Genomic DNA, 230,686 nt, shown 5'->3' with positions numbered 1-230,686 from the left:
AAATGATTGTGCGATGGCGACAGGAACCACAATTGCAGCCGCAATCATGAATGCTGCCCATTGCACCCCCCCGAGTATCAGTTTCAAATCAATCAACCTCTCCTGTTAAAAATCGAAAATGGAATCTCCGTTTCCGTCTTCCTCACGTTCGTCTTTCGCTTTTTTCTGATATTGGCTCAGCCCGGCGCTGCCCATCATTTTTTCAAGCAGAAGCGGGTCTGTCGAAGGTGACGAGGACGGCTTCGTCGCCGCTTTAGGGATCGGATTCTGCACAGGCGCCTGAGCGGTATCCGTCTGGGTGCCGAGCACGACGTCACACAAAGAGCGGATGGCGGCCGCGTGCATTTTGACATCCTCGGCGCGGGATGCCGTTTTCGCCTGCCTCAGTTCTTCTTCCATCTTCTGAATCAAAGCAGAGATATGTATGTTCATGAGTAAATCCTCCAGCAGTAATTTGTCTTCTTCCTGCATTTTATCAAATTTCTGAACCAATCGCAGAATTGAGTTTGTTATTTTTTCTGACAGCATACCGCCCGGAACGTCAAAAAAGACGCTTCCGCCGGGCGGAAGCGCCTCAAAACACCATTTATTGCGGCAAGTCGGGAATGCACCAGTCGATCGGCTGTTCCCCCATTTTTTCAAGGGCGGCATTTGTCCGGGAAAACGGTCTGCTCCCGAAAAAACCGTTCCTTGCCGAAAACGGGCTCGGATGAGTCGATTCGATAATAATGTGTTTCGATGTGTCAATGCGCTCTTTTTTCATCTGTGCGTGACGTCCCCACAGGATAAAGACGATCGGCTTTTCTCTTTCATTCACCACATCAATGATGCGGTCAGTGAGCCGCTCCCACCCCTTGCCTTTGTGGGAATTGGCCTGACCGCGGCGAACCGTAAGCACTGTGTTTAACAAAAGCACTCCCTGCTCCGCCCAGCTGACAAGCGATCCGTGATTCGGTACGGGGCAGCCGATATCATCCTGAAGCTCTATGAAAATATTTTTCAAAGACGGCGGCTGTCTGACGCCGGGCTGAACGGAAAAACTAAGCCCGTGCGCCTGTCCGGGCCCGTGATACGGATCCTGCCCGAGAATGACCGCTTTTACATCCTCATAAGACGTATAATGCAAGGCATTAAAAATATCATGGCTGTCAGGATACACCGTTCGGCTGCGGTATTCTTGTTTCAGCATCTCTCTCAGCTCTTGATAATACGGTTTGTCGAATTCGTCTTTCAGCTGATTCCACCAGCTGTCCTTTAAAAGCTGTTTCAAACTGTCCGTCCCCCTTATGAAGTGTGCAGTCTTGAATAGACGGGCTTTCCGTCCCACACAATGTCCGTCGGCGCCTCCCGCCTCTTCATGTCCGGCTCTTCAAGAAGAACCGCGAAATTTTTCGTCGGGAGCTCCCCAAGCCCGTGCTTTTCGCTTAGCCGGTCTAAGTACTGCTTCCGTTTTGCGCCGAGGTCCGCAGACTGATTGCCGCCTCCCTCAAAAAACGCATATATGACGCTCGCGCAAGGAACACGCTTCACACGGTGCTGTTTCGCAGCGCGCAAATAAAAATCCCAGTCCCAGTAATTATGGACATCCGGATCAAAATATCCTAACGTGTCATGCAGAGAACGCCTGTACATGCTGCCTGACGGGACATACGTGGAAAACACCCGCATATCCTCATAATCGGCCGTATAGGCGAATGGCTTTCGTGAAACCGGAAATCTCGTGTTGTCCCGTTCTTCAAATGACACAATTTCCGCATCCGAATGAACCAAGTCGGCATCAGCGAGCTCAGCCGCCATTCTTTCCAAATGGCCCGGCGTAATGAAATCATCATCATCGCACAGCATGATACAATCACCTGACGCTTTTTTCACACCGGCGTTACGCGCTTCCACATGTCCGGCATTCTGTTCTAAATCAATCATCTGAATCGGCAGATCGCTGTACAGCTTCTTCGCCTCCTCGACTGATTCCCCGGCATCATTTACGATGATTACTTCATAAGGCTTTACGGTCTGCCTGGAAATCGACTCCAGCAGCTCACATAAAGCCGGAATCCGATTATACGTGACTATGACAATTGATATATTCATGATACGCTCCTTCTGCTTTTTCTCATGTTCTATTAAAACATAAAGCGGCGGAGAGATCAGGGGGGATTTTTGATTTCGGCCCATTCAGAAACAAATCCAGGTCATGCCCGCCAGCAAAACGAGAATGATCAGAAGGTCTCCCCAAACAGTGCATACCGCCTTGGCATTAAGTCTGCCCGCCTCCATGGCGTTCCAAAGTTTTGATTGATAAACAGGCACCAACACCATCGCATAGCATGTGCACAAGCAGACAAAAGCCGGCGGGACAAGCGCACATCCATCCTCATGCCAATCATGAATCAGTTCCGGTATACTCACCCCGCTGTCAATGTACAAGTATAATATACCCGCCAGCGGAATGAGCGAACTGATCTGCAGCTCGAAAAGTTTCACCTTCCACTCACGCGCAAACGAAACGGCCCAAATCCATCCCAGCGCATAAAACAATAGAAGAAGCAAAATACTGAAAACAACAAAAATAGCGTCTTGCATCCCATTCAGAACCATAATAAAAAGACTCACAACGGGCAATGCAAGAACCAAGCCGCAGACGGTAAATACGGTAACGGTTATTTGGGCGCACGCGCCGTACATCCACGAACCTAATCTCATTTTAACACCTCTATATAGATTCCCTATGTATATAGTGAAAAAGATCAGGCAAGCCTCTGCCTGCCTGCGTAAAAACCTATTTTGCCGCAAAACGGAAAACATACCGTCACAACGGCGCATACTGCCGCAAAACTCGGTGTGACCGCCGAAGGAAACAGCCCAGCCGGAACCAGATTGAACAAAAAGACAAACATAAAACATAGATTCGGCACCATTGAAGCCCATACCGTCCGCTCAGCAAGCTTTTTGCCGCCAGCCCCGAACTCCTTGCCAGCTTGATAGCCGATTTGGAACCAATACAGCACATAACCGATCATAATCAGCCATACTGACACGGAAATTCCTTTCCACAGCGCGTCAACAGCGGGATGAATCCTCCACGCGTGCATCATCGTAATCATCGCCCCCATCACAAAAAGACCGCAGTTGCAGAACAGATAAAAGAACATAAAAGTCCGCGCGGGCACCGCCGAAGCTTTTTGAAAAGCAGAGATAATCTCAGACGGAGTCCCCACTTCCCGCAGAATAAGCGCCATCGCTTCGCTTTCGGTTTTGCCTTTTTCCAGATGATCACAAATGGCATGATGAATATGACTTTCGATTTCCTTTAATAATTCACGGCTTCCGGCCTTGCCTTCCAGCCCTTTTCTGATTTCCTGCACATAAAGGTCTTTATCCATTCTGCCCGCCCCGCTTCAGCATCCGGTCCATCAGAGCAGAGAACAGATTCCATTCCTTCGTCCGTTCGGCTAGAATGTTTTTTCCTTCATCGGTGATCCGGTAATATTTTCGGTCCGGCCCTTTGGTCTGCTTTTCCCAGTAAGAAGAAATATAGCTTTGGCGTTCAAGCTTATGAAGCGATGGGTACAGCGTGCCTTCCTTCATTTGCAGTTCATTCCCGCTTCTTTTCTCCATTTCTTTTACAAGTTCATACCCGTACATGGGCCGTTCATTCAGCAGCGTCAGCACCAGAATGACCGTGCTTCCCTTTACAAGCTCCCTGTTGAGCATTTATTTTCTCACCCTTACCTAGTATTCTTATGTAGGTATTGTACGCACATCCCCCGCGGCTGTCAAATCATTCCTCCAAGCCTTCCGTATTGTGATCGGAAGAAAATCTAACTATAATGAGATATAAAACACTGATGGAGGCCATTGATATGTCAATGCACAAAGCACTTACTATTGCCGGTTCTGATTCCAGCGGCGGCGCGGGAATTCAGGCCGATTTAAAAACATTTCAAGAAAAAAACGTATACGGAATGACGGCTTTGACCGTGATCGTAGCGATGGACCCGGAGAACAGCTGGGATCATCAAGTATTTCCGATCGATGCCGATACGATTCGCGCACAGCTGGCGACGATTGTTGACGGAATCGGCGCAGACGCCATGAAAACGGGAATGCTCCCTACCGTGGAGATCATAGAGCTTGCGGCGAAAACGATTAAAGAAAAACAGCTGAAGAATGTCGTTATCGATCCTGTCATGGTCTGCAAAGGAGCGAACGAAGTGCTGTATCCGGAGCATGCCGAAGCGCTTCGCACCCAATTGGCGCCTCTGGCAACCGTCATCACGCCAAACCTGTTTGAAGCAAGCCAGCTTAGCGGTATGGATGAATTAAAAACGGTGGAAGACATGAAAGAAGCGGCCAAGAAAATTCACGAACTCGGCGCGAAATATGTATTGATTACAGGCGGAGGCAAATTGAAACATGAAAAAGCGATCGACGTGCTGTATGACGGAGAAACCGCGGAAGTATTAGAAAGCGAAATGATTGATACACCTTACACGCACGGAGCCGGATGCACATTCTCCGCCGCCGTGACGGCAGAACTGGCCAAAGGCGCTGAAGTGAAGGAAGCCATCTATGCGGCAAAAGAATTTATCACCGCGGCAATCAAAGAATCCTTCCCGCTGAACCAATACATCGGACCGACTAAACATTCGGCGATGCGTCTTAGCGGAAAATAAAATAAATATCCCCCTCATTACCCGAGGGGGATTATTTCATTTTTTTCGCGGATGACCGCAAAAACATCTCAATAGACTGCACAAACAGCGCATATTCCTTCATCTGTTCATATGTATGCATCAGCCGATCACTCCATTCATTGTGCGGCTCAGCTCTCTTGAGCATGCGATTCAGCTGAAGCAATACTTCTTTATATTCTTCCCGCTTATCTTCCACTTGCTCTGCGGCTTTGACAAGTAAACATTTCGGCGTCATCTTCTGATTTTTCAAAACTGAGAAAACAACTCCTTTTATTCCTGGAATCATTGGCTTTCGTTTGAAGAATAGCACAGATGGCATAGGTTTCACATAAGAAAAAAGAACGATTTTCTACAAAAGTGTCCAAATTGAGCCATTTATTTCCGTTTTTCCTGCCGAAGTGACGGTTACGTCATCATTTCCCGGGAAAGGAAAATATCTGGCGCTGAATACCTCTTCTCCATCATTCAAAAACAATTCAATCGAGGATGCATCCAGAAAGAGCTGCACGGAATGCACCTCGCTGATGGCGCAGCTTCTCTTTTCTTTTTCTTCTCCGCTGAAAGCGGTGCGCTCCAGCACAGCCAGCCCCTCTTCCTGATGAAATATAAACCGGGCCGCCCCCCGAATTGAGATTTCAAAACCGGATTCGCAAGTGATGTCCTCCAGCAGCACTTCAGCCCGGGACGCATCTTTCACCGGGAGGCTTACAGACGAGCAATTCAATTGAAGACGGTGCTTTTGTTCATCCGTGCGGCGTGATTTCATTTCCGAAAGCGGGCGCTGTATGATTCTGCCGTTGGACAGTGACAGCTGTCTCGGCATCGTTAAGCAGTGAATCCAGTGATACGCATGGGTCGGGTGTTTGTCCTCATGCTGATCCGGAACGCCCATCCACGCGAACAGAATCCTCCGTCCCTTATCATCTTCCAGCGTCTGCGCCGCGTAAAAGTCAAATCCTCTGTCAAGCTCCGTAAATTCACCGTGCTTAAATTCTGGCGGCTCTGTATGCAGCCTGCCGAGGAAATAGCCCGCCTGGTGGCTGTTATGATATTTTATCCCGTCGGCTTCAAGCCCCTGCGGACATACGAGCAGCACGTCGGTTCCGTCAAGGGAAAACAGGTCGGGACATTCCCACATATAGCCGAATGACCCGAGACCGCCGGAGTCCGCCCCCGCAATCGCACCGAGAAACGTCCAATCCGTCAAGTTCTCTGATGTGAACAACACAGCGCTTCCGGTGAGCTTTTCTGTCTGCGCGCCAAGCACCATGTAATACGCTCCGTCTTTCTTCCAAACCTTCGGATCACGGAAATGAGCGGTATAGCCTGCCGGGAGACGCGCGACAACTCCTTTTTTTTCAAATACGATCCCGTCTTCGGATACGGCGAGGCATTGATACGTTTCCCGATTGCCTTCTCCGTCACGGACATTGCCTGTGTACATCAGGCAGAGCCGCCCGTCTTTTTCGATGGCGCTTCCGGAATAACAGCCGTTTTTGTCATACCACTCACCCGGTGCAAGCGCGATTTCTTCCTCTTTCCACTCAACGAAATCCTTCGTCGTCACATGCGCCCAAAATTTCGCGCCGTGCCCCGTATGAAATGGCTGCCATTGAAAAAACAAGTGATATACGCCGTTCCATTGGATCACGCCGTTCGGATCATTTAAAAGCCCGACCGGCGGCATAATATGATAGTTCTGGCGGTATGGATCTGACGCGGCTGTTTCTCCCCGCTTCTTTTTCGCTTCCTCAGCCTGCAGGCGCAGTTCTTGATCCGGTGTCCTCATTTGACGGCCTCCTTTTCTTTAGCTCCCATAATGTAAGCGGCAATAAACGCCGAGACAGAGGCGATGCCCATTCCGATCAGATAGTTTATAAGATTTCCTAAACCGAGCGGAGCCGTGATGGCAATCATCGGAATTCCGGTCAGACCGTAGGCATTGGCGGCGACACCGGTCACCACGACATAGGCTCCTCCCAGCGCTCCGCCGATCATTCCCGCGATAAACGGCTTGCGGTATCTTAGGTTCACACCGAAAATGACTGGTTCGGTTACACCGAGAAAAGCAGAAAATGCGGCCGGCAGAGCGATTTCTTTCATTTTCGCTTTTTTCGTCAGGAAAAATACAGCCAGTCCCGCCGCGCCCTGAGCGACATTCGCCATCGACCAGATAGGAAGGATATAGTTTCTGCCCAAATCAGCGATGAGGCCGGCCTCAATCGCATGAAAGCTGTGATGCACACCGGTAAGCACAATAAGCGGATAAAGACCGCCGAAAAGCAGTCCGGCAACAATGCCCGCATGATCATACACATATGTCAGCGAGACGGTAATGCCTGATCCGATCGCCCTGCCAAGCGGACCGATTGCGATAAAGGTGATAAATCCTGTGACAATCACCGTGACAAAGGGCGTGACCAATAAATCGAATGCGTGAGGCACAATTTTTCTCGTGCCCTTTTCCACTTTGCTCATAATGTAAACGGCTAACAGTACGGGGATGACCGTCCCTTGGTAGCCGAGCAGCGCAATGTCGAAGCCGAAGAGCTGCATAAAATCAGGCGATGCATCCGCAAGCCCCCACGGATTCAAAAGCGCCGGATGGATCATAATCCCCCCGAGCACGGCACCGAGATAGGCATTACCGCCAAATTCCTTCGCCGCGCTGAACCCGATGAATACGGGCAGAAAGATAAACGCCGCGCTTGAAAACATGTCTAAAAGCTTAAACAGCGACGATTGTTCAGACACCCAGTGAAAAGCCTTCATCATGCCGAGCAGCCCCATTAAAAGTCCGCTTGCCACGATAGCCGGAATGATGGGAACGAATATGTTAGACAGTGTCTTCGCAAATCTTGCGGCCGGATTCAGCTTTTTTTTCGCTGCGTCCTGATGTGTCTCACGATCCTCCCGCCCCAAATCGGCTTCTTTTGAAAAAGCGTCATACACTTTATTCACGAGGCCGGTGCCGAATATAATCTGATATTGCCCCGAGCTGCTGAAAGCCCCTTTTACGCCTTCTATTTCTTCAATGCCGGCCTGGCTGATCTTCTGTTCATCTTGAATGACGAGCCTGAGCCGCGTCGCGCAATGTGTCGCGCTGATGATATTTGATTCCCCTCCGATATGTTTGATAAGCTGTTTTGCCGTTTCTTGATAATTCATGATGTATCCCCCTTTCTAAAATCAAAAAAGACCTAAAATTCGCCAACGAAAAAGGTCAGCATAATCCCTTTTTCATGTACGCAAATTTTAGGTCTTGCCTGCATTACCAGTCACAATCCCGCCGGATTCAGTTTTTTTAATGCGCTTTCATTCTATTTCATGATAGCGCTTTCGTCAATATGTTTTCAAAAAAAAAGTCTGTTTCTCGAAACAGACGCGTTATTCCGGGTTTTTTTGCAGACGCTGGACATGCAGCGTGATATAGCCGGCCTCGGATTCCGGCAGTTCCAAATCATATTCAGTTTTTAAAAACGCCGCCAGTTCAAGCGCACACCGATAAGCAAACGGATACTTTTTTTGGATGAAATAAAGCATCTCCTCGTCCATGGAATGGAGTGCTTCATTTGAGTCCAACCGGCTGACCGCATACCGTAAGTGCGTGACGAGGCGCTGATAGGAAATACTGTCTTCATCCACCTTCTGTTCGAAAAAGGATTCGATCTTTTCGATCATTTCTTTGATCATGGTTGTATGCTTCATCGCCGAATACATGCTTTTGGCATCCGCCTTGGCAGTGTGGATATGAAGCGCGATATACCCCGCCTCATCATCAGGCAATGATATACCGAGGGTTTGTTTCACGTGTTCAACCGCCCAGCGGCCGATCTCATATTCTTTTTTATAGAGCGCCTTAATTTCATGAAGCAATCGGTTATGCACCTGAAGGCCGTTTTGAATCCTTTCGATCGCAAAGGATAAATGGTCCGCCATCGCAATGTGGATGTGATCGTTCAAAGGTGCCGCAAGCTCTCCCTCCGCATGGCTGATGATATCTTCAGCCGCCTCTATATGCTCTTCGGGAAGCGTTTCTAAGACTTGTTTGAACTTTTCATTTTCGTCGTGCACGACAAATATTTTTTCAATTTTATGCTTTTGAATCACATCATTTTTTCTCTTTTGAAAAGCGATTCCGGGACCCATTACGATCTTTTCCCGTCCGTCTTCTTTTATTAACGCCGCATTGTTATTTAATACTTTGTCTATTCTCAAGAGGTTCGCTCCCGTTCATATGTTTAGTGGGATTGTACCCTCTTTTTCATATGATGTAAAGGCACCGGACCTGCGCGCTCCCGTTTCGGCAATTCTTTGCGGACCGGCACCCACCGGTTTTTATCCAGCCTGCCGCAGGCCGATTTCGTCTCATCGGTCAGATCCGCCGATCGGACTCGGCTCACAAACAAAAATGCCCCAGCCGTCCGTTTCGCTTTCTTATGATAGACAGCTTGGTTTCCGTACACAGCGGCTAATTGATATCTTCCGTTTCCCGGCGCCATCCAGTTCATCAGAAAGACCATCCACACCCGTAAAGATACCAGCAAACGTTTCATTGCAAATCATCCCTCCGCTTCTTTTTGACAGACAGCTTGTTCGCAGGCCTGTTTTCTCTCCGCTTTAACGGAAAAGGCGGCCGATCCTTCTCCGCTAAAAACTAGCGGGTCTAGCAACCCTATGACTCTATGATAGACGCGGCCGGGCGAATTGTTTGTCACAATATGAGTGAAAAAACAAACTAGTTTTCAGAAGTTTTGTTGAAAGCTGATGGAAATGACCTGAAAAATGGAGAAGCGGTTAAAAAAGTTATACACAATTTATCCCTTGGTTAAGCACAGCTTAAACACAGGTGATATCCACATATCCACAAATATGATCTATATTTTGTATAGGAACATTCGTTCCCAACAATATATATACACAAATTTATTCAGTTATACACAGGGTTCTGTGTATAACTCCCTCCATATTCACAGACCAATTTCCAGAAATGAGTCCTATGTCACAAGGAATATTTTGAATTTTCGAGAAATATATACTATATTTCTAATTTAGATAAAGAAAAAGGGGGAAACACGATTGAAAAAAGGAATCATCCGTTATCTTCTTCCGGCTTTTGTCTTATCCTTTACCTTATCCACAAGTTCACAGGCGGCGCCGGCTTCAAAATCTCAAGCTCCTGATCTTGAGAAGGCAGAGGTGTTCGGTGACATTGATATGACCACCGGCAAACAAACGACGGTCATCGTAGAGCTGAAGGAAAAGTCACTGGCGGAAGCAAAGGAACTCGGTAAAACACAATCAAAAAGCAAGCTGAAAAGCGAACGCGCAAAAGTAAAAAACAAAGCGCTCAAAACCATTAAACACGGAAAGATCAACAGGGAATATGAGCAAGTGTTTTCCGGTTTCTCCATGAAACTCCCGGCCAATGAAATCCCGAAACTGCTGAGTGATCAGGATGTCAAAGCGGTTTATCCGAATGTCACCTATCATACCGATCAGCTCAAAGATAAAGACATCACCCTATCTAAGGATGCCGTGTCTCCGCAGATGGATGACAGCGCGCCTTATATAGGGGCAAATGACGCGTGGAAGCTCGGCTATACGGGTAAAGGGGTCAAGGTTGCCATTATTGACACCGGTGTCGAATATAAACACCCTGACTTAAAGAAAAATTTCGGACAATATAAAGGATACGATTTTGTGGATAACGACTACGATCCTGAAGAAACGCCGTCCGGTGATCCGAGAGGCGCGTCGACTGACCACGGAACCCATGTCGCGGGCACGGTAGCGGCAAACGGAACGATTAAAGGCGTCGCGCCGGATGCTACACTCCTTGCCTATCGTGTGCTCGGTCCGGGCGGAAGCGGAACAACGGAGAACGTCATCGCCGGCATCGAACGCGCCGTACAGGACGGAGCGAATGTCATGAACCTCTCGCTCGGCAATTCTGTGAATAACCCGGACTGGGCGACAAGCACGGCGCTTGACTGGGCGATGTCAGAAGGCGTCACGGCCGTTACATCAAACGGAAACAGCGGTCCGAACAATTGGACCGTCGGCTCACCGGGAACGTCCAGAGAAGCCATCTCCGTCGGAGCGACACAGCTGCCGCTGAATGAATACGCCGTCTCCTTCGGTTCTTATTCCTCAGCGAAAGTGATGGGCTATAACAAAGAAGATGACATAAAAGCACTGAATAAAAAAGAAACAGAGCTCATAGAAGCGGGTATCGGCGAGCAAAAGGATTTTGAAGGCAAAGATCTGAAAGGAAAAGTCGCAGTCGTCAAACGGGGCAGCATCGCCTTTGTGGATAAAGCCGACAACGCCAAAAAAGCGGGCGCGATCGGTATGGTTGTGTATAACAATGCCCCGGGAGAAATTGAAGCCAACGTACCGGGCATGTCCGTGCCGACCATTAAGCTTTCATCAGAAGACGGCGAAAAGCTCGTCAGCCAATTAAAAGCGGGCAGCACAAAAGCGACATTCCATTTATCAGTGGCTAAATCGCTCACTGAACAAATGGCAGACTTCTCGTCTCGCGGTCCTGTTATGGACACATGGATGATTAAACCGGATGTCTCAGCTCCCGGCGTAAACATCGTCAGCACCATTCCGACGCATGATCCGGCCAACCCGTACGGCTACGGATCGAAGCAGGGAACGAGCATGGCCTCCCCGCACGTAGCCGGCGCAGCTGCCGTCATCAAGCAGGCCAAACCGAAATGGAGTCCGGAACAAATAAAAGCCGCTCTCATGAATACGGCAGACACCTTAACGGACGCGGACGGTGATGTATACCCGCATAATGCGCAAGGTGCCGGAAGCATCAGAATCATGAAGGCGATCAAAGCAGACTCCCTTGTCGCCCCGGGAAGCTATTCTTACGGAACGTTTATGAAAGACAAAGGCAATGAAACGAAAAAAGAAACCTTTACGATTGAAAACCAATCATCCATCAGAAAATCATATCAGCTCGAGTACTCTTTCAACGGCACGGGCATTACCGTTTCGGGCACAGACCGGGTCGTGATCCCCGCTCATCAAACCGGAAAAGTCAATACGAAGGTAAAGGTCAATGCCAAAAAAGTAAAGGCAGGCACCTATGAGGGAACAGTCACAGTGCGTGAAGGCGGAAAAACAGTCGCAAAAGTGCCGACGCTGCTGATTGTAAAAGAGCCGGACTATCCGCGCGTGACGTCAATTGACGTGCAGGACGGCACAACACAAGGAACCTACCAAATTGAAACTTATCTTCCGGCGGGAGCCGAAGAGCTTGCCTTCCTTGTATATGACAGCAATCTTGACTTTGTCGGCCAAGCCGGCATTTACAAAAAGCAGGATAAAGGCTATCAATATTTCGACTGGAACGGCAAGGTCAATGGTGACACCGCACTGCCGGCAGGAGAATATTACATGCTGGCCTATGCCGCGAACAAAGGGAAATCAAGCCAGGTGCTGACTGAAAAACCTTTTATCATTGAATAACCAAACAACCCTGCTGAAGCATCAGCAGGGTTTCTTTTTGATCATTCGGCAAAGGCTTCGCGAAGCAGCCGGTACGACTGAAGTTTATCTTCAAACTGATGAGTAATGGTCACAGCCATCACTTCTTCCGTTCCATATGCTTTACTGAGAGCCAGAATCTGTTCTTTCACTTGCTGCTTTGTTCCGATGATCATTCGATTCCGATTATCGGCAATTCGTCTTTGTTCATACGGTGTATACGTATTGCCGCGGACGGTTTCGTAAGACGGTACGCCCTGAAGCGGAATCCCCTGTTCACCCGCAAGAAGCGTATAATCCATGACGGCCGCGAGTTCCTCAGCTTTCTCTTCAGTATCCGCGCACAGTACAAATACCGCCACGGCCGTTTTTGGTTCTTTTCCTAATACAGAAGGTTTAAATCGGCGCTTATATTGTGCCGTCGTGCTTTCTCCGCCTTCTCCATTAATAAAATGGGCAAACATATAGCCTGCTCCATTTTCTGCACTCAGAAGCGCGCTTTCCCCCGAAGAACCGAGAAGCCAGACTTCCGGCGCCGTCTTAATAAGGGGTGATGCCGTCAGATTCGGAAAACGATGATTTTCGTCGGCTGTATCATGCAAATACATCGCCAGCTCACGAATCTGCCGCGGGTATTGATCAGCATTCCGCTTCCCGCCGTCATTCAGCGCCCATGACGCGATCGGCATTCCGCCCGGCGCCCGTCCCAATCCGAGATCAATTCTGCCCGGCGTCAAACCTTCAAGCACGCGGAAATTCTCCGCCACCTTATATGCGCTGTAATGCGGAAGCATGACACCGCCCGAGCCTACACGGATTCTGTTCGTTTTCGCCGCAATATGGCTGAACCCGCCAACCGCTCTGAAAAATGATGCTCTGACACCCAAAACCTCTTATATCCGAGTTTCTCCGCCTCCTGCGCGAGCCTCACTGTATCCCGCAGCGCACTCTCTGCAGTACTCCCTTCTGATACAGGAGATTGATCTAATATACTTAATGAAATCATCACTGTCACCTCATCAACATCGTACCACTGCTAAGCCGTTTTTTCTTTCTGTATGCTTATAAGCATCCCTGATGATAAACATTTATATACCTTGTTCCATTTTGTCGAAATATGTTACACGTGAAACATAAAAACCTCTCCCGGTCAGGAGAGGTTTTTTCTTAATTCTTTTGAAAACCTTTATCTTTTACATATTGATTTAAATAGGTTCTCGGTTTTTGTTTCATGAACTGCAGGATTTGATCAGACCACGTTTCAACCCGCTTGCCGTTTGTCCGTTTATCATAATAAGCGGAAATGGTTTCATCATATTCCTTCATATAACTGCGGAAGTGTTCTTCATTCGTATCGTACGTGTTTTCATGATATACGGCTTGTTTCGGCAGGCGCGGCTTTTGACCGGACGGATGAGCGGGATGACCGACTACCAAGCCGAACAGCGGCAGCACATGGTCAGGTGTACCAAGCACTTCTGTCACCTGATCAAGTTCATTTCGAATGCCTCCGATATAACAAATGCCAAGTCCCATTGATTCCGCGGCAACACTTACGTTTTGTGCGGCAAGTGCGGCATCAATGACGCTGACCATAAACATTTCCGTATTCTCAAGAAGCTCGGTAATGTTTTCGCCTTTTTCCTCAGCAAGTTTTTTATGGCGGTACAAATCAGCGCAGAACACAAACAAGTGCCCGTTATTTTCGACGTAAGGCTGGTTTCCGGCCAGTGCCGCCAGCTTCCGCTTTTTCTCTTTATCGGTTACACCGATGATGGAGTAAGCCTGCACGTAACTGGACGTTGACGCCGCCTGGGCGCTTTTCACTAATGTATCTATCTCTTCTGCTGTCAGAAGCTCGTCAGTAAATGATCGGATCGATCGATGATTAAGTATAGTTTCGATGGTATTGTTCATATAAAAGCCTCCTTCTTTATATATCATATCCGAAAGGGAATCATGTCAAAAGCGAAATGCTCTAAACAAAAAAAGACAGCCCGAAAAACGAGCCGTCTCATATTAAGAATTGAACAAGTAGCTTTTATATTTCGTCAGCTGCACACTTGCGTTATATACGATCCCGAAGCTGATTAATGTAGAAAGCACCGAGCTCCCCCCATAGCTGACAAACAGCAGCGGAATCCCAGTAACCGGCATTATCCCGATATTCATCCCGATATTCTGGAAGGTGTGAATCACGATAAGTGCAGTAAATCCTACGCAAAAAAACGCTCCAAATCGGTTAAACGCATGCAAGCGGTCAATCAGCACCACAAGTCTGTAAATTAAAAAGAAAAACATGACAACCGCAATGGCGCAGCCTAAAAATCCAAAACTTTCACCCAAAATCGCAAAGATAAAGTCAGTCTGTCCCTCAGGTACGTACACCTTCAGATTATGAACGCCGTTTCCGGTAATACCGCCCGATCCGATCGCCATAACGGCCTGATCCACCTGCCAGCTTTTATCGCTCTCTGCCTGAGTCGTTGCCGCACTGGAGTCAGACATCCACGATGTAATCCGGTTAATTTGATAATCCGCAATGCCGATTGAATTCGCCACATGGGGAAATTCAATTACCAGCACTAAGAAAAGGCCAAGCACAAGCGCGGCCGAACCGCCGATAATGGTGATCAGCTTCCAGTTCACACCCGACATAAACACCATCACCATAACGATAAACAGACAGATCGCTCCCGTTCCGGCATCCTGCAAAACGATCAGGCCGATCGGAATCACTGTCCATGCCGCAATTTTCAAAAGCAGATTCACATCTTCCCGAAGTGATCTTTGATCTTTCGGGCTTGCCTTCGATATAATGGACGCGACCATCATCATAATTCCTATTTTCGTAAACTCAGATGGCTGGAGGGTAAAGCTTCCGATTTTAAACCAGCTTTTTGCCCCGTTCTTAATCGGGGCGATGGATTCCGGTGCGACACGCAAAAGAAGCAGTGAAAGCACGCCGGCAATTAATACGTACAGACTCAGTTTTTCAAGCTGCTCTAAATCAAAATACATAATACCGACCATGAGACCGGCTCCGATGACATAAAAGACGATCTGTCTCATCCAGGCATCACTTCCATACTGCCCGAACTGTCCGGCTGCATAAATCGCCGCAACACTAATTATTAAAAACACACCAAATATAAAAATCAAATCCCCCTGATAATAGGGATTTTGCTGTTTCTTATATCGACTCATTCTATCCCGCCTTACATTTTCATCGGAAGTCACTATTGTTTATTATACATGAACACCGTTCAAGAAAACATGATGAGGTTGTTTCTTTTTACGGTTTGGGGACTACACGACATATGACGTGTCAGAAAAGGAAATGTTTCGGTCATGATGAAACTTTTCCGATAAAAAACCCCTTCTCGTCAGAAAAGGGGTTTCATCTCATGTTTAATGTCATAAACAAACTGTTCGGGTCTTCATTGTCGTCCGCAAACGGTCCGCAATATTGAAACCCGGTTTTTTCATACTGGCGTCTGGCGGGGAGAAAAGCATCCATAGAACCGGTTTCCAAGCTGATCCGCTGATAGCCTCTCCGCTTTGCTTCTTCAATTATATGGTGAAGGATTCGTTTGGCCGCGCCTTTTCTGACATGCTGCGGAGAGGTTTTCATTGATTTCACCTCACCGTGCCGGCTGTTCAGCTCCTTTAAGGCGCCGCAGCCGAGCAGGACGCCGTCTTCCCTCGCACTCCAAAACGTCACGTCAGGCTGGCGCAGGCGGTCCGCATTGAGCGCGTGTATACTCTCCGGGGGAGAATGCAGGGGCATGCTCTTCAGATGCGCCTGCAAAAGCGCAATGACATCCGGCGCTGTTACATCTTCTTTCCTTCCTTACGTGCACTTCAACCACCCTTGCTGTGCATATTTTCTTTGACCATAGCAAAGGTTCACAGCCTGCGCCACACCATTGTATGGAAATGTGACAGGGTATTTGGCCTTTCCGGTTTCTTGTACCTATCCAAAAATGAGGCAATAGTTGCAATACATTTCTCGAAAAAGCGGTATCAAAAATTGGAAAACATGGTATAATAATTGTAACAAAATGTTCAAAAAACGACCACAAAACAGACACATTTTATTCTCTGTATTTCATTTTGGAAACGTTACCATAAAATGAAAGGAGACATGTAAGATGGACATGTTTTTTGCTTATTTACTGGTCGCAAGCGCAACACCCCTCTTTATCTGGCTGGATAACAAAAAAGTGGCCCTCTCGGCCATACCGCCAATCATTTTAATGTGGGTTTTCTTCTACTTTTACGCAACCAGCAGTCTATCCCCTCTCGGCCACACACTCATGATTATCCTGTTTGCCGTCAACGTCATCGTTGCCCATATCGCCGCCTTTATCATTTACGGTCTTCCGCGCCTGCGCCGGAGAAGAAGCCGATAAAGGCACAAAAAACCCTCTTCGCCTGAACGAAGAGGGTTTCTTTTTATTCCTGATGTTCGGAATGTTGTTTCGCACCGCCTGGAGGGTTTCCATCCATATGGTCACCGTGTTGGTAGTGCGCCGCAAAGATCCAGATGGAACCAAGGATGATGACAATCGCTCCGAAAAATCCGAAGAGCGTGTTTCCGACTTGGATTCCGCCGTTTTCGCTTTCTGTCATGTGCATGAACATGAGAAGCTGCAGGCCGGCTTGAATAAATGCGAATCCGAAAATGATCCAGAGTTTTGCTGATGGACTTAATTCCGTATATACCGCAACCCAAAGGGCCAGCAGGGTCAGAATAATAGACAACGCAAAACCTACGATATGCTTCCACGGAAAGTGGCTGTGTTCAGCAGATTTGTTTGCCATATTATAGTCCCCCCAATCCGATGAGATAGACGCCTGTAAAGATGAAAATCCAAACAACGTCTAAGAAGTGCCAATATAAACTTGAGATAAAGATTTTTGAAGACGTCTGCGGCGTTAATCCGCGTTTCTTCAATTGCAGTAAGATGCCGGTAATCCAGAAGATACCGATCGTTACGTGCGTTCCGTGCGTTCCCAGAAGGACGAAGAATCCAGACCAGAAAGCACTTGTACCGAGAGATGCTCCTTCATGTACATAGTGGATGAACTCGTTAAGCTCACATCCGACGAAGCCCGCGCCGAGAAGAAGCGTAATGATCGTCCAAATGACGACGCCTTTTAAACTTCCGCGACGCATTTCATGAACAGCGATCCCGCAGGTGAAACTGCTGATCAGAAGCAGGAATGTCATGATCATGACAAGCTTCACTTCAAATAATTCAGCCGGTAAGACTCCTCCTGCTGTTCTTCTTTGAAGAACGAAGAAGGTTGCAAATAGTGTTGAGAACAACACAATCTCTGCCCCTAAAAAGATCCAAAACCCGAGAATATTGAGTCTGCCGGTTTCAGATTGATATTCCATAGGCGCGTTAGAATTGCCGTGTTCTGCATGTTCCATAAATCACGCCTCCTTTATTCGGAAATCTTTCTTTCCGTCTCTTTTATTTCCTCAACAGGTATATAGTAGCCATTGTCATATTCAAATGAACGAAGCACCATGCAAAGCAGAATGCCGATCAAGCCGACAATGCCCATCCAGAACCATTCAAATACAAGTCCGAAGCCTGCAATACCGAACGCGACTGACATAATAAGCGGTCTGCCGGAGTTGTGCGGCATATGGATTTTCTTGAATTTGCTTTCCGGATGAATATCCACTTTGTCTTCTTTCAATTGCAGGTACGCATCTTGAGATTTCACTTCAGGAAGCACCGCAAAGTTGTAATGCGGCGGAATCGCAGATGAAGTCGCCCACTCAAGCGTACGTCCCACGCCCCATGAATCTCCGCTGATCTCGCGAGTAGAGTAGCGGAAGCTGTAGTAGATGTTGTAGCAAAGGATTAAGAATCCGACACCCATCATGAAGGCTCCGACAGTTGAAATAAAGTTTAATGCAGTCCATCCGTCATTCGGCCCGTAAGTGTAAATACGGCGAGGCATACCTTGCAGCCCCAGGAAGTATTGAGGGAAGAAACATACATTAAATCCGATCATAAAGATCCAGAAGAACCATTTTCCGATTCTTTCGTTCAGCTTGTGGCCGAACATTTTCGGATACCAGAAAATAAATCCTGCGAAACACGCAAATACCGTACCCGCGATCAGCACATAATGGAAGTGAGATACAAGGAAGTACGTATTATGGTATTGATAATCCGCTGCAGCCATCGCGAGCATAACCCCTGTTACCCCGCCGACAACGAAGTTCGGGATGAACGCAAGCGCCCACAGCATCGGTGTTGTAAAACTGATTCGGCCTTTATACATCGTAAAGAGCCAGTTAAAGATTTTAACCCCGGTCGGAACCGAAATCGCCATCGTTGTAATCGAGAAGAAAGAGTTAACAGACGCACTGTTCCCCATTGTGAAGAAGTGGTGAGTCCATACAAGGAAACTCAGGACGGAAATGGCGATAATAGAGCCGACCATCGCTTTGTAACCGAATAACTGCTTTCTTGCAAAAGCTGAAATAATTTCAGAGAAAATACCGAATGCCGGTAAGATAACGATATAAACTTCAGGGTGTCCCCAAATCCAGAATAAGTTAGCCCAAAGCATCGGCATACCGCCGGCTTCCAGCGTGAAGAAATGAGCGCCGAACAAACGGTCAAATGATAAGAGCGCCAATGCCACTGTCAGAACAGGGAAGGCGAATACGATAATAACCATTGTAATCAGCGTCGTCCATGTGAACATCGGCATACGCATCAGCGTCATGCCTTTCGTACGCATTTTCAGGATTGTCACCATAAAGTTGATACCCGTCATCAGCGTACCGATACCGGCAATCTGAAGACCGAGCAGGTAGAAGTTCTCACCAGGCCCAGGGCTCATGTCGTTACTTGCCAGCGGCATGTAACTCGTCCAGCCTGCGTTCGGAGAACCCCCGATAACGAAAGAAATATTGAATAGCATCGCACCTACGAAGAACGTCCAGAAACTCAGGTTGTTCAAGTACGGGAATGCTACGTCGCGCGCACCGATCTGTAAAGGTACGACAACGTTGATCAGACCGATTAAAAACGGCATCGCCATGAAGATAATCATGATCGTACCGTGAGTCGTAAAGATCTCATTATAGTGGTTTGAGTCTAAAAAATTGTTATTAGGAAGCGCTAACTGGGCACGCATCATCAAGCCGTCTACCCCGCCGCGGAACAGCATGATAACAGCAGAGATAATGTACATGATTCCAAGTTTCTTATGGTCTACAGACGTAAGCCATTCAGACCAGAGCCACTTCCACTTTTTGAAGTATGTGAGTACAACGATGATAGCAATAGTGGAAAGCGCAATGGAAACTTGTGCGCCCAGAATTAATGGGTCACCTGTTACAAAAAATTCATCCCATCTCAATTTCATTCGGGCTTCCTCCTTTCTTGTTCAATTTCAATCTTGTTTATCGTCGGATACTTTAAATTCGTTTTTCTTTACATTTTCCCACGGATCTGTTTTAGAGTGCGGTGATACGGCTTTGTAGCCAAGGCGTTTGCGCGCCTCCATCGCATATTCGGCATCTTGGCCGTGGTCAACGTATTTTAAGTGTGTAGAAGAGAACGTTAATTTACCGACATTCTCCGGAAGCATCAGTTCGTCATACTTCTCTTTCGTCAGCTTTGGAGAATCGCTTTGGGCTTTTTTCACCCAGCTGTTAAAGTCTTTTTGCGTAACAGCTTTTACGTTGAATTTCTGGTCGGCAAAGTGTTCGCCGGTGAAGTTCGCGTTGCGGCCTTCATATGTTCCCACTTTGTCAGCCTGTAAGTATTGATCCATCAGCATCCCCGCCATCGCGTATTTTTGTCCCCCAAGCTGAGGAATCCATAGCGACGCCATTGAATCGGCTGAAGAAATTTTAAATAATACCGGACGGTCTACAGGAATGTTCAGGTAATTTACCGTCTCAATATCCTGCTCAGGGTAGCTGAATACCCATTTCCAGTCTACCGAAGTAGCATAAACGACAAGCGGTTCTTTATCCTTAGTCGCTTCAGGCGCTTTTTCTAACGAATATATCGTCTGTACGGTAGGCACAGAAAGTGCAATGACAATTAAAATTGGGATCACTGTCCAGACTACTTCTAAGAACGTGTTGCCGTGCATCTCAGGCTTGTAATTTCCGCTGTCTTTGCCTTTGCGGTCGCGGTATTTCACTAAAATGATTGTAAATAGTACGAATACGACGCCGACAATGAACAGCATAAATCCGATTGACAAGAGAATCAGATCTTTTTGCTGGTCTGCTACAGGTCCTTTCGGATCTAACACGGAAATGTCGCTGCATCCGCCCAGTACGAAAACAACAGCCAACATCGCTAATAAAAGTAACGGTTTAAATGCTCTGAACAAGAAGATCACCATCCTTCCTATTGATGTAGTGAATCTGAAATGTACTTTCTCAAAATCTTTTCTCTATCTACCTTGTTATGCTATCAAAATCTGCCCTTATTAGCTTTATTTTTTTCTAAAGTTCATCTTTTTTTCGCCCTAATGTCACAAAATCGTCAAAAAATGCATGAACTTTTTTCACTTGCGTAAATCAAACGTAAAAAGTTTTAGATCATTTAGCATATATAGAGAAAAAAAGATAGTGAGAACGAATAATACCAAATAAAGGTTTACCACAATAAAAATCGCGGGTCAACAAAAAGTTTCATTTTGTTAACCATTCCACAAAGAAAATATTTTTTCCTTTGCTCTCACCTTTTCACACGGTTTCCATTTTAACGCAACGCATAGGGAAAAAAAAGACCGGAACACGCCTTGATATGTTCATTATAAAAAACACATTCATATGTTTAATATAGACAAAACGAAGGAATCATATAGGCATAAATATAAAAAATAGGAAGTGATATTTATGAGTTTTATCGTATCTCTGATTGTTGCCATTATTATCGGCTGGATCGGAAGTTTATTTGTAAAAGGTAGTATGCCCGGGGGGATTATCGGGTCAATGATCGCAGGTCTGATCGGCGCATGGATCGGACACGGCCTGCTCGGCACATGGGGCCCTCACCTTGCCGGCTTTGCCATCATTCCGGCAATCATCGGAGCGGCGATCGTGGTATTCCTGTTCAGCCTGATCGCCAGAAGCAGAGGATAAAAAAAAGCCTCGTCCCTTAAGGGATGAGGCTTTTTTCCGGTAGAGCGCCCAAATGGCGGATAAACCGCCGGAAAGCCGCTCTGCCTTCTTCTGTCTGTTTAAAGACGCCGGCATGCTCCAATATCCGCGCAAAGACATGGCCGATTTCTTCTTTTAGAATCTGTTCCGCGTTTTCTTTCGTTACCTTCCGCTTATGCAGCACGCCGAGCGCCCAATCTTTATGCTTGGCCGCAGAAGGATCGGCCGTCAAGGCCGCATCCGGGTCCGGTGAGCACAGCGCTTCAGCCGTGCGTTTCATCTCTTCTTCAAGACGCCCCGGCAGAATCGCCAGCCCCATCACCTCAATCAGTCCGATATTTTCTTTTTTCAGATGATGAACTTCCTGATGGGGATGAAAAATTCCCAGCGGATGTTCATCAGAGGTGCGGTTATTTCTGAGGACGAGATCTAATTCGAATAAACCGTTTCTCCGCCGGGCTATCGGCGTAATTGTATTGTGCGGTGTTTCCCCTGAATAAGCGAGGATATCCGCCGCTTCATCGGTATAGCCGCGCCATGCCCGCAGGATGGTGTCCGCCGCGTCAGATAGCTCAGATGCGCTCTCGCTTTGCAGACGGATGACCGACATCGGCCACTTCACAATGCCCATCTTCGTCTTCGGATAATCAGGCAGCCTGTAACGGCTTTCTGTCTCCGCCTGCGCCATGGGAAATTCATGATCGCCGCCTTGAAAATGATCGTGGCTTAAAATACTGCCGCCGACAATCGGCAAATCAGCATTGGAACCGAGAAAATAGTGAGGGTACTGGCTGACGAACGCCAGCAGCCTGTCAAACGTTTTTTTGCTGATCTTCATCGGTTCGTGCCGGTCTTTCAATACGATGCAATGCTCCCGGTAATACACATACGGAGAAAATTGCAGAAACCACTGCTCCTCGCCGAGAATCACCGGAATGACGCGAAGGTTTTGACGCGCGGGGTGATCCGGCCTCCCTTCGTACCCGACGTTTTCTTTACAGAGAACACATCTCGGATACTCGGATTGAGGCTGCTCTTTGGCAGCGGCAATTGCTTTCGGATCTTTTTCAGGTTTTGAAAGGTTGATCGTGATATCCAGCTTTCCGTAAGCTGTCTCAGCCGTCCACCCGATATTCCGCTGAATTCTGTCCGAACGGATATAATATACATCCTCTGAAAATCGGTAAAATGCCTTTGTCGCTTGCTCCGGCCCGTGCACCGCCTTTGTTTCTTCAAAGCGCCGGACAATCTCAGACGGCTGCGGGGCAAAGCAGCCCATGATCTTCGCACTCAGCAGATCGCGATATGTGTCTGTATCGGCTGCAATCCGGCCCGCCTTTGCCGCCCATTCGTAAATCGGGGCCAATATGTCCGGCAGAGATGCCTCCGATTCAGTTTCCGTCCGTGCTGATGGCGCCGGATGGGTGATATGCAAAGTTTCATATAAACGGTTTCTTGTATATTCAATATCAAGAAAGGAAATCAGCTCTTTTTGCAGTCCGTACCGGATTAAACGTTCCACATGCCGCTCAATCGCCATCGTCATCCCCCCTTAGTTCTCTCGCTCCGGCTCCGATGTCCGCCGTGTAAAAATCGGCCTTTCCCCCGGTCTGTTCCTCATAGCGGGCTCCTGCCGTTTCAATAAAATCTGAAACCGCATCATCCTTGACGATACTGACCGTACAGCCTCCGAAACCGGCTCCCGTCATCCTTGACCCGACAACCCCCTCGTGGCGCCAGGCCGCTTCAGCCAGTGTGTCCAGCTCAAAACTTGTCACCTCGTAATCATCGCGTAACGAGAGATGCGAATCCCTCATTAATTCACCGATATGATGAAGCTGATTGTTACTGAACATGCCGGCCGCCTTTTTGGTGCGGTGATTTTCATAGACGGCGTGTTTCGCCCGGCGTCTGTTCACTTCATTCTGAATCAGCTCCGCATGGGAATCAAAAGCGGAGGGAGACAGCTCCCCCAGCGACTGAATGGAAAGGTGCTTCTGCAGATCATAAAGCGCTTCCCGGCACTCCTTGAGCCTCGTATTATAGCCTGAGTCTGCAAGCGTCCGTTTTTTATTGGTATTCGCAATCACGATCGACAGTCCCGACACCCCGAGTCTAATATATTCAAAGGCGAGCGTTCCGCAATTCAGCAGGATCGCATGATGTTTCTTTCCCATCCCGACGGCGAATTGATCCATAATGCCGCAGCTGACGCCGATAAAGGAATTTTCCGCCGCTTGAGCCAGTTTCACCAAATCGGGCATATCTGCATCAAGCTCATGACATTCCTTGAGAATGACCGCCGTGACAAGTTCAATAGAAGCTGATGATGACAGCCCTGCGCCGTTCGGGATATTTCCCCAGAATACAATATCGAAGCCGTGCGGAAGGGAAAAACCGCTGCGGAGGCATTCCGCCATGACCCCTTTCGGATAATTGGCCCACCCGTCCTCTTTCTGATAGCGGATATCATCGAGACTGCATTCTTTTATGCCTGCTTCCTTAAAATTGTGAGAGTACATTCTGACGAGCCTGTCCCCTCTTTCTCTGACGGCTGCATATGTACCGATCGTCAGCGCGCACGGAAAGACGCAGCCCCCGTTATAATCCGTATGCTCCCCGATGAGATTCACTCTGCCGGGCGCAAAGAAAAGACGCAGGCCTTCCGATTCCCCGAATACATCAGCAAACGCTTTCTTTATTTTGTGTTTCATACGCATCCCCTTTCACCGTTACTCTTTCCCCCGGGCGCGCAAAGAAACCGTTATGACACGCCCCCTTCTTTCGCTTTTCTGAAAACAATCCACTTGCTGGCAGCATAGTTGACGACTACGATGATGACGTTATCGGCGATTTTCGCCAACGTTTCATTCATGTGAAATTGACTGACCAAAAGAATCATCATCGCGAGATCTATGCCGAGAGACAACACCCGCACGCTGAAAAAGGCAGTCAATTCTTTCATCAGACTCCGCATCCCCGCAGTTTTTTGCTGAAATACATACAGTTTATTCGTGACATATGCAAATAGAACGGACAGAACCCAAGCGGCGACGGTCGCCGCCTTGTAATCCATCTCAAATACCGCCGTCAGAATGTAAAAACTGACGATGTTCACGATCGTCGTAAACACACCCATAATGATATACATCATAATTTCTCTGTAACGCATGGCAGTTCCTCGCTTTCTGAAAAACTTTTCTAAACCTTTTGTCAAATCAAGAAGAACGTTACCCTGATTTTCTGCCGCTGACAAAAACATAGAGCGCGTCAAACATGCTGCGGAAAGTAACGGGCCTTCCCAGCACATTGGATTGCTTGATCATCCCGTCGATGAGCGCGCACATTATTTTAGCGGTATGCTCGGTATCTATATGGTCTTCTATTAAATTTCTCGATTTGAGCCAATTTATGTACATGGCGCTTTCTTCTATCCATAACTTATACAGGCGGATATACGCTTCATATTCACTGACGACTTTGTAAGTAGGCATATGAACGGCAAAAGACACCACATTCCAGGCAGGCTTGCTGTTTACAAACCTCATCAACAGGCTTGCTGTGCTTGCCGCGGCTTCACAAAGCGTCAACGGCCGCGCTGTTTGCTTTTCTATTTCGTCGAGATAGCCCGTGATGATCCTTTTTTTAATCTGACGCCTGTCTAACAAATGCTTCAGAAAATCTTCCTTGCTTTCAAAATGAACGTAAAACGCGCCTTTGCTGAACCCCGCCGCTTTACTGATGTCATCGATTGAGACTGAATCGTAAGCTCTGTCAATCAGGAGATGAAGGCCTGCGTCAATAAAACTTTCAAATGTTTCTTCTCTCTTAATTTGAAATTTGTTTTTTTTCATTTTTTACCCCAGCTGTTTGATCATTCACTTTATCTTACACCGAATCATTCTTTTGCGGTATTTTTTATACAAAAAGAATATGCTAGTCGACGATCAAAGGGTAAATGTTAATAGGTCATATGATTTATTTTTATTTACATACTATCCAGTCAGTATTTATTTGTTTATTATTATATGTAAGAATTCTTGAAGGATTTTGGTTATTTCAGTCATTTTTTTAGGGAATAGGTAGGTGAATTCATCTTCAATTTGGGATTACCGGCCAACTATGTGTGATATTTGTTACACATTGGCTGCTGTAGCTGGGCAAATCATTTTTTCAATTGGAGGTTCTTATGAAAACTCATGTAATGAAGAATATAGATCAAGATTGGCAATTGTTAATTCAAGAAGCTAGAATCATGGGTTTGCACATTGACGATGTAAGGCGATTCTTAAATACTGAAAAAGCGGTGAAGAAAAAAACATCAATGAAAAACACCATCCGCCAGCAGTAAGATTTACAGGCGGATCCTTTCACCCGAGTTTTCAAAGGAACACTGCCATCTTAAGAGGGGAATCAGAGTACAAAACCGTGAACGGACAACCATTCCCGCCCCCATTCCGCTACCTGAACAGCCAAACATGGTGATTTGAGATCCCCCCGCTGCATATCTTGTGTATTATGCCCATTTATGAGGTGATACACGGATGGATACGAATCCCTATTATGATGAAAAAAAACAGAGCTACTACGAAGGCCTGAATCCTTATTTATTAAACAAAATAGACAAAAACTGGCGGACAGTGCTCGATGTCGGCTGCGGCACGGGCAATTTAGGCGCGGCGATTGAAGACCGCGGAATAACGGTTTACGGCATTGAAGCGTTTCCCGAAGCAGCAAAAAAGGCGGAAAGCAAATTGAGCCATGTGCTTTGCGGCGACATTGAATCCGCCATTCTTCCGTACGAATCAGAACAATTCGATTGTATGCTGTTCGGAGACGTTCTGGAGCATCTTGTCGACCCGTGGTCAGTGCTGAAAAAGCTTCGCCCGTATGTAAAAAAAGACGGCACGGTGCTTGCATGCATACCGAATGTCGGCCACATCTCAGTGGTGCTGGAGCTTTTAGCCGGCAAATGGACTTACAGGGACGCCGGGTTAATGGATCAGACCCACCTGCGTTTTTTTACCCGGGAAGAAACTCTTTCATTATTTAAAGCGGCAGGCTATGAGGTGAAACGCATTGAGGCGATCCGCGTTGATCATCCCTCTTATCACCGGGCCATCGCCTCATTGCACGAAGTATGCGTACAGCTTGGCATAAGACATGATTTTCTGACAGAAGCATCGGCCTATCAATACGTGATTGAGGCCGAGAGGAGCATGTAATGAATGCACATTCATTTCTGTTTGTCATTTGCGTGAATGATGAGTCGCTCTACTCCCGATGCAAAAACCATATTCTGAAGCTTACCGTCCCCCCTTCACATTCCGTTGATATCATGCCGATATACGATTCAGAAAGCATGGCCTCCTCCTACAACAAAGCGCTGAAACACCCTTCCAAATATAAAATTTATCTGCATCAGGATACATTTATCATTCATCAGCATTTCCTGCGAGACATGCTTCATATCTTTCAATCTCATCGTGAGCTCGGTCTTCTCGGTGTCGCGGGCTGCAAAACACTTCCGCCGAACGGCATTTGGCGGGAAAGCGGGCAGCGGATGGGGAAAGTGATTGAATACCGCGGGAATGCTTGCCATCCGCTTGAATTCGAAAACGATGATGAAGACCGACTGTTTATGCCCGCTGACGCCATTGACGGATTGTTAATGGCCGCTCAATATGATGTGGAGTGGCGGGAGGATTTGTTTCGGGGCTTTCATTTTTACGACACATCACAGTCGCTCGAATTTCAAAAACACGGCTATCAAGTCGGCGTCGCCTGCCAGAAAGACCCTTAGTGCCTTCATTTTTGCGGTGACTCCTTTGACGCCGCGGCGTATGAAGCGGACAGACAAATATTTGTCCAACACTATATGGGAAAGCCCTCTTGCTGATGCAAAGAGGGCTTTTTACGGATTAACGTTTATTCAATTCCCGTTCAATGATTTGTTCAAAAGTTTCCTTTCCCGCGACGCCCGGGATTCTTTCATCGCCGATGATAAACGTCGGCACTGCCGTAATGCCGGCTTCCTCATAGGCATGGCGGAGCGCTTCCCGCTGCATGTCCCTGTACGCTCTTGTCTCAAGCGCCTCTTTGAACGCGACGCCGTCAAGTCCGGCTTCTTCCGCGAGCTTTGTCAGCACGTCAATGTCACCGATATTTTGTTCTTCCTGAAAGAATGCCTGAAAAACGCGTGTATGGTATTCGCTTCCTTTCCCATGTTCCTTCGCAAAATGAAAACCTTCAAACGCCAAATCCGTGTAGGGATGCGGTGATACGCGGGGGAATGTCATCTCAACGCCTAAAGACCGCGCCATCGGTTCAATTGAATTTTTCCACATCTGCCGCTTGGCGGGATCATTTACCGGATCAAGTTTCGGTGAGGGGCTCGGACGCAATTCAAACGGCATCCATTCCACCTGTACGTCCTTGTCCTTGATTGCTTCTTCAAACGCCGCTTTGCCGACAAAGCAAAACGGACATACATAATCAGTATATACTTTAATCCGCAGTGTCATTGTATGTCTCCTTTCCTTTTTATTTTACGTTGTAACAAAAATAGTTACAAGTATTTTTTAAAAACACCTTCCATATGGAAGGTGTCACGATTCCAGCAGCTTCTGGGCGATATATTCTCCTTTTTTACAGCCTCCGGGACAGGCGAATAAAGAAGAGCCGATCGTTTGTGTGTATTCATTCAGCGCATCCTTTGCCGCCAAAGCTTTCAGCATCGGGACAAATTGGCGGTCCGGGTCTTTTTGAAAGCTGATAAACAGCAGGCCTGCGTCAACATAGCCCGTCTTCGGGTCGATTCCGTCCGTATAAGAAAACGCCCGCCGCAGAATCTGTCTGCCGGTTGATTTCGCCACGCTGACATGCGAGTCGGCGGGAATTTGATTCAGCTTGACGGGATCAGTCTCCTTTTTTTGTCCGAAAGGAGCGCCCGAGCTTTTCACCCGCCCAAACGTGTCCTCTTGTTCCTTCAAGGATGAACGGTCCCATATTTCTAAAAACATTTTAATTTTCCTAAACGCCATGTACGTGCCGCCCGTCATCCAGTCCGGCTCCCCTGATTGAACCCAAACGATTGAATTCATCAGATTTTCATCCTTTGTGCTTTGGTTGCCGGTGCCGTCTTTGAATCCGAAAAGGTTGCGCGGGGTTTCGCCGTTTTTCCCGCCGCTTAAGAAACCTTTATTGAGAAAACGGACTTCACACACGCCGACAGCCTGTTTAATCAGATTGCGCACCGCGTGGAACGCCGTTTGTTCATTATCCGCACAGACCTGAATGACGATATCACCGCCGCCTTGTTTCTGATCGAGCTTGTCGTTTGGCATCGGCGGAATTTCAGCGAGGTGCTTCGGTTTTTTATCCTTCAGCCCAAAGCGGTCCTTCCCGTCTTTTTCAAAAAATCCGGCGCCGAAGCCGAAGGTAACAGTTAAATTCGCCGGTGCCAGATCCTGCGACTCGCCGGTATCCTGCGGAGGCATATATTTATTTTTTTGCTCGCCTGACAAAGCCGAGCCTGAGGTCAGCAGCTGCGTCAGACTGGTCCAATTTCTGAAGAGGGAGATGACATCAGCTTTGTTGCTTGACTTGACATCAAGCGCCGCAAAATACACATACGTCTGATGCGCCGTTGTGATTCCCGCTTGGTGCTTCCCGTAAAAAGGAACGATTTGTTCATTATCACTTTTTCCTTCACTCTTCTTTGAAGCGGTGGCCGCCGGTTTGAAGAGCGGAGCGAGTCCTCCGAGGCCGCTCGCTCCCACAGCGACGGCGGCGCCCGCTACGGCGCCCCACTTCAGGACATCCCGTCTGTGGATCTGTTTTTCCTTGTTTTGTTCATCGCTCATGCTGTGTCATAACTCCTTTTAAAGCACATCGGCAATCTTCGACATGGTTTCAGAAAGAGCCGTCAGCTTCGTGCTTATCTCTCTGATTTGATCTTTACTTAATTTATCATAAGACGTATACGAATGATCGCCTGTTTTGTATTTCGACATCAAAACTTCAAATTCACTGAATTCCGTATCAAGTTTTTCGGTGACGCCGGAATGATCTTTCACAAGCGCGCTTTTCACTGTTTCATAGACGGCTTTTGAGCCTTCGACGTTGGCGGCCAGATCTGTTAAATCAATGCGGGAGTAACGTTCTTCTTCACCCGTGATTTTTGAGATGCCCGCTTCATTCAGAAGCTCCATGGCGCCGGCGACGATTTGTTCAGGCGTCAGTTTGAGAGAATCGATAGAACCGTCAAGCTCCTTCACATCCTTTAACAGGACGGAGGCCGTTTCTTTTTCGCCAGAAATCTGATTGTCCTTCCAGAGCGCTTTTTCAAGCTTGTGGAAGCCCGTCCATTTGCCGCCTTCTTCCACATCATTTTCTCTGGCGTCGATTTTCGGATCAAGCGTGCCGAGGCTTTCGGCAATCGGTTCAATTCGCTCATAATAGACGCGCGCCTTCGGATAAAGTTGTTTCGCTTGATTGATGTTCCCCGCCTTGACGGCGTCTGTGAATGCTTCGGTCGATTTTACAAGCTGATCGCTCTGTTCTTTGACATATGTTTTATAGTCACCCGCAGCTTTCTTGAGCTGGTCACTGGCCTTTTTGCTGCTTTTTCCAGCGCCCGTCAGCTCCTCCAGCGAGGCTGTCAGCGATATAGATTCCGATTTAATCTTCTCTGTATCAGGCTTATCTTTTTGTGCTTCTGTATAAATCGGCTGCAGGTGCTTTTCGATATCCGTGTATTCAAACGGATAATCTCCGCGGATTTTATTTTCAAATGAGAGCCAGTAGCTGTTCAGTTCTTTTCCTTTTTGCTGAATGCCTTTCCGCTCTTGTTTTTTAACGGATTCATTCAGTTTGGTCAGAATATCCTCCATTTTGTCCACTGATGTTTTGATGTCCTGATTTACACTGGTTTTTTCGGCTCCTTTGTCAGACGCTGACTGCTGAGCGCCGCAGCCCGAGCACAGAGCGAGGAGTAAGCCGGCTGATAAAGCCGCTTTCCGGATCTGTTTCATTTTGCAACTTCCCTTCTATTCGATTTTAATTTTACGGCTTCCATGATGAGTGCTGCGGCTAAAAAGCCAATAATGATCAACTGCGGAATGGTGCTAAAAACCGACGGATAGATGCCGAGAAACGATACCGACGGAAGCCAGCTTTCAGCGTCAGACGGGAGAATATCCGCCAGCTGCAGGCTGTGGATGCCCGTACCGAGAAATTTCACGCACATATACAAAACGACGGCCATGGACAGCAGAAAGAACGGCTTTAACGGAATCCGCATTCCGAGCTTAATCATGAGAAAACCCGCTGCCGCAAGGATCAGCAATCCCGCTGCGGTTCCTCCTATTAATTCGGTAAGCGGCAGCTTGCCGACGAGGCCGATAAAAAAGATTACCGTTTCAAGCCCTTCTCTGACGACTGCCAAAAAGGCGATCAGCGCGAAGGACAGCAGACTTCTTTTTTTAAGCGCCTGCGATTTTTGTGTGTTGATTTTTTCCCGCCATTTATCCATTGAAGCGTTGCGGTGGAGCCAGACGCCGACAAACAGGAGCATCACGGCAGACAGAATGCCGGTCACGCCGCCGAGCAGAAAATTGTTTTCTCCGAAAATGTTTGAGGAAAACAGCAGTGTGACGCCGACCCCCGCCCCGAGAGAGACGAGCATGCCGAGTGACGCTCCGCTCCAGATCCAAGCGGATGAACGGGTGACCCGGGCTTTTTTCGTCATCGTCAACAGCGCGCCGATCACAAGAAGCGCCTCCATTCCCTCCCTTATCGGGATAAGAGCAGCGTCCAGCCAGCTGTAGCTGCTTGACGCAATCGGCTCAAGGAGCTGAATCATTTCGTCAATATGTTTAACGGCCTGATCCGGGCGGTTTTCGGCTTCCGCTTTCATGAGCGCCAGATTCTCTTCTGAGGTTGTGTAGGCCGTTTTGGATTGGGACACGACGTCTCCTTCGACAGCCAGCCAATTCGTGACAAGCTGATCGATTTTTGCTTGGGCTTCAGCGGTTTGGCTGCTTTTGATCAGCTGTTTCGTCTCTTTTAAGCTTTGAATATAGGCTGAGAGTGTAAGCCTTGAGCTCCCGCCGGCTGCGTCTTTTACTGTGACGGCCTGCTGGTAGGTTTCTAAATGGGATCCAAGCTCAGAAAGCTCCGCCTGTACCTTTTTTGTGTCTTTATTAAGCAAAGAAAGTGAAATCATTGCGATATTGGAGTTCATTTTTGAATAGGAAGATAGATTTTCTTTTTTAATAGCAGGCTCTTCCTTTTTCCACACTGTTTTGAATTGTGAAAATGTTTTTTCGGCGGATTGCAGGTTTCCGTCCTTTGCAGATTGAATCATTTGCTGATTCAGGCTGATAAGTGAAGCGATGGGATCAGCGCCTTTCGCCACGGCAGAAGAACTGGCTATGAAGAGCAGGCTGAATAACATGAAAGCAAGCTTCCGTGCCATCATGCACCTCCTGTAGTTGAAAATGATTATCATTATATATCATAATCATAGTCCGATCTCGGCCTTTGTCAATAAAAAGTTGCGCATACAGAAAAAGGGCCGTCCTCCCCGGACAGCCCTCCTGACAGAAACATGTCAGCTTTTTGCTTTGGAACGCTGAATTTCTTCAAAAAATCTGCGCGCCGCCTCTTTTGGATCATCGGCTTGGCTGATGGCGCTGATCATGCTGACGCCGTCTGCTCCCGCTTTAATGACGGGCGCCGCATTGGCCGCCGTAATGCCGCCGATTCCCACAATCGGTATGGTGATGCCCTGACGCCGCACTTCTTCAATCAATGTAACGCCCTGCACAGCTTCAGCATCTTTTTTCGTTTCGGTCGGATAGACCGGGCCCATTCCGACGTAATCGGCTCCGGCCGCTTCCGCCCGCTTCACCTCGGAGACATTATGCGCTGATACACCGAGAATCATATCACCGATTGCCGCTCTCGTTTCTGCAGCGTCTGCGTCATCCTGGCCGATATGCACTCCGTCCGCGTTAAGGCGCAAGGCCAATTCAACATCATCATTAATGATGAAAGGAATGCCGGCCTGTCTGCAGACATCCTGCACCTGCTTTGCAAACAGGACACGTTCCTCCCCTGTTAAAGAACCGCTCCCCTTTTCCCGAAATTGAAAAAGCGTAGCGCCGCCCTCTATGGCTTTTTTCACTACAGACACGGGGTCTGCATCAGTATTATTTGATCCCATAATAAAATAAACCGATAACATATCCTTCATCATTTCCCAAGAAATACGCGTCATTTTTCTGTCACCCTTTCAATTGCAGCAAGCTCGGCCGCTTCTTGTTCTGAAATGCTTGCCAGCTTGTTTAAAAGCTCAATCTGGAAGCTGCCCGGGCCCTTGTGAGACGTGTCCAAAGCGGCAAGCTGAGCGGCGCTTCCGTATACAGAAACGGCTGAAACGGCCGCTTGCAGAATATCCTGGCCCGCTGCGCAGAAGGCTCCGATTACAGACGTCAGCAGGCATCCCGCCCCCGTCACCTTCGTCAGCAGTTTATCACCGTTATGAACGGCGTATGTGTCGGTGCCGTCAGAGATGATGTCGGTTTTTCCGGTAATCGCAATGACCGTTTTCAGCCCGCTTGCAGCCGTCTTGGCGATCTGAAGCGCATCTCCTCCGCCTTCCCCAGCATCCACGCCTTTTATCTTCCAATCGGATGCGCCGGCAATATTGGCGATTTCCGCGACATTTCCGCGAATGACGGACAAGCGGACCTCCTGTATGATTTTGCGGGCTGATGCCGTCCGAAACGGCGTGGCGCCGGCGCCTACCGGATCAAAAATGACCGGAACGCCGTTTTCGTTGGCTGATTTTCCCGCGGCGATCATAGCTTCAACCGATGCCGGACTGAGGGTGCCTATGTTCAGGACGAGCGCTCCGGCGATTTTCGCCATGTCGGCGGCCTCCTCAATTGCATAAGCCATAACGGGCGATGCGCCGAGCGCGAGCAGGCCGTTAGCGGTGAAGTTCGTGACGACGTTATTGGTGATACTGTGAACGAGCGGGCATTGCTCCCGCACTTTACTCAAGTGTTGAGCTGCCGTTTGTGCATCCATGCTTAATCATCCTTTTTTCTCTTTTTCGGATTCCACAAATACGATTTTGTATGTTCCAGCCAGGCTCTGGCGGCAAAGGACATGTAGCGGTCCTTCCGCCAAATGATGGCTAAATGCCACGGAATGACCGGGTGAACGAGCGGAATGGTTTTGACTTTCTCAGGATCAAGGCCGCGGCAGATTCTTTCCGGCAGCAGGCCGATGCCGAGATTGGCCGATACCATTTCGCTGATAAAGTCCCACTGTGACGTTTCATAAATGACGTGCGGCCTGAACCCGGCTTTCACACATTCTGTCATAATTCGATTGTGAAGGACAAAATCCTCCCTGAAAAAGATGAACGGCTCTTCTTTCAATTCGTGAAGACTGCATTCTTTCTCGTCCGCGAGCCGATGTGACGGATGGACGACGAGCATGAGGGTTTCCTTTACGATTGTAAACGTATGAAAAATCTCTTCATTCGCGGGAAGCACGACGACCCCGATATCAAGCGAGCCGTCCTCCACACCTTGCTGCACTTTAATAGAGCCGTCCTCTACGAGCTGAAACGTCACATCGGGATATGTGACGCGGAAGTCACCGAGCACTCTCGGGAAAAAGCCCGACCCGATCATCGGCGGCAATCCGATGCGGACGTGCCCTTTCTTTACCTCCATAATATCATTCAGCTCTGATGTCAGGTTTTGGAATGACTTTGTGATTTCCTGTGCCTGCACATACATGCTTTGTCCGGCGTCAGTCAGTTCAACCTGCCGGCCATTACGGTAAAACAGCTTGATGCCGAGCTCTGTCTCCAGATTTTTAATCATTTTTGAAATTGTCGGCTGTGAAACATACAGTGACTGCGAAGCCTTCGTAAAACTTTTCAAACGGGCCACTTCCAAGAAGTACGTTAAGTGCCGGATGTCCATTTCATCTCATCCTTTCTATAGACAAAAGGAATACATATTATTCTTTATATATATTTTACCTATAGCAAAACCTTATGTACAATATAAATATAAGGGAGGCATCATTATGAAAAAATTGTTGCTTACCGTTATTCAAATCGCTCTGCTGTTTATATTTGCGCGTCTGATCAATTGGGTCACGGCGGCTCTTCATATAAATATTCCCGGCAGTATAATCGGGATTGTGATTCTTTTCACATTATTGCATTTCAAGATTATCAAGCTTGAATGGATCGAGCTTGGCGCAGCATGGCTCCTCGGTGAGCTGCTGTTGTTTTTCATCCCGTCTGCCGTCGGAGTGATTGAATACGGAGATATTATGTCTAAATTCGGTGTAAGCATTTTACTTGTCGTCATCATCAGCACATTTGTCGTGATGGTTTCAACAGGTACGCTTACACAGCTGATAGCAAAAAGAAAGGAGAAAAAACAAACGTGTTCATCGGAATCATAAGTTTATTTTTAACTGTCTTAGTGTATTTGGGCGCGAAAAAACTCTACATTCGTTTTCCGCGGGTGTATACGTCGCCGCTTCTGATTACGCCCGCTGTTTTGGTCGTACTGCTGCTTCTTGTCAATGTCCCGTATCAGACATACAATCTCGGCGGCGGACTGCTGACCGATATGCTTCAGCCGGCAACAGTGGCGTTCGCTATCCCGCTTTATAAATATTTCCCGATTTTAAAGAAATACGCCGTGGAAATTATTTTGAACGTAGCGGTCGGTTCATGTATCGCCATTCTGTCAACGGCCTTTATCGCAAAATGGTTCCATCTCGGCAGCAGCTTAGTCGACAGTCTCGTGCCGCGATCAGTGACGACGCCGATTGCCATGAACGTTTCAGAAATGATCGGCGGGATGCCGGCCGTAACAGCGGTTTTCGTCATTTTAACGGCTTTACTCGGAACGATCATCGGGCCGATGGTCATCCGCTATTTCCGCATTGATAACGAAATTGCCCGGGGCGTGCTGCTCGGAACAAGCGCGCACGGAGCGGGAACATCTAAAGCATTTGAGCTCAGCTCCGTATCAGGTACGATCTCAAGCGTGTCCATGATTCTCGCCGCGATTATGACGCTGTGCGCGGCTCCGATTTTGCTTTCGTTTATGTCATAAAAGACTGCTCCTGACAGAGCGGTCTTTTTTATTTGCCGGAGATCAATCAGTCTGTCCTTCATAAAAAGACGAAAACACGATATGATAAGACATGAAGTGAAAAGACTGAAGAACGGATGTGTCATATGAACGGCCAGCAGCGAAATAGCATCAGAAAAGGGCTTGAAGTCGATATCGTCTTGAAAGCCGATCAGCGTTCAGGAAAGCTGACAAGAGGAATCGTGAAAGATATTTTGACGAACTCAAGCTTCCACCCGCGCGGCATTAAGGTTCGCCTGGAAGACGGGCAAATCGGCCGGGTCCAGCAGATTATTGAATAGAAAAAAAGCCGGGTCTGCATGCATGCCCGGCTTTTTTGTTTATTTTTTCCGCAAGAAAACAACTTTCAAATAGTTCCCTTCTTTAAACGCGGGAATCGTTTTGAAATCTTCCGGAAGCGTATATTCTTCCAAAATGTCGTAACGCTCGTTTGTTTCTTTGAAGGCGGTCTCTATAAAGCCTTTAAATTTCTTCATATTGAAGGCGCTGCTGTTTGTCGATGCAACGATGATGCCGTTTTTTGCGGTGATGGCGATCGTTTCCTTCAGCAGGTTTTTATAATCTTTCGCCGCGCTGAACGTCCGTTTTTTTGTACGGGCGAAAGAAGGCGGGTCAAGGATGATGAGGTCAAACGCCAGCCCTTTTTTCTCCGCATAGCCGAAGTATTTGAAAACATCCATGACTTTAATATCATGTGCTTCGTAATCAATTCCGTTGGCGCTGAACTGTTCAATCGTTTTTGCAAGGCTGCGGTTGGCGACATCGACACTGGTCGTTTTCTCAGCTCCTCCAAGCGCCGCCGCAACCGAAAATGCCCCCGTATAAGAGAATGTGTTCAGCACCCGTCTGCCGTTTGCATACTTGTCCCGAATCGCTTTGCGTACATGACGCTGGTCTAAGAAAATGCCCGTCATCGCCCCGTCGTTTAAATCCACCGCGTACTGTATGCCGTTTTCTTGGACAATGATTGGAAAGTCTCCTCTTTCACCTTTGACAAAGTCGTCGTCTTCCACGTATTGTCCGGCGGTATCAAACCGTTTCTTTTCGTAGATCGCCTTATAAGAAAGCTCCAGGCCGTCAATTGCCTCAATCAAACTGTCCTTATATGCGTAAATGCCTTTGCTGTACCACTGAATCAGCAGATAACCGTCATAGACATCAATCGTGACGCCGCCGATGCCGTCGCCTTCACCGTTGAACAGACGGAACGCCGTCGTATCGGGTGCCTTAAACAGATGGGCTCTTGCTTCAGCCGCTTTTTTCAGCTTGCCCAGAAAAAAACGTCCGTCGATTTGTTCGTCTCTCGCACGGGACAGCACCCAGCCGACTCCTTTATTCTGCAAACCGTAATAGCCTTTCCCGATAAATTCGCCCTTCTCGGATGTCACATCAAAAAGATCGCCCTCTGTTAAGTGAGCCGAGCTTCCGGACAGAGCGTCTTTTTCAATCAGGGGGAATCCTTTTTTCAGCTTTCCGGCAAATGTATCTTTCACTGTAAGTAGCTTCATTGTGCATTCCTCTTTCGTTTTGCTTTCTCTTATCGTACCATAAAACATGCATTGTCCCGAAAAATTCAAAACAGGGGGAAAAACCATGACAGCCAAAAGAATCGACCATACAGGCATTATGGTCAAAGATATTGAAACATCCATTGCTTTTTACCAAGACGTTCTCGGTATGCAGTTAAAGGATCGTATCACTCATACGAACGGCATTATTGAACTTGCCTTTCTCGGCTTTCAGGAAGGGCCTGAGACGGAGATTGAGCTGATTCAAGGCTACAGCAGCGAGCTTCCCGCAGAAGGAAAAGTGCATCATATCGCTTTATTAACTGAAGATATCGCGGCGGAATTCACGCATGCGAAGCGTCAGGGCGCCGTATTTATCGATGAAGAAATCACGACGCTTCCGAACGGGTACCGCTACTTTTACATTGAAGGACCGGACGGCGAATGGATCGAATTTTTCCAGCGTTAAAAAAAACGGGCAGAAGCGCCCGTTTTTTTATATTTCTTCTGTGACGTTTTGTTCCGCTGCCCGTTCCTCTCTCCATTTTTGAAGATCCCACATTCTGAAAAACGGATAATAAATGATAAATGTAATCAGGAGGTTGATCAGCTGCATGACCGAACCGGAGATTTTCCCGCCCGTCGCCAGATAACCGGAAATCAGCGGCGGCATCGTCCACGGCACGGCGATTCCCGCCGGTTTTGCCACCATTCCCGTGCTCATCCCGATGTACGTCGCCGTAATGGTCAAGAGCGGTGCGATGATAAAAGGCACGATTAACAGCGGATTCATGACAAGCGGCATCCCGAAAATAATCGGCTCGTTAATGTTAAAGATCGCGGGTCCGATGCCGAGCCGGCCGAGCTGTTTCATCTGTTTGCTTCTGGAGCGCACAAGCATGGTCAGCACAAGGGCCAGCGTTGCGCCGCTTCCGCCGACATTGATCCATATTTGAAAGAACTGTGTCGTAAAAATGTTCGGCAGCGCTTCTCCCGCTTGAAAAGCCAAACGGTTGACGTCCATCGCTCCGTACCAAATCGGTGACATGACCCCGCCGATAATGGAAGCGCCATGTATGCCGCACGACCAAAGGAGCATTTGCACGAATTCGGCGACAAGGCTTCCGCCGAGACTCCCGCCTAAAATAGACAGCGGAGTGCCCAGCAGGTCGCCTACGACATTGTGGAGGCTTTTAAAAGGAGTCATTTCAATAAACAGACGGGCCAGCCATACGAGCGTAATAATAATGAATCCGGGGATGAGCGCGACGAACGATTTGCTGACCGCAGGCGGCACACCGTCAGGCATCTTAATGACGATATTTCTTTGTACGATAAACCGGTACACTTCCGTAGACAGCATTGCTATGATCATCGCGACAAACAGGCCTTTGCTTCCGAGCAGCGAAATCGGAATGCCGCCCCCCACCATAATCTCTGTTGACGAGCCTTCAGGGATAAAAGGAATCTGATACGGTGTCGCCAATAAAAAGGCGGCAAGGGCAATGGCTCCCGACGACAGGGCATCCACCTCATAGCTTTCTGCGAGCCGGTAAGCAATCCCGAAGGCGGCGACAAGCGCCATAATGTCAAAGGACGCATTCACGGGATACCCGAGCTTTTCAACCCATTGTTCACCGAAAAGACCCGCCATAAAATCGGCATAACCGGGAATCGGGAGACTCGTCAGAATCAGAAAAACCGATCCGATGATAATAAGCGGCATAGTCAAAATAATGCCGTCCCGCAAAGCCCTTAAGTGCCTTTGGCCGGCGACTTTTCCGGCGACAGGCATGATTTTTTCTTCCATGACCCGATTAAACGTACTCATTTATCAAAAAACCCCCTTTTTGAGTTCATTGCGCAGATGTCTCAAAGCATTTTCTCCATCATATTTTGGAAACGCTTACATTTGCATACAGAAATTTTCCTTATCCCTCAGGAAAAAAAGAATTCCGCACTGCCGATATATAAAGAAAAAGGGGGAATCACAATGTATCACACCCTGAAACCAATCATAGCCGCGGCCTTGTGTGTCACCCTGTTCTCCGCCGCGGCACCCGCTCACGCCGAGACGCAGGACCGGGACGTTATCGTGGTCTACAAAAATAATAACGGCAAGGAATCCGCCATAGACAGCGGAGCGGATGTGGAACAGACCTATCAGCATCTTCCCGCAGTCGCCGTGTCGGCTGATTCGGAAACGGTGAAAGACCTGAAACATGATCCTGACATTTTATATGTTGAAGACAATGTATCCTTTCAGGCAGCAGGCGGTTCTGATATCCACCCGTTAACAGCGGCCTCAAGCGGCAGTTACACCCTGCCGCAATGGGATATAGAGCCCACTCAGGTCAAGCAGGCCTGGAAAGAAGGCTTGACGGGAAAAAAGGTGAGAGTGGCTGTCATTGACAGCGGCATTTACCCTCATGATGACCTGTCCATTGCGGGAGGCTATTCCGCAGTCAGCTATACCTCTTCATACAAGGATGACAACGGGCACGGTACGCATGTCGCCGGCATCATTGCCGCCAAACATGACGGATACGGCATTGACGGCATCGCGCCGGATGTCCGGTTATATGCGGTTAAAGCATTGGACAGAAAAGGTGCGGGAGATCTCAAAAGCCTTCTTAAAGCGATCGACTGGTCCATCGCCAACAAAATGGACATGATCAATATGAGTCTCGGAACTAACGCAGACAGCAAAATTCTTCACGACGCCGTCGACAAAGCATACAAAAAAGGCATTGTCATCGTAGCCGCCGCAGGAAACGACGGCAACAAAAAACCCGTCAATTATCCGGGCGCCTACAGCAGCGTAACGGCAGTCTCAGCGTCAACCGAAAAAAACGGGCTTGCGGCTTTTTCCACGACCGGAAAACAAATTGAATTTGCCGCACCCGGCACCAATATTACGAGCACGTACCTGAATCAAATGTACGCCGTGGCTGACGGCACATCTCAAGCCGCGCCGCACGTCACCGGAATGTTCGCGCTGCTCAAGCAAAAATATCCGGAAGAAACAAATACACAGCTCCGACAGCAGATGCAGCAAAACATTAAAGATCTGGGCGCTCCCGGACGTGACAGCCAATTCGGGTACGGGCTGGTGCAATATCACGCAAAGCAAAAGAGCTTTGCCGAACGGGCCGTAATAAAAGCGGAAAAAACGAAAAAGCAGGCAGATATCAATCAAGCAAAAACGGCTGTCAGCAAGCTTTCCAAGTCAAAGGGAAAAACCGCCCTCGAGTCCCGAATCAATAAAGTTCAGACAGCAAGAAATGTGACGGACGCCAAAGACAAAGTCCGGACTGCCGAAAAACAAAAGAAAAAAACCGCCGTTAATGCGGCACAAAGCGCCATCCGGAAATTACCGGCCGGATCAGAGAAAAAAGGGCTGCAAAAGCGGCTTGACGCTGTCAATTCAGGCCTTTTGAAAACTGCTGGGGCCAGCGTCAGACAGGCCGAAAAAAAGACCTCTGAGGCCAACGCCGCAAAAGCCAAAAAAGCAGTGAGCGAGCTTCAGCCGGGAAAAGAAAAAACCGCTCTGGAAAAACGGCTTGACCGGATAAAAGAGAAACTCAACCGGAAGCAGGCAAGAGACAAAGTGAAAACGGCCGAAAAAACCAAAACGAAAAAGGCAAAATCAGCGGCACAAACGGCGGTCAGCCGGCTGAAGCCGTCTGCCGAAAAGACCAGCCTGCAAAAACGCGTGCGCGCAATTCAGGTGAAACATTAAAAAAACGCTTATGAGCCGCATCATGGCTTCATAAGCGTTTTTCTTCCATCTGCCTATTGGTTCATGGCCGGGCGATCGACCGTGTTCCATTTCGTAAAGGACATATATCGGAAATAATGATCACGGTACGGGTGCGCGGTGCCTGTATTCCAAGGCTTGTCTCCGCCGCAGAAATGGACGATGGCCGGTTCGGCCCGTGTTTCTCTGTAACGTATACGGTCGATCAGTTCAGGAGGCGTTTTCTCATTCATGATAATATGCGTCTGTGCATTCCAGCGCGGATGCAGTTCATACCATTGATCATATAAGACCGCGTTAAGCGCGTCCTGATCATGAAACACGAGAAAATCCTCCGAACTGTTTTCATTGATAAAATCAATCACTTTTTTGGAAATATTCTGTTTTCTCCAAGGTTCAAAATCTATAATCATAATGCCGGAATTAAAATACTTGGCCGTGTCGCTGATATTCATTTTTTTCAGCCTTTCATGCTGTCCGGCATCTTCTACTGCCGCAACTATTGCCGGGGAAATATCCAAATCCCATAAAACCGAAATATCTTCCATCACAATTGCATCACAATCAATGTAAATCATCCGCTTTACGGACTCATCCTTAATTAAATCAGGAATGGAAATGCGGTAATAAGCCGCTTTTGTAATGTGGCTGCTTTCGACCGCATGTTTGTATTGATCAGCATCCACTTCTAAAAATTCAAGCGGCGTTCCGAATGACATCGCAGTCTGTTCAAGCTTGTCCTTGTTTTCGGCAGTAATTCCGCCGTCGATCACATATAATTTAGCATTCCTTGTTTTATCCATATTCATCAATAAAGAAGCGAACATCCCACCCAAATGACGAGCATAATGATCATCGGCACATGATACGATATGCATTGTTTCATTCTTTCCCACTGATATTCATCTCCCTTTTTGTTGTATCATTTTCTTTCCCTTTTTTTCAAAAGTAAACCTCGATCTTACACATTTTTTCTGCGGGAATGTGCTGTTGACGAGTTGATATCTTTCTTCTTTGTTTGGGGTGAGGAAAGAAAATGACCTTATCGGCGGGTTCTATGTGAACGGGGGCAAGACGATCAAGGCCGGCAGCGAAAAACGGTGAGCGTCATTGGATAAACAAACAGCCGGACCGCTTTTATTTGCAGTCCGGCTGTTTATGATGCGCCAATCGGTTAATCGACTTCTTTCTTAATCCCAAGCATCTTTTCGTCTAAATAATGGGCGATTTCCGCCGCTTCCTTCAGCTCGTCAGTCAGATGCTTCGGGACTTCGTTATTTAATTTGTAATAAATTTTATGCTCAAGACTCGCCCAAAAATCCATGGCGATAGTGCGGATTTGGATTTCCGCCTTCACATATTCCACCCGATTCGTCAAATAGACGGGAATTTCAATAATCAAATGCAGGCTGCGGTAGCCGTTCGGCTTCGGATGTTTGATATAATCCTTCACCTTCACAATGTTCAGGTCCTTATGCTGCTTCAAAACCTCAGCGACATTATAAATATCTGATATAAAAGAACAGATGATCCTGACACCCGCGATGTCATGAATATGCTCTTTCATTTCCTGCGTCGTCACATCACAGCCTTTGCGCATCAGTTTATTGACGATACTCTCGAAACTTTTTACGCGTGATTTTGTATGCTCGATCGGGTTATGCCCGTGAATCAGATTATATTCCTGACTGATGATAGAAAACTTCGTATCCAGCTCATCTAAAGCGAATTTATAAACTAATAATTCATTTTTCCAATCTTCCATGACCGTTTTTAAATCATCCATATGGGCTGTTGACAAGTCCATTTTTTTCATCTCCTTGCTTTGCTGTCCACATATCAGACGGTTCGGTCGGCAGTCAGGTTCTTTACAAAATCGTGAAGATTATTTCATAAAAAAAGCAAATGCCGTTATGGCATTTGCCTTGTCATTTGATCAGGAAATAATTGATCAGGAGTCCGATGGAAAGCAGGAATCCGAAGAATGTATTGGTTTGCGCCGTTGATTTCATCGCAATAATCATGTTCATCGGCATTTCGTTTTTCACGAAGCCTTTCACGGCCTGAACGGGTTTCGGCACGCTCAAAAAGACCAGGAACAGCCACGGGCTTGTATATCCCATGATAACAAGACCGACGATCCAGATGTAAGCGATGGCAAAGGACGCGGCCAGTATCATGACGGCTCCCCTATGCCCCATTAAAATCGCCAGCGTTTTACGTCCGCCCTTTTTATCTTCTTCAATATCACGGATATTATTGGACAGGTTAATCGCGCCGACCAAGATGGCGATCGGGATGGAAATCAAAATGCTCTGTTCATTAATTCCGCCAGTCTGAATGAAGAAAGAAATAAGGACAAACACAGAGCCCATGCAAATGCCGGAGAACAGTTCCCCGAACGGTGTATACGCAATCGGCAGCGGGCCGCCCGTATACAGATAGCCGATCAGCATGCCGGCAAGGCCGATTGCCGCAAGCCACCAGCTGCTGCTCATGCAGATATAAACACCGAGCACGAGGGCAATCGCATAAGAGCCGAGCGCCAGCTGCAGAATCGTTTTCGGCTTCATGCCGTGGCGGACGATCGCTCCGCCGATACCGACAGAATCCGCCGTATCTAAACCGCGTTTAAAATCGTAATATTCATTGAATAAGTTCGTGGCGATCTGGATCCAAAGGCAGGAAAACAGCATGGCCAAAAACAGCAGGAAATCAACCTTTACGTAAAACATCGCCAATACGGTGCCGAGAAGTACGGGCACAAACGATGCCGTCAATGTATGAGGGCGGGTTAACTGCCATAAAATGCGGCCCATGCTTTCTTTTTCAGGCGTCTTTTGGCTGCCTCCCATATTGTTTTGATTCATTTTCCTCTTCCTTTCTATTAAAAGGCTTTCACAGTCAGCCGATAACAGTAGTGTTGAATTGGGGTTTTTATGTTTTCTGCTACCTTATCTATCATAATAATTTCTTCCCCATTTCACAAGATGCGGCGCTCCGTCAGCTTTGCTGCCGAAAACGGCTTTCCGCCCTTCCCTATTGGGGTTCGGCACAAGCCTGCGTAAGAAAAAGCCGCCGAAATTTTTTTACCTCATTTATATTTACGATAAGTTAAAAATCCCGCCTGAACATCGCTTTTTTAGTATGATCATTTGCCAATTTATACATGCGTATTTTCCATCCTTTTGTTTCTCATTCATTTTTAAGGAAATTTTAAGCTTAGGATATTAGACATATTTTGAAACTTTTTGTTAATCTAATCGTCATATACTGGTGTAATTATTGAATACGCGGGGAAGGAATTTTAACATGATGCAAAAATTAAAACGTGCTTATGAAAATACATTGGTTAAATGGACGTTTCATACGGGCTTTTATTTTCTGATATTAGTATTGCTCTTTTGGATGTATGGATTTCATACAGCCAATACCGGCACTTATATTTACAACGATTTCTAATCGGGGAGGATAACTATGAAACTACTTGATGCTATAAAAACATATGCAGACGCCAAGCCTCAGGCCGAAGCGTTTCGTTCCTTAGATCATTCCCTCACTTACGGGGAATTATGGGATTTGTCGGAGCGGGTTGCGTCCGGCATTGAAAAACATACAGCTGACGGTTCGAAAACCCCTGTCCTGGTTTACGGACATATGGAGCCGAATATGATCGTTTCTTTCTTAGGAAGCGTCAAAGCGGGCCGCCCTTACATCCCTGTCGATGTGTCCATTCCGGCAGAGCGGATCGTCAAAATTATTGAAAGCTCAGGCGCAGAGCTGCTCATCAGCGTATCGGGCGATGCAGTCGATACGGGGAGCAATCTGATTAAAACCGTTACACCCGAAGAACTTGCAGCTGACGGAGATGCAGACCTCAGCCGTGAGAACTGGGTAAAAGATCAGGACACTTTTTACATTATTTACACGTCCGGCAGCACGGGAAATCCGAAGGGCGTGCAGATATCAGCTGATAACCTGCAAAGCTTCACAGACTGGATCTGCAGGGATTTTCCTGTGGGCGAAGGCAAGACATTCTTAAACCAAGCTCCGTTTTCTTTTGATTTATCTGTCATGGACATTTTCCCGTCGCTTCAAACGGGAGGTACGCTGCACTGTGTAACGAAAGACAAAATCAATAAACCGAAAGTACTATTTGAAGAGCTGGAGAAATCCAGGCTGAATGTCTGGACATCGACGCCGTCTTTCGTCCAAATGTGTCTGATGGACCCCGGCTTTACGCAGGAACTCCTGCCTGACGCAGAAGTATTTATGTTTTGCGGAGAAGCGCTTCCGGCTGCCGTGGCACAGGAACTGTTAAACCGTTTTCCGAAGGCCCGCGTATTCAATACATACGGCCCGACCGAAACAACGGTTGCCGTCACCTCCGTGGAAATTACGCAGCAGGTCATCGATGAAAATGAATCTCTGCCCGTCGGATTTGCAAAACCCGATATGAATATCTTCATCATGGATGAAAACGGGAATAAGCTTCCGGACGGAGAAAAAGGGGAAATCATCATCGCCGGCCCGAGCGTAAGCAAAGGTTATCTCGGCGAGCCGTCTCTGACGGAAAAAGCGTTTTTCTCTGTTGACGGACAGTGGGCATATCATACGGGTGATGCCGGTTATGCTCAAGAAGGTCAGATTTTCTGCCAAGGACGCCTGGATTTCCAGATAAAGCTTCACGGCTACCGAATGGAGCTTGAGGAAATCGAAGTGCATGTAAGGCAGTCTCAATATGTACGCTCAGCGGTTGTCATCCCGTATCAGCCTAACGGACCTGTCGAATATCTAATTGCCGCCATCGTGCCTGAAAAACATGATTTCGAAAAAGAATTCCAGCTGACAAGCGCTATTAAGAAAGAGCTGGCCGCTTCGCTTCCGGCTTACATGATTCCGAGAAAATTCATTTATCAGGATCACATTCAAATGACTGCGAACGGAAAAATCGACCGTAAACGCATTGGCGAAGAGGTTCTTGTATGACGCCTTACAGCTCGTTTTTCTTTTTTATCTTACTTGGAATCCTTCTCTTGCCGACGATTATTTTAGGGCTGAACGGCAAGAGATTCCAAGGATACAACATGTTTATATCCATCATCGTATTGGCTTTGATTTTCTCGCATGATCTGCACGGCGTCATTGCATTATGTATCTTTACGCTGTGGCAGGTGCTGTTAATCAGGGGGTATCTCGCTTACAGACTGAAAGCCAACAGCGGCTTTGTCTTCAGCATGGCCGTGATCGCGTCCATTTTACCCCTGTTTTTATCTAAATTATGGCCGTTTTTCTTTCCGGCGGTGCCTCATCATCCGGTTCACAACCTGATCAGTTTCTTAGGAATTTCTTATTTGACATTTAAAGGCGTCCAGCTGATCATGGAAACGAGAGACGGGCTGATTAAAGAAAAAATGCCGCTTCACCGCCTTTTGTACTTTATTATGTTCTTCCCGACCATTTCTTCCGGTCCGATCGACAGATACCGCAGATTTGCCAAGGACGAACAGAAAGTATGGACAAAGGGAGAATACGCTGATTTACTGTATACCGGCATTCATAAAATTTTTATCGGTTTCTTGTACAAATTCATTATCGGATATGCGATTAACACATATTTCATTATGAATCTGTCTCATATCACCCACAGCAAACTGTGGAGCAATGTGCTGTACATGTACGGATACAGCTTGTACCTGTTTTTCGATTTTGCGGGCTACACGATGTTTGCCGTCGGTGTCAGCTACATTATGGGTATCAAATCTCCGGAAAACTTTAATAAGCCGTTTATCAGCAGAAACATTAAAGACTTCTGGAACCGCTGGCACATGTCCTTATCCTTTTGGTTCAGAGACTACGTATTTATGCGCTTTGTTTTCTGGATGACAAAGAAAAAATGGATAAAGAACCGGATGGCCGTCTCGAACATCGGGTATTTCCTGCTGTTCATGCTGATGGGCGTCTGGCACGGGCTCGCCCTGCAATATATTGTGTACGGCCTGTACCATGCCGTGTTAATGACGGGGTATAACTTTTTTGAGAAATGGAATAAGAAATACAAGTGGCTGCCCGCCAATCGTTTTACGGCGTTTTTAGCCATCGTCATCACATTCCATTTCGTATGTTTCGGATTTTATATTTTCTCAGGAAAACCATTTCATCACTAAAGGAGATTGAAAACACATGGAATTTAAACAGGAAGTATTAGACGTATTAGCTGAAGTTTGTCAGGAGGACGCTGTGAAAGAAAATCCTGATATTGAAATCTTTGAAGAAGGACTGCTTGATTCTTTCGGAACTGTAGAGCTGCTTGTTGCCATCGAAAACCGCTTCGGCATTACAGTGCCGATCACTGAGTTTGACCGTGACGAGTGGAATACGCCAAACAACATTGTAAACAAACTGACTGAGTTGAAGTAAATGAAAAAGCGTTTCTTTGGACCAATTATTTTAGCGTTTGTCCTGTTTGTCGGAGCTATCGCAGTTCCGGCTTCATGGCTTACGCGCTTCATTCCTGAAAAACGTGTCGAAGAGTCGGCAGCGGCCTTAAACCCTAATATGTTCCAAGGGCTCTATCTGCAAAACAAAATGTTCGAAGACTCGAAGTATCTGCCGATTTTCGGATCTTCCGAGCTTTCAAGATTAGATCAGTTTCACCCGTCCAACTATTTTCAAGTGAACAACCAAGGCTTTACGCCTTATCTTGTCGGAAAAGGCGGGGATCAATCCCTGATACACGCCGTAAACTTTGCGGCGCATTACCAGCAGCTGAAAGGCAAAAAACTGGTATTCATTGTTTCTCCTCAATGGTTTATTAAAAAAGGTTCGGATGAACAGCACTTTGCGCCGAATTTTTCATCACTTCAGGCATTGGATTTAGCATTTAATGACCAGATTGATCCCGCGGTCAAAAAGAACATGATGAAACGCATGCTTCGTTTTAAAGTCGTTCAGCATGATGCCGTCCTTTCTGAATTGTACAAAGGAATGGTCAACGGCCAATCATGGAAAGTGAAAACGGTCATGCCGGCCGCCAAGGCTTACTATTCTCTGCTTGAGAAAAAAGATCTTTATTATTCATTGGGAGAAACCGAGGGTCCTGAGCGGACGATCTCTGAAAACCTAAAAGGAAAATCGTGGTCAGAGTTAAAAACAGCCGCCGCGCAATTAGGAAAACAGAGTTCCAAGTCCAATCCCTTCTATATCGATGACACTTCTTATAAAAAAATTAAGCCGAAGTTAAAGAGAGTGAAAGGAATCAACAAAGGAAGAACATACGCCAAATCAGTCGAATATCACGACTTTGAGGATATGCTGGACATTCTGAAAGATGCCGGCGCTGAACCGATGTTCGTGGTTATTCCGGTCAACGGAAAATGGTATGACTACACCGGCTTCCCGAAAAAAGGCCGGACTGATTACTACAAAAAAGTCACAAAGCAAATTAAAGCGAAGGGCTTTCAGGTTGCCGACTTATCCGGGCACGAATATGATCCGTACTTTATGAAAGACACCATCCATATCGCCTGGAAGGGCTGGGTGTACGTCGATAAAGCGATGGAGCAGTTTTACAAAACCGGCAAAGTGACGGTTCACTGAGCACGGCGATGACCGAATACAGAAAAAACGAACACGCAGGGGGCATTCTCTCCCCTGCTTTTTATGTGATTTGATTTTTTCACAAATTTGAGGAAAACTATTGCGAATATTTGTTGAAGGTATACAATAGAATATAAATTATTTTCAAATAAGTTCGACAATAACACCAATAGGGAGACAGAACATTATGAAACAAGACATTCGTGTTGAATTGACTTCAGCCAAAAAACCTAAACCGGACCCCCATAACCTTACGTTCGGCAGAATTTTCACCGACCATATGTTTGTTATGGATTACGATGCGGATCAAGGCTGGTACGATCCGAGAATTATCCCTTATCAGCCCTTCTCAATGGATCCTGCGGCTATGGTTTATCATTACGGCCAAACCGTTTTTGAAGGGCTTAAAGCGTATGTAACGAAGGATCAGGAGCTGCTTCTGTTCAGACCGGAGAAAAATATGGAGCGCCTGAATCAGTCAAATGACCGTCTTTGCATCCCGCTCATTGATGAAGAGCTTGTTCTTGAAGGCTTGAAACAGCTCGTAGCCATCGACAAAGACTGGATTCCGAAAGCGGAAGGCACTTCCCTTTATATCCGTCCGTTTATCATTGCGACCGAGCCTTTCCTCGGTGTAGCGGCATCCCATACGTACAAGCTGTTTATCATTCTGTCGCCGGTCGGCTCTTATTACAAAGAAGGCATTAAACCGGTGAAAATCGCCGTGGAAAACGAGTTCGTGCGCGCCGTCAAAGGCGGTACGGGAAACGCGAAAACGGCCGGCAACTACGCTTCAAGCCTGAAGGCGCAGCAGGTTGCGGAGGAGAAGGGCTTTTCCCAGGTGCTATGGCTTGACGGCATTGAGAAAAAATACATAGAAGAAGTCGGCAGCATGAACATCTTTTTCAAAATCAGCGGCGAAATTGTGACGCCGGAGCTGAACGGAAGCATTCTTGAAGGAATTACGAGAAATTCCGTCATCACCCTGCTCAAACATTGGGGATTGACTGTGTCTGAGCGGAAAATTTCGATCGATGAAATCATTCAGGCGCATCGTGACGGCCGATTGGAAGAAACGTTCGGAACCGGTACGGCGGCGGTCATTTCTCCGGTCGGCGAACTGATTTGGAATGATGAAAGTCTTGTCATCGGCAGCGGTGAAACCGGAGAGATCTCGAAGAAGCTGTATGATACCATTACAGGCATTCAAAAAGGCGCCCAGCCTGATCTATTCGGCTGGACAGTAGAAGTCGATACACTGTAATAGACCTATGAAACCTCTCTTTAAGAGAGGTTTTTTTTCACCATCTCCGTCACTGCCGCCCTTCTTTCCGTTACTTTAAGCACTGCTAAGTAAAATAGCCCTGTAGCCATAAAAGTAGGAATGGTCACGCCGATCGGCAGCGGGATCACATAGGAAAAATAATAAGCGAAAACAGCGCCAAAAAGATAGGTGAAATAAACCCGTACGTGAAACCCCTTTTGATACCAATAAAACCGCTTCTCCCCTGTTAACATTTCATCCACATGATAGTGTTTTTTTCTAACAATATAGTAATCAACCAGTACAATAGCAAAGATAGGAATAAAAAGCGTACCGATCATCAGTAAAAAATTTTGAAAGTGATCGAGCAGCCATTCTTTTAATAATGAACCTCCAATGGTAATGATACCAAGAGCGATTGCAGGAAAAATGAAGCGCTGTTTGCTGAAGATAGATAGATAAGACATGACAGCACTGTATAATACCATCACATTGGTCGATAAAACAGATAAAAAAATAACAATGGCCGCAATAAAGCCGAGAATAGGATGATACTGTCCAATAATGCCCGCCATTTGGTGATCAGGCTGTTGATGTCCTAAAACCGCAAAAGCTGAAACTGCCGCTCCAAGTCCCATCGCAATGACGGTGGATAAAATATAACCGAAAAAGGTACCTGCCATCCCCGTTCGCTCATTTTTGCAATGCCGATTATAATCGCAGACGATCGGCACCCAAGTAAATGCAGTCGCGACGACAATATCAAATGCGCTTATGCCCTTGATTCCTGAAACGGCAGTTGTTTTCATTTGCAGAAATTCAATCGGATGAAACGTCATAAAGATAAACCCAAACAAAACAGCAGTTAATACCACCATAATAGCCGCTACAATCGTTTCTGCAGATTCAACGACTTTATGCCCATATAACGTGATGACAAGCACAGAAGCTTGCGTCACTATTGTGAACAGATTAATGTTGCTGTAGCCTGTTAAAAAATAAACAGCCTCATTTAAACTGGCCCCCGCCATATAAGCTTGGATCCATGACCAGCCAACTAAAATGAGAATGTTGACAGATGAAGGCAAAATACCTCCTTTTATTCCGAAAGCCGGACGCATTAACACCATCGTCGGCAATCCTGTTCGTGTTCCGATATTACCCATTAAAACCAAGGGGACAGCGCCGGCAATGGAGCCGAGCAAAATGAGCCATAATGCTTGCCAAAAGGTCATATCCGGTACAAAAAGCATCCCTGTATACATCGTCGTGACCACTATATTCGCGCCCGTCCAAATCGAGAAAGTTGAAAAGAACCCCATCGTCCTCTTCCCTGTCTCAATAGGCATGATCCCATCACTGCTAAAACCTGCCGCTTCTTCTGTCATGTCATCACCCCTTATTCAGAACAGATGGATGCCACTGATACCATTCCACAGGATTCAATTTGCTGGTGATATTGATATGTTTAGGCTCTGTAAACGAAGCGAGGCCATAAGGTCCGAGTTCTCTCCCTATCCCGCTCTGTTTTACCCCGCCCCATGGCGCTTCAAGATACGGTGTATGATAGCTATTGATCCAAATGATCCCTGCATGAAGACTTTCTGCTGTTCGCAGGGCTTTTTCTTCATTTTCTGTTAAAATACCAGCTGCCAAGCCAAATCTCGTACCGTTTGCCAAAGAGATGGCTTCATCTTCATTAGAAAATTCCTGAACCGTTATCACCGGGCCGAAAATTTCTTCCTGAACAATTTTCATCGATTGGTTTACGTCCGTGAAGACTGCCGGTGTGATATAGTAACCGGTTTGAGGAATGATCCGCTCACCTCCAGTCACGAGACGAGCCCCTTCTTCCTTCCCGGCTCTGATATAGTGTTCAATTTTTGCGAGGTGCTCCTGACTGATGACAGGCCCCATTTCCGTCTCTTCGTCACGAGGATCGCCAATTTTAATCTGTTTAGCCCTCTCTGTCAGCCTGGCTAAAAAACTGTCATACAATGAATCTTGCACGAGTATACGGGAAGCAGCGACACAGACCTGTCCCTGATTAAAATAAGACGAAAACAATGCAATATCACAAGCTGCTTCAATGTCTGCATCATCAAAGACGAGAAGCGGCGATTTACCTCCTAATTCAAGTGACACTCGCTTAAATGTGCCTGCACATTCGCGATTAATCAGTTGACCCGTTTTGGAACTTCCAGTAAACGAGACTTTCCGAACCGCTCCGTGCTTAATTAATTCTTGGCCGACAGACGAGCCATCTCCTGTTACTAAGTTGAATATGCCATCTGGGAGGCCCGCCTCTTTGACCAATTTTGCAAATGTTAAAAATGACAGCGGCGTCCATTCAGAAGGCTTGAAAACCACTGCATTCCCCGCAGCTAACGCCGGCGCCAGTTTCCAAATTCCCAATAACAGCGGAAAGTTCCACGGTACAATCAAAACGCAGACACCCATGGGGCCTTCAATCACTCGGCTGATTGAACCGTCATCCATTTCCTTGGACCACGTTTTTTTCGACTCTTGCAAATCAGCGTAATATCTTAAACAAGACACAGCATCACTGATATCTAATCTTGATTCACGAATCGGTTTACCGGTATTTTGGGTTTCGATTTCGGCAAATGTCTCTGCGGAAGCTTCCAATAGATCCGAAAGTCGGCGAAGGACTTTTATACGAAGGGATTGATTTTGAGCCCAGTCTGTTTGGACAAAAGCCCGTTCTGCACCTTGGACAGCTTCACGTGCTTGTTCTCCCGAAGCTTCTTGAATGACGGTGATAAGGCGCCCCGAAGCAGGATCAATGATTGCACGTTCTTTTCCTTCTCCTTTTATAAATTCGCCATTAATGAAAAGCTGTTCATTTTTCACATTCAATTTCGATCAGCTCCTAGCCTTTAATAATAAGGTTCAGACTTTTTAAGTGCAGCTGGTTCTTTCTTTGATGTACCAGCAAGCGAGACTGTAATCATGACGATGATACTGACAAGCAGCCCGTACACAATCGGCTCTGTCGACGACACCCCTTTGATAGCAAGACCCGCAAGGATAACTGCAGTACTGAGCAAAATCGAATAAAATGCTGCTTGTGCGGTAGCTCTTTTCCAAAAGAATCCTAAAATAATCGGGAAGAATATCGCTCCGGATAGCACAGCATACGCCACATCAAGCGCTGTCAGTACATCTTGAATCCAAATTGAAATGACGATCGTCGTGATTCCGACTGCGAACGTTGTCAACCGGGATATTTTCAAAAAATGCTGTTCGTTCATCTGAGGCGACATATATCGTTTTAAAATATCATTTACGATTAAAGTTGATGAAGCCAGCATCGTTCCTGAGGCTGTCGACATGAGTGCGGAAATGACACTTGCGATAACAACCCCTAATATGCCAGGCGGAAGCGTCGCGAGCGCCATACTTGAAAAGGCTGTTTGCGGGTCTTTCAAGTGCGGGAGAACAACATAGGCGCACATTCCGATCAAACAAACAGCAACTGCGTAAAAACAACTGTAGACCCCTGCTCCAATCGTGCCGGCCCGGGCGATTTTAGTTGTTCTTGCTGTAAAGACCCGCTGCCAGATGTCCTGCCCGACAGCCATACCTAAGCAAAACAGCAGGAAGTATTGAAAGATGGTTGACATGCCGATAGATCCTGCATCAAAATATCCTGGCGGCAATCTCTCTAAAAGCGTGCTCCAGCCTCCTGCTTTGTGGAGACTCATCGGCAGCATAATGAAGAAGATACCAACTGTCATAATCACAAATTGGATAATATCGGTCATCGTAATGGCCCACATTCCGCCAAGCAAGGTGTAAAACAGGACAATTCCTCCGCCTGTGATCATGGATAACGTTAAATTCCAGCCAAGCAGAACATTGAGAATAGTCCCCATACTGATCACCTGTGTCACCGTAACCATCAGCGTATAGATGGCAGCAACTAAAGAGCTGATCAGCCTTGTTTCCGAATTAAAACGTTTTTCAAGCACCTCACTGATGGTGAGTACTTTCAAGGCCATCATTTTTCGAATCAGAAAAACTCCGATTGCCGATATCCCCAGACCAAGCATGAAAACCATCCATATTCCTGAAAGGCCAAATTGATAGCCAAGTTTGGCGGTGCCAATTGTAGAGGCACCGCCTAATATAACAGCAGCCAGACAGGCTAAATACATCGTGAGGCCGAGATTACGCCCGGCAACGATATAATCTTCAGAAGTTTTTGCTTTTCTCGCTCCTAAAACACCTACAAAAATCAATGCAGCAAAATATAAGACAACCATCATGACATCCAGTCCATTCATAACACCAGCCCCCTTTCGAGTTGAGAATATTCAGTCATTTATGTTAAGAACTATCTCTCTTTGGCCAACCGCAGTTCAGCCTCAGCTTTCTTCTTCGCAAGGGCTGTCAGTGTGACAAACTCATAAATGATGTTAGCGGCCGCTGCTGCAGTAATTTGACCATGATCATACGCAGGAAGAACTTCTACAAGGTCAAAACCGATAAAGTCGATATCCGTCAATCCCCTGACGAAAGCCAAAGCATCATCAATACTTGCTCCAGATACCTCAGGGGTCCCTGTCCCCGGCGCATAAACAGGATCGAGAAAATCGATATCGAATGATAAGAAAACAGGTCCGCTGCCGACTCTCTGATGAATCACATCAAGCATTTTTTCAACACCAAGCTTTTTGTATTCATTCGTCGTAAACACTTCTAACCCAAGATTTTTCGCATCCATTAGATCCTCTTCACCATAAAGTCCGCCCCGCATTCCAATTTGAATGGAACGTGAGACATCGATAAGCCCTTCTTCGATCGCTCGGCGGAAAACCGTGCCGTGGTTGTATTTTTGCTCAAAATAGCTGTCCCATGTATCTGAATGCGCATCGAACTGAAGCAATGCGACTGGTCCGTGAATTTTCTTTAAGGCTCTTAATTCCCCTAGCGTAATCGAATGATCTCCGCCAATTGTAATGGGAATGATCCCTTTTTCTGCTATTGAATAAATACCTTCTTCGATTTTTTTATATGTTTCTTTAAAGTACCCAGGGACCACAGGAATATCTCCATAGTCTACTCCTGAAACATAATCAAAGATTTTAATATTTTGTTCCGGGTTATAAGGCCGTAAAAGAATGGAGAAATCTCTCACTGCTTCAGGGCCGAATCTCGCCCCTGTTCTAAAAGATTGACCGGAGTCGAACGGAATTCCCGTGATGACAAAATCCATATGCTCGTCAAGCTGTTCTCTGTAAGGCAGTCGCATAAATGTCCGCGGCCCGCAGTAGCGCGGAGATTCAAAAGAATTTTTAGGCTGATATTTTTTCATCATAAGACCTCCCAAACGTTTTTCTTTTATTTATGCAATTTCCGTGCCAATCATTTGATTCCAAGTAACGGGGGATTATAAATACGCACAATGAGTTAAAAGTGAATGAAAAGCGGTTACTTCGATTCAAAATGAATTATCTTCATTTATTTTGAATCGATCTTGTATTTTTTGAGCCTCCTGACAACCGTGGCTTGGCTGATCCCTAGTATATCTGCCATCTCATACGTTGTTTTACATTGGCGGTAGGCCCGCTTGAGCCATGCTTTCTCGACTTCTTTTAAAGCGTCCTGCAGTGTGCCCCCACTCGAATTAAATTCGAAGAGCGAGCTCCAATCATAGTCAGCCTGAGTCTTACCAGTCAAAAAACCAATATCTTTTGGATAGATCGTATTGGTGTCAGTCGTAACAATGATTCTTTCAATCATATTCTCGAGTTCTCTTACATTTCCTGGCCAATGGTACTGTAAGAATAGCGGAAACACTTCGGCATGAAAAAACTTGCTTGTCCCATATTTCTGATTGAATTTTTCCAGAAAATGCATCATCAGCTGATCAATTTCTTCTTTTCTTTCTCTTAACGGCGGAATGGTTATGGGGACGACGTTTAAGCGGTAAAATAAATCTTCACGGAATTTTCCCTGCTGAACTAACTCTTCTAAATTCTGATTTGAAGCCGAAACCAGTCGAAAATCGACATGTTTGCCTGTGATTCCGCCAATTCTTGTAACCCTTTTTTCCTGCAGAACTTTTAAGAGTTTGACCTGAATACTAAATGGGAGTTCCCCTACTTCATCAAGAAATAAAGTACCTTTTTGAGCGAGTTCAATCATGCCTGCTTTGCCTTTCTGATTTGCCCCAGTAAATGCACCGCCTTGATAACCGAACATCTCTGATTCAAACAGGTTTTCCGGGATGGCACCGCAATTCACTTCAATGAAAGGGCCCGCCTTACGATGGCTGGCCTGATGGAGGGCGCGGGCAAAAGCCGTTTTTCCTACACCGGATTCACCCAGAAGGACTACATTGGCATCACTCGCCGCAACGCGGTTCAATAATACCCAAAGTTTCTCCATTCGATCGCTATTGATGACAACCTCTCCAGAATTAGCGGTCTTATTTTTCAATTCCTGAATCTCCTTTTCATATCGCCGCATCTTGGATTGAAGCTGTTCATAATCTTCTTTCAGCCGCCTAATCTCCGTTAAATCATGCGAGAAACTGATGATTCTAAATATCTCTCCGTTTTTCATAATCGGAATTCCCGTCGCCATTACGGATTTGCCAGCAGAGGTCGTTTGCATCACTTGAATTTCCTTCTTTTCTTGAATCACTCGTGCGGTAACAGACGGAGAAAAGACCGATCTGCTTTGTAAATCAAACACCGATTTCCCAATGATCTCAGAAAGCGGCCGTCCGTAAATATCTTCACAATTACGACTTGCTTTTAAAACGATCCCTTCCCCATCTGTTATCACAATATTGTCGTTCGAAGCATTTAATATCGCCCCTAACTCTACTTCCAACACTTTCACTACTTCATTCATTAAGCAGCACCCCTTTATAGATGATTCTTTTAAGGTATCATAATTTTCAGACTTCATAATAAAAAGAGCCCTATTTGGTTTGGGCTCGTTCTTTTTCTTAGATTTTCTAAAGAATGGATAATATACGGTGAATGAGATGGCGATATTGATGATTTGCATGACAGCTCCTGATATTTCCACCCGTAGCCAGATAGCCTGAAAAGATCGGCGGCATCGTCCATGGCACAAATATTCCTGTTGGCTTTGCAACTAGGCCGGTGCTCATCCCAATGTAAATGACAGTTACCGTTAAGAGCGGCGTGATGATAAAGGGGATTAACAGCATCGGATTCCTGACAATCGGCAAACCGAAAATAATCGGTTCATTAATATTAAAGCAGGCAGGACCAAGCGCAAGATGGCTGAGCTGCTTCATTTGCTTTTGAACGAACCGCCCCGCTTCCGCCAATATTAATAAATATGTCGAAAAGTTGTTTTGTAAAAATATGCGGCAATGCTTCAGCGGCCTGAAACGCAAGTCGCTTCTCATCCATTGCACCATACCAAATCGGAAACATGATTCCGCCGACGATGCTTGCGCCATGCAAACCGCAGGACCATAAAGCATTTGTGTAAATTCAGCTATTAAACTCCCCGTCAGACTTCCGCCAAGGTTTGCCTAAAAGTTCTCCTATCACGTTGTGAAGGCTTTGAAAAGGCGTGAGTTCAATGAATGACCTTGCTGCCCAGACAACGCCAATGACTGCGAAACCTGGAATAAACGCTGTAAATGATTTGCAGACTGCAGGAGGTACGCCTATCAGGCATTTTGAAGACAATTTTCTTCTGAATAATCCACCTGTAGATTTCAGTTGAGAGCATAGCAATAACCATTGCGACAAATAGACCTTTACTGCCCATTAACGAAACAGGAATGCCGCCTGAGACAAGGACCTCCTTTGTTAACCCATCTGGTGTAAACGGAATTTGATAAGGTGTCGCCAGCAGAAATGCAGCAACTGCAATGGCTCCAGCTGAAAGAGCATCCACTTTATACTTTTCTGCCAAGCGAAAAGAAATGCCGAATGTCGCGTCGAGCGCCATGATGCCGCAGGTTGCACTGACCGGGTAAGATAATTGATCTGCCCATTGCTTACCGAATAAACCAGCCATAAAATCTGCATAACCAGGGATCGGCAAATTCGCTAAAATTAGAAACAGCGACCCAATAATAATCAGCGGCATTGTTAAGACAATGCCATCGCGGAGAGACTGCAGGTGACGCTGGCCAGCTACCCTTGCAGCTGCGGGCATGACTTTCTCTTCCAGGATTCTGTTCAATGAACTCAAGTTCGAATCCCTCCTTTATCTAATAAAGAATGAGTCGAACGCGGGGTGCAAAGTTGTTTCAATGGGGCTGGATTTAAGCGGCAGTCTGGTGAAATAAAATAGGTTCCAGCACACCCGTACTGGAACCTTTTGTTTAAGCTTCGACAGAGTTAAAAAATTTTGGAAGATATTCTTTATGCGCCTCAAGCATTTCATCGAGTATTTCTTTCGCGATCTTATCAGATGGCACAAGCGGATTGATCGTCATCGCAAGGAGCGCCGTTTGATAATCTCCCGTGACGGCTGCTTCAGCGGCCACGCGTTCAAATGATTTGATTTGCTGGACGAGCCCGCGGACGGATACCGGCAGATCACCGACGGCGATCGGTTTCGGTCCGTCTTTCGTTATGACACAGTTCACTTCGACTGCTGAGTCATTCGGGATGCTGGCGATCGCGCTGTTGTTTATCGTATTGACGGGCTGGATATCATGTTTGTCGTTATAGATGGAGCTGATCAGGTTGCAGGCCGCGTCACTGTAGTACGCTCCGCCCCGTTTCTCAAGCTGCGGCGGTTTGATGGCGAGATTCGGGTCTTTATACAGTTCGAACAGTTCTTTCTCAACCTTCTGCACGACTTCGGCGCGTGTGCCCTCCGTCTGTGACGCTTCTATTTCATGCTCGAGCATTTCTTTCGTTTTGAAATAATAGCGGTGGTAGCCGCAAGGAATCAGATCGAGCGCCTTCAGGAATTCAGGCTCCCATTCCGCTCCGGAAATGTTCTTCATCGTCATGGCGTTTTCCGGGTCTCCCATGGCTTCGATGACTTTATCCTTCACGCTGACACCGTCTAAGAAAACATCTAATCCGAAGACCATGTGATTCAGCCCGGCAAATTGCACCTCAATCCGGCTGACATCGACATCCAAGGCTTTAGCGACGCCCATTTTAATGCCGATCGGCACATTGCAGAGGCCGACGACTTTTGTGAGATTCGAGTAGCGAAGCAAGGCCTCGGTAACCATGCCGGCAGGGTTTGTGAAATTCACGAGCCATGCATTCGGACAAAGCTCTTCGATGTCTTTCGCGATTTCCAGAATAACCGGAATGGTGCGCAGCCCTTTGAATAAACCGCCCGGGCCGTTTGTCTCCTGCCCGATTACGCCGTATTTTAACGGAATCCGTTCATCTTTGGCGCGGGCCTCAAGAAGACCGACGCGGAATTGAGTTGTTACGAAATCCGCATCCTTCAAGGCTTCTCTCCGGTCAAGCGTCAGGTGAACCTCTATTGGAACCCCCGCTTTTTCGACCATGCGTTTTGCAAGCGTGCCGACGATATTGAGTTTTTTCTCGCCTTCGGGAATGTCGACGAGCCATAATTCTCTGACAGGCAGTTCATCATAGCGCTTAATGATGCCTTCCACAAGCTCCGGTGTATAGCTTGAACCTCCGCCGATCGTTACAATTTTAATTCCTTTTGTCATATTTTTGCTCCCCCTTGCAGACTCACTTTTTCATAAATCTCGACTAACTCTGCGGCCAAGTCTTTCACGGTCATGGCATTCATTAAATGGTCTTGCGCATGTACCATCAAAAGCGTCATGTCTGTTTTTTCTCCGCCGGCTTCATTTTGGATCAGTTCTGTCTGATAATGATGGGCTTCAGTCAGTTCCCTTGCGGCTTCCTGAAGCTTTTCTTCCGCCAGGGCTCTGTCTCCCTGCTTTGCGGCGGCAATGGCCTCCATTGATGCGCTTCTGCCATTGCCGCCATGCAGGATGATCTGAAAAATGGTCTGTTCCATTTTCTCATTCATGTCTTTCACTCCCTTTCTCTAAAGCACGGCTTTTTGGTCTCCCTGTACGGCTGGCGCCTGCGATTGTTCAAGTTCGTTTTCTTCTTTCAGCTTTTGCGAATCCCACATTCTGAAGAACGGATAGTACACGATAAAGGCTGCGATGATATTAATCGCCTGCATGACAGCCCCTGATATTTTTCCGCCTGTGGCCAGATAGCCGGAGAAAATCGGCGGCATCGTCCACGGGACGGCAATGCCGGCAGGTTTGGCGACGAGGCCTGTGCTCATGCCGATATAGGTAAGAGTCAGTGTGACAAGCGGTGTGATGATGAACGGGATGAGAAGCATCGGGTTCATGACGATCGGCATTCCGAAAATAATCGGCTCATTAATATTAAAGACGGCCGGCCCGATGGCGAGTTTCCCAAGCTGCTTCATCTGCTTGCTTCGCGCGCGGAGAAACATGGTGACCACGAGCGCCAGTGTCGCGCCGCTTCCTCCGATGTTGATCCAGATTTCAAAGAACTGCTGGGTGAAAATATTCGGCAGCGCATCGCCCGCCTGAAATGCAATCCGGTTGGCATCCATCGCTCCGAACCAGATCGGCGCCATGACGCCGCCGACAATGTTCGCCCCGTGTAATCCGCACGCCCACAAGAGCATTTGAACCGTTTCGGCTATCAGGCTTCCGCCGAGACTTCCCCCAAGAATCGAGAGCGGTGTCCCCAATACAACGCTTACAATATTATGAAGGCTTTCAAACGGCGTCGCTTCGACGATTAAATGCGCACCCCAGATGAGAAAGACAACGGCAAAACCGGGAATTAAAGCGACAAACGATTTGCTGACCGCCGGAGGCACGCCGTCCGGCATTTTGAAGACGAAATTCCGCTGGATGATCAGGCGGTAGATTTCCGTCGACAGCATGGCGATGATCATTGCAACAAACAGCCCTTTGCTTCCCATGAGAGAAAGCGGAATGCCGCCGCCCACCATGATTTCCTCTTTTGCGCCGGACGGCAGAAACGGAACTTTGTACGGCGTTGCCAAAAGAAACGCCGCCAGAGATATCGCACCGGCCGATAAAGCGTCCACCCCGTATTTTTCGGCCAAGCGGTAGGCGATTCCAAAAGCGGCGACAAGGCCCATGATTTCAAAGGTCGCATCAACCGGATATTGCAGTTTTTGAGACCACGCGCTTCCGAACGTCTTCGCCATGAAATCCGCGTATCCCGGAATCGGCAGGTTGCCGATGATCAGAAAAAACGAACCGATGATGATAAGCGGCATGGTGAGGATGATCCCGTCACGCAATGCTTGCAGATGCCGCTGGGAAGCAATTTTCCCGGCAATGGGCATGACTTTCTCTTCTAAAAACTGATTCACCTTATTCACACGGCCCGCCCCTTTCTACGATGCGTTTCCGAGCTGTTCTGCTGATTTCAGAACCTCCGCTCCGTTGCATGTGCCGTAATGGACGGTATTAATGACTTCAACCGGCACTCCTTTTGATTCACCCAATTTTTTCAGCTGCGGAAGCAAATAACGGACTTGAGGCCCAAGCAGCAATACGTCCGCTTTATCAATATGCTGGTTGACTGAATCGCCTGAGACAGCCCAGATTTTATATTCTTTTCCTTGTTCCTGCGCGCTTTTTTCCATCTTTGTAACGAGTAAGCTTGTTGACATCCCTGCTGCACAAACGAGTAATATATTCATGTAAAAGACCTCCTGAAAGTTTGATATTTTGTATGTCTCGGTGTTAATACCATCATATTATGAAATCGCTTTCATAACTACTCAGGCTTTTTCCGCTGCTAACGGAAAAAAGGTGTATCCCGGTCTTTCTCTGATCGTTTGTCTCTGAATACTTGTAAAACCTCGTGATAGGCTGTGCATTTTAAGAGACGGCTCACCGCGGCCGGATCATCTAACATGCCCCCCAGCCATTTGTACATATGCTGGAGGTCGGCTTTGCTCTCTTTCTCGACGCAAAGCAGGCAGACAAATTGGACACGCTTATCCGCCCAGTCAATCGGTTTTTTCAGCGTGCACACCGCCCAAAACGTCGTGTCTGTCTGCGGAACGAGCGGATGCGGAATCGCCGTGAGATTGCCGAAACTCGTAGGAGAAATTGCTTCCCTTTCAAAAATAGAATCGGTCAGAGTATCAGAAGCGAGGCCGGCTTTTGCAACCTGATGTCCGAGAAAACGGATGACGTCCTCCTTCGTCTCCAGATCCTGCTGCAAAAAAACCAGCTCCGGTTTCAGAAAGTTCAATTGTTCCCGCTTTTCTTCCAGCATGGCGTCGATTTTTGTAAAATCCCCGCCTCCCAACAGTGTATGAACCTTTAATACGGGAACGGGCAGGTCTTTTTTGATCGGCACTGTACTGACCACAAAATCAATCGACTCAAAGGAAAGCTGGTCAAGGCTGCAGTAATCAGCCGTTCCGACGATTTCAAGGCGCTTTGCGAACCGTGAACGGAGCTTTTCTCTTAAAAGCTGCGCGCTGCCGGCGCCGGACGCACAGACAATCAAGCAGCGTTTAGGCGGCCGTTCTGTCTTTCTCCTTTCGATGGCCGCTCCGAAATGAAGCGCCAAGTATCCGATCTCATTTTCATGGATATCAATGCCGGTTTGCTCCTTAATCACGATTCCCGCAATCACTCCCGCTTCAAATGCGAGCGGGTAATTTTCCTTTATGGCGGAAAGCATCGGGTTTCTCAGGTTCATTCCGTACCGGTTTCGGTTAATCGCCGGCTTGATATGGAGCGCAAGACCGGCTTTCAGCTCATTATCGTCCGTGATTCCGAGCTTCAGCTCCCGCTCAATGGCTTCAATCATCGCCTCTGTCAAACGGCTGGTCTCCCCGTCTATCAACCTTGTAAGCTCTTTTCCTTCCATTTGTGACTGGGTCATGCGTTTTGTCCCGAGCAGGTGAATGGCGATATAGGCGGTTTCCTGTTCAGGAAAGGTGACAGATAGCGCCGATTCAAGCTCTTTGACGATGGCTTCCGCTGACTGATATTCTGTTTCAAGCTTAATATCATGAAGATCCTCCGGAATGAGAGATACATAGTTTTCTGTCCGGATTCGTTTGCAGGCAATGGCGATATGGATGATGAGATTGTTCAGGCCGAAGAAAGAAAGCGGGATCTTATGGTTTCGAACCTGCTTCATAATGGCTGATCGGATCACTTGAATGTCGTCTTTCGGCAGAATACCGGCCTTCTCACTCAGGAGATCAGGCTCAGGCTCGCGGTCGTCCACTAAGTATTCCGCCATACAATAACGGAGACGGAGCTCTTCACCGCGCAGTTTAAAGCCGTAGTTCGGCCTTGTTTCCAAAATGATGTCATAGGGGCGGAGCCGTTTTTTTACTTCTTTCAGATCGGATTGAAGTGTGGATTTACTGATGAACAATTCTTCTGCCAAGTCATCCAGCTTGAGGTAGCCGTCGGTCAGAAGCAGTCTTTTCATAAGATAATCTATCCGTTCTTCGGGAAAAATCGGCACGGCGCTGTTCTGCTGGAAATTGTCCTGAAGCCAGTTTTTAAACGGCTGCTCATCCCGGATCAGCAGCTTATAGCCGCTCCCTCTGACAGACTGAATGGAAGCGCCGTGTTTTTCGACAATGGTTTGCAGTTCCTTTATGTCATTGCGGACCGTCCGCGTCGTTACCTTTACTTTTGCAGCGATGACTGAGCTTGTAACCGGTGTTTCAGCAGCTAAAAGCAAGCGCAGAAGTTCACGAAGCCGCCCATGAAGCATGAGAAAAACCTCCTATCAGATCAGATGCAGACGTAAAAAATAGGCAAAAAGGATGGAAAAGGGGTAAATGTATGTAAATTCTATAATGGGGAGGTTTTCAAGTCAATGCGGCAGCCTGAGGCAAAGCCCGTAAAAAAACAGCCGGATCAGCCGGCTGTTCGGGATGCGGACATGCGGTTTCGCTTAGATGCCTTCCGATCTTTTATGATTTTTCTGATGATCGGATAGATGACGGGCGCCCATTTGATAATTGTTTTGAAAAATTTTTTCAATGTTTGAATCCCCTTTCTTTTACCTTGTCTTTCCCCTATTATCAGCGGCTGTAAACATAGTCAGCGTGAGACATACCGGTTCCCCGTCACCCAATAGCGCCACGGATAATCCCGGGCTTCTCCGCTGTTGTCAATCCCGATTCTCGGGCCAGTTGATATATGCTCCGGTGTAAAGCCTTCCGTAATATACAGCGGCGGTTCCGTGATCATGCCGCCGTAGTCATTCATTGAAATGCCCATCGCCTTCGTCAGCTTCCCCGGGCCGTTTGTCCACTCTCTCGGGGGTCTGCCCGGTCTCCTGTGCTCCATCAGGAACTGACCTTCATGGGGCTGTGCCGCCCTGATTAACACGGCCTGCGGAATGCCGATGTCAGCGGCGACGACGTTCATTAATGTATGGGTGTGCATGACGTATGTATAAATGCGGCCCGCCTCGTGGAACATAATTTCCGTCCGTTTCGTGCGCCGGTTGCCAAAGCTGTGCGCCGCCCGGTCTTCCGCTCCCATATAAGCTTCCGTTTCCACGATAAAGCCTGAAGCCGTTCCCTCATCTGTCTCTTTTACTAAGAGACAGCCGAGCAATAAAGGAGCAAGCTCTACTGACGGCCTTTGGTAAAATTCAATCGGCAAAGGCTTTCGTTCTCCCGCCATTTGTCTCCCCCCTTTCTGATTATATTCAATTCCCTCTTTCACGTTTTTCACTTCTTTTTTACAATATAAACATGAAAGAAAAAAGGGCATCATTGTTGAACACTCTATTGCGTTTTGAAAATCGGCTGGTTATAATATGATGGTTCAAATGAAAATGATTCTCATGTTCAATAAATACCGGACAATGATCATAAAAGTAGGTGAATTGATTTTTGAGCGATTCTGTCACGTCCGCAAGCCGTCTGATCGGCATCTTAAAAAACGGGATTTTCTTCCTGATCGCGGTAATCGGACTGCTTGTGTCTATTTTTTTCGCCGTCTCATTCGGCGCGAAAGACATTACTTTACATACGGTGTGGTCGGCGATTGCTGATTACAATCCAAACATGACGGGCCAGCAGATCATTCATGAATTGCGTCTGCCGAGAGTGCTCGGCGCGGCCGTTACAGGCGCCGCATTTGCAGCAGCGGGCGCCCTCATGCAAGGTGTCACGAGAAACCCGCTTGCCGATTCGGGTGTCTTAGGCGTAAATGCGGGAGCCATGTTTGTTGTTGCGCTCAGCTTTGCTTTTTTCCCTCATTTGTCATACGCCCTGCTGATGGTAATGTCGTTTTTGGGCGCACTGGCAAGCACAGGCTTGATTTTCTTTATCAGCGCGGCGGGAAAAAGCAGCATGACACCTTTAAAGGTGACGCTTGCCGGGGCGGTTGTAGCCGCTCTATTACATTCACTCAGCACAGGTGTGGCGATTTATTACGATTTAAGCCAGGATTTGGCCTTCTGGTACGCCGGCGGGGTCTCAGGAATCAAGTGGGCTCATTTACAAGTCCTTGCTCCCGTGATTGCGGTCTTCATCATTCTCGCGACATTCATGGGCCGGTCCGTCACCCTTCTCTCAATGGGAAATGACGTTGCGGCGAATTTAGGGGTGAACACCGCTCTGACGCGTGCCGCGGGATTAATGATCGCCGTCGTTCTTGCCGGTGTGTCTGTTTCCGCTGCCGGTGCAATCGGCTTCGTCGGGCTGGTCATCCCCCATATCGCCCGCAAGTTCGTCGGCGTTACGTACAGGCTGATTATTCCGATGTCCGCGTTGCTTGGGGCGATTCTTTTGATTTTGGCCGACTTGGCCTCACGCACGGTCAGTCCCCCGAGAGAATTGGCAATAGGCATCATGGTCGCTCTTGTCGGTGTCCCTTTCTTTCTTTATATTGCCCGCAAGGAAGGGAGAGAATTATAAATGAAGGTGCAGAAGGAAACCAAAAAAGCGGCGGCGGCAGGCCTCATTCTGCTGATCATCGCCGTTTGCATTATTCTGATCGGGCTGCATACGGGCTCATTCCGGCTTTCTCCCTTTACGGTGGGAAAAACGCTGTTCGGATACGGCACGTTTCAAAGCACAACCGTTTTATTCGATTACCGGCTCCCCCGGATACTGGTGACGATGCTGGCCGGTATCGGCTTAGGCGTGTCGGGCGCTATTTTGCAGGGCGTATCCCGGAATCCGCTTGCCGATCCGGGTATCCTTGGGCTTCATGCCGGGGCTTCGTTCGGCCTGATGATGTATATCACGTTCTTTCATTCACTTGAGGCGCAGGCGTCGATGTTCATCCCGTTATTTACGTTTGCGGGCGGAACCCTCGCCGCCCTGCTGATCGTAGTGCTCACGTACGACAGGCTGAACGGCTTTTTAACGATCCGCATGCTGTTAGTCGGGATTGCCGTTTCCGCGGGCTTCAGCGCCGTTACATTGTTTATGTCGCTGCGTCTGAATGAAGAAACCTATACATTCGCTTCCCGCTGGCTGGTGGGAAACGTCTGGGGCAGGGACTGGATTCACGTGTGGTCGCTATTGCCCTGGATCGGCATTCTCGCCCCGCTTGCATGGCTTAACGCCCGGTCTTTGAACATTTTAATGCTCGGTGACCAGGCCGCCGCAGGACTTGGCGCACACGTGCAGAGAAAAAGGATCATGCTGATCGCCATAGCGGTCGGCCTGTCTTGCGCGAGTGTGGCGATGGCCGGCGGAATCGGCTTTATCGGCTTTGCCGCCCCTCACTTGGCGAGACGGCTCGTCGGCACCATGCATCAGCATATCATCCCGATTGCGGGGTTAATCGGCCTTGTCATTCTTGTCGCGGCAGATACCATCGGCCGCTCTCTGTTTCAGCCGAACGCCATTCCGGCCGGCGTGGTTGCTGCAGCCATCGGCGCGCCGTATTTTCTCTATCTGGTTATGAAAATCAAAACATAAAATAAGGAGTCTTCTCATGAAAAAAATAATTGCCCTCGTCAGTTTCATGTGTATTTTCTTATTGGCTGCCTGCCAATCCGATTCAACACAGCCGGAGACAAATAAGGCATCCGGCGATCATAAAATTGCTTCGATGTCCATTCACCTGACAAATGATCTGCTGGCTCTCGGCATTACACCGGCCGGTTCCGTCGTGGGCGGAGAATTAAAAGATTTTCTCCCTCATGTAAAAAATCAGCTGAAAGACACGAAAAAACTCGGCCCTGCCTCAGATCCGGATATGGAAGCGTTACTCGAACTGAACCCTGACAACATTTATCTTGATAAAGAATTTGCAGGAAAAGATGTGTCAAAATACAAGAAAATCGGAAACACACACGTTTTCGACCTTGATAAAGGCACTTGGCGCGATCATTTAAAAGACATCGGAAAAATCGTCAACCGTGAAAAAGAAGCGAAAACCTTTATTCAAGATTACGAAGATGAAACAAAACAAGTCAAATCTATGATCGATAAGGAATTAGGAAAAAACGCCAAAGTCATGGCGATCCGCGTGAATGCAAAAGAACTTCGCGTCTTCAGCACACGCCGCCCGATGGGTCCGATTCTGTTTGATGACCTGAAACTGAAGCCTGCTGACGGCATTAAAGACATGAACACCTCCCGCCCTTATGAGGTCATTTCTCAGGAAGTGCTGCCGGATTACAACGCAGATGCGATTTTCGTGGTCGTTAACAGAGACGACAAGTCACAGCAAGCTTTTAAAGAATTGCAAAAAAGCGCTGTATGGAAAGGGCTGAAGGCCGTGAAAGCAAACCACGTCTATAAGATTGCCGATCAGCCTTGGCTTGATTATTCGGCACTGGGAAATAAATTAGCAATGGATGAAGCGAAAAAGCTGTTCCAAAAATAAACATGAGCCGGTTTTGCAAAACGTGCAAAGCCGGCTTTTTTATATTGTTATTTACTTATATAAACAGCCGCTTATATAATGATGTAAAAAAAGAGTGAGAGCATGCAACGGCAGCATAACGCCTTAAGTTCCGAAGGGGTCAGCCAATGCCTCAAGCTTCTCAGCGACACGACAAGGCTTTTGATGCTGAAGTTTCTGAAGGAGAAGGAATACTGTGTCTGTGAGCTGACGGCCATATTTGGCATGAGTCAGCCCGGCATCAGCCAGCACTTGCGGAAATTAAAGAACGCCGGGCTTGTGCGGGAAAGACGGGAAGGCCAGTGGCGGTACTATGCCATTCATCCGTCCGGTCCGGAATACGCGCTGGTCCGCTCCATTCTGCAGCAGATAGATGAAAAAGACGGCGTTTTACAGACATTGCGGCAAAAAGAAGTCACTGTGTCATGCCGATAAGGAGGATATATTCTTGGGAATTGCGGTTTTATCAGCGCTGATTTTTGTGCTGACACTTGTATTTGTCATTTGGCAGCCGAAACATATATCAATCGGCTGGTCTGCCTGCGGCGGAGCGGTCCTCGCTTTGATTGCGGGGGCAGTCAGCCTGCATGATATCGCGGAAGTGACGGGAATCGTCTGGAATGCGACACTTGCCTTTATCGCCATTATTATCATTTCATTGATTCTTGACAGCATCGGGTTTTTTGAATGGGCCGCGCTGCATATGGCCATGGCGGCCAAAGGCAGCGGGCTGCGGATGTTTCTCTATGTTTCCATCTTAGGGGCTGTGGTCTCCGCCCTGTTTGCCAATGACGGAGCGGCGCTCATTTTGACGCCGATCGTACTGGCGATGGTGCGGGCTTTGGATTTACCTGAAAAGCTGGTTTTTCCGTTTATTATCGCCGGAGGGTTCATCGCCGACACCACCTCGCTCCCGCTCGTGGTCAGCAATTTGGTCAATATCGTATCCGCGGATTACTTTCATATCGGATACATTGAATATGCATCACGCATGCTGGTGCCCAACCTTTTTTCTTTGGCGGCAAGCATTTTGGTGCTGTATCTCTATTTCAGAAAAAACATTCCGAAACGGTTTGACACCGGCCTTGTGAAACATCCTGCATCCGCCATTAAGGATGAGCGCCTTTTCCGGTTATCATGGGGTGTCCTGGCCGTTTTATTGATCGGGTATTTCGTCAGCGCGCTGCTGTCGATCCCTGTGTCCTTCGTTGCCGGCTCCATCGCGGTTATTTTTCTCATTCTGGCGCAGCGAAGCCCCGCCGTCCCTGCAAAACAAGTCATCAAGGACGCCCCGTGGGCCATCGTGTTTTTTTCTGTCGGCATGTATGTTGTCGTGTACGGCTTGCGGAATGCCGGACTGACGGATCTTCTTTCTCAGCTTATTCAGAAAGCGGCGGATCACGGACTGTTTGCGGGGACACTCGGAATGGGTTTTATCGCTGCGGTTCTGTCCTCCGTTATGAATAACCTGCCGACGGTGATGATTGACGCCATAGCCATCAGCGGAACGGACGCTCACGGTCTGATGAGAGAAGCATTGATTTACGCGAATGTTATCGGTTCGGACCTCGGACCGAAAATCACGCCGATCGGGTCGCTGGCGACATTGTTATGGCTCCATGTGCTGAGCCGGAAAAACGTGAAAATTTCCTGGGGAATGTATTTCAAAACAGGTCTGATATTAACCGTTCCGACGTTATTCATCACCCTGATCGGTCTTTATTTATGGCTGTTATGGCTGGACTGAGTATGGAACGGCCGATCTTTGACACCGATTGCGGAATAGCCGCTTCTTTTGAAAACGGGTTTTAAAAAACGGCTCTGCTGGGCATATTGTTACCGTTCAAAAAGGAGGGTTCAGCAATGGAAAATAACAAAGACAGCGAAGAAGCGCTTTCCAGTAAGACGACCGGTAAAGGCGAGTCAGAAGACACGCTGACAAACCGGCAGGGCCATCCGGTCACTGACAACCAGAATGTCAGGACAGTCGGCAATAGAGGGCCGACGACATTGGAGAATTACGATTTTTTGGAGAAAATCAGCCACTTTGACCGTGAACGGATTCCCGAGCGCGTCGTTCACGCGCGCGGCGCCGGCGCACACGGATACTTTGAGGCGTACGGAAGTTTTGGAGACGAGGAGATTTCAAAATACACAAGGGCAAAGGTGTTTCAAAAGAAAGGAACGAAAACACCGGCGTTTGTGCGCTTTTCAACCGTCAATCACGGAAAGCACTCGCCGGAAACACTGCGTGATCCCCGGGGTTTTGCCGTTAAGCTTTATACGGAAGACGGCAACTGGGATCTGGTCGGCAATAACTTGAAAATCTTTTTTATCCGTGATCCGCTGAAGTTTCCGGATCTTGTTCACGCATTTCAGCCTGATCCGGTTACGAACATACAGGACGGTGAGCGTATTTTCGACTTCATCTCCCAATCACCGGAAGCGACTCATATGATCACTTTCTTGTTTTCGCCGTGGGGCATTCCGGCCAACTACCGGCAGATGCAGGGCTCAGGCGTCCACGCGTACAAATGGGTCAATGAAGAAGGAAAAGCCGTGCTCGTCAAATATCACTTTGAACCGAAACAAGGCATCCGCAACCTGACACAGAAGGAAGCGGAAGAGATTCAAGGGAAAAACTTTAACCATGCGACACAGGATTTGTATGAAGCAATTGAAAATGGCGATTATCCGGAGTGGGAAGTGTATGCCCAAATCATGACTGATGACGAGCATCCCGAACTGGATTTTGATCCGCTTGACCCGACAAAGCTATGGTATAAAGACGATTTTCCTTGGAAGCCGATCGGCAAATTGGTGCTCAATAAAAATCCGGAAAACTACCATGCCGAGGTGGAACAAGCCTCATTCGGAACGGGCGTGCTTGTGGACGGCCTTGATTTTTCAGATGACAAATTGCTTCAGGGGCGGACATTCGCCTATTCAGATACCCAGCGGTACCGCGTCGGCGCAAATTATCTGCAGCTTCCGATCAACTCGCCGAAAAAGCATGTCGCCACCAACCAGGAAGGCGGGCAAATGCAGTATCGGGTCGATCGGGCAGAAGGGCAAAACCCGCACGTCAACTATGAGCCGTCTATTATGGGCGGACTGAAAGAAGCGAAGCAGGATGGGAAAGACCATACGCCTCATGTCGAAGGCGATGTGAAGCGGGAAGCGATCGACCGGTCGAATAACTTCGGCCAAGCCGGAGAAACGTACCGCCGCTTTTCGGAATTTGAACGGAACGAATTGATCACAAACTTGGTCAATACGCTCTCTTCCTGCCGGAAAGACATTCAGGATCAAATGATTGAGAATTTCACAAAAGCAGATCCGGACTATGGACAACGCGTGGCGGAAGGGCTGAAAAAAGCCTCCGAAAGCAACAGCGGCGGGCCGATCGGCACTACGGATGCGGCACAGGCGGCAAAGCAGGCTGAACGGGAAAGCCATCCGTCAGATCCGTATTAAACAAAAAAAACAGGACAATCGCGTCCTGTTTTTTTTGAGCTAATTAAGCTCCTGTATATTCTGCTCCGCCACAGCCGCAAATACTTTCGGCTCCGGACGGTCAAGATCTTCATGGAATAAACTTACTTTATGGATCTGCCGGTTGTCGTACAGATGAAAGTAATAGCTCCCCGTGTCACAGCACATAACGGACGTATACTGCGTATAATCAATTTCATTCTCCTCGGTGATCACCGCGCCTTTTGGAATATTCATATTAGACAGCACGTGAAAAGCGGCCGTAACGCCATCTGTTTCATGAGCGGCAAGCTCTAAATGCTCTTTCAGGTAAGCGGCCCTGATGAATCGGGATGGCGGCGTGTAGTCACCGGGAAGCCCGATCGTTCCTGACCCTTGGCCGAATGCGGTTAATGTCATTCCGCCTAATGTTTTGCTTTCTGACTGCTGCGGCCTGATTCCGATATAATGGCGCAGATTGGTCACATGCCAAGGAAATTCAGGACTGTTGGTCATCACTCCGGGTTTGTTGTCATAGACTTTCATACCTTCCGGCGTCGGCTCGATCACAATGCAGCTCCCCGTGCGGTCTGATAAAATCCAATGAAGGGGCAGCACCGTATCCAATAACATTAACTTCTTCTCTACAATTGTCAGTGAAGCGAGCTTTTCCTTTACGTCTTCAAGAGATTCACAGTTTGATAAGACCCATGTGACGAACTCATGAGGAGCGATGTGGCACGTGCCCTCCCGTTCCGCTTTCTCGTATCCCGCAAAGCCCGGAAAATACAGCGTCGCACAAGACAGCCCTTTTTCATTCACGCCGTCGGCAAACAGAATATTGCCGAGATTTCTCCCCATGCCGATAAATGCGTATTTCGTCTTATGCAGCCTGCCGTCAGCTTCGCTTTTCCAGCTGTACTGACGAGGGTACAGCATGACGTCGGTGTCGAGCTGAAAAGCAAAATCCATCGTTCGCGCCAATAGGTGATTACCATCTGCCGTTTTCAATGTAAGACTTGTACACATATCATCAATCCCCTTTTCATTTATGAAATTTACACAAAGTAAACTATTCTTAAAGCTTAGCGAATAATGATTCCATTCGTCAAAAGATTGACACATTTCTCCTTCATATATATTAGTCCGTAAGCATATCCATGCCTTTTAAACCCCGGTAAATCGTTTTGGCGGCAGTGTCTGTTCGGTTTCACAAAAAATCTCAGAACGGCTGTCAGCGAGGCTTTACAATGTTTTTCCTGCGTACTGGAATTTGTAAACGGTAAGTCAATCTGTTAAGCTATGACTTTATGTTAAAAGAAGACATACGGAGGAGATTATCTATTGAAAGTAGAAAGGCGAACGATTGAACATATTCCGCATCACGAAAGACACGGAAAGGCCAAAGATTTATTCCCCGTTTGGTTCGGGGCGAATATGCATATTACGACGTTAGTCACAGGCACACTGCCCGTTACAATGGGACTCGATCTCTTTTGGAGTATCGCAGCCATTATTATCGGAACCTTTATCGGCGCAATCTTTATGGCGTCTCATTCCGCACAAGGACCTCAGCTCGGAATTCCGCAAATGATTCAAAGCCGCGCGCAATTCGGCGTGATCGGAGCGATTCTGCCCCTCTTTTTGGTCATGTTTATCTACCTGGGCTTCTTTGCGAGCAGTACGATTCTCGCAGCCGGTACACTGAGCAGCTTTGTACCGATTCCGGCTTCATGGTGTATTATCGGCTTAAGCGCCATCTGTTTTTTACTCACGATCTACGGTCATGATCTGATTCACAAAATGCAGAAAATCCTCTCTTGGACCTCCTTTGCCGTTTTTTTTGCTGCAACGATTCTTATTTTTCAACTGCCGATTCCCTCAGGAAGCTGGGCGCCCGGCTCATTAGATCTGCCTGTTTTCTTAGTGGCGGTCAGCGCGGTGGCCACATGGCAGCTGGCATACGCACCATATGTCGCAGATTATTCCCGTTATCTGCCGGTCAAAACACCGGCATCGCATACCTTTTGGTACAGCTACGCAGGTACGTCAGTCAGTTCTATCTGGATGATGCTTCTCGGCGCTATTTTGACGACGGCGCTCCCGGGATTCACTGCTAATGCCGGAAATGAAATTGTCCGATTGTTCGGCCCGTTTTCCTTTATTATGCTGATCATCGTCCTGTTCGGGCAAATGGCGATCAACGTCTTTAATTTATACGGAGCCTTTATGTCAACCACGACTACCTTGGAGCCGTTTTTAAAACTGAAGGTGACGCCGAAAACGAGAGTCGTAATGATCCTTTGTGTGACGGCAGCGGGTACTGTATTAAGTCTCTTAGGCCAAAGCAATTTCATGGAACTGTTTTTAAATTTCATCTTTTTCATCAGTTATTTCTTAATTCCATGGACAGCGATCAACCTCGTGGATTACTATTTTATCCGCCGCGGAAAATACCACGTCAAATCGATGTTTGACGTCAACGGACAATACGGCAGGGTCAACTGGATTACAGCGGCCGCCTTCGTTTTGTCGATCATATTAGAAATCCCATTCATCAATACATCCTTTTACATCGGACCGCTCGCAGAAATATTCGGCGGAGGCGACATTGCCTGGGTCATCGGGCTGGCCGTTCCGTCGCTGTTGTATTATGTTCTGATGAAATCAAGGTTAAAACAAAAAGAGGCGCCTTCCCTATGAAGACGCCTTTTCTTTATTCATATTCCTTCCATACACGCGGCAGCAGTTCAGAAAGTTCGTGCGCCAATAAGGTATGTGCGGAGCGCTCTTTCGTCCATAACTCCGCACATTCGCCGTGAAGGCGGACGGCGTTCAATACGGCATGCTTCGGGTCTTGATGACAGCACAACATACCGAGGATCATTCCCGTCAGCGTGTCGCCGGTCCCGCCTTTTGCAAGCGCGCCGTTTCCGGTTGTATTCCGGCGGCACTCCCCGTCAGGAAAAGCGATAATGGTTTCGTTTCCTTTCAGGACAATCGTGACATGAAGCCGCTCCGCCCATTCCGCGGCATATGCCGCTCTGTTCTGCTGAATCTCTTGAATCGGAAGGCCTGTCATTCTTGAAAATTCGCCGGGGTGAGGCGTCAAGATCACCGGGGCTTTCCTTTCCGGATAGGTTCTTTTCGTTATGGCGCCCGCATCCAGTATGACGGGATAATCGGCAGAAAGCAGCTGGTCAGCCGCCTGCTGCACTTCGTCCGTTTGGGGAAGCCCCGGCCCGATGGCCGCGGCCCGGATGGTTTCTTCCGGCTGACCCGCCGCGGCTTTTTTCCACCCGTCCCGCCAGTACGTCGCTTCCGGCAGCACCGGGACAATGAGCGGGATGACGCCTGCCGATGTACCGATGACGAGCTTGCCGACGCCGCTTCTCATCGCGCCCAAACCTGCAAGAAGGGCGGCTCCCGGCATGTCATCGCTTCCGGCCAGCAATAACGCCGTCCCGAACGTCCCCTTATGGCTGTCTGCCTCACGCTTCGGCAATGTATCTTTCACATCCCGTTCCGTCCATTCCAGTATGTCCATCTCTGTACCTCCTCTTCTGTCTCTTATTTATATTCCAAACAAGAAGAGATTTTAAACCGCACAAAAAAAACAGCCGCACGTTTGCGGCTGTTTATGTTCTGATCGGAACATCAAGACGGTAAAGCTTCCGGTACCGTTCGTTTTCTGCAAGCAGCTCTTGATGGGTTCCTTCCATTTCTGCTTTTCCATTTTCTAAAAAGACGATCTTATCAGCTGTTTCCACACCTGCCAGATGGTGTGTAATCCAGAGGATCGTTTTCTCTTTAAAGACGTCAAAAATCGTATCAAGCAATTCGCGTTCAGTGACCGCATCAAGGCCGACCGTCGGTTCATCAAGAATAATGACTGGCGTATCCTGGAGCAGAATGCGGGCAAGTGCGATCCGCTGACGCTCCCCGCCTGAAAAACGTATCCCCGTCTCCTGCACGGACGTTTCATACCCGTCAGGCAGTGATTCAATATAGTCGTGCAGCTTCACTTGCCGCGCCGCACGCTTAACATCTTCATCACTCGCCTTGCCGTTTCCGAGCCGGATATTGTTCATAATGCTCGTATTAAAAAGATGAGGCTTCTGATTCAAAACGGCCACCGCTGAGGAAATCTGATCCTGCACGGCCGCAGTTTCCAGCCCGTTCAGTGTCACTTTGCCTGAATCGGGAACTAAGGCGCCTTCAATTAAAGCGAGAGAGGTCGACTTACCGGAGCCGCTCCTGCCGAGCAGCGCCATTTTTTCACCCTGGCGGAGAGTGAAGGAAAAGCGGTCAAGCACATGACTGTGCTGATCATAAGAAAATGTCACGTTATCAAACGTCAGTGTCACATCAGTGACATCCAGTTTCTCATCTGACTGCTTCACCTCACGCCCCCGCAGCTCCGGAGCCGCCTTACTCATTCTTCTGATCGAATCCTGATAAGAAGGCACTTCCGTCAGCGCATCCGAAAGGGGCAGAAACGCCTCCGTCAATGGAAATACAACAAGCACAAAGGCCGCAATCATCGTGTTGGCCATACTGCCGTCCGCATACTGACCCGCCGTCCAGAACAGCATGATCAATATGAAGCCGCCGACAAAGCATTGTGCGGCGAGATCGCGCAGCCTCGTAAATCGCTGACGCTTGCTCTCAAGGTCAAACCACGCCTTTTCTTTCTCTTCATAAGAGGAAATAAAGGCGGCCTGACGTCCCGAGAACATCCAGTCGCTCACGCCGAGCACGGCATCGGTCAGCCGGCTGTAGAGCGTATTCCGTCCGCTTTTCAGCCTCATGTTTTTCGCTCTCGTCACAAGAAGCGACACAACCGGAAATAAGACAACTAATACAAACAGGTAAATCGCCGCAAGAGCGGCAAACGGCCAGGAAAAAAAGCCGAGCCCGATAACGGATGCCGCATAGAGCAGCAAAGCGGAAACCCCGGGGAAAATCGTTTTTAAAAACGCATCCTGCAAATGCTCAATATCCTCAGCCAAAATGCCGAGCATGTCGCCCGTCCGGAAACGGGAAGAGAGCATGAGAGAGGCCGGCTCCAGCATATTGTAAAGCCGCACCCGCATGTCGGACACGATTTTCAAAATGATATGGTGCCCCGTCAGACGCTCGGCATACCGGGAGACTGAACGGGCGATCCCGAAGGTCCGCACGGCCACAATCGGGACGTACACCAGCAGGATATTCTCAGGCCTTGTCGCCGACTTTGAGATCAAAAAACCGGAAGTAAACATGAGAAAGGCCGCCGAAAAAATCGTCACCGCGCCTAAAAAAATCACAAGAACAAACAAACGGGCATTTTGCTTCATATACGGCAGAATCCATTCTTCTTTCCTCATGTTCTTTCCCCCAGTTGCGCCTCTACAAGTTTGGCGTATACGCCTTGTTTCGCCATCAATTCGTCGTGGGTGCCGATTTCCGCTACCGCGCCGTCATCAAGCACGATAATCTCGTCCATTTCAAGCATCCAGTGAAGACGATGAGTGGCCAGAAAAACAAGCTTATTTTCAAACAGGTCTTTCATCGTTTCTTTTATTTCATACTCTGTTTCAATATCAAGGTGAGCGGTCGGCTCATCCAAAAGGAGAATCGGTCGGTTTCCTAAAAAGGCTCTGGCCAGCGCGACACGCTGAGCCTGCCCTCCGCTGAGCGCCCGTCCGCCCTCGCCGATCCGGCCGTCAAGACCGCCGGGCAGATCACGGATCAGTTCGGAAAGACCCGCTGAAGCAGCGGCCTGCGCTGTTTCCTCACGGGAAGCATCAGGATGATAAAACCGGATATTATTCAAAAGCGTGTCATCAAAAATATACGGATGCTGCGGAATATAGAGCAGCTGCTTCTGCCAGCCGTCCGACTGCAGATGCGAGCGGGATTCACCGTTTACCTTGATCTCACCGGACGCAGGCTCTAAAAAGCCGCCCAGCACATCAATGAGAGTCGATTTTCCCGCGCCGCTTTCCCCGATAATCCCGATTTTTCTCTTCCCTTTAAAGGACAGATTAAATTCAGACATCGATTCACGGACGGACAAACGAGTAAGCTGTAATTCATCTCCGTCAGTCCACGTATCAAGCTCGAGCGGCTTTTCTTCTTTAAAACCGGGCTGCGCCAAAATCGCCTGAATGGTTTTTCCCGCTTCCTGCCCGTTTAATGTCGCGTGGTAATCATTTCCCACCTCGCGGACCGGGAGAAAGTATTCAGGCGCGAGAATCAGCGCGGTCAATGCCGGACCGAGAAGAATCTGTCCGTCTATCAGCCGCAAGCCGAGGAACACCGCCACTGTCGCCACCGACAGCATCGTGAAGAAATCAAGGGCGAATGATGATAAAAACGCGACCCGGAGCGTGCTCATCGTCGCCTTGCGGTATCTCTCACTGACATGAAAAATATTTTTGCTGTGTGATTTGCTTAATCCTAAAAACCGCAATGTCTCCAGTCCGCGGAGCGAATCCACGAAATGATTGGAAAGCGTCTGATAGGACTTCCATTGGCGATCGGCTTTTTTCTGTGCGACAAGTCCGAGCAGAATCATAAATACAATCAAAATCGGAAGCGCAAGAATCAGAATCAAAGCCGATGTTTTATCCTGAAAAAACACGTAAATGACAACGGCAGCCGGCACGATCGCCATGCTGACCATTTTCGGCAGAAACAGCTCTAAATAGCGGCGGAACTGGCTGATGCCTTCCATCGCCAGCGTCACCATCCGGCCTGTCCCCTCTTTTTTCGCAAAGCGGGGGCCGAGACGGAACAATTGCTCAAGAAATCTTTTTCTTAAGTCTGCGCCGGTTTGCGCGGCATATTGGTACACGATTTTCTGCCGGACCGTTGTCACCGCATGCCGGACCAAAAACGCAAGCAGGAAAAAGCCGATAACCGGATAAAGAGAAGCAATCCGCTTCCCGTTAAATAATCCGGTTACCGCCTGGCTCAGCCATTCCGCCTGCAAGATAATGGCGGCCGTTTGTATGATCGTTAATCCCGTAATGATCGCAAGAATCCGCTTCATTCCTTTATAAAGAAACAGGTCTTTTCCCATTAATAAGTCATAGGCTCCTTATGGCTGACGCGTTTCCGGAAGACATAATAGCTCCAGATCTGACTGCCGATGACAAACGGCAGCAGAGTCAGTGCGACAATTGTCATGACTTTAAGTGAATAATCACCGGAAGACGCGTTAGCTACTGTTAAGTCATACGCGCTTTTCAGCGAGCTGACCATGACGCGCGGGAACAGGGAGATAAAAATCATCGCGACTGTCAAAGCGAGACCCGCGCCGGTCATACCGAATGCCCAGCCGTCTTTTTTCTTGCTCATGAACACAATGGCAAGAACGTTGCAGATGACAATCAGCACGAATATTGGAATCGTGATGTTTGCCCGGCGTGTAAACATATCCGTATCGTATGCAGACATCGCAAAGAAAGCAAGTACAACAAGAAAGATAACACCGATTACGCGTTTTGCCATTTTTCTCGCACGCTCTTGTAAATCACCGATCGTGCGCAGGGTGATAAACATTAAACCGTGCAGGAATGAAAGAAGGGTGACGGCTGCTCCGCCAAGAACGGAATACACGTTCACAATATCTGAAAAACCAGCGTGAATGTTCATGTGTCCGTCAATCGGCACACCGCGGAACAAGCTTGTAAAGATAAGGCCGAATACAAACGGCGGGATAAGGCTTCCAAAGAAAATTACCCAGTCCCATGTTTTGACCCATTTCAGATTGTTCACTTGCCCGCGGAATTCAAATGCCACGCCGCGGCCCATCAAGGCAAGAAGAATAATGATAAACGGAATGTAATATCCGCTGAGCATCGTTGCATACCAGTTCGGGAATGCCGCGAAAATCGCTCCCGTACCTGTGATCAGCCACACCTCATTCGCATCCCAGAACGGGCCAATGGTGTTAACCAGCACTCTGCGTTCTAATTCATTATGGCCAAGAAATCGGGTCGAAATGCCGACACCGAAATCAAAACCTTCTAAAAAGAAAAATCCGACAAACAAAATCGAAACGAGTATAAACCAAAGATCATGAAGTGACCCCATGGTAGACCTCCTGACTGAACGGATCTGTTGATACAGGAACATCCTTGTGATCATCATGGTCCGCACCTTTTTTAATTTCACGAACGAATAGGAAAACAAGCAGCGCGCCTAAAATCAAGTACATGACGCCGAAGCTGATAATTGAAAACAGCAGAGATCCCGTCGTTACGTTAGGCGAAACGGATTGTGCGGTCGTCAATTGCCCCATGACCGTCCACGGCTGGCGGCCGATTTCAGTCATAATCCATCCGGCAGAGTTCGCAATGAACGGGAATGCGATCAGTGCGATCATGCCCCGTAAATACCACTTGCTTGTATGAAGCTTTTTGCGGCGGTTCAGAATAAAGCCGGCAATCGCGGCGAAAATCATAAGCGCGCCAGCACCCGCCATGATGCGGAAGCTCCAGAACGTCGTTTTAACAGGCGGGATATAGTCGCCTTTTCCGTACGTTTTTTCGTATTCTTTTTGAAGAGTTTTCATCCCTTTAACACTGCCGCTGAACTTCTGATAAGCCAAGTAGCTGAGTGCGTAAGGAATTGAAATTTCTGATGTGTTTTTTTCTTTATTCGTATCAATGTTCGCAAAGGCCGTCCACGCAGCAGGATCACCGCTGTCATCCCAAAGCGCTTCACTGGCAGCCATTTTCATCGGCTGCGATTCCATTAAATGCTCAGCCTGCATATGTCCGCTGAACGCAACGCCGATACCGGCGATCAGACCGACAATCATTGAAAGCTTGAAAGATTTATGGAAGAAAGGCACTTCTTTTTTCTTCAATAATTTATATGCGCTGACACCGGCGATAAAGAAAGCACCAGTTGCAAGCGCCCCGAAAATGACGTGAGGGAATTCAACCCAAAGCTGAGGGTTTGTCAAAAGCGCCCCGAAATCATTCATTTCTGCGCGGCCATTTTTAATCGCAAAGCCGACCGGCTCCTGCATGAATGAGTTTGCCGTCAAAATCCAGAAAGATGACATAATCGTCCCGAAGGATACAAGCCAAATGCAAAGCAAATGCACTTTTTTAGATAAACGGTCCCAGCCGAAAATCCATAATCCGATAAAAATAGACTCCATAAAGAACGCCAAAAGCGCTTCAACCGCAAGCGGAGCGCCAAATACGTCTCCGACAAAACGGGAATAATCAGACCAGTTCAATCCGAACTGAAATTCCTGAAGAATCCCTGTGACGACGCCGACAGCAAAGTTAATTAAAAAGAGATGTCCCCAAAATTTAGCCATTTTGAGATAGGTCTCTTGTTTTTTGACAACATAAAGCGTCTCCATCAAAGCAACCATAAACACAAGCCCGATAGACATAGGCACAAACAGGAAGTGAAACAATGTTGTAGATGCAAATTGTATGCGGGCTAAAACCAACTCACTCATGATGTTTTTCCTCCAATCTGGTAAATTGCTCAACATTTCACAAACACGACAAAACCATTGCTCGGCATTTCACAAGAAATGATATATTTGCTCAATGTTTCACAAATTTGTCAAAACTAATGAATTATCAGCCTGCACTCCCTAGGGGGCAGCGGCTGTCATAGAAATGATTCAATATCATTACTTTACAACGATTCCGCCTAAAAAAAAAGATCGATATACCTAAAAATAGGCTGAAATTGTGACCGATTAATGTCGAATTTGTAGAGATTTTATGTCGGCACCTAGGATTTTTGTCCCTTCCATATCGTACCTCTTTTTTATTCGTGTGGCGAACAAAATGCTTTATTCAGCGAGAAAGGCCGCCAAATCGCCTTTTTGAGAAAGAAAAGAGGGGAAAGCAAGTTTTCTAGTAAATTCCTAATATATGAACAATTTAAATTTTTTAGTATACTTTAAATGGGGATATTTTTCACTACATAACGACTGGGGGAACAAGCATGGGAGAACTTCAACCAAATTTGCAAACGGATTCACTCCAAAAACAGCAACGGACTGATAATTGGTTTGCCAGAGCAATGAATATAAGAATCGGCATTATTCCTCTTCCTATCTATATCCTGCTCTTCTTGCTTATTACGGTGTTTGTCATGAAACACGATGTAAAAAGCGACATCCTGACATCGATTGCCGTCATGAGTTTTTTCGGATTTACCTTCGGCCAGATCGGAAAATCCATTCCGATCGTGCGTTCCATCGGCGGCCCTGCGATCCTCGCAACCTTTATTCCGTCCGCTGTCGTCTACTACCACCTGCTTCCGAAAGATATTATTACATCAACAACAGAATTCACAGAAAACTCTAACTTTCTCTATCTATTTATTGCCGGTATCGTCGTCGGCAGTATTCTGGGGATGAAAAGAGAGACTCTCGTCAAAGCTTTCGTCAAGATTTTCATTCCGCTGATCGCCGGCTCGATCGCGGCCGCCATCGTCGGCTTATGCGTCGGGACGCTGCTCGGGCTCGGTTTTCAGCACACACTGCTTTATATTGTCGTCCCGATTATGGCGGGAGGTGTCGGCGAGGGCGCGATTCCTTTATCCATCGGCTACTCCGATATGATGCCGATGTCCCAGGGAGATGCCTTTGCGCTTGTGCTGCCGTCCATCATGCTCGGCAGCCTGTGTGCCATTATGTTATCGGGTTTGCTGAATGTCATCGGGAAACGCAAGCCGGAATGGACGGGCAACGGGAAGGTTGATAAGTCTGATCAATCCGCTCCTGTATTGGAACAGCAGGCCAATGACAATGCTTTTAATCTGTCTTTTTTCGCTTCGGGGGGGATTTTAGCGGTTTCCCTGTATTTGGTCGGCATGCTGGCGCATGATTTCTTTCAGCTTCCGGCTCCAGTCGTGATGCTCGTCCTTGCCGTGCTTATTAAGCTGTTCAGGCTGGCGCCGGCCTCGATTGAAAACGGAGCTTTCGGCGTTTCGCGTTTTTTCTCGACAGCCGTGACCTATCCGCTCTTATTTGCGATCGGCGTTTCAATGACACCGTGGGACAAACTGATTGCAGCGTTTAATATCAGCAATATCATTACCATTTTATCCATTGTCATTACGATGATAGCCGTCGGTTTTCTGAGCGGTAAATGGCTGAACCTGTACCCGATTGAGACGGCGATCATCAATGCCTGCCATTCCGGTCAGGGCGGCACAGGCGACGTCGCAATCTTAAGCGCCGCTGAACGGCTTGAGCTTATGCCGTTTGCCCAAGTGTCGACCAGAATCGGCGGGGCGATTACCGTGAGTATCACCCTCCTGTTGCTTCATCAATTCTATTAAACGGAAAAAAGCCTCCGCCATATGCGGAGGCTCTGTTATTTCATCACATTTTGGATATAAGAGCCGAATGCCGTACCGGACATGCCCGGCGACACACGGACACGGTGAAGCGAGTAAAGCCCCTGATCTCTCGATGCCGCTCCCGGCTCCGTCGTGACCGCCATACGGTAGCCTGCAGCAGCTGCGGCTTTTAAAGTTTCATTATTATATCGTCCGACAGGGTAACTGATTACAGACGTCCGCTGCCCGAACATTTGGTCAAATAAACGCTTAGAGTCCGCCATTTCGCGTCGCTGCTGCTGAGGCGTGAGCCCGTTCAATTCGAGATGGTTCATCGTATGGCTTTGAATGGAAATGCCGTGTGCGGCCATCTCCTTCATCTGCTTCTCAGTCAGGTGATTTTTATGTCCGATAAAGTTACCGATCATGAAGATGGTCGCTTTCATCTTATATTTCTTTAAAATGGGATACGCCGCTTTGACATTGTCGGTATAGCCGTCATCAAATGTGATCAGCACGCATTTTTCACGCGGCTCTCTATCCTCCGTCAGCATCAGATAGGCTTCTTCCGGAGTCATCGTATAATAGCCGTGATCATGAAGCCACTTCATATGCTGCTGGAATTCTTCCTTCGGCACACGCAGGCTGTTTCCCTCAGAAATGCTGTGGTACATCAGAATCGGCAGTCTCGCTGTTCCCTTCGTTTTAACCCAGGCGGACGTATCCGGCTCCTTTTTGATTTGGCGCTTTACAGACTTTTTATCGTGGTGCGCTTCTGCCTTCGGAATGCTCTCTTCGGCACTTGCCTCATGGTCCGAACAGGCGGCAAGCGTTAACAAAGCAGCCAAAAGGCACATGCACGTAATCATGCGTTTCATGGTTTTCCTGCTTTCTGTCTACTATTTACTTTTTATATCGGCCGACGGGCAAAAATTGTTTAAAAGCCGGACATCCAGCTGTCCGGCTTTGCGTTATGAGCGGATTCTGATTTCTGTTTCACTGTCGAAAAAATGAGCTTTATTCATGTCGAAAGCGACGGTCACTTCCTCACCGGCATGAATGTCATGGCGGGCATCAATCCGGGCGATAAAATCCTGATCCCCGATCCGGGAATAAACCATAATTTCTGACCCGAGCAATTCCGCGACATTGATTTTAGCTGTGATGGATGAACTCTTATAGGATTCTACCACAATCAGCTCGTCATGTATGTCTTCCGGGCGGATGCCGAAGATGACATCTTTACCGGCATAGCCTTTTTCCCGGAGCATTTTCATTTTCCCTTCCGGCACGCTGAGAGCGGCTGAACCGATCTGAATAGCGCCGTCAGTCAGCTTTCCTTTAAAAAAGTTCATCGCGGGGGAGCCGATGAACCCGCCGACAAAAACGTTTTCCGGATGTTCATAGACTTCTTTCGGCGTGCCGATCTGCTGAATCTTCCCATCCTTCATGACTACAATGCGTGTCGCCATCGTCAGCGCCTCTGTTTGGTCGTGCGTCACATAGATCGTAGTTGTTTGCAGTCTTTGATGGAGTTTAATAATTTCAGCCCGCATCTGCACCCGAAGCTTTGCGTCCAGATTTGACAGCGGCTCATCCATTAAAAACACTTTGGCGTCCCTGACGATCGCTCGTCCTAATGCAACACGCTGCCGCTGCCCGCCGGAGAGCGCCTTCGGTTTGCGGTGCAGATACTCTGTGAGCCCCAGCATTTTCGCTGCTTCTTCGACCCGTTTTTTAATCTCCGGTTTCGGCATCTTTCTCAGCTTCAGACCGAAAGCGATATTATCATAAACCGTCATATGCGGATACAGCGCATAGTTTTGGAACACCATGGCGATATCCCTGTCTTTAGGAGCGATATCATTCACTCTCGTGTCTCCGATATAAAAATCGCCCTTCGAGATGTCTTCCAGCCCGGCAACCATCCGCAATGTTGTCGACTTTCCGCATCCCGACGGACCGACAAACACGATAAACTCTTTATCTTTAATATGAAGGTTAAAATCATCGACAGCCGCTTCTTTTTGATCGTAATACTTATAAATATGCTCGAGCCGAAGTTCCGCCATGTATATCCTCCTTTATTTGTAAACGCTTTCTTAAATAGGATTGTAACAGCCTTCGGCGGCGGCGTGTATAGGCAATGTTCATAAAAAAAGCCGGCAGCCTCCGTGCACATTTCCCATTTACTGTGATTTTTCATACTGCAGGCAAATGAAATAAGCCAGCAGGGCGCCCCGATATGTCTTTATATCAATACCTGAGCGTTCCGCAAATTTATCAATCCGATATTGAAGACTGTTGCGGTGCAAATGCAGTTTTTTCGATGTGAGCGACATGTTTGAGTTATGTTCAATAAAAGTCTGAATCGTATGCTTCAGCTCCGGTTCTTTCTGAAACAGCAACACCGCCTCTTCGTGAAGCAATGCAGAGAGCTTATCTCGGCTTTCTTCCGAGAGCATGGCCGGAAATACCGTTTCCGCAGTCAGCGTGCTCAGCTGCGGGAGATGATGCCTTCCAATCTGAAAATATTGCTGTTCTCTCCGATAATGAAGGCGCAGACGTTCCCCGGCACCGTAATACCTCCCGATGAAGAAACGGACCCTGAAATAAAAATCGCATTCAGAAACCTTTACAAAAGATGCGATATCATCCGGATCAGGGGCTTCAAGCTTTTCTTCCTCTACAATCACGCCTTGATCCCTTCCCGTCCGGACAACTGTATATGAAACCGGCCAGAAATGGCGCAGCGCTTCCGTAAATGCCTCCCAGTCCCGTTCTCCCAATAAGTCATAATGGATAAAACGGACACGAGGCTCCTTGACATCAGGCACCGGACCTTCTTCCAGCAGAAACTGCCGCCACCTCTTTGCTGCCGCCGTCTCCGCAAAAAAATCGCCTTTTTCTTCAGCGGGCGTCAAAAATGATTCCAGAAGCAGTTTCTCCTTCGGGGTGATATCCTCCTTCGGAATGGCGACATAGACCCGCCTCTTCTCATCATAAAAACAAAAGACATCCTCTGCCGCACAGCACGTATCAGACAGCACAGCCCTCGGGTAAATTGCCAATAACGGGTTCATATGCGCTCCTCTCTATCGCTCTATTATATTTTCAGTATAAAACGTCCGGCGGGTTGTATCTACTTCATTTTAGAAACAGCTTTCCGGCTATTTCCCGGGAAACGGATCATACCGTTTCTCCCCGGTATATAAAAAACCCTCCGCACCGGCAGAGGGATCTTTTTTATTTAGAGATATCGACGAATCCTTCACCAAAGACGTCTCGCACATCATGAACAATGACAAACGCCTTTGTATCACAGCTTTTAATAATTTTCTTGAGCATGGAGAGCTCTTGTTTCTGGATGACGATATATAAAATTTCTTTCGACTGCCCCGTGTAATTCCCTTTACCCGACAGCAGCGTCACCCCTCTGTCCATAAGCGTGTTGACCTGCTCAGCGATTTCGTGCTTATGCTCAGATATGATCGTCACCGCTTTTTTCGTATTCAGCCCTTCAATGATAAAGTCCATCACCTTCGTTCCAATGTACAGCATCACAATGGTAAACATCATTTTTTCCGCACCGATGATGAAATAAGAACTGAAGACGACAATCAGATCAAAGAACAAAAGCGCATAGCTGATATTCCAATCGAGATATTTGTTCGCAATCCTCGCCAAAATGGCGGATCCCGCAGTCGTGCCTCCGACTCGGATAATGATTCCGATTCCGACACCGGCAAACACACCTGCAAAAATAGTATTAATAATGAGTTCATGTGACGGCGAGTGCCAGTCATGCGTCAGATGCAGAAACAGCGAGTTGGCGACAACGGTAATGATCGTATAAAGCGTTGTTTTACCGTCTAAAAACTTATATCCGATGATCAATAAGATCCCGTTCAAAATGATATTCGTCACCCCGGGCGACCATTCAAACACATAATACAAGATCAAGGTAATCCCCGTTACCCCGCCCTCTCCAAGATCATTCGGAATGGCGAATAAATTAACGGCCAATGCGAAGATAAAAGCCCCAATCATCAGCATCAGCACATCCAGCAACCTCTTTTTCATCCCAGACACTCCCTTTTTATAAAATCAAAAAAGCCCGGGAGAGCACTCTTCATCAAAAGAGCAGAAACTCCCGGGCTTTTATCCCACCGTGTCACAGCAAAAAACCTGCTGTGTGTTTTCTCTCGGTCCAGACCAATTCAGCATTGCGGAACCCTAGAAAACCACTGTTTTTTATGTTCAGTTTTTGTATTTCTTTCAAGATTATACGGGAAATCACGAGCATGTTCAACCACTCTTTTTTCAATAACCTATGAAAAATTCGAACGATCTGCCGATACTAATAAAGGCCCTTAAAATACATGACTAAAAAATCATCAAAATACTATTTTTCTCAAAATTGTATTGACTATAGGTTATTTTACAGGCATTATAGTATGTAGTTTTCAAGAAATAGTTTACATAGGAGGAAATATTATGGCAGTCAACTTAGTGTCTTGTAAGGCATGCGGCAAAGAAATCGCTAAAGGCGTTAAAAAATGCCCAAACTGCGGTAAAGATCAAAGAAACTTTTTTATGAGACATAAAATCATCACATTGCTTCTGGCAGTAGTGGTTATTATCATTCTCGTAAATCTCGGCGGCGGAGGCGGATCTTCATCATCTAAAACTGCGTCCTCAAAAGCTGCGGAGTCCAAGGAAAAACTGTATAACATCGGTGATACTGTTAAGACTGAAAAAACAGAAGTGACTGTGACGAAAGTGGAAAAAAGAGATTCAGTAGGCTCTCAATTTGTCGAGAAAAAAGCGTCTGACGGCGGCGTTATCGTAGCTGTTCAATACACAGTTAAAAATGTGTCAGACAAGCCGTTAAGCTCTTTCTCCATTCCAAGAGCAAAATTAGTAGATTCTAAAGGAACATCCTATGATTCAGATATTGATGCTTCTTCAAGCTATGCAACGGAAACAAAAGTAGACAACAGTAAAATTTTAAGTGACTTGAACCCGAACATTAAAGTTACTGACGTAAAAGCTTTTGAAGTTGATAAAAACGCATACTCTAAAGGCACTTGGAAATTAAAATTCAGCAACGATGTTGAAGTGAAAGTTAAATAATGATCATAACAAAAGAGACCTTCGCCATTTGAAGGTCTCTTTCTTTTTACACCTTTTGATACCCGTTCACATTGGAGGACTGCCACTTCCAAGAGTCGGCGCACATTTCTTCAAGGCCGCGCTTTGCTTCCCAGCCTAATTCTGCCTTCGCTTTTGCCGGGTCTGCGAAGCATGCGGCAATGTCTCCCGGGCGCCGGTCGGCAAAACGGTACGGCACTTCTTTTCCCGATACTTTTTCAAACGCCTTGACCATCTCAAGAACGCTGTAGCCTCTTCCCGTGCCGAGATTATAGGCGTCGGCGCCCGTTGTGTCCAGCACCTTTTCAAGCGCTCTGACGTGGCCCTCGGCAAGGTCAACGACATGGATGTAATCCCGCACGCCGGTGCCGTCCTTTGTCGGATAATCATTGCCGAACACCTGCAATTGCTCAAGCTTGCCGACAGCCACTTGGGCGACGTACGGCATTAAATTATTCGGGATGCCGTTCGGGTCTTCTCCGATCCGGCCGCTCGGATGCGCGCCGAACGGATTAAAGTAGCGGAGCAGCGCAATGCTCCATTCAGGGTCCGCCTTATGCAGATCGCGCAAAATCTGTTCCAGCATCAGCTTCGTCTGCCCGTAAGGATTGGTCGCGCTTAACGGAAAATCTTCGGTGATCGGCGTTGTTTCCGGAACGCCGTAAACCGTCGCTGATGAGCTGAAGACGATTTTTTTCACACCGTGTGCCTGCATGGCTTCACATAAAATAAACGTCCCCGTCAGATTATTATGATAATAACGGAGCGGAACAGCCACAGACTCACCGACCGCTTTTAAACCCGCAAAATGAATGACGGCTTCAATCTCATTTGCAGCAAACACCCGGTGAACGGCGTCACGGTCAAGGAGATCCGCTTCATAAAACACAAGCCCTTTTCCGGTAATGTCTTTCACACGTTCCAATGCTTCCGGTGAACTATTTGACAGATTATCCAGAACCACGATGTCATAGCCGCTGTTTAACAGCTCAACACATGTGTGGCTCCCGATATAACCCGCTCCGCCTGTCACTAAAATCGCCATGAAGAAAGCCTCCCTATTGAATGAATTGACCATATTATATAGTTTTTTTCTTCCTCAATCATCCATTTTCAGAAAGTTTAATCGTTTAGTCATCGTTTCTTCATATTTTGTTTTCATTCGCGTAATTCAAACGGGTTGTGAAATAGAAATCCCTCCCCCGCACATGGTAAGATAAGACAAAGGAGATGACGGTATGAAAAACGAAATCATTGCACGCTTTACTTCTTATGTAAAAGTCGATACACAGTCTGACGAAAACAATGAAAACTGCCCATCCACCCCCGGACAGCTGACATTGGCCAACATGCTGGCAGATGAATTAAAGTCGATCGGCATGAAAGAAATCACAGTCGATGACAATGGATACGTCATGGCGACTCTTCCGGCAAATACGGATAAAGACGTGCCGACGATCGGTTTTCTGGCCCACGTAGATACAGCGACTGATTTCACCGGAAAAAATGTGAATCCTCAAATTATTGAAAGCTATGACGGACATGATATCGTTCTGAATGACAAACTCAACGTCATCCTGTCGCCTGAGCAGTTCCCGGAGCTTTCCCGCTATAAAGGCCAGACGCTGATTACAACCGACGGCACGACGCTGCTCGGAGCCGACAACAAAGCGGGCATTGCCGAAATCATGACGGCAATGGTGTACTTGATCAAACATCCGGACATCAAACACGGGACGATCCGGGTCGCATTCACGCCGGATGAAGAAATCGGCAGAGGGCCTCACAAATTCGATGTCGGCCGCTTCAACGCCGCATTCGCCTACACGATAGACGGAGGCCCCCTCGGCGAACTGCAATATGAAAGCTTTAACGCAGCCTCCGCAAAGCTTACTTGTTACGGAAAAAGCGTTCACCCCGGAACGGCGAAAAACAAAATGGTCAACGCTTCAAAAATCGCGATGGAATTTCATCACGCGCTGCCGAAAGAAGAAGCGCCGGAATATACGGAAGGGTATGAAGGCTTCTATCACTTAAATTCAATGAACGGAGACGTTTCTGAAGCCGCCCTGTCGTACATCATCAGAGACTTTGACAGAGACCGCTTTACAGAACGAAAAGAATTTATGCAGAAAACCGCCGACGCGCTTGCGGCTAAATACGGCAAGGAAAGCATCAAGCTTGAACTGCATGATCAATATTACAACATGAGAGAAAAAATCGAACCGGTCAAAGAAATTGTCGACATCGCCTATCAAGCCATGAAAAACCTCGGCATCGAACCGATTATCGAACCGATCCGGGGCGGAACCGACGGATCACAGCTCTCTTACATGGGACTGCCGACACCGAACATCTTCACGGGCGGCGAAAACTTCCACGGAAAATATGAATACATTTCCGTCGACCATATGGAAAAGGCGGTAAACGTCATTGTTGAGATCGCCAGGCTGTTTGAAGAACGCGCGTAAAACCAAAGCTCCCTGCTTTGGTTTTTTTCTTTCACATGAAACCTTTCCTTCTTTCTTTCCGTATATAAGGTATGAATTGGAAGGAGGGAGTGAAGACTATGGCAAGAGGCACTGTAGCAAATGAATTAAAAAAAACCTTAAAAGACCCCCGCGTTCTGGAGACGAAATCGAACCCTTTTAAAAAGCTGCGGAAAATGTTCAGACGATTTTTTGTAAGATAACATCTCGTTTTCTTACAAAAAATAAGGAAAGCGCTATCAAATCATAATCTTCCGTTAGAAGCAGTTTATTTTGCATATCGCAGGATTTTTTAGGGTACTGAATAACACAAGGCAAACGAAAACACTGCATTAGTTAATTAGGCACTGTCAAAAAATAGTCGAAAAGTCATATAAACGATCATCACTCAGCAGCCGATACAATCTATAGAACCACAACAAGAGCAAAATCAACCGCAGATCATAGTCATTTTTACGGAAAATGTCTTTATTTTTTAAAAAAGTGACAATTGTTTGAATACTTTTCGTTTGTTTTTTCGTACAATAATAATACCAAAACTTTTTTTGGGAGGTATGTAAAATGATGCTACTTATTTTTGCTGCTTTGACAGGATACCTGGTTTTCTCTTTCAGTAAGGACAACCGCCGGAAAACGCCAAAGACAAGCCCGCTGGTGACAGCTGCCGACACGAATAACATCATTGATTTAAATGCGATCCGTCAGAAACGCCGGATGCCGCTATCATAAAAACGACAGCTGCCGCAAAATCGGCAGCCTTTTTTTGTGCACCCCTCCAATATGAAACCATCCGTCTCCTTTTTACGTACAACATAAAAAAGGAGTTTTTTTATGTATCATTTTTATATCAAAGAGCGGATGTTTACGTTTAAGAATCGGTTTCAAGTGTTTCTTGAAAGCGGAAAAGAAGTCTACAATGTTGAAGGAAAGCTGTTTTCGTTCGGTGATGAATTGAAGCTGACTGATTTGGACGGCCGCACGCTCGCCAGCGTCAGTCAGAAACTGATGTCGCTCGTTCCCCGTTACGAAATTTCCGTCGGCGGCAAGCCTGTATGCCAAGTCATCAAGAAAATGACGTTTTTCAAACCGAAATTTGAAATTTCCGGAGTCGGCTGGGATATTACCGGCGATGTGCGGGGACGGAATTTTCAAGTGACAGACGGGAAATCAAACCGGATGACCGTCACCAAATCATGGATGAGCTGGGGCGATTCTTATCATTTGGAGATTGAAAATGAAGAGGATATTGTTCTTTGTCTTGCGATCGCAATCGTGATAGATATGATTCTATTTGAGGGTGATAAATAAAAATATTTATCGAAATATATTGACAATATAAGATAATATACTAAGATTAAGAGTATTACAGTTTATTCTGAAAAATAGCATATTTCCTTATCAAGAGAGGTGGAGGGACTGGCCCTATGATACCCGGCAACCGCTGTTCAGCAGAATGGTGCTAAATCCTGAAGATAAGGTTGAGATTTGCGGACGCAAGCTCTTCCCTATCCAAGGGAAGAGCTTTTTATATTTCATTGAGGAAAGAAGGAATCGTTCATGTCACAGCAAAACACAGAACAACCATTGCACACTCTTCTTAGAAAAAACCCGCCGTTTCGCGCGGATCAGGTCGGAAGCCTGCTCCGGCCGGCGGCTGTGAAGCAAGCCCGCCTGCAAAGAGCGGCGGGTGAGATTTCGGCAGAACAGCTGCGCGAAATCGAAAACCAAGAAATCATCCGCAGCGTAAAAAAGCAGAAAGAAACCGGCCTCAATGTCGTGACTGACGGCGAATTCCGCCGGGCCTGGTGGCATTTTGATTTTCTCGAAAACTTAGACGGCGTCGAAGCGTTTACGCCAGATAGCGGCATTCAGTTTCACAATGTACAGACGAAAGCGCGCGGCATTAAAGTAACGAGAGATATTGATTTTTCTCAGCATCCGATGCTCGAAGATTATAAATTTCTTCACAGCATTGCCGGCGATGCTGTTCCAAAAATGACGATTCCAAGCCCGAATATGTTGTTTTTCCGCGGAAAATTGGAAAAAGCGGCGTATCAGAATGATTACAAACAATTTCAGCATGATGTATCAAAGGCGTATAAAAAAGCGATTCAAGCTTTCTATGACGCCGGATGCCGCTATCTTCAGCTCGATGATACCGCATGGGCCGTTTTCTTATCGGAAGCGGGGCTTCGCCAGATTGAAGCATTCGGAACGACGCCGGATGAGCTGCGCAGGCTGTTCGCAGCTTCTATTAATGACGCCATTAAGGATCGTCCTGCCGACTTGAAGGTTACGATGCATATCTGCCGCGGCAACTTCCAGTCCACATGGACGGCTGAAGGCGGATATGATGCGGCGGCGGAAACGATTTTTGACGGGCTTGACCTTGACGGATTGTTCTTGGAATATGATGATTCCCGCTCCGGCGGCTTTGAACCGCTCCGTTATGTCAAACGCTCTGATCTTCAGCTTGTACTCGGTTTGATTACGTCGAAACACGGCGATCTCGAAGACAAGGACGCGATTAAACGCCGGATTGAAGAAGCTTCTCAATATGTCAGCCTGGATCAGCTTTGCCTCAGCCCGCAATGCGGATTCGCTTCCACTGAGGAAGGAAACCTGATCACAGAAGAACAGCAATGGGCAAAACTGCGCCATGTCGTCGACATCGCCGGTGAAGTCTGGAAATAAAAAAAAGACACGCTAATAGCGTGTCTTTTCCGTTTTACAGCGGATCGGTCCCGATTAAAACTTCGATATCTATCGTGATATCAGCCGCTTTTCGGCCGATAAACCGCTGAATGCTTTCTTCAGTACATTTCCATGTTAGGGGCGTCATTTTCACAAGCCGTTCAAGATCAGGCTGCGATAACGTCTTCGTGTAACGCAGCCGTTTGCGATCAAAGATTTGAAAGCCCGCTTGGAAACGGCAGGCCGCTGAATCGGCGGTGTCATTCCGCCGGAGACTGTCTCCGAAAAAGAATTCCCTTACTTCCTTCAAATAATCACGCCGCGGCACCGCTTTAATGACTGTGCCGCCCTTTCGTAAAAGCCTGCTGCATTCCTTGTAATTCCAAGGTGATAAAACAGACATCACGACATCAAAACAGCTTTCGGCAAACGGCGCATCCGCCACATCAGCGACGGCAAAAATCATTTGATCCCCGAAGCCCTTTGCCGCATGCAGCACACCTTCTTTCGAGAGATCAATGCCGATTCCCGTCACAGAAAAAGCGGGCTGCAGCAATCGGCATACGGCGGCTAAATGAGAGCCCTCTCCGCATCCCGCATCCAATACCGCCGCCTGTTTTTGCGGAGATTGCGTACGGCTGATGATGGCGGCGATCTTTTTTTGAACCGGCGCAAAAAACTCCCGGCTGTCAAAAAGCTCGCGTCTCGCTTCAAACAGCTGCCTGTCATAGCGTGTTTTGACCGCTTTATTGAGGAAATTCACATATCCTTGTTTTGATATATCAAATGTATGCCCGTTTCCGCATATCAAGCTTTGATTTTGGGAGACCGCCATGGCCGTACGGCATAGCGGACACCTGAATACGGACTGGCATGATTGCAGTAATTCCGCGCGTTTTCTTTTCATCGGCGCCAAAAAAACACCTCATTCATTCGTTATTTTGATGAAATGAAAAAGGCATAGACAAATAAACCTTGCTAAATTGGAAGGTTTAACCTATTTATCTATACCTCTCATTATCTGTAACGAATGAACTGGATGATCACGAAAATGACCCCTTTTCTGCCGCCTTTTGAAGGCTGTGCCCTCAGATCCATTTTACCATATGCATCCAGTATTTACAATGAACCGGAACGGTTTTTAGGGGCGTTTTATACCTTTATTATCCAATTACTTTTATATATCCTTTATTTTCTTTATTTATAATATAAATTTATTATTTTGAAAATATCTAAAAAGGTTGATTTTCAAAAATTGAAACGATAAAATACTGCTATCTCATGTAATATCGTTATTCTTGTATATGATCAGTAATATGGTCTGATTGTTTCTACCTAGTGCCGTAAAAGACTAGACTACAAGAAAGTTTGCATAAATTTGAACGAGTGAAAAGCATATGATGCTGTCAGTCTATTCTTTTCTTTTGGCTCTTATTTATCACACTTTCTGGCTTTCAGGAATTTGTGACGAATAAGAGCTTTTTTTATTTCCATAATACCCTTATAGGAGTTGCTCACATGTACTTTTTATTGAACATTGTCGGTCTCATTGTTGTCATGGCTGTTGTTTTCTTATGCTCTCCCAACAAGAAGAAGATTAAATGGCGCCCGATTGTCATGCTCCTCGTCTTTGAGTTTCTGATTACTTGGTTTATGTTAGGGACAAAAGTCGGCGGATTTGTCATCGGGAAGATCGGCGCCTTCTTTACATGGCTGATTTCCTGCGCCAGTCAAGGGATTGCGTTCGCTTTTCCGTCTGTCATGGCCAATCCGACGGTTGATTTTTTCTTCAGCGCATTGCTGCCGATTATCTTCGTCGTGACCTTCTTTGATATGCTGTCGTATTTCGGTATTCTGCCGTGGCTCATTGATAAAATCGGCTGGCTGATTTCTAAAATATCCCGTCTGCCGAAGCTGGAGAGCTTTTTCTCCATTCAGATGATGTTTTTAGGAAATACGGAAGCCTTAGCCGTCATCCGCCAGCAGCTTGCCGCCGTCAACAACAACCGGCTTCTGACATTCGGGCTGATGAGCATGAGCAGCATCAGCGGCTCAATCATCGGATCGTACTTGACGATGGTTCCGTCCACTTATGTGTTTACAGCCATCCTGCTGAATTGCTTAAACGCGCTTTTAATCGCAAATATGCTGAATCCCGTTGACGTTTCTAAAGAGGACGATATCATTTACGTACCTTCAAAAGCGGAGAAAAAAGACTTCTTCTCTACGATTTCTAACAGTATGCTTGTCGGCATGAACATGGTGATTGTCATCTTAGCGATGGTGATCGGGTATGTGGCGTTAACCGCCGCGTTAAACGGCGTGCTCGGACTGTTCGTGCACGGTTTGACCATTCAAAAGATTTTCTCATACATTTTCAGCCCATTTGCCTTCCTTCTCGGATTAGGCGTACATGACGCGATGTATGTCGCACAGCTGATGGGCATCAAGCTCGCGACGAACGAGTTTGTGGCGATGGCCGATCTGAAAGGGCATCTGAATTCACTTCCGCCGCACACGATTGCGGTGGCGACGACATTCCTGACATCATTCGCAAACTTCAGCACCATCGGTATGATCTACGGATCTTATCAATCTCTGCTTGATGGTGAAAAATCAGCCATCATCGGGAAAAACGTCTGGAAGCTGCTTGTCAGCGGAATTGCCGTTTCCTTATTGAGCGCGGCGATTGTCGGATTGTTTGTCTGGTAAAATAAAAAAGCGATACCGCTCCGTTCTGGAGTGATATCGCTTTTTTTTATTGATAGACGGACGCAGGCACGAAAACATCCCGGATTCCTGCCGCATACGGCCCGAGATCGTATTGGCCGAACACAACGGCAATGCCGTTTTTCGTAAAGAAGAAAGGTCTTTCGTTGTTCAGGGTGATCTCCTGTTTTTTGACGTCCTGATCGAACAGATCGTCATGTTTCTTGATGTAGCCGTAAAGATAGTCTCTCGTTTTGTTACCTTTCGTTTTCGTATTCAGCACATCATGGAGGGTGACCCGTTTTTTTGCGGCCAAGTCGTAATTAAAGGTCTGAACGGATGTCAGCCCGTGTGCGCCGCCTGTGTAAATGTAGTTTTCCGTCAGAATGCTGAGCTTTCCGCCTTGATTATACTTCACCTTGAAGTCTGCTTGGTATTCCGCTTTATAGCCTTGTTTCTCACCGTCTTGTTTGTTTTTCACATATTCTTTGTACGAGTTTTCAATATAGCGTTTGAAGTCCTGATTGATTTTCTTTTCAAAAGATGCGTTTCCCGTATTTGTGACCTCGGGGTATGTCAGCTGCTTTACATGCTTATACGTATGGCTTTTGACAACGGGCTTTGCGGTTTGTGCAGCTTCGGCTGAAGGGGCGAAACCTCCGAACGGCGCGGCTGTCAGCACTGCCAAAAGCACGGCCGCCATCATTTTGAATGTCTTTTTCATCACAACTCCTCCTTTTCATTTACCCGTTCCCTTTTTGAAAACGGGTTACACACTATAGACAGCGCAGATCAGGAAATTGTTTCTGGGCCTTCTCTCACATTTTCTCCATAAAAAAGAGACATGGATCATCCATGCCTCTTTTACCGGGAAGGTCTTTGCGCAATGGCTTCATAAACGGCTTCCGCCAGATCGGAGTTGCCGAACATCTCCAAAACGCCGATGACGGTTTGATCAGGAATCGGTTCTGATTCCTCCTTCGGCACGACGAGCTCTTCAGCCGTTTTTCGCAGCTCTTCGTTTAAAGGCTGTCCGGGGTAAGCCCTGCTGTAAATCGCCATCGGATCAAGGTCATGATTGACGCACCATTGGGCAAACACCAAAATCATCATGTTTTCATCACGCCGGTAATATTCTTCGAGTTGTTTTTCAGTAAACGGCTTCACTATCATTCGCTCCTCCAGAAAATCTATCCCTAAGATACACAAACACAGAGCGGAAGTAAACCAAAGAGGGTGAAACATTTACTTCACAGCGGGAAGTGCGGATGTGCACGGAAGCGATTTTCGTTTTCTTCCCATATTAATGCTTCGTTCCGATAGTTCACTTTCACAAGAAAAAAAGCGCCCCTCTCATAGAAAGGCGCTTTGTCATTCTTATATTTTTCTGTCCCAATGCCGATGCTCAGCCACGGCCTTCAGAAATTGTTCATGGTTTCCGTCCGGAACAAGGCCGGGGCCGTTTTCGGTTCCGGCGGCGAGGGCGAGAAGTTCTTTTCCTTCACCAGAGGCGCCGATCGCTTTGTAATGGCTGAAGGCTTCACTGACGAAATCTTTAGCCGATTTTTGGGCTTTGAGGCTGTCAGTGCTATGTTGTCCGCCCGGAATGAATACAGCGTCATACAGGACGGAATCCGCTGTCAGGAAAGTGGCTGACGCTTCGAGCTCCGTGCCGTTTTCTCCCTTGATGGTTCCAAGCACAGGACTGATGATATCGGCTCTGACTCCCGCCTGTTTGCATGCGTCAAGCAACTGTTTGACTTCCTCATCGGCAAACCCGTGGTCGGCTAAAACCGCGACCTGCCTTGTGGCTGCCGTCTTTACCGTATTTTCCTGGCTTAAGGCCGGGGAAGTGAACGTTTCATCAGATTCACGGTCCTTTGGCGGCGGGTTCACACCGATTCCTTTCGCAACGCGCTCGGCAAGACCGGCGTCGACGTGACTGAAGACATCAATCACCTGCTGCTGCACATCCTTGCTTTTCACTTTTCCTACCTCAAAACAGAACGCGGAGATGATATGTTCCTTCTCGGCGGGAGACATGCTGTTCCAGAACATCTTCGCCTGAGAAAAATAGTCATTGAAGCTCTCGCTGCGCTGGCGGATTTTTCTGCCTTCTACTTTTTCCTCATAATGAACGTATCCGCCTTCTTCTTCTGAGGCCGGCGACGGATCATTGTTCTGCAGAGAGTTTTTATGATAGGCGACAGGGCCCTTATTGATCGTCATCCGGTGGTAGCCGTCGTATTGGTTGTTATGGAACGGGCAGACCGGCCGGTTGATCGGAATCTCGTGAAAATTCGGTCCGCCAAGACGGATGAGCTGTGTATCTGTATAAGAGAAAAGCCGTCCCTGCAGGAGCGGGTCATTGGTGAAATCAATGCCCGGCACGACATTTCCCGGGTGGAATGCGACCTGCTCCGTTTCCGCAAAGACATTGTCCTGATTGCGGTCGAGGGTCATTTTTCCGATCAGCTTGACGGGAACCAGTTCCTCCGGCCACAGCTTCGTCGGATCAAGGATATCGAAGTCAAATTTAAATTCATCTTCTTCGTCAATCATCTGAACACCGAGCTCAAACTCGACTTTGCCGCCGTTTTCAATGGTCTCCCACAGGTCACGGCGATGGAAATCGGGATCTTTCCCGGCAATTTTCTGCGCCTCATCCCATACGAGAGAATGCACGCCGAGAACCGGCTTCCAGTGGAATTTCACGAAACGCGCTTTTCCTTTCTCGTTGACGAAACGGAATGTATGCACGCCGAAGCCCTCCATCATCCGGTAGCTTCGCGGGATGCCGCGGTCAGACATCGTCCACATGACCATGTGCGCGGATTCAGGATTGTTGGCGACAAAATCCCAGAACGTATCATGAGCCGTCGCTGCCTGCGGCATTTCATTGTGCGGTTCCGGTTTAAAGGCATGGACGAGATCCGGGAACTTGATCGCGTCCTGAATGAAGAATACCGGAATATTGTTTCCGACGAGATCGTAATTCCCTTCTTCGGTATAAAACTTAGTCGCGAATCCTCTGGCGTCACGGACTGTGTCGCCTGACCCTTTGGAGCCCGCCACTGTTGAGAAACGGACGAAGACAGGCGTTTTGACAGACGGATCCTGTAAAAATTTCGCCCGTGTATATTCCGTCATCGGTTCGTACACCTGAAAATGCCCATGAACGCCGTATCCGCGGGCATGAACGACCCGTTCCGGAATCCGCTCATGGTCAAAATGCGTCATTTTTTCACGAAAATGAAAATCCTCCATCAGTGTAGGGCCGCGGACACCCGCTTTTAAAGAATGCTCATCCTCAGACACACGAAGTCCCTGATTGGTCGTCATTTTCTTCCCGCTGTTATCAGACCTGTACTGCTCAAGCTGCTCGTCTTTTGAGTGCTCATTTACTCGTTTGTTTTGATCATCACTCATGTCAGTTCCCCCTTTTAAAACGAAACATTCTACAGCACATTTACCCGCGGTGTTCCCTATATAAACTGCTGATCGGCTCAATAGGATTTTAGGTCTATATCTAAATATGCGGTCATACACATTTGAAATAAGCCTTCGTGACAGAAAGAAAACATGGAAGCGCTTACTAAAACAACCGTTGAAAAAGGGAGGTCCTATCGTGCTTGCCATACTCGGTTTTGTGATGATCATTGTCTTTATGTACCTTATTATGTCTAACCGGCTTTCCGCTCTTATTGCCTTGATTGTCGTTCCTGTTGTGTTTGCCCTGATCAGCGGATTTGGCAAAGATCTCGGCGGGATGATGATTCAGGGCGTGACAGACCTCGCTCCTACCGGTATCATGCTGTTATTCGCCATCCTTTATTTCGGCATTATGATTGACTCAGGCCTGTTTGATCCTCTCATTGCCAAAATCTTATCATTTGTCAAAGGAGATCCGTTAAAGATCGCTGTCGGTACAGCTGTCCTGACGATGACCATTTCGCTGGATGGAGACGGGACAACGACCTATATGATTACGATTGCGGCGATGCTGCCTCTTTATAAACGGCTCGGCATGAACCGTTTGATATTAGCGGGAATTGCGATGCTCGGTTCAGGGGTCATGAATATTATTCCGTGGGGCGGACCGACGGCGAGGGTTTTGGCTTCCTTGAAATTGGACACGTCAGAGGTCTTCACTCCGCTGATTCCCGCCATGATTGCCGGTATTCTTTGGGTGATCGCCGTTGCTTATCTCCTCGGAAAGAAAGAGCGGAAGCGGCTCGGCGTCATTTCGCTTGATCACGCGCCGTCCTCCGATCCGGATGCGGCGCCGCTCAAGCATCCCGCTCTCCAATGGTTTAACCTGCTGCTGACTGTCGCTCTGATGGCCGCGCTGATTACCAGTCTGCTCCCGCTCCCTGTTCTTTTCATGACCGCGTTCGCCATCGCCTTGATGGTTAACTATCCAAATGTCAAAGAGCAGCAGAAGCGGATCTCGGCGCATGCGGGAAACGCGTTAAACGTCGTGTCCATGGTATTTGCGGCCGGCATATTCACAGGCATTCTCTCCGGTACAAAAATGGTGGATGCGATGGCACATTCTCTCGTTTCACTCATTCCTGATGCCATGGGCCCGCACCTCCCGCTGATCACTGCGATTGTCAGCATGCCGTTCACCTTTTTCATGTCAAATGACGCCTTTTACTTCGGTGTCCTTCCCATCATCGCCGAAGCCGCTTCCGCTTACGGAATAGACGCCGCTGAAATCGGAAGGGCCTCCTTGCTCGGCCAGCCGGTGCATCTGCTCAGCCCGCTTGTGCCATCCACCTATCTATTGGTCGGAATGGCGAGCGTCAGCTTTGGCGGCCATCAAAAATTCACCATTAAATGGGCTGTGGGGACAACGATTGTCATGACAATTGCGGCGCTTTTGATTGGGATTATTTCGTTTTAATCAGAAAAGGATTTCCGCTGACGGAAATCCTTTTCTATACATTATTTTTTTGTATAACGCACCCAGTCGTAATGTGCGTATAGCGGATTTACGCCATTGTAGGAACCGAGCCAGTCATCGACACCCGTACCATTCCACAAATTCATCATGATTTTCCCCGGCGCTGACGGAATTTGGGTTGTCGCAGTATGTTTTAATTGCCCATCCACATACCATTTAATAGAGTTTGGCTGCCAATCGAACGCATACGTATGATAGGCATTGGCTGCATCAAATCCGAGATCCGCCAGCTTCTCATGGTTTCCCGCGCCATTTGTATAATAGTTAAATTGAACCTTTGTTGTGTCTTTTCCTAAAAACTCGATATCAATCTCATCCCAAGGAGTCCCATCCGTTGGACCTGTATAAGTAAAGAACGATGAAACAATCCCTGTGTTTTTAGCCGGTTTCATTCTGACTTCATAAAGTCCATAGCCATATGTTTGAGCCGAGCGGTTTTCCCCGCAGTCAAACTTGTTATAAGACGGACTTGTCAGCGCCAAACGCATTTCACCTGATGACGTCACGGATACGTTATTTGCACGCCAAGTGCAGTTAAACATATCTCCATTCGAGTAACCATTTGCTTTTTGCCATAATCCGGAGTTATAGCTGTTAAAAGGTTCAAAAAACGATCCGCCTGTTTGAGCCGAAGCACTAGAAGTGACCGCACACAAACTCAAAAACAATCCAGTGACAAGAAGCAGCAGCACTCGTTTCATACGATAAGGCATATTGGCATTCCCCTTTCTTGGAAAGCGTTTTTTTATTGATCATACATGATTCTGTTAAAAGGGAACATCGGTCAGAATAATGATAATAATGAATCTTAAAAAACCTAAATTACATTAGCACAGTAAGAGATGATCCGCACTCATTGTAATTTAGGCTCATATGTAAAAACAAAAATGATAACGCTCTCATTATGCTTGTTTGACTACCCTTTCTATATGAATCGTTAAATACAGCAGCTCATCACTAGTGAGCTTGTGCTCATACTTTCTCTCCATGGAGGTTTGGATTTTCTTCGTGCATTCATACGCCCGATGGTATTTTTCTTTCACTGTCTCCAGCAAAAAATCGTCCCGGCTTTCCATGTGTGTGCCGTTAAAAAGACGCTGTGCGAAAAACTTTAAGTGGGTGACAAACCGATAATAGTGAAGTGATTCTTCATTGAATTCAATCTTAAAATGGTATTTTACGATACTCAAAATCTCTTGCATGACTTTTGTAATGCTGATGATATTGGGCATCTCCTCATTCAGCTCGGCATTTACAATATGCAGCGCAATAAAGCCTGCTTCATCCTCCGGCAGAGACACGCCAGTCTTGTTTTTCACCATGATCAGCGCTTCTTTTCCGATTGCAAATTCGTCTTTGTAGAGCCTTTTTGTTTCCCACAGCAAGGCATTTTTGATATCCAGCCCTTTCTTATTGCGCTGGATGGCAAAGTTAATATGGTCGGTCAGCGACACATAAATGCTGTCGTTGAGCTTTTTGCCGAGCCGTAATTTCGCATAGCTGATAATCTCTTCGGATACTTCCATACACTCGATCGGGATATCATACAAAAGGGTTTTGAACTTTTCGGATACATCTCTGTTATCGAGGGTGAACACTTTCTCAATGCGTGCTTCATCTACAGGGTCTCCTATTTTCTTTTGAAAAGCAATGCCCCGGCCCATGATAACCAATTCCTGATTGCCTTCCTTAAGCACACTGACGACATTATTATTAATGACTTTCGCAATCTTCAATTCTGTCTCCCTCCCGCCTGACCATTACCTGCCACACCTTGATTGTACATCCTTTTTGAACTAGGTCAATATCTCCAGGTCAATCAGAAAACAGGGTGCAGAAATCTTTGTCCAACGATGCGGATGAGGCGCATATAATGTAGAGAACCGGTTTTTGAGAAGGAGCGTGTGTGATGAAACGGTTTTCGAAAGAAGAAAGCAGCTGGATGCTGTATGATTGGGCCAATTCAGCTTATTCGGTCATTATTATGACGGCGGTATTTCCCCTGTTTTTTAAAGCGGCCGCGGCGGAGAACGGCGTCAGCGCGGCGGATTCCACAGCTTATTTAGGCTATACGATTGCCGCCGCGACTTTTATGTTGGCGATGCTCGGCCCCGTCTTAGGAACGATTGCCGACTACAAAGGATGCAAGAAACGGTTTTTTGCCTTCTTTTTTCTGATTGGTGTGGCGGGCACCGCCGCGCTGGCTTTGATTCCCGGCGAATCTTGGATGCTGTTGTTAATTTGTTATACGATTTCCACGATCGGCTTTGCCGGATCTAATGTGTTTTATGATGCGTTTCTCGTTGATGTGGCCGCAAAGGAGCGGATGAATATGGTGTCGGCCAGGGGGTTTGGGCTGGGCTATATCGGCAGCACGATCCCTTTTCTCCTCAGCATTGCCGTCATTCTGTCAGCACAAGCGGGGGTGATTCCGCTGTCCGCCCAGGCTGCGGGCCGCATTGCCTTTTTGATTACGGCGGCTTGGTGGGGACTGTTCACGATTCCGCTCCTTCGCCGCGTCCGCCAGCGCTATTATATCGAGAGAGAGCCGCGGCTTGTCGTCAGCAGTTTTAAACGGCTGGCCGGCACGCTGAAGCAGATCAGGAAGTACCGGGCGCTGTTTTTGTTTCTGCTCGCCTATTTCTTCTACATCGACGGGGTCGGCACCATCATTACGATGTCGACGTCATACGGGGCAGACCTCGGCATCAGCGCGGCAAATCTGCTGATTATTTTATTTGTCACACAGGTTGTCGCCGCGCCTTTTTCGATTTTGTACGGGCGGCTGGCCGAACGGTTTAAGGGAAAAACGATGCTTTATGCCGGAATCGGCGTGTATATGATTGTCTGCACGTATGCTTATTTTATGGATTCCGCTTTTGATTTCTGGGTTTTGGCTATGCTTGTCGCCACTTCCCAAGGCGGTATTCAGGCGCTGAGCCGCTCTTACTTTGCCAAGCTTGTCCCCAAACCGCACGCCAATGAGTTTTTCGGCTTTTATAATATCTTCGGCAAGTTCGCTTCGATTATCGGCCCGCTTTTGATTGCCGTGACCGCCCAGCTGACCGGGAATTCGTCAGCCGCCGTGTTCAGTCTGATTTTGTTATTTGTGATCGGCATTGCCATCCTTGCATTTGTGCCGGAAGAGAACAGTGCCGATATCAGCCAGCAGCAAAATGACCTGCCCCTTTAACTGGGAGCAGGTCATTCATCATTTATTCGCTTTATTCACCTTCAGCTTTTTCCCTTTGACGGTTGTGTTCTTCATCACTTTAAGAACTTGAGGGCCTTTTCCGTTTAAAATCTCCACGAAAGAGGCGTTGTCCATGATTGTGATAATGCCGATGTCATCAGCTGTCACACCGTCAATTTTGGCGATCGTTCCTACAAAATCAACGGCTCTGATTTTCTTTTTCTTCCCGCCGTTAAAGTACAGCTTCATGATGTCTTTGTTTAACTGTTCGCTTCTGTCTGTTTTGACGTCTGGGCGGGCGTTCAATTTTTCCGCAAAAGCCGCTTTCCGTTCCGCTGTTTCTTTTTCTGACGGTGCTTCACGCTTTTGGATGCGGAAACCGATATATGTCTCAATGTCATTCAGAAACCGCGATTCAAACGGCGTCACAAACGTAATGGCCCGGCCGCGGTGTCCGGCGCGCCCCGTTCGGCCAGTGCGGTGCACATAGCTTTCTTTTTCAAGCGGAATATCATAATTGATGACGAGGCTGATGTTTTCGATATCAATTCCTCTGGCGGCAACATCGGTCGCAACGAGATAGCGGAACTCGCCGCGCTTGAACTCATTCATGACGTCAAAGCGGTCTTCCTGCACCATGCCGCCGTGAATTTTATCGCAAGGATAGCCCAGCCTGTCCAGCTCATCGGTTAACTGGATGACTCTTTCTTTTGTCCGGCAGAATATGATGCAGCTGTCCGGGTTTTCGGTGATCAGGACATCACACAGCAATGATGATTTATCCTCTTCTGCTGTTCCGGTGACAAAATGCTCAATATCTTTTGTCGTCAGGCCTTCCGCTTTTACTTCAATCAATTCAGGGTCTTTCATATATGTGCGGCTCAGCTTCTCGACGTCGTCAGGCAGCGTCGCTGAAAACAGCATGGTGACTCTGTTTTTCGGCAGATGCTGAATGATGGCTTCCACCTGTTCAATAAATCCCATATTCAGCATTTCGTCCGCTTCGTCAATCACCACATACGCCAGCCGTTCAAGCGGCAGCGTCCCTTTTTCTATATGATCAAGCACTCGCCCCGGCGTTCCGGCAACAACGTGGCTTTTTTGCTTCAGTTCGGTTTTCTGTTTATCAAAAGAAGCTTTTCCGAAAACCGCCGTGGCTTTTATCCGTTTAAAACGGCCGATATTCGTAATATCTTCTTTAATCTGCGCCGCAAGCTCGCGGGTCGGCGTTAAAATCAGGGCCTGCGGTTTGTTTTCCTCCCACTCCGCAAGCTCGCAGATCGGAATGCCGAAGGCCGCGGTTTTGCCGCTGCCCGTCTGCGATTTGACGACGAGATCTTTTTTTTGCAGCGCGGCGGGGATGACGCGCCGCTGCACTTCAGTCGGCTCGGTGTATTGCAATCCTTTCAGCGCCCGTTGGATATCAGGGCTGATCGCGTATTCATTAAACTCATTCATAACTAAACTCCTTCTCTGTCCGGCTCCCCTCATTATACGCGAAACGCCGCCGCTTTACCCTGACGTTTTGCGGGGACATTCGGAGACTGCTTTTTCTTCATGTCAAGCACGACCCACTTGGCGCAATAGAAGCTCATTCTTCCTTCCCCGTCATCGACATAATAGCGTATCGATTCCCAGCCGCCGTCGACCGGGCTGATACCCAGACGGATGTCGGTGATGCTTTCCAGGTCATCCAGCCGGGCAGCACTCACACCTTCAAACCGCAGCACAGCATCATACTGTCCATCAGTCAGCCTCAGCTCAAACACCGGGATTTTATCATAATACTCGTTATATCCGGTATAGAACATAAACTCCGTCAATTCAAAACAACCCGGCGAATCCGGCCGCAGCATAACTGCTTTCTCATGTTTGTGCCACTCCATTTTGTGCCTCCTTCTCCTCTGCTGCTGCTTCATATTGACAGCAGTAAAAGCGGAACGTTTGGTTCTCCCACTCCTCCACGAGAAAACGCTGTCCCTCATCTCCAGCAGCAGCAGGATCAATTGTTACAATGCCTGAACCAGCCGCATGACTCTCCATTTCTTTTATTTGCACGAAAGAAACGTCTTTGCACATGAGCCTCAAACAAATGAGCTGATGTTCATACTCGAAGGAAAACGCCAACTCAATTACAGAAATCTCTCGTTTCCGGAAGAGACGGAATTCTAAAAGCTCCTGAATCAGCCACTTATTCTTTTTCATTTTCTATAAATTCTCCTATAGAAGCGGCATACAACTCAACATCGGCAGTCTCATGATCCCACAGATAAACAGTCTCCTCCATTACGCCGTCCGTCTTTTTCAAGCACAGCTTATCTCCGGTTCCGTTGTCGGCAATTACGATCATATCGTCGGGCATGCTCTCTTCTCTGCACACACTGTTTTGCCTGATCACATCATCCCAAGTTTTCTGTAAGCGGCTTTGTTCACGGACAGGAAAAAAAATCCATTCTCCAATTTCCGCAGGGTTCTTTTTATGAAGCAGCCGTTTATATGCTTTCGGAAAAGACGCTCTCAAGCTTTTTTCCGCAGCTCCGAACTCTTCTTCTGTCATCCTGTTATTCCTCCTCCCGTAAAAGCATGAAATTCATTCACAAGCTGTCTTCACTTTTGAAATAAGACAGGAGCGTTTCTTTCTATCGCCCTTATTAGCGGTGAGCCAAATATCGTAATGGTTTGCTGCCGCGGATCCCCCAACAGCCCCCACTGAAAATCCTGGTGAATAAAGAAACCATAGTCTCCGTTTGGAATAACGGGGACAAGCCATTCACCGAATTCATCTTTATCAATTGGCGCATGAGGATTAAATAGATAACATTCATGCTGCCAGTCCAGCGCATACATAAACTCATGCTTTAACGTACAAGATTGAAATGCCTTTAGAATCTGCATCTCTGCATCTTCCAGAAAACCGATACCATTGAATCCTTGAGATGCATCAAAGACCTGAAACGGCTTTGGAGGTTTCATTGAAGCAAATATACTGCCCGGTTTCCATTTCACTGCGCGATTCACCCTGCGCCACAAGCACTCTGTCTCCTCTTCACTCAAACCATGCCAATTCATGTATTTCTGCCTCCCGCAGTTCAAACGTCTCATCTCTGCTCTCCCTTGTTCAAAAGCCGCCTGTCAGCTTAGTAAGTAAAGTCGGTTGCTCTCATCAATCCCCGCAGCCTTATCTTGATACGCAGTCACTTGCGTAAAACGGAGAGCTTTTCTTGAGACTTTATCAGTGAGCTGGTATTGCCCAGCCTGTTTTGTCATGTTATGAAATTTTAGTGCTTTGTCAATTCGGCACGAAGCTTCATTCCGAATCAAAAAGTAATATGATGAATCAATCTTGAATTGTGCACTAAAGTCAAAGTCTGCCTTCTGAAAGCTTAACGTTTCGCCTTGCAAATCGACCTTCCGAATATAATCTTCACCAAGTGTATGATAATGAAGATACAGGGCATTCTTTTCTGCATATGCTCCATAAAAATGATCAATAAGGTGCGGATACGTACAGAAAGACTCACAACGAGATTTCCAAGTTCCGTCTGTAAAAGGAAAGCGGGTCACGCCTTTTGAACTGATATCGTCGTCCAGACAAGAAAATATTCCCGCTTCATCGTATCCCAGCCACAAATGATTTGCAGAATCGACTGTCATTGACCGGATATAACGGCCCCCGTAAAACGAATGACAAAACCCTTTAATCGGGTGCCATACATAAATATTCGGTTCTTCATGAACCATCCCATCTTTATAGTCCATATGAATGATAAATAAAAATAAATCCCCGGATTTCTGAACACCGGTTATTTTCTTTGATGTTTCAATTTGATAGCGATGACGTAAATATCCATCCCTGTTCCGGAATATGAAAATGCGGTTGATATATTTATCTTTCCGCTTTTCCTGAGCCAGTACGATGAGTTCCGCTGCATTCATGGACAAAATGATTGGGCCGCTTGTGTTTATTTTTGTATTGATTCTTGTAAAGACTAATTCCGACATGGATGTACCCTTTCTTCTTGCGTTTTCATATATTCCTGCAACCAATATCTTAATTCTTCTATCGTATGCAGATACGAATCAGGCGTATCTTTCAGATCAAACCCGCTCAAATATATGAGCATCTCCCAAACGGTTTCGTCCTCAACCGCCGGATCATCTGCAGCCACATACTCAGACGCCCAATCCGACACTTCTTCCCTCTCCGCTTGACCGTTCAAGATCAGACCAGCCTTTTTCAGACATTCTGCCATTGTTGGTTCTTTCACGTCAGAAGCCTGCCTTTCATTTCTTGTTTAAAATGCTGACCAACAGCCTTCTCACCCGCTCGTGCCGCCCGATTTCCCGGCTGAGCTCCGGATAATCTGTTAAAGCGTTTTTCAGCTGTGCATATTGCGGATAAAGCTCAAAAAAGGATTTATATAAGGCTTTACGCTGCCGCGCAGGCATTTGTTTATTCGCCAAAACAAAATCTAAGCTGCCGCAGACAAACGCGAAGTATTCATAAAAATCCCCAGCGCAGGCAGCACCCTCAAAGTCTTCTTCAAATTTTCCTGCATCTGAAGGCAGCGGACCCTCTAATTCTTTTTTGTGTAATTTCAAGTTTCTGATGACGTCATTATTTAAAGAATATCTGTTGGATCTTAACATCTTATTTAGCCAAGAAGAATTCATTTTATTTTCCCATTACTGATATCCCGCTTATAAATCCCCGAATTCGAGACCGCGTAAATGACATTGCCAGTCAGCTTCAGCTGATGCCCGGAAAGCTCATAGCCATCCGGATCACAGCACGTCACCTCTTGCATCGGCAGACTGATATCAGCCGGAATGAGAAACAGTGAATGATCATCTTTGCATACCCAAAACCCGTCATTTGAAATCGCTAGCTGGTCGTAAACCCCGGAATATGTTTTATCAGAAATAATCCACACTCGTTTCACTTCGGTTTCATCAAACGCAGCAATGACTGTATAAGAGTAATACAGCATGTAGATCAGTCCGTCTTTTTCTGCAAGTGCATAGCAGTCATCTGCCGCGGGCGCGTATATTTCCGAAAGCTGCTGATCAATGTGAGTTTTCTTCAGCCGGCCATCTAATGAATAGCACAGCACACTGTGCCCCTCAGGGTTTTCATCACTATAGATACCTTCATCACTTAAACCGATCCACAGGTTTTGTTTTTCGTCCAAAAGACTGCATGAAACCCCTGAAGGCAGAGAAAATGCACATTGTTCTGTTCCATCTGCTGAAAATACTTTCACTTTATACTCATGCGATTCAAAGAAAATCAGCACATACCTATCAGCCAAACTCTGTTGAAACAGCATAATATCCTCACACAGAATTTGTTCATCGATATGAATCACTCGGCTATTCCCCGATTCGTCGATGATCGTAAACGAAAGACCGTCATTCTGATGCCTTCCTAGATACAGACGCCCGCAGTTATCAAAATGACAAAAACATCCTTTTACTGATTCTTCGAATAGCTTGTTCATTTTTATTTTCATGTCATTGCCCCTTGCTATTTATAATGCGTGGCGAGCTTTTTTTGAAATTCATCCGGAACGATCTGATCCGGGAATACAACTGATACCCAGTCTAAAACACGATCATCTAAGGGCCTCCATGATCCTAACGTTTTTCCCGCAGTCTCCTGATCAATTCCTAGAATACAGATTTCAAAATCTCTCTCTCCATAAATCGCCCACTTTAAAGTTGGTGAAGCCCATACGACGCGGGATGCAATATTCATTATGCTGTCATTTTTACTGTGCTTTGGATAATCAGTTAGGATTGAAAGATATTCATCTTCGGTTATATTTAAAGGAATCTTTAACCAGTTAAAATATCCGAATTCCTCGTAAAACCGATTCATATCATCCGGTTGTGCCAGAACGGCCATTAAGATAAATTCATCGTGATGATGATGCGCCAAACTTTTGAGCATCTCCCAGCCTTCTTCAGACAAGACCCAGTGGAATTCCTCGAATAGATAATAATGTTTTTGTTGTTTAAATACTTGTTCGGGCAACGTTTTATTTTCATGAAATAAGGAATATATTTGGGATTGAAAAATCGCCAATTCCTTTGTGTTCTTTATAAAAAAGGGATGCATTTTGTACCTCTTTTCGGCGGTTTACACACAAGCTCACAGCCGTATTCTGTGTGAAATAAACAGACAGAAAATGAGAAGGACGGCTCCACTACAATAAAGCTGTTAGAAAGCAGCCGGCCTTCAAAATCTATAAAATCCATGAGACAGTGCAGATGACTTGCACAATCCTTCAGCGCACATTTGATAGCACCGACTTCATTACTATACGGATGAAACAGATAAACAATATCATTCATCCGTTCAACCCCCATATCCGCAATGTTTTCTAAAATAAGCGATACGGCTGTCTCCCTGTCGCTTATATCAACTTCACGCACTGCACTTTGGAAAGAATTCGATAATACGGTCTCTAATATCTGCCTGCTTTGATCTGCGTCAGCAAATTGATAAACAAATCCTGATTCTTCACAAGATTTTAATTCGGTACAAACATGTTTCATTAAAAGATTCCTCTTGTTTTCCTCAAGCTTTTCAATTAACTTTTCTCTCATCACTGAGCACTTCCTTACAGGATACTTTCATGCTGCACAGAACCATCAAAACTTTACCAGATATAAATCGTTATCATTAAAGATAAACATACGGTCCTGTACGGCTCTGTACGTTGTTTTTCCTTTTCTATCAATACCGTGTATCATGACGTCAGTCTCTGATAAGCCTTTGTTCTCTTCATGAAATGCAAATAGGTTATCCTCGTGACTCTGAATCAGAAGCACCCTTTTTTTCGAAACGGACAGCTGATCACAATAGGAGTATTGATCGCCGTCCAGCACATATTCTGCAACAGTACGAATTCTGTCACGTCCAACCTGATAATGCCCGATGATACAGCAATCCTCTCCCTCAAAACATACATACAAATCAGATTTGATCGATTGTACGGCATAGCATTCATGCATCATTTCTTTAAAATCGTCTTCAAAATAAAACGTTCTGTCTTCTGTATGAAAAGCAAATATCGCTTTTCCTTGAGGATTCCTCTCATCATACATACCCTCGTCTGTTAATCCGATCCATAATAACCCATCCTCACTCAGATGAAATACATTGGCGCTTAATAGAAAAGAACAAATCGGATTGATTTTATTACTGTTTACGCAGTATGCAGCCAATTGACACGTATGATTTTCCAGGTAAACGATAACGATAGTGTCATCATACGAATCAACCAGATAGAAATGGGCATCTTCAGAAAATCCGTGTAACTCTTTTTTGATTAAAAGAGAGCTGCCTTTCATAACCTCCAATATTACTTTGTCATCGTGCACCGACACAATAAATACCTGATCATCCCGGCCCGCATTGAAATAAATGATATTTTCCCTTTCATATGACCCAACACGCTCTGCGGTAAGTTCTAACATCAGCAACACTCCGTTGATTAAGAATCTGGATTTATATTAAATTAAGCAATGATATATAAATCTGCTGCATCGTATTCAAACCAAATGATTTTTTCATTATTTTCAGTAGTAACATCAACCTTTTGAGTGTTCGGATTCATGTAGGACTTATTGTTGAAAGGGTTTGCTATTATAACAACAAAATCATTGATCGATGCTAAAAAATATAATTCATCCAATAAGTGGTCTGCCATCAATTCTTCTTTTGTCAGACCACATTCAATATGAATTAACTTTTTCGATATCGTATTCATATGTATCATTTTCTTTTCAACCTTCTTCTTCCATCCCTCAATAAAAGAAGGTGATGCCATTACTTCTATCAGAACTGTTTCGAATTCTAAGTCATTCATTAATTGGAAAAAAGTATCTTTACTCACTAGATCACATGAATATATTGAGTTGTATTTCAACGGGTTAATCACATCCAGATTCCCTATAGCCCTCAATGATTCTTTTTGTAAATGTAAAGGACGGCTCATATTACCTCCGCAAACGGTTTCCCGCGTAAAAGCGGTTTTATTTGTAAGAAAAGAGAGGCTGGGAACCTCTCTTATTTGTTTATTTATGATTTCGAATGATACGCATAAAATGATTGATCATCAAAGCGAACGGTTTCAGCTTCTACAGCAATCAGCATGCTGTTCATATTAATAAGAAAGTTAGCATTTGATTGATACTCCGGAATTACAGCATTTGATAGATTTCCGATTCCTTCCGGGTGGTAACTCATCTCAAATACTTGCCAATTGTATTCTTCCGGATCTATTTTTTCTAATCTCATATCACCAATATCTGCACTAAAATAAACAGATGCTGTATTTTGGAATAATATTTTATGCGTATATTCAGCTTCACTTTCAAAAACCTTAATATCAAATGAGAGTTCTTTTTTAAACACATTAAAATCTAAATGAAGGACACTGCACCCCCCATCTATGTAATCTACCCATTCATTTATTGTTTTGTACATGGTCATCTCCTGCCTCTTTTATTAAGACAAATGTAAAGCCAGACCTCACAAGAGAGGAATTACCTTTCAAAACCATCTAGATAAATTCTTCGTTACGAACAATCTTTATCTGATGCATATATTTCAGTTGAATCAAAGATCACCCGTTCAGTTTCAATTGCATAGACTGCTTGGTTAATCCCAATCAAAATGTTTGCATTCGATTCATAATCTTCAATTAAAGGGTGATATATTGTTCCAATCCCCTGAGGATAGCATGAGAACGAATGTAACCTCCATCTTTTCTCTGCATTGACTCCATCTAAAGATGATTCCTTGCCCGCATAAAAAAATAATGATGATACATTTTTGAATTCAATACAATGCTGTTGCTTCTTTCCTTTCGTATTCACTTCCAAATGAAGAATAAACTCTTTTTTAAAGAAATGAAAATCTGTTTTTAATACGATGCATTCCGAATCAATCAGTAGCTTTTGTAATGGATTATTCACCTGAATCCTCCCTCCTTGAAAAGATTTTTTTGATTCCAGCCACTATATGACTCTTTTGATTTTTTTCAGTTTTCTCGTGATAATTAAACACTTGATATTCTTTAGAATCAAAGTATATATATTTACATTCTATAGCAAGTAAAGTTCCGTTAATTTCTATAAGAAAATTAGCACTTGAGACTTGATCACCTAATATACCATTTTGCATTTTTCCAATTCCCTCTTTGAAATAACTGATTTCTTCAAGGTACCAATTAGCATCACTGGGCATAGTTTTATCCAACTTGTTATTAACACCGAAATAAATTCCGTTTACATCTTTAAATGTAATTTCTTTTAAAGTGGCTTTTTCTCCTCCATCATATACCTTGAAATAAAGAGTTAATCTATTCTCTAAGTATTCAAAATTAATATCGTGCAAAAAGCAATTAACATCATGATTTATATAGTCTATCCATTGTTCAATACTGTTCATGTTATAACATTCTCCTCACTTTATTTAAGTAAAAGGGTATGATAATGCAGATGGCAACTTAGAAAATATCTATAAATAGATTTCATCTGTATAACCATCTGCATCTCTATCTATGTTAATTGCTATTATTAACCCCTAAATGGATCAAAACTTAGAGCTATACATTTATACTAATATCATCTGTGTGACTTACTGCGTAAGCGTTTATTTATATTTCGATGTGATGACCATCTTAACTTTATATGAGTCTCATAAGGATTATTTGAGAAATGCCCTTTTGCATTTAAAGGTCCTTTATTTCTAACTGACATTCTATAGTAAGGTTTTTTTCGCTGACCAGAATTCTTCCCCATTAATCTTACTGTATGTTTTTTAGTAGTAACTACCCAACCTTTCTTAGTTTTAGCTCTCTTAATCACACCTTTGTTTGCCTTTGCGACTTTTCTAGCATTCCAATATGTTTTAGATAATTTTCCAGCCTTATATAGAGTACGTCCTACTCGTAGATAGTTTCCTCCGATTGCTCCGCCAGCGGCACCTAAGGCTACAGATCCAACTAACCTCCAACCTCTTGCTCCCTTTGCCTTCGCTGCTTTGTAAGAAGAGACTCCTCCAATTAAAGCATTTACTACTAGCCACACCCAATGCCCATCCGGATCGACGTTCATGACTGGGTTGTTGTTTCCATAAGTATACCCATTCTGATCCAGCGAATCTCCGTCGCTGCCCGGGTCTGGGTCGAGTGATAGGAATACGCCGTTTCTTGGTTCGTAGTAGCGGGCCATGAGATAGTACAAGCCGGTTTCTTCGTCGTATTGGTAGCCTGCGTAGCGGTAGCGGTTGTCTTTTACTTCGTCGCTCGCTTCGGTTTTTGTCGGATTTCCCCACGCGTCGTACTGATATTTGGCAACGGTTTTTCCGGTGCTGTCTGAGATCGCGATGACGTCACCGTGTGCGTTGTAGTGATAGAAATATTTCTTGCCGTTCTCTGTATAGGATAACAGCTGGCCGCTGTCACCGTACGTGTATGATTTTGTGACGTTGTCGTCGGCGTCTGTTTCATACAGGACGTTCAGGCTGTCTCCGTCGTAGAAGTAGTTCGTAACTTTTCCGTTGACGGTTTTTTGGATTCTGTTTCCTTTTTCGTCATACTTATATGTTGCGAACGGTTTGTCTTCGCCTTTTTTTGTAACGGCGGTCAGGTTGTCTTCCGCGTCCCACGTATATGTGTATTTGCCGTCGGATGTGCGGTTGCCGTTTTTATCGTAGGACAGGTCTTCGTCATTCACCTTCGTCAGCTGGTTCATGATGTTGAAGGATGCGTTGACTGATTTGCTTGCGCCGTCCTTTGTTGTGGTGACGTTTGTCCGGTTGCCGAAGCCGTCGTACGTATATTGAATGACGGTGCCGTCTTCATGAGTTTCTTTGACGAGCTGATTGAGCTTGCCGTATTCGTACTGCACCTTTCCGCCCGCTGAGCTGTCGATGACCGTGCGGTTGCCGTTGGCGTCATATTCATAGCTTTCCCGGAAGATGCTGCCGCCGTTTTTCGCTCCGATATGAAGAGAGCTGACGAGATTTCGCTCATCATACGAGAAGCTCGTGCCGACTTCATTGCCGCTGATGAATGTCTGGACATTGCCGTTTTCATCATAATCAAATGTATAAGCTGAAGTGCCGTCTTTCATTTCAATCATTTGATCAAGTTTGTTGTACGTAAAGCTGTTTGTTCCTTTTTGGCCGCCATGGCTCCATGAGAAAGTTTTCAGCTTATCCGAATCAGCCGGATACGTCCAGTTTTGGCTGCCGCCGCGGTCGGTTAATTCGGTCAGGCGGTTTTTGTTGTCAAAGGTGCGTTTTTTCGTTGTATTTTGTTCTTTGTTTGTGACCGACGTTTCATTGCCGTTTTTGTCATAGGTAAAGTTGTATTTTTCAGTGCCGTTATACGCTTTTGACTTAACCCGGTCGGTGCCGTCATAGGTCAGCGACACTTCATTGCCGTTGGCGGAAACAGTTTTCGTCAAGTTGCTGTTGGCGTCATATTCACTCTTCAGTACATTGCCGAGCGGGTCGGTTGTTTTGACGAGCTTGCCCATGACGTCATATTCATATTGATAGGTCTGGTCTGCGCCGGCCCGAATCGTTTTTGTCAGCTCATTTCCTTCCTTGTCATAGCTGTGAAGGATGGATGTGCCGTTTGACAGGGTCAGCTTTGTCAGCTGGTCTGCCTGATCGTATTCGTAGGCGGTTGTTTCGCCTTTCGCGTCGGTTTCAGATGTTTTCTTGCCAGTCTCGTCATATGAAACAGTGCTTGCATACCCTAGTTCGTCTTCTTCTTTTGTGACATAATTTCCTTTTTCGTCATAGGTGTTTTTCGTCAGGATGCTTCCTTCGATTAAACGGATATCATCAAACCACGCCGTTCCTGTGGCGCTTTTTTGGAACAGAATGCTGATTTCGATTTTATTGATCGGCTTTGTTTTCGGAATGACTGCCGCTCCCCGGTTCCATTCCTGGGTCCCCTGCGGGAATTTGGCGGTGTATACGCCCGTCGTGCCGTCCGCATAGGTGACGCCGGCCTGAAGCGCGTAATCATTGTCGTTCGTTAATTTCACGCCGTCTGCCTTGGACATCCCTGTCAGCGTGATATATACCGGCTTATCGTCCGCGCTTTGGCCTAATGTAACGGTTTGTTTTGCGGCCGCATTGGCTTGTGATGCATTTGTGCGGGACGCTTTTAATGAGCTGTCATCATCGAAGCCTTCATCAAGGTCAGCGGCGGCTCCGCTTGTGCTCCAGCCGTCTGCTTTGGCCGTGAAACTGCTGTTTTGAACCGGGTTATAGCTTGAAGAGACTTCGCCTTTTTCCAGCTGAACCTGATCAAACCACGCTTTTCCTTTGCCGTCCTTGTCGTTATGATCCACTTCCATATAGACGATGGCTTTTCCTGCATTGGCCGGTGTTGTAAAGGTGATCTGCCGTTTCGTCCAGTCATTCTTTCCGGCTAATGCGCCTGATTCATTGTGAATCCATTGAATTCGTTTTTGGTCTTTGTCACGCAGATCAATGTTGAAATACGCTCTCGCCTTTGTCAGATCTGTTTTGATCTGTCCGCTGAGTGTATACGTCGTATTCGGCTCAAGCTGCACTTCCTGCGTTGCGGACGCATGGCCGTGCTCTGTTCCGGCTGAAGCGGATTGTGAGGTGATCTCCAGTGCTTTTTGTCCGGACAGCGCGCCGCTTCTTGCTTTTACAGATGCAATACTTCCGCTGTCTCTCGTAGCGGTGAGATTCCAGCCCAGCTTTGTTCCTTCAAAGCTGCCGTCTTTCAGCAGGCTTGCCGAAGCTGCCAGCTCTTTGCTTGATTGAATGAGATTACCGTATTTGTCATACACGGCGGCGGATGAGGATTTTCCGCTTTGATCCGTTTCAGAAACGGCATCCAGTCCGTCGTATGCAATATCAGTGACGTTCCCCTCGGTATCCTTCATTTTCGTTACGTCATTGTTTTTGTTGTACTGATACGTTTCGGTGCCGTAGTTGTCTTTTACGGCTGTGACGTTGCCGTCTTTATCATATTGATAGCTTTCTGTCGCTTTGCCCGCATCCGCGTCGTTCGGATCGGTGTCCTGAATGACGTTGTTGCCTTCGTATACGGTGTTGGTCGTGATTTTCAGCCCTTCGGCATCATCGATCAGCTGGATCGGGTTGCCCGCCTCGTTATAGCCGTACTGCACTTTGCGGCCGTTCGGCTGCGTCATGAGCAGTGTTTTTTTGCCGGCGTCATAGCTGTAATCATACGTTTCTTTTTTCGCATTGACGGCTTTAGCCAGGCGGTGGCCGCTGTATTGGTATTCAGTGAACAGCGGTTTGTCATCCGTGCTGTTTGCGGAATACTGCTTGACGAGGCGCCCGTCGGCATCATAGTCATAGCTTGTGACGCTGCCGTCAGTATCCGTCACCTTTTTAAGAAGGTCTTTGTCATATGAATACGAAATCTTTTTGTTTTTCGGGCCTGTTAAAGATGTGACATGGCCGTTTTCATCATAGGTAAACGTCAGCTTGCGCCCTGATGCGTCTGTTATGGCGGTCAGCTGATTGCTGTCGTTATACTCGTATACGGTTGTGTTGTTGTGTCCGTCAACGATTTTTTGGAGCTTGCCGCCTTTTTTGCTGAAATAAGCGTTCGTCTGATCTTTTGTTTTTAATACAAATTGATCGCTTGTTTCCGTCAGTTCGAGATAAACGCCCGTCGGCGGCTGATACGTGCCGTCAGATTTTTTCGTGAAGACATGTGTTGTCGCGTCCTCATCAATATAAACGGCTCTGCCGTCTTCAGAAAGGATCGACGTTTCCGCATCGGCATACCAGCCTTGGCCGAACATATGGTCAGAGCTGTCAAGGCTGTTGAAGGTCCGGGAGAGTCCGAGCCCCGGTCCGCGTCCGTCGATTGACATATCTTCTTCATTGACGATGACATTTCCCGTCGCGCCATTCAGCTGTCCGTCCGGAATGTCAATAATGGACCAGAATTCTTCCGTTCCGAGGAATTCCGCCCCTTCATGGAAAACAGGGTTAAAAGGTGCCGTCGGTATGCTGTCACCATTTGCGTCATAGGCGGTCAGCGTGAAGGAATAGTTCTTCTTTCCTTTGTAATTGCCGTTTGCGTTTTCGTAAACAGGTGAAGGGTCAAGCGCCAGTTCGCCGCCCTTTCCGTCCGTGTGAAGCTGGAATTTTCCCGCTTTCACTTCATCGGCTGACGGCCAGATGTTTTTGTTTTGGGTCGTCCAATGATCGGTATCCCCGACATCAAATGATTGATAGTCTTTTCCGTTGTAGATATTGATTTTGTAGCCTTTGGCGTTTTTGACTTTATCCCATATGAGATTGACATAACCCGTTTGGCTCGATTTCGTGTTCGTATAGACATAGCCTGTCAGATTTTTCGGCTTTGCGATATCAGGCAGCGCCGGACTAGCTTCCGGTGAGGCAATCGCTTCTCCGTCTTTGTTATAGGCGATAACTTTAAATCCGTAGGTTTTCCGGTTTGCGTCACCTCCGGCATTTTTATAAACGGGACCCGGGTTGATCGGCAATTCCGCGCCTTTTTTGTCTTTCAGGTGAAGCGCATATTTTCCGGCGCTGATTTCCGCCTTTGTCGGCCAGATGTTTTGATCTTTTGTGGACCAGGATGTTTTATTTCCGAGGTCAAGCGTTTCAAAGCCTTTGCCGTTAAAGACTTGCATTTTATATCCGGCTGCGCCTGATACGGCTTTCCAGGAAAGATCAAACCAGCCTGTTGCGTTGTTGTTATTAAAACCTTTCGTGCTTGGCCTTTGAACTCTGCCAATATTCGGAATGACGGGCTTGGCAGCCGCAGACATGGCGCCTTCTCCCTGGTCAAACACCGCGCTGACCGCGACCCAGTAATTTTTGCTTGCCGGATAGCTGCCGCCGGAGTTTTTATAGACCGGTGAAGGGTCAAGCGCTAATTCACTTCCGCCTTTTCCGTCTGTATGCAGCTTATATTTACCGGAATCAATTTCCGCTTTTGTCGGCCAGATGTTTTTTCCTTTTGTGCTCCAAGAGGTTGCATTTCCGACAGAAATGGCTTGATATTCTTTCCCGTTATAAAGCCACACTTTATAGCTTTTGGCGCCTTCAGCTTTTTTCCAGCTGATATTGAAAAATCCTGTCGAATCTCCGTTATGATACGCTTTGACAGACGGCGTGTCCGCCTTCGGAATCGTGTATGTCACTTCGATATAAGGTTTTTTATTAGAGTTGGCTGATGACATCAGCTTCTTCCAATATTCTTTTCCGTTTCCGTTTGTGTGAAGCTTAAAGCCGTAATTGGCACCGCCGCTGTTCCACGACTTGACTGCGGATGTGACATCGAAGCTTGCCCATTGGCCTTTATAGACCTCGGCTTTGCCGATGTTTTTGGAGCCCGGCTTATTCTTCCACGTGATCTTGGCATTGTCGTAATTGCTGTTTACGGTGTCGAGCCAAAGCCCCGTCGCCTTTGATCCGTAATAGGAGTGGGCTGTGTATGCTTTAAGCGTCGCTTTTGTCACCGTCATGTTTTTGATCGGCTTTAAATTATCAAACTTCATAAATGCGTAGTTCGTTCCGGTTGTGCCGTCATAATAGCCCGTTTTCAGCACGTATGCTTTCAATCCGGCGTCCCATTTCTGCGACGCGGCAGAGTAGTTTGTCGTCGGATACGCGCTCATGACAAAGGTATCGGATGACACAGATACTGATGTTGACGGGTCAATAGATACCGGATAAACCCGCTTGGGATCTTTCAGCCATTTTTCATCGGCCGTTACATGGAGCAAGTAGCCTTCGCTGTTTTTTTCAAGCTTGAAGCTGACATCTTCTGACCTGCTGACTTCGCCTGACTTTTCGTCGAGATCTGAGTCGGTCATAAAAGGCTTCGGTACGGTGTAGACGACATTGCCTTTATCATCAGAAAACGCGATAGAGCCGTCTTCCTGTTCTTTAGCCTGAAGGTCGGTTTTGATTTGAAAGGTGAAGGAATTGTAGCCTTCGTATTTGTGAAGCACAAGGTCTTCTTTTATGTTTTCGTTAAATGTGTAGGTTTGTAAATCAATAGCAGGAAACACTTGCTGATACGTAAGCTCGTTGCTGTCTTCCTTGACTTTTGCTGAGGCATCTGTCGGAGTGATTGCAGCCTGATCGGGGCCTTTTGCGCCGGTTAAAGAGTATGTGAGCTTATGATCATCGTGTTCAAATGTAGCGTATAATCCGTTTTTCATTTGCTTCAGAAAATCGGAGTTCAGCACTGTATTTTCCGTCCCGACTTCCTTTGAGCCGGTTTTCAATTCAGGAGAAATGTCTTCCCAGTCCGCATTGGCGGTTTCTTTCGTATGAATGGGGTCTGTGTAGATTTCCTGTTTGTATACACCCTCGCCCTCATAATAAAGTTTTGTATTCTCAGTTCTTTCAGACGTGATCTCACCGTCTTTATTGATATCTTTTTGATCAAACGGCATCTGCTCGGATGCTTTTTCCGCCGGAAGATCTTTTTCCGGGTCTGCTACCGGAATGGCGGCGGTTTTCACTTGATCTTGTTTTTCACGCGTTTCTGCCGCAAATACATCGGCAGGCGCAATGGAAATCATAAGCGATGCCGCAAGAGTGCCGGCCAGCCATTTTTTCCACTTGTTCTTTTTTCCTATTTTCATAGGTTCTCCTCCTTCTTTTGTAATATAGGCTTAACAATAGTAATATTATTGAAATTGTTTATCAATATTTTCCTAGGTATTTAAGGTTATTTTAAGGATGATAGGAATTTATGACCTTTTACTCATATAAAAAAACCGCCGGCTGCCGGCGGTTTTTCGTATTATGGATAGCGGAGATTTGTATTTTGTGCTCCCGCGTAGGATTGGGCGAAGTTTTTGGCATCCTGCGCTGAAAGCGCGCCGTAGCTGTAATTGGATCTCGGATTCCAGCCGGTGCTCGGTGATTTCGGGGCTTTGAGCGACGGGAATGAACCGATATCGGTGAATTGGGCCGTCCCGTAGTCGTCTATCATTCCGCCTTTTTCATTTCCGTTGCCGAAGTAGTTGGCTTCTGAGAAGACAGTCGCGTTTGTGTGAATGGTGAAACCTAAATTGAAATTGGTCACATAGTTGTTTTTCGCGTGAAAATAGCCGTATCTCATCAGGCCCGGTGAACGGACATAGACGTTATTAAAATAGTTGTTGGTGATCGTCATATGCGGATAGCCGATATAATTGCGTCCTTCGTTATCATCATTCGGATAACCGAGAATCAGGCCGTACAGATGATCGGAGAATTTAGAATTAGACAGCGTCACAAAATCCGCTTTGGCGCCGACATACAGAAGCTTTCCCAAATCGCTGTGGCTGTTCGGATTGTAGCTGTGCCCTTCAAACCACACGTGGTCAATCCAGTAATTCTGTCCGTTCGCTATGTACATCGGAATGTCGTTGTTGCCCGTAATAGCTGCACTATGGCCGATAATGAGATTTTTGAAAATCACATTGTTTGAGCCGGAGCCTGTTGTCAGATAGATGTTGGTCAGCCTGTGGCTGGTATAAGAGCCGACGATGGTTTTATTGGCGCCGACTGTCACGACAGCTTTACCCGGGGAGTAAATATCACTTGTGATGACAATGGTTTTGCGGTCCGCCCCGCCCGCATTGTTTTTCAAATCATTGAGATTGCTGACGTAGACGACGGGGCCGCCCTGGCCTCCCGATACGGCGGATTTTGCTTTTCCGTTATGATCCTTCGCATTTCCCGCAAATCCGGTAAGTCCCTGCATCACATCCGGATACGCCGCTGCCGCTTCTGCCTGCTTGGATGCGGAACATACGATGGCCAGACAAAGCGCAAATCCGAGTGCAGCTAAGAAAGCAAGATGACGCGTCTTCTTGATCATGCCCTTCACTCCTTTAATCTCTTAAATTGTAAATACATGAAGTATTATACAATTACTATCCTCTTTTTCCATGATCTGTTTGTCTGCTTTTTCGTTGTGGCTGAAAAGCCCCAAAACATAAAAAAAAGCAGCCGATACGGCCGCCTATATACGGGTGCTGTCTGCCTGAGCCTCCGCCGGCACGGCTTTATGCTTTCGAATCAAGGACAGCGCCATCCCCGCAAAAATCATCACAATCCCCAAAGATTGATAAAGATCGGGGCGAAATCCTGTAAACACGGTGTCAAGCACGATCGCCACCGCCGGATCAAGAAATACGATGATCGAAATAAACCGGGTGGATAAAAACCGCAGGCTGTCAAAAAAGAGCAAATACACAATTCCCGTGTGAATGATGCCGGTCGATACAATCATAATCCAGTTCACCTGCGACAAATCAGAAAAAGCGCCGAAACGGACGAACGGGAGAAGAATGATGACGCCCAATCCGGTCTGCATACAGGTGACGGCATATGGGCTGAGGCTGTTGATACCTTTCCCGGCCAGTGTCGTAAAGGCGTAAAAAAGGGCGGCCAGGACGGCCCAAATAATCCCCGATCCCATCAGCTGAGAAAATGACGTATTTCCGTTGATGCCGGAAATCAGAGCGGTGCCCAGAAAACAAATTACGATGGAACTGACGGACACAAGATGCAGTTTCTCCCGGTATATGAGACTCCCAAGGAGAAGAACGAGAACCGGTGCCAGATGATAAACGGAAATCGCTATCGTCACTGATGTTTCCTCAAATGATTTAAATAAAAACACCCAGTTCAGCACGAGAAAAAATCCGCAGGCCAGTGTCTGCAGCACCTCACGCCGGTTCCATTGTTCGGTGCGGTACCGTCCAGAGCCAAACCAGCAAACGCCCAGAAACAATGAGGCGCACAGACACCGCACAAAGACCAGTTCAATTGAAGGCACATTCGTATGTTCTGAGAAAAAGCCGATTGATCCGAAAATGACCATGGAAATGACCATTTTGATGACGGCATTTGATGCTTGTTTAGCTTGCATTGATTCGCTTCCTCCATATCATTGACTGTTTATTCAGACAAACACTAACAGCCATTTTACTTGATTCAGAGGAAGAAATCACCCTATTTTTCGAAAGCCGGAGGTCTTTTCTCATAAAAAAAGCCCCGCATCAGCAGGGCCGTCTGTTAATGAACGATCAGTACAGGGCAAGGAGACAATTGTGAGACTTTGTGGCTCACGCTTCCGAGCATCATTTCTTTAAATCCGCTGATTCCGCGGCTTCCGACGACAATCAGATTGAAATGCTGTTCTTTCGCTATGTTTAAAATTTGATGTGCAGGTTCGCCTTGAACGTACAGGCTTTCCGCGTTAACTCCGCTTTCCGCCGCTTTCTGCTTGGCATCTTCCAGAATGGCTGCTCCTTTTTGCGCGACTTCATGTTTGATGTCTTCAATGAAGTTTTCCGGAACATAGACAATGCCGGTTAAAGCTGTTGTGGAGACAACGGCTTCACGTCCCGCATAGAGAATGGTGAGTTCCGCCTGCTGTTCTTTCGCCAGATGGATCGCTGCATCCAGAGCTTTGCTGCTCATGTCTGAACCGTCTACTGCTGCAAGAATTTTTTTAAACATATGAATCCCGCCTTTCTGCTTTTATTGTCCTCCTCTCATTGCTGAATGTCAATTTTGCCGGCTTTCTCCGGAACATTGTGTTTACAGACTTTCTCCGTTTGTGGCGATGACGTCTTTATACCAATAAAAACTTTTCTTTTTCTTTCTTTCAAACGTGCCTTTTCCGTCATTGCCGCGGTCGACATAAATATAGCCGTAGCGTTTTTTCATTTCTGCGGTTGAGGCGCTGACGAGGTCAATCGGCCCCCACGACGTGTAGCCGATCAGGTCGACGCCGTCTTCAATCGCCTCTCTTGCTTCTATTAAATGATCACGCAGATAATCGATGCGGTATTCATCCTGAATGCTTCCGTCCGCCTCCGGCTCATCAACCGCGCCGAGCCCGTTTTCGACGATAAAGAGCGGTTTCTGATAACGGTCGTACAGCGTGTTTAAGGTGATGCGCAATCCCTTCGGATCAATCTGCCAGCCCCATTCCGAAGATTTCAGATACGGGTTTTTCACGCCGCCGAGAAGATTCCCTTTAGCTTGCGCCAGATCCTCAGGCGCCGTGCTGGCCGTCATCGACATGTAGTAGCTGAAGCCGATGTAATCCACCGTATGTTCTTTCAGGAGCGCCTCGTCTCCTTCCTTCATCTCGATCGTAATTCCGTTTTCTTTAAAGAAGCGCTTCATGTAGCCCGGATAGCTGCCCCTCGCCTGCACATCAGAAAAGAACAGCGTGCTCCGCTCTTTTTGCATTGCCGCATATACATCCTCCGGCTTCGGCGTCATCGGATACGTCGTCGTCGCGGCGATCATGCAGCCGATCTGTGAATCCGGGATGATCTCATGGCCGGCTTTTACCGCCAGCGCGCTCGCCACAAATTGGTGGTGGGCTGCTTGGTACATCGTGTTTTGTTTATTTTCGCCTTCCCGGAATATAAGACCGCCGCCTGTAAACGGAGCGTGAAGAACGACGTTGATTTCATTGAAGGTCATCCAATATTTCACTTTGTCTTGATAACGGGTGAAAACCGTGCGGGCGTACCGTTCATAAAAATCGACCGTTTGGCGGTTTCGCCAGCCGCCGTAATTTTTCACCAGACCGAGCGGCATCTCATAGTGAGAAATCGTGACGACCGGTTCAATCTGATGTTTCCTCAATTCGTCAAAAAGACGGTCGTAAAATTGCAGCCCTTCTTCGTTCGGCTCTGCTTCATCACCGTTCGGAAAAATTCTCGTCCACGCAATGGAGGTGCGGAACGCTTTAAAGCCCATCTCCGCAAACAGGGCGATATCCTCTTGATAGCGGTGATAAAAATCAATCGCGTCGTGATACAGATTCAGCGCATCGTCCGTCTCATGAAACGGAGACATAATGCCGTCCGGGGAGACATCCGCCGTAGAAAGTCCTTTGCCGCCTTCTTTATAAGCTCCTTCAATCTGATTGGCAGCCGTTGCGCCGCCCCATAAAAAACCTTCCGGAAATCTCTTCATGTTTTCTCCACCTCTTTTTCAGGATAACGCCAGAAGCGCTTCGTTCGGTTTGACCATTCCGCGTTTTTTCACGTCTGTAAATAAATATTGATCCGTATTCGTAATGATGACCGGCGTCATCACGTCAAAGCCGGCAGCCCTTATCTCTTCGATATCAAAAGTAATCAGCAGATCTCCCGGCGCGACGGCATCGCCTTCTTTGACGTGCATTTCAAAATGCCTGCCATCCAGCCGTACCGTATCAAGCCCGATATGAATGAGAATTTCGGCTCCCCGGGCACTCGTAATGCCGATGGCGTGCTTTGTTTTAAATACGGCTGTCACCCTGCCTTCTACGGGAGAAACCGCTGCGCCCTCTTCAGGCAGAATCGCAAAACCTTTTCCCATCATTCCACCGGAAAACACGCTGTCGTTCACTTCGCTTAATGCTTTCACTTCGCCTTTAATCGGGCTGTGAATGATTTCTCCGCCTGCCGTCACACCCGGCGTTTCAGATGCTTTGTCCCGTTCAGACTGTACATCTTCAAATCCGATCAGCAGTGCCGCCGCCATACCCGCCGCAAACGAGATAAAAAGCCCGATCAGCGCATAAAGAAACGTCGGCCCGATAAAGACCGGAATGCTCGGCAGACCCGCGTTTCCGCCGACAATGTAGGAAGCGACGCCCGTTACACCGTAAAAAGCGCCGCCGGCCGCGCCGCCTATTAAAGCAGCCGCGAACGGTTTTTTCAATCTCATGTTGACGCCGTACATGGCAGGTTCGGTTATGCCCATCAAAGCCGTAATGCTCGTCGTAAATGCGAGTGATTTGAAGGTTTTATTTTTTGATTTCAAGAAAACCGCAAATGACGCGCCGGCCTGCCCCATGTTCGCCAAAAACATCGCAGGCAGAATGTAATCATGTCCGTTTTGAGCGATGTTATTGATCATGATCGGCACAAGTGCATAATGCATCCCCGTCATAATGATGAGCGAAAATGTGCCGGCCAGCAGAATCATTGCGGCAATCCCCGCATGACTGAACAAATCATTGACGCCGACAGACAGGTCATTTCCGAGAATCGCGCCGAGCGGGCCGACTGTGATCAGTGTGACAGGCACGACGATCACAAGCGTAAGCATCGGAACGGCAATCAATTTCAAAGAAGAAGGAGTGATTCGGTCGATTCCCTTCTCCACATAGGACATCAGCCAGATCGCCAGCAAAATCGGAATGACTGTCGATGAATACGTGGCAGCGGTTACAGGAAGACCGATAAAGGAGATGCTCTTCCCAGACCCAAGCAAGGCCGTCAAATCCGGATGCAAAATCGCACCCGCCACAGCAGCCGCCACGTACGGATTACATCTGAATTTCCTCGCCGCGCTTACCGCAAGCAAAATAGGCAGAAAATAAAACGCACCATCACCGACAGCCGTAAGAATGCTGTGAGTCTGGCTCTTCTCCGACATCCAGCCGAATGTCACCGCTAACGCGACAAGTCCTTTTATCATGCCCGCTCCGGCAATGGCCGGCAGAATCGGTGTAAACACGCCGGAAATCACATCAAACACGGCACTCAGCACATTTTTCTTCTGCTTTGAAGTTTTATTTGCGCTTTCATCGCTGAGCCTGCTGCACTCCATCAAAGCCTGATACACCTTCGGCACATGATTGCCGATAATGATCTGAAATTGCTCGCCGCTGATATTTGTCCCCATCACGCCTTCCGTCTGTTCCAGCCCGTCCCGATCTGCTTTCGCATTGTCGTACAGATTAAAACGAAGCCGCGTCATGCAATGGATGACACTTTGAACATTCTCCTCCCCGCCGACAAGTTGTAATATCTCTTTTGATATTTTAAGATAGTCCATGAGTATACCTCCTTAAAAATGGGGGAACTGCCGGACGAAAGGTGGCCGCCTTTCTCCGGCTTTTTTTGTTATGAAATCAGCATCACCTCCAAAAAAGGGTATAAAAAAAACCTAAACTGCACAGCACACGGAGGTCTTCCCCGGTCTGACGCAATTTAGGTTTTGCCTGCGGTTTGCAGTAACAATCCTAGGTGAATGATATTGGGTTGATATGTATACTTTAGCACTGGATTTATGGGGTGTCAACGCTTACATTTAAATGTTGATCCAACTACCATTTAATGCTTTATTTATAAAATAATTTGTCTATTTCTATAGTAATCAAAAATCTATTCCATATCCTTATAGAGCAATTTAGTATTAAGTTTTTCCATAAATCAGTGTGGGTAAAGAAAGTACAATTTATAATAATAGTCCGTAGCTGTTCTAATCACTACGGACTCATAGCAATTTAAACTTTTAGTCTTCAACAACTTGCAAGAATTCAAAGTTCATTTCGTTAATCAATTCGTTCATAGCTCGAGCATTTGTAGAAGAAGCGTTAAACTTAGGATCTTCTAAATACGAATTTTTTAAAGTATCAGATATATAAGTTAGAAAGTTATCTATTCCAGCTTTTTGTTTTAATCTAGATAGTGAGATACCTTCTTTAATCATTTTGTGAATAACACCAGAAAGTATCATTGCTATAGTTATCTGAAACCTATACCCTTTGCTTGAGACACCATAAATTTCTTTAGAAAAGGGATACTCAATCCTTTCTCCAATTACTTCAATTATTTCATTAAATGTATTAAATCTATTTATGATCTCATCATATTCCTTTTGTGATTGTTGTGGATTACATACTTCTAGTTTAGATTTATGTTTCATATACTCTTCAGCATAAACTGATGATTTCGCGTATCCTGTATTGAGTCCATCTTCAAGTATACTCATTATCACAAAAATATTTTCTTGTATTTTCTTCTTTTTCACCCTATCTGTTGTTGCATTGTAGGCCCTCTGAATCTTACTGGATACCTTTTTATCATTCATTTTTTGAGCAAATTTATTTACAAAACTATTCAATTTAGAATTATAAACAGCATGCCGTATATCCTGCGGTGTTAATGGCTTAGTACCTTTATTATATCTACTAAAAATCTCCAATTCTAATTCAAGACCAGGGAAATCAGTAAAAACGATAGAGGCAAGTTTGTGCGATAAAATTTTCTCTTTAATTTCAAATTCGCAATCACTAAATTTTTTTCCATTTAACTCCACCATTATATTTAGTCCTGAAAGTTTAAATTGATTTTCTTTAAACCTATGAAATGCTCTCAGTCGATGTTGTCCATCTACTACGTTTAAAACTTTAACTCCCTCATAACGATCATTAGCTAAAAAAACAGGTGGTATTGGTATACCAAGAAGAATTGACTCAATTAAAGAACTTTCGTCAGCAACTGATGCTCTGTAATCTCTCTGATAGTCAGGGGCAATTATAATTGAATCAGTATAATCAAGTTTGAGTTCATCATCTAGCTCTTCCTCTTTATCTAGCTTTTGAAGTTTATATCCATTTGTAATCATAGATATAATATCTTTTATAGCGATATCCTGAGGTTTATAATTTATTTTAGCTAGCAAGTTACTCACCATCCCTTACATATTCTAAAATACTCTTTTTCATTATTATATCTTTTGTAACAGATTCCAATTCTGGATAAAGTGTTGTATAACCTATTCCCATAGAATAAAGAGAGGACAGTATATCTTTTTTGCACTCTCCTTTGATCACCAATCTTCTAATTATATTTTCATCTTTCAAATCTGATAAAGGTTGGCAGTTATCTTGAAAATATACAAAAAGCCCATTTTGTGCGTTAATTCTTTCATTTAACTTTCTAGCTTTGAATGCTATCGGCCCATCAAAATTATCTAAATTTATTCTTTCACCATTAGAAATATTAATTATATCTGAACGTGATGCAAACTTATAATTCAATTCTAAAGGATTTAGAAACCATACTTCTGCATCACATTCTTCATTTTCATGAAAGGAGTTTTCAACAGCAAACATTAAAGAAACTACATGCGAATGAGTAAAATCTAACAATTTAGTTGGGATACCGTAATGTTGTGCATAAACCATCCACTCATAGTCATCTCTGATATCTATAGGTTGCTTCACATAATTGTGACAATTCACTTTAAACTCATTTAAAAAATATTGAATTGACCCTCTCGAATATTTCCTTTTTTTGTTATTATCCAACCTTAGGGCACCAGGTAACAATTCGTATTCTTTTTCCTGCCCTCTTGATAAAATAAACTCTTTAGGTAGCGCTTCTACAAATTCAGTAAATTGACTTAGCCTCTCAATAGGTTCATCTAACAATATAAATTTCCTCCTATTTTTTAACGTGTCATTTATTTTATGTTGTAGTCTAATAAACTTATCGGCTAACTTTCTTTTTTATTTAGTTGAATATTACGTATCTGTAAAGGTTTAACTATATAAAAAACGAATCTCTTCTTCTGATAATAATAAAGAAGAGAATCGTTCCTTAGAGATTTATATCATATATTAAACTTTAATTAGTTACTCCACTCCCCAAACAGCCTCCCCGTCACAGCTCAGCACACTAAACGTCGCAACTTCTTTCTCTCTCGCTGAGTCCCATTCTTTCAGGAAGGCGCCGTCATAATTTGTACCGTTCAGGTTGATTCGGGCTTTGCTGCTGCCGGTTATTGTCCAGGTTCCGTTCATTTCCCCGGAAATGGTGCCGTTGGTGTTAAGCCGGATGGTTTTTGGGGTTTTGATTGTGGCTGTGATGTTTTTTCCGTGTCTGCGGAATCCCTTGTATGATCCTGTGCTATCTCATTTATTTTTTGAGAAAGAAACAGCCGAAACAATCCGTTCGCGACATTCATTTGGATAAGACCATGCCATAAAAAAAGGCACACACTGATGGGTATGTGCCTTTCTTTTTTTATTCCGTAATCAGCGTATGAATCAGCTTCGGCGCTTCCGCTTTTTCTGAGATGCGGATGTTGTCATAGACTTTGGCGGTCACGTCGTCAACGTTTTCGCGGTTGGCGTAAAGGGTAACGAGCGGCTCTCCTTTTTCGACTTTGTCACCGACTTTTTTACGGAGCATGATGCCGACGGCAAGGTCGATTTCGTCCTCTTTTGTCGCACGTCCCGCGCCTAACAGCATCGCTGCGACGCCGATTTCGTCAGCGATGATTTCTGAAACGACACCCGCTTCTTTTGCCGGGACGTCAATTTTGTACGCCGCCTGCGGAAGTTTGGACGGTTCGTCAACGACGGAAGCGTCTCCTCCCTGATTGCTCAGGAACTCTTTGAACTTTTCAAGCGCTTTGCCGTTTTTCATGACTTCCTGCAGCTTCGTTCTCGCTTCTTCCAATGTCTCGGCTTTTTTCGCCAATACGACCATTTGGCTGCCGAGCGTGAGGACGAGTTCGTTTAAGTCTTCAGGGCCTTCTCCTCTTAACGTATCAATGGCTTCTTGAACCTCCAGGGCATTCCCGATCGCAAAACCGAGCGGCTGCGACATGTCAGAAATCACGGCCATCGTCTGGCGGCCGACGTTGTTTCCGATGCGGACCATTGCTTTGGCGAGGTTCACAGCGTCTTCATCCGTTTTCATAAACGCGCCGGCGCCCGTTTTGACGTCAAGCACGATCGCATCTGCTCCGGCGGCGATTTTTTTACTCATAATAGAGCTTGCGATCAGCGGGATGGAGTTCACCGTACCCGTTACATCACGCAGCGCATACAGCTTTTTATCGGCAGGCGTCAAGTTGCCGCTTTGTCCGATGACGGCTACTTTGTCGCGGTTCACAAGCTTGATGAATTCATCTTTTGACAATTCCACGTGGAAGCCTTCGATCGCTTCCAGTTTATCAATGGTTCCCCCCGTATGGCCGAGGCCGCGTCCGGACATTTTAGCAACGGGAACGCCGAGCGCCGCGACGAGCGGTGCGAGTACGAGAGTCGTCGTGTCGCCGACCCCGCCCGTAGAGTGCTTGTCGACCTTGATGCCTTCGATGGCGGAAAGATCAATCGTCTCCCCTGAATTGACCATCGCCATTGTCAGATCGGCGCGCTCCCGATCTGTCATATCCTGAAAATAAATCGCCATGGCAAGGGCGCTTGCCTGGTAATCAGGGATGCTTCCGTCCGTATATCCTTTTACGAAAAATTGAATTTCTTCTGTTGTCAGTTCTTTTCCGTTTTGTTTTTTTACAATAAGATCTACCATTCTCATGATCCATCACCTGTCCTTCAATTATGTTCAGTGAATCAATCCCACGATCGCCGCTGTCAGGAAGCTGACGAGCGTTGCGCCGTACAGCAGCTTCAGCCCGAACCGCGCGACGACGTTTCCTTGCTTTTCATGCAGTCCTTTCACCGCACCCGTAATGATACCGATAGAGGAGAAATTCGCAAATGAGACAAGGAATACCGATACCACTGCCTGAGTATGCGCGCTGAAATGGAAATCGCCGGATGAGAGCGTCTGCATCGCCACAAATTCATTCGATACCATTTTCGTCGCCATAATGCTTCCCGCGCTCACCGCTTCATTCCACGGAATACCGGTTAAAAACGCAAACGGCGCGAAGACATAGCCGAGCAGCGCCTGGAATGTAATGCCGAAGACCGCGTTAAAAACGCCGTTGACCAGGGCAATGAGTGCGACAAATCCGATCAGCATCGCCGCTACGACAACGGCGACTCTGAATCCATCCATTATATACTCACCGAGCACTTCAAAAAAGGATTGCTTTTCTTCTTCAGGAACGACGATCAAATCCTCTTCTTTGCTGACGGTGTACGGGTTGATGATAGAAGCGATGATAAATCCGCCGAATAAGTTCAGCACAAGCGCCGTCACGACGTATTCCGGCTTCAGCATCATCATGTAAGAACCGACGATCGACATTGAGACCGTCGACATAGCAGATGCGCAAAGCGTGTATAAGCGCTGTTCAGTAAGATAGCCGAGCTGTTTTTTCAAGCTGATAAACACTTCTGATTGCCCTAAAATTGCGGAGGCGACAGCGTTGTAAGATTCGATTTTCCCCATTCCGTTCACCTTGCTTAACGCAAGACCGATATACTTCGTGATGAAGGGGAGGACCTTCCAATGCTGCAGAATTCCGATTAAAGCGGATATAAAGACGATCGGCAGAAGCACGCTCATGAAGAACGTCGTCTGTTTCGCATTCACAAGTCCGCCGAATACAAAGTTAATCCCTTCTGATGCATATTCCAGCAAATAGTTAAATCCTTTTGCAAAACCCCCGACAAGAAAATTCCCGATACCGGTGTTGAGGAGAATGTAACCGAGAACCAGCTGCAGCACGAGCATGACGGCGATCGGCCGGATTCTGATTCTTTTTTTGCCATTGCTGGCGAGCCAGGCAAGACCTAAAAACACAATGATACCGATAATTCCGATGAGATACTTCATATGTGTTCTCCTTTTATTTGTATTCGCTTACAATTTTTTATGCATCAACAAAGAAAGAGGTTGGCGGAAGCTTTCAGCTTCCGCACTGCTGATTAATAGTCGCTGCTGACGCTGTCTCCGCCGCTCACGATAGAGACGCCCGCACTTGCGCCGATCCGGCTCGCGCCCGCCGCAATCATGCTGTCAACATCAGCTTTTGTTCTGATGCCGCCTGATGCTTTGACCCCGATGTCCGGTCCGACTGTTTTTCTCATGAGAGCGATGTCTTCAGCCGTTGCTCCGCCTGTCGAAAAACCGGTAGACGTTTTGACGAAATTGGCGCCTGCGGATACCGCTAAGCGGCACGCACGCTCTTTTTCTTCGTCTGTCAAAAGGCATGTTTCGATGATCACTTTGACGAGCGCTTTTTTATCAGCTGCTTCAACTACCGCGCGGATATCAGCCTCAACAGCCTCATCATCACCGTCTTTTAATGCGCCGATATTGATGACCATGTCAACCTCAGTGGCTCCTTTTGAAATGGCATCCTTCGTTTCAAATGCTTTTGTTTCCGATGTCGTTGCGCCGAGAGGGAATCCGATAACGGTGCAAACGTCAACTCCCGTGCCCTTCAACTCCTCCGCTGCGAGTTTGACCCAAGTCGGGTTCACACAAACGGAAGCGAATTTATACTCTTTTGCTTCTTTTATCAGTTGTAAAATATCTGCTTTTTGTGTATGCGGTTTCAAAGCAGTATGGTCTATTTGACTTGCAATTGACATTGTATGCACTTCCTTTTTCCTAGGATAGGTTTAGAATAACCGAATTTTGAACATATGTAAATTGGTTATTGAAATTATGTTCAAGAATTGTCACAACTCTTGAATGAGTTTTTTGGCTGTATGCTGATCGGTAATCAAAACGTTGGCGTATTTTCCTGTCAGGGCCCCGTGAATGGCCTTGCATTTTCTGCTGCCGCCCGCCACCAGAATCGAACGTTCTTTCATTTTCAAGTCGCTGAGCTCGACTCCGATCGTCCGGCCGTTAATGCTGCTGCTGCAGATCCTGCCTTCCGCGTCAAAAAACCGCGAACAAATATCGCCGACTCCGCGCGCTTTCAGCAATTGTTTCTCTTCTTCCCGGAAATAGCCGAGCCTGAAAAGCAGCGCCTCATCCCGGACGGTTCCGACCGTAAACAGCGCGATATTGGCTTGTCTGCCCATTTCAATGATCCGCTTAATATGTCTGTCCCGCTCGACCATCTGTTTCACATCAGCGCTGTCAAATATAACCGGCAGCGGCAAATACCTCGGCATGGTCTGAAATGCTTCGGCGAACAGCTGAATCGTTTCTGACGAATACGTATTGACATTGGAATGACTGATGCCGCCTTTCAGCTGCACGACTTCAACGCTCTTTACCTGCTTCGGCTCCATGCGGCTTGCGATCTGGTACATCGTCGTCCCCCAGCTTACGCCGAGTATATCGCCGTCCTTTACAGTTTTATGCATATAGTCTGCGCCATAACGGCTTAAGTAATGTGTAATGGCCTGGTAATCGTCACTTGGAGAAAAGACGACGTGCGCCTCAAGCAGCCCGTATTTTTCTTCCAGCTTCGCGCCGAGCTCGTCCAGATCCTCAAACGGGTCCATGACGCGAATTTGGACATATCCTTTTTCCTTTGCGTACTGAAGCAGCCTCGAAACGGTGGGGCGTGACAGATTAAGCCGTTCGGCGATCTGCTGCTGGCTGTAATCTGATTGATAATATAGTTTTGCCGCTTCTATGCTGAGCTGCTGTTTTTCACGATCCATATCGCGCCTCCCCTCTCCGCTTATCATATCACCAAAACACGCGGTAAAAAAGCACCCTCTGGTGGGGTGCCTATTTTTTCAGCACAAGCTCCTGAATCGCATGCGCTACGCCGTGTTCGTTGTTTGATTTTGTTTCAAAATTTGCAATTTCCCTTACTTCCGGGATGGCATTGGCCATAGCGACACCGCAGCCGGCCCACTGAATCATGGACATGTCGTTGCCGTTATCGCCGATTGCCATGACGTCTTTTTGTTCAATGCCGAGTTTTTCAGCCAGCAGCTTTACCGCGTTTCCTTTACTGACTTTCGGGTGAAGAATCTCGTGAAAGAACGGCGCGCTTTTGACCATTGTGTATGTTTCCGTGAATGATTCCGGAATGGAAGCGATCGTTTTCTCCAGCTTGTCCGGATCGTCGATGAACATGACTTTCGGAATCAGAATATCCTTCGGCACCTCATCAATCGTGCGGAAATGAAGCGGCACTTTCGTGATATATGATTCGTAAACCGTGTATTCACTGATATCCCGGTTCGGCGTGTACAGATTGGCTGTGTCGAAGTAATGCATCGGAGTGTCCAGCTGTAAGCTCAGCTCGTAAAGGGACTTCAAATCCTCATAACCTAATGACTGCTCGGCCACGACACCGTTTGTATACGTATTTTGGACGAGGGCGCCGTTATAAGCAATCACAAAGTCGCCTTCCTCCTGTAAATTCAGCTCTTCCAAATACCGCCGCACGCCGCCGATCGGCCGGCCCGTGCACAGGACGATATTGACCCCTTCCGCTTTAGCGGCATCAAGCGCCCCGCGGACTTCAGCCGTCACTTCATGATGATCGTTTAATAGTGTTCCGTCCATATCTATTGCGATTAACTTGTACATCCTGCATCTCCTTTGTATCCTTTTCGTCTTATGCTTTCATCATATCGTTTTTTCGTTTCAAAGAAAAATTAAACGGACGGTTTTCTCCGTCTTCTCTTCTTATACCGGGCCTGTCTCCGGATACGGGGCCGTCTTGTTTTCTTATCGGTTTGTTCTGCGCCGTTATCTGTTTTCTGCTTTAAGAGAATCAGTCCTGCCGCAAAGAAAGGGACGGACGCTATGTCCAGAAGGGCAAGCTTTATTCCCATCGCTGCGGGAAAGTATGCCCATAATGAACGGCTGTTCCGCCTGATCATGATGTAAGAAACGATTTCCAGCAGAATAAACAGGGCGTTCACCCATAAGTAAATGAGCAGCGCCGCAAACAGAAACAGCAGGAGCGTATTCTTGAGCGTGCCGGAAAACAGAAGAGCGCGCATCATATCAAAGAATGAAAAAGACTGCATGCTGCCGTTTACGACATTGGGATTATAAATAGTAAAACGCCCGAACTGATCTACAAGCATAAAAAATAACCATACCAGTGAAAACCATTGAATGATATGTACGATGACACCCGTCAAAACGAGTCTGTCAGCAGCTTTATTTCTCATGTGTATCCTCCCCGCCGGTTTTTATTCTTGTCATTGTTTTTGTTTCTCCGTATATCTTCCAAATGAGTGTATCGTTTTTTCCTCTTTTCAACGTGCTTTTGACGGGGTGCGGACGTCCGAGGTATTCAATCTCGATCGTTCCGTCCGTGTTTTGTGAGATCACCTTGTAAGCATCCGAGGGCATAGGAACCTCGCCGCGGCCTTTAATGACCTGCTTTGTCAGCACGCTGTCTTTCGTAAACGTGACGGTTTCAGATCTGACTCCGTCCATCGGGCCCGGTTTCAGCCCCGCATCCCATGTCCCGTAATAAAAAGGGGTCTCGTCCGCTTTCTTTTGCGAGCAGCCTGTTATCATGACGCATCCGAAAACGAGAACCATCATGATGAAAATCCGTATGTCCCGCAACATGATCACCTTCCTTTGCAGCTTTTTTTACGCCTGTAAGTTAGGCGGATGCCGTGGCACTGTGCGATTGACTACATAGTGTATAAAGACTTCACTAGATAAGGAGAATGATGAATGAACCCATATCAGTACTACACCCCGCCTGCCTATTTCCCTCAGCAGCAGGAATACGAAGTGAACCGCGTTGAGTATGAGCCGTATCAGCAGGAAAGCTATTATGCGCCCTACCAGTCCGAAGAACGGCAGCCGACTGCATTAGAACGGAGAGTCGCCCAGCTTGAAAGACAAAATGCCGAGCAAACGAGAGAACTTACCCGCCTCTCACAAGAAGATCAGCGCCAAAACCGGGAAATTACGCGGATGAGTGAGCAGGTCAGACGGCTGAGCCAGGCGGTTGAAATCCATACCCGCCGCTTAAACCGTTTGAATCAGCGCCTGCGCGCAGTCGAAAACAGACTCAATATCCCTTTTCACGCTACAGAAGGCGGCTTCTGAGAAAAAGGGCCGGAATACAAAGCTCGACAGGCCATTCCCGAGCCTTGTATTCCGCTCTGTACATAACAGGTAAATATTTGAATGCCATTCTTGCATGAATGCCTCACATTTTCTTTCACATGATAAATATGTAAAATCAATCACTCCAGGAGGTTTTCATGATGTACCAAAACCAATACAGCGGAAATCAGCTGCAGCAATGCCGCCAAACCGCACAGCAGCTTATTCAGCAGACACAGCAAAGCAGCCAGCAGTACAAGCAAATGCTCCAGCAGGAACAGCAAAACATTCAAATGCTTCAGCAGATGCTGAACCATGAGCAGCATGCCGTTCATACCATTCAGCAAGCGCTGCAGGGTCATGAAATGGCCATCCAAAAATGTCAGCAAATCGTGAATGTGTGCAATCAGCTGCAGCAGGAAGTAAGCGGACATATAACTTCACCGATGACAAACGCTAACGTTTCATCATTCCCGCAAACCCAGCATCACACACCGTTCCAGCAGCATTCATACCAGCAATAGCCCGATCACGCAAATGACAAAGCACAAGGATACCGGCTTTGTCATTTGTTTTTATCTCTGTTTTGTCAGGTCAATGCGATGAGCGGGTTTTCCGCCGAATTTTTCTTCCGCCTCGTGCCTAACCGCTTCATATGCTCTCGCTTCGACATTTTGTTTAAACACATCAAGCTGTATCAAATAAGCCGCCCGCACCTTCAGCCCGTGGATGATGGCGATGACCCATAGAGGCAGCACGATATACACGCCGGGAGTGCTCGGCAGCACAAAAGCAATTGCTAAAATAATAAAATAGATAAGTCCGTATTTCAGCCATTTTTTGTTCTTGGCCCGGTAGCCGATATAGAAAAAGGCCAAGAAAGCGGTGAGCGCAAACGGCGCAAAAGTCAGCAGCAGCCACCAGCTGTGCAGCACTTCCCACCAAGTTCCTCTTTTCGTAATCAACATTCATTCCTCCTCCTTTACTACTATAACATGGATAATCAAGAAAGGATTTCTATAAAAACATAGACGGAATAAGGTCTTCCTGCTATATTAATAATGATAATCATTATCACTAAAATAGGGGGATCATGATGAAGAAAAGATCATGGCTGATCGGCCTGGCACTTCTGCTTGTTTTCGCCTTAAGCGCTTGCAGCGGCGCGAAGGAAAACAGCGGCTCCGCATCAGGCAAAGGAAAGACAGACATGCGTACATATCAATCAACAAAAGGAAAAATTGACATACCCGCACATCCGAAGCGGATCGTCACTGACTTTTATGCGGGTGAGCTGCTGTCCGTTGACGCAAATGTCGTCGGAGCGGGCTCATGGGCTTTCAAAAATCCGTTTATCCAAAAACAGCTGAAAAACGTCAAGGACGTCGGCAATCCTGTCAATGTGGAGAAAGTGATGCAGCTGAAGCCTGATTTAATCGTGCTGATGAAGGATGACCAATACGAAAAACTTTCGAAAATCGCGCCGACGATTGTCATTCCTTTTAACACCGCAAAAAATACGAAAGATACGGTCAGCCTGTTCGGCGACATTGCCGGGGCGAAGGATAAAGCCAAAAGCTTTATGGCAGACTTCAACAAAAAAGCCGAAGCCGATCAAAAGCGCCTCAAACGTGTGATCGGCAAAGACGAGACAGTCGGCCTTTATGAAACGACGGATAAAGGCGAGATCTGGATTTTCAATGACAATTCCGGCCGCGGCGGCCAAGCCGTTTATAACGCACTCGGATTAAAAGCGCCGGCCAACATTGAAAAAGACATCATGAAAACGGGCGCCATGAAACAGGTTTCCCAAGAGGTCATCCCTCAATATGCGGCTGATTATATGTTCATCACCGATTACAATCCGAATGGAGAAAGCAAAACATTTGAGCGTCTGAAAGAGTCATCCGTTTGGAAAAATCTCGACGCCGTAAAGAACAATCGTGTCTTTATCAACGACTTCAACACCTTCTATCCGTATGACCCGATTGCCGTCAGCAAACAGATGGATATCATCACCGACATGCTGATCAAACGGGCCGAAGAAAATAAAAAATAAGAAAACGGCACAGTCTGACGCTGTGCCGTTTTGTATGATTTACTTTAATTTCGACTGTACGGAGTCCGGCATATCTTTAAACCTGACTTCTTCCCAAGTCTCGACATACTTTCCTTTCGCCTTCACCTTCAAATAGGCATTCTTCCGAAGGTCTTTCCCGGCGAAAAAGGTCACTTCTTCTTTTTTTCCGGATGCGTTGTATCCGTCTAATGTATATTCAGTACCGCCCGGGCTAAGATGTTTGCCATCTCGGTCAATCTGTACATAAACATCTTGCTGGTGAATAAACGGATTAAATCTGTCTGTAACATCGTTATGAAAAAAGAGAAGCCCGTATATGACGGCAGCGGCCGCCAAGACGGCCAGGATTGCCAATGCTTTTTTCATCTTTGCACTCCCCTTATTTGTTCAGTTTTTTCAAATAGCTTGACCGCACCGCGAGGAAGAACAGAAGCTGAAAAATGAAAAATCCGCCGATGGTCAGACTGAGCGGCCCCGCTACATCGGAATAGCCTTCCACGGCCAATGTTCTCAAGGCAAACAGCGTATGCATGACGGCAATGACAAATGGAAAGAAGAAAAGAATCGCCAATTGTATCGTCACGCTTTGTGACATTTCACGCTCACTCAGACCGATTTTGGCCAGTGAACGGTAGCGCTCCCGGTCGTCATCTAAATCGGTGAACAGCCTGAAATATAAGAAACTTGCTGCCGCGACAAAGAAGACGATCGCGATAAACAGGCCGATGAATAAACTCAAGCTCGGCAGCTGCACCGTATCATAGTAGGTGCCCGCTTTTGCCATAAAATCAGAATGCACGTCAATATAGTTGCCGTAAATCTCATTTTTCAAGGATTGGCTGATCCCAAGACTGTCTTTCCAATGGTCGTAGCTGTAGCCGTATAATGACGCTTTATCACCGAGTGATTTCAGCTGATCAAAGGTTTGATCGTTCACCGTGATGATGGCATTCAATGAAATCAGCGGTTTTTCGACTTCTTTTACCGACAGTTTTTGGCCGGACGGCTTGCCTTTTTGGTTCAGCAGCTTCAGCTGATCCGGCGCTTCGTTTTTGAAATTGCGGTCATACGTGCCCGGGAAATAGACGGCCTCACCATGTTTCAGGCCGTTCAGCTTGACATGGAAGTACTTCATCGCATCCGATTCGCTGATCATGTAAACAGGCGGAACAGTATCCCCTTCCTGATAGCGGACATAGGAAACATCTATTTTGTCTTTCTTATACGTAAAGCCGTGTGTCTTCAATTCATGGTCAATATCTTTCAAATGAGTCTTTTCTTTTGGATTGCTGCTGAAAGATACATACTCCATCTCATAAGCGGACTCTTCCGCCCCGACGGTCGCTTTGTACATCGCGAGCACGCCCGTCGCCGTAAAGGCTACCGCGGAGATAATGCTGACGATAAAGAACAGGCGGGCGTTGTCTTTTAAACGATAGACAAGATCAGAAACCCAAATGACATTTTTGCCGCGCAGATAAAAGGTTTTCCACTTCTTCAGCGCGCGCAGAATCCAGATGCTGCTTTGGCTGAAAAAGAAATACGTGCCGATGACGGTAAGCAGTAAAATGATAAACGGTTCAGTCCCGTGGACATTGCCTTTCAGAACCATGCCGTACCCGCCGCACAGGCAGGCGATGCCGAATAAGGACAGAAGCACGGACGGCTTCGGCTCCGGCTTGATCTTGTCAGTGCCCTTTATTAATTTGATCACCGTATTTGATCTGACAAAAAGGATCGTGAACTGCGATAAAAGGAAAAATAAGAGCAGAAATCCGCCGGCCGTCATGCCGAGCGCTTTCCAAGGCATATACAGAGGCAGCGCGTCCATTTCTAAAATATAAGCGCCGACCGTAAAGAACGTTTTCGAAAAAATGAATCCGCCGATAATCCCGGCTGCGATCGACATGACGCCGATGATCATGTTTTCCGCCGTAATGAGCTTTCTCAGCTGTCCCGGCGTGATGCCCTGCATCAGCAGGATGCCGAATTCTTTATTTCTCGATTTCAAAAAGGCATTAACCGAATACAGAACAAATAAGAAAGAAAAAACAAAGATCATCCATTCCGCTGCGATTAACCCTTTTCTGGCGATGTTATTCAGGTAGCCTTCCTTTAATGCCGGATGAAACAGAAACATCGCAAAGGTAAAGAAAATCAAAACGGAAAAGGCGCTGCTCAAGAAGAATGCAAGATAGGCCCTTTTGTTTCTCGTGACGTTTTTATAAGCGAACTGAAGAAAGGTCATTTGCGTTTCCCCCCAGCATAGACAGCACATCAAGAATTTGTTCATAAAAGACTTGGCGGTTTTCCCCGCGGTAAATCTCATTAAACAGTTCGCCGTCTTTTATAAAGATGACGCGGCGGCAGTAGCTTGCCGCAACCGGATCGTGGGTCACCATCAAAGCCGTGACATGATCATCCTGATTCAGGCTCTGCATCGTTTCCATGACGTCTTTTGACGCTTTGGAATCAAGGTTTCCCGTCGGTTCATCGGCGAGAATGAGTGACGGCTTATGAATGACCGCTCTTGCGATGGCGGCCCGCTGGCGCTGTCCGCCGGATACTTCAAACGTCCGTTTGTTGAGCAGGTCTTCGATTCCGAGCTTTTTCGCGATGCCGTGCAGTTTTTCTTCCATGACAGACGGCGCTTCTTTTTCAAGCGTTAACGGCAGCATGATATTTTCACCGATCGTCAGCGTGTCCAGAAGGTTGAAATCCTGAAACACAAATCCGAGCTGCTTGCGGCGGAAATGAGCGAGCTTTGTCCGCTTCAGCCGGTGCGGATTTTCTCCGTGAATCAGGATATCGCCTGAATCCGGACGGTCAATCGTTGAAATGATATTCAAAAGCGTTGTCTTTCCGGAGCCGGACGGTCCCATCACCGCCGTGAACCCGCCTTCTTCTATTGAAAATGAAATGTGTTTTAAGGCTTGATAGGATACTTGTCCTTTATAGGTTTTATTTATCTGTTTGACTTCAAGCATATTCGCCATGAGAATCCTCCTTATGGTTTTATTCTTGTTGATCAGGGCTGCTTTCATGTAGTGCCGGGGCGTTCAACATAAAAAATCCCCTTGACGTAAATCCATGTTATCAAGGGGAAACAAAACGAGCTATGTTGTTTTCTTAACGCAGTCTTACATTTTTGTAAGAAATGAAAATCGAACCGATGTCCCTTCACCGGGGGACGAACTGATGTCCGCTGTATGATTGAGCTTGCCCGTAATTTCTTTGACGAGATGGAGGCCGATTCCCGTAGACTCTTGGAAACGCCGCCCGTTTTCGCCGGTGAAATAAGGGTCAAACACCCGCTTGATGTCCTGCGGGGGAATGCCGACACCGTAATCTTTGACTTCAAGCACCGTCCTGTCTTCATCGCGGAAGACATTCAGCTCAAGTCTGTCACTCTTGCCTGCCGAATACTTGACCGCATTTGTGACCACTTGGCCGATCGCAAATTTAAGCCATTTCGCATCGGTGTAAATCTGATGATCATCGCGAATGTCCATTTTCGGATAGACGCGGTATTGAATAAAAAACCGTTTATAGCTTTGAATGACCGATTGGAGAAGCTCTGATAAGGAAACCGCTTCTACTTTAAAATCCCGCTCAAACAGGTCGAGCCGTGATGAATAAAGGAGCGTCTCCAGCCCGAATTCAATCTGCCGGACCTCTTTTTTGATTTGTTCAAAGACGGGCTCATCCTCTTCCTGAATGATTAAATTAATGACCGACAGCGGCGTCTTTACTTGGTGCACCCATTGATTCATATACGTCACCCGCGCGTCGAGCTTGGCTTCGGTCTCATGGAGCTTCTGGTGCTGCAGCCGGATCAGCTCCATCTGCTTTTCGTACAGCTCTGAACAAAACACTGAAGAACCGAGATACGGGATGTCCGTCCCTCCCTGCTCCGAGCTGAGCCAATGATACACGCCGCGATCTTTGTACCAGCGATAGGCCAGGTACCCCGCCAAAATAAGAAGCTGCACGCCCAATATGTAAAACAAGTGGGAAAAAGAATGAAGACCCGCAAACCAGTAATAAAAGAAGACAAACAGCCCTTGAAGGAGAAAAAGCAGAATCAGCACGGCATGAGAACGGAGAAACAGCTTCATGACAGCGCCCTCAGCTGGTAGCCTTCGCCCCGCACCGATTCAATGGAAACAGGCGCATTCAGCTCCCGCAGTTTTTTTCTGAGCCGTGTGATATACACGTTAAGCGTATTGTCATCGACGAAAATGTCGGTGTCCCACGTTTTTTCCATGAGCCGGTCTCTTCCCGTTACCTTTTCTCCCCGCTCCAGCAGCACCTCCAAAAGCTTGCTTTCTTTTTTAGAAAGCAAGCTTTTTTCATCGTGAAAGTGCAGTTCAAACCGTTCCACAAAGAGCTGCACACCGGCATATTCAACCACTTTCTCTCCCTGCTTGGCGGCATACTCTCCGTATGCCCTGCGGATCTGGCTTTTGATTTTCGCGAGCACAATATCGTAGGAAAACGGTTTTTCGATATAATCATCTCCGCCGTTTTCAATCGCCATCACCTGATCCATTTCCCCGCTTCTGGCTGAGATGAAAATGATCGGGCTTGTGGAATGCTGGCGGATCTGCCGGCACCAATAATAGCCGTCATAGGACGGCAGGTTGATATCAAGCAGCACCACATCAGGCTTTTCCCGCAAAAAGACATCAAGAACAGCTGTAAAATCATCGGCGGCCACGGTTTGATAGCCGTACTTTTCAAGGTAATTCCGCAATAATCCGCGAATGTCTTCACTGTCTTCTACTATCATGATTTTATTCAAACTGAACCACTCCCGTTTTTACGCTGCTGCCATCATCATAATCGTTTCGGGCATACGGACGCAACACCGCACAAAAAAACCGCCATTCCGGCGGTTGGTGGTTTCATTCAGCCGACCTGCTGCTTAGCGGCTTTTCCGGCTGATCCGAACGCTCTCATTTTGCTTCGCACTGTCTCTTCTACGGCTTCAATGCCGGGTGTCATGTAGCCGCGCGGCTCATACAGATCGCGGGTTTCGTGAAACATGCGGCGTGTTTCGTCTGTCCAGGCGACCATACATTCCGTGTTGATATTGATCTTCGCGTGGCCGAGCGTGATGGCTTTTTGGATCTGATCCTGCGGAATTCCGGATGCCCCGTGAAGAACGAGAGGAATATCAGTCATGCGGGAGATCGCTTCCATCTCCTTGAATCCGAGATTCGGCTCACCATGATACTTGCCGTGTACAGAGCCGAGGGCGGCGGCCAGCGCGTCGATACTGGTTTCTTTGACGATCCGCTCACATTCCGTGATATCGGCATAGCGGACACCGCCGGCCAGACCGTCTTCCATGCCGCCGACCGTGCCGACTTCAGCTTCTACTGACACGCCGTGCTTTTCGGCATAATCGGTGACTTCTTTTGTCATCGCGATATTCTCGTCAATCGGCTGATGGGAGCCGTCAATCATCACTGAGCTGAATCCGGCGTCAATGGCCTGTCTGCAGCGTTCCGCACTGCTTCCGTGATCAAGATGAAGCACGACGGGAACGGTAATCGCCAATTCCTCCAATAATGCGCCGACCATGGCGGAAATCGTTTTAAAGCCGCCTAAATAGTCGACCAGCCGATCGGAAGCCGCGGCGATGACCGGCGATTGCTCCTTTTGCGCCGCTTGCAGAATCGCCTTCGTCCATTGCAGACCGTTTATATTAAACTGGCCGACTGCATACTGCTCCCGTTTCGCTTCTGCAAGAAGATGTTTCATGGTGACAAAAGCCATGTTCACGCCTCCTTCATGAAGTATTTTGATACGACGGCTTCCGTTGTTTCCTTTGCCGTTTTGATCGTTTCCTCCGCGGTCAGCTTATAATATTCAGGCCTGAACAGTTCTACGGAGACAACATCATTGAATCCGATATCCCTTAACGCTGACAGGTGGGCGTCTAAGTCAATCGCTCCCTTCCCTGGCCAGACGCGGTCTTCATCCGTTAAAAATCCGATCGGGAAATCTTCTGTATCGTCAATATGATAGATGAAAATTTTCTTTCCGTCCGCCTGCCTCAGGCTTTCAATATTGGAGCCCATCGCGTGGAAATGGAAGCTGTCAAACACAAGCCCGACATTATCGCGGCCGACAGCGTTCACGATGTCATACGCCTGTTCAAATGTATTGACCGTGCATTGCGGGTGGCCGACAAATTCAAGCGCGATGTTTACGCCGTACGGCTCAGCGATATCCGAAAGCTCAGTCAGAACCTCTATACTGCTCTTTTTGATTTCTTCTTTTAAGATTTTCCGCTCTGTCACCAGCGGCACGGCCACCACATATTTCACGCGGAGCGTTCTGCACGTTTCCATCATGCCTTTGAATTCCGAAATGATCTCCCTATAGCCCTTCTCATCACGGTTGTTGAAGAAAACCAGTGCGTTCAAGGCAAGCGGTTTAATGTGATGGGTTCGAAAATATTCCGCCAGATCAGCCAGTGAATGATCTTTTAAGTATTCCGGCAGTTTATCCATTGTGCGGATTTCAATATAATCATAGCCGTGCTTTTCGCACAGCTCTAAATCCTGTTTCAAGTTTGAATTCTCCAGCGTTGTCGCTTCATTAAAGCAAAGTTTCATGTCAGCCTCTCCCATCTGCGTTTAGCTGAGGAGCCTTTCCGCCCCGCCGAACTCCGTACTAAAGCTTATGCCATACCTAATTCTTCTTTTAATTTCTTAAGCATGAACTGGCTTGATTCATCCGCTCTTTCGCCGGCCCAAGCGAAAACGGCATTCGTCGCAATTCCGTCGAATTTCATCTCTCTCATTTTTTTGAAAATCGTATCAAAGTCGACCTCGCCTTGCCCGATGTCCAAATGCTGATGAACCGTTACTTTCGCGTCAGGCGGATTGACGATGTAACGCAGGCCGTGAGCCGCTTTATGATTAAAGGTATCTGCAAATAAAACATGTGTGAGGCGGCCGCCGGCTTCATCAAACATAGTCGCAATATCGCCTTTGCCGTCATCGTAAAAGAACGTATGCGCCGTCGAGTAGACCAGATTGATCCAATCTTTATCAAGCGCGCGGATCATATCCATCGCACCTTTGTGCGTCTCGATAAAATCGTACGGGTGGGCCTGCAGGTTGAGTTTAACGCCTTCTTTTTCAAAGACGGGCAGCAGTTCATCCATGGATTTGATGAATTTTTCTTCACTTGTCAACGGATCATACTTTGAACCGCTGAATTCACTGTTCATCAAATCCACTTCAAGCTCAACCGCAATTTCGATCGCCCGTTTCCAGTTGCGCACGGCGGCCTGGCGGCGGTCTTCATCAGGCCCCGCCCAGTGGTAAAGCGGCAGGAGAGAGGACAGCTTCACGCCTGTATCCTTTAAAAGACGCTTCAATTGTTTGATTTTTGCTGAATCGACTTTCGGATATTTATAGAAAGGACAGAAATCCTCGCGCGGGGACAGTTCGATATACTCGTATCCGAGCTCCGCCGTTTTATAGACCATTTCCTCTAACGTTAAATCATCACGGTACATGGATGGATCTAAGGCCAGTTTCATTGCTTTCACTCCAAATCTATTATTTGTTCACAGTTGTAAAGAATTGATAGAATGCCGGTTTTTCTTGCAGCGCCACCGGCTCTTTCTGTCCGGATTCCTGAGCTTTTACGCACGCGTCAGTTGTCACCGCGGCAATATAACCGTCCCATGCCGTCGGACCGCTGACTTCACCTTTTTTCCGGATCGAATCAATGAAGTCCTGAATTTCCGCATCATACGCAGCCACAAATCGGCGCTGCCAATCCATCAGGATATCGGTGCTGAGTTTTCCTTCTTTTCTCAAGCTGATGCTTGATGGTTCCGGAAGCTTGATGACACCGTCTTCCCCGACGATTTCACATTGAATGTCATAGCCGTATTTGCAGTTCACGTAGATTTCGGCATTGATGACGATACCGCCTTTTGTTTCGATGATGACCATCTGCGGATCTTTGAGATGCGGCAGCGCATTTTTTGATTTCTTCGGATAGATGACTTGTACCGATTCATAATCGTCATTGACGAGCCAATGGAGGACATCAATTTCATGAACGAGCGTATCGACGACGGCCATGTCTGTTGAATAATTCGATGCGACTGTCGGGTTGCGGTGCGCACAGTGAATCATCAGCGGCTCACCGACCGCACGATTGTCGATCGCTTCTTTCAACTGAACGTAACCGCTGTCATATCTGCGCATGAAGCCTACCTGAACTAAACGTTTACCCGTCTTCATTTCTTCTTTGACGATGCGCATACAGCCTTCTGCCGTTGTGGCGAGCGGCTTTTCACAAAACACGTACTTGCCGTGCTGAATCGCTTTCAAAACGCTGGACTCGTGAGCCGGGCCCCAGCTTGTCACTAAGACGGCGTCCACATTTTCAGCAGCAAGGAGGCTGTCGTCATCAGGATAAACGGAGGCGTTCAAATTGAAATCCTTAACGGTCTGCTGCGCGGCTTCCTGATTCACATCTGTGACAGCGGTAATCTCCGCTCCGGAAAGCTTATTTGTGATGCGGTTGATGTGCTCCTTTCCGATAGCACCGGTTCCGATAACACCTATACGTAAGTTCATTGATTGCCACTCCTTCTGATAATCAAATCATGGTTCTCGTCTTTCTTTTCTCGCTGCCGTCCTGAGGAGCACCGTACAGTTCCTCCTGAATCTGTTCAAGCGGCTTGCCGGACGTATTCAGTGCGAAGACAGGCCCGATGGCCGTCACGCATATGAGCAGAATACCGGCCATAGATGGTCCATTTGCTGAAAGCTGATTCCGCCTTGGCACGATTCATATAAGTCCCCCTCTAATTTGCAGGATCAAGCAGTTGACTGTCGATATACTTTCTCGCTATCAGCGCGTACTCAAGCGGATTGGCGATTGCCGGGTCTTGTTCGGCTTCAATGACGATCCAGCCTGAATAATCATGACGGATGAGCGTCCGGTACACTTCGGTAAAGTCGATGCATCCGTCTCCGGGAACCGTGAAAATGCCCTGTAAAAACGATTGCCTGAATGACTTGCCTTCTGTTCTGCACCGCTCCATAATGTCAATCCGCGCATCTTTGAAATGAACGTGTCTGATCCGATCCATATGCTTGTTGAGAATCGTCATGCAGTCTCCGTCGGAGATATAGGCATGGCCGGTATCATAAAGTAAATGGACATACCGGGGGTCCGTTCCTTCCATCAGCCGGCCAACTTCTTCCGCCGTCTGGACGCCTGTGCCGAGATGATGATGAAAAGTGAGGTTCAGCCCGTATTCCTCCGCGATTTTCCCGAGACGGTTCAAGCCATTGCACAGCGTATCCCATTCTTCATCTGAGAAATGCGGTTTTTTCTTAAAAACATCAATGTCCAAGCCCTGGACACTGTACGTCTGTTCAGAAACGATAGCGACATCCGCTCCGACTTTCTGCAAATAATCGCAGTGTTCCGTAAATGATTCAGCCGTTTTTTCAATACCGTCTTGAATGATAAAACTGCTGAACCATTTCCCCGCAATCCGTAAGTTCCGGAGAGCCAGCTCCTTATTCAGGACGGAAGGTTCAGGGAAAAATCCCCCCACTTCCGTACCTTGAAAGCCGGCGACGACAATATCGCTCAACAAATGCTGCAGCGTATTCCCGGCTCCGATTTCCGGCATATCGTCATTGCGCCATCCAATGGGAGCGATGCCCCACAGAATATTTTGTTTGCCCATCGTGATACCTCCCCTCTAGTACTGCTTCGCAGACTTCAGCTTCATCTCTTTCGCTTCGAATGCCCGCTGAACGCTTTCCTGCTCAGACACTTCCGCCACGCCGACGTGCCACCAGCTGTCATAGCCGTCCGTCATCGTTTTCGGCAGAACCTTCATTTCAATTAAAGTGGATACGTCTTGCGTTTTCGCATCTTCAAGCGCCGCCTTCAGCTCTTCAACCGTATTGGCTCTGTATGTTTTAGCGCCGTAGCCCTCTGCCACCTTCGCGTAATCAACGTTTAAAATCTGATTGTCCTCTGTGCGGAACTCACAGAAATAACTGCCGCCGCCGTGATCCATCTGCAGGTTGCTGATACAGCCGAAGCCGGAGTTATCAAAGAGCAGGACATTGATTTTTTTGTTATATTGAAGCGCGGTAATCAGCTCTGAGTGCAGCATCAGAAAGCTTCCGTCACCGACGAGTGAATAGACTTCTTTGTCAGGGTGAGCCAGCTTGAGGCCGAGCGTGCCTGATACTTCATATCCCATACAGGAATAGCCGTACTCCAGATGGTACGTATTCGGGACTTTGGAATGCCACAGCCGCTGCAGATCTCCCGGAAGAGATCCCGCCGAGCTGATGACGACGCTGTCTTCAGGAATCGTCTCGTTGATGGTCAACAGCGCCGTTGTTTGCGGCAGCTCAGTCTCGAGCGCGTCGGCATACTCGTTTAACACATCCTGTGAGAAATGGTTCTTAATTTCCGGTTCGAATGCGTCACGTGTAAAAGTGACTTTGCCGAGCCGGTCCCGTTCAGCGAGCCATTCATCTTTCCAGTCTTTAATCGCCGTGCCGAATGCACTTTTATATCCGTCTAATAAGCCGTGCAGCCTGCCGAGCGTCACCTTCGCATCGGCTACGACCTGAAACGCGTCAAGCTTATAAGCCTGCATACGGCTGACATTGATATTCAGGAATTTTGCTTTATCAAAATCAAATGCCGTTTTTGAGGATGTCGCAAAATCCGTATACCGTGTGCCGACACCGATGATCAGATCAGCCTGGCGGGCGGCTTTGTTTGCGGCGAGTGTGCCCGTGATGCCCATGCCGCCCAGATTGTTGGCGAAATCGGCTTCAACCGTTGACTTGCCTGCCTGCGTTTCGACAAGCGGAATGCCGTATGTTTCAGAAAGCGCGATTAATTCCTCACGCGCGCCGGAGTACTTCGCGCCGCCGCCCACTAAAATGACGGGACGGCTGCTCTCCTTCATTCTCTCCGCGGCGCCTCTCAGCTCACGCTCGCTCGGCTGCATCCGATCCATGTAATGAACGCGCTTTTCAAAGAAGCTTTCATCAAAATCATATGCTTCTCCCTCGACATCCTGAGATATGCAGATTGTCGCCGGACCCGCTTTTGCCGGATCTGTCATCACTTCAAATGCCCGGATTAAGCTGCTCATCAGCTGCTCGGGGCGGGTAATGCGGTCCCAATAGCGGGACACGGGCTTTAACGCATCGTTTGTCGTGACGGCGGCACTGTATTCCTGCTCCACCTGCTGAAGCACCGGGTCAGGCTGCCTCGTCGCAAATGTATCGGCCGGAAGCAGCAGCACCGGAATGTTATTGGCCAGCGCCGTACCCGCGGCAGCCGTCAAATTTGCGGCACCCGGACCGACCGATGTCGATACCGCGTAAATTTTTCTTCTCAGCATCTGCTTGCTGTATGCTATTGCGGCATGCGCCATGCCTTGTTCATTTTTGCCTTGATACACTTTCAGGTGCCCGGCGTCCTGCTCAAGCGCCTGCCCGATCCCTAACACATTTCCATGGCCGAAAATCGTGAAAATGCCCTCAACGAACGGCTCTTCTTTCCCATCAACATGAATGTACTGCCGGTTCAAGAATTTAATCAGCGCTTGTGCTGTCGTTAAGCGAATTGTCTTGCCCACAAACGATCCCACCTTTTATACGTTCTATTTACCATTCAGGCTGTGCTGCGCTTCAATCAGTTCGAGGATTTCACCGGCAGCCGGCATGGCTTCTGACGAGCTGTGTTTGCTGACGACGATGGAAGCGGAAGCGCTCCCGTATTTTAAGGCCGTTTCAATATCCCGGCCGCTGACAAGTCCGTAGATGAAGGCAGACGCATAGGAATCACCCGCTCCAAACGTCTTGAGCACCTTTGTTTTATAGGCGCGCGCCCGGAAAACTTCTCCCGATCTGCTGTATGCGTATGACCCGTCAACGCCGTGCTTAATAACGACAAGATCGGCGGAATGCGCAAACAAACGGCGGACGGTTTCATCGTTGTCTCCGCCGCTGCGGTTTTCCATCACGTCAAATTCGTCACGCGTTCCGATGACGATATCGGATTGTTCCGCCGCCAGCGTGTAATACACAGCGGTTTCTTCTGCCGATTGCCATGTATACGGACGGTAGTCGAGCTCAAAAACGACTTTTACGTCATGTTTTTTTGCGATATGCACCGCTTTTAGGACGGCTTCGCGCGACGGGCTTTTCGCAAGCGCCGTGCCTGATACGAGCAGCATTTTCGCGTTTGCGATGTAGCCTTCCTTGACTTCGGACGGCTCAAGATACAGATCCGCCACGTTATCTCTGTACATCAGAATGCTGCACTCTTCGGGACTGAGAATTTCCGTAAAAGCGAGTCCGGCTTTGCGCCCTTCTTTGTCAACGGCCATTTGTGACGTATCAACGCCCTTTCCCTGCATATAGGAAACAATGAATCTGCCGTGCTGGTCGTCCGGGATTTTGCCGATAAAACCAGCTTTTAATCCGAGCCTGGCGCTGCCGATCGCAATATTTGCCGGGGAACCGCCGACATATTTAGAAAACGTCATCGTTTCTTCCATCGGCCGGTTGTATTCCGCCGCGTTCAAATCAATACACGCGCGTCCGATCGCGACAATATCAAACTCTTTTTCTTCATTAAACGTATACTTCATCGTTATCTGCCACTCCTCACTTGTCAGCGTTCCAGAATCCATTCATGGGCCGGATCATTATGAAACTTCCATTTTCGTGTCGGTCCCGCCATTACATTCAGGTAGTAAGAGGTATACCCATCCGGAACACCAACCGGGTGATAGCCCGCCGGCACAATGACAACGTTTTCATTTTCTGCGGTCATCGTCTCGTCAATCGAGCGGTCGTCCGTGTACACACGCTGGAAGACAAACCCCTGGGGCGGGTCTGTTTCGTGGTAATAGGTTTCTTCTAAAAAGGACTCAGCCGGCAGATTGTCTTGGTCATGTTTATGCGGCGGATAGCTCGACCAGTTGCCGCTGTCCGTGTAAACTTCAACAACGAGAAGGCTGTTTGCCGATGGATCTGAATCGGGGAGAATGTTATGAACGGTTCGTTTGTTTGCCAGCTTGCCGCGATGTTCCACACTGTTGTCTTCCGCTTTAATCAGCTTTGTCGGAAGCTGGTGTTCGGACGGAGAGTAGCACAGCGCGACCCTCGCCCCGCTGACGGCTGTGATGTCAAAGGAGCGGTCATTGGACACATAAACACTGTCCGTCGGCTTTCTTTCAAATACGCTTTCACGGGTGCCGATGCTTTCAAATGTCTGAACATGATCCGTGATGGTAATTTTTCCCTTGACTGCCACGATGCAGCACTCCGTCTTTTTCAAATCTTCTGTATATGTTGAGCCGGGAGCAAGATCAACGACTTTAAATCCGACGTATTTGAGGACTGAATTAGCTGAAGTGACGTCATGTATGATGTTCACGCCTTGAGAAATCTCATCGGCCTGCGGTTTGCGCAGCAAATGACTCATGTGTATTCCTCCTTAATTGATAGTAAAAGAAAACCCGGACGGAATCACAAAGCCGTCCGGGCCGGCTGTCAATTGAAATCAGGAGACGGATATCGTGCCGTCACGACTTTTTTACGTGTATAAAAGTCGACGCTGTCTTTTCCGTTTGCGTGCAGTGTGCCGAAGAAAGAAGACTTCCAGCCTGAGAATGGAAAGAATGCCATCGGCGCCGGGACGCCAAGGTTGATCCCGAGCATTCCCGCGTCAATATTCTCACGGAAGTAGCGGATCGCGTTCGCATTTGAAGTGAACAGGCAGGCGCCGTTCGCAAATTCAGACTGGTTGGCGATGTCAACCGCTTCTTTTAAGTTTTTCACACGCATGACCGACAGAACGGGCGCAAAGATTTCATCTTTCCAGATCGTCATATCCGTCGTCACGTTGTCAAAAATCGTCGGTCCGACGAAATAGCCGTCTTCCGTTACATTTTCACGGCCGTCACAAAGCAGTCTCGCTCCCTCTTCGATGCCTTTTTCAATATAGCTGTGCGTACGCTTCTTGTTGTCCTCGCGGATGACCGGGCCTAAGAACACGCCGTCATCCAGTCCATTTCCGAGCTTGATGTCCGCGGCCTTTTCCTGTAATTTCGCCATAAACTCATCGGCGATTCCCTCTTCAACCGTCACAACCGCGCATGCCATACAGCGTTCTCCTGCCGAACCGAATGCCGCGCCGATAATGTTTGTGACCGTATCCTCAAGGTGGGCGTCATTTAATACGATCGTGTGGTTTTTCGCCCCCGTTAACGCCTGCACGCGTTTCAAATGTTCGCTGCCTTTTTTGAAAACATACTCGCCGACAGGTTTTGAACCGACGAATGAGATGGCTTTAATCTCCGGATGCTCAAGAATGCCGTTTACGACGTCATGCGCGCCGTGCACGACATTGAAGACGCCCTTCGGCAGACCGGCCTGTTCAAACAAATCTGCCAGTTTTTCCGTTAACAGCGGCGTGCGCTCAGACGGCTTCAAAATGAACGTGTTTCCTAACGAAATCGCCATCGGGAACATCCAGCACGGGACCATCATCGGGAAGTTGAACGGTGCGAAGCCGCCGACCACCCCGATCGGATAGCGGTAGTTCGCCGCTTCTACATCTGTGGCGATAGAGGCAAGTGAATCGCCCATCATGAGTGACGGCGCGCCTGCTGCGAATTCGACGTTTTCAATTCCGCGTCCCACTTCACCGAGTGCTTCTGTCGTGTTTTTACCGTTTTCCAAAGTAATCAGGCGGGCAAGCTCTTCTTTGTTTTGCTGAAGAAGCTGCTGATAGTTAAATAGAATTCTCGCGCGGCGCGGCACTGCCGTCTTTGACCATGTTTTAAACGCTTCTGACGCTGAGCGGACGGCGTATTCCACATCCTCCCGCGTAGAAATCGGAACCTGGCACATCACTTCTTTTGTAGCCGGATTGACAACGTCTTCATATTGATCTGTCTTACTTTCAACCCATTCACCATTGATGTAGTTTTTCAGTTTTCTGATCTCTGCCATGCTCATTGCCTCCTTAAATAGTAAACATCCTGTTCAGCTGGTAATAACGGATGAATATATTCATCTTTTACATACAAAAGACATGAATTAAACGCTTACAAATGCTAAAATGATGGTGTCTCCCATCTTCCCATGTAAAAGTTGGTCATGTACCGAACCAAGCAAACGGTTACATCTATCATTTTTGATCTTGCGGGTTACATTTTGGTCATTTCTTGGTTACATTGTAATCCCCACACCACTTCAAGTCAATCTAAAAAATCAAAATTTTTTCACTATTTTTATCATACCTTTTTGGATCGGGAAAACAGGAACTTGAAGAACGGTGTCAAATCGTACGGGAGATCCATCTTTTTTATCATTTGTTAAGTAACTATTGATTAACTCTTGGTGTTTATTATATATTTTAATTACTTTAAGAATTCTAGAAGGAGTTTTTTTATGAAACTGATGCGGATTCAGGAGATGGAAGAATACATTCTCAAACACGGAGCTACTTCGCTGGATGAGCTGTGCGAGGTTTTCAACGTCTCTAAAAACACGGTCAGACGCGATATTAATAAGCTTGCGGAAAAAGGGGTGATCAAAAAGGTGTACGGCGGCGTGACGTCAGCAGAAAAATCCATGCTCGTCCCTTTTGAGAACCGCACCATTCAACATCAGGATGAAAAAATCAAAATCGCCCGCTATGCGTCACGGTTTATTGAGGATCACGATCTTGTGTTTATTGATTCCGGCACGACGACCAAATCGATGCTGGAGACGCTTGATCCGGATAAGAATGTGACGGTGCTGACGAACAGTCTTGATATTATTAACGCCGCTTCATCCATGAAAAATGTCGACCTGATCATCATCGGCAGCAACTACAAGCGGAAGACAAGGTCATTTGTCGGCATTGATGATCCGAGCACCCTCAATAAATACAATATTAACAAGGCGTTCATGTCCGCTACCGGGACAACGATCACCCACGGCCTGACGAATTCCGACTTGCTGGAATACGAGGTGAAAAAGAAAATTTCCGAAAAGGCGAACGAAGTGTATCTGCTCGCAGACCATTCCAAATTCGGCAAATCCACGCTTCTGACATACGCGCCTTTCGACCGGCTTCACAGCATCGTCACTTCTCAGCAGCTTGATGAGGAATATACAAAGTATTGTCAAGAGCACCAAATCGACATTCACTTGGCATAGCGTTACAATTAATAGAGAATGCGCTGCCGTATTTTTCCGGCAGGCGCTGTGATATCCTAATCTAGTTTTTCAGGGGGCGAAAACATGAGCAAAGTAACAATCGGCAAAACTGACCTACAAGTATTTCCGATCGGTTTGGGAACAAATGCGGTCGGCGGACACAATCTCTATCCGAATCTGAATGAAGAGACGGGAAAAGAATTGGTCCGGGAAGCGATTAAAAGCGGCGTTACCATGTTAGATACCGCCTATATTTACGGGGTGGGCCGTTCTGAAGAATTAATCGGCGAGGTGCTGAAAGAATTTAACCGCGAGGATGTCTTCATCGCCACAAAAGCCGCGCACAGAAAAGAAGGCGATGACTTTGTTTTCGACAACTCACCGGCCTTTTTGAAACAATCAGTTGAAGACAGCCTGAAACGTCTGCAGACTGATTACATTGATTTATTCTACATCCATTTCCCGGATGAGCACACACCGAAGGACGAAGCCGTCCAAGCATTGAATGAGATGAAAAAAGAAGGAAAAATCCGTTCCATCGGCGTCTCCAATTTCTCTCTGGAGCAACTGAAAGAAGCCAACAAAGACGGCTTAGTCGATGTGATTCAAGGGGAATACAACCTGCTGAACCGTGAGGCGGAAAAGACTTTCTTCCCTTATACGACAGAACACAGCATCTCATTCATCCCGTACTTCCCGCTTGTATCCGGACTGTTAGCCGGCAAATACGACGAGAACACCACCTTCCCTGAAGGCGATCTGCGCAATGATCAGGCGCATTTCCAAGGGGAGCAGTTTAAAGAAAACATCAAAAAAGTCAACCAGCTCAAACCGATTGCCGAAAAGCACAATGCCGACACGGCGCATATCGTGCTTGCCTGGTATTTGGCGAGACCTGAAATCGACATCCTGATTCCGGGCGCCAAACGCGCGGATCAATTAAAAGACAATATGAAAGCAGCCTCCATCACGCTTTCTGCGGAAGAAATCGCGTTTATCGACAAGCTGTTTTCCTAAGAAAAAAGAAACACGCCTTTTAAAAGGGCGTGTTTTTTTTAAAGGTTTATATTTTTTTCACAGGGGAATGAAATAGTTATCTAAATAAACTATTATGCGTTCCAAAAAGATGAGGAGGATCATCTGTGAAGAAAAACACCAAAAAATATCTGATTTACTTTTTCGGAGCATTAGGCGGGCTGCTTTACGGTTATGACACCGGCGTGATTTCAGGGGCTTTGCTTTTTATCAACAATGATATTCCTTTAAACACGCTGACTGAGGGATTGGTCGTCAGCATGCTGCTGCTCGGTGCGATTTTCGGGTCCGCTTTAAGCGGGACATGCTCTGACCGATGGGGCCGGAGAAAAGTCGTCTTCGTCCTTTCACTCATTTTCATTATCGGCGCGCTTGCCTGCGCAGCTTCGCAAACCGTCACCATGCTGATCATCTCACGTGTCATTCTCGGTTTAGCCGTCGGCGGTTCAACGGCGCTTGTTCCCGTTTATCTTTCTGAGATGGCTCCGACAAAAATACGCGGAACGCTTGGCACATTGAATAACTTAATGATTGTAACCGGAATTTTACTCGCATATATTGTGAATTACATATTCACCCCATTTGAAGCTTGGCGCTGGATGGTCGGTCTCGCCGCAGTACCGGCGGCGCTGTTATTAATCGGAATCGCGTTTATGCCGGAATCGCCGAGATGGCTCGTCAAACGCGGCCGTGAACAGGAAGCCAGACAAGTCATGGAAATGACGCACGACAAAGAGGATATCGCCGTTGAATTGGCGGAAATGAAACAAGGTGAAGCTGAGAAAAAAGAATCTACGCTCGGCTTGCTGAAAGCAAAATGGATCCGCCCTATGCTGCTGATCGGGATCGGCCTCGCCATCTTCCAGCAGGCGGTCGGTATCAACACGGTGATTTACTATGCGCCGACCATCTTTACAAAGGCCGGACTCGGCACCTCGGCGTCCGTTCTCGGCACAATGGGAATCGGTGTCTTAAACGTCATCATGTGTATCACCGCCATGATCTTAATTGACCGGATCGGCCGGAAAAAACTGCTGATGTGGGGAAGCATCGGCATCACCTTGAGCCTGGCGTCATTATCAGCCATTCTCCTTCTGGCAGGCCTATCAGCTTCTACGGCTTGGCTGACCGTGCTGTTTCTCGGAATCTATATCGTCTTTTACCAGGCGACATGGGGTCCCGTCGTATGGGTCCTGATGCCGGAACTGTTCCCGTCAAACGCACGCGGAGCTGCAACCGGATTTACGACATTGATTCTGTCGGCAACAAACCTTGTCGTTTCACTGGTATTCCCGCTTATGCTGAGCGCCATGGGCATCGGCTGGGTATTCGGAATTTTCTCAGTCATCTGCCTCACATCCTTCTTCTTCGCCGCTTACATCGTTCCTGAAACGAAGGGCAGAAGTTTAGAAGAAATTGAAACGCACTTGAAAAAACGGTTCTCCTTAAAGAAGCGCAGCAAACAAAATCAAATTCTTAAACAGCGCACGCTGTAATAAAAAAAGGAATCGCCCCCGACGGGCGATTCCTTTTTTGGCGTCATACCATGACTTTGCAAATATCATTCGTAAATTCGACCGGATCATGGATCGGCAGCCCTTCAATCAGCAGCGCCTGATTGTAGAGAAGATTTGTGTATAAAGCAAGCTTTTCCCGATCTTGTCCGTGCGCGTTCTTTAACGTCTCAAACACTTCGTGATTCGGGTTGATTTCCAGCACTTTTTCCGCTTTGACCTGCTGGCTGTCAGGCATGGCGTTTAACACTTTCTCCATTTCGATCGTCACTTCGCCGTCTGTCGCAAAGCAGACCGGATGAGATTTCAAGCGTTTTGATGCTCTGACATTCTTGACTTTATCCGCAAGAATGTCTTTCATGCTTTCAAACAGGTCTTTATATTCGTTTTCTTCGGCTTCAGTCTGCTTTTCATCTTCGTCACTGTCGATGCCTAAGTCGGCGCTAGATACGGATTTGAACTCTTTTTCCTCATAGCTTGTCAGCATTTTGATCGCGAATTCATCAATATCTTCCGTGAAATATAGAATCTCGTAGCCTTTGTCCGCCACCATTTCAGTTTGCGGCAGCTTTTCAATCCGCTCATATGAATCGCCGGACGCGTAATAGATATATTTTTGATCCTCAGGCATTCTGGACACATATTCATCCAGTGTGACGAGCTTTTTCTCCTTAGAAGAATAGAAAAGAAGCAGGTCTTTTAATACGTCTTTATTCGCGCCGAAATCATTGTAGACGCCGAATTTCAGCTGTCTGCCGAAAGATTCATAGAAAGATTCGTATTTTTCCCTTTTGTTCTTCAGCAGGCTCTTCAGCTCGGCTTTGATTTTTTTATTGATGTTTTTCGCAATCAGCTTCAGCTGGCGGTCATGCTGCAGCATTTCTCTGGAAATGTTCAGCGACAGATCTTCAGAATCCACCATGCCTTTTACAAAGCTGAAATGATCCGGAAGCAGGTCGGCGCATTTATTCATGATCAGCACGCCGTTGGAATACAGCTCCAATCCTTTTTCGAATTCCTTCGTATAATAGTCAAACGGCATGTTTTCCGGAATAAACAAAATCGAATTGTAGCGCACCGCTCCATCGACGCTGATGTGCACGTGGGTCAGTGGTTTATCGAGGCCGTAATGCTTTTCAGCGTAAAAAGCCTCGTAATCCTCATCCGTCAGCTCGCTTTTGTTTTTTCTCCAGATCGGCACCATGCTGTTGACCGTCTGTTCTTCCTGAACCTCTTCAAACTCGTTCTCGCTGCCCTCTTTCGGCTTGTTGACCGTCTCTTCCATTTTGATCGGGTAGCGGATAAAGTCTGAGTACTTTTTCACGATCGCTTTGATGCGGTAGTTTTCTAAAAACTCATCATAGCTTTCATCTTCTGTGTTTTCTTTTATTTTCAGGGTGATTTCCGTACCGACGGTTTCCTTGTCACACGGCTCGATCGTGTAGCCGGCAGCCCCTTCCGACTCCCATACATACGCCTCGTCACTGCCGAGCGCTTTACTTTTCACCGTGACCTTATCAGCCACCATAAACGCCGCATAAAAACCGACGCCGAACTGGCCGATAATGTCATGGCCGTCTTTCGTGTCATTTTCTTGCTTGAAAGCGAGTGAACCGCTTTTCGCAATCGTTCCGAGATGCTGTTCAAGCTCGTCTTTTGTCATCCCGATACCGGTATCTGTGACAGTGAGCGTTCTCGCCTCTTTGTCCGCCGTCACTTTTATGTAGTAATTGTCTTGATCAAACGTTAAAGAATCATCGGTTAGCGCTTTGTAATAGATTTTGTCAATCGCATCACTCGCATTGGAAATTAACTCTCTGAGAAAAATTTCCTTCTGCGTATAAATGGAGTTAATCATCATATCCAGCAAACGCTTGGATTCTGCTTTAAACTTTTTTTTCCGCACTTCAGATCTCTCCTTTAATTATGCTTTGATGGTATGTAAAATCTTTTCAGCATCTATTTATCATATGCGGTGACAATTGTCAACTGGATCAGCAGATGCATATATTGTAAATTTAACATGTTAATGGATTCATTTCACCCATTTTATCAATAAAAAAGAGAGAATGCTGATCATCCTCTCTTTTCTTCTTCTTTCCAGCGGCCGAATTCCTTCTTCATCCATATGTATGACGGGTAGAAAAACAAACTAAATAAGAGAAGAGATCCCATGTTTCGCAAAAACTCATGCAGAACATTTCTTACGGTGAGAGGAAATGTGATGTCATGAGAAAAAATAGCGATGACGATGGAAATAGCAAACCATATAGGGACAACGGTATAACAATAAAGCGCTATCTCCTTCTTATGCTGTATCTTCAAAATATGTAAGCCTCCCAATGATGTATATACATAATATTAACATATTTAATAGGTATTTAGAAATGAAGTTCTATATGTTTATCCCCCTAATCAGCGGGAACAGATATAGAAAAAGGAGGAATCGCTATATGGGAAGATTAACAGACAAAACCGCAATCATCACAGGGGCCGCGACAGGCATCGGACAAGCGACGGCACGGGTTTTCGCCGATGAAGGCGCCCGCGTGATCTGCGGTGACATCAAGGAAAGCGAACTGAATGAAACCGTCAGCGCCATCAGAAAAAATGGCGGAGAAGCAGAGGCCTTTCATCTTGATGTATCAGACGAAGAAAACGTAAAGTCTTTTGCAGACGGCATTCAGCAAAAGTACGGAACAATAGATATTCTTTTTAACAATGCCGGTGTTGACCAAGAGGGCGGCAAAGTCCATGAATACCCGGTCGAACTTTTTGACCGGATCATCGCCGTCGATCTGCGCGGCACATTTCTGTGCAGCAAATATCTCATTCCGCTTATGCTCGAAAAAGGAGGCTCCATCATTAACACCTCCTCCATGTCAGGCCGGGCCGCAGACCTTGACCGCTCCGGCTATAACGCCGCAAAAGGCGGAATTACAAACCTGACGAGAGCGATGGCCATTGATTACGCCCAAAGCGGAATCCGCGTCAATTCCTTATCGCCGGGCACGATTGAAACGCCGCTCATTGATAAATTAGCAGGCACGAAAGAAGACGAAATGGGCGAGGCGTTCCGTGAAGCCAACAAATGGATCACGCCGCTCGGCCGGCTCGGAAAACCGGAAGAAATGGCGGCTGTCGCGCTCTTCCTCGCTTCAGACGACAGCTCTTACGTCACAGGAGAAGACATCACGGCAGACGGCGGCATCATGGCATACACATGGCCGGGGAAAATGCTGATTGATAAGAAGTGGAAGGAAGAGACAGAGTGACGGCGAAAAAGAAACAAGCCAGTGCAAAAACACTGGCTGAACAAGGAGGGCTGGTTACTTAAACCAGCCCTTTTCCTTTGAGCGGGTAATGGCCTCAATTCGATTTTTCACTTCTAATTTATCCAGAATCATCGAAACGTAATTGCGGACTGTACCGCTTTTGATGCTGAGGGCATTTGCAATTTCTTTCGTGTTTTTTCCGTCTGCGACGAGTTCGAGCACCGCTTTTTCCCGTTCAGTCAGCGGGTTTTCTTCACCATAGATATCCTCCATTAATTCAGGGGCGTAGACGCGCCTTCCTTTCATAACGCTGCGGATGGCGCTGACGAGCTCCTCACTCGGGCTGTCCTTGAGCATGTAACCGCTGACGCCCGCTTTTAGCGCCCGCTGAAAATAGCCGGAGCGGGCAAAGGTCGTCAAAATGATAATTTTCACATCACTGTCCTTGAGTTTTTCCGCCGCCTCAAGACCTGATACCCCGGGCATTTCAATATCCATCAGACAGATGTCAGGCGCATTTTTTTCCACGAAGTCGATCGCATCCTGGCCGCTTGTGCCTTGGCCGACAACCGTCATATCCTCTTCTAAATTCAACAGCGAACCGAGTGCGCCAAGCAGCATTTGCTGATCCTCGGCAATGAAGATGTTGATCATCTGCTACCATCCTTTTCTTTTGATTTTGAATCATTCGGGATTCTCATGGTCAGCTTTGTTCCGGCAGCTGTATCGATGGCTAAACTGCCATTCGCGAATTCAAGCCGTTCTCTCATTCCAAGCAGGCCGTGCCCCTTTGAAAAAAAGCGGTCTTCTCTGCATTGAAAGCTGCCGTCGTCTTCTACCGTAATGACAGCCTCTTTCCAAAGCTGCTGAATGGTGATGCGGCATACTTTGGCGCCGCTGTGTTTCACGACATTGGTGACGGCTTCTTTAATGCACATGCTGACAATGTTTTCGTTCAGCAAAGAGATATGTTTTGGCGCTTCTTTTTCTTCATACACAAATTCAATTCCTGCCGCTTCAAGAATTTGCCGAACATTGCCGAGCTCATCCTTCAATCGGATGCCTTTCATCGACGAGACAATTTGTCTGACCTCATTTAAGGAGGAGCGGGCCGTCTCTTGAACGCTTTTCAGTTCAGTGCGGGCCTGTTCAGGGTCCTTGTAAATCAGCTTTCGGGCAAGGTCGCTTTTCAGTCCGATTAAGGAGAGCTTTTGTCCAAGTGTATCGTGAAGGTCCCGGGCAATGCGCTGCCTTTCTTCCAGCTTCACAAGATCCGCGATTCGTTCATTTGCATATTCTAATTTCTCCTCAAGGCGCTCTCGTGCCTTTCTGCTTCGAATGCTGAGCGGGAGGAGGATGGCACTGATCAGAGTGATGACGATAAACGGGATTTGCGTCAAAAACCAGTCTTTTTTCAGAACAAGGCTGAAGTTGACGGCAATCGCCGCGCTGATGATATGAATGTAATATAAGATGTAAAATGGAACTTTGTCCCGGATATGGCCGATGAAGTAGGCAATAAAAAAAGCGAAATAAATATAGCTGAACAGCAAGACTGAACCGGTCGATATGCCGATCAGAAGAAGCGCCCATAAGTAAACCGGCCAGCCTTTTGCAACAAATGCAAAGCGATACGCGCCAAAGAAAACAAGTGTGAAAATGACGCCGGACACCATTACAAAGGTAGAAGAGCTCTTGAAAATAAAATAAAAGGGCAAGATGAAAAAAATCGTCCATATATAAGGAGAAATCCCATTCAGTTTTTGAAATTTAAAATATTTCTTCATCCTTATTCCACCTTCTACCGCTTGTGTCTACCATCACTTTACCAAAACGCCGCCTTTATTGCATCCTCACACATAAAGAGCAGGCCCTTTCTGATAAGAGAAAGAGCCGCGCGCCATATCAGGCATTTTTCTTTAAACGTTCTTTCGGCACCTGCTTGGGCGGCGGTGTTTTCCGCGCCTCCCGAAAGGTGACAAATTGCTTTTCATCCTCATCCCACAGACGGAATTTCATGGATTCAAGACTTGTTTTAAGCGTAATGGTCGGTACGTTTTTTAAAGGTTCATGCCCCTCGTGAGCCGCTTCCAGCTTGTAATTCGGCACTTTCGGGCTTAAGTGGTGGACATGATGGTAGCCGATATTGCCTGTCAGCCATTGCAAAAGCTTCGGAAGCTTGTAAAAGGAGCTTCCTTCTACCGCGGCCTGCACATAGTCCCAATGCTCATCGGCTTCAAAATAAGAATCCTCGAACGTGTGCTGGACATAAAAGAGCCAGACGCCGATTGACCCCGAAATAAGGAAAATCGGACCCTGAACAAGCAAAAAGTTTTCCCAGCCGACAAGCAGGCATGTTGCAGCAGCCAATAAGACAATCGCCGCGTTCGTGAAATAGGTGTTCCAGCGTTCCTTGCGGCGGGCGCCTTTTACATTGAAACGGTTTTTAATCAGAAATACGTAAATCGGGCCGAGAATAAACATAATAAACGGATTGCGATAAAGTCTGTAGCGTACTTTTGTCCAGGCTGACGCTTCGTTGTATTCCTTAACGGTCATCATCCAAATATCGCCTGTTCCCCGTTTATCTAAGTTGCTGCTTGTCGCATGATGAATGGAGTGGCTGCGCTGCCATTGAGAGAACGGAAACAGTGTCAGCACACCTGAAATAAACCCAAACAGCCGGTTCAGCTTCTTTTGTTTGAAAAAGGATTGATGGCAGCAGTCGTGGAAAATAATAAAGATTCTTGTCAAAAATCCCGCTGCTATAACAGTAAAGGCGAGGGTTAGAAGATAGGAGACATTGAGGCTGAAGTAAGCAAGAAACCAAAGGGCAAAGAACGGTACAAACGTGTTGAGAAGCTGAATGACACTATGCTTTGTATCGGCACCGGAAAATGCGGCAACCTGCTTTTTTAAAGACGCTTGTTTTTGAGTTGCGGCGTGATTGATCATGAATGTCATGTCCCTTCTTTTTCATTATGATCCCAAGTATAACGGGGCGCCGGACGCTTTTGTAGTAGCAGCCATCATGCCCCGAATATGACATTTGTCATGTTTGGCAGCAGAAATGCTGATCTGGCGTCATATGACAGGTTTCTTTTTTTATAAGGGATCAAGCCGGACACTTCATAACGGCACTTCTCGAAGAAAACAGAAAAAAAAAGAACTCCGCCTGTTTTGGGAGTTCTTTTTCATCATCTTCACAGCAAAATCACCCGATACTTCTTCACATCCAAAAACTGCAGAAACTCCCGGGCCAGCATGTCCGGCGCGTGGTCTTTTCCTTCATGAAGGCGATATTGAATCAAGCCGACAAGCATGGACGCGACATAGTATGCATAGAGCTTTTTGCCCGCCTGAATGTGCAGAGGCTGATGAAGATAAAACGATTGCAGCGCTCTGAACATTTCCGGGATGACGTCAGGCACTCCGGAACCCTCTCTCAGAAAATGGACGAGCGGCATGCCGTCGGACAGTGCGGAAAAGAGCCGGACGAGCGCGGCTTCCGCTTCTTCCATGGAGCAGTCAGCAGGATCTCCCTTTACCGTCAATAATCCGATCAGCTCCCGGCATGATTGGTGGATGATCGTTTTCAGCAACGCTTCTTTGTTGGCGTAATGGTCATAGAAAGTGGCACGGCGCAGGTTGCTTTTACGGGCAATATCGGAAATCGTAATCGCCGCGTAATCCTTTTTTTCCGCTGCTAAGCCGATCATAGCCTCTTGCAAGGCCTGCCTCGTCCGTGTCACCCGCCGGTCGGCGGGCTTTTTTTCTTCTTGTTCCGGCACCCGGCGGCCGAACAGCCAGTAAAACCGTTTTTGAGAAATCAAATCCCACACCTGCCCGCTGATCGCTTCCGGTGATGCCCCGGGCTCCTCATTCAGCCAGTACAACACAATGGCATACGTGTATAAAGAGCGGTAATGAATGTACATATCCTGTTCGGTCGGTGAGAAATTTGCATTCACCGGTGACAAAAGCACATCATGCCGGAATACATCTTTAAAAAAAGCATGAAAGTGAAAATACGGCATTTTATGACGATCCATCATCGTTTGGAAAAACGCCCGATGCCGGTCAACAAAAGACAGGGTCGGATGCACTTTTTGCCAGCCGCCATTTAAATGAAGCACATCTTTATGCTTCAGCGAATCGTACAGCGCTTCACTCAGCCCGTCCTTCATTTCTTCCGCTATATCTTCTAAAATTGCATATTTATCCTCGTAATAAAGGTACAGTGTCCCCCGGCTCACGTGCGCCCGTTCGGCGATATCCTTCATGGTCACACGGCGGATATCCCGCTCCCTAAGCATAACCAAGAGCGCTTGTTTGATGTCAGTTGTCACAGAATCCGGCATAAGAGACACTCCTTTCATTAGACAGATCACCGCAATTTGTACGGTAACGTATAGATGCGTTTACGCTGTCTTTGCCGCAAAATCACATCACACTATAATAGGCCCTGAAGAAACAAAAAAGCAACCAGAGGAGGAAGACCGATGGATCAGCATATAAAAGCAGAAATCAAACGCGTCTTTGAGCTTCAGAAAAAAAATCAAAAAACACTGCGTGCTTCAACAGCCGGGCAGCGCAAAGAAAAGCTTCAGCGCTTTTTAGATGCCGTCACCGCTCATGAAGAAGAAATCATTGAGGCGATCAGACGGGACGTCCGCAAGCCTTATCATGAGGTGAAAAGAGCGGAAACGCAGGGAACGATCAAGGCGATTAAAGATAATATGAACAATCTCGACACCTGGATGGCGCCGAAACGCGTCGGCTCATCCGTCAGCCCGGACGCTGACGGCGTATTAATGTACGAGCCAAAAGGCGTCACTTTAATTCTCGGCCCATGGAATTATCCGTTTATGCTGACGATGGCTCCGCTTGCCGCCGCCATTGCAGCCGGCAACAGCGCGATTGTGAAGCTGTCTGATTTTACGATGGAGACGAGCCATATTGCCGCGACAGTCATTCGCGAGGCATTTCATGAAGAAGAAGTCGCCATTTTTGAAGGTGAGGTTGATGTCGCGACAGAACTGCTCGACCAGCCGTTTGACCACATTTTCTTCACCGGCAGCACGAATGTCGGCAAAATCGTCATGACGGCAGCGGCGAAGCACTTGTCGTCCGTCACGCTTGAGCTTGGCGGAAAAAGCCCGACGATCATTGACAGCGGCTATGATTTAATGGACGCGGCGAAAAAAATCGCCGTCGGCAAATTTGTCAATGCGGGACAAACATGTATCGCTCCTGACTATCTCCTTATGAAGGAAGATGTACAGGACACCTTTACAGATCTCCTGCAAACCATTGTCAATGCAGGTTTTATGGAGGATGATCATACGGTTGACCGCAATAAATTCACGCAGATTGTCAATGAGCGCAACTTTAACCGTGTCAAAGCTCTATATGATGATGCCATTGAGAAAGGGGCGAAAACGGCCTTCGGCGGCGTATTCGATGCACATGACCGCACGATTTCTCCGACCGTGCTGACAAACGTCACGCCCGATATGAAGATTATGCAGGAGGAGATTTTCGCACCGATTCTGCCGATTATGAATTACGAAGATATCAGTGAAGCCGTTGATTACATCACTGACCGGGACAAGCCGCTTGCCTTATATGTATTCAGCCGTAATCAGGAGCTGATCGATTATGTTCTGCAGCACACGACGTCCGGCAACGCTTCTATCAATGATGTCGTCGTTCATTTCACTGACGTTAACCTTCCGTTCGGCGGCGTTAATACGAGCGGAATCGGTTCATATCACGGTGTGTACGGCTTTAAAGAATTTTCTCATGAAAAAGGCGTATTTATTCAAGCCTCTAAATAAAAAAAGAATCCGCGCAGATGACGCGGATTCTTTTTTTTATTATTTTGTTGCCCCGAATGCGAGCAGTTTCGTAAAAGTGCCGACGTAAAGCGTGCCGTCTTCAGCCAGAACCGGGGAGGAAATGACATTGCTGTCTGTTTGATAGCGCCATTTTTCATTACCGTCAGCGTCAACCGCATAGACGTTTTTATCGTCAGAGCCGAAGTACACATTGCCGTCTGCATCAATCAGCGGCGCCGTTCTCACAGGCCCGTCCGTATAGAAAGACCAGTTCATATTACCGGTTTTGCTGATGGAAAACAGTTCGCCGCTTCCGGAACCGATATACACATTGCCGTTATGGTCAATCGCTAATGAAGAACTGGAGAAACCGTTTAACGGGAACGTCCATTTTACAGCACCCGTTGATGTATAGGCGTATAAGCTGCCGTCTTGGTTTCCGGCGTAAACGGTGCCGTCTCTGTCAATAACCGGATAGCCTTTAAATCCGTTGGACGTCGATTTTGACCATTTCACTTGGCCCGTTCCGGAATTGATCGCATAAAAGATATTATTGTACGTTGCCGTATACAGCGTGCCGTTTGACGCTAACACGGGAGCAGAGCCGACCACGCCGTTTGTTTTAAACTTCCACTTTTGCGTCCATGTCGAAGGCGACGTCGGTTTAATCGCATAGATATAGTTATCCAGCGTCGACACATACAGCGTGCCGTCAGATCCGATAGCCGCATCAGAACTCGGCGCTGCGCTCAGCGGAACTGAAGTTAAAATGTTTCCGGTTTCTTTGTCGATGAAATACAGTTTTTTATCGTGAGAAGGAAGATAAATGACACCGTTTGTTCCGAGCACCGGAGTCAGCGTATAGGTTGTCCCGAGGTTTTCCGTCACCCATTTCACAGAACCGTCCGGATGATATGCCGTCAGCTTCCCGTCTTTTGATTGAATAAATACGGTGCCGTCCCCGTCAACCGCGGCTCCCGCACCGTTTTGAGGATTGGCCGGAACATTCTTTTCCCATTTTAATGCGCCATCGGCAGTGCTTGTAAACCGGCTTTCTCTTGACCAGTTGAACATCGTCGGAGACATGGCCTGCGCGTCATACCGTCCCGTCAAGAAACCGGATGCCGCATGATTTTGTTTAAATACCGTTTCCGCAGCTTGAGCAGCCGCCGGATGCAGCCATTTTGCCCCCGGCAGATCAGAAACCGCTCCCACAGATAAAGCCGCAGCAACCGCAGCGCCGGCTGCTAATGTTTTCATTCGAAGTGAAGCCGTCTTTTTTTTCAATGTCAGTTCCTCCCGTTTCTATTAAAAACTGCTATACCGCTATAATCATACCATAATCATCCTATGAAATATTTGTATTTTCGGCAGATTTATAGAACAAATGTCACATAGCCTGCTGCTGATGTTTCGGAGAGGAACGAAACGCGGCAATGTACCATATCACATTGACGATAAAAGCCGCGCCTGACCATGCGAGAGGACCGTAATAAAGAGACAGCTCCTGCCCTAAGGAAATGGCGGCCAATAGCGCCACCAACAAGACAGCCGCGCATATGATAAGCCCGATTCCGCAAAAAACGGCCATGATGATTTTCATGACACGAACACCGAGAACATACATAATGAACGGGACCGCATATATCACAAGGATCTGACCGACGGCGGCCCACATGCCTGCGGAGTTAAAACGATTCGCGTTCGGCCCCGTTTCTGCAAGCGGAGAAAGCGAGACGATGACCGGCAACAGACAAAACATCAGAGCGGAAAGCAAGGTCACCGCGATCGTACCTTTTTTCTTTTGATTCAAGTGAATATCCTCCTGATAAATACCCGGATTTTTTACCGGTAATCTGATAATATGTTATATTTTAACACGGTTTTTACTTATTTTGAGAAGCATTTCGTTAAAAAACGAATTTACAAATCCAGAAAAATAGATATAATAAACGTTATGGAACCGATATTGATTCATAAAGCGTTATCTAACAAAACACGAAGTGATATTATGACATGGCTTAAACACCCGGAGGACCATTTTGATGAAAGGCCTTATCTTGAGCAGGGCCTCAGTTTCCGCACCGGAATTTGCGTCGGTGATATTCAGGCAAAGTCGGGGCTTGCGCAGTCCGTCATCTCCAGCTACCTGCTGACCATGCAAAAAGCCGGCCTGCTGGAATCTGAACGAATCGGAAAGTGGACCTATTACAGAAGGAACGAAAAACAAATTAAAGCCTTTGCTGACTATGTTCAGCACCAGCTATAACCATGAAAGGAGGGCTTTTTTCGTTCTAACATATCTATTTTTCTGTATATGTAGTTATAAAAGGAGGTATACATAACAATGAAAAAAAGCAGTTCCATCTTCATTCTTTTTTTGGCCCTAGGGGTTTTCGGGATTATTACGACCGAGATGGGCATCATCGGGGTTCTTCCGCAAGTGGCGGACAGATTTCAAATGACCGCTTCAAAAGCGGGGTGGCTTGTCAGTATTTTCGCATTCATCGTCGCTGTGTCGGGACCGTTTTTGACCTTGCTTGCTTCAGGTATAAACCGGAAATACATTCTGCTTTTGGCGGTGCTGATGTTTGCCGTTTCTAATGCGGTCTACGCGTATACGGCGCATTTCAGTGTCATGCTTGCGTTTCGGATCATTCCGGCCTTATGCCACCCCGTGTTCTTTTCTGTAGCGCTTGCGGCCGCGGCCCGCCTTGTTCCCGCCGCCCAATCCGGAAAAGCCGTAACGAAAGTATTTTCAGGCATCACCGCCGGCTTTGCGTTCGGCGTCCCTTTCACGTCCTATCTGGCTGAGCGTCTCTCCCTTGAATCAGCCTTCCTATTCGGCGCGATTGTCAGTCTCATCGCGTTCACGGGCATTCTTCTCTTTTTGCCATCCATGGCGGTCACAGAAAAAATGTCTTTCAGAAGCCAGCTCGGCATCCTTCGCAAACCGGCCTTGTGGCTTAATATCGCTGCCGTCACCTGTCTCTTTGCGGCCATGTTTTCTGTCTACAGCTATTTTGCGGAGTACCTCGGACGTGTGTCGCATATGAACGGCACATGGGTCAGCTTCATGCTGATGAGCTTCGGGGTGATTATGATAGCCGGGAATTTCGTCTTCGGCGCTTTGTTATACAAAAATATGAAAAAGACCGTCATCCTGTTTCCGCTTCTTTATACAGCCGCCTACTTGCTCATATACGGGTTTGGGGCGTCTTTCGCACCGATGGCCGTCCTTGTCTTCGTATGGGGCGCCGTTCATTCCGGCGGGCTCATTGTGAGTCAGACTTGGCTTACTGCGGAAGCAAAGGAGGCCCCCGAATTCGGCAACAGCCTGTTTGTCTCCTTTTCCAACCTCGGCATCACCATCGGAACGGCGGCGGGAGGCTGGTTTATTTCACATTTGGGAATCCATCAGCTGATGTGGTGCGGCATCATATTTGCCCTTCTGGCTTTTGGACTGATCATGGGACGCTTAGCATGGGGAAAGAGGCCGCTCGCAGAAGCTTAAACTCCGTTGCAAAATCCGGCATGTTTTCGTATAATATGCCAGATTAAAGCAAGGGAGAGAAAAAGATACATGGAAAGACCGGCAGGATTTTGGATTCGGTTTCTGGCTTACGTCATTGATCAGATCATCATAGGAATTCCGATTTTTATCATTCAATTTGCAGTCACTTTTTTATTTGCGGCAGGCGTTGCGGCGGCTGACCCCTTCATGACCGAAAATCAGTTTAACATCTCTTTTCTGGTGTTCGGCGTCATCCCGATTCTTGTGAGCTCTTTTGTGATCAGCATCTTATATTTCAGCCTGCTCACAGCCTCAAAGATGCAGGGGACACTGGGAAAAGCATTGCTCGGCCTTAAGGTCGTCAATGAAGATGGCGGACGCATTTCCATTGGCCAGGCCTTCGGACGCGCTTTCGCTTATATCATATCTAAGGTCATTCTTTATATCGGTTTCATTATGGGTGCCTTCGGAGAGAAAAAAGCGCTGCACGACATCATGTGCAGCACCCGGGTTGTTTATAAATAATGTCCTTAAGTCCGGGCCTTTTGAGCCCGGGCTTTTTTATGACGGCTGCGCCCGCTTGATGTCAATGCCGCCTTTTCCGTCAGCCTCAATGCGGATCGTCCCGTTCACAATGACAGACAGCGGATGAAACTCCGCATGCTGATCAGAAAAAATCCAGCGGCGCCCGTTCGGCCCTAAAAGCAAAAACGCCCCATCATTGTAATCGCCCATAAAATGAAATCCGTTCTCCTTAAGAGGCGCGCCGTCTCTCACCGGTATACCGAAACGCTGCAGCTCCTTCCCGGTCGATACCACCTCAGCAGCCGTCAGATTCACCTCGCCGATATTCAGGACGGACTCAATCGAAAAACGTTCCGCACTTGCCGGCGATGTGTCTCTCGCGATGAATTCCGCCACATTGTGGGATGGATCTTTAAAATAAAAGGAACGTGCTTTAATATGGGAGAAATACACCTCATCCTCGCCATCTTCCGTTTGAAAAACGACTTTATCCTTTATCCATGCCTTCGCCTCATCAAAACGATTATTCGGAATGTTAAACGCGAAATGATACGTCGGATGAGATTGAGAATCGGTGCGCCTGAATTCCAATTCGCTTTCTCCCGCCCTGATTGTAAACGAATCATCGGACTGATCCGCTAAAGAAAAACCCAACACCCTTACATAGAAGTCTTTCGTCTCCTCTAAAGCACAACTGTACAAAGTAATGTTATTTATTTGCATGATCATACCCCCTTTGGTTTATACTGCCATATAGAGGGGTTGATTTCCCACCATTTCGTTTCACCAATTGAGAATCCCCCTTTCGCCCGGCGCTAAACATGATAAACAGCGCCGAACCGCTTATACCAAGCGATTTTTAACGTTTAAAGCAAAAAAAGCAGAAAATAATACCTCATATAGCTTGACAAAAAATAAATGTTATTTAATAATCTATATATAATTAGAATTATTATTGAAAGATAAAGTGAATGCTTTGTCTTTTTAATATATTTTAAAATCACATTTCAGGAGGAAGATATTATGTCTTTAATCGGAAAAGAAGTACTGCCATTCGAAGCAAAAGCTTTCAAAAACGGTGAATTCATCGATGTAACAAACGAAGATTTGAAAGGTCAATGGAGCGTTTTCTGCTTCTACCCAGCAGATTTCTCTTTCGTTTGCCCGACTGAGCTTGAAGATCTTCAAGGACAATACGCTGCACTGAAAGAATTAGGCGTTGAAGTATACTCTGTTTCTACAGATACTCATTTCGTACACAAAGGCTGGCATGACAGCTCTGAAAAAATCGGCAAAATCACTTACGCAATGATCGGTGACCCATCTCAAACGATCTCCCGCAACTTCGACGTTCTTGACGAAGAAACTGGTCTTGCTGACCGCGGAACATTCATCATCGATCCTGATGGCGTCATCCAAACAGTTGAAATCAATGCAGGCGGTATCGGCCGTGACGCAAGCAACCTTGTAAACAAAGTAAAAGCAGCTCAATACGTTCGTCAAAACCCAGGTGAAGTCTGCCCGGCTAAATGGGAAGAAGGCGGCGAAACACTTACACCTAGCCTTGATTTGGTAGGTAAAATCTAAGGAGTGCATTCAATTGGTACTTGATGCAAATATCAAAGCACAATTAAATCAATACATGCAGCTAATTGAGAACGACATTGTTCTCAAAGTAAGCGCCGGTGATGATGACACTTCTAAGGACTTGCTGGCTCTCGTTGACGAACTGGCTTCCATGTCATCTAAAATTTCAGTTGAAAAAACTGAATTAAACAGAACACCGAGCTTCAGCGTTAATCGTACCGGAGAAGACACAGGCGTTACATTCGCCGGTGTTCCTCTCGGCCACGAATTTACATCATTAGTGCTGGCATTGCTTCAAGTCAGCGGCAGAGCGCCTAAGGCTGATCAAAAGGTCATTGACCAGATTAAGAACATCAGCGGAGAATACCGCTTTGAGTCTTATATCAGCCTGACATGCCACAACTGCCCTGATGTCGTCCAAGCATTAAACATGATGAGCGTGCTCAACCCGAATATCACTCATACAATGATTGACGGCGCGGCATTCAAAGAAGAAGTAGAAAGCAAAAACATTATGGCTGTTCCGACTGTTTTCTTAAACGGTGAATCTTTCGGAAGCGGCCGTATGACCATCGAAGAGATTCTCGCGAAAATGGGCAGCGGCGCAGATGCGTCTGAGTTTGCCGACAAAGAGCCGTTTGACGTTCTTGTTGTCGGCGGCGGACCTGCCGGCGCAAGCGCGGCGATCTACACGGCGCGTAAAGGCATCCGCACCGGTGTCGTCGCTGAACGCTTCGGCGGCCAGGTACTCGACACCATGAGCATCGAAAACTTCATCAGCGTCAAAGCGACTGAAGGACCGAAGCTCGCTGCAAGCCTTGAAGAGCACGTGAAAGATTATGATATTGACGTCATGAACCTTCAGCGCGCGAAACGCCTTGAGAAAAAAGACCTCTTCGAACTTGAACTTGAAAACGGCGCTGTACTGAAAAGTAAAACAGTGATCCTGTCAACAGGTGCCCGCTGGCGCAATGTCAACGTACCTGGTGAGCAAGAGTTCAAAAACAAAGGTGTTGCATACTGCCCGCACTGTGACGGACCATTGTTTGAAGGCAAAGACGTAGCCGTTATCGGCGGCGGAAACTCCGGAATCGAAGCGGCGATTGACCTTGCAGGTATCGTCAATCACGTGACTGTGCTGGAGTTCGCGCCGGAGCTGAAAGCAGACGAAGTCCTGCAAAAACGTCTTTACAGCCTGCCAAACGTCACTGTGCACAAAAATGCACAAACGAAAGAAATCACAGGCGACCAAAACGTAAACGGCATTACGTTCGTTGATCGTGAAACAGGCGAAGAAAAACACGTTGAACTTCAAGGTGTTTTCGTCCAAATCGGTCTCGTGCCTAATACAGAATGGTTAGACGAAACCGTCGAACGCAACCGCATCGGCGAAATCATCGTCGATAAGAGCGGCGCAACAAGCGTTCCCGGCCTATTCGCCGCAGGGGACTGCACAGACGGCCCGTACAACCAAATCATTATCTCAATGGGATCAGGTGCAACTGCCGCTTTAGGCGCATTTGATTATTTGATCCGGAATTAATGTAAAAAGCCGCCATATGAATGGCGGCTTTTTATGTTATCAGTTAGGGTTTGCTCCGCCAACACATGCTTTTCCTCATAGTTTTGCAGATGCTCCATTTGAATTTTAAGGGTAAATAATGTTAACATTATCCTTGTTAAAATATCAATATATTCCCATTTATATCTATTGCTTTTTTCCTCAAATTAGAAAGGGGTTATTTGAATTGCAAAGAAAGTCTTTTACTGACTCATCAATTTTCTTTTTTTTAATTTGTATTTTGGGAGGCATACTTTTTCTTTTAACAAAATGATTCGAGTCTTTTTTAGTTGTTGACTCTCTAATTTTATACATAAGGCTTGTCGCTATCCACCGTTCCCTTTAAGGCACAAATAGCTTGTTTCCTATATGCCTGGTTAACGAAAGAAAAAGACAGCATACTGCAAGCGGCACGCTGTCTTTTTCTTGAAACTCTGATGACCATTTACTTCATAACCTTTATGTCTTGCTCCCTCTCGCCCGATAGATAAGAAACAGTCCAATAAACCACAGCGGCGTCAGCAGCAAAGCCGGGCGCGTCGCATCCGCAAACAGCATAATCACCAGAATGGCGGCAAACAGCGCCAGCACGGCGTAATTGATAAACGGCGCGAACGGCGCCTTGAAAGACGAGCTTGCGTGTAAGTCCGGGCGGGTTTTCCTGTATCTGATATGACAGACAAGAATCACGCCCCACACCCAAATGAAACAAATCGCGCTGATGGTGGTCACGATGCCAAACGCTTCTTCCGGTATCAATTTGCTTAAAAGAGCGCCCGCTGACAGCACAATGACCGATACCCATAACGCGCTGCTCGGCACATGGTTTTTATTCAGCTTCGCGAAACTGGCCGGCGCCTGTTTCGTTTTGCTTAAGTTATACAAAATCCGGCTTGTAGAAAACATCCCGCTGTTACAAGCAGAAGCGGCCGACGTTAATACGACAAAATTAATGATTCCCGCGGCCACCGGAATGCCGACTAAGCTGAAGGTCTTCACAAAAGGACTTTCCGCCGCATTCAGCTGCGTCCAAGGGTTAATACATAAAAGAATGATCAATGCCCCGACGTAGAAAAATAAAATACGCAATGGAATTTTATTGATAGCGGACGGAATGTTTTTTTTCGGATTTGATGTCTCCGCTGCCGACACACCCACTAATTCCACACCGACATAGGCGAAGATCACCATCTGGAACGATAGCAAAAAGCCTGAAAACCCGTTTGGAAACAAGCCTCCGTGCTCCCACAGATTCGCCGCTGAAACCGTTCCGGTATGCGTTTTGAACCCAATCACCAGCAAAACCACACCGATGACAATTAACGCGAGAATCGTGATCACCTTAATTAAGGCGAACCAAAACTCCAACTCTCCAAAAATCTTGACCGTTAACAGATTAAGCCCTAATAAAATGAGCAAACAGATAAGTGCAGGAACCCATTGCGGAATGTCAAACCAATATTTCACATATACACCGACGGCGATCACATCCGCCATAGCCGTCATAATCCAGCAAAACCAATAAGTCCAGCCGGTGACAAACGCCGCACGCGGCCCTAAATACGCCTCGGCAATATCCGTTAATGATTGGTACCCCGCTTTAGATAACAGCAGTTCTCCCAGCGCCCGCATGACGAAAAAAAGCGCAATACCTACAATAAAATACGCAAAGATGATAGAAGGACCCGCCAGCTGAATCGCCTTACCGGACCCTAAAAACAATCCGGTGCCGATCGTGCCGCCAATGGCGATCAGCTGCACGTGCCGATTCGACAAGTCCCTCTTTAGCTCTCGCTGTTCCACACCTGACTCCTCCTTACTTTTTGATGAACGACGAGAAAATAAAGCCAATAAAAAAAGAGATTGGATGCCCTCCAATCTCATGGTCATAAGAATATCAAATTATATTTGCGCCGCTGACAATCAACAGCATGCCAAATACATATTCGGTACTCTTCTGTCCTTTTGCCTGAGATTGTGAACCCTTCGGCGCCGCGGTAAACCCGCGGTCTCTCCAGAAGCCGCTCCTGCTGTAGTTCGACCCACAGCAATCATAGCCTGCTACGTATTAAGTTTCCGATAGAAATAACTATCAGCTAAATTTTTATTTTAATAGAAGTTTAATCATTTGTCAACAGGGTGATGAGCTGTCTGCGGAAGGTATATGTTGAGGCCTTAAGCGCCGTATTTTCTGTTTTGTTTGTCTCAAAAAGGACTTATGAGGTACTATCATATAAGGTCTAATAATTTAAACATCATGTCATACTTTAAATTCACCTTATCATGCAATGGCTCGTAAATAAAAAGGGGATGGACGAGATTGGAAACCAAATATTTAGATCTGCTCGCACAAAAATACGATTGTGAAGAAAAAGTGGTCACAGAGATCATTAATCTGAAAGCGATACTGAACCTGCCGAAAGGAACCGAGCATTTCGTCAGTGATCTGCACGGAGAGTATCAGGCATTCCAGCACGTGCTGCGGAACGGTTCAGGAAGAGTAAAAGAGAAGATCCGCGATATTTTCAGCGGCGTCATTTACGATAGAGAAATTGATGAACTGGCGGCTTTGGTCTATTATCCGGAGGACAAACTGAAGCTGATCAAACATGACTTTGATACGAAAGAGGCATTAAACGAGTGGTATAAAGAAACGATTCATCGGATGATTAAGCTCGTTTCATATTGTTCTTCCAAGTACACCCGCTCCAAATTGCGCAAAGCGCTGCCTGCCCAATTTGCTTATATTTCCGAAGAGCTGCTGTACAAAACAGAACAAGCCGCCAACAAAGAACAATATTACTCCGAAATCATAGAACAGATCATCGCGCTCGGCCAAGCTGATAAGCTGATCACCGGGCTTGCTTACAGCGTGCAGCGATTGGTGGTCGACCATCTGCATGTTGTCGGCGATATTTATGACCGCGGACCGCAGCCGGACAGGATTATGGAAGAACTGATCAACTATCATTCAGTGGATATTCAATGGGGGAATCACGATGTTCTCTGGATAGGCGCCTATGCCGGTTCGAAAGTATGTCTGGCCAATATTATCCGTATCTGTGCCCGCTATGACAACCTGGACATTATTGAAGATGTCTACGGCATCAATCTGAGACCGCTATTGAACCTTGCCGAAAAATATTATGATGATAACCCGGCTTTCCGCCCGAAAGCAACTGAAAACAGACCGGAAGATGAGATTAAGCAAATCACAAAAATCCATCAGGCGATCGCGATGATCCAATTCAAGCTTGAGAGCCCGATTATTAAGAGACGGCCGAACTTTAATATGGAAGAACGGCTGTTACTGGAAAAGATTGATTATGACCGCAATGAAATCACGCTGAACGGAAAAACGTATCAACTGGAAAACACCTGCTTTGCGACGGTGAATCCCAAACAGCCCGATCAGCTATTAGAAGAAGAAGCAGAAGTCATGGACAAGCTGCTGTTTTCTGTCCAGCACTCCGAAAAGCTGGGCCGCCATATGAATTTTATGATGAAAAAAGGCAGCCTGTATTTAAAATATAACGGCAACCTGTTGATTCACGGCTGTATTCCTGTTGACGAAAACGGCAATATGGAAACGATGATGATTGAGGATAAAGCTTATGCGGGCCGTGAGCTGCTAGATGTTTTTGAACGGTTCTTACGGGAAGCGTTTGCTCATCCGGAAGAAACTGATGACCTGGCGACAGATATGGTCTGGTACTTATGGACAGGCGAGTATTCCTCCCTCTTCGGAAAACGCGCCATGACCACCTTTGAGCGGTATTTCATCAAAGAGAAGGAAACGCATAAAGAAAAGAAAAACCCGTATTACTATTTGCGTGAAGACGAGGCAGCCTGCCGAAACATCCTGAAGGAATTCGGGCTCAACCCGGATCATGGCCATATCATCAACGGCCATACACCGGTAAAAGAAATCGAAGGCGAAGATCCGATCAAGGCAAACGGAAAAATGATCGTCATCGACGGCGGCTTCTCCAAAGCCTACCAATCCACAACAGGCATCGCCGGCTACACGCTCTTATACAACTCCTACGGCATGCAGCTCGTCGCCCATAAACACTTTAACTCCAAGGCCGAAGTGCTGAGCACCGGAACCGACGTCTTAACGGTGAAACGATTAGTTGACAAAGAGCTGGAGCGGAAGAAAGTGAAAGAAACGAATGTCGGTGAAGAACTGATGAAAGAAGTGGCGATTTTGGAGAAACTGCGGGAGTATCGGTATATGAATTGAGGAATATGGAGTTCAGGGATGATTCTCTGGGCTCTTTTTGTGATTCCCCGCAACAACGGCTAATGATCCCCTTTCCCTTCAACCGTATGTAAAACCGATTTAACCGCTTCTTCAATCTCCTTATAACCCGTACATCTGCAAATATTGGACTCCAGCCAATTTTTAATCGTTTCATCACTTGCATTCGGCTCAGTATTCACTAAGGCATGACAATTCATGAGAAAACCAGGTGTGCAATATCCGCATTGAAACGCAAATTTTTCAATAAAAGCCTTTTGAATCGGCGTATTGATAAGTCCTTCAATTGTCGTAATGTCCTTTCCTTCCCCTTCTGCCGCAAGCATTAAGCAAGATTTCATCGGTATCCCGTCCGTTAATACCGTACAGGCGCCGCAATCACCATTTAAGCAGCCCGGCTTTGCACCAGTTAATCCGAGACGAAGACGGAGAGCAAATAACAAAGTATCGGCCGGTCTGACCGTAATCTGTCTTTCTTCGCCATTTACTTTCAACGTAATAGGATCAGACATGGGAACCTCCTTCTAATTCTTGTAAGGCATCTAAGATTGTATGCTGCAAGACAAATATCCGATATTCACTTGAGCCTTCTGCATCATCAAGAACGGGTTTGGGTACATACTGTAAAGATCTGCGCACTCTATCTTCTGCTGTGCCGCTTTTATCGTTAAGCACAGCCTCCATTTCAGCAGAACGAAAAGGAAATGGACATACGCCGCTGAAGGCCATTCTGATCTCATCATCTTTTTTCAGCGCACAGACTGTCACCAATGGATATCCGACATTCCACTGCTGTCTTCTTTTGATACTGACAAACGGCAAGTCAACATACGCTCGATCGACAACGATATGAAATAAAAAATCTCCTTTTCGCAACTGTAGTTCCTTGTTAAATACTTTATTTATGGGACGGTAATGAATCCCCGCTCTCCCTGCAATCCCTAGCAAACTATCAGAAATCAGCAGCGGCAGCACGGCCTCACGGTAATAGATGCCCCCGCAAATGTTTCCGCCCAGGCTGATTTTATTTCGAGACGTCCGATCCGCAATTTCACTTACCGTTTTACTTAATAGCGGAAATGGATTTTTTTCCTCCAGTTTCGTTAGTGATACGCCCGCTCCGATCACCAGATCATGTTCATAAAAACGGATGGCGTGAAATCCCGGAAGTGCGTTCATATCTATCACTGCATCCGTATAGACGATATTCAGCCTTCCTAACGTGATAATTTCCGTGCCGCCGGAATAATACAATGGTGTTCTCTTTTCGGCCGCAAGCGAGTGAAACAGACGGGTTGTTTCTTGAATGGTCTTCGGTTTAAAATAGTCGAAATTAAACGGTATCATCTTTCCACCCCATTTGCGTCCTCCATAATTGTTCGGGAATGAGAGGAAGTTGATTCAATTGGACTCCTAAAGCGGCGGAAAGGCAATTTCCCAATGCTGCCGGCATCCCCAACAGTCCGTGTTCCCCGCCTCCGCGCGCTCCATAAGGCGCAATCACATGCGGGGTTTCAACAAATTCAATGATATATTCAGGCTGCTCTCCATAGTGAAGGGGTCTGTATGTTCTGAGTTGAGGATTTAATACTCTTCCATACGGTTCAAATACAAAGGTTTCTCTTCCTCCAAATGCGATTCCCATACTCATCCCCCCCATCACTTGACCCCTAGCAGCTTTTTCATTCAGTACAGTTCCTATATCTACAACAGAATAGGCTTTTGTAATTCGATACGTATAATCCCGTTTATCCAACTCAACTTCAATTCCCTGAGCACCGACAGCCCACTCGGGTCCCGGCTTCCCTCTTCCCGTTTCCCGGTCTAAATTCGTCATTCGGGTTAATGTGTAATTGCCGCTCGCAATGATTTGGCCGCCAATGGTATTTCCATTTGGAAACGTGTATCCGTAAGCAATGTCTTTTATGTCAACATGTACAGCAGGATGATCTATAAAATAAACCTTTCCGTCGGCCACTTCCAATTCCTCGACAGGAACCCGCAACACGCATGATGCCACTTCCTTAAGCTTTCGAATGGCTTCTTCCGCTGCATTCAGTACGGCTCTTCCGGCCATTAACGTCCCTCTGCTCCCTACGGTTTTCCAATGTTCGGGTGTTGTTTGCGTGTCTACAAGCATTTTCACGTGAATTTTGCTTATATCCATTTTCATTCGTTCCGCCAAAATTTGGGCTAACACTGTTTTTGTCCCTGTTCCAATTTCCACTACCCCTGACATCAAATTAATGCTTCCATCGGGATTGAAGGTTAAAATCACCCCGGATGTTGCATTTGTATCAAATGTTGAGGTTTTCCAAATGCAGCTGATCCCCTTCGCCCGTATCTTCCGGCCGTCGATTTCAATTCTCTGTCCCTCGGACCAATTCATTAATTCCTTCAATCTCTCAATGCATTTCGGCACATTTCCGACCGTGCTTGAATTGAGAAGAACTTGAGTCGGTGTCGTATCACCGGGACGAATGGCATTTTTATAGCGGAGTTCTAACGGGTCCATGTTCAGCTTTTCCGCCAATACATCCATCGTCCGCTCAAAGGCAAATAACACTTCAGCATGGCTGTAGCCTCTATATGCACTTGGATATGGATGATTCGTATACATACAATATGAATCACACGATATATGGCCGATAGCGTACGGACCCGTACAATCAACCACCGCAGCCCGGCTGATGTCCACTCCTTTATCAGAGTATGCTCCGCCATCAAATAAAAGCTGAATGTCTGCCGCCTTTAAAATTCCGTCCTTTGTGGCCCCTAATTTGACAATGGCATCCAATCCTATATGACCAGGAGATGTGATCATATCCTCTTCTCTCGTATTAAATAATTTGACGGGCCGGCCTCCGACTGCTTTTGATGCCAAATAGGCAATGACCTCTAACTGAACGGCTGCTTTTCCCCCGTACGCCCCTCCTACTAAAGGGGTTTTGACGATAACCTTTCCGGGTTCAATTCCAAAGTACCACTCCATTAATTTTTTAATGGCAAAAGGAGCTTGAGAGGATGTTGTCATGATAATCTCCTCATCAGCCCGAATTTCAACAATCGAGCATCTTGTCTCCATAGCCGCGTGATCAGAAGGGTTAAAGGAAATTTGGAATTCTGCTGTCACATCACTTTCCTTAAATCCGTCTTCAATATTTCCTTTTCTGATTTTATCCAGGTTCGCGATATTTGTCTTCGGAACCGGGAATACACCTGCCTTCTTCTCATAGCGGTCAACATGTTCATGGACGAGGGGAGCATCTTTTTGAAAAGCCTCACGGGGGGAATTGACGACGGGAAGAGGTTTATAGGACACTTTAATGGCATCCGCGGCCTTTTTGGCTATGATTGGATTTTCCGCCACAACTACAGCAACCGGCTCACCGTGGTATCTGACCCTTTTATAAGCAATCGGCGGCCTGTCTTTAATTTCTTCACCTGCAAGCGGAAAAGGTTCATCGCCCAATATCGCTTTCACTCCGGGAATCTTCCAGGCTTCTGAAAAATCAATAGACACAATATCGGCATGAGCATATGGGCTGATCAGCATTTTTGCGTGTAATGTGCCTGTTGCATGTAAATCATCCGTATATTTCGCCTTACCCGTCACTTTTTCAAGAGCCTCTTTCCGAATGACACTTTTCCCGATATACTCCAACTCATTCACTCCCCGAATTTATTCAGCAGGAAAGTATAATCTTCAACCGTGTCTACGTCATAAAAAAGCAAAGGGTCTTGAAAGCTGATCATTTTTCCCGTCTTGAACATACTTTCACGGATCACGTGCCGGGCGCCCTGATCTCCCTTTAACTGATGCAATACTGGAAAACATTGATTTGAGAATAAAATGGGGGGCATAGGAAGATGCTGATTTTCAGCGGCGATAAATGAATAGCGGCGCTCCTTTTGATAGGAATCAATTAACGTATTGATGATATCTGCGGTGACAAACGGCTGATCTGCAAGGAGAATGATAACGGCGTCAGCCTCGTACGCTGCCGCTTTTTGTAAACCGCATTGTATAGAATGGCCTTGGCCCTTACCCGCTTGCTCACATTCCGCCTGGCTCCACTTATTTGAGATGGGATCTAAAAAGAAAAAATCCGAAAGCCAATGCAGTGAATCTCCCTTTCTCGTTACAACGAAGATATGATCTAATTCAGATAACAGGGCATGTTTAAGGGCCATACTTCCGAGGGAGACGCCATTGAGAAATAAACTGCGCTTATCCGTCCCCATGCGTCTGCTTGTACCGGCTGCCAGGTAAATACCTGCTGTTTTCATAAGCGAGACCTTTGTTTTCGCATTTCTTTAATCATCTCGCCAACAATGCTTACAGCAATCTCCTCAGGCCCTTGTGCCCCGATGGAAAGCCCAATGGGGGAATGAATATCCTCTGGAATATCCGCTCCGCCTAATAGCCGCTCGGTGCGCCTTCTGGGGCCTAATACACCTTTATAAAACACATTCTTGTTTTTTAATGTATGTAAAATGATCTGATCTTTTTGAAAGCTGTGCGTCATAATGACAACAAAATCCCTTTTTGTCATGCTCAGGCCTTCCATGACTTCTTCCGGTGCTCCCGTTATCAATTGGCCGGCTTCAGGAAAATGACCGTGATGACATAAAGCGGGACGCCAGTCTATCACCGTCACATGAAAGCCCGCACGAGCTGCCAACGAAACGAGCGGCCTTGCATCTTCTCCTGCTCCGAAGACGTATAGACAAGGTTTTGGAACCATCTGATGGATAAAAAATAAATCAGATGTATGTTCATCCCTTTTGATTCCCTTTTCCGTCTGTCTCAGTTTTTGAATACAGCCTTGTTCCATAACATCCCCGGTTCCAAACACTCTGCCGTCTTCAGCTATATACAGATCTTCCTTCGGCTCTAACGTTTCAGTGAATCGTTTCACTCGGGTCACAGACTTTTTTTCATCTAAGCATGTCTTGACTGTCATCAGATTTCGTTCCAATTCCCCTTTTACAGGCTCAAGCAACACCGTCAAAACACCATTACAGCCAACGCCCCGCCCCCAGGATAAATCGTCCTCCGCGCTCATATCAAAGCGGACAATCACCGGCTCTCCCGCAGCCCAGACCTGCTCTGCCCTTTCAGCAAGATCTTCTTCCAGACAGCCGGCGGATAACATTCCGACTCTTGTTTTGTCTCCTAAAATTAACATGGAGGCCCCTTCCTTCTTATAAGCGGACCCCTCTGTTTTAATGATGGTAGCCAGTACCTTAGCTTTTGCAGAAGCCCCGATGACATCCAAAATCCGGTGTATATCATCCATTTGATTTCCCCCGCTTTTACCTGATCATCTGTATATCCATATTCTTTTTTTCCGGAGAACATTACAAACTCTTCAGCAATTTCTTCGTTTCTAAAAAAAAAGAGTCTTTATAGACCTGACTCGGCTGCGGGTGCGACTGCATATCGGAACGGAGAGATTCCAATAACACGTTCTGTTCCTTCTGTTTCCAATTGTCTGTTTCACCCAGCTGTATTCCTTTAAAACCCGCAAAAAATTCATTTAACACTTGTAAATCATTGCCCAGCTCCCTTTTGTCACTCGAAGATAAGTCTCCTTCTTTTTCCCATTCTTTTAACGTTTTCACGACATTGGATATATACTCATATCCAGCATTCATCTTTTGCATCTCTGTTTGATATCTTGCAAGAGTGATTTTATGTTTTTTTCTGATGGGGTTGAATTTCAAGCTCTCAGAGGCTGTTTGCAGCATCTCTTTTGCCGTATGCAGCTCCTGCAGAAGGTTATTCACTTTATCTTCCATGATGTTCCCTTTTCCTTGTCCCCATTCTGATTGCACCCATTTGGAAAGGTCTGAAAGTGTGTCAGAAAGCTGATGAGCCAATGTTTGAAAAGAGTCCGCTGCCCTTTTTGTATAGTCCGGCGGAAAAAGAAACATATGAACCAGAATCGCGATGACGACGCCGATCACCGTATCGATGATCCGATCCATTGCATAATCTTTAGAGTGTCGTTCAAACGTAAATACCAATAAAATGGTGAGAGCTACCTGATGCAGAACCGTTTCATCTATTCGTAACCACTTTGCAACGTACGTCCCGCCTAATAGTAACAGCCCCAGCATCCAGCCATTCATTTGTAAGTAACTGACAAGATAAGAGGTTAACATGATTCCGATGACCGTTCCCGCAATCCGATGAAAAGAAAATCGAACCGACTGATCTATGGTCGATTGCAAACATAAGATAACGGATAGAGGCGCTAAGTACGGGTGTTTAGAACCCGCCAGCTTTGCCGCTTCCCAAGAAACCGCAGAGGCAATCGCCATCTTCCAAACCAAGGATGATTTGTTTTGATTTTTTTTACTTTTCTTCATCATACGCCCCCTCCTTTCAGAAACCTTTTCCACTAGGTTTCCGTGACGGAAAGGGATTTATACTGCCGTAGGAAAAATGCGAAAAGAAGCTGTTGTTCAAAGGGGATTCTTGAATGACAGCTTCTTTTTGGGGTTGGGGAAAGAGTAGTAAAAGCTAGGTTCTACTCCTTGATAACTTCGCATCAGATATGAACTCTACTCTCCTATGACTTTCGAAGGGAAACATACAAACCTTGTTGGTTAATGTGATGAAATTGGGTGAATTTTTTATCATTTTATATAGTAAGGGTTTAAGAAGCAGAATGCCTTTGTTAGTATGGCAACCAAAGGAGGAGGATCAATTATGCAAAGCAAAATGAAGCTAACCGCAGTGAAACTGGCAGCCTTGGTATTCCTAGCAGGTGCCTTTGCCCTCTCGGTTTTACCCCATGCTGCGGCTGCCGCAGAATCCCAAGCTACATACAAAGTTGAAAACCTCAACGACAGTGAGCTGAAGATGACGTTCAATCATGCAGATGTTCATATTGACGCTAAAGGCAATGCAACCCTAAAAGACAACATAACGGGCGAGGAGCAGGCTCTTCCGAAAAGCTCTGCTGACAAAAATGGTGACCCCGTTACACTGAAATACGAAAAAATCAAAAATGGCGTTTTAGTTAAAGTCATGAACAAAGACTCTGGAAAAACGAGCAGTGCAATCAGCACCCAATCAGTCGGGAAATGTATTTTAGGTACTGGCGGCGGTGCGGTAACTGGCGGCGGCACACTGGGTCTCGCAGGAGCTGCTGTAGGAACAGTCACAATACCCGGCATCGGAACAGTAGGAGCGGGAGCCGTCGGAGCAATTACCGGCGCTGTTGGCGGTGCAATGACAGGAGCTGCCGCATCTTGCTTTTAACCATGAAGAAAAGGGGCCCGCGCCCCTTTCTTTTACTAACTATGGAAGGTGGTCGACATGTACAAAATCATCATTCCTTCAATACTAGCCATCTTCATTCTCTGGGTACTCTTACAGATTTCTCTGGAGATAAGCATCGTTAAGAATCCATTGAATTACTTTATTGTATTCATTGTCTTCTTTCTCTTTATTAAGATGGTGAAAGAGAAGCAACAGTAGGTTGCTTCTCTTACCATGTGTAGAAAATAAAATCATATCATAATGAATCCTATAAGCAGAAACCAGGCTATTATTCTCTATCGTACCTTGAGAGCAGGTGAAGGAAGCTTAGGTTTGAGAACATTATGTTTGAGCGGAAGTTTAGTTTAAGCGAGAAAATAATCCTATTTAATCTTAAAATGAATCTTAAACAGCAATACAGTAATGATCGGACTCACGATTATTAAAAATGTATGTTTACCTTTATGATTTAAAGCGGTTCAACAATAGAGTTTATTCTATTCTTAGTTAGTATTAAAAATGATATTTCCATTTCATTTTAATTTGGCAGATGACTACAATACGTTTCTCCGAACTTTTCTATATCACTATAAAAAGGGTATTTTAAGGACTTTAGGCCAGTTACATTTCACTAGAATACTACCGCTGATTACCTGTTATAGTCTTCAATAATCGAAATTGTTTTATTTGCCACTTCACTTCCAAGTGAGGCATACAATTTCTTATCGCCAATAACATAAAATTCTTCTTTAGCTCGTGTAGCTGCAACATTCATCATATTTGGATCAGAAACAGCCCATCTTGCTGCCCCACTGCTATTAGTGTCCGCTCCAAGAACAAAATAGACAATTTTTGCTTCTTTTCCTTGAAAAGTATGGACAGTTCCGATGTTTGTTTTTTTCCCATTTTCGCGTTTCGTAAAGTTAATTTTATCTAAAACTTGTGCAAGTTTATAAGCCACATTTCTAAATGGAGATATAACATAGATTTCTTCAGCTAAGTCTGGATTTTCCTGCAAACGATTATCAATCAGACTTTTCAGTAAGTCAGCTTGTTCTTTAACAAATTTGTCATTTGCTTTTCCGGTTGAATCATACCATTGTGATTTTCCTTGTGACTCATCTTCTGATTTACCTTGTACCATCAACCCGTCATACGAGATTTCATTTGAAATCGTAAACATCGGATAATTTGAACGTCTATGCACCCAAAGTGGTATGCCAATCCATTCATCCTCATTTTTTTGAAAACCATACTGACTTGCAGCATCCACAATCGTTTGAGTAGAAGCATCAGCAGAGATAAATTTTTCATCAACATTATAATATCTTCCAATCAATGTCAGGACATTTGAATCTAACGTCAATACTGGTTTTATTTGTGATGGATCCCCAACCACCATAACCTTTTTACTTCTAAAAATTGCGCCAACACTTGCCTGCGGTAGTGCTTGACCTGCCTCATCTATGAATAGGTTACCTATTGAGTTTTCATTAAGGTTTTTAAACATCCTGCCAAAGCTGGCAAAAGTAGTACTGACAACAGGGATAGCGAAATTCAACCATTGCCATGATTCTGAAATTAACTGATGTCCATTCTCTTTTCCAATGTATTCGGACTGTTTACTCCAAATAATTCTTGCCGTTCTCAAATTCTTTCTGTTTTCATACAGAAATTGCTTTCTAACCTTTAAGGCTGAAATAAATAATTCTGATTGTAAAATACGAAAGCGCTTGGTAAACCATGGATTAGACTTTTGAAGTTCATCATATGATAGTGAGAAATCTAGTTCTTCTATTCCACTTTGAAATTTGTGTTTTTCCAATAACGCAATTTCTTGTTCCAATTTCTTAAAATTATTTTGTTGAGTAGTGATCCATTGTTCGAGATCAGCTTTTGTGTCCTGAATTTGTTGCCGAGTATTTTCGATTTTAACAGCATTTACCTTTAGTGCATTTTCGAATTTCATGCGCTCATTTAGCAATTTAGTCTTTTGTTGAGAAAGATGATTTAAATGGGCATTCGTATTATTGAGATTTTTGAAATACTGCTCAACTTTTGATTTATTAAATATTTTCTGGAACCATAAAAAACTTGGCTTTTGTGAAGTAACTACATCATAATTCCGTTGAGCTTGAGCTTGTAAATCATTCAAATTTTTGATTTCAATGGAACAATCCGATAACTTTTTTTGGAGATTTACGCTTTCTTGTCTCAGCCTTTCAAGTTCACGCTGCGCTTCTTCCTCTTGTGAAATCAAATTTGCTCGTTTCTCTGTTACTTCTTGTTCAAAAGCAATGGTTTGCTCCTTATGCTTGGTTTTAAATTTTTGAAGAGAATACATTTTCTCGCTATATTCTTGAATTTTTTCTCTTTCAGTTTTTATTTCATCATAGAGACGCAAGAATTCTTGATATACACTTACATCTGTACTCGCTTCATAATTTTCTTCTAAATCTTTTTCAATTACTTCAATGGTTAAAAGTAACTTGTTAATATTTGTTGACGCTCCGCCTTCCAACGAAAATGTACCCCAATTATCCTCATTTAAAAGCTCACTTTTTATCTTGCGATTCTTTCCGAAACCTTCACCGGTTAATTTAGAATTAGAAACATCTTTAAAATAATTCGTTTCCTCTAGTTGCTTTTGAAAATCGTCAGCAATCTTTTCTTTCTTTGGTAGCTCCTTAACAATGTTTTGGACTGCCCCATTGTTTGAACTTGCTACAATAATATTCTTATCTGAAATGGAATCCGGTAAAACACCAAGTTTGGCACTCTGCCAATAAACTAGACTACCTTGAATATTTTTATCAGACAGCTGTAAAATTTCCGCTGCCTGTTGCACTACTAAATCAGCGAAAATATCTTTTAACAGTGTTGTTTTCCCTGTTCCTGGCGGTCCATTGACACTACGAATATCATTTTCATCATTTAAAGCAAGATTTACCGCAACCTGTTGCATAAATGAAAGCGCAAAATCAGGATTACTTGGGAAACGTCCCAACGGATAAAATTTAGGTTGCAAAATCATCTCGAAAACATGTGAATTAAAATGAGTTGATTCTTTTTTACCATCTAAATTTTTTCTATATCCAGAAAAGCCATTAAAATATCTATCCAAATTTTTATTAGTGATTGTCTTTGCCTTGTTCAGATCGCCAATAAAAAACGAATGTAGATTCACATCTCCATTATCCAAATTTTTCACAAATGCATAGCGGAAATTTTCTGCAGTAACATTATAATTTTGTAAGAGTTCAGAAAACGCGGTATTAAAATCCTCATCAAATTTTCTGTTCAAGTCTTCTCTAAATGAGTTTTCAACTTTTAAAATATCTTTCGGTAAATCGCCATGTCGGCGGATATAACCGCTCATCGTATAGAACAATTTGTCTGCTATAAAGTTTAACTGGTTATCAAAATATACAGAGAAGGTGAATTTGTCAGAGTTACTAACTTCTTCGCAGGTCTTAGCGATCTTATATTTCTCCCTCAATATGTCAACAATCTCTTGAAAATTGAAAATATCAAAATATAATACTAAGCCCGACTTCTTGAAGAACTTATCTGATACATTTTGCTGTTCTTTTTGTTTAGTTAAAAAGTCTAAAAAAAACTTACTCCAGTCCTTCTCCACTGTATGTAAAGGCTTTAGAGCTTTATCTTTTTTATTAATAGAACCTTCTGATAGTTGTTCTATCGTAATCCAAGCATTTAAAATGTCTTTCCTTCCGTTCATACTATCCCCCATCATCATCCATATATAGAAAACTTGAATTATAAGTTGCATTTGTGTATTTCATTTTAAAAATGAAGAGTTTTTCATGGACAAAATTAGATTTACTAGAAGCCTTTCAACAAATGATAATGTTTGGATTTAATGAGACTGATATGGTTCTCAACATTTTACATTTTATACGATAAAGAAAATGCTTCTTAGCTTAATTTGAGCTCGCCTTAAAATTTATTTTTCTTTAATCAACTGTAAAACCCCACTCACTTATGATAAGGCTCATCGTAACGGATCTAAATAGGATTTTAAAGCAATAACAAAAGGAGAGCCTAAAACTCTCCCCCTTGATTATTTTGGTACAGGTTCAAAGCAATTCGGACACAATCCCTTTATAATATAACTCTTTTGTTTTGGACTAAACTTTGTGTGACATTGAGGATTAGGACATTCAATTGCCCCTTCTAAAATAAGATTATATTTTTCCAGTTGCTCTTCTTCCAGTACAATATGCCTAACAGCCCGCTTATCTACCGTTGGAGGAACCTCTTGGTTGCAGTACTGATCCTCATCCTCAAACATAGACTCATCGAGTTCTCTACCTATATTTGTCTCTCTAAGATCTACATAAGCCCCATAATCTATTGCATATATGTCGTACCTTTCACCGACATTACTTTTCTTTGCTGCATAACCAATATGCCAACGGTGAAGGAGTCGAGCAGTCATTAATTCCTGCAAAGCTATACTATTAGATAGTCTCTGAGTTACAAGAAATGCTTTAACCTTCCTGTGTTTAATTACTTCATTTACAAGAGATTCCATTATTTCTTGATGTTCTTGTGGGACATCCATTAGTTTATCGCGATGATAGAAATCCTTTGCGGCATCTACTACAGCTGGCACACCTATTGAACTCCAAGATGGGTGTTCTTGTACTTTTCTATAGGAACTTAAAAACATATGTAGAAAGTCACGAGGAATTCCCTCACTTGCCTTAATTAATTCCTCAAAAGCCCTTTTTTCTGAAAAAATGTCATTGACAAATCTTGTTGAATTAACACTTGGATCAATTAAAATTTTATGTGCTTTTTCTAAATGATTAAATAATAACTTTGTAAAAAAAATGGATAACAGAAAATTTGTTTTTATCAAAAACTAAAATATCATCTAAGTCTACCCCAACAAATATGTCCCCGTTCAACTCAAAACCAATCCTAGAGGAAGCTGAATTAAAACTAAAGTTTGATTGATACCTTATACAAGCTATCTTTAAACAGAATTTTGGCGAAGACATAAATGACCTTTTAAGCCATTCTGCTAAATATGGTTGTAAGTCCAATGAAATAAAGGACCACTCATCTAATAAAAGAATGGTTTTTTCTAAAGATAAGAGTTTATTTATCTCTTCCAATGTGGAAATGATCTTACTAAAAGATATACGAAGTTCACCTTTAACCTTAGAACCCTGGGTAATATTTTCTTTTACTTGACCAGTTTGTTCATTGGTTAATCCCAGCCCTAAAGATGGAGACTTTCCCAATGAAAGTGTAACATTACCAGAATTCGTATCAGTATTGATTATTTCATTTAATCTTGTATCAGAATACTCCACCAACTCTGAGATGTGCCAATCTCCTTTAGAGTAATCAATTAAAGTAGAAACCAACTCAACCACTTCATCAGGAGTACCTTCTGCACTATAATTATCAGATTTAATTAGCTCTTCAAGATATTTCAAGTATTGATCTCCAAGAAGAGAGATAATTTTCTGGAAACTTTTGAGAGCAGCTGTACTTGCTACTTCTGGATTACCATGAAATGATACAGGAGCATCTTGAGTTTTTCTTAAATCAATAAATACAGCTAAAGTATTTTCTTTAGCATCTGATTGAAAAGCTTGTAATAAGTGGGTTTTCCCAGTACCTCTTCTTCCATAGACAATTTGATTATCGGTCCCCTTAATTTTAGATAGCTGACCAGTATCAATATATACATTGCTACTTTGATCTCGAAATTCAGCCCGTAAAGCAATTCCCTCTACAGCTGTAACAAATAAAGGATTTTCAATAATACTCACTATTCAGTCCTCCCTTGCTTAAGGTAATCCACTTGTCCAGTTTGTGTAAAACTAAGCAGGTAACACGATTTTAAAATTGACATAATTAGTCTCTTTATTCTAATTCTACACATACTACTATTGTCCCTCTAAATCACTTAATTAGTTAACTAAATCTACACTACCAGGGTTAAATAACCCTTTTCATAAAATCTTTAATATAAATTAAATAATTTCTTTAAATAGATTCTTTAATTCATTTACAGTCTTTGGGCGTAAAGCAAAATCATGATTAAGCCCGGCATCTATAAATTGATTCAAACTTTCGTTGCTTGTTCTCTTTATAGTAGTCTTTCCAGTCATAACAAAATACACTACATAGGTAAGAGCATAAATCTCATGATGTATAGCATAATTTTTAAATCCTACATGTTTTAATGCGGGATCATTGAATCTTCCTTTAAAATCTGTGTCTAGTGCCGTTAACTGACTATCTTCTAATTTGACTAAACCAAAATCTGAAACCTTTACCACGAGTGCATCTTCGTAATCATTTAAAAGAATGTTATTAGGGCTGATGTCACGATGAAGAAGACTTTTACTATGAATATATTCAAATGCTTTGAAGATTTGATAGACTATTTTTTTTCTTACACCAGCTGAAAGTGTAGTGTTTTTTGTAAGAATAAATTTATGTAGATTCCAATTCATATACTCCATTACATACTGATTCTTATCGTCATCATAGGTGAAAACTTCGGCGATGTAAGGAGAACTTAATGATTTTAGTGTCTCATATTCAAGTTTAAATCTCTCTATTTCTTTACTGTTCAAATCCTTCTTTGCTTTTTTGACTATAAAATGTTTATTGTAAAACGGATCTTTGTACTTAAAAATATTAGCGTACGAACCCTCATCAAAACTTTTCATCACTATCTGACTATTAATTGTAGGAGATTTAATTTGGATATTATGAGCCAAGGAATAGATCGGTATTTTATAATATATATCAATTTTTTCCATATTTGAAGGTATGGTACTTCCTCCACTATAGCTCAAAAATTCTCCACATTGATGAAACAAATTTCTATAATAATCATTAATTTGGATGGGAATTTTGGTTTCTTTTAACTTGTAGTAAAGTCTTTCAGATATTTCAATGCATTTAAGCAATGTACGACTTGGATCAGCCCAAAAATGAGCTGTTCCATTTGTTGTAGGTAATCTGGTGTTCATTGTCTTGAATGATTCAGAAATGTTTGAGTGAAGCTTCGTGAGGAGTTCTCTTAATTCTTCATGTTCAATATTATTATAAATATCAGAATATTTAGGATGCAATTCCAAATAATCTATTTCATCTAATACAGTTATTATGAGATTATCTACCTCGACTGACAACTATTTCACCTCTTAGGATATTAGTTTGCTACCTGTAGGGGATGATAATTATATGGAAGACATTAGTGATAGCCCAACACTTTTTTATTGCCAAGTGCTATCACTAGTCTACCAAAACCCCCACTCACTTATGATAAGGCTCCCCACGGTTAATCCGAAACGCCCGGTAAATCTGCTCCACTAAAATCAGCCGCATGAGCTGATGAGGAAATGTCATTTTCGAAAATGACAGTTTGTCGTCTGCGCGCTTCATGACGGCGTCGCTTAGGCCGAGTGAGCCGCCGATGACGAAGGTGATTTTGCTTTTTCCATAAGTCGCCAGCTTATCTATTGTATCGGCCAGTTCTTCGGATGTTTTCATTTTTCCTTCGATGGCGAGGGCGATGACGTGGGTGTCCGGGCTGATTTTGGCCAGGATGCGTTCGCCTTCTTTGTCTTTGACGATTTTCATGTCTTGGTCGCTCAGGTTTTCCGGAGCTTTTTCGTCCGGGAGTTCGATGATGTCGATTTTTGCGTAGGCTGAGAGTCGTTTTTTGTATTCTTCAATGCCTTGCTTGAGGTATTTTTCTTTTAGCTTTCCAATGGTCACAATATTGATATTCACAGGTCATCCCCACTTTAGAAACAAGTTATTCATATATATTGTCCACAATTGTGGATATCTTTTCTGTATTTTGTGTAGGATCATTCGTTCCCTACTAGATATGTTGCAGTGTCCCCACATAATTCACAGGCTGTGGATAAACTGTTAGTATGTTCGATTTTTCTGATTTCGGGCGGAAGCTCATGATCATCTATGTACATGTCCAGCACGGTTTCGATATGTTCTTCACAAGAATAATAAGCGGTTTTCATTGTTACATCCTCCGGTTTTCTTTTGCGCGCGGCAATTGTTCTCTTCTCAATATAACCTATTTATACACATGTTAGTAGTGCTTCGGGCTGAGTTTTATCCACAATTCGGCAAATGACGCGCAAAAAGAGCCGGCGTTTGCAGCATCCGGCTCTTTACGTGTTTTCTCTTTTTTCTAAGCGAAGGACGAACAGAATTCCTAATAGACACGCCAGCAGCGTACAGCATACGTCAATCCAGTCCGGCTTTCCGCCGTTTAAAAAAGAGTTGGTTATCACCGAAACCAGGAGGATGGTGACGGTTACCGCGGCAAGCTTTTTCTTCATCGGCTCCCTCCTTCACCTGACTGTCTTCTGCTTTTACGGTGCAAATTCCTCTATTTCTATGTTCGATCGGTTTTTTTCTTGTTATATAGCCTGATTATGAGGGTCACAACGATATATACAATCATAATCAATGTTCCGTTGCTCACATCAGGGTATGCAATCAACATATTCATTATTACAAAAACAATTGTTATACAAATGACGGACAACAATAAGAAAATACTGAATGATTTCAGATAAACACCATCTTTCCTGCAGTAACGTTTCATTATAAAAAGCTTACCAAAAGCGGCAAGCTCTTCCGAAATATTTATACTCTTCAAAACCCACCCATCACCTGCACATCATACAGCTTGAGATGGCTTTTCGGCGTGATGATGTCTTTCAAGCTGGGGATGGTTCGGTCGTTCAGTTTTTTGCCCGTTTTCAGGTCGAAGGATTCAATTTTGGCGGGCTTTTTGTAGCTGTACGTGAACAGATACAGCTTTCCGTTTTGATGCGACAGGTCTTTGAAGTCGGCTTTCATTCGTGATGCGGGGAGGGTGAAGGCCTTTTTGCTTTTTCCGGTCTCAGGGTTGATGCGGTAGACGGTTCCGAAGCCGTCAACGAAATAGAAGCTGCGCTTTTCCATGAAAAAGCTTTTTTTGAAGCTGAACGGCATGGAGTCATAGATAGTCTGTTCGTCATTTTTATAAGCGGCGATGTCATATGTTTTGATAGTGCCGCTCTTTCTCATAACTTTCACCATTTGATAGATGTGGTCTGCTTTTTCCCCTCTGGTGACAAAGCAGACGGCGCCGTCGTCCGCGGCGAGCTGGGATTCGACTGACGTGCCTTCTTTATGCATCCATGTCGCAATTGATTTTGTATAGAGCTTTTCTTTATCGGTCTGAATATCTTGTATGTGATAGCCTTTTTCGTCATCTGTCGGCGTGAGCGCGAAAAGATGATCTTTAAAAAAGCCTGAGGCGCGGATATAGTGCGGGATGACGTCTTGCTTCCACCTGCCGTCAATCTGGCGGTACAGCTCTGAGCGGTAGCTGCCGCCGCTCTTGTCGTAGCCCGAATTGTACAGCGTGTAAAAGCCTTTCGTCCGTTCGATATACCCCGCGCTGTCTCCCGTATGCTGATACGTTCTTTTATATGTGTGAAGACCATTTTGAACGGTGTAGATTCCTTTTTTGTCCTCCAGCAGCACGCTGCCGTCATGCACTTTGGCCGATCCGAGCTCAAGCCCCTTCATTTGATAAGAAGAGAGCCGCCCCTTTTTATCGGCGAAGAGGGCATAGCTTTTTCCGCCGCCGAACGTGTCTTGGTCAGCCGCAGTGGAGAAATACAGCAGCGCTTCTTTATCTTTCAGAAAATCAGGATCATTTAATGTTTCCCTATCAACCTCCGCAGGCTCTTCCGTGCGGAAATAGAAGAAGCATAAGACCGCTGCGGCAAGGATGAGCACTAAGGGTATCCAGATGATTTTTTTCACGTTGTTCCCCCTAGCGAATGGTCAGAATCGTGGTCGTGTAAGACGAACTTGTGATGTCACGCGGATATACGCCTAAGCCGCCGTTAGAGTCGATATCAATCCCGGCTTTTAAAAGAAATGCCGACCACAGCAGTTTTGAGCAGTTTTTGGCGCCTTCATGGCCCGTATTTCTGTTATTGACGAAGTTGAAGGAGTACTCATCACCCACTCTTGATACAGCCCAGTCAGCGGCGGCTTGTTTTTGGGCATCAGTGACTTTCACGGTCTGGACGATTGAATTGTCTTCGACTTCTCTTCCGTTATAAGCAATCTGGCGGACGCCGTCTCCCGGCACGGATTCGACAATTTTATCAGCGGATGAATACATGCCGACATGCCCGTGGTTGTAATAAGCCGTGTATGAGTTCGTGTAATAAATATTGCCTTTTGTGCTTTTCGGAAGTTTTTTTGTGCCTGATGATCCGCCCATTGCAGAGAGCCCGTCTTTGGAAGCGATTACATTTCCTTGCACCTTATCTGCCGTGATTTCTTGATGAAACTGCTTGAGGATCGCTTCTGTTGAAACGTGTTTCTGCTGGGCAAGCTCTTTGGCGGATCGGAGAACGTCTTGCGGGGTCGTGCCCTGCTGAAGCTCTGCGATTTCTTTTGCGTAGCGGGCTGCTTCTGTTTCTTTCGCTTTGACATTCGTACCGGAGAACGATAGAACCATGGTGAACGACAGGGCAAACGGGATGACGGCTTTGAACAGCTTTTTACACATATTACTTCGCCTCTTTTCTCAAAGTATAATTTTTCCACATTTGCATTATATGACGGAATTGCGATAAAAAAATAGCCAATTTACAGATTTTTAAAAATTTTATAACAATAGTAAAATATATGCATAATCGTCCTAACAAATACATAACAATCGAGTCGTTGCGGTTTCCTCATTGGGGTTAGGGTGCATGGGCATGCAGGAAGGGCTACAGCAGCCAGAGTGAGTCATGCCGTTCATCTCGGGGTGATCTATGTGGATTGAATTGAATGAAGAGCTTGTCGGAAAAGCACCTTTATGATCTGCAGAGGTTGATCCGCGGGTGCCGATTGAAGAGACCGTCGGCGCCATGAAGGAGGACGGCTGATCAGAGGCGTCTCCCTGCCGTGAGCTCGGCAGAGGTTTTCTGCCTAAAGGCGGATCAGCTTGATGCCGATGAGTACAGAAGAGAACGCCGCGATTTCATTTAGCTATCAATACGGAGCCCGTCCAAAAACTTACCGCCATTGCCCGGGAAATGAATAACAAAAGAGGCCCATCGTGCGGGCCTCTTTTCAAGAAAGCTCTTTACTCATGATCACATCGGTCTCCAGGAATCCCGTCTTCTCATACAGCTTCCGCGCCGTTTCGTTATGAGCGAACACATGGAGAGAAATCTTGCGGACACCCAGATCTTTGGCTTTGTCCTCCAGCCTTGCGAGTGCCTCTTTTGCATAGCCTTTGCCGCGGAAAGGCTGATGAAGGCCGAAATCATAAATAAATGCGTCGTGCTGCGGGTGGTCCGGATCGGCGTGCAGCCACAGCCAGCCGGCATTTTCCTTACCGTCCAATGTCAGCGTCCATAAATAGTGATCGGCCGTTTCCAGGCCGTCAGGAAGCAGGTCATCAAACGCCAGCTCCGCTAATTCCGGCGCTTCATCAGGCAGCCACGTTCCCGCTTTTACCTTTTCTTCAGCGTAATGCTTTGTTGAATGAGCGAGATAGGACTGAAATTCTTGTCCTGTCATCGGCTGCAGCGTGATAGCCATTGAATCACTCCTTACAAAACACAGACTGAAAGCGGTTCATGAAATATTATCCGAAGGCTCCGTTTTCCGCCGGTTTTATGATTTGTTCGGCTTGTGCCGTTGAACCAGTTTGCGCAAATAATCCAATCGAAATGAGACTTGCCAAAGCTGCTGAGAGTACAATGAATTTACATGTTTTCATTACGAATCCCCTCCGTCAATCTCAAAATTTGGTCATTGGCATCAATTGATTCCTGAAAATACTTCGCCGCCAGTTTGTAATTCTCCTGTTTTTTAAAATGCGCAGCAGCCTGATACGATAAATCAGAAACGTCACTCCACAGCTCTTTCCTTCTTAACTCGGCGAAGGCTGATTCAAGCGCTTCTTCACTGTGGTCAATAAATACATGCTGTAAAATGCGCAGCTTTTGGGTATATACGGGCTCGTTTTTGTCTTCTGCGGCATTCAGCGCTTTATGCAGCCAAAACCGTCCCTCATCCGTCTGTTCCTGCTTCAATAATACTCTGGCCAGCATGTACAGACTCCGCACCGAATACGCTGATCGCAAATGCTCCTTTTGATCGAGAGCCATTTCAAATTCGACTCGCGCCTCTTCCAATTTCTCCTGTCTTTCATAGCAAATGCCTGCGTTAAAGTGGGCGAGCGCTTCAATGTGCGGATCGCCCGCTTTGGCGGCTTGATGGACTGCCGTCTGCAGGAGCGCTTCAGCTTTCTGGTAGTGAAACAGGTCCATTCTGTTACAGCCGATCACCATTAAACACTGTGCTTCTCTGACCGCGTACATTTCGTTCGCTTTGTAGATCTCTAACGCTTTTTCCGCATGGTTCATCGCAAAGTAGTTTTGGCGGATTTCATAATAGGCTATCGCCACTTGATAATTAAACTCGGCTCTTTCAATCTCATTCGGTATGTGCCGGAGCCTGCTTTCAGCAATCCTGTAAAAATTAATGGCGTTCATGAACCGTTTTTGGTAAAACTCGTGCATTCCGGAAAAAAAGTAATAATAGTATTGAATCATCTGGTCTGTTTTTTCTTTATCGGCGGTCAGCTGGATCGTTTTTAAAATGCCGTCTGTTTTCTCATACTCTTCCATCAAAAGCTTATAGCGGGAATCAATTAAATTAAAATAAAGGAGCACCGTTTGATTTTGTGTCATATTTTGCAGATCTGTAAGCAGTTGTTCTCTTAACGCCTCAGCCGATTCGGTGTTGTGCTTTTTGATTTCTTCATACCAGTCACTGATTTTTTTCGCAACAGTTTCGTGGGCCATCACCTCAGCCATCTGTCAGGACACCTCCCTTTCCCATTTTGTGTAATAAATATATCATATTTACAGGGTCAAAAAGAGGGTGACAGCCTGCTAGTTTCCTCGTGGCAACAAAAAAACCTCCGCAGGTGCGGAGGCGCATATTTTATAATAGTTTTTTTCCCAACAAAGATTCCACCAGCTCAACCGCTGTTTTGCCGGTTTTGTTTTTGTGATCGAGGATCGGGTTGACTTCGACAAATTCAGCTGAGGTGATAATGTCGGCATCATGCAGCATTTCCATTGCCAAATGGCTTTCACGGTAGCTGATGCCGCCGACGACAGGCGTCCCTACGCCGGGCGCGTCGCTCGGATCGAGGCCGTCGAGATCAAGGCTGAGGTGAACGCCGTCACAGTCTGACAGGTAGTCAATGGTTTCTTCAATGACCTTCGTCATGCCGAGGCGGTCAATCTCATGCATCGTATAAACCTTCATGCCTGTTTCCTTAATGTATTCACGCTCGCCTTCGTCAAGCGATCTCGCGCCGATGATGACGACGTTTTCCGGCTTGATTTTCGGAGCATAGCCGCCCAGATTCACCAATGTGTCGTGCCCGACGCCGAGGCTGACGGCCAGCGGCATTCCGTGAATATTGCCTGACGGCGATGTTTCCAGCGTATTTAGATCGCCGTGCGCATCGTACCAGATGACGCCGAGCTGTTTATAATGCTTGGCCGTTCCTGTCAGCGTTCCGATCGCGATGCTGTGATCGCCGCCTAAGACGAGAGGGAACCGCTCATTCTCGATGACGCTGTCCACCTTATGGGCGAGCTGCTCGTTCCCTGAAAGCACAGAGTTCAGATTTTTCAGCTCTTCATCATTTTTGAGTTTTTCACGATTGACGGGGATGTCGCCTAAGTCTTCCACCGCATACCCCATGTCAGATAACCGTTCAATGAGATGCGCGTAGCGGATGGCGCTCGGGCCCATGTCCACTCCGCGTCGTGCTTGTCCTAAATCCATCGGCATTCCAATAACTGAGATATTCTTGTTCATCCGTTTTTCCACCTCAACATGTTGTATGTTGTCCTGTGCGGGTTTCTCAAAGATGACTTGGACACGAAAAGATTTAAAGCTCTATCTGTTTTTCTGACTGTTTATGCTTTTTTACATACAGATGATAGACGATAACGCACACCACCATGAACGGGATGCCGCAATAAAGGGCGAGCCGCTGTTCTGAATCAAATGCGAGACTGATCAGAACGACCGTATTTAACGTCAGCCCGATAATAGGCAGCACCGGATACAGCGGTGTTTTAAACTTAAGGTCTTTCACTTTGCCGCCTTCGCGGACGTATTTCCGTCTGAACATCAGCTGCGACAGAGAAATCGTAATCCAGCCGACCTGCGCGCTTAGTCCGGCTAATGATAAGAGAAACATATAAACGGTTTCCGGCGCTGCCACTTTAGACAGCAGCGACAGACAGGCGACGGCCAGCGTCACGATCAGCGCGTTCATCGGCACGCCGCGTTTATTTGTTTTACCGAGCGCTTTAAAAGCTTGTCCTTCGTTCGCCATGGCATATAGGATACGCGTCGATGCAAACAGGCCTGAGTTGGCCACTGACAGCAGCGCAATTAAGATAACAAAGTTCATGATATCGGCGGCATATGGGATTCCGATTTGTTCAAACACCACGACAAACGGGCTTTTGATCACTCCCGCCTGCTTCCACGGAATCATGCCGGCAATGACGATGATGGAAAGAACGAAGAAGACAAGCGTTCTCCATACCGTCTGTCGGATAGAGCGCGGGATCGTTTTCTCGGGGTTTTCACTTTCTCCCGCGGCAACCCCGATCAGCTCCGTTCCCTGGAACGCGAAGTTTACGGTAATCATCGTAACAAGCATCGCCTTCATGCCGTTCGGAAACAATCCATCCTCATAAAAATGAGAGAAGAAAGGTGCCTGCTCGCCGTGTTTCAGATCGATCAGCCCGAACATGGCGGCGCCGCCCAAAACAATAAACAGCAGAATGACTAAAATTTTAATGCCGGAAAACCAAAATTCCGACTCAGCGAACGCTTTTGTGGTAATGGCGTTCAATAGGAACATCAGCCCGACAAACACGAGGCACCACACCCATACGGGAACATGCGGAAACCAGCGGAGCATCAATTGTCCCGCAGATAAAAACTCAATGGCGCATGTCACCGCCCAGCCGAGCCAGTACAGCCAGCCGAATGCGAAACCGAAAGCGGGGCTGATGAATTTGGTGGCGTACGTCTGAAACGACCCTGATACAGGAAGGGCAACCGCAAGCTCGCCTAAGCAGAGCATTGTCAAAAACATAATAAAACCGCCGACCAGATAAGACAGAACCGCGCCCAGCGGTCCCGCCTGGTTGATTGTAAATCCGGTACTCAGGAAAAACCCGGTGCCGATCACTCCGCCCAATGAAATCATAAACAAATGGCGCGATTTCATTGTGCGCTGAAGCTGATTCTCTTTTTGATTTGTATTCACTATTCTGCACCCCTTCAGCAACTTGTATTGGAACCAAGCCGGTGCTTTGAAACCGATTTGCTGTCCAAAGAGCTCTATTTGTATATGAAAGTTATATAAAATTCATTTTCGTACATAAAGATACATTATACTAAAATACTGTCGCCGCGCAAATAGAGTGTGCTGAATTTTTTATTTGTTAATTCCATACAAGCTGAGGGAAAGCGTCGCCATATCAAGTTTTTACGCGTTTTGAAGCACGTTTGTGATCTTTTGGATCGCCCAGTCCAAGTCTTCCTTGGAAATCATTAACGGCGGTGCAAAACGGATCACGGTATCATGTGTTTCTTTGCATAAAAGCCCTTCGCCTTTCAGCTTTTCACAGTACGGGCGGGCCGCTTCAGTCAGTTCCACGCCGATAAACAGGCCGCGTCCGCGCACGTCTTTTATGATAGGGTTATCGATTTTCTCAAGCTCTTCTTTAAAATACCGGCCAAGCTGAAGGGAACGCTCTGCCAGTCCTTCTTCCTCAAGGACTTCAAGAGATGCGAGCGATACCGCGCAAGCGAGCGGGTTTCCGCCGAATGTCGAGCCGTGGGAACCCGGATTAAACACGCCGAGAATATCACGGTTCGCCGCGATGCACGAAATCGGGAAGACACCGCCTCCGAGCGCTTTACCCAAGATAAACATATCCGGTACGATATTTTCCCAGTCAACCGCGAATGTTTTCCCTGTCCGGCCGAGTCCTGTTTGAATTTCATCAGCGATCAAGAGCACATTTTCTTCCTTACAAATAGCGGCCGCTTCTTGTAAAAATCCTTCCGGCGGAATAACGATGCCCGCTTCTCCCTGAATCGGTTCGAATAAGAAAGCGGCTGTGTTCGGCGTAATCGCCCGGCGCAGCGCTTCCGCGTCTCCGTATGGAATTAATTTTATACCCGGAAGCATAGGTCCGAAACCGCGTTTATACTCATCTTCTGAAGAAAGGGATACCGCAAGCATCGTTCTGCCGTGGAAGTTGCCGATACACGCAATGATTTCCGCCTGATTATCTTCTACTTCTTTGACCTCATAGGCCCAGCGTCTCGCCGCTTTGACAGCGGATTCAACAGCTTCCGCCCCCGTATTCATCGGCAGAATCATATCTTTTCCCGTCAGCTTGGCTGTTTTCTCATAAAACGGGCCGAGCTGATCGTTATGGAACGCGCGTGACGTCAAAGTGATTTTATCCGCCTGATCCTTCAGCGCCTGAATGATCTTCGGATGTCTGTGTCCCTGATTCACGGCAGAATAAGCACTGAGCATATCCATATATTGATTGCCTTCAGGGTCTTTTACCCAAACACCCTGCGCTTCAGAAATAACGATCGGAAGAGGATGGTAGTTGTTCGCACCGTAATGTGAAGTTTGGCTGATAATCTCTTGAGATTTTGTGAAAGCTGACATAATCTGATTCCCCCTTGTTTTGTATATCATTCAACATAAGATATTGCTTTCCCTTTTTATAAAGCAAGTTCCGTGCCAATCCGAAAAAACGGGATATTTCGCCAGCATTCTTTCTCTTCCTGCAAAATTTTCCGGCAGTTTGCGTGCAAACTTCAGCCAAGCGCAAAATTTTTTTGCATTCCCGCTGACAAAATAGGAGCAATCCAATTAGATTGCTCCCATTCAGCAGTTATTTATTCAATTGTCTTTGATAGACAATGTAAGAATATAGTAAAGATAATATGATACAGCCGATTGCGGCAATGAAAATGACTGACACTCTATACACTGGCGGCAAAAAAGCTGCAAGCATCATGATAATGCCCGCTAAGACAAAAATTTTCGAACTAACCCTGTGTGTATCCTTCCAAACTCTTTCACTGCTCAGCGTCCAAGGCGTTCTTATCCCCAAAAAGTAATTAGGCTTAACGATCTGAATAAAGTTTCCAAACACAATGAAAATGACCCCCACTATAAAGTTTCCTAAATAAGATATAGGGAGATCATATCCCAGGCCGGTCAAGATGGTCATCAGATTAATGACAAACAGAACCGCAAACATTGTATTAAATATAGCCATATATGGCCGAATAAATGTGTTGTAGTTATTTTTAGGATCAATCTTAGGGATGATAACCATTAAAATATATAGAATAATCATTATGCCAATAAGCATCATCATCGCATTAGCTTTCGTTTGGTAACCATTTGCACTTCCGTTTAATCCCCAGTGTGTCGCCAAAATGTCCGGTAAAGATGAATATGTGCAAACCCATGTTAAAACAGTTAAAACAATGATTCCTGCCGAAAAGAGATATTTTTTCATGATTCCCCGCCTTTCTTATTATCATGTTCTGAATCAGCCAAAGAAAAGAACCAGCCTATAAGATCCTGTAATACAGTGGTATTTAATGAATACATAATAAATTGGCCTTTCCTCTCATCGTGAACCAGATCAGTATTTTTCAATATGTTAAGGTGATGAGAAATACTGGGTTTTGACATTTCGAAGTGTTCCGCAATTTCTCCAGCTGTCATATCTTGTTTTTTTAATAAATCCAAAATTCTTCTCCTTGTAGGATCGGCTAGTGCTTTAAATGCTTTATTCAAGAACTTTCCCCCTCTCATACATGCATGATTTAGATATTTAAGTATATATCTAAATATCAATCATTTCCCTAAAAAAGTCAATGGTTTTATTACCTTAATTACCATTTATTTTTAAAATATCAGCCAAGCGCAACATTTTTTTGCGTTTCCTGATCGATTTATTTTAAAATAATGAATGTTAAGACGATTGGGAGGGGGAATTGACCTGCACACAACCAGCGAATTTTTCACACTCGTGTTACAAAGCATTCTGGAAGAGATTGATGTCGGGCTGCATGTGGTGGACGATAAGGGCAGCACCGTCATTTACAATAAGAAAATGATGCAGATTGAAGATATGGATGAACGGGACGTCCTGCATAAAAACCTGACTGATGTATTTATGTTTTCCAATCAGCAGGACAGCACACTCGTTCAGGCCCTTCAGGAAGGCAAAACGATTAAAAATGTAAAGCAAAGCTATTTCAATAATAAAGGCCAGGAAATCACGACGATCAACCACACCTTCCCGATTGTGCAAAACGGCGAGATCAAAGGCGCCGTGGAGATCGCCAAAGACGTCACCAAGCTCGAACGGCTGATCAGGGAGAATATGCACAGAAAAGAACAAAACAGCTACACGTTTGACAGCATTCTCGGCAACAGCCCGGTTATCCGGGAAGTCATCGAAAACGCGAAACGGGCAACCCGCACGTCATCGTCCGTGCTTTTGGCCGGTGAGACGGGAACCGGCAAGGAACTGTTCGCCCAAAGCATTCACAACGGCAGCCAGCGCTCAGGCGCCCCGTTTATATCACAAAACTGCGCCGCCCTGCCGGACAGTCTCGTCGAAAGCATTTTATTCGGCACGAAAAAAGGCGCCTTTACCGGAGCCATCGACCAGCCGGGCTTATTTGAGCAGGCGCAGGGAGGCACCCTTCTCCTTGATGAGATCAATTCTCTCAATCTCAGCCTGCAGGCAAAGCTGCTCCGCGCCCTTCAGGAAAAGAAAATCAGGCGCATCGGATCAGCGCAGGACAAACCGATTGACGTCCGCATCATCGCCACGATGAATGAAGACCCGATCACCGCCATTTCAGAAGAGCGGCTGCGCAAAGATTTATACTACCGATTAAGCGTTGTCACGCTGATCATTCCGCCGCTTAGGGAGCGCAAAGAGGACATTCTGCCTCTGGCCGAAGTCTTTATCCAGAAAAACAATCACCTGTTCCAAATGCATGTCGATTCGATCAGTGACGATGTGCAGCGATTCTTCCTGGAATATGACTGGCCGGGCAACATCCGCGAGCTTGAACATATGATTGAAGGCGCCATGAACTTTATGACGGATGAAACGACGATTACGGCGGCCCACCTTCCTTATCAGTACCGCATGAAAATCAAACCGGCTGACACGGACGCCAAAGCCGCCGCAAGCACCCAGCCCGGCACCGATTTAAAAGATAAAATGGAGAACTTCGAAAAATATATGATCGAAAAGATCCTGAGAAAACACGGCAATAACATATCCAAAACGGCAAACGAGCTCGGAATCAGCAGACAAAGCCTGCAATACCGCCTGAAAAAATTCGGTCTGGACCGGATGAAATGAATCTAACTGAAAAAAGGCTGAGATGCTCCTCAGCCTTTCGTCAGGTTATGTCTGATTGGCGAGCCGCTCCCCGGTAAACCAAAAGTTCTCGCTCACTGCCAATGCCGGGTGAATTTTACTAATTTTCTTGTATGAGCGGCATCTTTTTGAATCAGCAGGCTTACCCCGGCAGCCGGATTACGAACACGGAGCCTTTTCCCTGCTCGCTTTTCACTTCAATTGTTCCGTTATGGCTGTCGATAATGGTTTTTGTAATGGCAAGACCCAGCCCGGTGCCGCCGTATTTACGGGATCGGGAGGTTTCTGCCCTGTAAAACCGGTCAAACAAATGAGGCACATGCTCCGGGGCGACGCCCGTCCCGTTGTCCGCCATCATGAGCATGATTCCGCCGTCTTTCTGCAGGGAGACGGTGATGACGCCCGTTTCTTCATCCGTATGCTGCACCGCATTGTAAAAAAGATTGAGAATGACCTGGTTCATTTTGTCTTTGTCAAAAACGGCTTCAATCTTTTGATCGACAAAAAACTCGAGCTTCCGTTTTCCCGCCAGCAGCCTCAGCTGAGCCTCCATTTCCAAAATGACGTCTCCCAGCGCGCCTTTTTTCATTTCAAAGCTCGGGTCCCGGTCCATCTTCGCGAGAAACAGAAGGTCCTCTATCAGCTTATTCGCTCTGGCGGATTCCGCGTACAGACTTTGAAGCGCTTTTTCTTTCTGCTCCGGCTTCTCCGCCGCTCCGCGCATTAAAATTTCAATAAAGCCGTGAATGGAGGTAAGCGGTGCTCTCAGCTCATGTGACGTGTCTGATACAAACTGCAGGATGCGCTCCTTCGCTTCTTTTTCCGCCTGAAACGCGGTTTCAATCCGTCCCAGCATCTGATTGATGGATATGCCCAGCGACTCCATTTCTGCATGCCTTTTATCAATCGGCAGCCGTTTATCGAGACTGGCGGCATTGATGTCATCCAGCATACGCCCAATGCGCGATAATGGCTTGAGTGTGAGCCGGATCATCGGTAAGAAAACAAACAGTCCGATGACCAGAGCCGCAAAAGAAAGCACCGCAAAAATGCCGATCTGGCGGAAAAGCGAATCATTCAGAGGCTGTGTCAGCGTGCTCATTTGCACAACTCCCGCCTGTCTTCCGTCAACGGAAATCGCCTGAAACACGGCGATGATTTCCTTACCCGCTTTATTGTGAGCCACCTGATAGTGAAGCGCCATGGGGTCTGTCAGCGCATCCCGATACACGTTTTTCGGAAAAGATGGGGCGGCTCCCGCTTGCGGGTCTTCTGATAAAACAGACATCTTGTATGATGGATTGATAAAAGCAGCCGTCATCCCGGGGTAAATCAAATTCGGGTGGGCCGGTGTTTCGGAACGGGCAAGGGTTTTGATTGACCTCCATACACTTTGATTCATTGAATGGATATAGCTCTGGATGCTGATCGCCTGATTTTCATACATCGTCCGTGCCATAAACATGTACTGAGTGCCGCCGATGAAGCATAACAGCAGGGCCAAAATCGCCAGTGACCTGAACAGGAGCTGGAATCGCAGGGTTCTGTACAGCTTTCTCCGCTTCATCTCAGGTCCGCCCTGCATCCGGCGCCCCGCACCTTGTGCTCTTTGTCCCTCAGCTTTTCGCGTAAAGAGCGAATATATGCTCCGAGAACCGTTCCGTGGTGAAGCCCCATCGTTATCAAATCAATGAGTGCAGACCCGCCGTCTGCACTCAGCAGCCGGATGCCTTTGAACTTATTCATGATGCAGTCTCTCCTTAGATGTATCAGCCTGTGTTTATTTTTTTCGCTTCCTCTTCTATTATTCGCTTTTATCTGAAACAAAACGGAATCTAAGCTGAATTGGTTAAAGTCAATACCGAAAACGGTGCAGTCTGCACATCACAATAATTTCACCTGCCGCTTCAATTTTGCAGCATCAGTCTGTTTCTGCCTATTTTCAACTGAGCGTGTTGCGCCCCGCCTTCAGTGAAAAACGGCATAAAAAAAGCGCCCTGAAAAAGGACGTTTGATATGACATGTTTCATTTTCTTATATTCTGCATTCTAAACTAATTCTTCCTTCGCATTCACCCTCGATTTCGTTCAATACGATGACCACATCAGCCGTTTTCATGTGTTTCACCTCCCTGTTTCATAATAGTATAATATTAACAAATAAATCAATAAAAAACAGCCCGGATGTCCGGGCTGTTTTTTTATTTCTTTAATCGATCCGCTTCTGTCAGTTTGACTTCCGCTGTTTTTTTCTTTCCTGAACGGTAGAACGTGATGTTCACACGGTCGCCGATCTTTTTTCGATACAGACGTTCACGAAGGTCCACAATGTCATTGACCTTATGACCGTCGAAATCGGTGATCACGTCAAGCTTTTTCAGCCCTGCTTTGCCGGCCGGTGAAAACGCGTCGACACCCATAATGACCGCCCCGGTTTTAACACCTTTCGGAAGTTTCAGCGTCTGGCTCCAATGGTAGCTCGCAATATCCGTTAAAGATTTCATCTCGATACCGAGGAAAGGCCGTCTGACTTCTCCGTATTTTTCTAAATCCTGAATAACGGGAATGACAAGCTTTGAAGGGATGGACAGGCCGATCCCTTCAACGGCGGATTCGGCAATCTTCATTGAGTTGATGCCGACCACCTTACCCGATATATCCATCAAAGCGCCGCCGCTGTTGCCGGGATTAATCGCGGCGTCGGTCTGCAGCACTTCCGCATTCCAGTCCGGCTGTCCGTCGCCGTTTGAGTCAACGGGCACCGCCCTTTCCTTGCCAGAAATGATTCCCTGTGTCACTGAGCCCGCAAATTCAAGCCCGAGCGGATTTCCGATCGCCACGACCGGTTCTCCGACTTTGACTTGATCGGAATTGCCGAACTGGGCGGCCGATTTGATTTTATCAGACTTCACCTTCAGCACGGCCAGATCCATCAGACGGTCGCTCCCGATCAGTTCGGCAGGCACGCGCGAGTCATCTTTCAGACTGATCTCAATCTCAGTCGCACCTTCAATGACATGGTGATTGGTTACGATATAAGAAGTGTTTCCGTTCTTTTTGTAAATGACACCGGACCCGCTTCCCGCTTCGCCGCCCTCTCCCCAAATATCGGTCTTTTGGATATTGAGAACGCCGACTACCGAATCCGATACACGGCTGACCATATTCGTGACAGCATCATTGACATTTACGTTGACTGTTTTCACTTGTTCGCTGCCGATACGCTGATTGGCGCCTTTGCTGCTTTCACCATGGTCTCCGCCTGTCCAGTACGGCAGCAGTAAAGCCATGAGCGCGGCCCCGACGATGACGCCGATCAGACTAGAAAGGAAGTATCCTCTCTTGCTGCGGCGGGGCTGTTCGGGGGCGTACTGTTCATCATCGCGATTATAATCCACCCTATCTCAAATCCTTTCAAGAGAACTCAATTTGCTTATAGTGTGGGTTATATCGCGGATTAATAATCATGATTCATTTGGAAAAATTACACGGCGCACAGCGGCGTCGGGATTTTCGGATCGGTATCAAATAATTGAAACGTTTCCCCCGCGACAAATCCTTTCGCAGCCAATGTCTGCTGCACGGACATTCTCGCCAGTTCCTTCATATTGTTGTCTTGGCTCAGATGCGCCAAATAAATGCGTGATGTGCCGTCGCCGATGACATCGGTCATGGCGAGCGCCGCGTCTTCATTTGAGACGTGGCCGACATCGCTTAAAATCCGCCGCTTAATGCTCCAAGGGTATCTGCCCATTTGCAGCATGCCGACGTCATGGTTGCTTTCAAACACAAATACATTGGCCGAACGGATAATGCCTTTCATTCTGTCGCTCACATATCCGGTGTCCGTCATCAGCGCGAGCTTTCTGCCTTGGTAATGGAAAACATAAAACATCGGCTCGGCCGCGTCATGAGAGACGCCGAATGACTCAACATCAAGCCCGCCGAAAGATTTCACGCTTTCCATCGGGAACAAAAACTTTTGTCCGGTATCCAGCTTGCCGATCTGATTCTCCATCGCTTTCCACGTCTTTTCATTAGCGTAGACGGGAAGACCGTACTTTCTCGCAATGACGCCGAGCCCTTTAATATGGTCGCTGTGCTCATGAGTGACAAAGATGCCGTCCACGTCGTCTATCTTGCGGCCGATTCTCTCCATCAGCCCGTCCATCGCTTTACCGCTCAGGCCGGCATCCACCAGAAAAGAGTGCTCCTCTGTCTCCAGATAAAACGCGTTTCCGGTACTCCCGCTCGCAAGAACGCTAAATTGCAAGCTCATTTGTTCTCACTCCATTATTTATTTTGATTGTTATCAATGACTGTGCTTTCCAAAGCATTCACAGTGTACGTTTGCTGTGTCTTTTTCTTCGTCCCTTTTGACTTATCTTCAATTGTAATTCTCCATACCGGCGCCAGCACCTGCGTACTTGTCAGCGGGTATTGGGCAATATAGCCGAATTTGACGCTTTTGACGGCGCAATTCGCTTTTAAGTAATTTTGAGAATACAATAATTCGACCGCATCCAGCTCAGGAATCAGGCTTTCCGTCTGGATTCGCTTGAATGACTCCAGCATGGTCTGCTCGTAAGACACGACCTCGTTTTTATCGTTCAGATGCAGAATCACCTGTCCGATCGCATCCGTGGACGAGTCAAAATCCTGATAAATAAACTGTCCGTCATACGTCTGGTAAAAAATGATCTGTTTTTGATCCTTGTCGACTTTCCACAGTTTATATTTTTCACCGCCGGTTATTTTAGAGCTCACGAGCGATTCGGCATCATCCTGCGGTTTTTGCTTCGATAAACCGACCGGATCGGTAAATTTCATTTTCAGCGTCGTGACCTTGTGATCATCCGCCGGCATCTCCATTAAAGGCTTTTGATCCTTCAAGGCATCAATATCTTCCGCGGTAAATACCTTTTGGCCCGCCGTCAGCCGGTAGCCCGTCGCGGAATCAGAGGACAGGTTGCCGAATGTGATATGATCCATCTCCATGTCTTTTTCCACATTTGAATTTTTAATCACTTCGTATTCACTGCTTGAGCGTTTTTCAAAAAACTGATAGCCGAGAAAAATATCGAGGATGAGGAAGGCAATGATGAAGATCGTTTTTGTCTTATTCCACTCCATTATCGTCCTCCTCCTTCCCCAGCAGATCTTTCGTAATCGGAACGATCTTCCCGTTGATTTTCATACTCCAGACGGGTTCCAGCTCAACAAGATCATTCGTTGACGAAGATACCATTTGATAGGACAGGAAGATCTGGTCGATTTTGTTCACATCGTATTTATCCTGCTGCTCCAGCAGAGACACAATCTCATTGCCGCTCATCATTTTTACGTCTTTTGTTTTAATCGGATTCGGCCCGAGAACATAGTTCGGCCGCTTGTAGCTGAGAACCTCGTCATTGGCCCATTGCAGGGTTATAACAGGCCCGGATCCGAAAGGCTTAGACGTGCTGTTGATGACAGGCATTTGATCTTTAAACATGTAGAAACTCAGCTGCTGGTTATCACTCACATTGAAAAATTGATAATGATCCGTCCAGCTCCCCGTATCCTCTAAATATTTATAGCTTTTCTTAATCAGCTCTCCCGTTTGGTAAGAAGCGCTTTGCGCCAGGTTCCGGTGCTGGAACTGTATCTGCCGCTGCGTCGAATTGATTTCCAGACGGCTGATTCCGTCAGTCAGCACGTTCCGATTGTAATTCGGGTCCTCTCTGACCGTGCTCGGATCGTTAAAGAGCGTCTGCTTAAACAGGTTCGTCTTAATGGTTTCAGTGATAAATTCTTTTTCCTTCATATTAAACCGCGCATTTGGCATGAGAAATTCTTTGCTTTTCCCGACCGAATAGAGGTGGTATAACGGCATACTCGATTTTTTGCTGTACAGCTCGTTCATCAGATTGCGGTAATTTGCCGATTCGACAGTCACTTCCAGAATCAGCTGTTTGCTGTAAGAGACCATGTAAATCTTCTTATTCGGCTTATTCTCATTAAACGGAATGACAATATGGTCAAATGAGCTGTATTCCATTGACTGATTCGACCATTTAAACATCGTTTGGAAGAAATCAATCGGAATGGTGTCATTGAATTGCAGATCAAGCTTTGCCGAATTCCCATTTCTGCCGTAAAGCCAATTTTTAAAACCGAGTTTGTCGTATTGATCAGAAATATCCTTCATCCCTTTTACTTCCCATTGCGGCAAATCCGCCCACAGGTCATTAAAGAGCGTTTCATCAACCACTTTATAATGAGAGCCGTTTGTATGAATGAACATATCCCGGGGTTTTACCGTTTGCGACATTTTTTGGCTCGTTTTATCAATTTTATGCTTTTCCCGGACAGTCGATTTGGTTGAGGCCGTGCCTTCTGAGAAATTGGGCTGGAATGTCCAAATTCCCCATGTTAAAACAAGACTAATGACGACTAGCACCGACAGTATGACTGTTTTTATATTTTCACGCCTCATCCCAATCATCCTCTTGCTCTTCTTTATATGGAAGAGTAAATGTAATCTTCGTGCCTTTGCCTTCTACACTGTCGGCCCAAATGTCCCCGCCGTGCGCCTGAACCATCTCTTTTGCAATCGCAAGGCCGAGTCCGGTGCCGCCTAGCTTTCTCGTCCGCGCCTTATCAACCCTGTAGAAACGGTCAAATACTTTTTCCACATCTTTTTTCGGAATGCCGATCCCTTCATCTTTTACGCTGATGTAGAGCAGCTCTTCTTTCTCATTCACATCGACTGAGAAGGTGACATGTCCGCCTTCCGGTGAGTATTTCAATGCGTTAGAAATGATATTATCGAGAACCTGCGTCACTTTATCCTGATCAATCTCCACGTACAGATTTCTGTCCGGCAGCTCGCGGATAAATTCGACATGCTGTTCTTTCGTCATTTCAAAACGGTCAATAATCAGAGACATAAAGCGGATCATATGAATCCACTCTCGATTAAACTGATAATCTTTGCTGTCGAACTTAGACAGCTGAAGCAGATCATTCACCAATCGGATCATGCGCTCAGTTTCATTTTGGGTCACCATTAAGAAACGCGGAGCGATCTCTTTGTTTTCCCACGCGCCTTCTGCAAGCGCCTCTAGATAGCTTCGCATTGTCGTCAGCGGTGTCCGAAGTTCATGGGACACATTCGCAACGAATTCTCTGCGCTCGCGATCGAGTTTTTCCTGCTCGGTGACATCATAAAGAACCGCGATTAAACCATCAATTTTTCCGTGCTCTCTCTGAATAACGGAAAAATTGACCCGCAGCACAGTCGTTTCATCGTCACGTTCGATCTCCAGCAGCATGGAGTCCTGCTGTTCTACTAAATCCTCAAATGTAAAGTTCTCTTTTATGCCCAATAAAGACGTAATCGGCATCTCTAAAGCCGTTTCACGTGAAACATTCAGCAGCTCAAGCGCAGGGCTGTTTAACAGAATAATAGCCCCGTTGCGATTCGTGGCGATGACGCCGTCCGTCATATACGCGATAACGGAAGAAAGCTTTCTTCTCTCCCCTTCCGTCATGGCTTGGGCATCTTCAAGCTCTTTCGTCAGATGGTTGAAAGTCGTTGCGAGCTGACCGATTTCATCATGCCCGTATTTTCGAACCTTTCTGGAGAAATTCCCTTTTGCCAGTTCCATCGCCTGCTTACGCATATCCGAAAGCGGATGGGTAATGGTCCGGGCGAGAAATATACCGAGAAGAGCCGTCAGAACGAGGGCTAAGCCTGTTCCTGAAGCAAGGATCGAGTTGACGGTTTTCATTTGGTTAAAGGTATCTTCCATACTGGCCACGACATATATCGCGCCGACAACTTCCTGATTCTCTGTAATGACCGGTTTTGCCGAAATCAGCACTCTGTTTTTGCTTTTAGGATCATAATATTTTTTTGAATAGGCCTGTTTTGTAGAGAAAATCCGTTTAAAAATCGGGTCAGTCGTCTGTTTCCCCGCTATTTCCTCGCCATAAGGCCTCGAAGAACCGACGACCTCATAGCTTTTATCAACAAAGGTAATTTCCCGTATTTCATTGTTTTTCGTAAAATCATTCAAAATACGCTTGACGTCGTCTTTAATGACGGTGCCGTCATTGTCCCCTTTATATTCCTGCTCAATATAATAGGAAAGGTTATCAATCCGCTGATTTAACGATAATTCATAGGACTTGAGAAGAGAATTCTCCACCTGTTTCACAAAGTACACGCCGATAATCTGCATGGCAATGATAATAAGAAGCACATAGATCAGCGTGATCTTAAATTGAATCGACCGAAAAAAACCAACCTTATTCATCGCCGGTTAGTCCTGTTCAGGGTTTCTCAAGTAATAACCGACACCCCGTCTTGTGACGATCCAGTTCGGATGGCTCGGATTATCCTCGATTTTCTCGCGAAGGCGGCGAACTGTCACATCCACCGTTCTCACGTCACCGAAATAGTCATAGCCCCACACAGTCTGCAGCAGATGCTCACGCGTCATGACCTGTCCGATATGTTTGGCTAAGTAATGCAGCAATTCAAATTCACGATGGGTCAGCTCGATCGTTTCTTCTCTTTTTGATACGACATAAGCGTCAGGGAAGATGACGAGAGAACCGATATGAATGTCATTAGAAGCTGATTCTTCCTCAGCCGGCGCAACCGTAAGCTGGCGTCGCAGGTTAGCTTTAACGCGGGCCAGAAGCTCACGCGTGCTGAAAGGCTTAGTGACATAGTCATCCGCTCCGATTTCAAGTCCGATGACCTTGTCAATCTCCGAGTCTTTTGCCGTCAGCATAATAATCGGCATATCATATTTTTTCCGGACTTCCCGGCACACTTCAACTCCGTCTTTATTCGGAAGCATAATATCTAATAGAATTAAATCAGGCTGAAGCTCCTCCACCATTTCCACGGCTTCGTTTCCGTCGTACGCACAGTGCACGTCATAGCCTTCTTTTCTTAAATTAAACTCTAATATATCTGCAATCGGTTTTTCATCATCGACTACAAGGATTTTCTTATCCATCATCTTGATTTTCCTCCTGCCAGAATGACTTCATTTCATCTATTGATGTTTCATGATGATCACAATTCGGATCGTGAAAAACGTTCCCTGTCTATTATAACGGTTTCAGGTCAAAAGATAAAAAAATTAAAGAGAACAGCGCAAAAACGTATTGAACTGCCATCCTTTTGTCATGTTTTTTATTTTCTTTTAAAAAATAATATTTTTTTGAAACCTCACGAAAAAAAACGCCGTCTACTGTTTGACGTCTTCTTCTGGGCCGGCTGAAAAGCCGGCTCTCCCTTTTTTTATCACAAAGAAAAAACGCACCTACTATTGCAGATGCGTTTGGGTAAGTGGCTCGGGACGGAATCGAACCGCCGACACACGGATTTTCAGTCCGTTGCTCTACCAACTGAGCTACCGAGCCAGATGTTTCTTTTCTATACTATAAAGTAAAGTAAAATGGCGGTCCGGACGGGACTCGAACCCGCGACCTCCTGCGTGACAGGCAGGCATTCTAACCAACTGAACTACCGGACCTTACAGTAATTTGTCCGGGGAACCGTATCGTGGCGGTCCTCCCAGGACAAATAAGGAGTTAGCAATAACGCTAAAGTAAATCAATGACCCGTACGGGATTCGAACCCGTGTTACCGCCGTGAAAGGGCGGTGTCTTAACCGCTTGACCAACGGGCCATAAAAAGTGGTGAGCCATGAAGGACTCGAACCTTCGACCCTCTGATTAAAAGTCAGATGCTCTACCAACTGAGCTAATGGCTCTTGATGTGTCGGATTATGTATCATAGAGCATTCAGACAAAAGCTTTCTTGCAGTACTCTATTGAAGCTGTTCCGTAACAACGAGATTTATAATATCATAGAACATTCGAAAGTGGCAACTACTTTTTTGAAAAAAATCTATTATTTTTTTCCTACATAAAAAAACAAGCCTCCGGTCACGGAGGCTTGTCTGCTGTAAATCCTTAGTTAGCACGGTATACACTGCGGATGACGTTCGTTTGTGAACGGTCAGGACCGACAGAGAAAATAGAAAGCGGAATACCTGTCAGCTGAGACACGCGTTCCAGATAATGGCGCGCGTTTTCAGGAAGGTCGCTTAACGTTTTTGCGCCTGTAATATCTTCCGTCCAGCCAGGCATTTCTTCATATACCGGTTCACACTCAGCGAGGTCTTTCAGGCTTGCCGGGAATTCTTCAATCACTTCACCTTTGTAGCGGTAAGCGACACAGATCTTCAGCGTTTCAATGCCAGTCAGCACATCAATTGAGTTCAGAGAAAGATCTGTGATTCCGCTGACGCGGCGGGCGTGGCGGACAACAACGCTGTCAAACCAGCCGACACGGCGAGGGCGTCCTGTCGTTGTGCCGTATTCGCGTCCGACTTCACGGATTTGATCTCCGATTTCGTCTTTCAGCTCAGTTGGGAAAGGACCGTCACCGACACGGGTTGTGTACGCTTTCGATACACCGACGACGTGCTGGATTTTTGTCGGGCCAACGCCTGAACCGATCGTCACCCCTCCGGCGACCGGGTTGGATGAAGTGACAAATGGGTATGTCCCTTGGTCGATATCAAGCATAACCCCTTGAGCGCCTTCAAATAAGACACGGCGGCCTTCATCCAGCGCGTCATTTAAGACGACGGATGTATCGCATACATACTTTTTAATCTGCTGGCCGTATTCATAATACTCATCCAGAATATCTTCAATTTTGAAGCCGTCCGTTTCATACATTTTTTCAAGAAGACGGTTTTTCTCTTCAAGGTTCCGCTCAAGCTTTTCTGCAAACACGTCGCGATCTAACAGGTCTGCGATCCGAATGCCGATCCGCGCCGCTTTGTCCATATAAGCAGGTCCGATGCCTTTTTTCGTTGTGCCGATCTTATTGGCCCCTTTGCGTTCTTCCTCTACTTCATCCAGTTTCAGATGATACGGAAGAATCACGTGGGCTCTGTTGCTGATTCTCAAGTTATCCGTGCTCACATTGCGTTCATGAAGATACGCAAGCTCCGTTACGAGCGCTTTCGGATCAACAACCATTCCGTTCCCGATGACACACGCTTTTTCTTTATAAAAAATTCCTGATGGGATTAAATGAAGCTTGTACGTGACGCCATCAAACTTGATGGTATGTCCTGCATTGTTTCCGCCTTGATAACGTGCGATCACTTCTGCATTTTCTGATAGGAAATCTGTAATTTTACCTTTTCCTTCATCGCCCCACTGCGTACCTACTACGACTACTGAAGACATATATCCGTGCACCTCCGTTAACCTTTCAAAACGATATCTCATTCAAACAAATTAAGTGTATCAGTGCCGAAACAGAAAGTCAATCGTAAATCCGAACATTAAAATCTTATCATTCTATATTTGTTCGCCTTAATTCCGTTTAAAAGCGTTTTCTCTTTCATTTGTTATCTATTACTCCTGAAACTTTCATACTTTAACATGAAAAAGAACCCGTAGCCCGGGTTCTTCAGACAGTCATTTATATGCCGTTTGTATTCATCAAAACGATCCGCCAGCCGTCAGGATCTTCGATGGTCACGCCTTTTTCTTCCCAGTACGGATTTTCGGGTTCTTTCTCTTCATATCCCATCTGCTTTAACCTCGTGCTGATGCGAATGACCTCCTGAGAATCCGGGATGTAAAAGACAAGCAGGCTGTCGCCGTGCGGAACGGGCGCCGGATGAGACGCGCCCGTTTCTTCGGTAAATTCTAAATGATATTGCGTATGGGGCAGGCCGAACATGACGCCGCTGTAGCCTCTATGTCCGGAAAAGCTGCCGACCCTCTTCAGTCCGAGGCCCTCTTCATAAAACCTGATGATTTCTTTAAGCTGTCCGGTCGGCCGGGCAATCCGGATTTGCGCCGCTTGGAATTGCGGAAATGCAATTGTCATCATCATTCCTCCCTTGATGCCATTATATAAAAGCGCTTTCTTTTTATCGACTGCCGAACGGACGGCATTCTCTCATTCTTTCGGATGAAAAAAAGCCTCAAGACATTGCTTGAGGCTTTACGCACCTGCCGGAACACCGCCGTCATCAAAGCGTCTTTCCAGGTTTACGAACTTATTGTATTCCTTCACAAAAGCCAGTGAGACGGTGCCCACCGGGCCGTTACGCTGTTTGGCGATAATGATTTCGATGATGTTTTTGTTTTCGGATTCTTTATCATAGTAATCATCACGATACAGGAAGGCGACGATGTCGGCATCCTGCTCAATACTTCCTGACTCACGGATATCTGACATCATCGGACGTTTATCCTGCCGCTGCTCAACACCCCGGGAGAGCTGAGACAGGGCGATGACCGGAACTTCAAGCTCCCGTGCCAGCGATTTTAGCGCCCTTGAAATTTCCGATACCTCTTGCTGGCGGTTGTCACTTGAACGGCCGCTTCCCTGAATAAGCTGCAAGTAGTCAATTAAAATCATTCCCAATCCGTTTTCCTGCTTCAGCCGGCGGCATTTTGAACGGATTTCGCTGACGCGGATGCCTGGGGTGTCATCTATAAAGATACCGCTGTTTGACAGGCTTCCCATCGCCATCGTCAGCTTGCCCCAATCTTCTTCCGTCAGATTTCCCGTTCTGAGATTTTGGGCGTTAATATTTCCTTCGGCGCAGAGCATACGCATGACAAGCTGCTCGGCTCCCATCTCAAGACTGAATATCGCGACGCTCTCATCCGTTTTGGTGGCCACGTTTTGCGCAATATTTAAGGCGAACGCCGTTTTCCCCACGGACGGACGGGCTGCGACAATAATCAAATCATTTCGCTGAAAACCCGCCGTCATCCGGTCAAGCTCAATAAAGCCGGTCGGAATCCCGGTAATATCGCCTTTCCGGTTGTGAAGCTGCTCAATATTGTCATATGTTTGCACAAGCACATCTTTAATATTTTGGAAGGCGCCCGAGTTTTTTCGCTGCGCAACCTCCATAATCGTTTTTTCCGCATCGCTTAATAAATCTTCAACTTCATCCTCGCGCGTATACCCGTCCTGGGCGATCGAGGTCGCCGTTCTGATTAAACGGCGGAGAATTGATTTTTCCTCAACGATTTTCGCGTAATATTCTATATTAGCCGCTGTCGGAACGGAATTCGCGATATCCGTCAGGTAAGAAACGCCTCCCACCTCTTCTAACAAATCGGTATTCGCAAGCTCTGACGTTACCGTGATCAAATCAACCGGTTCGCCGCGGTCTCCGAGCACGAGCATGGCATTGTAAATTTTTTGATGTGACATTCTGTAGAAATCATCCGGAATCAACACTTCAGAAGCCAGTGTCAACGCAGACGGCTGTAAAAAAACAGCACCTAACACGGCCTGCTCAGCTTCTATGTTTTGCGGCGGCAGCCGATCATTCAGAAGGTCTGTCATGCTAAGCACCGTCCTCTCCTTAAAAAATATCCAAACTCCATTTTACCATTTCTCATGAAAAAGAATAGAAAAATATCACTTTCCCTGTATTTGTCAGGAGAGGGTTATGTGTTTTGCCGTTCCGAATGCCGGGAAACAAATAAACAAATCAAACCCAGGAGGGAAGAAGGATGAAGACATATGCAGTAACACCAAGTATTGATGCAGACGGATGGTTTGTGAAGGCAGAGAATGTGGCGCCGACGGCTCTTTGTACATCAAAGGACGCGGCGATTGAAAAAGCGGAGCAGATGGCGAAAGAGAACAGCCCGGCTAAGCTTGTCATTTATGATCAGCATAAAAACATTGAAGAGGAACGTTCCTTTTAAGAAAAGCCTTCGCCCGCGCGAGGGCTTTTCTTATTCGATGAAGCGGATATGCAGCACCGTCTGCGCCATGAGATCAGCCGTTTTTTGATACAGATCCCATTCTTCACAGGCGGCGAATACTTTCATCATTTCCTGCAATGTCTGTTTCAGCATGATAAATTCGTCAATTGTCCGCAGTTCTGCGGCTTTTTTCTGATAATCAGCCAGCTTCAGCTGTAATAACATCAATGGCGATTGCATAAAAAACCTCCCCCATTCTGTTATAAAGCCAGGCTTATCAAACCTCCATTTCTTTGTCATATCCTCTTACGATAGAATTTTGATTTTAGTACAATAAAGAAACGGAAGGAGTGATCACATGAAACCGCTGCAAATTTCCGCTGAAACGGCGCAAAAGCTTGCAGAATCACTGAATATGCCGCTTGAAAGAATCATGCACATGCCTCAGCACATTCTGCTTGCCAAATTAGCTGAAGTCCAAAAAGAGAACGATCAAAAATAAAGGCTGTTCCCTCATATATATGTGCGGGAGGCGGAAGCAATGGCTTTCTGCCTCTTTTTCTTATAGGTAAATAAGGAATGACGGCCGGACAAGGCGAGATCCAAGCATAAGACCGGAAAAAAGGCTGGATATTCAAAACCCAGCCTTTTCACTTTGCCCTTAATCACTCATTTAAAAAAATGATTGATAAATACTGTCTATTTTTGAAATCATGTTTTCTTGGCGCAGATGCTGACCGGCATAGGTCTTTGCTGCTTTTCCGAACTGTTCTCTGAGAGCTTGATCCGTAATCAGTCTTAAGAGGGCATCGGCAAGCTCCCGGATGCTGCCGGGCTGACAGATAAGGCCTGTTTTCTCATGCCGGATCATCTCAGGGATCCCCCCGCAGTCAGTTGCGACAATGGCCTGCCCCGAGAACATCGCCTCGATGATCGCTATGGGAAAATTATCATTCAATGTAGGCAGAACAAAAATAGACGATTCAGCCAAAAGTGCCGGCACATCACACCGTTTTCCGAAGAAAAACACATTTGAAAGACCCAGTTTCCGTCTCTTCTCTTCAAGAAAACCCCGCATTTTCCCGTCTCCGATGATCCATATCTCGGCTCCGTATAAGTGCTGCCGGATTTGTGCGAGGGCGTCCAGCAGCACGTCATGTCCTTTTCGCTCTGTCAGACGGGAAACACACGCAATCACGAGCTTCTCAGCACGTTTTGGCTCGGGTGCATCCCGGATGTCAATGCCGGTATAAACAGTCGTCAGCTGTGTTTCTTTTGCACCGTACTCCAGAAGAGGCGCGTGAAAGGAGTCGCTGATGGTAATGATTTTATCCGAAGCCCGAATGCCCTGTCTTTCTATTTCAGAGAAGTATGCCTCTTCAATTGAGCCCTTTTGGATTTTATGAAACTTCATCCGGCTTTTCGTAAAATGTCCATGCGGCGTGAAGAAAAGAGGACGCCGATACGTTTGATTAAGGTGTCCCAGCAAAAATACCGCAAACAAATCCTGTGCATGAAACAGGTCGTATTGCTCTAAATCCTTTTCCATCAAAAATCGTTGAAAGACATGTAAATAGCTGAGATTTTTGATGAGTTTTTCGTTTGCGGCGCCGTATCTGCCAAGAAGAAACACTCTGACTTCATCAGCGGCACGCGGAATATCTTCATGAAAAAAGGATGGCGGCATTTGAAGGGGCGAGATGACATCCGCCTGATGACCGGCGCGCTCAAAACCTGTCTTAACTGACGTGATATAGCTCGCCAATCCTCCGACATTCGGGTACTTGAGAAAAGTTGCGTACAAAATACGCAACGGCCTTTTTCTTTTGGGGGAGCTTTTTCTTTCCGCACAAAATGAATGCAGCTCTTGTTCATCTTGATGGCCGATGCCATAAAATTGATCCATGACGCGCAATAAGGCAGGAGGCACCAGACTGCACGGCCTCCCGATCTCCTCTCTCAAACCCGCTCCCCCTCTCTCAAACCTATAAACCTAATTCCCGTCCCCATTGTGACACTTTGTCTGCATGATAGGGCAGCAGCTCTCCTCCCCGATTGTCGAATATTCTCCGCAATTGGGTATGAAGCCCTTTCTCAAGGGTTCTCTGCACATAAGCCATTTTATAAAGCGTCATAGGGGGCGTCTCAAAATGAATGCCCCGCTTTTTCATTTCTTTCGCATACACTTTTACGCAATACGTCCGAATGTCTTCTGCGTGGCGGCTCCAATCTTTTCTGAAGCCGAGCAGAATCTCAACCAGAACCGTCATATCGAACCATACCGGCGCGTATTTTGCTGATTCCCAATCGATGAATTGAATGTCCCACGGTTCATGGCCGGACGCGTCATGGGTGCAGATATTCTGCATATGAAGATCGCCATGTGTAATGGCCGAGCCGTTTTGTATCAATTCAGGGAAAAAATCCGGTCCTTTTTGCTCCAGCAAGTGAGAGATCTGCCGATAATGAGGCTTAACGATATCTTTTGTACGTTCATCTTTAAGGGCCCTATCCAATAATTCCGCTGTCTTTTTGATCTGCTTTTTACGCCCCTTCCTCATCGTTTCCGATTCATATACCGGGAGCCATGACCGCCATTTCCCCTCAGAAATTTTCTTGTTTTCAAAGGTGCGGCTGTGCAGTTCTGCGACAGACGGAATAATATACTTGAAATGCTTAGGATGAAATGTAAGCTGACCCCTGATCTGGCTGACAAACTCCATAAATATCCATGTTTCATGATGACTTTCTTCTATAAGATAGATTTCCGGCAGCAAATCCCCTAAGACAGAACGGGCTTTACTGTATATATTAATCTCGACCGCGTTTTTTTCACGGGAAGATTTATACACCTTCAAGATCAGCGGTACGGTCCCGGATTTCTTTTTCACAAGCAGTTTATAAATGGCGCTTCTGTCCGTTGATTTCAGACATGTGATGCCGTCCGGATTCACAGCCGCCTTTTCGCCAAGTGAATACGATAGTTTTTCGTCAATTCTCAGTTTCTGAAACGCAGCATACAAACGATCCTTTTCAACCATGCCGATCTTCCTTCCGCTTCCGTTTCCAGCTGTTTTTGAGATGGGACCAAGTGTTTCTGATAAACGGCATCGGGTCATTCCAAGTAAAAAGGGCATATTCTTTTTTTCCTTTAAACCCTCTCCAAAAATGCCGGAACGTCATTTCTCCTCTTTTTCGTTTCTTCAAAAATGTTAAGAAGTAACGCACCTCATAAATCCAACTGATTCCTTCTTTTTGTTCGAGCTGAGGCTTTACATGTTGTCCGGTCAAATACAGATAGTACATGTAAACGAAATGAACGCCTGCAGGTTCCGTCAGGCTATGGCTGAGCCAAAAGCGCGGATTTATTTCTATAAACTTGTAAACATTGTCCCGCGGATCCTTTTTAAATTCCGCCATGCCTACTCCTTTCAGCTGAATCGCTTCAAAAAACGGCAGGGTCTTCTCAATTAATTCAGGAACCCGTTTGCTCACGACATGAGCCCCAGCGCCAAAATCAGCGGGAAATTGATGGTTTTTTTGCAGAGAAAACAAGCCCATTAACTTCATTTGGTCATCATAAAAAGTCGCCACTTTGTAAAAACATTGATTGTCTCCGGGAATGATCTCCTGCACGAGCAGTTCTCCATTTTCTCTGTAGGAGCTGAACTCCCTGCGCAATTGTGCAGCATCCTTCATCACTATTGCTTTTTTGTTTACTTTTTTTCTGTATTCATGGCCGGCCACCGGTTTTAAAATACACGGGAAGTCAATATTGGCGATGGCCTCTTCCAGTTCATCCTGATTGTTCGGAAAAAAGGTTTTCGGGCAGGGAATGTTGTGCTTCATCGCTAATTCATATGCTTTGCTTTTATCTAAAACCGCCTCTAACAGAGAGCGGCTCGGGAGCAAAAATAAAAAAAAACCGGCTAATGTGTCGCGGAATTTGGATATGAATCCCGCATAATCATCAGATCCTGCGTACAGAACCGGTTTTACTTGAAATCGCTTCCCGAAATCAGTCAGAAATGTCAGCAGTTCTTTCTCTTGTGTTAAAGGGCTGGGACAGACCCCGCAATCTGCCAATCTTGATCTTCCGATACGATAAGGTTCCTCCGTGTCAAACGCGTAAACATCTATTCCTCTTCGGGCCAGGCTTCGAATCATCCCGATCCCGTTTGCACTGAAATCAAGTACAACGGCCGCATGTTCGTGTTTCATCATTTCCCTCCGAGCTTGATGGTATTTTGATAAATGGATTCAATATTTCTTATCATCGTCTCGCTGCTTAAATGCTTCTCTGCGTAGGCCTTTGCATTTAAAGCAGCTTTTTTCCGCGCAGATTTGTTAGTGATAAAAAACGTTAAAGCCCGGGCAAGCGCCTCTGCATTTCCCGGCTCGACAATAAGCCCTGTTTTGTTATGGCGGATGAGATCCGGGATGCCCCCGCAATCGGTCGCGATGATAGCCGTGCCGCTGAACATCGCTTCAATAATCGAAATGGGCAGACTATCATTAATGGTCGGCAGTACGAATATGTCCGTCATATTCAAAATAGCAGGAACATCGTCTCTTTTTCCTAAAAAGGAGACCATTGATAGTTTCAGTTTTCGAGCCTGTTCCTCCAGGGCTCTCCTTGTCTCTCCGTCTCCTGCGATCAGCACTTCCACATCATCAAGTACATCAGACGGAATTCGCGAGAGTGCCTCCAGCAAATACTTATGTCCCTTTCTCGGGCCTAATCTTGCAATACACGAGATGATAATCTTATTTTTCGGTAACGGGATTTTCTTTTTCCAGCCTGTTTTTGTATCGTAATCAATTCCCGTGACCACCGTTGTCATGTCTTTCTGTTCTGCTCCGAGCTTCATGAGCGGCCTGCGGAACGTATCGCTGATAATAATCAGGCGGTCTGCGTATTCAATGGCTTTCATCTCTAATGTTTTATAATAAATCTCTTCTACCGAGCCTTTTTTAAATATGTGAAATTTAAGTCTGTTGAAAGTAAACATGCCATGCGGTGTGAAAAATAAAGGTTTTTTATAGATTTGATTGAACCTGCCTAACATATTGGCTGTAAATAAATCTTGAGCGTGGAACACATCATATCTTTCCAAAGGAATCTTTTGAAGCATTTGCTCGTATACAAACATCAGCCGATTATTTCTCAAAATATGATCGTTATAATCCCCGTATCTGTCTTTAAAGAAATCTTTTAACTTCGGAACAACAGCCTCCCGCAGTGCCTCTACCTGTGCGGAAGGAAACAGATTAGGAGATATGACATCCACCTTATGACCTCTTTTTCTCAGTCCTTCACTAAGCGTTTTAATATAGTTTGATAAACCGCCCGTGTGCGGGTAGTCCCAAAACGTGGCAATCAAAATGGATAACTTCTTCTTTTTCCTGTATACCGGCGGAATTTGATCTGCATGTTTCATCTGTGTCTTTATGACTTTCTTTTTTTGCGGGCGCGTTTTGACCCCGTAGTAGCGGTCAAGCGTCTGGACCATATACGGATAGGGGACGGAAAATGTCTTGTTCATTTCCAGATCCTCCGCACCACTTCAAATGCTTCGGCGTATTCCACACCCGCTGTCATCCCTCTGACTCTTCCTAAATGTTTAACGCCTTCATATGAACGGGGATGAGGGTAATCCCTCATTTCTACGTCGTAGTGGTGAAGCGCCGCGAGTTTGGCGTCCATCGTATCTGTGATATTGACGAAGTAATTGGGCTTGAAGAGTTTATCAGCCGTATTCCTCTCCCACTCGCTTGAAGACAGCGTTTCAAACGTAAGCAGTTCAATCGGCTTTTGATCCGGAAGAGGTCTGGCGGCTGTTAAAACTGCTTGGAATGTTTTCTGATGGTCCATATTGATATCGCCGTAATGATGAGTAAAGATTTTATCAGGCTGATAGACGCGAATGAGCTGTTCTAATTCTTTGACAAGCTTATGAAGAGGGATACATTCCAATTCTAAATTCGTATGCTCCAAAAAGATGACGTTCTCAATTCCAAGCTCCTGATTCGCACGTTCGCCTAATTGTTTAATATGATGAGCTTCTTCTTTTCTTCCTAATGCCGTAATAACGGAAATTACTTTATATCCTTCATTAATCAGCCGTTTTATGGTGCCCGCTGATCCCAATAGTTCATCATCAGGATGAGCGCCGATAACCATAATGTATTCTTCCATTTTTTCCACACTCCACCAAACAATTGTTACAAGTATCATATGACGACCCCAAAAAAAGGAAACTTACATGTGCGGATTTTCAGAAACTTACATGTACAGCTGCCATTCCAGGTAACGTGACGGATTTAATTTTTTTATGGTGTTCAAAAACTCATCTGCCAGGCCGTATTGGTTCAATCCTTTTAATAGTTTTACAGGAAAGCGGGCAATAGCGGAAAAGGCTCTTTTATGATCGACGACTTTTAGATTACCGTGTTCGTTGATCAGAATGTGCCTGATTTCAGCGTCCCATCTGGTAAAACCGATTTTCTTTAATTCATCCAGCATATTTAAAATATCACCCGCCAGTTTTTCGGAAATGGATTTTTCTGTTTTAACATGGCGGGCAAGGGAGGTGCCTTGAACATATTCCATCACAATATAACGATCTCCGTATTCATACAGTCTTGGAATCACCGGGGAACCTTGTCCGATTTGCAAAGCTGCCAATTCCTTCCCGCATGTCTCTATTTCAAAGAAATACTTTAAGCATTTGTTGTGTGTTAAGCGATAGACTTCCCCGTCTTTTCCGTTCCCGATCAGCGGATAGTGTTCCAGCGTCTTTTTATTTTCCGGATCATTAAAATATGTTTCAGAAAAAAATCGCATCATACCGACACATCCTTCGTTATGTTGTAATATCATATGCAATCTGATAAGCATCGGACATGAAACATTCTCATCATTTTCTTACACCGCGTCTTATGCTGACATAAAAAAACCCGCCGGATCGGCGGGTTTTTCTATTATATATTACGCTTCTTCTTTTACGTGAACCTTCAGCACAGCCTGAACTTCAGGATGCAGCTTTACAGGAACGTTTGTATATCCCAGTGTGCGGATACCGTCCTGGAGTTCCAGTTTCCGCTTATCCACTTTAATCTTGTGCGACTTTTGCAGCGCTTCTGCAATCTGCTTGCTTGTGACAGATCCGAACAGGCGGCCGCCTTCACCGGATTTGGCACTCAGCTCAACAGTCAGCTGTTCAAGCGTTTCTTTTAAATCTTTCGCTCTTTCAAGCTCTGCAATCGCTTCTTTTTTCTCTTTTTCTTTCTGTCCGTTCAATGCGCTGATGTTTGTCGCATTTGCTTCGACAGCGAGGCCTTTTTTAATGAGAAAGTTATGTGCATAACCGTCTGCTACGTTTTTCATTTCGCCTTTTTTCCCTTTACCTTTTACATCTTGTAAGAAAATAATCTTCATCTCTGAACGCCTCCCTCAAAATATTCATCAATGGCTTCCTTCAGCCGGACAAGCGCTTCTGAAACAGAAATGCCTGATAACTGGGTTGCCGCATTGGTTAAATGCCCTCCGCCGTCCAGCGCCTCCATAATAATCTGCACATTGACCTCGCCAAGCGATCTCGCACTGATGCACACCGTATGCTCATCCCGTCTGGCTACGGCAAATGAAGCTTCCACTTCACTCATCGACAAGAGGGAATCAGCAGCCTGCGCAATCAGCACTTGGTCAAAGTACTCCTCTTCATTTTCAGGAAGAGAAGCAATCGCGATATTTTCTTTATAAAGAGCTGTATGCTGGATCAGCTTCGCCCGCTTAATATAAGAACCGACTGATTCTTTGAGGACTTTCTGCACCAGAACCGTGTCTGCGCCTTTCGCTCTCAAATAAGAAGCGGCGTCGAACGTCCGCGAGCCCGTGCGAAGGGAAAAGCTCTTCGTATCCACTATTATACCAGCTAACAGGGCTGTCGCTTCAATCATATTGATTTTGAGCCGCTTCGGCTGATACTCAAGCAGCTCCGTCACGAGTTCTGCGGTGGATGAAGCGTATGGCTCCATATAAACGAGCAGCGGGTCTTTAATAAATTCCTCGCCTCTTCGGTGATGGTCAATCACAACGATGTGCTCGATTTTGTTCACGAGACGCTCTTCCATCACAAAGGACGGTTTATGTGTATCCACGACGACAAGCAGCGTGTCATCATTGGAAATTTCCATCGCCTCTTCCGGCGTGATAAACCGCGACCACAGCTCTTCGTATTTTTTAATTTCTTCAATCAGGCGCTGAACACTTGATCCGATCTGATTCGGATCAATGACGATGTAGCCTTCCTTGCCATTGGCCTGCGCCACCTTTAATATTCCGATTGCGGCTCCGACTGCGTCCATATCAGGAAATTTGTGACCCATAATAATGACATTGCTGCTTTCTGAGACAATTTCCTTGAGCGCGTGGGAAATCACCCGGGCGCGCACCCTTGTGCGCTTCTCCATCGGATTCGTTTTGCCGCCGTAAAATTTCACCTTGCCGTTCGGCATTTTGATCGCCACTTGGTCGCCTCCGCGGCCGAGAGCCAAATCGAGGCTGGACTGCGCCAGATCTCCAAGCTCCTTCAAGGAAGAAACCGATGCGCCGATCCCGATGCTGAGGGTCAAAGATACAGTGTGAACGGATGTTTTTTCACGGATTTCATCCAAAATCGAAAATTTCGCGTTTTCAAGCTCTGTTAATATGTGTTCATTTAACACCGCGATAAACCGTTCCGAGGACGTCCGCTTCAGGAAAATGCCGTACTCTTGCGCCCACGCATTTAATAATGAGGTGACCTGGCTGTTCATCGTGCTTCTCGTCTGGTCATCCAGCCCCTGTGTGACATCATCGTAGTTATCTAAAAAGACATATGCCAGCACGGTTCTCTCATTTTCGTACTGCTTTTCAATCTGAATCTGTTCCGTCACATCAAAGAAATAAAGCAGGCGCTCATCTCTTTTAATCACCACTTTAAACTTCCGCTCATTCAAGGTGATCGTTTCCGAATCGACCTCCTGCTTGATCAGCGGCACGACGGCCTCACATGTGTCATACAGCGAGCGCCCGACGAGCGTGCTTTCATTAAAGCAGGAAGACAAAAACGGATTCGCCCACTCAATGTAATATTGATCATTAAACAGCATAATCCCGATAGGCATTTCCATTAATGCCTCTTCGCCTACTTTTTTCAATCTATAGGATAGCGTGGAAATATAGTTGTCAATTTCTCTTCTGATCAAAGAATCCGCACGCTTAATGAAAAACAAGATCACGGCGAGCAGCACAACACCGACGGCTCCTATCAGCCAGTTAAAGTAAATGCTGATGAGGATTACGATGATTGACAATGCAATCAATGCATAGATGGGATACCGAAACAACGGCTTTTCATAAAAACTAGGCATTTCTATCAACTCCCCACCTGTAAGTCACACTCAATTTCGCGTCACCTTATTTCTTATGTTAAAGCCTATGTCAATGATGCCTAAGAGGAGATACACGGACATGATAAGCGGAAAAAGCACACCCAGCACAATCGCTAATACAGGAACCGCTTTTGGCATCTCCATCTCATGGAAATAGAAAAAAATAAACGCTAATCCTTGAATACAAATCAGCAAGCTGAGAATATATCCCCCATTCAATGAAACCGAATACATCATATGCCCTTTTTCTAAATGCAGAAACCCTAATATCGTCACAACAAAGTACAAAATAACAACGACTTGCGGGAGTCTGAGCTCTCTAAAAGGCTTCATCTTCGGAAGATCAGGGAAAAACCGCCTTAAAAACGGCCTTGCCATAGCATAACTGAGGAAAGCAGAAACAATGCTGGTCAATATAAGCGCAGTCGGAAAAAGATATTGAAGCGTGCTCAGCTGACTTTCCATCAGCTTAGTCTGCTTCCCGAACTGATCTCCGTAACCCAGCTGTTTTGACATGGTTTCTGCTAAAGACAGCGACTCTCGAAGCTGGGACATCGTGTTATCAACCACGTTCATATTAAGAAACACGATGCTGAACACAAAAATAACGACACCGCACAGCATACACGCAATAGCGCCGGCCGCAACCGCATAACCGGGCTGTTTCTTTTTAAAGTAATATCCCATAGCGACCCCCGTACAGGCCGCCGTAAACGCGCCTGTAAGCCCGGCAAACGAACTCACAATAAAACTGACCGGGAGGCTGGCAAGGCCCATCCATATCCCCGGCTTCAGACCGTGCCGAATGGTGTAAAGAATGATCGGCAACGGCAAAGCAAAGAGAAGAATCGCCCCCAGTAAAGGGAGATACACGACCAAAAGGGAAATGATTGCAAAAATACTGATCAAAATGGCGCCTTCTATTAGAGCCCTTGTATTCTTCACTTACTCACCTCAAACCTTGTATCATTCAGAACATACGAATAGAAAAGAGCAGCTTAGACGACTGCTCTTTTGACGCCGCAATGTCTCTTCCAAGACCTGAATTTTCCATAAACTCTCCAAAATACACGTATTTATTCTAACATAAGTCAAAATCGTAAGTAAAATGAGCGCAGACGGCTCCAATGTTCCATGTGAAACATGAAAACAGACAAACGGACATCCTAGTGAAAGAATGCCCGTTGTATCAATGATCCTGATCGTCCATGAAACCAGAAGTATCTCTGTTTTTCTTTTTGGTTTTCCGTACAAATAACAAGACGATAACGATAAGTAAGAGAGTGGTTGCCTGTAAAACACCGCTGCTGAAAAGGAAGAAGTTCTTTATCATGTCCCACATATAGTTTCACCTCTGTTTCGTATTTCCTTTACATTGAGTTTCCCTTTCTGGAAACTTCAAAACATCAGGAACAACATCAGCACCGGGGCATATGCTGATAGTGAAAATGAAGGATAAAGGAGATTCTCACACCATGACTGAGCGGAGAACATTAGCATGGCATGAAACGTTAGAACTGCACGAGTTAGTGGCTTTCCAGGCAAACGGGCTTGTGAAATTAAAAAGAACGGAACGCGAAGTAAGCGATGCCAGATTAAAACAGCTTTACAGATTTTCCATCCATTCGCTGGAACAAAATCTGCGTGAACTGCTTCCCTTCTTCCCTGAAGCCCCCGGCTTTCGTGAAGATGAGACAGAAGAGCGGGCTGATTCCTCCTTTTACAGCGGCGGGCTGCTGAGCATGGCCAAAACATCTGTCCGCAATTACGCCGGAGCCATTACAGAAACAGCCACACCTCAATTAAGAATCGTCTTCGTCAAGCACTTAAACGCGGCCATCAAGTGGCACCAAATGGTCTTTGAGTATATGGAAGAACGCGGTCAATATCCGGCTTATAACTTGAGCGAATTGCTGAAAAACGACGTCCGCAACGCCAGAAAAGCCATTGCGATGAAATAAAAAAAAGCAGCAGGGAATCTCATCCTTTGCTGCTTCTTATTTTTGAGCGGACTGATCTTGAGCCGACGTTTTTTCCCGGTATGATTCGAGAAATTCCCGGTTGGCGTCTCCCCATTTCTTCATTTGCAGCACGATCGGTTCAAGCGACCTGCCGAATTCTGTGAGTGAATACTCAACCTTTGGGGGCACCTGCTGATACACTTCACGATGCACGATGCCGTCCGCCTCAAGCTCCCGAAGCTGAAGCGTCAGCATACGCTGCGTAATACTGGGACAGATGCGCCGAAACTCATTAAACCGCTTTTTTCCGCTGATCATATGATAAAACAAAATACCCTTCCACTTTCCGCCGATAACGGAAAGTGTCAGCTCAACCGGGCAACCTTCTTTATTCGGATATATGTTCATAATTCATCCTCCATAGTACCTTTTTTGATACTACATGCTGATTAGCATCTGACTTACCCAGTATTTTACTCGCAATCTGCTCCCACTCTCAACAAAAATGCTTCTTTTTCACATCAATTTTTAAGGTTTTGAAGATTACACCCTCCGCAAGACGTGTTAAACTATAAAAAGATTGTTTACACTACAAAAAAGGACAAGGAGTTATTATGGAAAAAATTCTTATTTTCGGACATCAAAACCCAGACACAGATACCATTTGCTCTGCCATTGCCTACGCTGATCTAAAAAATAAACTCGGCTTCAATGCTGAGCCTGTCCGCCTAGGACAAGTCAACGGCGAAACACAATACGCTCTTGATTATTTCAAGCAGGAGAGCCCGCGTCTCGTGGAAACAGCCGCAAACGAAGTAAACGGCGTCATCCTTGTTGACCACAATGAACGCCAGCAAAGCATCAAGGATATTGAAGACGTTCAGGTTCTTGAAGTCATTGACCATCACCGTATCGCCAACTTCGAAACGGCGGAACCTCTTTACTATCGTGCAGAGCCGGTCGGCTGTACGGCTACGATCTTAAACAAAATGTACAAAGAAAATAACGTGAAAATCGAGAAAGAAATTGCCGGTCTTATGCTGTCAGCGATTATTTC

220 protein-coding genes, 4 tRNA genes, 5 pseudogenes and 4 riboswitches (2 of these 233 only partly in view) are annotated in these 230,686 nt (G+C 46.3%); of the genes and pseudogenes, 55 read left to right on the top strand and 174 right to left on the bottom strand.

The window, feature by feature from the left end:
• From AUL54_RS12120 to AUL54_RS12090, 7 genes are all read right to left on the bottom strand, one after another.
• On the bottom strand, nt 1-87 hold the beginning of the coding sequence (locus tag AUL54_RS12120; RefSeq protein WP_060963982.1) for a purine/pyrimidine permease. The gene continues 1,233 nt to the left of window position 1, outside the view; 87 of the gene's 1,320 nt are visible here — the first part of the coding sequence; the start codon lies at nt 85-87; its stop codon lies beyond the left edge, outside the window.
• Between the two features lie 18 nt (nt 88-105).
• Nucleotides 106-528, bottom strand: coding sequence for a YwdI family protein (locus tag AUL54_RS12115; RefSeq protein WP_045925773.1), 423 nt, complete (start codon nt 526-528; stop codon nt 106-108).
• 58 nt (nt 529-586) lie between these two features.
• Nucleotides 587-1,270 (bottom strand): uracil-DNA glycosylase, encoded by a 684-nt coding sequence (locus AUL54_RS12110; protein ID WP_060963981.1) that lies wholly within the window; start codon nt 1,268-1,270, stop codon nt 587-589.
• 14 nt (nt 1,271-1,284) lie between these two features.
• Nucleotides 1,285-2,091 (bottom strand): glycosyltransferase family 2 protein, encoded by an 807-nt coding sequence (locus AUL54_RS12105; protein WP_060965097.1) that lies wholly within the window; start codon nt 2,089-2,091, stop codon nt 1,285-1,287.
• Nucleotides 2,092-2,175: 84 nt separating this feature from the next.
• Nucleotides 2,176-2,703, bottom strand: a complete 528-nt coding sequence (locus AUL54_RS12100; protein ID WP_017418661.1) for a hypothetical protein — start codon at nt 2,701-2,703, stop codon at nt 2,176-2,178.
• A gap of 44 nt (nt 2,704-2,747) precedes the next feature.
• Nucleotides 2,748-3,383 (bottom strand): permease prefix domain 1-containing protein, encoded by a 636-nt coding sequence (locus tag AUL54_RS12095; RefSeq protein WP_021494753.1) that lies wholly within the window; start codon nt 3,381-3,383, stop codon nt 2,748-2,750.
• Complete coding sequence (locus tag AUL54_RS12090) at nt 3,376-3,714, bottom strand: PadR family transcriptional regulator (RefSeq protein ID WP_003150960.1); 339 nt, start codon at nt 3,712-3,714, stop codon at nt 3,376-3,378. The genes AUL54_RS12095 and AUL54_RS12090 overlap by 8 nt, the downstream gene beginning before the upstream one ends.
• Nucleotides 3,715-3,863: 149 nt before the next feature.
• Between AUL54_RS12090 and AUL54_RS12085 the strand changes: the two genes are divergently transcribed.
• Complete coding sequence (locus AUL54_RS12085) at nt 3,864-4,676, top strand: bifunctional hydroxymethylpyrimidine kinase/phosphomethylpyrimidine kinase (protein ID WP_021494752.1); 813 nt, start codon at nt 3,864-3,866, stop codon at nt 4,674-4,676.
• Nucleotides 4,677-4,707: 31 nt separating this feature from the next.
• Here the strand turns inward: AUL54_RS12085 and AUL54_RS12080 are convergent, their stop codons facing one another.
• From AUL54_RS12080 to AUL54_RS12060, 5 genes are all read right to left on the bottom strand, one after another.
• A complete protein-coding gene (locus AUL54_RS12080; RefSeq protein WP_042635591.1) occupies nt 4,708-4,983 on the bottom strand; it encodes a hypothetical protein in 276 nt (91 codons plus the stop codon).
• Between the two features lie 63 nt (nt 4,984-5,046).
• A complete protein-coding gene (locus AUL54_RS12075) occupies nt 5,047-6,486 on the bottom strand; it encodes a sucrose-6-phosphate hydrolase (protein ID WP_060963980.1) in 1,440 nt (479 codons plus the stop codon).
• Nucleotides 6,483-7,865: a sucrose-specific PTS transporter subunit IIBC gene (locus tag AUL54_RS12070; protein ID WP_007614557.1), complete on the bottom strand. Its 1,383-nt coding sequence runs from the start codon at nt 7,863-7,865 to the stop codon at nt 6,483-6,485. Before AUL54_RS12070 ends, AUL54_RS12075 begins: the two co-directional genes overlap by 4 nt.
• A gap of 219 nt (nt 7,866-8,084) precedes the next feature.
• Nucleotides 8,085-8,915, bottom strand: a complete 831-nt coding sequence (locus tag AUL54_RS12065; protein WP_060963979.1) for a PRD domain-containing protein — start codon at nt 8,913-8,915, stop codon at nt 8,085-8,087.
• A gap of 23 nt (nt 8,916-8,938) precedes the next feature.
• Nucleotides 8,939-9,253 carry a hypothetical protein gene (locus AUL54_RS12060; RefSeq protein WP_060963978.1) on the bottom strand — a complete coding sequence of 105 codons (315 nt, stop codon included), beginning with the start codon at nt 9,251-9,253 and terminating at the stop codon, nt 8,939-8,941.
• A gap of 523 nt (nt 9,254-9,776) precedes the next feature.
• On the opposite strand from AUL54_RS12060, the gene AUL54_RS12055 reads away from it, so the two are divergent.
• Nucleotides 9,777-12,188 (top strand): S8 family peptidase, encoded by a 2,412-nt coding sequence (locus AUL54_RS12055; RefSeq protein WP_060963977.1) that lies wholly within the window; start codon nt 9,777-9,779, stop codon nt 12,186-12,188.
• A 41-nt stretch (nt 12,189-12,229) separates the two neighbouring features.
• On the opposite strand, the pseudogene AUL54_RS12050 reads toward AUL54_RS12055, so the two are convergent.
• From AUL54_RS12050 to AUL54_RS12035, 4 genes and pseudogenes are all read right to left on the bottom strand, one after another.
• Nucleotides 12,230-13,212 (bottom strand): annotated as a pseudogene (locus tag AUL54_RS12050) (LLM class flavin-dependent oxidoreductase).
• A 161-nt stretch (nt 13,213-13,373) separates the two neighbouring features.
• On the bottom strand, nt 13,374-14,123 hold the full coding sequence (gene nfsA / locus AUL54_RS12045) for an oxygen-insensitive NADPH nitroreductase (protein WP_007407708.1): 750 nt from the start codon (nt 14,121-14,123) through the stop codon (nt 13,374-13,376).
• A 102-nt stretch (nt 14,124-14,225) separates the two neighbouring features.
• Entirely contained in the window at nt 14,226-15,413 is a 1,188-nt protein-coding gene (locus AUL54_RS12040) for an FtsW/RodA/SpoVE family cell cycle protein (RefSeq protein ID WP_060963976.1), read from the bottom strand.
• Nucleotides 15,414-15,606: 193 nt separating this feature from the next.
• Nucleotides 15,607-15,996 carry a GNAT family N-acetyltransferase gene (locus AUL54_RS12035; RefSeq protein WP_082761681.1) on the bottom strand — a complete coding sequence of 130 codons (390 nt, stop codon included), beginning with the start codon at nt 15,994-15,996 and terminating at the stop codon, nt 15,607-15,609.
• Nucleotides 15,997-16,360: 364 nt separating this feature from the next.
• On the opposite strand from AUL54_RS12035, the gene ywcE reads away from it, so the two are divergent.
• Nucleotides 16,361-16,621: a spore morphogenesis/germination protein YwcE gene (gene ywcE, locus AUL54_RS12030; protein WP_060963974.1), complete on the top strand. Its 261-nt coding sequence runs from the start codon at nt 16,361-16,363 to the stop codon at nt 16,619-16,621.
• A 43-nt stretch (nt 16,622-16,664) separates the two neighbouring features.
• Here ywcE and qoxD read toward each other — a convergent pair whose 3' ends face one another.
• The 4 genes from qoxD to qoxA are packed head-to-tail and all read right to left on the bottom strand — an operon-like array spanning nt 16,665 to nt 20,606.
• Nucleotides 16,665-17,033, bottom strand: a complete 369-nt coding sequence (gene qoxD, locus AUL54_RS12025; protein WP_016937521.1) for a cytochrome aa3 quinol oxidase subunit IV — start codon at nt 17,031-17,033, stop codon at nt 16,665-16,667.
• Nucleotide 17,034: 1 nt separating this feature from the next.
• Entirely contained in the window at nt 17,035-17,649 is a 615-nt protein-coding gene (gene qoxC / locus AUL54_RS12020) for a cytochrome aa3 quinol oxidase subunit III (protein WP_013354030.1), read from the bottom strand.
• Nucleotides 17,650-17,663: 14 nt separating this feature from the next.
• Nucleotides 17,664-19,613: a cytochrome aa3 quinol oxidase subunit I gene (qoxB, locus tag AUL54_RS12015; RefSeq protein WP_060963973.1), complete on the bottom strand. Its 1,950-nt coding sequence runs from the start codon at nt 19,611-19,613 to the stop codon at nt 17,664-17,666.
• Between the two features lie 27 nt (nt 19,614-19,640).
• Nucleotides 19,641-20,606, bottom strand: coding sequence for a cytochrome aa3 quinol oxidase subunit II (gene qoxA / locus AUL54_RS12010; RefSeq protein WP_012118744.1), 966 nt, complete (start codon nt 20,604-20,606; stop codon nt 19,641-19,643).
• Nucleotides 20,607-21,108: 502 nt separating this feature from the next.
• Between qoxA and AUL54_RS12005 the strand changes: the two genes are divergently transcribed.
• A complete protein-coding gene (locus tag AUL54_RS12005; RefSeq protein WP_014419187.1) occupies nt 21,109-21,354 on the top strand; it encodes a GlsB/YeaQ/YmgE family stress response membrane protein in 246 nt (81 codons plus the stop codon).
• 16 nt (nt 21,355-21,370) lie between these two features.
• Here the strand turns inward: AUL54_RS12005 and galT are convergent, their stop codons facing one another.
• The 4 genes from galT to AUL54_RS11985 all read right to left on the bottom strand — a co-directional run bounded on the left by galT (nt 21,371) and on the right by AUL54_RS11985 (nt 25,226).
• The gene (gene galT, locus AUL54_RS12000) at nt 21,371-22,912 is read right to left on the bottom strand and encodes a UDP-glucose--hexose-1-phosphate uridylyltransferase (RefSeq protein ID WP_060963972.1); all 1,542 of its coding nucleotides are present in this window, start codon (nt 22,910-22,912) and stop codon (nt 21,371-21,373) included.
• Entirely contained in the window at nt 22,902-24,086 is a 1,185-nt protein-coding gene (locus AUL54_RS11995; protein WP_060963971.1) for a galactokinase, read from the bottom strand. Before AUL54_RS11995 ends, galT begins: the two co-directional genes overlap by 11 nt.
• 50 nt (nt 24,087-24,136) lie before the next feature.
• On the bottom strand, nt 24,137-24,523 hold the full coding sequence (locus tag AUL54_RS11990; protein WP_032864817.1) for a GtrA family protein: 387 nt from the start codon (nt 24,521-24,523) through the stop codon (nt 24,137-24,139).
• Nucleotides 24,524-24,602: 79 nt separating this feature from the next.
• Complete coding sequence (locus tag AUL54_RS11985) at nt 24,603-25,226, bottom strand: TetR/AcrR family transcriptional regulator (RefSeq protein WP_060963970.1); 624 nt, start codon at nt 25,224-25,226, stop codon at nt 24,603-24,605.
• 335 nt (nt 25,227-25,561) lie between these two features.
• Between AUL54_RS11985 and AUL54_RS11980 the strand changes: the two genes are divergently transcribed.
• From AUL54_RS11980 to AUL54_RS11970, 3 genes and pseudogenes are all read left to right on the top strand, one after another.
• A complete protein-coding gene (locus AUL54_RS11980) occupies nt 25,562-25,723 on the top strand; it encodes an anti-repressor SinI family protein (protein ID WP_060963969.1) in 162 nt (53 codons plus the stop codon).
• Between the two features lie 193 nt (nt 25,724-25,916).
• Nucleotides 25,917-26,597, top strand: a complete 681-nt coding sequence (locus AUL54_RS11975; protein WP_060963968.1) for a class I SAM-dependent methyltransferase — start codon at nt 25,917-25,919, stop codon at nt 26,595-26,597.
• Nucleotides 26,597-27,271: pseudogene (locus AUL54_RS11970) on the top strand (glycosyltransferase family protein). The gene AUL54_RS11975 and the pseudogene AUL54_RS11970 overlap by 1 nt, the downstream one beginning before the upstream one ends.
• A 22-nt stretch (nt 27,272-27,293) precedes the next feature.
• On the opposite strand, the gene AUL54_RS11965 reads toward AUL54_RS11970, so the two are convergent.
• From AUL54_RS11965 to cidR, 7 genes are all read right to left on the bottom strand, one after another.
• Nucleotides 27,294-27,896, bottom strand: a complete 603-nt coding sequence (locus tag AUL54_RS11965; protein WP_060963967.1) for a DsbA family oxidoreductase — start codon at nt 27,894-27,896, stop codon at nt 27,294-27,296.
• An 84-nt stretch (nt 27,897-27,980) separates the two neighbouring features.
• Nucleotides 27,981-29,237, bottom strand: coding sequence for an iron uptake transporter deferrochelatase/peroxidase subunit (gene efeB / locus AUL54_RS11960; protein WP_060963966.1), 1,257 nt, complete (start codon nt 29,235-29,237; stop codon nt 27,981-27,983).
• A gap of 18 nt (nt 29,238-29,255) precedes the next feature.
• A complete protein-coding gene (gene efeO, locus AUL54_RS11955; RefSeq protein ID WP_060963965.1) occupies nt 29,256-30,407 on the bottom strand; it encodes an iron uptake system protein EfeO in 1,152 nt (383 codons plus the stop codon).
• Nucleotides 30,404-31,852, bottom strand: coding sequence for an FTR1 family protein (locus AUL54_RS11950; protein WP_060963964.1), 1,449 nt, complete (start codon nt 31,850-31,852; stop codon nt 30,404-30,406). The genes efeO and AUL54_RS11950 overlap by 4 nt, the downstream gene beginning before the upstream one ends.
• Nucleotides 31,853-31,987: 135 nt before the next feature.
• Nucleotides 31,988-32,656 carry a thiamine phosphate synthase gene (gene thiE / locus AUL54_RS11945; RefSeq protein WP_060963963.1) on the bottom strand — a complete coding sequence of 223 codons (669 nt, stop codon included), beginning with the start codon at nt 32,654-32,656 and terminating at the stop codon, nt 31,988-31,990.
• Entirely contained in the window at nt 32,653-33,471 is an 819-nt protein-coding gene (thiM, locus tag AUL54_RS11940) for a hydroxyethylthiazole kinase (protein ID WP_060963962.1), read from the bottom strand. Before thiM ends, thiE begins: the two co-directional genes overlap by 4 nt.
• Nucleotides 33,472-33,473: 2 nt before the next feature.
• Nucleotides 33,474-34,382, bottom strand: coding sequence for a cidABC operon transcriptional activator CidR (gene cidR, locus AUL54_RS11935; protein ID WP_045925509.1), 909 nt, complete (start codon nt 34,380-34,382; stop codon nt 33,474-33,476).
• A gap of 106 nt (nt 34,383-34,488) precedes the next feature.
• On the opposite strand from cidR, the gene AUL54_RS11930 reads away from it, so the two are divergent.
• The 3 genes from AUL54_RS11930 to AUL54_RS11920 all read left to right on the top strand — a co-directional run bounded on the left by AUL54_RS11930 (nt 34,489) and on the right by AUL54_RS11920 (nt 35,857).
• Nucleotides 34,489-34,875, top strand: coding sequence for a CidA/LrgA family holin-like protein (locus AUL54_RS11930; protein WP_016937505.1), 387 nt, complete (start codon nt 34,489-34,491; stop codon nt 34,873-34,875).
• Nucleotides 34,857-35,537, top strand: a complete 681-nt coding sequence (locus AUL54_RS11925) for a CidB/LrgB family autolysis modulator (RefSeq protein ID WP_012118753.1) — start codon at nt 34,857-34,859, stop codon at nt 35,535-35,537. The genes AUL54_RS11930 and AUL54_RS11925 overlap by 19 nt, the downstream gene beginning before the upstream one ends.
• 125 nt (nt 35,538-35,662) lie before the next feature.
• Nucleotides 35,663-35,857, top strand: coding sequence for a YwbE family protein (locus tag AUL54_RS11920; RefSeq protein WP_060963961.1), 195 nt, complete (start codon nt 35,663-35,665; stop codon nt 35,855-35,857).
• Between the two features lie 39 nt (nt 35,858-35,896).
• Here the strand turns inward: AUL54_RS11920 and AUL54_RS11915 are convergent, their stop codons facing one another.
• A complete protein-coding gene (locus tag AUL54_RS11915) occupies nt 35,897-37,084 on the bottom strand; it encodes a class I SAM-dependent rRNA methyltransferase (RefSeq protein WP_060963960.1) in 1,188 nt (395 codons plus the stop codon).
• Nucleotides 37,085-37,169: 85 nt separating this feature from the next.
• On the opposite strand from AUL54_RS11915, the gene AUL54_RS11910 reads away from it, so the two are divergent.
• Nucleotides 37,170-37,553 carry a glyoxalase GlxA gene (locus tag AUL54_RS11910; RefSeq protein WP_032875731.1) on the top strand — a complete coding sequence of 128 codons (384 nt, stop codon included), beginning with the start codon at nt 37,170-37,172 and terminating at the stop codon, nt 37,551-37,553.
• A gap of 27 nt (nt 37,554-37,580) precedes the next feature.
• On the opposite strand, the gene celB (AUL54_RS11905) is transcribed toward AUL54_RS11910, so the two are convergent.
• Entirely contained in the window at nt 37,581-38,915 is a 1,335-nt protein-coding gene (gene celB, locus AUL54_RS11905) for a PTS cellobiose transporter subunit IIC (protein WP_060963959.1), read from the bottom strand.
• A 162-nt stretch (nt 38,916-39,077) separates the two neighbouring features.
• Here celB (AUL54_RS11905) and AUL54_RS11900 point away from each other — a divergent pair, with 162 nt between their 5' ends.
• On the top strand, nt 39,078-40,826 hold the full coding sequence (locus AUL54_RS11900; RefSeq protein WP_060965096.1) for a S8 family peptidase: 1,749 nt from the start codon (nt 39,078-39,080) through the stop codon (nt 40,824-40,826).
• Between the two features lie 53 nt (nt 40,827-40,879).
• Here the strand turns inward: AUL54_RS11900 and AUL54_RS11895 are convergent, their stop codons facing one another.
• From AUL54_RS11895 to AUL54_RS11885, 3 genes are all read right to left on the bottom strand, one after another.
• The gene (locus tag AUL54_RS11895; RefSeq protein WP_060963958.1) at nt 40,880-41,740 is read right to left on the bottom strand and encodes a glycosyltransferase family 8 protein; all 861 of its coding nucleotides are present in this window, start codon (nt 41,738-41,740) and stop codon (nt 40,880-40,882) included.
• 278 nt (nt 41,741-42,018) lie between these two features.
• Entirely contained in the window at nt 42,019-42,651 is a 633-nt protein-coding gene (locus AUL54_RS11890; protein ID WP_060963957.1) for a GTP pyrophosphokinase YwaC, read from the bottom strand.
• A gap of 121 nt (nt 42,652-42,772) precedes the next feature.
• Entirely contained in the window at nt 42,773-43,714 is a 942-nt protein-coding gene (locus AUL54_RS11885) for a 1,4-dihydroxy-2-naphthoate polyprenyltransferase (RefSeq protein ID WP_047475954.1), read from the bottom strand.
• Between the two features lie 442 nt (nt 43,715-44,156).
• Here AUL54_RS11885 and AUL54_RS11880 point away from each other — a divergent pair, with 442 nt between their 5' ends.
• From AUL54_RS11880 to AUL54_RS11855, 6 genes are all read left to right on the top strand, one after another.
• Nucleotides 44,157-44,306: a teichoic acid D-Ala incorporation-associated protein DltX gene (locus AUL54_RS11880; RefSeq protein WP_013354059.1), complete on the top strand. Its 150-nt coding sequence runs from the start codon at nt 44,157-44,159 to the stop codon at nt 44,304-44,306.
• A 15-nt stretch (nt 44,307-44,321) separates the two neighbouring features.
• Nucleotides 44,322-45,833, top strand: coding sequence for a D-alanine--poly(phosphoribitol) ligase subunit DltA (dltA, locus tag AUL54_RS11875; protein ID WP_060963956.1), 1,512 nt, complete (start codon nt 44,322-44,324; stop codon nt 45,831-45,833).
• Nucleotides 45,830-47,011, top strand: a complete 1,182-nt coding sequence (gene dltB / locus AUL54_RS11870; protein ID WP_060963955.1) for a D-alanyl-lipoteichoic acid biosynthesis protein DltB — start codon at nt 45,830-45,832, stop codon at nt 47,009-47,011. The genes dltA and dltB overlap by 4 nt, the downstream gene beginning before the upstream one ends.
• Nucleotides 47,012-47,027: 16 nt before the next feature.
• Nucleotides 47,028-47,264 (top strand): D-alanine--poly(phosphoribitol) ligase subunit 2, encoded by a 237-nt coding sequence (dltC, locus tag AUL54_RS11865; RefSeq protein ID WP_003150875.1) that lies wholly within the window; start codon nt 47,028-47,030, stop codon nt 47,262-47,264.
• Nucleotides 47,265-48,443: a D-alanyl-lipoteichoic acid biosynthesis protein DltD gene (gene dltD, locus AUL54_RS11860; RefSeq protein WP_060963954.1), complete on the top strand. Its 1,179-nt coding sequence runs from the start codon at nt 47,265-47,267 to the stop codon at nt 48,441-48,443.
• A 184-nt stretch (nt 48,444-48,627) separates the two neighbouring features.
• On the top strand, nt 48,628-49,707 hold the full coding sequence (locus AUL54_RS11855; protein WP_060963953.1) for a branched-chain amino acid aminotransferase: 1,080 nt from the start codon (nt 48,628-48,630) through the stop codon (nt 49,705-49,707).
• Between the two features lie 20 nt (nt 49,708-49,727).
• On the opposite strand, the gene AUL54_RS11850 is transcribed toward AUL54_RS11855, so the two are convergent.
• The 13 genes and pseudogenes from AUL54_RS11850 to AUL54_RS11795 form a co-directional block, all read right to left on the bottom strand.
• Entirely contained in the window at nt 49,728-51,095 is a 1,368-nt protein-coding gene (locus AUL54_RS11850) for a purine-cytosine permease family protein (RefSeq protein ID WP_060963952.1), read from the bottom strand.
• Nucleotides 51,096-51,099: 4 nt separating this feature from the next.
• The gene (locus AUL54_RS11845) at nt 51,100-52,581 is read right to left on the bottom strand and encodes an aldehyde dehydrogenase family protein (RefSeq protein WP_060965095.1); all 1,482 of its coding nucleotides are present in this window, start codon (nt 52,579-52,581) and stop codon (nt 51,100-51,102) included.
• Between the two features lie 26 nt (nt 52,582-52,607).
• Complete coding sequence (locus AUL54_RS11840) at nt 52,608-54,017, bottom strand: sodium:solute symporter family protein (RefSeq protein WP_060963951.1); 1,410 nt, start codon at nt 54,015-54,017, stop codon at nt 52,608-52,610.
• Between the two features lie 50 nt (nt 54,018-54,067).
• Nucleotides 54,068-55,048 (bottom strand): agmatinase, encoded by a 981-nt coding sequence (gene speB, locus AUL54_RS11835; protein WP_060963950.1) that lies wholly within the window; start codon nt 55,046-55,048, stop codon nt 54,068-54,070.
• Between the two features lie 146 nt (nt 55,049-55,194).
• Nucleotides 55,195-56,595: a sigma-54 interaction domain-containing protein gene (locus AUL54_RS11830; RefSeq protein WP_060965094.1), complete on the bottom strand. Its 1,401-nt coding sequence runs from the start codon at nt 56,593-56,595 to the stop codon at nt 55,195-55,197.
• A gap of 84 nt (nt 56,596-56,679) precedes the next feature.
• A pseudogene (celB, locus tag AUL54_RS11825) lies at nt 56,680-57,924 on the bottom strand (PTS cellobiose transporter subunit IIC); the annotation flags it as partial.
• 133 nt (nt 57,925-58,057) lie between these two features.
• Nucleotides 58,058-59,386: a 6-phospho-beta-glucosidase LicH gene (licH, locus tag AUL54_RS11820; protein WP_060963949.1), complete on the bottom strand. Its 1,329-nt coding sequence runs from the start codon at nt 59,384-59,386 to the stop codon at nt 58,058-58,060.
• A complete protein-coding gene (gene licA, locus AUL54_RS11815) occupies nt 59,383-59,715 on the bottom strand; it encodes a PTS lichenan transporter subunit IIA (RefSeq protein WP_060963948.1) in 333 nt (110 codons plus the stop codon). The genes licH and licA overlap by 4 nt, the downstream gene beginning before the upstream one ends.
• A gap of 18 nt (nt 59,716-59,733) precedes the next feature.
• A complete protein-coding gene (celB, locus tag AUL54_RS11810; RefSeq protein WP_060963947.1) occupies nt 59,734-61,092 on the bottom strand; it encodes a PTS cellobiose transporter subunit IIC in 1,359 nt (452 codons plus the stop codon).
• A 15-nt stretch (nt 61,093-61,107) separates the two neighbouring features.
• Nucleotides 61,108-61,416 carry a PTS lichenan transporter subunit IIB gene (gene licB / locus AUL54_RS11805; RefSeq protein ID WP_003150863.1) on the bottom strand — a complete coding sequence of 103 codons (309 nt, stop codon included), beginning with the start codon at nt 61,414-61,416 and terminating at the stop codon, nt 61,108-61,110.
• Between the two features lie 98 nt (nt 61,417-61,514).
• A complete protein-coding gene (gene licR, locus AUL54_RS11800) occupies nt 61,515-63,470 on the bottom strand; it encodes a transcriptional regulator LicR (RefSeq protein ID WP_060963946.1) in 1,956 nt (651 codons plus the stop codon).
• A 146-nt stretch (nt 63,471-63,616) separates the two neighbouring features.
• Nucleotides 63,617-63,751 (bottom strand): hypothetical protein, encoded by a 135-nt coding sequence (locus tag AUL54_RS21815; RefSeq protein WP_420913148.1) that lies wholly within the window; start codon nt 63,749-63,751, stop codon nt 63,617-63,619.
• Between the two features lie 51 nt (nt 63,752-63,802).
• Nucleotides 63,803-64,393 (bottom strand): DNA-3-methyladenine glycosylase, encoded by a 591-nt coding sequence (locus AUL54_RS11795; protein WP_060965093.1) that lies wholly within the window; start codon nt 64,391-64,393, stop codon nt 63,803-63,805.
• A 242-nt stretch (nt 64,394-64,635) separates the two neighbouring features.
• Here AUL54_RS11795 and AUL54_RS11790 point away from each other — a divergent pair, with 242 nt between their 5' ends.
• From AUL54_RS11790 to katX, 6 genes are all read left to right on the top strand, one after another.
• Nucleotides 64,636-65,634, top strand: a complete 999-nt coding sequence (locus tag AUL54_RS11790; RefSeq protein WP_235588423.1) for a FecCD family ABC transporter permease — start codon at nt 64,636-64,638, stop codon at nt 65,632-65,634.
• Entirely contained in the window at nt 65,635-66,648 is a 1,014-nt protein-coding gene (locus tag AUL54_RS11785) for a FecCD family ABC transporter permease (RefSeq protein ID WP_060963944.1), read from the top strand.
• Nucleotides 66,649-66,664: 16 nt separating this feature from the next.
• Entirely contained in the window at nt 66,665-67,561 is an 897-nt protein-coding gene (locus tag AUL54_RS11780) for an ABC transporter substrate-binding protein (protein WP_060963943.1), read from the top strand.
• 102 nt (nt 67,562-67,663) lie between these two features.
• Nucleotides 67,664-68,014, top strand: a complete 351-nt coding sequence (locus AUL54_RS11775; protein WP_049627633.1) for an ArsR/SmtB family transcription factor — start codon at nt 67,664-67,666, stop codon at nt 68,012-68,014.
• Nucleotides 68,015-68,027: 13 nt separating this feature from the next.
• The gene (locus tag AUL54_RS11770) at nt 68,028-69,326 is read left to right on the top strand and encodes an arsenical efflux pump membrane protein ArsB (RefSeq protein WP_060963942.1); all 1,299 of its coding nucleotides are present in this window, start codon (nt 68,028-68,030) and stop codon (nt 69,324-69,326) included.
• 116 nt (nt 69,327-69,442) lie between these two features.
• Nucleotides 69,443-71,056 carry a catalase KatX gene (katX, locus tag AUL54_RS11765; RefSeq protein WP_060963941.1) on the top strand — a complete coding sequence of 538 codons (1,614 nt, stop codon included), beginning with the start codon at nt 69,443-69,445 and terminating at the stop codon, nt 71,054-71,056.
• A gap of 39 nt (nt 71,057-71,095) precedes the next feature.
• Here the strand turns inward: katX and AUL54_RS11760 are convergent, their stop codons facing one another.
• Nucleotides 71,096-72,082, bottom strand: coding sequence for a penicillin V amidase (locus AUL54_RS11760; protein ID WP_060963940.1), 987 nt, complete (start codon nt 72,080-72,082; stop codon nt 71,096-71,098).
• Nucleotides 72,083-72,397: 315 nt separating this feature from the next.
• Here AUL54_RS11760 and AUL54_RS11755 point away from each other — a divergent pair, with 315 nt between their 5' ends.
• Nucleotides 72,398-73,756 carry a purine-cytosine permease family protein gene (locus AUL54_RS11755; RefSeq protein WP_060963939.1) on the top strand — a complete coding sequence of 453 codons (1,359 nt, stop codon included), beginning with the start codon at nt 72,398-72,400 and terminating at the stop codon, nt 73,754-73,756.
• Between the two features lie 13 nt (nt 73,757-73,769).
• Here AUL54_RS11755 and AUL54_RS11750 read toward each other — a convergent pair whose 3' ends face one another.
• The 5 genes from AUL54_RS11750 to AUL54_RS11730 form a co-directional block, all read right to left on the bottom strand.
• Complete coding sequence (locus tag AUL54_RS11750) at nt 73,770-74,600, bottom strand: NAD(P)H-hydrate dehydratase (protein ID WP_060963938.1); 831 nt, start codon at nt 74,598-74,600, stop codon at nt 73,770-73,772.
• A gap of 91 nt (nt 74,601-74,691) precedes the next feature.
• On the bottom strand, nt 74,692-76,422 hold the full coding sequence (gene cydC, locus AUL54_RS11745) for a thiol reductant ABC exporter subunit CydC (protein WP_060963937.1): 1,731 nt from the start codon (nt 76,420-76,422) through the stop codon (nt 74,692-74,694).
• Nucleotides 76,419-78,122, bottom strand: coding sequence for a thiol reductant ABC exporter subunit CydD (gene cydD / locus AUL54_RS11740; protein ID WP_049627639.1), 1,704 nt, complete (start codon nt 78,120-78,122; stop codon nt 76,419-76,421). Before cydD ends, cydC begins: the two co-directional genes overlap by 4 nt.
• Nucleotides 78,122-79,138 (bottom strand): cytochrome d ubiquinol oxidase subunit II, encoded by a 1,017-nt coding sequence (gene cydB, locus AUL54_RS11735; protein ID WP_060963936.1) that lies wholly within the window; start codon nt 79,136-79,138, stop codon nt 78,122-78,124. Before cydB ends, cydD begins: the two co-directional genes overlap by 1 nt.
• Nucleotides 79,122-80,528, bottom strand: a complete 1,407-nt coding sequence (locus AUL54_RS11730; protein ID WP_016937474.1) for a cytochrome ubiquinol oxidase subunit I — start codon at nt 80,526-80,528, stop codon at nt 79,122-79,124. Before AUL54_RS11730 ends, cydB begins: the two co-directional genes overlap by 17 nt.
• A gap of 500 nt (nt 80,529-81,028) precedes the next feature.
• On the opposite strand from AUL54_RS11730, the gene AUL54_RS11725 reads away from it, so the two are divergent.
• Nucleotides 81,029-82,372, top strand: coding sequence for a citrate/malate transporter CimH (locus AUL54_RS11725; RefSeq protein WP_060963935.1), 1,344 nt, complete (start codon nt 81,029-81,031; stop codon nt 82,370-82,372).
• A 35-nt stretch (nt 82,373-82,407) separates the two neighbouring features.
• Here the strand turns inward: AUL54_RS11725 and AUL54_RS11720 are convergent, their stop codons facing one another.
• The 4 genes from AUL54_RS11720 to AUL54_RS11705 all read right to left on the bottom strand — a co-directional run bounded on the left by AUL54_RS11720 (nt 82,408) and on the right by AUL54_RS11705 (nt 86,455).
• On the bottom strand, nt 82,408-83,250 hold the full coding sequence (locus tag AUL54_RS11720; RefSeq protein WP_060963934.1) for a polysaccharide deacetylase family protein: 843 nt from the start codon (nt 83,248-83,250) through the stop codon (nt 82,408-82,410).
• 93 nt (nt 83,251-83,343) lie between these two features.
• Nucleotides 83,344-84,444 (bottom strand): ABC transporter ATP-binding protein, encoded by a 1,101-nt coding sequence (locus AUL54_RS11715; RefSeq protein ID WP_060963933.1) that lies wholly within the window; start codon nt 84,442-84,444, stop codon nt 83,344-83,346.
• 117 nt (nt 84,445-84,561) lie between these two features.
• Complete coding sequence (locus AUL54_RS11710; RefSeq protein WP_060963932.1) at nt 84,562-85,455, bottom strand: PucR family transcriptional regulator; 894 nt, start codon at nt 85,453-85,455, stop codon at nt 84,562-84,564.
• Between the two features lie 163 nt (nt 85,456-85,618).
• The gene (locus tag AUL54_RS11705; RefSeq protein WP_016937469.1) at nt 85,619-86,455 is read right to left on the bottom strand and encodes a YitT family protein; all 837 of its coding nucleotides are present in this window, start codon (nt 86,453-86,455) and stop codon (nt 85,619-85,621) included.
• Nucleotides 86,456-86,520: 65 nt separating this feature from the next.
• Nucleotides 86,521-86,623: riboswitch (guanidine-I (ykkC/yxkD leader) on the bottom strand.
• A 345-nt stretch (nt 86,624-86,968) separates the two neighbouring features.
• Here AUL54_RS11705 and AUL54_RS11700 point away from each other — a divergent pair.
• Nucleotides 86,969-87,508, top strand: coding sequence for a DUF4352 domain-containing protein (locus AUL54_RS11700; RefSeq protein ID WP_145930780.1), 540 nt, complete (start codon nt 86,969-86,971; stop codon nt 87,506-87,508).
• Nucleotides 87,509-87,554: 46 nt separating this feature from the next.
• Here the strand turns inward: AUL54_RS11700 and galE are convergent, their stop codons facing one another.
• Entirely contained in the window at nt 87,555-88,571 is a 1,017-nt protein-coding gene (gene galE / locus AUL54_RS11695) for a UDP-glucose 4-epimerase GalE (RefSeq protein WP_060963930.1), read from the bottom strand.
• A gap of 193 nt (nt 88,572-88,764) precedes the next feature.
• Between galE and pepT the strand changes: the two genes are divergently transcribed.
• The 4 genes from pepT to AUL54_RS11680 all read left to right on the top strand — a co-directional run bounded on the left by pepT (nt 88,765) and on the right by AUL54_RS11680 (nt 92,709).
• Nucleotides 88,765-89,997: a peptidase T gene (pepT, locus tag AUL54_RS11690; RefSeq protein WP_060963929.1), complete on the top strand. Its 1,233-nt coding sequence runs from the start codon at nt 88,765-88,767 to the stop codon at nt 89,995-89,997.
• A gap of 579 nt (nt 89,998-90,576) precedes the next feature.
• Nucleotides 90,577-90,744 (top strand): hypothetical protein, encoded by a 168-nt coding sequence (locus tag AUL54_RS21505; protein ID WP_003150808.1) that lies wholly within the window; start codon nt 90,577-90,579, stop codon nt 90,742-90,744.
• A gap of 102 nt (nt 90,745-90,846) precedes the next feature.
• Complete coding sequence (locus tag AUL54_RS11685; RefSeq protein WP_060963928.1) at nt 90,847-91,323, top strand: LURP-one-related/scramblase family protein; 477 nt, start codon at nt 90,847-90,849, stop codon at nt 91,321-91,323.
• 84 nt (nt 91,324-91,407) lie between these two features.
• Nucleotides 91,408-91,494: riboswitch (SAM riboswitch) on the top strand.
• A 78-nt stretch (nt 91,495-91,572) separates the two neighbouring features.
• Nucleotides 91,573-92,709, top strand: coding sequence for a 5-methyltetrahydropteroyltriglutamate--homocysteine S-methyltransferase (locus tag AUL54_RS11680; RefSeq protein ID WP_060963927.1), 1,137 nt, complete (start codon nt 91,573-91,575; stop codon nt 92,707-92,709).
• Between the two features lie 34 nt (nt 92,710-92,743).
• Here AUL54_RS11680 and AUL54_RS11675 read toward each other — a convergent pair whose 3' ends face one another.
• Nucleotides 92,744-93,625 carry a putative RNA methyltransferase gene (locus AUL54_RS11675; protein ID WP_101605351.1) on the bottom strand — a complete coding sequence of 294 codons (882 nt, stop codon included), beginning with the start codon at nt 93,623-93,625 and terminating at the stop codon, nt 92,744-92,746.
• A gap of 362 nt (nt 93,626-93,987) precedes the next feature.
• Nucleotides 93,988-94,088, top strand: a riboswitch (purine riboswitch).
• A 139-nt stretch (nt 94,089-94,227) separates the two neighbouring features.
• On the opposite strand from AUL54_RS11675, the gene AUL54_RS11670 reads away from it, so the two are divergent.
• Complete coding sequence (locus tag AUL54_RS11670; protein WP_060963925.1) at nt 94,228-95,421, top strand: NupC/NupG family nucleoside CNT transporter; 1,194 nt, start codon at nt 94,228-94,230, stop codon at nt 95,419-95,421.
• Between the two features lie 46 nt (nt 95,422-95,467).
• On the opposite strand, the gene AUL54_RS11665 is transcribed toward AUL54_RS11670, so the two are convergent.
• From AUL54_RS11665 to AUL54_RS11655, 3 genes are all read right to left on the bottom strand, one after another.
• Nucleotides 95,468-96,142 carry a DUF3298 and DUF4163 domain-containing protein gene (locus AUL54_RS11665; protein WP_045925538.1) on the bottom strand — a complete coding sequence of 225 codons (675 nt, stop codon included), beginning with the start codon at nt 96,140-96,142 and terminating at the stop codon, nt 95,468-95,470.
• Nucleotides 96,143-96,282: 140 nt separating this feature from the next.
• Nucleotides 96,283-96,591 (bottom strand): hypothetical protein, encoded by a 309-nt coding sequence (locus AUL54_RS11660; protein WP_016937459.1) that lies wholly within the window; start codon nt 96,589-96,591, stop codon nt 96,283-96,285.
• Between the two features lie 204 nt (nt 96,592-96,795).
• Complete coding sequence (locus AUL54_RS11655; protein WP_060963924.1) at nt 96,796-98,847, bottom strand: catalase; 2,052 nt, start codon at nt 98,845-98,847, stop codon at nt 96,796-96,798.
• A gap of 199 nt (nt 98,848-99,046) precedes the next feature.
• On the opposite strand from AUL54_RS11655, the gene citH reads away from it, so the two are divergent.
• A complete protein-coding gene (gene citH, locus AUL54_RS11650) occupies nt 99,047-100,327 on the top strand; it encodes a citrate transporter CitH (protein WP_060963923.1) in 1,281 nt (426 codons plus the stop codon).
• Nucleotides 100,328-100,368: 41 nt separating this feature from the next.
• Here citH and bglS read toward each other — a convergent pair whose 3' ends face one another.
• Both bglS and licT read right to left on the bottom strand, forming a co-directional pair.
• Entirely contained in the window at nt 100,369-101,100 is a 732-nt protein-coding gene (bglS, locus tag AUL54_RS11645; RefSeq protein WP_016937456.1) for a beta-glucanase, read from the bottom strand.
• A 189-nt stretch (nt 101,101-101,289) separates the two neighbouring features.
• A complete protein-coding gene (gene licT, locus AUL54_RS11640; protein WP_060963922.1) occupies nt 101,290-102,123 on the bottom strand; it encodes a BglG family transcription antiterminator LicT in 834 nt (277 codons plus the stop codon).
• Nucleotides 102,124-102,293: 170 nt separating this feature from the next.
• Between licT and AUL54_RS11635 the strand changes: the two genes are divergently transcribed.
• Nucleotides 102,294-103,580: an MFS transporter gene (locus AUL54_RS11635; protein WP_101605349.1), complete on the top strand. Its 1,287-nt coding sequence runs from the start codon at nt 102,294-102,296 to the stop codon at nt 103,578-103,580.
• Nucleotides 103,581-103,598: 18 nt separating this feature from the next.
• Here the strand turns inward: AUL54_RS11635 and AUL54_RS11630 are convergent, their stop codons facing one another.
• The 32 genes and pseudogenes from AUL54_RS11630 to AUL54_RS11475 all read right to left on the bottom strand — a co-directional run bounded on the left by AUL54_RS11630 (nt 103,599) and on the right by AUL54_RS11475 (nt 135,632).
• The gene (locus AUL54_RS11630) at nt 103,599-105,038 is read right to left on the bottom strand and encodes a DEAD/DEAH box helicase (protein ID WP_060963920.1); all 1,440 of its coding nucleotides are present in this window, start codon (nt 105,036-105,038) and stop codon (nt 103,599-103,601) included.
• A gap of 32 nt (nt 105,039-105,070) precedes the next feature.
• Nucleotides 105,071-105,466, bottom strand: a complete 396-nt coding sequence (locus tag AUL54_RS11625; RefSeq protein ID WP_060963919.1) for a hypothetical protein — start codon at nt 105,464-105,466, stop codon at nt 105,071-105,073.
• A complete protein-coding gene (locus tag AUL54_RS11620) occupies nt 105,447-105,785 on the bottom strand; it encodes a hypothetical protein (RefSeq protein ID WP_060963918.1) in 339 nt (112 codons plus the stop codon). The genes AUL54_RS11625 and AUL54_RS11620 overlap by 20 nt, the downstream gene beginning before the upstream one ends.
• Nucleotides 105,772-106,137 carry an SMI1/KNR4 family protein gene (locus AUL54_RS11615; protein ID WP_060963917.1) on the bottom strand — a complete coding sequence of 122 codons (366 nt, stop codon included), beginning with the start codon at nt 106,135-106,137 and terminating at the stop codon, nt 105,772-105,774. The genes AUL54_RS11620 and AUL54_RS11615 overlap by 14 nt, the downstream gene beginning before the upstream one ends.
• 50 nt (nt 106,138-106,187) lie before the next feature.
• The gene (locus AUL54_RS11610) at nt 106,188-106,649 is read right to left on the bottom strand and encodes a DUF2716 domain-containing protein (protein WP_060963916.1); all 462 of its coding nucleotides are present in this window, start codon (nt 106,647-106,649) and stop codon (nt 106,188-106,190) included.
• Between the two features lie 63 nt (nt 106,650-106,712).
• Nucleotides 106,713-107,582, bottom strand: coding sequence for a hypothetical protein (locus tag AUL54_RS11605; protein ID WP_060963915.1), 870 nt, complete (start codon nt 107,580-107,582; stop codon nt 106,713-106,715).
• Nucleotides 107,570-107,848: a hypothetical protein gene (locus AUL54_RS11600; RefSeq protein ID WP_060963914.1), complete on the bottom strand. Its 279-nt coding sequence runs from the start codon at nt 107,846-107,848 to the stop codon at nt 107,570-107,572. Before AUL54_RS11600 ends, AUL54_RS11605 begins: the two co-directional genes overlap by 13 nt.
• Nucleotides 107,849-107,864: 16 nt before the next feature.
• A complete protein-coding gene (locus AUL54_RS11595) occupies nt 107,865-108,230 on the bottom strand; it encodes a YxiJ family protein (protein WP_060965092.1) in 366 nt (121 codons plus the stop codon).
• A gap of 20 nt (nt 108,231-108,250) precedes the next feature.
• Complete coding sequence (locus AUL54_RS11590) at nt 108,251-109,093, bottom strand: hypothetical protein (RefSeq protein WP_060963913.1); 843 nt, start codon at nt 109,091-109,093, stop codon at nt 108,251-108,253.
• Between the two features lie 14 nt (nt 109,094-109,107).
• Nucleotides 109,108-109,701: a hypothetical protein gene (locus tag AUL54_RS11585; protein ID WP_060963912.1), complete on the bottom strand. Its 594-nt coding sequence runs from the start codon at nt 109,699-109,701 to the stop codon at nt 109,108-109,110.
• Nucleotides 109,683-110,141, bottom strand: coding sequence for a YxiF family protein (locus AUL54_RS11580; RefSeq protein WP_235588369.1), 459 nt, complete (start codon nt 110,139-110,141; stop codon nt 109,683-109,685). The genes AUL54_RS11585 and AUL54_RS11580 overlap by 19 nt, the downstream gene beginning before the upstream one ends.
• 96 nt (nt 110,142-110,237) lie before the next feature.
• The gene (locus AUL54_RS11575) at nt 110,238-111,065 is read right to left on the bottom strand and encodes a hypothetical protein (protein WP_060963910.1); all 828 of its coding nucleotides are present in this window, start codon (nt 111,063-111,065) and stop codon (nt 110,238-110,240) included.
• A 41-nt stretch (nt 111,066-111,106) separates the two neighbouring features.
• Nucleotides 111,107-111,586, bottom strand: coding sequence for a hypothetical protein (locus AUL54_RS11570; protein ID WP_060963909.1), 480 nt, complete (start codon nt 111,584-111,586; stop codon nt 111,107-111,109).
• An 83-nt stretch (nt 111,587-111,669) separates the two neighbouring features.
• Nucleotides 111,670-112,083 carry a YxiG family protein gene (locus AUL54_RS11565; protein WP_060963908.1) on the bottom strand — a complete coding sequence of 138 codons (414 nt, stop codon included), beginning with the start codon at nt 112,081-112,083 and terminating at the stop codon, nt 111,670-111,672.
• An 86-nt stretch (nt 112,084-112,169) separates the two neighbouring features.
• Entirely contained in the window at nt 112,170-112,568 is a 399-nt protein-coding gene (locus AUL54_RS11560; protein WP_060963907.1) for a YxiG family protein, read from the bottom strand.
• Entirely contained in the window at nt 112,561-113,043 is a 483-nt protein-coding gene (locus AUL54_RS11555) for a YxiG family protein (RefSeq protein WP_060963906.1), read from the bottom strand. Before AUL54_RS11555 ends, AUL54_RS11560 begins: the two co-directional genes overlap by 8 nt.
• A gap of 176 nt (nt 113,044-113,219) precedes the next feature.
• Nucleotides 113,220-120,257 (bottom strand): DNRLRE domain-containing protein, encoded by a 7,038-nt coding sequence (locus AUL54_RS11550; protein ID WP_060963905.1) that lies wholly within the window; start codon nt 120,255-120,257, stop codon nt 113,220-113,222.
• Nucleotides 120,258-120,418: 161 nt separating this feature from the next.
• Nucleotides 120,419-121,483: a polysaccharide lyase family 1 protein gene (locus AUL54_RS11545; protein ID WP_060963904.1), complete on the bottom strand. Its 1,065-nt coding sequence runs from the start codon at nt 121,481-121,483 to the stop codon at nt 120,419-120,421.
• A gap of 144 nt (nt 121,484-121,627) precedes the next feature.
• The gene (locus AUL54_RS11540) at nt 121,628-122,539 is read right to left on the bottom strand and encodes a DMT family transporter (RefSeq protein ID WP_060963903.1); all 912 of its coding nucleotides are present in this window, start codon (nt 122,537-122,539) and stop codon (nt 121,628-121,630) included.
• 146 nt (nt 122,540-122,685) lie between these two features.
• Nucleotides 122,686-123,132: a universal stress protein gene (locus tag AUL54_RS11535; RefSeq protein ID WP_049627663.1), complete on the bottom strand. Its 447-nt coding sequence runs from the start codon at nt 123,130-123,132 to the stop codon at nt 122,686-122,688.
• Nucleotides 123,133-123,213: 81 nt separating this feature from the next.
• Nucleotides 123,214-124,611, bottom strand: a complete 1,398-nt coding sequence (locus AUL54_RS11530) for an aryl-phospho-beta-d-glucosidase (protein WP_060963902.1) — start codon at nt 124,609-124,611, stop codon at nt 123,214-123,216.
• An 18-nt stretch (nt 124,612-124,629) separates the two neighbouring features.
• The gene (locus tag AUL54_RS11525; protein WP_060963901.1) at nt 124,630-126,465 is read right to left on the bottom strand and encodes a beta-glucoside-specific PTS transporter subunit IIABC; all 1,836 of its coding nucleotides are present in this window, start codon (nt 126,463-126,465) and stop codon (nt 124,630-124,632) included.
• A gap of 459 nt (nt 126,466-126,924) precedes the next feature.
• Nucleotides 126,925-128,106 carry a DUF262 domain-containing protein gene (locus AUL54_RS11520; RefSeq protein ID WP_235588368.1) on the bottom strand — a complete coding sequence of 394 codons (1,182 nt, stop codon included), beginning with the start codon at nt 128,104-128,106 and terminating at the stop codon, nt 126,925-126,927.
• Nucleotides 128,099-128,848 (bottom strand): FRG domain-containing protein, encoded by a 750-nt coding sequence (locus AUL54_RS11515; protein ID WP_015418548.1) that lies wholly within the window; start codon nt 128,846-128,848, stop codon nt 128,099-128,101. Before AUL54_RS11515 ends, AUL54_RS11520 begins: the two co-directional genes overlap by 8 nt.
• Nucleotides 128,849-129,052: 204 nt before the next feature.
• Nucleotides 129,053-129,307, bottom strand: a pseudogene (locus AUL54_RS20730) (lipocalin-like domain-containing protein); the annotation flags it as partial.
• 136 nt (nt 129,308-129,443) lie between these two features.
• A complete protein-coding gene (locus AUL54_RS11505) occupies nt 129,444-130,745 on the bottom strand; it encodes a pyrimidine-nucleoside phosphorylase (protein ID WP_016937442.1) in 1,302 nt (433 codons plus the stop codon).
• 27 nt (nt 130,746-130,772) lie between these two features.
• The gene (locus AUL54_RS11500; RefSeq protein WP_045925564.1) at nt 130,773-131,954 is read right to left on the bottom strand and encodes a NupC/NupG family nucleoside CNT transporter; all 1,182 of its coding nucleotides are present in this window, start codon (nt 131,952-131,954) and stop codon (nt 130,773-130,775) included.
• A 92-nt stretch (nt 131,955-132,046) separates the two neighbouring features.
• Nucleotides 132,047-132,715, bottom strand: a complete 669-nt coding sequence (deoC, locus tag AUL54_RS11495; RefSeq protein WP_060963898.1) for a deoxyribose-phosphate aldolase — start codon at nt 132,713-132,715, stop codon at nt 132,047-132,049.
• 90 nt (nt 132,716-132,805) lie between these two features.
• Entirely contained in the window at nt 132,806-133,747 is a 942-nt protein-coding gene (locus AUL54_RS11490; protein ID WP_060963897.1) for a DNA-binding transcriptional repressor DeoR, read from the bottom strand.
• A gap of 70 nt (nt 133,748-133,817) precedes the next feature.
• Complete coding sequence (gene yidA, locus AUL54_RS11485) at nt 133,818-134,630, bottom strand: sugar-phosphatase (RefSeq protein ID WP_016937439.1); 813 nt, start codon at nt 134,628-134,630, stop codon at nt 133,818-133,820.
• 68 nt (nt 134,631-134,698) lie between these two features.
• A complete protein-coding gene (locus AUL54_RS11480) occupies nt 134,699-135,223 on the bottom strand; it encodes a hypothetical protein (protein WP_060963896.1) in 525 nt (174 codons plus the stop codon).
• Entirely contained in the window at nt 135,213-135,632 is a 420-nt protein-coding gene (locus tag AUL54_RS11475) for a lipocalin family protein (RefSeq protein ID WP_060963895.1), read from the bottom strand. Before AUL54_RS11475 ends, AUL54_RS11480 begins: the two co-directional genes overlap by 11 nt.
• A 111-nt stretch (nt 135,633-135,743) precedes the next feature.
• Here AUL54_RS11475 and AUL54_RS11470 point away from each other — a divergent pair, with 111 nt between their 5' ends.
• Both AUL54_RS11470 and AUL54_RS11465 read left to right on the top strand, forming a co-directional pair.
• Nucleotides 135,744-136,124 carry a hypothetical protein gene (locus AUL54_RS11470; protein ID WP_060963894.1) on the top strand — a complete coding sequence of 127 codons (381 nt, stop codon included), beginning with the start codon at nt 135,744-135,746 and terminating at the stop codon, nt 136,122-136,124.
• A 161-nt stretch (nt 136,125-136,285) separates the two neighbouring features.
• Nucleotides 136,286-136,648, top strand: a complete 363-nt coding sequence (locus AUL54_RS11465; protein ID WP_060963893.1) for a hypothetical protein — start codon at nt 136,286-136,288, stop codon at nt 136,646-136,648.
• Nucleotides 136,649-136,699: 51 nt separating this feature from the next.
• Here the strand turns inward: AUL54_RS11465 and AUL54_RS11460 are convergent, their stop codons facing one another.
• Nucleotides 136,700-137,092: a hypothetical protein gene (locus tag AUL54_RS11460; protein ID WP_060963892.1), complete on the bottom strand. Its 393-nt coding sequence runs from the start codon at nt 137,090-137,092 to the stop codon at nt 136,700-136,702.
• 128 nt (nt 137,093-137,220) lie between these two features.
• Here AUL54_RS11460 and AUL54_RS11455 point away from each other — a divergent pair, with 128 nt between their 5' ends.
• Entirely contained in the window at nt 137,221-138,183 is a 963-nt protein-coding gene (locus AUL54_RS11455) for an iron-hydroxamate ABC transporter substrate-binding protein (protein ID WP_060963891.1), read from the top strand.
• Between the two features lie 39 nt (nt 138,184-138,222).
• On the opposite strand, the gene AUL54_RS11450 is transcribed toward AUL54_RS11455, so the two are convergent.
• From AUL54_RS11450 to iolA, 15 genes and pseudogenes are all read right to left on the bottom strand, one after another.
• Nucleotides 138,223-138,570 (bottom strand): YxeA family protein, encoded by a 348-nt coding sequence (locus AUL54_RS11450; RefSeq protein WP_060963890.1) that lies wholly within the window; start codon nt 138,568-138,570, stop codon nt 138,223-138,225.
• 13 nt (nt 138,571-138,583) lie between these two features.
• Nucleotides 138,584-140,452, bottom strand: a complete 1,869-nt coding sequence (gene yxdM / locus AUL54_RS11445) for an ABC transporter permease YxdM (RefSeq protein WP_060963889.1) — start codon at nt 140,450-140,452, stop codon at nt 138,584-138,586.
• Complete coding sequence (gene yxdL / locus AUL54_RS11440; protein ID WP_060963888.1) at nt 140,427-141,200, bottom strand: ABC transporter ATP-binding protein YxdL; 774 nt, start codon at nt 141,198-141,200, stop codon at nt 140,427-140,429. Before yxdL ends, yxdM begins: the two co-directional genes overlap by 26 nt.
• A 144-nt stretch (nt 141,201-141,344) precedes the next feature.
• Nucleotides 141,345-142,322: a two-component system sensor histidine kinase YxdK gene (gene yxdK / locus AUL54_RS11435; RefSeq protein WP_060963887.1), complete on the bottom strand. Its 978-nt coding sequence runs from the start codon at nt 142,320-142,322 to the stop codon at nt 141,345-141,347.
• Nucleotides 142,319-143,008, bottom strand: a complete 690-nt coding sequence (gene yxdJ, locus AUL54_RS11430; protein WP_060963886.1) for a two-component system response regulator YxdJ — start codon at nt 143,006-143,008, stop codon at nt 142,319-142,321. The genes yxdK and yxdJ overlap by 4 nt, the downstream gene beginning before the upstream one ends.
• A 107-nt stretch (nt 143,009-143,115) precedes the next feature.
• The gene (fba, locus tag AUL54_RS11425) at nt 143,116-143,988 is read right to left on the bottom strand and encodes a class II fructose-1,6-bisphosphate aldolase (RefSeq protein ID WP_060963885.1); all 873 of its coding nucleotides are present in this window, start codon (nt 143,986-143,988) and stop codon (nt 143,116-143,118) included.
• Nucleotides 143,989-143,990: 2 nt separating this feature from the next.
• On the bottom strand, nt 143,991-144,833 hold the full coding sequence (iolI, locus tag AUL54_RS11420) for a 2-keto-myo-inositol isomerase (RefSeq protein WP_060963884.1): 843 nt from the start codon (nt 144,831-144,833) through the stop codon (nt 143,991-143,993).
• A gap of 65 nt (nt 144,834-144,898) precedes the next feature.
• Nucleotides 144,899-145,768 (bottom strand): sugar phosphate isomerase/epimerase family protein, encoded by an 870-nt coding sequence (locus AUL54_RS11415; RefSeq protein WP_060963883.1) that lies wholly within the window; start codon nt 145,766-145,768, stop codon nt 144,899-144,901.
• Nucleotides 145,769-145,787: 19 nt separating this feature from the next.
• The gene (locus tag AUL54_RS11410; protein WP_060963882.1) at nt 145,788-146,822 is read right to left on the bottom strand and encodes a bifunctional inositol 2-dehydrogenase/D-chiro-inositol 1-dehydrogenase; all 1,035 of its coding nucleotides are present in this window, start codon (nt 146,820-146,822) and stop codon (nt 145,788-145,790) included.
• A gap of 22 nt (nt 146,823-146,844) precedes the next feature.
• A pseudogene (locus tag AUL54_RS20725) lies at nt 146,845-146,994 on the bottom strand (MFS transporter); the annotation flags it as partial.
• Nucleotides 146,995-147,052: 58 nt separating this feature from the next.
• A complete protein-coding gene (gene iolE, locus AUL54_RS11405) occupies nt 147,053-147,949 on the bottom strand; it encodes a myo-inosose-2 dehydratase (protein WP_060963881.1) in 897 nt (298 codons plus the stop codon).
• Nucleotides 147,950-147,964: 15 nt separating this feature from the next.
• Nucleotides 147,965-149,878 carry a 3D-(3,5/4)-trihydroxycyclohexane-1,2-dione acylhydrolase (decyclizing) gene (gene iolD / locus AUL54_RS11400; protein ID WP_060963880.1) on the bottom strand — a complete coding sequence of 638 codons (1,914 nt, stop codon included), beginning with the start codon at nt 149,876-149,878 and terminating at the stop codon, nt 147,965-147,967.
• A gap of 24 nt (nt 149,879-149,902) precedes the next feature.
• Nucleotides 149,903-150,895, bottom strand: a complete 993-nt coding sequence (gene iolC, locus AUL54_RS11395) for a 5-dehydro-2-deoxygluconokinase (RefSeq protein WP_060963879.1) — start codon at nt 150,893-150,895, stop codon at nt 149,903-149,905.
• Nucleotides 150,896-150,918: 23 nt separating this feature from the next.
• Nucleotides 150,919-151,734 (bottom strand): 5-deoxy-glucuronate isomerase, encoded by an 816-nt coding sequence (gene iolB / locus AUL54_RS11390; protein WP_060963878.1) that lies wholly within the window; start codon nt 151,732-151,734, stop codon nt 150,919-150,921.
• Between the two features lie 68 nt (nt 151,735-151,802).
• Nucleotides 151,803-153,266, bottom strand: a complete 1,464-nt coding sequence (gene iolA / locus AUL54_RS11385) for a methylmalonate-semialdehyde dehydrogenase (RefSeq protein WP_060963877.1) — start codon at nt 153,264-153,266, stop codon at nt 151,803-151,805.
• 441 nt (nt 153,267-153,707) lie between these two features.
• On the opposite strand from iolA, the gene AUL54_RS11380 reads away from it, so the two are divergent.
• The 3 genes from AUL54_RS11380 (at nt 153,708) to AUL54_RS11370 (ending at nt 156,994) form a co-directional block, all read left to right on the top strand.
• Nucleotides 153,708-154,463, top strand: coding sequence for a DeoR/GlpR family DNA-binding transcription regulator (locus tag AUL54_RS11380; RefSeq protein WP_016937417.1), 756 nt, complete (start codon nt 153,708-153,710; stop codon nt 154,461-154,463).
• 84 nt (nt 154,464-154,547) lie between these two features.
• Nucleotides 154,548-155,480, top strand: a complete 933-nt coding sequence (locus tag AUL54_RS11375; protein WP_060963876.1) for an aldo/keto reductase — start codon at nt 154,548-154,550, stop codon at nt 155,478-155,480.
• 125 nt (nt 155,481-155,605) lie between these two features.
• Entirely contained in the window at nt 155,606-156,994 is a 1,389-nt protein-coding gene (locus AUL54_RS11370) for a sugar porter family MFS transporter (protein ID WP_060963875.1), read from the top strand.
• 43 nt (nt 156,995-157,037) lie between these two features.
• Here AUL54_RS11370 and htpG read toward each other — a convergent pair whose 3' ends face one another.
• Both htpG and AUL54_RS11360 read right to left on the bottom strand, forming a co-directional pair.
• Nucleotides 157,038-158,918 (bottom strand): molecular chaperone HtpG, encoded by a 1,881-nt coding sequence (htpG, locus tag AUL54_RS11365; RefSeq protein ID WP_060963874.1) that lies wholly within the window; start codon nt 158,916-158,918, stop codon nt 157,038-157,040.
• Nucleotides 158,919-159,088: 170 nt separating this feature from the next.
• Nucleotides 159,089-159,337, bottom strand: coding sequence for a hypothetical protein (locus AUL54_RS11360; RefSeq protein WP_060963873.1), 249 nt, complete (start codon nt 159,335-159,337; stop codon nt 159,089-159,091).
• Between the two features lie 128 nt (nt 159,338-159,465).
• On the opposite strand from AUL54_RS11360, the gene AUL54_RS11355 reads away from it, so the two are divergent.
• Nucleotides 159,466-160,287 (top strand): SDR family oxidoreductase, encoded by an 822-nt coding sequence (locus AUL54_RS11355; RefSeq protein WP_060963872.1) that lies wholly within the window; start codon nt 159,466-159,468, stop codon nt 160,285-160,287.
• Between the two features lie 54 nt (nt 160,288-160,341).
• Here the strand turns inward: AUL54_RS11355 and AUL54_RS11350 are convergent, their stop codons facing one another.
• The 4 genes from AUL54_RS11350 to AUL54_RS11335 all read right to left on the bottom strand — a co-directional run bounded on the left by AUL54_RS11350 (nt 160,342) and on the right by AUL54_RS11335 (nt 164,648).
• On the bottom strand, nt 160,342-160,941 hold the full coding sequence (locus AUL54_RS11350; protein WP_060963871.1) for a response regulator transcription factor: 600 nt from the start codon (nt 160,939-160,941) through the stop codon (nt 160,342-160,344).
• Nucleotides 160,938-162,074, bottom strand: a complete 1,137-nt coding sequence (locus tag AUL54_RS11345) for a sensor histidine kinase (RefSeq protein ID WP_060963870.1) — start codon at nt 162,072-162,074, stop codon at nt 160,938-160,940. The genes AUL54_RS11350 and AUL54_RS11345 overlap by 4 nt, the downstream gene beginning before the upstream one ends.
• A gap of 118 nt (nt 162,075-162,192) precedes the next feature.
• Complete coding sequence (locus AUL54_RS11340; protein ID WP_060963869.1) at nt 162,193-163,242, bottom strand: Delta(5) desaturase DesA; 1,050 nt, start codon at nt 163,240-163,242, stop codon at nt 162,193-162,195.
• 248 nt (nt 163,243-163,490) lie between these two features.
• Complete coding sequence (locus tag AUL54_RS11335; RefSeq protein WP_060963868.1) at nt 163,491-164,648, bottom strand: TetR/AcrR family transcriptional regulator; 1,158 nt, start codon at nt 164,646-164,648, stop codon at nt 163,491-163,493.
• 141 nt (nt 164,649-164,789) lie between these two features.
• Between AUL54_RS11335 and AUL54_RS11330 the strand changes: the two genes are divergently transcribed.
• Entirely contained in the window at nt 164,790-166,127 is a 1,338-nt protein-coding gene (locus AUL54_RS11330) for an aldehyde dehydrogenase family protein (protein ID WP_060963867.1), read from the top strand.
• A 39-nt stretch (nt 166,128-166,166) separates the two neighbouring features.
• Here the strand turns inward: AUL54_RS11330 and AUL54_RS11325 are convergent, their stop codons facing one another.
• A complete protein-coding gene (locus AUL54_RS11325) occupies nt 166,167-167,387 on the bottom strand; it encodes a PQQ-binding-like beta-propeller repeat protein (RefSeq protein WP_101605591.1) in 1,221 nt (406 codons plus the stop codon).
• A gap of 130 nt (nt 167,388-167,517) precedes the next feature.
• The gene (locus AUL54_RS11320; RefSeq protein WP_060963865.1) at nt 167,518-167,940 is read right to left on the bottom strand and encodes a DUF5391 family protein; all 423 of its coding nucleotides are present in this window, start codon (nt 167,938-167,940) and stop codon (nt 167,518-167,520) included.
• Nucleotides 167,941-168,084: 144 nt separating this feature from the next.
• On the opposite strand from AUL54_RS11320, the gene AUL54_RS11315 reads away from it, so the two are divergent.
• From AUL54_RS11315 to AUL54_RS11305, 3 genes are all read left to right on the top strand, one after another.
• Nucleotides 168,085-168,396 (top strand): ArsR/SmtB family transcription factor, encoded by a 312-nt coding sequence (locus AUL54_RS11315; protein WP_015240918.1) that lies wholly within the window; start codon nt 168,085-168,087, stop codon nt 168,394-168,396.
• A 78-nt stretch (nt 168,397-168,474) separates the two neighbouring features.
• On the top strand, nt 168,475-169,641 hold the full coding sequence (locus AUL54_RS11310; protein WP_060963864.1) for an MFS transporter: 1,167 nt from the start codon (nt 168,475-168,477) through the stop codon (nt 169,639-169,641).
• A gap of 69 nt (nt 169,642-169,710) precedes the next feature.
• The gene (locus AUL54_RS11305; RefSeq protein WP_060963863.1) at nt 169,711-170,166 is read left to right on the top strand and encodes an RDD family protein; all 456 of its coding nucleotides are present in this window, start codon (nt 169,711-169,713) and stop codon (nt 170,164-170,166) included.
• A 36-nt stretch (nt 170,167-170,202) separates the two neighbouring features.
• On the opposite strand, the gene AUL54_RS11300 is transcribed toward AUL54_RS11305, so the two are convergent.
• Complete coding sequence (locus AUL54_RS11300) at nt 170,203-170,889, bottom strand: VOC family protein (RefSeq protein WP_060963862.1); 687 nt, start codon at nt 170,887-170,889, stop codon at nt 170,203-170,205.
• Between the two features lie 300 nt (nt 170,890-171,189).
• Here AUL54_RS11300 and ahpC point away from each other — a divergent pair, with 300 nt between their 5' ends.
• On the top strand, nt 171,190-171,753 hold the full coding sequence (gene ahpC, locus AUL54_RS11295; protein WP_004393188.1) for an alkyl hydroperoxide reductase subunit C: 564 nt from the start codon (nt 171,190-171,192) through the stop codon (nt 171,751-171,753).
• 13 nt (nt 171,754-171,766) lie between these two features.
• Complete coding sequence (gene ahpF / locus AUL54_RS11290) at nt 171,767-173,296, top strand: alkyl hydroperoxide reductase subunit F (protein WP_060963861.1); 1,530 nt, start codon at nt 171,767-171,769, stop codon at nt 173,294-173,296.
• A 477-nt stretch (nt 173,297-173,773) separates the two neighbouring features.
• Here ahpF and AUL54_RS11285 read toward each other — a convergent pair whose 3' ends face one another.
• On the bottom strand, nt 173,774-175,117 hold the full coding sequence (locus tag AUL54_RS11285) for an amino acid permease (RefSeq protein ID WP_016937400.1): 1,344 nt from the start codon (nt 175,115-175,117) through the stop codon (nt 173,774-173,776).
• A 144-nt stretch (nt 175,118-175,261) separates the two neighbouring features.
• Nucleotides 175,262-175,342: riboswitch (glycine riboswitch) on the bottom strand.
• A gap of 292 nt (nt 175,343-175,634) precedes the next feature.
• Between AUL54_RS11285 and fbp the strand changes: the two genes are divergently transcribed.
• Complete coding sequence (gene fbp / locus AUL54_RS11280; protein WP_060963860.1) at nt 175,635-177,560, top strand: fructose-1,6-bisphosphatase; 1,926 nt, start codon at nt 175,635-175,637, stop codon at nt 177,558-177,560.
• 59 nt (nt 177,561-177,619) lie between these two features.
• Here the strand turns inward: fbp and AUL54_RS11275 are convergent, their stop codons facing one another.
• From AUL54_RS11275 to AUL54_RS11250, 6 genes are all read right to left on the bottom strand, one after another.
• Entirely contained in the window at nt 177,620-178,090 is a 471-nt protein-coding gene (locus tag AUL54_RS11275) for a (2Fe-2S)-binding protein (RefSeq protein ID WP_060963859.1), read from the bottom strand.
• On the bottom strand, nt 178,083-178,925 hold the full coding sequence (locus AUL54_RS11270; protein ID WP_060963858.1) for an FAD binding domain-containing protein: 843 nt from the start codon (nt 178,923-178,925) through the stop codon (nt 178,083-178,085). Before AUL54_RS11270 ends, AUL54_RS11275 begins: the two co-directional genes overlap by 8 nt.
• Entirely contained in the window at nt 178,912-181,242 is a 2,331-nt protein-coding gene (locus tag AUL54_RS11265; RefSeq protein WP_060963857.1) for a xanthine dehydrogenase family protein molybdopterin-binding subunit, read from the bottom strand. The genes AUL54_RS11270 and AUL54_RS11265 overlap by 14 nt, the downstream gene beginning before the upstream one ends.
• A gap of 5 nt (nt 181,243-181,247) precedes the next feature.
• Nucleotides 181,248-181,868 carry an NTP transferase domain-containing protein gene (locus AUL54_RS11260; protein WP_060963856.1) on the bottom strand — a complete coding sequence of 207 codons (621 nt, stop codon included), beginning with the start codon at nt 181,866-181,868 and terminating at the stop codon, nt 181,248-181,250.
• Nucleotides 181,865-182,881 carry an XdhC family protein gene (locus tag AUL54_RS11255; RefSeq protein WP_060963855.1) on the bottom strand — a complete coding sequence of 339 codons (1,017 nt, stop codon included), beginning with the start codon at nt 182,879-182,881 and terminating at the stop codon, nt 181,865-181,867. The genes AUL54_RS11260 and AUL54_RS11255 overlap by 4 nt, the downstream gene beginning before the upstream one ends.
• 61 nt (nt 182,882-182,942) lie before the next feature.
• On the bottom strand, nt 182,943-183,956 hold the full coding sequence (locus tag AUL54_RS11250; protein WP_060965091.1) for an FUSC family protein: 1,014 nt from the start codon (nt 183,954-183,956) through the stop codon (nt 182,943-182,945).
• 343 nt (nt 183,957-184,299) lie between these two features.
• On the opposite strand from AUL54_RS11250, the gene AUL54_RS11245 reads away from it, so the two are divergent.
• Together AUL54_RS11245 and AUL54_RS21195 are read left to right on the top strand one after the other, a co-directional pair.
• On the top strand, nt 184,300-184,854 hold the full coding sequence (locus tag AUL54_RS11245; protein WP_060963854.1) for a hypothetical protein: 555 nt from the start codon (nt 184,300-184,302) through the stop codon (nt 184,852-184,854).
• A 57-nt stretch (nt 184,855-184,911) separates the two neighbouring features.
• On the top strand, nt 184,912-185,073 hold the full coding sequence (locus AUL54_RS21195; RefSeq protein ID WP_101605347.1) for a hypothetical protein: 162 nt from the start codon (nt 184,912-184,914) through the stop codon (nt 185,071-185,073).
• 430 nt (nt 185,074-185,503) lie between these two features.
• Here the strand turns inward: AUL54_RS21195 and AUL54_RS11240 are convergent, their stop codons facing one another.
• The 17 genes from AUL54_RS11240 to AUL54_RS11165 all read right to left on the bottom strand — a co-directional run bounded on the left by AUL54_RS11240 (nt 185,504) and on the right by AUL54_RS11165 (nt 202,846).
• Nucleotides 185,504-188,596 carry a DEAD/DEAH box helicase gene (locus AUL54_RS11240; protein ID WP_201025249.1) on the bottom strand — a complete coding sequence of 1,031 codons (3,093 nt, stop codon included), beginning with the start codon at nt 188,594-188,596 and terminating at the stop codon, nt 185,504-185,506.
• A gap of 342 nt (nt 188,597-188,938) precedes the next feature.
• A complete protein-coding gene (locus AUL54_RS11230) occupies nt 188,939-189,742 on the bottom strand; it encodes a hypothetical protein (protein ID WP_145930755.1) in 804 nt (267 codons plus the stop codon).
• The gene (locus AUL54_RS11225; RefSeq protein WP_060963852.1) at nt 189,690-190,667 is read right to left on the bottom strand and encodes a hypothetical protein; all 978 of its coding nucleotides are present in this window, start codon (nt 190,665-190,667) and stop codon (nt 189,690-189,692) included. The genes AUL54_RS11230 and AUL54_RS11225 overlap by 53 nt, the downstream gene beginning before the upstream one ends.
• 204 nt (nt 190,668-190,871) lie before the next feature.
• The gene (locus tag AUL54_RS11220) at nt 190,872-192,044 is read right to left on the bottom strand and encodes a protein kinase family protein (protein WP_201025248.1); all 1,173 of its coding nucleotides are present in this window, start codon (nt 192,042-192,044) and stop codon (nt 190,872-190,874) included.
• Nucleotides 192,045-192,168: 124 nt separating this feature from the next.
• Nucleotides 192,169-192,648 (bottom strand): 23S rRNA (pseudouridine(1915)-N(3))-methyltransferase RlmH, encoded by a 480-nt coding sequence (gene rlmH, locus AUL54_RS11215; RefSeq protein WP_013354196.1) that lies wholly within the window; start codon nt 192,646-192,648, stop codon nt 192,169-192,171.
• Nucleotides 192,649-192,728: 80 nt separating this feature from the next.
• Nucleotides 192,729-192,899, bottom strand: coding sequence for a CxxH/CxxC protein (locus AUL54_RS20720; protein ID WP_004393147.1), 171 nt, complete (start codon nt 192,897-192,899; stop codon nt 192,729-192,731).
• Nucleotides 192,900-193,052: 153 nt separating this feature from the next.
• Entirely contained in the window at nt 193,053-193,223 is a 171-nt protein-coding gene (locus AUL54_RS21500; RefSeq protein WP_004393146.1) for a hypothetical protein, read from the bottom strand.
• A 319-nt stretch (nt 193,224-193,542) separates the two neighbouring features.
• On the bottom strand, nt 193,543-194,706 hold the full coding sequence (locus tag AUL54_RS11205; protein ID WP_060963851.1) for a hypothetical protein: 1,164 nt from the start codon (nt 194,704-194,706) through the stop codon (nt 193,543-193,545).
• Between the two features lie 10 nt (nt 194,707-194,716).
• Nucleotides 194,717-195,466 carry a YiiX/YebB-like N1pC/P60 family cysteine hydrolase gene (locus AUL54_RS11200; RefSeq protein ID WP_060963850.1) on the bottom strand — a complete coding sequence of 250 codons (750 nt, stop codon included), beginning with the start codon at nt 195,464-195,466 and terminating at the stop codon, nt 194,717-194,719.
• A 551-nt stretch (nt 195,467-196,017) separates the two neighbouring features.
• Complete coding sequence (locus AUL54_RS11195; RefSeq protein ID WP_060963849.1) at nt 196,018-196,491, bottom strand: GNAT family N-acetyltransferase; 474 nt, start codon at nt 196,489-196,491, stop codon at nt 196,018-196,020.
• A 46-nt stretch (nt 196,492-196,537) separates the two neighbouring features.
• Nucleotides 196,538-196,672, bottom strand: coding sequence for a hypothetical protein (locus AUL54_RS21810; RefSeq protein ID WP_007407881.1), 135 nt, complete (start codon nt 196,670-196,672; stop codon nt 196,538-196,540).
• A complete protein-coding gene (locus AUL54_RS11190; protein ID WP_060963848.1) occupies nt 196,659-197,774 on the bottom strand; it encodes a response regulator aspartate phosphatase in 1,116 nt (371 codons plus the stop codon). The genes AUL54_RS21810 and AUL54_RS11190 overlap by 14 nt, the downstream gene beginning before the upstream one ends.
• A 130-nt stretch (nt 197,775-197,904) precedes the next feature.
• Entirely contained in the window at nt 197,905-198,795 is an 891-nt protein-coding gene (gene rocF / locus AUL54_RS11185) for an arginase (protein WP_016937381.1), read from the bottom strand.
• Between the two features lie 73 nt (nt 198,796-198,868).
• The gene (locus tag AUL54_RS11180) at nt 198,869-200,269 is read right to left on the bottom strand and encodes an amino acid permease (protein WP_060963847.1); all 1,401 of its coding nucleotides are present in this window, start codon (nt 200,267-200,269) and stop codon (nt 198,869-198,871) included.
• A gap of 222 nt (nt 200,270-200,491) precedes the next feature.
• The gene (locus AUL54_RS11175; protein WP_060963846.1) at nt 200,492-201,697 is read right to left on the bottom strand and encodes an ornithine--oxo-acid transaminase; all 1,206 of its coding nucleotides are present in this window, start codon (nt 201,695-201,697) and stop codon (nt 200,492-200,494) included.
• 229 nt (nt 201,698-201,926) lie between these two features.
• A complete protein-coding gene (locus AUL54_RS11170; RefSeq protein ID WP_060963845.1) occupies nt 201,927-202,562 on the bottom strand; it encodes an SdpI family protein in 636 nt (211 codons plus the stop codon).
• Entirely contained in the window at nt 202,559-202,846 is a 288-nt protein-coding gene (locus AUL54_RS11165; protein WP_047477365.1) for an autorepressor SdpR family transcription factor, read from the bottom strand. The genes AUL54_RS11170 and AUL54_RS11165 overlap by 4 nt, the downstream gene beginning before the upstream one ends.
• A gap of 175 nt (nt 202,847-203,021) precedes the next feature.
• Between AUL54_RS11165 and AUL54_RS11160 the strand changes: the two genes are divergently transcribed.
• Nucleotides 203,022-204,437: a sigma-54 interaction domain-containing protein gene (locus AUL54_RS11160; RefSeq protein ID WP_060963844.1), complete on the top strand. Its 1,416-nt coding sequence runs from the start codon at nt 203,022-203,024 to the stop codon at nt 204,435-204,437.
• A 160-nt stretch (nt 204,438-204,597) separates the two neighbouring features.
• Here AUL54_RS11160 and AUL54_RS11155 read toward each other — a convergent pair whose 3' ends face one another.
• From AUL54_RS11155 to dnaB, 15 genes are all read right to left on the bottom strand, one after another.
• The gene (locus AUL54_RS11155; protein ID WP_060963843.1) at nt 204,598-206,022 is read right to left on the bottom strand and encodes a sensor histidine kinase; all 1,425 of its coding nucleotides are present in this window, start codon (nt 206,020-206,022) and stop codon (nt 204,598-204,600) included.
• Complete coding sequence (locus AUL54_RS11150) at nt 206,019-206,201, bottom strand: hypothetical protein (protein WP_060963842.1); 183 nt, start codon at nt 206,199-206,201, stop codon at nt 206,019-206,021. Before AUL54_RS11150 ends, AUL54_RS11155 begins: the two co-directional genes overlap by 4 nt.
• Nucleotides 206,202-206,655: 454 nt before the next feature.
• Nucleotides 206,656-207,852, bottom strand: coding sequence for a S1C family serine protease (locus AUL54_RS11145; protein ID WP_060963841.1), 1,197 nt, complete (start codon nt 207,850-207,852; stop codon nt 206,656-206,658).
• A gap of 86 nt (nt 207,853-207,938) precedes the next feature.
• Complete coding sequence (locus tag AUL54_RS11140) at nt 207,939-208,733, bottom strand: MBL fold metallo-hydrolase (protein ID WP_016937374.1); 795 nt, start codon at nt 208,731-208,733, stop codon at nt 207,939-207,941.
• A 14-nt stretch (nt 208,734-208,747) separates the two neighbouring features.
• Nucleotides 208,748-209,587, bottom strand: coding sequence for a two-component system regulatory protein YycI (locus AUL54_RS11135; protein WP_016937373.1), 840 nt, complete (start codon nt 209,585-209,587; stop codon nt 208,748-208,750).
• Nucleotides 209,574-210,932 carry a WalRK two-component regulatory system regulator WalH gene (gene yycH, locus AUL54_RS11130; RefSeq protein WP_060963840.1) on the bottom strand — a complete coding sequence of 453 codons (1,359 nt, stop codon included), beginning with the start codon at nt 210,930-210,932 and terminating at the stop codon, nt 209,574-209,576. The genes AUL54_RS11135 and yycH overlap by 14 nt, the downstream gene beginning before the upstream one ends.
• On the bottom strand, nt 210,922-212,757 hold the full coding sequence (gene walK / locus AUL54_RS11125) for a cell wall metabolism sensor histidine kinase WalK (protein ID WP_016937371.1): 1,836 nt from the start codon (nt 212,755-212,757) through the stop codon (nt 210,922-210,924). The genes yycH and walK overlap by 11 nt, the downstream gene beginning before the upstream one ends.
• 6 nt (nt 212,758-212,763) lie before the next feature.
• Nucleotides 212,764-213,471, bottom strand: a complete 708-nt coding sequence (gene walR, locus AUL54_RS11120; protein WP_004393104.1) for a cell wall metabolism DNA-binding response regulator WalR — start codon at nt 213,469-213,471, stop codon at nt 212,764-212,766.
• Between the two features lie 336 nt (nt 213,472-213,807).
• Nucleotides 213,808-213,880, bottom strand: a tRNA-Phe gene (locus tag AUL54_RS11110).
• A 36-nt stretch (nt 213,881-213,916) separates the two neighbouring features.
• A tRNA-Asp gene (locus AUL54_RS11105) sits at nt 213,917-213,993 on the bottom strand.
• A gap of 84 nt (nt 213,994-214,077) precedes the next feature.
• Nucleotides 214,078-214,149 (bottom strand) — tRNA-Glu (locus AUL54_RS11100).
• Between the two features lie 8 nt (nt 214,150-214,157).
• A tRNA-Lys gene (locus AUL54_RS11095) sits at nt 214,158-214,233 on the bottom strand.
• 202 nt (nt 214,234-214,435) lie between these two features.
• Entirely contained in the window at nt 214,436-215,728 is a 1,293-nt protein-coding gene (gene purA / locus AUL54_RS11090) for an adenylosuccinate synthase (RefSeq protein WP_060963838.1), read from the bottom strand.
• Between the two features lie 238 nt (nt 215,729-215,966).
• Nucleotides 215,967-216,380: a VOC family protein gene (locus AUL54_RS11085; protein ID WP_060963837.1), complete on the bottom strand. Its 414-nt coding sequence runs from the start codon at nt 216,378-216,380 to the stop codon at nt 215,967-215,969.
• 117 nt (nt 216,381-216,497) lie between these two features.
• Nucleotides 216,498-217,862, bottom strand: a complete 1,365-nt coding sequence (dnaB, locus tag AUL54_RS11080; RefSeq protein ID WP_016937368.1) for a replicative DNA helicase — start codon at nt 217,860-217,862, stop codon at nt 216,498-216,500.
• A 170-nt stretch (nt 217,863-218,032) separates the two neighbouring features.
• Between dnaB and AUL54_RS11075 the strand changes: the two genes are divergently transcribed.
• A complete protein-coding gene (locus AUL54_RS11075; RefSeq protein ID WP_016937367.1) occupies nt 218,033-218,230 on the top strand; it encodes a DUF2188 domain-containing protein in 198 nt (65 codons plus the stop codon).
• 30 nt (nt 218,231-218,260) lie between these two features.
• Here the strand turns inward: AUL54_RS11075 and AUL54_RS11070 are convergent, their stop codons facing one another.
• Complete coding sequence (locus AUL54_RS11070) at nt 218,261-218,470, bottom strand: hypothetical protein (RefSeq protein ID WP_060963836.1); 210 nt, start codon at nt 218,468-218,470, stop codon at nt 218,261-218,263.
• Nucleotides 218,471-218,588: 118 nt separating this feature from the next.
• Between AUL54_RS11070 and AUL54_RS20715 the strand changes: the two genes are divergently transcribed.
• Entirely contained in the window at nt 218,589-218,732 is a 144-nt protein-coding gene (locus AUL54_RS20715) for a YycC family protein (protein ID WP_016937365.1), read from the top strand.
• Nucleotides 218,733-218,903: 171 nt separating this feature from the next.
• Here the strand turns inward: AUL54_RS20715 and AUL54_RS11065 are convergent, their stop codons facing one another.
• The 10 genes from AUL54_RS11065 to AUL54_RS21190 form a co-directional block, all read right to left on the bottom strand.
• A complete protein-coding gene (locus AUL54_RS11065; RefSeq protein WP_060963835.1) occupies nt 218,904-220,193 on the bottom strand; it encodes a glycosyltransferase family 4 protein in 1,290 nt (429 codons plus the stop codon).
• 22 nt (nt 220,194-220,215) lie between these two features.
• The gene (locus tag AUL54_RS11060; protein WP_060963834.1) at nt 220,216-221,271 is read right to left on the bottom strand and encodes a phosphotransferase; all 1,056 of its coding nucleotides are present in this window, start codon (nt 221,269-221,271) and stop codon (nt 220,216-220,218) included.
• Entirely contained in the window at nt 221,264-222,451 is a 1,188-nt protein-coding gene (locus AUL54_RS11055; RefSeq protein WP_060963833.1) for a carboxylate--amine ligase, read from the bottom strand. The genes AUL54_RS11060 and AUL54_RS11055 overlap by 8 nt, the downstream gene beginning before the upstream one ends.
• On the bottom strand, nt 222,451-223,776 hold the full coding sequence (locus tag AUL54_RS11050; protein ID WP_060963832.1) for a glycosyltransferase family 4 protein: 1,326 nt from the start codon (nt 223,774-223,776) through the stop codon (nt 222,451-222,453). Before AUL54_RS11050 ends, AUL54_RS11055 begins: the two co-directional genes overlap by 1 nt.
• Complete coding sequence (locus AUL54_RS11045) at nt 223,773-224,429, bottom strand: PIG-L deacetylase family protein (RefSeq protein WP_060963831.1); 657 nt, start codon at nt 224,427-224,429, stop codon at nt 223,773-223,775. Before AUL54_RS11045 ends, AUL54_RS11050 begins: the two co-directional genes overlap by 4 nt.
• Before the next feature lie 87 nt (nt 224,430-224,516).
• A complete protein-coding gene (locus tag AUL54_RS11040; protein ID WP_060963830.1) occupies nt 224,517-225,080 on the bottom strand; it encodes a hypothetical protein in 564 nt (187 codons plus the stop codon).
• Between the two features lie 141 nt (nt 225,081-225,221).
• Nucleotides 225,222-225,671, bottom strand: coding sequence for a 50S ribosomal protein L9 (gene rplI / locus AUL54_RS11035; RefSeq protein ID WP_060963829.1), 450 nt, complete (start codon nt 225,669-225,671; stop codon nt 225,222-225,224).
• Entirely contained in the window at nt 225,668-227,647 is a 1,980-nt protein-coding gene (locus AUL54_RS11030) for a DHH family phosphoesterase (protein ID WP_045925622.1), read from the bottom strand. Before AUL54_RS11030 ends, rplI begins: the two co-directional genes overlap by 4 nt.
• A gap of 30 nt (nt 227,648-227,677) precedes the next feature.
• Nucleotides 227,678-228,613, bottom strand: coding sequence for a YybS family protein (locus AUL54_RS11025; protein WP_060963828.1), 936 nt, complete (start codon nt 228,611-228,613; stop codon nt 227,678-227,680).
• A 244-nt stretch (nt 228,614-228,857) separates the two neighbouring features.
• Nucleotides 228,858-229,010, bottom strand: coding sequence for a hypothetical protein (locus AUL54_RS21190; RefSeq protein WP_016937356.1), 153 nt, complete (start codon nt 229,008-229,010; stop codon nt 228,858-228,860).
• A 133-nt stretch (nt 229,011-229,143) separates the two neighbouring features.
• Between AUL54_RS21190 and AUL54_RS11020 the strand changes: the two genes are divergently transcribed.
• Nucleotides 229,144-229,629, top strand: coding sequence for a spore coat protein (locus AUL54_RS11020; protein ID WP_016937355.1), 486 nt, complete (start codon nt 229,144-229,146; stop codon nt 229,627-229,629).
• A gap of 36 nt (nt 229,630-229,665) precedes the next feature.
• Here AUL54_RS11020 and AUL54_RS11015 read toward each other — a convergent pair whose 3' ends face one another.
• Entirely contained in the window at nt 229,666-230,037 is a 372-nt protein-coding gene (locus tag AUL54_RS11015; RefSeq protein WP_060963827.1) for a winged helix-turn-helix transcriptional regulator, read from the bottom strand.
• 206 nt (nt 230,038-230,243) lie between these two features.
• Here AUL54_RS11015 and AUL54_RS11010 point away from each other — a divergent pair, with 206 nt between their 5' ends.
• Nucleotides 230,244-230,686: the 5' portion of a manganese-dependent inorganic pyrophosphatase gene (locus AUL54_RS11010; protein WP_004393053.1), read on the top strand. Its footprint extends 487 nt past the window's final position; the window shows 443 of its 930 coding nt (coding positions 1-443); it begins with the start codon at nt 230,244-230,246; its stop codon lies beyond the right edge, outside the window.

Source organism: Bacillus sp. SDLI1 (genome assembly GCF_001553895.1).
GTDB lineage: Bacteria > Bacillota > Bacilli > Bacillales > Bacillaceae > Bacillus > Bacillus siamensis.
Note: the sequence above shows the minus strand (reverse complement) of the source record. Positions and strands in the feature narration are given on the sequence as shown.

Coding starts and splice junctions, on each gene's coding strand:
- AUL54_RS12115 (WP_045925773.1), bottom strand. CDS start 528: ATGCTGTCAGAAAAAATAACAAACTCAATTCTGCGATTGGTTCAGAAA.
- AUL54_RS12105 (WP_060965097.1), bottom strand. CDS start 2,091: ATGAATATATCAATTGTCATAGTCACGTATAATCGGATTCCGGCTTTA.
- AUL54_RS12100 (WP_017418661.1), bottom strand. CDS start 2,703: ATGAGATTAGGTTCGTGGATGTACGGCGCGTGCGCCCAAATAACCGTT.
- AUL54_RS12095 (WP_021494753.1), bottom strand. CDS start 3,383: ATGGATAAAGACCTTTATGTGCAGGAAATCAGAAAAGGGCTGGAAGGC.
- AUL54_RS12090 (WP_003150960.1), bottom strand. CDS start 3,714: ATGCTCAACAGGGAGCTTGTAAAGGGAAGCACGGTCATTCTGGTGCTG.
- AUL54_RS12085 (WP_021494752.1), top strand. CDS start 3,864: ATGTCAATGCACAAAGCACTTACTATTGCCGGTTCTGATTCCAGCGGC.
- AUL54_RS12080 (WP_042635591.1), bottom strand. CDS start 4,983: ATGATTCCAGGAATAAAAGGAGTTGTTTTCTCAGTTTTGAAAAATCAG.
- AUL54_RS12075 (WP_060963980.1), bottom strand. CDS start 6,486: ATGAGGACACCGGATCAAGAACTGCGCCTGCAGGCTGAGGAAGCGAAA.
- AUL54_RS12070 (WP_007614557.1), bottom strand. CDS start 7,865: ATGAATTATCAAGAAACGGCAAAACAGCTTATCAAACATATCGGAGGG.
- AUL54_RS12060 (WP_060963978.1), bottom strand. CDS start 9,253: ATGAAACGTTTGCTGGTATCTTTACGGGTGTGGATGGTCTTTCTGATG.
- nfsA (WP_007407708.1), bottom strand. CDS start 14,123: ATGAACAATACCATCGAAACTATACTTAATCATCGATCGATCCGATCA.
- AUL54_RS12040 (WP_060963976.1), bottom strand. CDS start 15,413: ATGAGTCGATATAAGAAACAGCAAAATCCCTATTATCAGGGGGATTTG.
- AUL54_RS12035 (WP_082761681.1), bottom strand. CDS start 15,996: ATGCCCCTGCATTCTCCCCCGGAGAGTATACACGCGCTCAATGCGGAC.
- ywcE (WP_060963974.1), top strand. CDS start 16,361: ATGGACATGTTTTTTGCTTATTTACTGGTCGCAAGCGCAACACCCCTC.
- qoxD (WP_016937521.1), bottom strand. CDS start 17,033: ATGGCAAACAAATCTGCTGAACACAGCCACTTTCCGTGGAAGCATATC.
- qoxC (WP_013354030.1), bottom strand. CDS start 17,649: ATGGAACATGCAGAACACGGCAATTCTAACGCGCCTATGGAATATCAA.
- qoxB (WP_060963973.1), bottom strand. CDS start 19,613: ATGAAATTGAGATGGGATGAATTTTTTGTAACAGGTGACCCATTAATT.
- AUL54_RS12005 (WP_014419187.1), top strand. CDS start 21,109: ATGAGTTTTATCGTATCTCTGATTGTTGCCATTATTATCGGCTGGATC.
- galT (WP_060963972.1), bottom strand. CDS start 22,912: ATGGCGATTGAGCGGCATGTGGAACGTTTAATCCGGTACGGACTGCAA.
- AUL54_RS11995 (WP_060963971.1), bottom strand. CDS start 24,086: ATGAAACACAAAATAAAGAAAGCGTTTGCTGATGTATTCGGGGAATCG.
- AUL54_RS11990 (WP_032864817.1), bottom strand. CDS start 24,523: ATGTATATCATTATGGGTGTGTTTACGACGATCGTGAACATCGTCAGT.
- AUL54_RS11985 (WP_060963970.1), bottom strand. CDS start 25,226: ATGAAAAAAAACAAATTTCAAATTAAGAGAGAAGAAACATTTGAAAGT.
- AUL54_RS11980 (WP_060963969.1), top strand. CDS start 25,562: ATGAAAACTCATGTAATGAAGAATATAGATCAAGATTGGCAATTGTTA.
- AUL54_RS11975 (WP_060963968.1), top strand. CDS start 25,917: ATGGATACGAATCCCTATTATGATGAAAAAAAACAGAGCTACTACGAA.
- AUL54_RS11965 (WP_060963967.1), bottom strand. CDS start 27,896: ATGACACTGCGGATTAAAGTATATACTGATTATGTATGTCCGTTTTGC.
- efeB (WP_060963966.1), bottom strand. CDS start 29,237: ATGAGCGATGAACAAAACAAGGAAAAACAGATCCACAGACGGGATGTC.
- efeO (WP_060963965.1), bottom strand. CDS start 30,407: ATGAAACAGATCCGGAAAGCGGCTTTATCAGCCGGCTTACTCCTCGCT.
- AUL54_RS11950 (WP_060963964.1), bottom strand. CDS start 31,852: ATGGCACGGAAGCTTGCTTTCATGTTATTCAGCCTGCTCTTCATAGCC.
- thiE (WP_060963963.1), bottom strand. CDS start 32,656: ATGACGCGTATTTCTTGGGAAATGATGAAGGATATGTTATCGGTTTAT.
- thiM (WP_060963962.1), bottom strand. CDS start 33,471: ATGGATGCACAAACGGCAGCTCAACACTTGAGTAAAGTGCGGGAGCAA.
- cidR (WP_045925509.1), bottom strand. CDS start 34,382: ATGGACATCCGGCACTTAACGTACTTCTTGGAAGTGGCCCGTTTGAAA.
- AUL54_RS11930 (WP_016937505.1), top strand. CDS start 34,489: ATGAAAAAATTGTTGCTTACCGTTATTCAAATCGCTCTGCTGTTTATA.
- AUL54_RS11920 (WP_060963961.1), top strand. CDS start 35,663: ATGAACGGCCAGCAGCGAAATAGCATCAGAAAAGGGCTTGAAGTCGAT.
- AUL54_RS11915 (WP_060963960.1), bottom strand. CDS start 37,084: ATGAAGCTACTTACAGTGAAAGATACATTTGCCGGAAAGCTGAAAAAA.
- AUL54_RS11910 (WP_032875731.1), top strand. CDS start 37,170: ATGACAGCCAAAAGAATCGACCATACAGGCATTATGGTCAAAGATATT.
- celB (WP_060963959.1), bottom strand. CDS start 38,915: ATGAGTACGTTTAATCGGGTCATGGAAGAAAAAATCATGCCTGTCGCC.
- AUL54_RS11900 (WP_060965096.1), top strand. CDS start 39,078: ATGTATCACACCCTGAAACCAATCATAGCCGCGGCCTTGTGTGTCACC.
- AUL54_RS11890 (WP_060963957.1), bottom strand. CDS start 42,651: ATGGACTTGTCAACAGCCCATATGGATGATTTAAAAACGGTCATGGAA.
- AUL54_RS11885 (WP_047475954.1), bottom strand. CDS start 43,714: ATGAATCAAAACAATATGGGAGGCAGCCAAAAGACGCCTGAAAAAGAA.
- AUL54_RS11880 (WP_013354059.1), top strand. CDS start 44,157: ATGATGCAAAAATTAAAACGTGCTTATGAAAATACATTGGTTAAATGG.
- dltA (WP_060963956.1), top strand. CDS start 44,322: ATGAAACTACTTGATGCTATAAAAACATATGCAGACGCCAAGCCTCAG.
- dltB (WP_060963955.1), top strand. CDS start 45,830: ATGACGCCTTACAGCTCGTTTTTCTTTTTTATCTTACTTGGAATCCTT.
- dltC (WP_003150875.1), top strand. CDS start 47,028: ATGGAATTTAAACAGGAAGTATTAGACGTATTAGCTGAAGTTTGTCAG.
- dltD (WP_060963954.1), top strand. CDS start 47,265: ATGAAAAAGCGTTTCTTTGGACCAATTATTTTAGCGTTTGTCCTGTTT.
- AUL54_RS11850 (WP_060963952.1), bottom strand. CDS start 51,095: ATGACAGAAGAAGCGGCAGGTTTTAGCAGTGATGGGATCATGCCTATT.
- AUL54_RS11840 (WP_060963951.1), bottom strand. CDS start 54,017: ATGAATGGACTGGATGTCATGATGGTTGTCTTATATTTTGCTGCATTG.
- speB (WP_060963950.1), bottom strand. CDS start 55,048: ATGAAAAAATATCAGCCTAAAAATTCTTTTGAATCTCCGCGCTACTGC.
- AUL54_RS11830 (WP_060965094.1), bottom strand. CDS start 56,595: ATGAATGAAGTAGTGAAAGTGTTGGAAGTAGAGTTAGGGGCGATATTA.
- licH (WP_060963949.1), bottom strand. CDS start 59,386: ATGACAAAAGGAATTAAAATTGTAACGATCGGCGGAGGTTCAAGCTAT.
- licA (WP_060963948.1), bottom strand. CDS start 59,715: ATGAATGAGAAAATGGAACAGACCATTTTTCAGATCATCCTGCATGGC.
- licB (WP_003150863.1), bottom strand. CDS start 61,416: ATGAATATATTACTCGTTTGTGCAGCAGGGATGTCAACAAGCTTACTC.
- licR (WP_060963946.1), bottom strand. CDS start 63,470: ATGCTTCATGGGCGGCTTCGTGAACTTCTGCGCTTGCTTTTAGCTGCT.
- AUL54_RS11795 (WP_060965093.1), bottom strand. CDS start 64,393: ATGGCGGGAGAACGAAAGCCTTTGCCGATTGAATTTTACCAAAGGCCG.
- AUL54_RS11785 (WP_060963944.1), top strand. CDS start 65,635: ATGAAGGTGCAGAAGGAAACCAAAAAAGCGGCGGCGGCAGGCCTCATT.
- AUL54_RS11780 (WP_060963943.1), top strand. CDS start 66,665: ATGAAAAAAATAATTGCCCTCGTCAGTTTCATGTGTATTTTCTTATTG.
- AUL54_RS11775 (WP_049627633.1), top strand. CDS start 67,664: ATGCAACGGCAGCATAACGCCTTAAGTTCCGAAGGGGTCAGCCAATGC.
- katX (WP_060963941.1), top strand. CDS start 69,443: ATGGAAAATAACAAAGACAGCGAAGAAGCGCTTTCCAGTAAGACGACC.
- AUL54_RS11760 (WP_060963940.1), bottom strand. CDS start 72,082: ATGTGTACAAGTCTTACATTGAAAACGGCAGATGGTAATCACCTATTG.
- AUL54_RS11750 (WP_060963938.1), bottom strand. CDS start 74,600: ATGGACATACTGGAATGGACGGAACGGGATGTGAAAGATACATTGCCG.
- cydC (WP_060963937.1), bottom strand. CDS start 76,422: ATGAGGAAAGAAGAATGGATTCTGCCGTATATGAAGCAAAATGCCCGT.
- cydD (WP_049627639.1), bottom strand. CDS start 78,122: ATGGGAAAAGACCTGTTTCTTTATAAAGGAATGAAGCGGATTCTTGCG.
- cydB (WP_060963936.1), bottom strand. CDS start 79,138: ATGGGGTCACTTCATGATCTTTGGTTTATACTCGTTTCGATTTTGTTT.
- AUL54_RS11730 (WP_016937474.1), bottom strand. CDS start 80,528: ATGAGTGAGTTGGTTTTAGCCCGCATACAATTTGCATCTACAACATTG.
- AUL54_RS11725 (WP_060963935.1), top strand. CDS start 81,029: ATGGGAGAACTTCAACCAAATTTGCAAACGGATTCACTCCAAAAACAG.
- AUL54_RS11720 (WP_060963934.1), bottom strand. CDS start 83,250: ATGAAACGCATGATTACGTGCATGTGCCTTTTGGCTGCTTTGTTAACG.
- AUL54_RS11715 (WP_060963933.1), bottom strand. CDS start 84,444: ATGGCGGAACTTCGGCTCGAGCATATTTATAAGTATTACGATCAAAAA.
- AUL54_RS11710 (WP_060963932.1), bottom strand. CDS start 85,455: ATGAACCCGTTATTGGCAATTTACCCGAGGGCTGTGCTGTCTGATACG.
- AUL54_RS11705 (WP_016937469.1), bottom strand. CDS start 86,455: ATGAAAAAGAGGTTGCTGGATGTGCTGATGCTGATGATTGGGGCTTTT.
- AUL54_RS11700 (WP_145930780.1), top strand. CDS start 86,969: ATGAGACATAAAATCATCACATTGCTTCTGGCAGTAGTGGTTATTATC.
- galE (WP_060963930.1), bottom strand. CDS start 88,571: ATGGCGATTTTAGTGACAGGCGGAGCGGGTTATATCGGGAGCCACACA.
- pepT (WP_060963929.1), top strand. CDS start 88,765: ATGAAAAACGAAATCATTGCACGCTTTACTTCTTATGTAAAAGTCGAT.
- AUL54_RS21505 (WP_003150808.1), top strand. CDS start 90,577: ATGATGCTACTTATTTTTGCTGCTTTGACAGGATACCTGGTTTTCTCT.
- AUL54_RS11685 (WP_060963928.1), top strand. CDS start 90,847: ATGTATCATTTTTATATCAAAGAGCGGATGTTTACGTTTAAGAATCGG.
- AUL54_RS11680 (WP_060963927.1), top strand. CDS start 91,573: ATGTCACAGCAAAACACAGAACAACCATTGCACACTCTTCTTAGAAAA.
- AUL54_RS11670 (WP_060963925.1), top strand. CDS start 94,228: ATGTACTTTTTATTGAACATTGTCGGTCTCATTGTTGTCATGGCTGTT.
- AUL54_RS11665 (WP_045925538.1), bottom strand. CDS start 96,142: ATGAAAAAGACATTCAAAATGATGGCGGCCGTGCTTTTGGCAGTGCTG.
- AUL54_RS11660 (WP_016937459.1), bottom strand. CDS start 96,591: ATGATAGTGAAGCCGTTTACTGAAAAACAACTCGAAGAATATTACCGG.
- AUL54_RS11655 (WP_060963924.1), bottom strand. CDS start 98,847: ATGAGTGATGATCAAAACAAACGAGTAAATGAGCACTCAAAAGACGAG.
- bglS (WP_016937456.1), bottom strand. CDS start 101,100: ATGCCTTATCGTATGAAACGAGTGCTGCTGCTTCTTGTCACTGGATTG.
- AUL54_RS11630 (WP_060963920.1), bottom strand. CDS start 105,038: ATGAATGAGTTTAATGAATACGCGATCAGCCCTGATATCCAACGGGCG.
- AUL54_RS11625 (WP_060963919.1), bottom strand. CDS start 105,466: ATGGAGTGGCACAAACATGAGAAAGCAGTTATGCTGCGGCCGGATTCG.
- AUL54_RS11620 (WP_060963918.1), bottom strand. CDS start 105,785: ATGAAAAAGAATAAGTGGCTGATTCAGGAGCTTTTAGAATTCCGTCTC.
- AUL54_RS11615 (WP_060963917.1), bottom strand. CDS start 106,137: ATGACAGAAGAAGAGTTCGGAGCTGCGGAAAAAAGCTTGAGAGCGTCT.
- AUL54_RS11610 (WP_060963916.1), bottom strand. CDS start 106,649: ATGAATTGGCATGGTTTGAGTGAAGAGGAGACAGAGTGCTTGTGGCGC.
- AUL54_RS11605 (WP_060963915.1), bottom strand. CDS start 107,582: ATGTCGGAATTAGTCTTTACAAGAATCAATACAAAAATAAACACAAGC.
- AUL54_RS11595 (WP_060965092.1), bottom strand. CDS start 108,230: ATGTTAAGATCCAACAGATATTCTTTAAATAATGACGTCATCAGAAAC.
- AUL54_RS11590 (WP_060963913.1), bottom strand. CDS start 109,093: ATGAAAATAAAAATGAACAAGCTATTCGAAGAATCAGTAAAAGGATGT.
- AUL54_RS11585 (WP_060963912.1), bottom strand. CDS start 109,701: ATGCATCCCTTTTTTATAAAGAACACAAAGGAATTGGCGATTTTTCAA.
- AUL54_RS11580 (WP_235588369.1), bottom strand. CDS start 110,141: ATGAAACATGTTTGTACCGAATTAAAATCTTGTGAAGAATCAGGATTT.
- AUL54_RS11575 (WP_060963910.1), bottom strand. CDS start 111,065: ATGTTAGAACTTACCGCAGAGCGTGTTGGGTCATATGAAAGGGAAAAT.
- AUL54_RS11570 (WP_060963909.1), bottom strand. CDS start 111,586: ATGAGCCGTCCTTTACATTTACAAAAAGAATCATTGAGGGCTATAGGG.
- AUL54_RS11565 (WP_060963908.1), bottom strand. CDS start 112,083: ATGACCATGTACAAAACAATAAATGAATGGGTAGATTACATAGATGGG.
- AUL54_RS11555 (WP_060963906.1), bottom strand. CDS start 113,043: ATGAACAGTATTGAACAATGGATAGACTATATAAATCATGATGTTAAT.
- AUL54_RS11550 (WP_060963905.1), bottom strand. CDS start 120,257: ATGAAAATAGGAAAAAAGAACAAGTGGAAAAAATGGCTGGCCGGCACT.
- AUL54_RS11545 (WP_060963904.1), bottom strand. CDS start 121,483: ATGATCAAGAAGACGCGTCATCTTGCTTTCTTAGCTGCACTCGGATTT.
- AUL54_RS11540 (WP_060963903.1), bottom strand. CDS start 122,539: ATGCAAGCTAAACAAGCATCAAATGCCGTCATCAAAATGGTCATTTCC.
- AUL54_RS11535 (WP_049627663.1), bottom strand. CDS start 123,132: ATGTTTAAAAAAATTCTTGCAGCAGTAGACGGTTCAGACATGAGCAGC.
- AUL54_RS11530 (WP_060963902.1), bottom strand. CDS start 124,611: ATGAAGAGATTTCCGGAAGGTTTTTTATGGGGCGGCGCAACGGCTGCC.
- AUL54_RS11525 (WP_060963901.1), bottom strand. CDS start 126,465: ATGGACTATCTTAAAATATCAAAAGAGATATTACAACTTGTCGGCGGG.
- AUL54_RS11505 (WP_016937442.1), bottom strand. CDS start 130,745: ATGAGAATGGTAGATCTTATTGTAAAAAAACAAAACGGAAAAGAACTG.
- AUL54_RS11500 (WP_045925564.1), bottom strand. CDS start 131,954: ATGAAGTATCTCATCGGAATTATCGGTATCATTGTGTTTTTAGGTCTT.
- deoC (WP_060963898.1), bottom strand. CDS start 132,715: ATGTCAATTGCAAGTCAAATAGACCATACTGCTTTGAAACCGCATACA.
- AUL54_RS11490 (WP_060963897.1), bottom strand. CDS start 133,747: ATGGATCGTGAAAAACAGCAGCTCAGCATAGAAGCGGCAAAACTATAT.
- yidA (WP_016937439.1), bottom strand. CDS start 134,630: ATGTACAAGTTAATCGCAATAGATATGGACGGAACACTATTAAACGAT.
- AUL54_RS11480 (WP_060963896.1), bottom strand. CDS start 135,223: ATGAGAAATAAAGCTGCTGACAGACTCGTTTTGACGGGTGTCATCGTA.
- AUL54_RS11475 (WP_060963895.1), bottom strand. CDS start 135,632: ATGTTGCGGGACATACGGATTTTCATCATGATGGTTCTCGTTTTCGGA.
- AUL54_RS11470 (WP_060963894.1), top strand. CDS start 135,744: ATGAACCCATATCAGTACTACACCCCGCCTGCCTATTTCCCTCAGCAG.
- AUL54_RS11465 (WP_060963893.1), top strand. CDS start 136,286: ATGTACCAAAACCAATACAGCGGAAATCAGCTGCAGCAATGCCGCCAA.
- AUL54_RS11460 (WP_060963892.1), bottom strand. CDS start 137,092: ATGTTGATTACGAAAAGAGGAACTTGGTGGGAAGTGCTGCACAGCTGG.
- AUL54_RS11455 (WP_060963891.1), top strand. CDS start 137,221: ATGAAGAAAAGATCATGGCTGATCGGCCTGGCACTTCTGCTTGTTTTC.
- AUL54_RS11450 (WP_060963890.1), bottom strand. CDS start 138,570: ATGAAAAAAGCATTGGCAATCCTGGCCGTCTTGGCGGCCGCTGCCGTC.
- yxdM (WP_060963889.1), bottom strand. CDS start 140,452: ATGACCTTTCTTCAGTTCGCTTATAAAAACGTCACGAGAAACAAAAGG.
- yxdL (WP_060963888.1), bottom strand. CDS start 141,200: ATGGCGAATATGCTTGAAGTCAAACAGATAAATAAAACCTATAAAGGA.
- yxdK (WP_060963887.1), bottom strand. CDS start 142,322: ATGAAGCTGTTTCTCCGTTCTCATGCCGTGCTGATTCTGCTTTTTCTC.
- fba (WP_060963885.1), bottom strand. CDS start 143,988: ATGGCTTTTGTCACCATGAAACATCTTCTTGCAGAAGCGAAACGGGAG.
- iolI (WP_060963884.1), bottom strand. CDS start 144,833: ATGAAACTTTGCTTTAATGAAGCGACAACGCTGGAGAATTCAAACTTG.
- AUL54_RS11415 (WP_060963883.1), bottom strand. CDS start 145,768: ATGAAACTGGCCTTAGATCCATCCATGTACCGTGATGATTTAACGTTA.
- AUL54_RS11410 (WP_060963882.1), bottom strand. CDS start 146,822: ATGAACTTACGTATAGGTGTTATCGGAACCGGTGCTATCGGAAAGGAG.
- iolE (WP_060963881.1), bottom strand. CDS start 147,949: ATGGGCAAACAAAATATTCTGTGGGGCATCGCTCCCATTGGATGGCGC.
- iolC (WP_060963879.1), bottom strand. CDS start 150,895: ATGAAGTATACGTTTAATGAAGAAAAAGAGTTTGATATTGTCGCGATC.
- iolB (WP_060963878.1), bottom strand. CDS start 151,734: ATGAGTCATTTGCTGCGCAAACCGCAGGCCGATGAGATTTCTCAAGGC.
- iolA (WP_060963877.1), bottom strand. CDS start 153,266: ATGGCAGAGATCAGAAAACTGAAAAACTACATCAATGGTGAATGGGTT.
- AUL54_RS11380 (WP_016937417.1), top strand. CDS start 153,708: ATGAAACTGATGCGGATTCAGGAGATGGAAGAATACATTCTCAAACAC.
- AUL54_RS11375 (WP_060963876.1), top strand. CDS start 154,548: ATGAGCAAAGTAACAATCGGCAAAACTGACCTACAAGTATTTCCGATC.
- AUL54_RS11355 (WP_060963872.1), top strand. CDS start 159,466: ATGGGAAGATTAACAGACAAAACCGCAATCATCACAGGGGCCGCGACA.
- AUL54_RS11350 (WP_060963871.1), bottom strand. CDS start 160,941: ATGATCAACATCTTCATTGCCGAGGATCAGCAAATGCTGCTTGGCGCA.
- AUL54_RS11345 (WP_060963870.1), bottom strand. CDS start 162,074: ATGAAGAAATATTTTAAATTTCAAAAACTGAATGGGATTTCTCCTTAT.
- AUL54_RS11340 (WP_060963869.1), bottom strand. CDS start 163,242: ATGATCAATCACGCCGCAACTCAAAAACAAGCGTCTTTAAAAAAGCAG.
- AUL54_RS11335 (WP_060963868.1), bottom strand. CDS start 164,648: ATGCCGGATTCTGTGACAACTGACATCAAACAAGCGCTCTTGGTTATG.
- AUL54_RS11330 (WP_060963867.1), top strand. CDS start 164,790: ATGGATCAGCATATAAAAGCAGAAATCAAACGCGTCTTTGAGCTTCAG.
- AUL54_RS11325 (WP_101605591.1), bottom strand. CDS start 167,387: ATGAAAACATTAGCAGCCGGCGCTGCGGTTGCTGCGGCTTTATCTGTG.
- AUL54_RS11315 (WP_015240918.1), top strand. CDS start 168,085: ATGGAACCGATATTGATTCATAAAGCGTTATCTAACAAAACACGAAGT.
- AUL54_RS11310 (WP_060963864.1), top strand. CDS start 168,475: ATGAAAAAAAGCAGTTCCATCTTCATTCTTTTTTTGGCCCTAGGGGTT.
- AUL54_RS11305 (WP_060963863.1), top strand. CDS start 169,711: ATGGAAAGACCGGCAGGATTTTGGATTCGGTTTCTGGCTTACGTCATT.
- AUL54_RS11300 (WP_060963862.1), bottom strand. CDS start 170,889: ATGCAAATAAATAACATTACTTTGTACAGTTGTGCTTTAGAGGAGACG.
- ahpC (WP_004393188.1), top strand. CDS start 171,190: ATGTCTTTAATCGGAAAAGAAGTACTGCCATTCGAAGCAAAAGCTTTC.
- AUL54_RS11275 (WP_060963859.1), bottom strand. CDS start 178,090: ATGTCTGATCCTATTACGTTGAAAGTAAATGGCGAAGAAAGACAGATT.
- AUL54_RS11270 (WP_060963858.1), bottom strand. CDS start 178,925: ATGATACCGTTTAATTTCGACTATTTTAAACCGAAGACCATTCAAGAA.
- AUL54_RS11260 (WP_060963856.1), bottom strand. CDS start 181,868: ATGAAAACAGCAGGTATTTACCTGGCAGCCGGTACAAGCAGACGCATG.
- AUL54_RS11255 (WP_060963855.1), bottom strand. CDS start 182,881: ATGGATGATATACACCGGATTTTGGATGTCATCGGGGCTTCTGCAAAA.
- AUL54_RS11250 (WP_060965091.1), bottom strand. CDS start 183,956: ATGAAGAAAAGTAAAAAAAATCAAAACAAATCATCCTTGGTTTGGAAG.
- AUL54_RS11245 (WP_060963854.1), top strand. CDS start 184,300: ATGCAAAGCAAAATGAAGCTAACCGCAGTGAAACTGGCAGCCTTGGTA.
- AUL54_RS21195 (WP_101605347.1), top strand. CDS start 184,912: ATGTACAAAATCATCATTCCTTCAATACTAGCCATCTTCATTCTCTGG.
- AUL54_RS11240 (WP_201025249.1), bottom strand. CDS start 188,596: ATGAACGGAAGGAAAGACATTTTAAATGCTTGGATTACGATAGAACAA.
- AUL54_RS20720 (WP_004393147.1), bottom strand. CDS start 192,899: ATGAAAACCGCTTATTATTCTTGTGAAGAACATATCGAAACCGTGCTG.
- AUL54_RS21500 (WP_004393146.1), bottom strand. CDS start 193,223: ATGAAGAAAAAGCTTGCCGCGGTAACCGTCACCATCCTCCTGGTTTCG.
- AUL54_RS11200 (WP_060963850.1), bottom strand. CDS start 195,466: ATGTGTAAAAAGCTGTTCAAAGCCGTCATCCCGTTTGCCCTGTCGTTC.
- AUL54_RS11195 (WP_060963849.1), bottom strand. CDS start 196,491: ATGGCTATCACGCTGCAGCCGATGACAGGACAAGAATTTCAGTCCTAT.
- AUL54_RS21810 (WP_007407881.1), bottom strand. CDS start 196,672: ATGAAAACATGTAAATTCATTGTACTCTCAGCAGCTTTGGCAAGTCTC.
- AUL54_RS11190 (WP_060963848.1), bottom strand. CDS start 197,774: ATGGCTGAGGTGATGGCCCACGAAACTGTTGCGAAAAAAATCAGTGAC.
- rocF (WP_016937381.1), bottom strand. CDS start 198,795: ATGAACAAGAATATCTCAGTTATTGGAATGCCGATGGATTTAGGACAA.
- AUL54_RS11175 (WP_060963846.1), bottom strand. CDS start 201,697: ATGTCAGCTTTCACAAAATCTCAAGAGATTATCAGCCAAACTTCACAT.
- AUL54_RS11170 (WP_060963845.1), bottom strand. CDS start 202,562: ATGAAAAAATATCTCTTTTCGGCAGGAATCATTGTTTTAACTGTTTTA.
- AUL54_RS11160 (WP_060963844.1), top strand. CDS start 203,022: ATGTTAAGACGATTGGGAGGGGGAATTGACCTGCACACAACCAGCGAA.
- AUL54_RS11155 (WP_060963843.1), bottom strand. CDS start 206,022: ATGAAGCGGAGAAAGCTGTACAGAACCCTGCGATTCCAGCTCCTGTTC.
- AUL54_RS11150 (WP_060963842.1), bottom strand. CDS start 206,201: ATGAATAAGTTCAAAGGCATCCGGCTGCTGAGTGCAGACGGCGGGTCT.
- AUL54_RS11140 (WP_016937374.1), bottom strand. CDS start 208,733: ATGAGCTTGCAATTTAGCGTTCTTGCGAGCGGGAGTACCGGAAACGCG.
- AUL54_RS11135 (WP_016937373.1), bottom strand. CDS start 209,587: ATGGAGTGGAATAAGACAAAAACGATCTTCATCATTGCCTTCCTCATC.
- yycH (WP_060963840.1), bottom strand. CDS start 210,932: ATGAGGCGTGAAAATATAAAAACAGTCATACTGTCGGTGCTAGTCGTC.
- walK (WP_016937371.1), bottom strand. CDS start 212,757: ATGAATAAGGTTGGTTTTTTTCGGTCGATTCAATTTAAGATCACGCTG.
- walR (WP_004393104.1), bottom strand. CDS start 213,471: ATGGATAAGAAAATCCTTGTAGTCGATGATGAAAAACCGATTGCAGAT.
- purA (WP_060963838.1), bottom strand. CDS start 215,728: ATGTCTTCAGTAGTCGTAGTAGGTACGCAGTGGGGCGATGAAGGAAAA.
- AUL54_RS11085 (WP_060963837.1), bottom strand. CDS start 216,380: ATGACAATTGCATTTCCGCAATTCCAAGCGGCGCAAATCCGGATTGCC.
- dnaB (WP_016937368.1), bottom strand. CDS start 217,862: ATGACAGACCTTCTGAATGATCGGCTGCCGCCGCAAAACATAGAAGCT.
- AUL54_RS11075 (WP_016937367.1), top strand. CDS start 218,033: ATGAAGACATATGCAGTAACACCAAGTATTGATGCAGACGGATGGTTT.
- AUL54_RS11070 (WP_060963836.1), bottom strand. CDS start 218,470: ATGCAATCGCCATTGATGTTATTACAGCTGAAGCTGGCTGATTATCAG.
- AUL54_RS20715 (WP_016937365.1), top strand. CDS start 218,589: ATGAAACCGCTGCAAATTTCCGCTGAAACGGCGCAAAAGCTTGCAGAA.
- AUL54_RS11060 (WP_060963834.1), bottom strand. CDS start 221,271: ATGGTTGAAAAGGATCGTTTGTATGCTGCGTTTCAGAAACTGAGAATT.
- AUL54_RS11055 (WP_060963833.1), bottom strand. CDS start 222,451: ATGAAACACGAACATGCGGCCGTTGTACTTGATTTCAGTGCAAACGGG.
- AUL54_RS11050 (WP_060963832.1), bottom strand. CDS start 223,776: ATGAACAAGACATTTTCCGTCCCCTATCCGTATATGGTCCAGACGCTT.
- AUL54_RS11045 (WP_060963831.1), bottom strand. CDS start 224,429: ATGGAAGAATACATTATGGTTATCGGCGCTCATCCTGATGATGAACTA.
- AUL54_RS11040 (WP_060963830.1), bottom strand. CDS start 225,080: ATGATGCGATTTTTTTCTGAAACATATTTTAATGATCCGGAAAATAAA.
- rplI (WP_060963829.1), bottom strand. CDS start 225,671: ATGAAGATTATTTTCTTACAAGATGTAAAAGGTAAAGGGAAAAAAGGC.
- AUL54_RS11030 (WP_045925622.1), bottom strand. CDS start 227,647: ATGCCTAGTTTTTATGAAAAGCCGTTGTTTCGGTATCCCATCTATGCA.
- AUL54_RS21190 (WP_016937356.1), bottom strand. CDS start 229,010: ATGTGGGACATGATAAAGAACTTCTTCCTTTTCAGCAGCGGTGTTTTA.
- AUL54_RS11020 (WP_016937355.1), top strand. CDS start 229,144: ATGACTGAGCGGAGAACATTAGCATGGCATGAAACGTTAGAACTGCAC.
- AUL54_RS11015 (WP_060963827.1), bottom strand. CDS start 230,037: ATGAACATATATCCGAATAAAGAAGGTTGCCCGGTTGAGCTGACACTT.